Source organism: Streptomyces sp. NPDC051684, assembly GCF_044453445.1.
Taxonomy (GTDB): domain Bacteria; phylum Actinomycetota; class Actinomycetes; order Streptomycetales; family Streptomycetaceae; genus Streptomyces.
The window spans coordinates 1-195,420 of record NZ_JBITCS010000017.1; the positions used below are offsets into that span (position 1 = coordinate 1).

Annotated in this window: 188 protein-coding genes and 4 pseudogenes; 113 read left to right on the forward strand and 79 right to left on the reverse strand. The window is 71.7% G+C overall.

Features of this window, described 5'->3' with window-relative positions:
- Nucleotides 1-89: 89 nt before the first annotated feature.
- The 3 genes from ACIA8D_RS21090 to ACIA8D_RS21100 are packed head-to-tail and all read right to left on the reverse strand — an operon-like array spanning nt 90 to nt 4,001.
- Nucleotides 90-2,144, reverse strand: coding sequence for an iron ABC transporter permease (locus tag ACIA8D_RS21090; RefSeq protein ID WP_399234266.1), 2,055 nt, complete (start codon nt 2,142-2,144; stop codon nt 90-92).
- Nucleotides 2,145-2,148: 4 nt separating this feature from the next.
- A complete protein-coding gene (locus tag ACIA8D_RS21095; protein ID WP_399234268.1) occupies nt 2,149-3,132 on the reverse strand; it encodes an ABC transporter substrate-binding protein in 984 nt (327 codons plus the stop codon).
- Nucleotides 3,129-4,001, reverse strand: coding sequence for an ABC transporter ATP-binding protein (locus ACIA8D_RS21100; RefSeq protein WP_399234270.1), 873 nt, complete (start codon nt 3,999-4,001; stop codon nt 3,129-3,131). Before ACIA8D_RS21100 ends, ACIA8D_RS21095 begins: the two co-directional genes overlap by 4 nt.
- A gap of 143 nt (nt 4,002-4,144) precedes the next feature.
- Here ACIA8D_RS21100 and ACIA8D_RS21105 point away from each other — a divergent pair, with 143 nt between their 5' ends.
- The 5 genes from ACIA8D_RS21105 to ACIA8D_RS21125 all read left to right on the forward strand — a co-directional run bounded on the left by ACIA8D_RS21105 (nt 4,145) and on the right by ACIA8D_RS21125 (nt 9,208).
- Nucleotides 4,145-4,702, forward strand: coding sequence for a Dps family protein (locus ACIA8D_RS21105; RefSeq protein ID WP_399234272.1), 558 nt, complete (start codon nt 4,145-4,147; stop codon nt 4,700-4,702).
- A gap of 131 nt (nt 4,703-4,833) precedes the next feature.
- The gene (locus ACIA8D_RS21110; RefSeq protein ID WP_399234274.1) at nt 4,834-4,998 is read left to right on the forward strand and encodes a hypothetical protein; all 165 of its coding nucleotides are present in this window, start codon (nt 4,834-4,836) and stop codon (nt 4,996-4,998) included.
- A gap of 149 nt (nt 4,999-5,147) precedes the next feature.
- A complete protein-coding gene (locus ACIA8D_RS21115; RefSeq protein ID WP_399234275.1) occupies nt 5,148-5,636 on the forward strand; it encodes an HPP family protein in 489 nt (162 codons plus the stop codon).
- Between the two features lie 213 nt (nt 5,637-5,849).
- Entirely contained in the window at nt 5,850-7,484 is a 1,635-nt protein-coding gene (gene abc-f / locus ACIA8D_RS21120) for a ribosomal protection-like ABC-F family protein (protein ID WP_399234277.1), read from the forward strand.
- A gap of 83 nt (nt 7,485-7,567) precedes the next feature.
- A complete protein-coding gene (locus tag ACIA8D_RS21125; RefSeq protein WP_399234279.1) occupies nt 7,568-9,208 on the forward strand; it encodes an ABC-F family ATP-binding cassette domain-containing protein in 1,641 nt (546 codons plus the stop codon).
- 24 nt (nt 9,209-9,232) lie between these two features.
- On the opposite strand, the gene ACIA8D_RS21130 is transcribed toward ACIA8D_RS21125, so the two are convergent.
- Nucleotides 9,233-9,967 (reverse strand): nitroreductase family protein, encoded by a 735-nt coding sequence (locus tag ACIA8D_RS21130; protein ID WP_399234281.1) that lies wholly within the window; start codon nt 9,965-9,967, stop codon nt 9,233-9,235.
- 203 nt (nt 9,968-10,170) lie between these two features.
- On the opposite strand from ACIA8D_RS21130, the gene ACIA8D_RS21135 reads away from it, so the two are divergent.
- From ACIA8D_RS21135 to ACIA8D_RS21145, 3 genes are all read left to right on the forward strand, one after another.
- Nucleotides 10,171-10,503: a hypothetical protein gene (locus ACIA8D_RS21135; protein WP_399234283.1), complete on the forward strand. Its 333-nt coding sequence runs from the start codon at nt 10,171-10,173 to the stop codon at nt 10,501-10,503.
- 72 nt (nt 10,504-10,575) lie between these two features.
- Nucleotides 10,576-11,157, forward strand: coding sequence for a carbonic anhydrase (locus ACIA8D_RS21140; RefSeq protein ID WP_399234284.1), 582 nt, complete (start codon nt 10,576-10,578; stop codon nt 11,155-11,157).
- An 8-nt stretch (nt 11,158-11,165) separates the two neighbouring features.
- Nucleotides 11,166-12,665, forward strand: a complete 1,500-nt coding sequence (locus ACIA8D_RS21145; RefSeq protein ID WP_399234286.1) for a SulP family inorganic anion transporter — start codon at nt 11,166-11,168, stop codon at nt 12,663-12,665.
- A 64-nt stretch (nt 12,666-12,729) separates the two neighbouring features.
- Here ACIA8D_RS21145 and ACIA8D_RS21150 read toward each other — a convergent pair whose 3' ends face one another.
- The 3 genes from ACIA8D_RS21150 to ACIA8D_RS21160 form a co-directional block, all read right to left on the reverse strand.
- The gene (locus ACIA8D_RS21150; RefSeq protein WP_399234287.1) at nt 12,730-13,137 is read right to left on the reverse strand and encodes a RidA family protein; all 408 of its coding nucleotides are present in this window, start codon (nt 13,135-13,137) and stop codon (nt 12,730-12,732) included.
- A 65-nt stretch (nt 13,138-13,202) separates the two neighbouring features.
- Nucleotides 13,203-14,540, reverse strand: a complete 1,338-nt coding sequence (locus ACIA8D_RS21155; RefSeq protein WP_399234289.1) for an alpha/beta fold hydrolase — start codon at nt 14,538-14,540, stop codon at nt 13,203-13,205.
- A gap of 177 nt (nt 14,541-14,717) precedes the next feature.
- Entirely contained in the window at nt 14,718-15,575 is an 858-nt protein-coding gene (locus ACIA8D_RS21160) for a Cof-type HAD-IIB family hydrolase (protein ID WP_399234291.1), read from the reverse strand.
- A 219-nt stretch (nt 15,576-15,794) separates the two neighbouring features.
- Between ACIA8D_RS21160 and ACIA8D_RS21165 the strand changes: the two genes are divergently transcribed.
- The 5 genes from ACIA8D_RS21165 to ACIA8D_RS21185 all read left to right on the forward strand — a co-directional run bounded on the left by ACIA8D_RS21165 (nt 15,795) and on the right by ACIA8D_RS21185 (nt 19,599).
- Nucleotides 15,795-16,607 carry an alpha/beta fold hydrolase gene (locus ACIA8D_RS21165; RefSeq protein WP_399234293.1) on the forward strand — a complete coding sequence of 271 codons (813 nt, stop codon included), beginning with the start codon at nt 15,795-15,797 and terminating at the stop codon, nt 16,605-16,607.
- Nucleotides 16,608-16,616: 9 nt separating this feature from the next.
- The gene (locus ACIA8D_RS21170) at nt 16,617-17,384 is read left to right on the forward strand and encodes an IclR family transcriptional regulator (RefSeq protein ID WP_399234295.1); all 768 of its coding nucleotides are present in this window, start codon (nt 16,617-16,619) and stop codon (nt 17,382-17,384) included.
- 93 nt (nt 17,385-17,477) lie between these two features.
- Complete coding sequence (locus ACIA8D_RS21175) at nt 17,478-18,500, forward strand: Rieske 2Fe-2S domain-containing protein (protein WP_399234297.1); 1,023 nt, start codon at nt 17,478-17,480, stop codon at nt 18,498-18,500.
- Entirely contained in the window at nt 18,497-18,667 is a 171-nt protein-coding gene (locus tag ACIA8D_RS21180; RefSeq protein WP_399234299.1) for a hypothetical protein, read from the forward strand. Before ACIA8D_RS21175 ends, ACIA8D_RS21180 begins: the two co-directional genes overlap by 4 nt.
- Nucleotides 18,664-19,599: a PDR/VanB family oxidoreductase gene (locus ACIA8D_RS21185; RefSeq protein WP_399234301.1), complete on the forward strand. Its 936-nt coding sequence runs from the start codon at nt 18,664-18,666 to the stop codon at nt 19,597-19,599. Before ACIA8D_RS21180 ends, ACIA8D_RS21185 begins: the two co-directional genes overlap by 4 nt.
- On the opposite strand, the gene ACIA8D_RS21190 is transcribed toward ACIA8D_RS21185, so the two are convergent.
- From ACIA8D_RS21190 to mdlC, 5 genes are all read right to left on the reverse strand, one after another.
- Entirely contained in the window at nt 19,583-21,181 is a 1,599-nt protein-coding gene (locus ACIA8D_RS21190) for an MFS transporter (protein WP_399234303.1), read from the reverse strand. The two genes, ACIA8D_RS21185 and ACIA8D_RS21190, sit on opposite strands and share 17 nt — an antisense overlap.
- A gap of 113 nt (nt 21,182-21,294) precedes the next feature.
- Nucleotides 21,295-21,780 (reverse strand): GNAT family N-acetyltransferase, encoded by a 486-nt coding sequence (locus ACIA8D_RS21195; protein ID WP_399234305.1) that lies wholly within the window; start codon nt 21,778-21,780, stop codon nt 21,295-21,297.
- A gap of 66 nt (nt 21,781-21,846) precedes the next feature.
- Nucleotides 21,847-23,073 (reverse strand): MFS transporter, encoded by a 1,227-nt coding sequence (locus ACIA8D_RS21200; protein WP_399234306.1) that lies wholly within the window; start codon nt 23,071-23,073, stop codon nt 21,847-21,849.
- Between the two features lie 95 nt (nt 23,074-23,168).
- Nucleotides 23,169-24,626, reverse strand: a complete 1,458-nt coding sequence (locus ACIA8D_RS21205; protein WP_399234308.1) for a benzaldehyde dehydrogenase — start codon at nt 24,624-24,626, stop codon at nt 23,169-23,171.
- A gap of 2 nt (nt 24,627-24,628) precedes the next feature.
- Nucleotides 24,629-26,206 (reverse strand): benzoylformate decarboxylase, encoded by a 1,578-nt coding sequence (gene mdlC / locus ACIA8D_RS21210; protein WP_399234310.1) that lies wholly within the window; start codon nt 26,204-26,206, stop codon nt 24,629-24,631.
- A gap of 128 nt (nt 26,207-26,334) precedes the next feature.
- Here mdlC and ACIA8D_RS21215 point away from each other — a divergent pair, with 128 nt between their 5' ends.
- A complete protein-coding gene (locus tag ACIA8D_RS21215; RefSeq protein WP_399234312.1) occupies nt 26,335-27,243 on the forward strand; it encodes a LysR family transcriptional regulator in 909 nt (302 codons plus the stop codon).
- A 45-nt stretch (nt 27,244-27,288) separates the two neighbouring features.
- On the opposite strand, the gene ACIA8D_RS21220 is transcribed toward ACIA8D_RS21215, so the two are convergent.
- The 4 genes from ACIA8D_RS21220 to ACIA8D_RS21235 all read right to left on the reverse strand — a co-directional run bounded on the left by ACIA8D_RS21220 (nt 27,289) and on the right by ACIA8D_RS21235 (nt 31,461).
- Nucleotides 27,289-29,574, reverse strand: a complete 2,286-nt coding sequence (locus ACIA8D_RS21220) for an FtsX-like permease family protein (protein WP_399234313.1) — start codon at nt 29,572-29,574, stop codon at nt 27,289-27,291.
- Nucleotides 29,571-30,254: an ABC transporter ATP-binding protein gene (locus tag ACIA8D_RS21225; RefSeq protein WP_399234315.1), complete on the reverse strand. Its 684-nt coding sequence runs from the start codon at nt 30,252-30,254 to the stop codon at nt 29,571-29,573. Before ACIA8D_RS21225 ends, ACIA8D_RS21220 begins: the two co-directional genes overlap by 4 nt.
- A complete protein-coding gene (locus tag ACIA8D_RS21230) occupies nt 30,251-30,775 on the reverse strand; it encodes a PadR family transcriptional regulator (protein WP_399234316.1) in 525 nt (174 codons plus the stop codon). Before ACIA8D_RS21230 ends, ACIA8D_RS21225 begins: the two co-directional genes overlap by 4 nt.
- Nucleotides 30,776-30,873: 98 nt before the next feature.
- On the reverse strand, nt 30,874-31,461 hold the full coding sequence (locus tag ACIA8D_RS21235; RefSeq protein ID WP_399234318.1) for a TetR/AcrR family transcriptional regulator: 588 nt from the start codon (nt 31,459-31,461) through the stop codon (nt 30,874-30,876).
- A 122-nt stretch (nt 31,462-31,583) separates the two neighbouring features.
- Here ACIA8D_RS21235 and ACIA8D_RS21240 point away from each other — a divergent pair, with 122 nt between their 5' ends.
- Nucleotides 31,584-32,369: a glucose 1-dehydrogenase gene (locus ACIA8D_RS21240; protein WP_399234320.1), complete on the forward strand. Its 786-nt coding sequence runs from the start codon at nt 31,584-31,586 to the stop codon at nt 32,367-32,369.
- 44 nt (nt 32,370-32,413) lie between these two features.
- On the opposite strand, the gene ACIA8D_RS21245 is transcribed toward ACIA8D_RS21240, so the two are convergent.
- Nucleotides 32,414-32,818 carry a tautomerase family protein gene (locus tag ACIA8D_RS21245; protein WP_399234322.1) on the reverse strand — a complete coding sequence of 135 codons (405 nt, stop codon included), beginning with the start codon at nt 32,816-32,818 and terminating at the stop codon, nt 32,414-32,416.
- A gap of 189 nt (nt 32,819-33,007) precedes the next feature.
- On the opposite strand from ACIA8D_RS21245, the gene ACIA8D_RS21250 reads away from it, so the two are divergent.
- A complete protein-coding gene (locus tag ACIA8D_RS21250; protein ID WP_399234324.1) occupies nt 33,008-33,388 on the forward strand; it encodes a hypothetical protein in 381 nt (126 codons plus the stop codon).
- A gap of 72 nt (nt 33,389-33,460) precedes the next feature.
- On the opposite strand, the gene ACIA8D_RS21255 is transcribed toward ACIA8D_RS21250, so the two are convergent.
- Nucleotides 33,461-35,854 carry an ATP-binding cassette domain-containing protein gene (locus tag ACIA8D_RS21255; protein ID WP_399234326.1) on the reverse strand — a complete coding sequence of 798 codons (2,394 nt, stop codon included), beginning with the start codon at nt 35,852-35,854 and terminating at the stop codon, nt 33,461-33,463.
- A gap of 352 nt (nt 35,855-36,206) precedes the next feature.
- Here ACIA8D_RS21255 and ACIA8D_RS21260 point away from each other — a divergent pair, with 352 nt between their 5' ends.
- Complete coding sequence (locus ACIA8D_RS21260; protein ID WP_399234327.1) at nt 36,207-37,082, forward strand: SGNH/GDSL hydrolase family protein; 876 nt, start codon at nt 36,207-36,209, stop codon at nt 37,080-37,082.
- A gap of 22 nt (nt 37,083-37,104) precedes the next feature.
- Here the strand turns inward: ACIA8D_RS21260 and ACIA8D_RS21265 are convergent, their stop codons facing one another.
- Entirely contained in the window at nt 37,105-38,160 is a 1,056-nt protein-coding gene (locus ACIA8D_RS21265; protein ID WP_399234329.1) for a hydrolase, read from the reverse strand.
- Between the two features lie 421 nt (nt 38,161-38,581).
- Between ACIA8D_RS21265 and ACIA8D_RS21270 the strand changes: the two genes are divergently transcribed.
- The 5 genes from ACIA8D_RS21270 to ACIA8D_RS21290 all read left to right on the forward strand — a co-directional run bounded on the left by ACIA8D_RS21270 (nt 38,582) and on the right by ACIA8D_RS21290 (nt 44,307).
- Nucleotides 38,582-40,807: an FUSC family protein gene (locus tag ACIA8D_RS21270; protein WP_399234331.1), complete on the forward strand. Its 2,226-nt coding sequence runs from the start codon at nt 38,582-38,584 to the stop codon at nt 40,805-40,807.
- Nucleotides 40,808-40,903: 96 nt separating this feature from the next.
- A complete protein-coding gene (locus tag ACIA8D_RS21275; protein WP_399234333.1) occupies nt 40,904-41,662 on the forward strand; it encodes a nucleoside phosphorylase in 759 nt (252 codons plus the stop codon).
- Nucleotides 41,659-42,951, forward strand: coding sequence for an amidohydrolase (locus ACIA8D_RS21280; RefSeq protein WP_399234335.1), 1,293 nt, complete (start codon nt 41,659-41,661; stop codon nt 42,949-42,951). The genes ACIA8D_RS21275 and ACIA8D_RS21280 overlap by 4 nt, the downstream gene beginning before the upstream one ends.
- Complete coding sequence (locus ACIA8D_RS21285; protein WP_399234337.1) at nt 42,948-43,559, forward strand: sulfite oxidase-like oxidoreductase; 612 nt, start codon at nt 42,948-42,950, stop codon at nt 43,557-43,559. Before ACIA8D_RS21280 ends, ACIA8D_RS21285 begins: the two co-directional genes overlap by 4 nt.
- The gene (locus ACIA8D_RS21290) at nt 43,552-44,307 is read left to right on the forward strand and encodes a ferredoxin reductase (RefSeq protein WP_399234339.1); all 756 of its coding nucleotides are present in this window, start codon (nt 43,552-43,554) and stop codon (nt 44,305-44,307) included. The genes ACIA8D_RS21285 and ACIA8D_RS21290 overlap by 8 nt, the downstream gene beginning before the upstream one ends.
- A gap of 3 nt (nt 44,308-44,310) precedes the next feature.
- Here the strand turns inward: ACIA8D_RS21290 and ACIA8D_RS21295 are convergent, their stop codons facing one another.
- The 3 genes from ACIA8D_RS21295 to ACIA8D_RS21305 form a co-directional block, all read right to left on the reverse strand.
- Nucleotides 44,311-45,633, reverse strand: coding sequence for a S28 family serine protease (locus ACIA8D_RS21295; RefSeq protein ID WP_399234340.1), 1,323 nt, complete (start codon nt 45,631-45,633; stop codon nt 44,311-44,313).
- A 164-nt stretch (nt 45,634-45,797) separates the two neighbouring features.
- The gene (locus ACIA8D_RS21300) at nt 45,798-46,289 is read right to left on the reverse strand and encodes a peptidylprolyl isomerase (RefSeq protein ID WP_399234341.1); all 492 of its coding nucleotides are present in this window, start codon (nt 46,287-46,289) and stop codon (nt 45,798-45,800) included.
- A gap of 112 nt (nt 46,290-46,401) precedes the next feature.
- Nucleotides 46,402-46,863 carry a DUF4188 domain-containing protein gene (locus ACIA8D_RS21305; protein WP_399234600.1) on the reverse strand — a complete coding sequence of 154 codons (462 nt, stop codon included), beginning with the start codon at nt 46,861-46,863 and terminating at the stop codon, nt 46,402-46,404.
- A gap of 118 nt (nt 46,864-46,981) precedes the next feature.
- Here ACIA8D_RS21305 and ACIA8D_RS21310 point away from each other — a divergent pair, with 118 nt between their 5' ends.
- Nucleotides 46,982-47,623, forward strand: a complete 642-nt coding sequence (locus tag ACIA8D_RS21310; protein WP_399234342.1) for a MerR family transcriptional regulator — start codon at nt 46,982-46,984, stop codon at nt 47,621-47,623.
- 88 nt (nt 47,624-47,711) lie between these two features.
- Nucleotides 47,712-47,996 (forward strand): zinc-ribbon domain-containing protein, encoded by a 285-nt coding sequence (locus ACIA8D_RS21315; protein ID WP_399234343.1) that lies wholly within the window; start codon nt 47,712-47,714, stop codon nt 47,994-47,996.
- A 196-nt stretch (nt 47,997-48,192) separates the two neighbouring features.
- Here ACIA8D_RS21315 and trpS read toward each other — a convergent pair whose 3' ends face one another.
- From trpS to ACIA8D_RS21330, 3 genes are all read right to left on the reverse strand, one after another.
- The gene (trpS, locus tag ACIA8D_RS21320; protein WP_399234344.1) at nt 48,193-49,263 is read right to left on the reverse strand and encodes a tryptophan--tRNA ligase; all 1,071 of its coding nucleotides are present in this window, start codon (nt 49,261-49,263) and stop codon (nt 48,193-48,195) included.
- Between the two features lie 189 nt (nt 49,264-49,452).
- On the reverse strand, nt 49,453-50,676 hold the full coding sequence (locus ACIA8D_RS21325) for a cytochrome P450 (protein WP_399234346.1): 1,224 nt from the start codon (nt 50,674-50,676) through the stop codon (nt 49,453-49,455).
- 79 nt (nt 50,677-50,755) lie between these two features.
- Complete coding sequence (locus tag ACIA8D_RS21330) at nt 50,756-51,796, reverse strand: NAD(P)-dependent alcohol dehydrogenase (protein WP_399234348.1); 1,041 nt, start codon at nt 51,794-51,796, stop codon at nt 50,756-50,758.
- A 300-nt stretch (nt 51,797-52,096) separates the two neighbouring features.
- On the opposite strand from ACIA8D_RS21330, the gene ACIA8D_RS21335 reads away from it, so the two are divergent.
- Nucleotides 52,097-53,092: a Dyp-type peroxidase gene (locus tag ACIA8D_RS21335; protein ID WP_399234350.1), complete on the forward strand. Its 996-nt coding sequence runs from the start codon at nt 52,097-52,099 to the stop codon at nt 53,090-53,092.
- A gap of 5 nt (nt 53,093-53,097) precedes the next feature.
- Nucleotides 53,098-53,922 (forward strand): family 1 encapsulin nanocompartment shell protein, encoded by an 825-nt coding sequence (locus ACIA8D_RS21340; RefSeq protein WP_399234352.1) that lies wholly within the window; start codon nt 53,098-53,100, stop codon nt 53,920-53,922.
- A gap of 17 nt (nt 53,923-53,939) precedes the next feature.
- Here ACIA8D_RS21340 and ACIA8D_RS21345 read toward each other — a convergent pair whose 3' ends face one another.
- From ACIA8D_RS21345 to ACIA8D_RS21365, 5 genes are all read right to left on the reverse strand, one after another.
- Nucleotides 53,940-54,443: an FBP domain-containing protein gene (locus tag ACIA8D_RS21345; RefSeq protein WP_399234353.1), complete on the reverse strand. Its 504-nt coding sequence runs from the start codon at nt 54,441-54,443 to the stop codon at nt 53,940-53,942.
- Nucleotides 54,444-54,499: 56 nt separating this feature from the next.
- The gene (locus tag ACIA8D_RS21350; protein ID WP_399234355.1) at nt 54,500-55,378 is read right to left on the reverse strand and encodes a universal stress protein; all 879 of its coding nucleotides are present in this window, start codon (nt 55,376-55,378) and stop codon (nt 54,500-54,502) included.
- Nucleotides 55,379-55,483: 105 nt separating this feature from the next.
- On the reverse strand, nt 55,484-56,776 hold the full coding sequence (locus ACIA8D_RS21355) for a hypothetical protein (RefSeq protein ID WP_399234356.1): 1,293 nt from the start codon (nt 56,774-56,776) through the stop codon (nt 55,484-55,486).
- A gap of 208 nt (nt 56,777-56,984) precedes the next feature.
- A complete protein-coding gene (locus ACIA8D_RS21360) occupies nt 56,985-58,370 on the reverse strand; it encodes an FAD-binding oxidoreductase (RefSeq protein WP_399234358.1) in 1,386 nt (461 codons plus the stop codon).
- A gap of 159 nt (nt 58,371-58,529) precedes the next feature.
- Complete coding sequence (locus ACIA8D_RS21365) at nt 58,530-58,979, reverse strand: ATP-binding protein (RefSeq protein ID WP_399234360.1); 450 nt, start codon at nt 58,977-58,979, stop codon at nt 58,530-58,532.
- A gap of 167 nt (nt 58,980-59,146) precedes the next feature.
- Here ACIA8D_RS21365 and ACIA8D_RS21370 point away from each other — a divergent pair, with 167 nt between their 5' ends.
- The 3 genes from ACIA8D_RS21370 (at nt 59,147) to ACIA8D_RS21380 (ending at nt 64,163) form a co-directional block, all read left to right on the forward strand.
- A complete protein-coding gene (locus ACIA8D_RS21370; protein ID WP_399234361.1) occupies nt 59,147-61,105 on the forward strand; it encodes a hypothetical protein in 1,959 nt (652 codons plus the stop codon).
- Nucleotides 61,106-61,197: 92 nt separating this feature from the next.
- Nucleotides 61,198-62,748: an SDR family oxidoreductase gene (locus tag ACIA8D_RS21375; RefSeq protein WP_399234363.1), complete on the forward strand. Its 1,551-nt coding sequence runs from the start codon at nt 61,198-61,200 to the stop codon at nt 62,746-62,748.
- 53 nt (nt 62,749-62,801) lie between these two features.
- Nucleotides 62,802-64,163, forward strand: coding sequence for a cryptochrome/photolyase family protein (locus ACIA8D_RS21380; RefSeq protein WP_399234365.1), 1,362 nt, complete (start codon nt 62,802-62,804; stop codon nt 64,161-64,163).
- Here ACIA8D_RS21380 and ACIA8D_RS21385 read toward each other — a convergent pair.
- The gene (locus ACIA8D_RS21385; RefSeq protein ID WP_399234367.1) at nt 64,138-65,136 is read right to left on the reverse strand and encodes a MerR family transcriptional regulator; all 999 of its coding nucleotides are present in this window, start codon (nt 65,134-65,136) and stop codon (nt 64,138-64,140) included. The genes ACIA8D_RS21380 and ACIA8D_RS21385 overlap by 26 nt on opposite strands.
- A gap of 168 nt (nt 65,137-65,304) precedes the next feature.
- On the opposite strand from ACIA8D_RS21385, the gene ACIA8D_RS21390 reads away from it, so the two are divergent.
- Together ACIA8D_RS21390 and ACIA8D_RS21395 are read left to right on the forward strand one after the other, a co-directional pair.
- Nucleotides 65,305-65,892: an RNA polymerase sigma factor gene (locus ACIA8D_RS21390; protein ID WP_399234368.1), complete on the forward strand. Its 588-nt coding sequence runs from the start codon at nt 65,305-65,307 to the stop codon at nt 65,890-65,892.
- A 173-nt stretch (nt 65,893-66,065) separates the two neighbouring features.
- Complete coding sequence (locus ACIA8D_RS21395; protein WP_399234369.1) at nt 66,066-67,298, forward strand: GNAT family N-acetyltransferase; 1,233 nt, start codon at nt 66,066-66,068, stop codon at nt 67,296-67,298.
- Between the two features lie 23 nt (nt 67,299-67,321).
- Here the strand turns inward: ACIA8D_RS21395 and ACIA8D_RS21400 are convergent, their stop codons facing one another.
- The 4 genes from ACIA8D_RS21400 to ACIA8D_RS21415 form a co-directional block, all read right to left on the reverse strand.
- Nucleotides 67,322-67,690: a peptidase inhibitor family I36 protein gene (locus tag ACIA8D_RS21400; RefSeq protein WP_399234371.1), complete on the reverse strand. Its 369-nt coding sequence runs from the start codon at nt 67,688-67,690 to the stop codon at nt 67,322-67,324.
- A gap of 22 nt (nt 67,691-67,712) precedes the next feature.
- Nucleotides 67,713-68,231: a hypothetical protein gene (locus ACIA8D_RS21405; protein WP_399234373.1), complete on the reverse strand. Its 519-nt coding sequence runs from the start codon at nt 68,229-68,231 to the stop codon at nt 67,713-67,715.
- 7 nt (nt 68,232-68,238) lie between these two features.
- Complete coding sequence (locus ACIA8D_RS21410; protein WP_399234375.1) at nt 68,239-68,610, reverse strand: hypothetical protein; 372 nt, start codon at nt 68,608-68,610, stop codon at nt 68,239-68,241.
- 96 nt (nt 68,611-68,706) lie between these two features.
- Nucleotides 68,707-69,141, reverse strand: coding sequence for a hypothetical protein (locus ACIA8D_RS21415; protein WP_399234377.1), 435 nt, complete (start codon nt 69,139-69,141; stop codon nt 68,707-68,709).
- Between the two features lie 245 nt (nt 69,142-69,386).
- Between ACIA8D_RS21415 and ACIA8D_RS21420 the strand changes: the two genes are divergently transcribed.
- Nucleotides 69,387-69,887, forward strand: coding sequence for a DinB family protein (locus ACIA8D_RS21420; protein ID WP_399234379.1), 501 nt, complete (start codon nt 69,387-69,389; stop codon nt 69,885-69,887).
- 166 nt (nt 69,888-70,053) lie between these two features.
- Complete coding sequence (locus ACIA8D_RS21425) at nt 70,054-71,751, forward strand: chitinase (protein WP_399234381.1); 1,698 nt, start codon at nt 70,054-70,056, stop codon at nt 71,749-71,751.
- A 56-nt stretch (nt 71,752-71,807) separates the two neighbouring features.
- Here the strand turns inward: ACIA8D_RS21425 and ACIA8D_RS21430 are convergent, their stop codons facing one another.
- Nucleotides 71,808-72,335 (reverse strand): OsmC family protein, encoded by a 528-nt coding sequence (locus ACIA8D_RS21430; protein ID WP_399234383.1) that lies wholly within the window; start codon nt 72,333-72,335, stop codon nt 71,808-71,810.
- A gap of 247 nt (nt 72,336-72,582) precedes the next feature.
- On the reverse strand, nt 72,583-73,077 hold the full coding sequence (locus tag ACIA8D_RS21435) for a hypothetical protein (RefSeq protein ID WP_399234385.1): 495 nt from the start codon (nt 73,075-73,077) through the stop codon (nt 72,583-72,585).
- 179 nt (nt 73,078-73,256) lie between these two features.
- Between ACIA8D_RS21435 and ACIA8D_RS21440 the strand changes: the two genes are divergently transcribed.
- From ACIA8D_RS21440 to pgm, 5 genes and pseudogenes are all read left to right on the forward strand, one after another.
- The gene (locus tag ACIA8D_RS21440) at nt 73,257-77,570 is read left to right on the forward strand and encodes a discoidin domain-containing protein (protein ID WP_399234387.1); all 4,314 of its coding nucleotides are present in this window, start codon (nt 73,257-73,259) and stop codon (nt 77,568-77,570) included.
- A 20-nt stretch (nt 77,571-77,590) separates the two neighbouring features.
- A pseudogene (locus tag ACIA8D_RS21445) lies at nt 77,591-77,938 on the forward strand (hypothetical protein); the annotation flags it as partial.
- Nucleotides 77,939-78,116: 178 nt separating this feature from the next.
- Nucleotides 78,117-79,151, forward strand: coding sequence for an aldo/keto reductase (locus ACIA8D_RS21450; RefSeq protein WP_399234389.1), 1,035 nt, complete (start codon nt 78,117-78,119; stop codon nt 79,149-79,151).
- Between the two features lie 62 nt (nt 79,152-79,213).
- Nucleotides 79,214-79,954: a Clp protease N-terminal domain-containing protein gene (locus tag ACIA8D_RS21455; RefSeq protein WP_399234391.1), complete on the forward strand. Its 741-nt coding sequence runs from the start codon at nt 79,214-79,216 to the stop codon at nt 79,952-79,954.
- Nucleotides 79,955-80,042: 88 nt separating this feature from the next.
- Entirely contained in the window at nt 80,043-81,668 is a 1,626-nt protein-coding gene (gene pgm, locus ACIA8D_RS21460; RefSeq protein ID WP_399234393.1) for a phosphoglucomutase (alpha-D-glucose-1,6-bisphosphate-dependent), read from the forward strand.
- Here pgm and ACIA8D_RS21465 read toward each other — a convergent pair.
- Nucleotides 81,661-82,350, reverse strand: a complete 690-nt coding sequence (locus ACIA8D_RS21465) for a phosphonatase-like hydrolase (protein ID WP_399234396.1) — start codon at nt 82,348-82,350, stop codon at nt 81,661-81,663. The genes pgm and ACIA8D_RS21465 overlap by 8 nt on opposite strands.
- Nucleotides 82,347-83,135 carry a GntR family transcriptional regulator gene (locus ACIA8D_RS21470; protein WP_399234398.1) on the reverse strand — a complete coding sequence of 263 codons (789 nt, stop codon included), beginning with the start codon at nt 83,133-83,135 and terminating at the stop codon, nt 82,347-82,349. The genes ACIA8D_RS21465 and ACIA8D_RS21470 overlap by 4 nt, the downstream gene beginning before the upstream one ends.
- Nucleotides 83,136-83,262: 127 nt before the next feature.
- On the opposite strand from ACIA8D_RS21470, the gene ACIA8D_RS21475 reads away from it, so the two are divergent.
- The 3 genes from ACIA8D_RS21475 (at nt 83,263) to ACIA8D_RS21485 (ending at nt 87,072) form a co-directional block, all read left to right on the forward strand.
- On the forward strand, nt 83,263-84,450 hold the full coding sequence (locus tag ACIA8D_RS21475; protein ID WP_399234400.1) for a TIGR03364 family FAD-dependent oxidoreductase: 1,188 nt from the start codon (nt 83,263-83,265) through the stop codon (nt 84,448-84,450).
- 262 nt (nt 84,451-84,712) lie between these two features.
- Nucleotides 84,713-86,554, forward strand: coding sequence for an asparagine synthase (glutamine-hydrolyzing) (gene asnB, locus ACIA8D_RS21480; protein WP_399234402.1), 1,842 nt, complete (start codon nt 84,713-84,715; stop codon nt 86,552-86,554).
- Nucleotides 86,555-86,682: 128 nt separating this feature from the next.
- Complete coding sequence (locus ACIA8D_RS21485) at nt 86,683-87,072, forward strand: VOC family protein (RefSeq protein ID WP_399234404.1); 390 nt, start codon at nt 86,683-86,685, stop codon at nt 87,070-87,072.
- Between the two features lie 62 nt (nt 87,073-87,134).
- Here the strand turns inward: ACIA8D_RS21485 and ACIA8D_RS21490 are convergent, their stop codons facing one another.
- From ACIA8D_RS21490 to ACIA8D_RS21500, 3 genes are all read right to left on the reverse strand, one after another.
- On the reverse strand, nt 87,135-87,479 hold the full coding sequence (locus ACIA8D_RS21490; RefSeq protein ID WP_399234406.1) for a VOC family protein: 345 nt from the start codon (nt 87,477-87,479) through the stop codon (nt 87,135-87,137).
- Nucleotides 87,480-87,586: 107 nt separating this feature from the next.
- Complete coding sequence (locus ACIA8D_RS21495; RefSeq protein ID WP_399234408.1) at nt 87,587-87,823, reverse strand: hypothetical protein; 237 nt, start codon at nt 87,821-87,823, stop codon at nt 87,587-87,589.
- Nucleotides 87,824-87,897: 74 nt separating this feature from the next.
- Nucleotides 87,898-88,434 carry an SRPBCC domain-containing protein gene (locus ACIA8D_RS21500; RefSeq protein WP_399234410.1) on the reverse strand — a complete coding sequence of 179 codons (537 nt, stop codon included), beginning with the start codon at nt 88,432-88,434 and terminating at the stop codon, nt 87,898-87,900.
- A 147-nt stretch (nt 88,435-88,581) separates the two neighbouring features.
- Here ACIA8D_RS21500 and ACIA8D_RS21505 point away from each other — a divergent pair, with 147 nt between their 5' ends.
- Together ACIA8D_RS21505 and ACIA8D_RS21510 are read left to right on the forward strand one after the other, a co-directional pair.
- A complete protein-coding gene (locus ACIA8D_RS21505) occupies nt 88,582-89,553 on the forward strand; it encodes a glutathione S-transferase family protein (RefSeq protein ID WP_399234412.1) in 972 nt (323 codons plus the stop codon).
- 37 nt (nt 89,554-89,590) lie between these two features.
- Nucleotides 89,591-90,739, forward strand: a complete 1,149-nt coding sequence (locus ACIA8D_RS21510; RefSeq protein WP_399234414.1) for a dihydrofolate reductase family protein — start codon at nt 89,591-89,593, stop codon at nt 90,737-90,739.
- Here ACIA8D_RS21510 and ACIA8D_RS21515 read toward each other — a convergent pair.
- Nucleotides 90,653-91,612, reverse strand: coding sequence for a DMT family transporter (locus ACIA8D_RS21515; protein WP_399234416.1), 960 nt, complete (start codon nt 91,610-91,612; stop codon nt 90,653-90,655). The genes ACIA8D_RS21510 and ACIA8D_RS21515 overlap by 87 nt on opposite strands.
- 107 nt (nt 91,613-91,719) lie before the next feature.
- On the opposite strand from ACIA8D_RS21515, the gene ACIA8D_RS21520 reads away from it, so the two are divergent.
- Genes ACIA8D_RS21520 through ACIA8D_RS21530 form a run of 3 tightly spaced genes read left to right on the forward strand, consistent with a single transcriptional unit; the run spans nt 91,720 to nt 93,501 of the window.
- Nucleotides 91,720-92,340, forward strand: coding sequence for a TetR/AcrR family transcriptional regulator (locus ACIA8D_RS21520; RefSeq protein WP_399234419.1), 621 nt, complete (start codon nt 91,720-91,722; stop codon nt 92,338-92,340).
- The gene (locus ACIA8D_RS21525) at nt 92,337-92,774 is read left to right on the forward strand and encodes a protein phosphatase (protein WP_399234421.1); all 438 of its coding nucleotides are present in this window, start codon (nt 92,337-92,339) and stop codon (nt 92,772-92,774) included. The genes ACIA8D_RS21520 and ACIA8D_RS21525 overlap by 4 nt, the downstream gene beginning before the upstream one ends.
- Nucleotides 92,775-92,832: 58 nt before the next feature.
- Nucleotides 92,833-93,501, forward strand: coding sequence for a DUF4230 domain-containing protein (locus ACIA8D_RS21530; protein ID WP_399234423.1), 669 nt, complete (start codon nt 92,833-92,835; stop codon nt 93,499-93,501).
- 7 nt (nt 93,502-93,508) lie between these two features.
- On the opposite strand, the gene ACIA8D_RS21535 is transcribed toward ACIA8D_RS21530, so the two are convergent.
- The 4 genes from ACIA8D_RS21535 to ACIA8D_RS21550 all read right to left on the reverse strand — a co-directional run bounded on the left by ACIA8D_RS21535 (nt 93,509) and on the right by ACIA8D_RS21550 (nt 96,619).
- Complete coding sequence (locus tag ACIA8D_RS21535) at nt 93,509-94,249, reverse strand: alpha/beta hydrolase (protein WP_399234425.1); 741 nt, start codon at nt 94,247-94,249, stop codon at nt 93,509-93,511.
- A 139-nt stretch (nt 94,250-94,388) separates the two neighbouring features.
- On the reverse strand, nt 94,389-95,264 hold the full coding sequence (locus tag ACIA8D_RS21540) for a PhzF family phenazine biosynthesis protein (protein ID WP_399234427.1): 876 nt from the start codon (nt 95,262-95,264) through the stop codon (nt 94,389-94,391).
- 84 nt (nt 95,265-95,348) lie between these two features.
- Complete coding sequence (locus ACIA8D_RS21545) at nt 95,349-95,720, reverse strand: hypothetical protein (protein WP_399234429.1); 372 nt, start codon at nt 95,718-95,720, stop codon at nt 95,349-95,351.
- Nucleotides 95,721-95,815: 95 nt separating this feature from the next.
- The gene (locus ACIA8D_RS21550; protein WP_399234431.1) at nt 95,816-96,619 is read right to left on the reverse strand and encodes a putative protein N(5)-glutamine methyltransferase; all 804 of its coding nucleotides are present in this window, start codon (nt 96,617-96,619) and stop codon (nt 95,816-95,818) included.
- Nucleotides 96,620-96,893: 274 nt separating this feature from the next.
- On the opposite strand from ACIA8D_RS21550, the gene ACIA8D_RS21555 reads away from it, so the two are divergent.
- On the forward strand, nt 96,894-97,619 hold the full coding sequence (locus ACIA8D_RS21555; protein WP_399234433.1) for a 2OG-Fe(II) oxygenase: 726 nt from the start codon (nt 96,894-96,896) through the stop codon (nt 97,617-97,619).
- A gap of 128 nt (nt 97,620-97,747) precedes the next feature.
- Nucleotides 97,748-98,524, forward strand: a pseudogene (locus tag ACIA8D_RS21560) (slipin family protein); the annotation flags it as partial.
- Between the two features lie 12 nt (nt 98,525-98,536).
- Here the strand turns inward: ACIA8D_RS21560 and ACIA8D_RS21565 are convergent.
- The 4 genes from ACIA8D_RS21565 to ACIA8D_RS21580 all read right to left on the reverse strand — a co-directional run bounded on the left by ACIA8D_RS21565 (nt 98,537) and on the right by ACIA8D_RS21580 (nt 101,529).
- A complete protein-coding gene (locus ACIA8D_RS21565; RefSeq protein WP_399234435.1) occupies nt 98,537-98,914 on the reverse strand; it encodes a nuclear transport factor 2 family protein in 378 nt (125 codons plus the stop codon).
- 25 nt (nt 98,915-98,939) lie between these two features.
- Nucleotides 98,940-100,337 carry an MFS transporter gene (locus tag ACIA8D_RS21570; protein ID WP_399234601.1) on the reverse strand — a complete coding sequence of 466 codons (1,398 nt, stop codon included), beginning with the start codon at nt 100,335-100,337 and terminating at the stop codon, nt 98,940-98,942.
- Between the two features lie 8 nt (nt 100,338-100,345).
- Nucleotides 100,346-100,801 carry a MarR family winged helix-turn-helix transcriptional regulator gene (locus ACIA8D_RS21575; RefSeq protein ID WP_399234437.1) on the reverse strand — a complete coding sequence of 152 codons (456 nt, stop codon included), beginning with the start codon at nt 100,799-100,801 and terminating at the stop codon, nt 100,346-100,348.
- Nucleotides 100,802-100,902: 101 nt separating this feature from the next.
- A complete protein-coding gene (locus tag ACIA8D_RS21580) occupies nt 100,903-101,529 on the reverse strand; it encodes a TetR/AcrR family transcriptional regulator (RefSeq protein WP_399234439.1) in 627 nt (208 codons plus the stop codon).
- 141 nt (nt 101,530-101,670) lie between these two features.
- Here ACIA8D_RS21580 and ACIA8D_RS21585 point away from each other — a divergent pair, with 141 nt between their 5' ends.
- The 3 genes from ACIA8D_RS21585 to ACIA8D_RS21595 all read left to right on the forward strand — a co-directional run bounded on the left by ACIA8D_RS21585 (nt 101,671) and on the right by ACIA8D_RS21595 (nt 106,803).
- Entirely contained in the window at nt 101,671-103,119 is a 1,449-nt protein-coding gene (locus ACIA8D_RS21585; RefSeq protein ID WP_399234441.1) for a cytochrome P450, read from the forward strand.
- A 38-nt stretch (nt 103,120-103,157) separates the two neighbouring features.
- A complete protein-coding gene (locus ACIA8D_RS21590; protein WP_399234443.1) occupies nt 103,158-104,915 on the forward strand; it encodes an ABC transporter transmembrane domain-containing protein in 1,758 nt (585 codons plus the stop codon).
- Between the two features lie 133 nt (nt 104,916-105,048).
- On the forward strand, nt 105,049-106,803 hold the full coding sequence (locus tag ACIA8D_RS21595) for an ABC transporter ATP-binding protein (protein WP_399234445.1): 1,755 nt from the start codon (nt 105,049-105,051) through the stop codon (nt 106,801-106,803).
- A gap of 25 nt (nt 106,804-106,828) precedes the next feature.
- Here the strand turns inward: ACIA8D_RS21595 and ACIA8D_RS21600 are convergent, their stop codons facing one another.
- Nucleotides 106,829-107,575, reverse strand: coding sequence for an MgtC/SapB family protein (locus tag ACIA8D_RS21600; protein WP_399234447.1), 747 nt, complete (start codon nt 107,573-107,575; stop codon nt 106,829-106,831).
- Nucleotides 107,576-107,669: 94 nt separating this feature from the next.
- Between ACIA8D_RS21600 and ACIA8D_RS21605 the strand changes: the two genes are divergently transcribed.
- Both ACIA8D_RS21605 and ACIA8D_RS21610 read left to right on the forward strand, forming a co-directional pair.
- Complete coding sequence (locus ACIA8D_RS21605) at nt 107,670-107,918, forward strand: hypothetical protein (protein WP_399234449.1); 249 nt, start codon at nt 107,670-107,672, stop codon at nt 107,916-107,918.
- Nucleotides 107,919-107,996: 78 nt separating this feature from the next.
- Complete coding sequence (locus ACIA8D_RS21610; protein WP_399234451.1) at nt 107,997-109,262, forward strand: cytochrome P450; 1,266 nt, start codon at nt 107,997-107,999, stop codon at nt 109,260-109,262.
- A gap of 95 nt (nt 109,263-109,357) precedes the next feature.
- Here the strand turns inward: ACIA8D_RS21610 and ACIA8D_RS21615 are convergent, their stop codons facing one another.
- Nucleotides 109,358-109,669 (reverse strand): hypothetical protein, encoded by a 312-nt coding sequence (locus tag ACIA8D_RS21615; RefSeq protein ID WP_399234453.1) that lies wholly within the window; start codon nt 109,667-109,669, stop codon nt 109,358-109,360.
- A gap of 347 nt (nt 109,670-110,016) precedes the next feature.
- Here ACIA8D_RS21615 and ACIA8D_RS21620 point away from each other — a divergent pair, with 347 nt between their 5' ends.
- The 6 genes from ACIA8D_RS21620 to ACIA8D_RS21645 all read left to right on the forward strand — a co-directional run bounded on the left by ACIA8D_RS21620 (nt 110,017) and on the right by ACIA8D_RS21645 (nt 117,434).
- On the forward strand, nt 110,017-111,183 hold the full coding sequence (locus ACIA8D_RS21620) for a substrate-binding domain-containing protein (protein ID WP_399234455.1): 1,167 nt from the start codon (nt 110,017-110,019) through the stop codon (nt 111,181-111,183).
- A 103-nt stretch (nt 111,184-111,286) separates the two neighbouring features.
- On the forward strand, nt 111,287-112,630 hold the full coding sequence (locus tag ACIA8D_RS21625) for an ABC transporter substrate-binding protein (RefSeq protein WP_399234456.1): 1,344 nt from the start codon (nt 111,287-111,289) through the stop codon (nt 112,628-112,630).
- 29 nt (nt 112,631-112,659) lie between these two features.
- Nucleotides 112,660-113,643, forward strand: a complete 984-nt coding sequence (locus tag ACIA8D_RS21630) for a carbohydrate ABC transporter permease (RefSeq protein ID WP_399234458.1) — start codon at nt 112,660-112,662, stop codon at nt 113,641-113,643.
- Complete coding sequence (locus ACIA8D_RS21635) at nt 113,640-114,503, forward strand: carbohydrate ABC transporter permease (RefSeq protein ID WP_399234460.1); 864 nt, start codon at nt 113,640-113,642, stop codon at nt 114,501-114,503. Before ACIA8D_RS21630 ends, ACIA8D_RS21635 begins: the two co-directional genes overlap by 4 nt.
- 23 nt (nt 114,504-114,526) lie before the next feature.
- The gene (locus ACIA8D_RS21640) at nt 114,527-115,507 is read left to right on the forward strand and encodes a hydroxyacid dehydrogenase (RefSeq protein WP_399234462.1); all 981 of its coding nucleotides are present in this window, start codon (nt 114,527-114,529) and stop codon (nt 115,505-115,507) included.
- A gap of 49 nt (nt 115,508-115,556) precedes the next feature.
- The gene (locus ACIA8D_RS21645; RefSeq protein WP_399234464.1) at nt 115,557-117,434 is read left to right on the forward strand and encodes a DUF2264 domain-containing protein; all 1,878 of its coding nucleotides are present in this window, start codon (nt 115,557-115,559) and stop codon (nt 117,432-117,434) included.
- Here ACIA8D_RS21645 and ACIA8D_RS21650 read toward each other — a convergent pair.
- On the reverse strand, nt 117,422-118,021 hold the full coding sequence (locus ACIA8D_RS21650) for a TetR family transcriptional regulator (RefSeq protein WP_399234465.1): 600 nt from the start codon (nt 118,019-118,021) through the stop codon (nt 117,422-117,424). The two genes, ACIA8D_RS21645 and ACIA8D_RS21650, sit on opposite strands and share 13 nt — an antisense overlap.
- A 4-nt stretch (nt 118,022-118,025) precedes the next feature.
- Nucleotides 118,026-119,480 carry an MFS transporter gene (locus ACIA8D_RS21655; protein WP_399234467.1) on the reverse strand — a complete coding sequence of 485 codons (1,455 nt, stop codon included), beginning with the start codon at nt 119,478-119,480 and terminating at the stop codon, nt 118,026-118,028.
- Nucleotides 119,481-119,657: 177 nt separating this feature from the next.
- Between ACIA8D_RS21655 and ACIA8D_RS21660 the strand changes: the two genes are divergently transcribed.
- The 7 genes from ACIA8D_RS21660 to ACIA8D_RS21690 all read left to right on the forward strand — a co-directional run bounded on the left by ACIA8D_RS21660 (nt 119,658) and on the right by ACIA8D_RS21690 (nt 127,008).
- A complete protein-coding gene (locus ACIA8D_RS21660; RefSeq protein ID WP_399234469.1) occupies nt 119,658-120,605 on the forward strand; it encodes a Gfo/Idh/MocA family protein in 948 nt (315 codons plus the stop codon).
- A 56-nt stretch (nt 120,606-120,661) separates the two neighbouring features.
- On the forward strand, nt 120,662-121,855 hold the full coding sequence (locus tag ACIA8D_RS21665) for a DUF4032 domain-containing protein (protein ID WP_399234471.1): 1,194 nt from the start codon (nt 120,662-120,664) through the stop codon (nt 121,853-121,855).
- A 430-nt stretch (nt 121,856-122,285) separates the two neighbouring features.
- The gene (locus ACIA8D_RS21670) at nt 122,286-123,107 is read left to right on the forward strand and encodes a helix-turn-helix transcriptional regulator (protein ID WP_399234473.1); all 822 of its coding nucleotides are present in this window, start codon (nt 122,286-122,288) and stop codon (nt 123,105-123,107) included.
- Between the two features lie 98 nt (nt 123,108-123,205).
- Nucleotides 123,206-124,246, forward strand: a complete 1,041-nt coding sequence (locus tag ACIA8D_RS21675; RefSeq protein WP_399234475.1) for a PhlD — start codon at nt 123,206-123,208, stop codon at nt 124,244-124,246.
- A 113-nt stretch (nt 124,247-124,359) separates the two neighbouring features.
- Nucleotides 124,360-125,028: a TetR family transcriptional regulator gene (locus tag ACIA8D_RS21680; protein ID WP_399234476.1), complete on the forward strand. Its 669-nt coding sequence runs from the start codon at nt 124,360-124,362 to the stop codon at nt 125,026-125,028.
- Nucleotides 125,029-125,036: 8 nt separating this feature from the next.
- Nucleotides 125,037-125,828, forward strand: coding sequence for an SDR family NAD(P)-dependent oxidoreductase (locus ACIA8D_RS21685; RefSeq protein WP_399234478.1), 792 nt, complete (start codon nt 125,037-125,039; stop codon nt 125,826-125,828).
- A 112-nt stretch (nt 125,829-125,940) separates the two neighbouring features.
- Nucleotides 125,941-127,008 carry an acyltransferase family protein gene (locus ACIA8D_RS21690; RefSeq protein WP_399234480.1) on the forward strand — a complete coding sequence of 356 codons (1,068 nt, stop codon included), beginning with the start codon at nt 125,941-125,943 and terminating at the stop codon, nt 127,006-127,008.
- Here the strand turns inward: ACIA8D_RS21690 and ACIA8D_RS21695 are convergent.
- Complete coding sequence (locus ACIA8D_RS21695; protein WP_399234481.1) at nt 126,989-127,684, reverse strand: DUF2470 domain-containing protein; 696 nt, start codon at nt 127,682-127,684, stop codon at nt 126,989-126,991. The genes ACIA8D_RS21690 and ACIA8D_RS21695 overlap by 20 nt on opposite strands.
- Nucleotides 127,685-127,826: 142 nt before the next feature.
- Here ACIA8D_RS21695 and ACIA8D_RS21700 point away from each other — a divergent pair, with 142 nt between their 5' ends.
- The 3 genes from ACIA8D_RS21700 (at nt 127,827) to ACIA8D_RS21710 (ending at nt 130,322) form a co-directional block, all read left to right on the forward strand.
- Nucleotides 127,827-129,389, forward strand: a complete 1,563-nt coding sequence (locus tag ACIA8D_RS21700; RefSeq protein ID WP_399234603.1) for an FMN-binding glutamate synthase family protein — start codon at nt 127,827-127,829, stop codon at nt 129,387-129,389.
- Nucleotides 129,390-129,497: 108 nt separating this feature from the next.
- Nucleotides 129,498-129,794 carry a plasmid mobilization protein gene (locus ACIA8D_RS21705; protein ID WP_399234483.1) on the forward strand — a complete coding sequence of 99 codons (297 nt, stop codon included), beginning with the start codon at nt 129,498-129,500 and terminating at the stop codon, nt 129,792-129,794.
- A gap of 126 nt (nt 129,795-129,920) precedes the next feature.
- Nucleotides 129,921-130,322 carry an ATP-binding protein gene (locus tag ACIA8D_RS21710; protein ID WP_399234485.1) on the forward strand — a complete coding sequence of 134 codons (402 nt, stop codon included), beginning with the start codon at nt 129,921-129,923 and terminating at the stop codon, nt 130,320-130,322.
- Between the two features lie 53 nt (nt 130,323-130,375).
- Here ACIA8D_RS21710 and ACIA8D_RS21715 read toward each other — a convergent pair whose 3' ends face one another.
- Nucleotides 130,376-131,014, reverse strand: a complete 639-nt coding sequence (locus ACIA8D_RS21715) for an MBL fold metallo-hydrolase (RefSeq protein WP_399234487.1) — start codon at nt 131,012-131,014, stop codon at nt 130,376-130,378.
- Nucleotides 131,014-132,099 carry an S-(hydroxymethyl)mycothiol dehydrogenase gene (locus ACIA8D_RS21720; RefSeq protein WP_399234488.1) on the reverse strand — a complete coding sequence of 362 codons (1,086 nt, stop codon included), beginning with the start codon at nt 132,097-132,099 and terminating at the stop codon, nt 131,014-131,016. Before ACIA8D_RS21720 ends, ACIA8D_RS21715 begins: the two co-directional genes overlap by 1 nt.
- Before the next feature lie 126 nt (nt 132,100-132,225).
- Here ACIA8D_RS21720 and ACIA8D_RS21725 point away from each other — a divergent pair, with 126 nt between their 5' ends.
- Entirely contained in the window at nt 132,226-133,014 is a 789-nt protein-coding gene (locus ACIA8D_RS21725) for an ABC transporter permease (RefSeq protein WP_399234605.1), read from the forward strand.
- A 3-nt stretch (nt 133,015-133,017) separates the two neighbouring features.
- On the opposite strand, the gene ACIA8D_RS21730 is transcribed toward ACIA8D_RS21725, so the two are convergent.
- Nucleotides 133,018-133,455 (reverse strand): MarR family winged helix-turn-helix transcriptional regulator, encoded by a 438-nt coding sequence (locus tag ACIA8D_RS21730; protein WP_399234489.1) that lies wholly within the window; start codon nt 133,453-133,455, stop codon nt 133,018-133,020.
- A 96-nt stretch (nt 133,456-133,551) separates the two neighbouring features.
- Between ACIA8D_RS21730 and ACIA8D_RS21735 the strand changes: the two genes are divergently transcribed.
- Complete coding sequence (locus tag ACIA8D_RS21735; protein WP_399234491.1) at nt 133,552-134,328, forward strand: alpha/beta fold hydrolase; 777 nt, start codon at nt 133,552-133,554, stop codon at nt 134,326-134,328.
- On the opposite strand, the gene ACIA8D_RS21740 is transcribed toward ACIA8D_RS21735, so the two are convergent.
- From ACIA8D_RS21740 to ACIA8D_RS21750, 3 genes are all read right to left on the reverse strand, one after another.
- Nucleotides 134,262-134,915, reverse strand: a complete 654-nt coding sequence (locus ACIA8D_RS21740) for a DedA family protein (protein WP_399234493.1) — start codon at nt 134,913-134,915, stop codon at nt 134,262-134,264. The two genes, ACIA8D_RS21735 and ACIA8D_RS21740, sit on opposite strands and share 67 nt — an antisense overlap.
- Before the next feature lie 195 nt (nt 134,916-135,110).
- Nucleotides 135,111-135,269, reverse strand: a complete 159-nt coding sequence (locus ACIA8D_RS21745; protein ID WP_399234494.1) for a hypothetical protein — start codon at nt 135,267-135,269, stop codon at nt 135,111-135,113.
- Nucleotides 135,270-135,387: 118 nt separating this feature from the next.
- The gene (locus tag ACIA8D_RS21750) at nt 135,388-135,582 is read right to left on the reverse strand and encodes a hypothetical protein (protein ID WP_399234496.1); all 195 of its coding nucleotides are present in this window, start codon (nt 135,580-135,582) and stop codon (nt 135,388-135,390) included.
- 184 nt (nt 135,583-135,766) lie between these two features.
- Here ACIA8D_RS21750 and ACIA8D_RS21755 point away from each other — a divergent pair, with 184 nt between their 5' ends.
- The 4 genes and pseudogenes from ACIA8D_RS21755 to ACIA8D_RS21770 all read left to right on the forward strand — a co-directional run bounded on the left by ACIA8D_RS21755 (nt 135,767) and on the right by ACIA8D_RS21770 (nt 138,471).
- Entirely contained in the window at nt 135,767-136,042 is a 276-nt protein-coding gene (locus tag ACIA8D_RS21755; protein ID WP_399234498.1) for a chitin binding peritrophin-A domain-containing protein, read from the forward strand.
- A 198-nt stretch (nt 136,043-136,240) separates the two neighbouring features.
- The gene (locus tag ACIA8D_RS21760; RefSeq protein WP_399234499.1) at nt 136,241-136,438 is read left to right on the forward strand and encodes a Chromate resistance protein ChrB; all 198 of its coding nucleotides are present in this window, start codon (nt 136,241-136,243) and stop codon (nt 136,436-136,438) included.
- Between the two features lie 29 nt (nt 136,439-136,467).
- Nucleotides 136,468-137,631, forward strand: a pseudogene (locus ACIA8D_RS21765) (MFS transporter).
- Nucleotides 137,632-137,865: 234 nt separating this feature from the next.
- On the forward strand, nt 137,866-138,471 hold the full coding sequence (locus ACIA8D_RS21770) for a dihydrofolate reductase family protein (RefSeq protein WP_399234501.1): 606 nt from the start codon (nt 137,866-137,868) through the stop codon (nt 138,469-138,471).
- A gap of 27 nt (nt 138,472-138,498) precedes the next feature.
- Here ACIA8D_RS21770 and ACIA8D_RS21775 read toward each other — a convergent pair whose 3' ends face one another.
- Nucleotides 138,499-138,690: a hypothetical protein gene (locus ACIA8D_RS21775; RefSeq protein ID WP_399234503.1), complete on the reverse strand. Its 192-nt coding sequence runs from the start codon at nt 138,688-138,690 to the stop codon at nt 138,499-138,501.
- Nucleotides 138,691-138,913: 223 nt separating this feature from the next.
- On the opposite strand from ACIA8D_RS21775, the gene ACIA8D_RS21780 reads away from it, so the two are divergent.
- The 14 genes and pseudogenes from ACIA8D_RS21780 to ACIA8D_RS21845 all read left to right on the forward strand — a co-directional run bounded on the left by ACIA8D_RS21780 (nt 138,914) and on the right by ACIA8D_RS21845 (nt 151,156).
- Nucleotides 138,914-139,210, forward strand: a complete 297-nt coding sequence (locus ACIA8D_RS21780; protein ID WP_399234505.1) for a hypothetical protein — start codon at nt 138,914-138,916, stop codon at nt 139,208-139,210.
- A gap of 119 nt (nt 139,211-139,329) precedes the next feature.
- The gene (locus ACIA8D_RS21785) at nt 139,330-139,611 is read left to right on the forward strand and encodes a hypothetical protein (protein WP_399234506.1); all 282 of its coding nucleotides are present in this window, start codon (nt 139,330-139,332) and stop codon (nt 139,609-139,611) included.
- 94 nt (nt 139,612-139,705) lie between these two features.
- On the forward strand, nt 139,706-140,188 hold the full coding sequence (locus tag ACIA8D_RS21790) for a hypothetical protein (protein ID WP_399234507.1): 483 nt from the start codon (nt 139,706-139,708) through the stop codon (nt 140,186-140,188).
- 73 nt (nt 140,189-140,261) lie between these two features.
- Nucleotides 140,262-140,759 (forward strand): glutathione peroxidase, encoded by a 498-nt coding sequence (locus ACIA8D_RS21795; protein ID WP_399234509.1) that lies wholly within the window; start codon nt 140,262-140,264, stop codon nt 140,757-140,759.
- Between the two features lie 48 nt (nt 140,760-140,807).
- Nucleotides 140,808-142,361 (forward strand): ATP-dependent DNA ligase, encoded by a 1,554-nt coding sequence (locus ACIA8D_RS21800; RefSeq protein WP_399234511.1) that lies wholly within the window; start codon nt 140,808-140,810, stop codon nt 142,359-142,361.
- A gap of 159 nt (nt 142,362-142,520) precedes the next feature.
- Nucleotides 142,521-143,006, forward strand: a complete 486-nt coding sequence (locus tag ACIA8D_RS21805; protein ID WP_399234513.1) for a cation:proton antiporter regulatory subunit — start codon at nt 142,521-142,523, stop codon at nt 143,004-143,006.
- Between the two features lie 4 nt (nt 143,007-143,010).
- Nucleotides 143,011-144,324, forward strand: a complete 1,314-nt coding sequence (locus ACIA8D_RS21810) for a cation:proton antiporter (protein WP_399234515.1) — start codon at nt 143,011-143,013, stop codon at nt 144,322-144,324.
- 166 nt (nt 144,325-144,490) lie between these two features.
- Complete coding sequence (locus ACIA8D_RS21815; protein WP_399234517.1) at nt 144,491-146,023, forward strand: MFS transporter; 1,533 nt, start codon at nt 144,491-144,493, stop codon at nt 146,021-146,023.
- A 129-nt stretch (nt 146,024-146,152) separates the two neighbouring features.
- Nucleotides 146,153-146,680: a GAF domain-containing protein gene (locus tag ACIA8D_RS21820; RefSeq protein WP_399234519.1), complete on the forward strand. Its 528-nt coding sequence runs from the start codon at nt 146,153-146,155 to the stop codon at nt 146,678-146,680.
- 446 nt (nt 146,681-147,126) lie between these two features.
- A pseudogene (locus ACIA8D_RS21825) lies at nt 147,127-147,774 on the forward strand (ABC transporter ATP-binding protein); the annotation flags it as partial.
- A 74-nt stretch (nt 147,775-147,848) separates the two neighbouring features.
- Complete coding sequence (locus ACIA8D_RS21830) at nt 147,849-148,646, forward strand: ABC transporter permease (RefSeq protein WP_399234521.1); 798 nt, start codon at nt 147,849-147,851, stop codon at nt 148,644-148,646.
- Nucleotides 148,639-149,940, forward strand: a complete 1,302-nt coding sequence (locus tag ACIA8D_RS21835; RefSeq protein WP_399234523.1) for a sensor histidine kinase — start codon at nt 148,639-148,641, stop codon at nt 149,938-149,940. Before ACIA8D_RS21830 ends, ACIA8D_RS21835 begins: the two co-directional genes overlap by 8 nt.
- 81 nt (nt 149,941-150,021) lie before the next feature.
- Nucleotides 150,022-150,681, forward strand: coding sequence for a response regulator (locus ACIA8D_RS21840; RefSeq protein WP_399234525.1), 660 nt, complete (start codon nt 150,022-150,024; stop codon nt 150,679-150,681).
- Nucleotides 150,674-151,156: an NUDIX domain-containing protein gene (locus ACIA8D_RS21845; protein WP_399234527.1), complete on the forward strand. Its 483-nt coding sequence runs from the start codon at nt 150,674-150,676 to the stop codon at nt 151,154-151,156. Before ACIA8D_RS21840 ends, ACIA8D_RS21845 begins: the two co-directional genes overlap by 8 nt.
- A gap of 55 nt (nt 151,157-151,211) precedes the next feature.
- Here the strand turns inward: ACIA8D_RS21845 and ACIA8D_RS21850 are convergent, their stop codons facing one another.
- From ACIA8D_RS21850 to ACIA8D_RS21860, 3 genes are read right to left on the reverse strand one after another with little or no spacing between them, the layout of a single operon-like run.
- On the reverse strand, nt 151,212-151,634 hold the full coding sequence (locus tag ACIA8D_RS21850; RefSeq protein WP_399234529.1) for an arsenate reductase ArsC: 423 nt from the start codon (nt 151,632-151,634) through the stop codon (nt 151,212-151,214).
- Nucleotides 151,627-152,724, reverse strand: coding sequence for an ACR3 family arsenite efflux transporter (arsB, locus tag ACIA8D_RS21855; protein ID WP_399234531.1), 1,098 nt, complete (start codon nt 152,722-152,724; stop codon nt 151,627-151,629). The genes ACIA8D_RS21850 and arsB overlap by 8 nt, the downstream gene beginning before the upstream one ends.
- Nucleotides 152,721-153,128 (reverse strand): ArsR/SmtB family transcription factor, encoded by a 408-nt coding sequence (locus ACIA8D_RS21860; protein ID WP_399234533.1) that lies wholly within the window; start codon nt 153,126-153,128, stop codon nt 152,721-152,723. The genes arsB and ACIA8D_RS21860 overlap by 4 nt, the downstream gene beginning before the upstream one ends.
- A 79-nt stretch (nt 153,129-153,207) precedes the next feature.
- Between ACIA8D_RS21860 and ACIA8D_RS21865 the strand changes: the two genes are divergently transcribed.
- Both ACIA8D_RS21865 and ACIA8D_RS21870 read left to right on the forward strand, forming a co-directional pair.
- A complete protein-coding gene (locus ACIA8D_RS21865; protein WP_399234535.1) occupies nt 153,208-153,684 on the forward strand; it encodes an ArsI/CadI family heavy metal resistance metalloenzyme in 477 nt (158 codons plus the stop codon).
- A gap of 121 nt (nt 153,685-153,805) precedes the next feature.
- Nucleotides 153,806-155,200: an NADP-dependent succinic semialdehyde dehydrogenase gene (locus tag ACIA8D_RS21870; protein ID WP_399234537.1), complete on the forward strand. Its 1,395-nt coding sequence runs from the start codon at nt 153,806-153,808 to the stop codon at nt 155,198-155,200.
- Here the strand turns inward: ACIA8D_RS21870 and ACIA8D_RS21875 are convergent.
- From ACIA8D_RS21875 to ACIA8D_RS21885, 3 genes are all read right to left on the reverse strand, one after another.
- The gene (locus ACIA8D_RS21875) at nt 155,175-155,558 is read right to left on the reverse strand and encodes a DUF2877 domain-containing protein (protein WP_399234539.1); all 384 of its coding nucleotides are present in this window, start codon (nt 155,556-155,558) and stop codon (nt 155,175-155,177) included. The two genes, ACIA8D_RS21870 and ACIA8D_RS21875, sit on opposite strands and share 26 nt — an antisense overlap.
- A 466-nt stretch (nt 155,559-156,024) precedes the next feature.
- Nucleotides 156,025-157,473, reverse strand: a complete 1,449-nt coding sequence (locus tag ACIA8D_RS21880) for a DUF1116 domain-containing protein (protein WP_399234541.1) — start codon at nt 157,471-157,473, stop codon at nt 156,025-156,027.
- Between the two features lie 94 nt (nt 157,474-157,567).
- Nucleotides 157,568-159,136, reverse strand: a complete 1,569-nt coding sequence (locus ACIA8D_RS21885; RefSeq protein ID WP_399234543.1) for a transcriptional regulator — start codon at nt 159,134-159,136, stop codon at nt 157,568-157,570.
- Between the two features lie 374 nt (nt 159,137-159,510).
- Here ACIA8D_RS21885 and ACIA8D_RS21890 point away from each other — a divergent pair, with 374 nt between their 5' ends.
- Nucleotides 159,511-160,407, forward strand: coding sequence for a cytosine permease (locus ACIA8D_RS21890; RefSeq protein WP_399234545.1), 897 nt, complete (start codon nt 159,511-159,513; stop codon nt 160,405-160,407).
- Nucleotides 160,374-160,757 (forward strand): cytosine permease, encoded by a 384-nt coding sequence (locus ACIA8D_RS21895; RefSeq protein ID WP_399234547.1) that lies wholly within the window; start codon nt 160,374-160,376, stop codon nt 160,755-160,757. Before ACIA8D_RS21890 ends, ACIA8D_RS21895 begins: the two co-directional genes overlap by 34 nt.
- Here the strand turns inward: ACIA8D_RS21895 and ACIA8D_RS21900 are convergent.
- Entirely contained in the window at nt 160,738-162,306 is a 1,569-nt protein-coding gene (locus ACIA8D_RS21900) for a PucR family transcriptional regulator (protein WP_399234549.1), read from the reverse strand. The genes ACIA8D_RS21895 and ACIA8D_RS21900 overlap by 20 nt on opposite strands.
- 256 nt (nt 162,307-162,562) lie before the next feature.
- Here ACIA8D_RS21900 and ACIA8D_RS21905 point away from each other — a divergent pair, with 256 nt between their 5' ends.
- The 5 genes from ACIA8D_RS21905 (at nt 162,563) to ACIA8D_RS21925 (ending at nt 168,234) form a co-directional block, all read left to right on the forward strand.
- Nucleotides 162,563-163,573, forward strand: coding sequence for a carbamate kinase (locus ACIA8D_RS21905; RefSeq protein ID WP_399234550.1), 1,011 nt, complete (start codon nt 162,563-162,565; stop codon nt 163,571-163,573).
- Nucleotides 163,574-163,677: 104 nt separating this feature from the next.
- Nucleotides 163,678-164,811 carry an acetamidase/formamidase family protein gene (locus ACIA8D_RS21910; protein ID WP_399234552.1) on the forward strand — a complete coding sequence of 378 codons (1,134 nt, stop codon included), beginning with the start codon at nt 163,678-163,680 and terminating at the stop codon, nt 164,809-164,811.
- Nucleotides 164,812-164,933: 122 nt separating this feature from the next.
- Nucleotides 164,934-166,217: an amidohydrolase family protein gene (locus tag ACIA8D_RS21915; RefSeq protein WP_399234553.1), complete on the forward strand. Its 1,284-nt coding sequence runs from the start codon at nt 164,934-164,936 to the stop codon at nt 166,215-166,217.
- 1 nt (nt 166,218) lies between these two features.
- On the forward strand, nt 166,219-166,788 hold the full coding sequence (locus tag ACIA8D_RS21920; RefSeq protein ID WP_399234555.1) for a DUF1097 domain-containing protein: 570 nt from the start codon (nt 166,219-166,221) through the stop codon (nt 166,786-166,788).
- Nucleotides 166,789-166,881: 93 nt separating this feature from the next.
- Nucleotides 166,882-168,234, forward strand: coding sequence for an esterase-like activity of phytase family protein (locus ACIA8D_RS21925; RefSeq protein ID WP_399234557.1), 1,353 nt, complete (start codon nt 166,882-166,884; stop codon nt 168,232-168,234).
- Nucleotides 168,235-168,270: 36 nt separating this feature from the next.
- On the opposite strand, the gene ACIA8D_RS21930 is transcribed toward ACIA8D_RS21925, so the two are convergent.
- Together ACIA8D_RS21930 and xylA are read right to left on the reverse strand one after the other, a co-directional pair.
- Complete coding sequence (locus ACIA8D_RS21930; RefSeq protein WP_399234559.1) at nt 168,271-168,549, reverse strand: hypothetical protein; 279 nt, start codon at nt 168,547-168,549, stop codon at nt 168,271-168,273.
- Nucleotides 168,550-168,765: 216 nt separating this feature from the next.
- Nucleotides 168,766-169,932, reverse strand: a complete 1,167-nt coding sequence (gene xylA / locus ACIA8D_RS21935; protein ID WP_399234562.1) for a xylose isomerase — start codon at nt 169,930-169,932, stop codon at nt 168,766-168,768.
- 194 nt (nt 169,933-170,126) lie between these two features.
- Here xylA and xylB point away from each other — a divergent pair, with 194 nt between their 5' ends.
- The 5 genes from xylB to ACIA8D_RS21960 all read left to right on the forward strand — a co-directional run bounded on the left by xylB (nt 170,127) and on the right by ACIA8D_RS21960 (nt 177,255).
- Nucleotides 170,127-171,575 (forward strand): xylulokinase, encoded by a 1,449-nt coding sequence (xylB, locus tag ACIA8D_RS21940; protein ID WP_399234563.1) that lies wholly within the window; start codon nt 170,127-170,129, stop codon nt 171,573-171,575.
- Nucleotides 171,576-171,892: 317 nt separating this feature from the next.
- A complete protein-coding gene (locus ACIA8D_RS21945) occupies nt 171,893-173,083 on the forward strand; it encodes an ROK family protein (RefSeq protein ID WP_399234564.1) in 1,191 nt (396 codons plus the stop codon).
- Nucleotides 173,084-173,570: 487 nt separating this feature from the next.
- On the forward strand, nt 173,571-174,176 hold the full coding sequence (locus ACIA8D_RS21950) for an N-acetylmuramoyl-L-alanine amidase (protein ID WP_399234566.1): 606 nt from the start codon (nt 173,571-173,573) through the stop codon (nt 174,174-174,176).
- A gap of 146 nt (nt 174,177-174,322) precedes the next feature.
- Nucleotides 174,323-175,582, forward strand: coding sequence for a GAF domain-containing protein (locus ACIA8D_RS21955; protein WP_399234568.1), 1,260 nt, complete (start codon nt 174,323-174,325; stop codon nt 175,580-175,582).
- A gap of 149 nt (nt 175,583-175,731) precedes the next feature.
- On the forward strand, nt 175,732-177,255 hold the full coding sequence (locus ACIA8D_RS21960) for an aldehyde dehydrogenase family protein (protein WP_399234570.1): 1,524 nt from the start codon (nt 175,732-175,734) through the stop codon (nt 177,253-177,255).
- Nucleotides 177,256-177,414: 159 nt separating this feature from the next.
- Here ACIA8D_RS21960 and ACIA8D_RS21965 read toward each other — a convergent pair whose 3' ends face one another.
- Nucleotides 177,415-179,601, reverse strand: a complete 2,187-nt coding sequence (locus ACIA8D_RS21965) for an MMPL family transporter (protein WP_399234571.1) — start codon at nt 179,599-179,601, stop codon at nt 177,415-177,417.
- A 5-nt stretch (nt 179,602-179,606) separates the two neighbouring features.
- Nucleotides 179,607-179,822 (reverse strand): hypothetical protein, encoded by a 216-nt coding sequence (locus ACIA8D_RS21970; protein WP_399234573.1) that lies wholly within the window; start codon nt 179,820-179,822, stop codon nt 179,607-179,609.
- A 203-nt stretch (nt 179,823-180,025) separates the two neighbouring features.
- Between ACIA8D_RS21970 and ACIA8D_RS21975 the strand changes: the two genes are divergently transcribed.
- Both ACIA8D_RS21975 and ACIA8D_RS21980 read left to right on the forward strand, forming a co-directional pair.
- Nucleotides 180,026-181,201, forward strand: coding sequence for a sensor histidine kinase (locus tag ACIA8D_RS21975; RefSeq protein ID WP_399234575.1), 1,176 nt, complete (start codon nt 180,026-180,028; stop codon nt 181,199-181,201).
- Nucleotides 181,176-181,847, forward strand: coding sequence for a response regulator (locus tag ACIA8D_RS21980; RefSeq protein WP_399234576.1), 672 nt, complete (start codon nt 181,176-181,178; stop codon nt 181,845-181,847). Before ACIA8D_RS21975 ends, ACIA8D_RS21980 begins: the two co-directional genes overlap by 26 nt.
- 89 nt (nt 181,848-181,936) lie before the next feature.
- Here the strand turns inward: ACIA8D_RS21980 and ACIA8D_RS21985 are convergent, their stop codons facing one another.
- Entirely contained in the window at nt 181,937-182,068 is a 132-nt protein-coding gene (locus ACIA8D_RS21985; protein WP_399234578.1) for a hypothetical protein, read from the reverse strand.
- A 48-nt stretch (nt 182,069-182,116) separates the two neighbouring features.
- Between ACIA8D_RS21985 and ACIA8D_RS21990 the strand changes: the two genes are divergently transcribed.
- Both ACIA8D_RS21990 and ACIA8D_RS21995 read left to right on the forward strand, forming a co-directional pair.
- Nucleotides 182,117-183,199, forward strand: a complete 1,083-nt coding sequence (locus tag ACIA8D_RS21990; protein ID WP_399234580.1) for a dihydrodipicolinate reductase — start codon at nt 182,117-182,119, stop codon at nt 183,197-183,199.
- An 11-nt stretch (nt 183,200-183,210) separates the two neighbouring features.
- Complete coding sequence (locus ACIA8D_RS21995; protein WP_399234582.1) at nt 183,211-183,690, forward strand: carboxymuconolactone decarboxylase family protein; 480 nt, start codon at nt 183,211-183,213, stop codon at nt 183,688-183,690.
- A 43-nt stretch (nt 183,691-183,733) separates the two neighbouring features.
- On the opposite strand, the gene ACIA8D_RS22000 is transcribed toward ACIA8D_RS21995, so the two are convergent.
- The 3 genes from ACIA8D_RS22000 to ACIA8D_RS22010 all read right to left on the reverse strand — a co-directional run bounded on the left by ACIA8D_RS22000 (nt 183,734) and on the right by ACIA8D_RS22010 (nt 187,694).
- Nucleotides 183,734-185,356 carry a GMC oxidoreductase gene (locus ACIA8D_RS22000; RefSeq protein ID WP_399234584.1) on the reverse strand — a complete coding sequence of 541 codons (1,623 nt, stop codon included), beginning with the start codon at nt 185,354-185,356 and terminating at the stop codon, nt 183,734-183,736.
- A gap of 150 nt (nt 185,357-185,506) precedes the next feature.
- Nucleotides 185,507-186,631: a fatty acid desaturase family protein gene (locus ACIA8D_RS22005; protein WP_399234586.1), complete on the reverse strand. Its 1,125-nt coding sequence runs from the start codon at nt 186,629-186,631 to the stop codon at nt 185,507-185,509.
- Between the two features lie 7 nt (nt 186,632-186,638).
- A complete protein-coding gene (locus tag ACIA8D_RS22010) occupies nt 186,639-187,694 on the reverse strand; it encodes a ferredoxin reductase (RefSeq protein ID WP_399234587.1) in 1,056 nt (351 codons plus the stop codon).
- Between the two features lie 87 nt (nt 187,695-187,781).
- On the opposite strand from ACIA8D_RS22010, the gene ACIA8D_RS22015 reads away from it, so the two are divergent.
- The 3 genes from ACIA8D_RS22015 (at nt 187,782) to ACIA8D_RS22025 (ending at nt 189,828) form a co-directional block, all read left to right on the forward strand.
- On the forward strand, nt 187,782-188,921 hold the full coding sequence (locus ACIA8D_RS22015; protein WP_399234588.1) for a PucR family transcriptional regulator: 1,140 nt from the start codon (nt 187,782-187,784) through the stop codon (nt 188,919-188,921).
- 55 nt (nt 188,922-188,976) lie between these two features.
- The gene (locus ACIA8D_RS22020; protein WP_399234589.1) at nt 188,977-189,315 is read left to right on the forward strand and encodes a thioredoxin family protein; all 339 of its coding nucleotides are present in this window, start codon (nt 188,977-188,979) and stop codon (nt 189,313-189,315) included.
- 108 nt (nt 189,316-189,423) lie between these two features.
- Nucleotides 189,424-189,828, forward strand: coding sequence for an FKBP-type peptidyl-prolyl cis-trans isomerase (locus ACIA8D_RS22025; protein ID WP_399234591.1), 405 nt, complete (start codon nt 189,424-189,426; stop codon nt 189,826-189,828).
- Nucleotides 189,829-190,022: 194 nt separating this feature from the next.
- Here the strand turns inward: ACIA8D_RS22025 and ACIA8D_RS22030 are convergent, their stop codons facing one another.
- Nucleotides 190,023-191,003 (reverse strand): AraC family transcriptional regulator, encoded by a 981-nt coding sequence (locus tag ACIA8D_RS22030; RefSeq protein WP_399234593.1) that lies wholly within the window; start codon nt 191,001-191,003, stop codon nt 190,023-190,025.
- A 438-nt stretch (nt 191,004-191,441) separates the two neighbouring features.
- Between ACIA8D_RS22030 and ACIA8D_RS22035 the strand changes: the two genes are divergently transcribed.
- The 3 genes from ACIA8D_RS22035 to ACIA8D_RS22045 all read left to right on the forward strand — a co-directional run bounded on the left by ACIA8D_RS22035 (nt 191,442) and on the right by ACIA8D_RS22045 (nt 195,338).
- Nucleotides 191,442-192,662, forward strand: coding sequence for a styrene monooxygenase/indole monooxygenase family protein (locus tag ACIA8D_RS22035; RefSeq protein ID WP_399234594.1), 1,221 nt, complete (start codon nt 191,442-191,444; stop codon nt 192,660-192,662).
- Between the two features lie 87 nt (nt 192,663-192,749).
- Nucleotides 192,750-194,474, forward strand: a complete 1,725-nt coding sequence (locus tag ACIA8D_RS22040; RefSeq protein WP_399234596.1) for a styrene monooxygenase/indole monooxygenase family protein — start codon at nt 192,750-192,752, stop codon at nt 194,472-194,474.
- Nucleotides 194,475-194,570: 96 nt separating this feature from the next.
- Nucleotides 194,571-195,338: an IclR family transcriptional regulator gene (locus ACIA8D_RS22045; RefSeq protein WP_399234598.1), complete on the forward strand. Its 768-nt coding sequence runs from the start codon at nt 194,571-194,573 to the stop codon at nt 195,336-195,338.
- The last annotated feature ends 82 nt before the right edge of the window (nt 195,339-195,420 follow it).

The following is a 195,420-nucleotide window of genomic DNA, read 5'->3' on the forward strand; positions in this document are numbered from 1 at the left end:
GAGGCGACGCGGAGCGTCGTCGACCGACGACAACGCCGCGAGCGTGCGTGCCAGGCCCCGCGAGCCCGGCCTGATCCAAACGACAGGCCCTAGCGCCGCCCGCGGACCAGCAGGTACACGAAGTACGGCGTGCCGACGACGGCCGTCATCAGGCCCGCGCCCAGCTGGGCCGGGGCGATGACGGAGCGGCCCAGCAGGTCCGCGACGCAGACGAGGGCCGCGCCCAGGAGCATCGCGACGGGCACGACGCGCACGTGCTTGCGCCCGACCAGGGCGCGGGCCGCGTGCGGCGCGACGAGGCCGACGAATCCGATGGTGCCGGCGGCCGCGACCGCGGTGGCGCTGAGCAGCACGCTGAGCATCAGGAAGCCGAGGCGCCCGCGCGCCAGGTCGAGGCCGAGGAGGCGGGGCGTGTCCGCGTCGAGGGACACAAGGTCGAGCTCCTTTCGCCGGGCGACCGCGACGCAGGCCCCGACGACGAGCACGGCCGCGACCGGCAGCACGTCGGGGAAGCCGCGCCCGTACGTCGAACCGGACAGCCACACCAGGGCCTTGGTCGCGCTGAACCGGTCGGTGAGCACGATCAGGAGGCTGATCAGGGCCGCCGTCCCCGAGGCCGTTCCGATGCCGACCAGGACGAGCCGGCTCTGCTGGAACCCGCCCTTGGCCGCGAGCCCGAACACGATGGCGGAGGTGACCGCGGCGCCCGCGAACGCCGCGCCCGCGATGCTCCACGAGCCCGCGGCGGGCACCGTGGTGACCAGCAGGACGGCGCCGAGCGCGGCGCCTCCGGAGACGCCGAGGACGCCTGGCTCCGCGAGCGGATTGCGGGTCACGGACTGTACGAGCGTGCCGGACAGGGCGAGCGCCGCGCCCGCGCACAGGGCGGCCAGGACGCGCGGCACCCGGGTGTCCAGGACGAACGTGATGGCCTGACCGGCCTGACCGCCCGCCCAGTTGGCGACGTCGCCCAGGAGCAGGGTGCTGTCGCCGAGGAGGACGCCCGCGACGGCCGTGCCGGCCAGCACCGCCGCCAGGGCGACCACGGTGACCGCGAAGACCTTGCGGCTCGGGATGCGCATCCGGTCCGGCTGCGCGGCGGCGTCCCCGTCGCGCAGCCGCAGCGCCATGACGACCAGGAACACCGCGCCGACGACGCTGGTGACCACGCCCGTCGGCACGGTGACCGCCACCTGGGCGGAGGTCACGGCGCGCAGCAACAGGTCGGAGCCGAGCACGAGCGCGGCGCCGACGAGGCCCGCGACGGGGATGCGCACCCGGTGCCGTACGAGCGCACGCACGCGGCGGGCCACCGGCCTGACCAGGGCCGGGGCACACAGGCCCACGAAGCCGATCGGTCCGGCCAGGGTGACCGCGGCCGCCGAGAGCAGCGCCGCGAGCACGACCGCGGTCACACGGGTGCCTCGCACGGGGATGCCGAGGCCGCGCGCCGCGTCGTCTCCGAGGGCCAGTCCGTCGACGCGGCGGGCGAGCAGCACCAGGCCGATCAGCGCGGCGAGCACGACGGGCGCCATGCGGGCCACTCCGGAGAAACCGTTCTGGGCGATGCTGCCCTGGTTCCACTGGTAGAGGCCCTCGGTCTGTTCGGGGAAGAGCAGGATCAGCGACTCGGTGACGGCGTTCAGGCCGAGGGCGAGGGCGCTGCCCGCGAGGACCAGCCGGACCGTGGTGGCGGCGCGTCCGGCGAGCCCGAGCACGACGGCCGCCGCGGCGAGTCCGCCGACGAAGGCGACCGCGGAGGACGCGAACACCGAGGCGGTCGCGCCGGTGGCCGCGAGCACGCCGAGCGCGAGGTAGGAACCGGCGTTGACGGCGAGGGTGTCGGGCGAGGCGAGGACGTTGCGGCTGACGGCCTGGAGGACGGCGCCCGCGGCGCCGAGCGCGACGCCGACGAGCAGCCCGGCCACCATGCGCGGCAGCCGGGAGGCGACGACGACGGAGGAGTCGCCCGCCTCGGCCTGCCCGGTGAGGGCCTGCCACACCTGGTGGGCGCCGACGTCGGCCGTGCCGTAGGTGATGTCGACGACGGCGAGCACGGCGACGAGCAGCGCGAGCCCGGCCGTCACCCCGACGGCGCCGAAGGACGGCGCCGCCAGGGTGCGGGGAGGTGCGGTGACGGCCACTTTCCTACTTCTTCGTCAGGGCGGCGACGACGCCGTCGATGTACTGCTCCATCGACTTCGGGCCGCCGAACAGCCAGGTCCCGTCGGGCAGTCGGTGCACGTCGCCGGAGTTCACGAAGGGCAGCGACTTCCACACCTTGTTGTCGGCGAGGTCCTTGGTGAAGACGTCGGAGCCGCCGGCCTTCTTGTTGCCGATGTACGTGAACCGCACGTCGTCGCCGAGCCCGGTGAGCCCTTCGACGTCGGTGGTGGCGAGGCCGTAGTCCTTGTCGCCCTTGACCTTCCAGGCGTTCTTCAGGCCGAGGTCCTCGTTGACGGCGCCCAGCAGGGAGTCGCTGGTGAAGGCGCGCACGGTGACCTGGTTGGAGGCGGAGTAGCCGTCGGCGGTGGCGACCTTGGAGCCGTCGGCGTCGGCGTCCTTTAGCGCCTTCTTGCCCTCGGCGAGCTTCGACTCGTACGCCTTCTTGGCGGCCTTCGCCTCGTCCTGCTTGCCGGTCGCCTTCGCGATGGTGTCGAGGGTGTCGAACATCGTGCCGACCTGGTCGGCGCCGTCGGCCGACTTCACCTGGAGGACCGGGGCGATCTTCTTCATCTGCTTGACCGCGGAGGCCGACAGGTCGGTGGTCGCGACGATGAGGTCGGGAGCGAGGCCGGCGATGCTGTCCATGCTGGGCTCGCCCCGAGTGCCGATGTCCTTGGGCGCGTTGGTGAGCGGCGCGGCGGTGTCCCACGCCTTGTAGCCCTTGACGTCGGCGACGCCCGCGGGGTCGACGCCGAGCGTGACGAGGGACTCGACGACGTTCCACTCGGTGCCGACGACCTTGGTGGCCGGGCCGTCGAGGCTGACCTTGGAGCCGTCGGCCCCGGTCAGGGTGATCTTCTCGGACTTCGCGTCGGAGCCGGCCTTCGCGGGCTCGGAGCTGCCGCAGGCGGACAGGACGAGGGCCGCGGCGGCGGCCGTGGCCGCGACGATCAGGGGACGTCTCATGATGTGCTCTGGAGCCTTTCGCTTCTGCTGTGGTGACGGCCCATCGCGCGGGTGCGCAGCCGTCCGGTGAAGGGGTCGGTGTCGACGTCGACACGGATGCCGTACGTCTCGGTGAGGCGCTCGGAGCGCAGGACGTCCTCGGGGGCGCCGTCGGCGATGACGCGGCCCTCGCTGAGCAGCGCGATCCGGTCGGCCACGGCCGCGGCCTGGTCGAGGTCGTGCAGGACGACGCCGACGGCGATCCCGCCGTCGTCCGCCAGGTCCCGCATGAGGTCGAGGAGTTCGATCTGGTAGCGCAGGTCGAGGTAGGCGGTGGGCTCGTCGAGCAGGAGCACGCCGGTCTGCTGGGCGAGACAGCTCGCCAGCCACACGCGCTGCAACTGCCCGCCGGAGAGCTGGTCGACGCCGCGGTCCGCGAGCGTCTCGACCCCCGTCAACGCGAGGACCCGTGCGACGACTTCGGCGCCGTCGGCATCGGCCTGTCCCCACCGTCCGCGGTAGGGGTAGCGGCCGAACTCGACGACGTCGCGCACGGTGAGCCCGCCCGGGGTGGGCCTGCCCTGGGTCAACAGCGCCACCCGGCGGGCGAACTGACGGGCGGTGAGGTCGAAGCCGTCGGCGGCGTCGGACGTTCCCGCGTCGATGCTCAGCGTGCCGTGCCGGGGCTTCTGCAGCCGGGCGACGGTCCGCAACAGCGTGGACTTGCCGCTGCCGTTGGGGCCGACGAGGGCGGTCACTTCGCCGGGTTTGAGGACGAGGGCCGCGTCGTGCACGACGTCGACGCCGTCGTACGACACGGTCACATGCTCGGCCGACAGTTCGTGACCGCGCGGACGAGGGGCGCTACCTGCGCGTTCACCAGATCTCACGTGCCGAAGGTTAGCCTAACCTTACCCGTCGGGGAACCCCGGGGGCCGACTCTCCGATCGGCGCCGATCAGGAATGGATCCGTCATGCGGGGTAGTCCGTCAGTGCAGCTCATCCCACTCGCAATCGAAGGGAGACCCGCACCATGGCTCTGCGGAGCGACCCGAAGTACACCGTCCCCGGCCTCGCCGTGTCCGAGGCGGGCGAGCTCATCGACATCCTGCAATTGCGCCTGCACGCCCTCAACGATCTGCACCTCACGCTCAAGCACATCCACTGGAACGTCGTCGGACCGCACTTCATCGCCGTGCACGAGATGATCGACCCGCAGGTCGAGAAGGTCCGGGACATGGCGGACGAGGTCGCGGAACGCGCGGCGGCGCTCGGCGGCATCGCCCACGGCACACCCGGCGTACTCGTCGCCGCGCGGACCTGGGAGGACTACAGCGTCGGCCGGGCCGACGCCATCGCCCACCTCGGCGCGCTCGACATCGTCTACACCGGCCTCGTCGAGGACGTCCGCAAGGCGGTCGAACAGACCGGTGGGATCGACCTGGCCACCCAGGACCTGCTGATCGGGCAGTTGCGCGAGCTGGAGAAGTTCCAGTGGTTCGTCCGCGCCCACCTGGAGACGGCGGGCGGCGCCCTGCGTACCGGTGACGCCGACACCGAGACGGAGGCGGCACACCAGGCCGTACGGTGAGGCCCACGGGCCCGATCGTGTGACTGCGCCCCGCCGGTCCACCCGGCGCACCACCGGGTGTGCCTACCGTGGGAGTTCGTCAACTGTTGAGCCGACGCGGCACAGCGCCGCGTCGGCCGTGAGGAGCCCTCATGTCCGACGAAGAGCCGCAGCGTACAAAGAAGTTGGGCGTCGAGATGCGGCAGGTGTCGCTGGACGACGGCAGCGTGATGACGATCGTGTGCGACGCGGGCCTGTCCGAGGCGGACGTGCGCTCTCGGGCGACACGGATCGCGGAGGACAACCGGCGGCAGTAGCAGCCCGCCGAGCATGGGTGCCACACCCCCGGGTGCGACGTACAACACACCCCTGAGCTGCTTTCTTGCCCGAGAGGCAAGCAAAATGCCAGCGCTTCAACATTCTATTTATGATCACCGGGTCCCCGCTCCCCCTGCCCGGAGATCGCATGTCCACGCCCCCGTCCGCCGTCCCCCGCCCGCATCCCCTGCACGCCCTGCGGGCCACCGTCTTCGCGATCGGCGCCCTGCTGGTGCTCGTCGGCGTCGGTGTGCTGCTGCGACAGCCGCTCCTGATACCCCCGCTCGCCGCGAGCGCCGCCCTGGTGCACGGCGCGCCCGGGCTGCCGATCTCGCAGCCGCGCAACCTCGTCGGGGGCCAACTGATCTCCGCCGCCATCGGGTTCGGGACACTCGCGGTGACCGGGAGCAACGGCTGGGGCGCGGCCGTCGCGGCGGGGCTCTCGCTGGGCGCGATGATGCTCACCCACCTCTCCCACTCCCCCGCGGCCGCCACCGCCGTGATCGTCGTGCTGCAGGCCCCGCACCCGGTGCCCTTCCTCTCCCTCCTCGCGCTCGGCACCGCACTGCTGGTCCTCATCGGGCTGCTGCCGGCCAGGATCGGCGGACACCCGGTCCGTTACCCGTTGAGCTGGTGACCGCGCGCTCCCAGCTGTTAGTGTTCTTGGACCTTTCGTATCTCTGGGAGACCGAACATGACGGTGGACGACGACATCTCCGGGTGATGACCCGGCTCTGACAGGCCAGCGGTCGGTGCGCGGATGCATCGCCGGTGTGGCCTCGCAGTCGTCCCCTTTCCTATTCCGGGCAGCCGTATCGGTCTGCCCGTCTCCCACGCGAGGTTTCCTTCCGTGTCCGACGCTTCCGTCGTCTGCTCGAACCTGTCCTTCTCCTGGCCCGACGACACTCCGGTGTTCGACGGCCTGTCCTTCTCCGTGCCGTCCGGCCGCACCGGGCTCGTGGCCCCGAACGGCGCGGGCAAGAGCACGCTGCTCAAACTGATCGCCGGTGAGCTGAGGCCCACCGTCGGCTCGGTGACCGTGCACGGCGTGCTCGGCCATCTCCCCCAGAACCTGCCGCTGGCCGGCTCGCTCACCGTGGCCGAGGTGCTCGGCGTCGCCGAGATCGTCCGGGCCCTGGACGCCGTCGAGTCCGGCGACGTCGGCGAGGAGCACTTCACCGTCATCGGCGACGACTGGGACATCGAGGAGCGCACCCGCGCCGAACTCGACTCCCTCGGTCTCGGCGCCCTGGATCTCGACCGCCGACTCGACACACTCAGCGGCGGCCAGATCGTCTCCCTGGGCCTCGCCGCCCAACTGCTGCGCCGCCCCGACGTCCTGCTCCTCGACGAGCCCACCAACAACCTCGACCTCGACGCCCGGCGCCACCTCTACGACGTCCTGGAGCGCTGGAACGGCTGTCTGCTGCTGGTCAGCCACGATCGCGCGCTCCTGGACCGCATGGAACGGATCGCCGAACTGCACCACGGTGAACTGCGCTGGTACGGCGGCAACTTCACCGCGTACGAGGAGGCGGTGAGCGCGGAGCAGGAGGTCGCCGAGAAGAACGTGCGCAACGCCGAACAGGAGGTGAAGCGCGAAAAGCGGGAGATGCAGCAGGCCCGCGAGCGCGCCGAGCGCCGCGCGAGCAACGCCGCACGCAACCTGAAGAGCGCCGGACTGCCGAAGATCTTCGCCGGGACCATGAAGCGCGGCGCCCAGGAGTCCGCGGGCCGGGCCGGGCAGACGCACGCGGCCCGGGTCGGCGACGCGAAGGCCCGGCTCGACGAGGCGGAGCGCGCCGTGCGCGACGATCCGCGGCTCGTCCTCGACCTGCCGGACACCAAGGTGCCCGCGGGACGCACCCTCGTCCTCACCGAGCACGCCCAGGTCCGACGGGGCGAGCAGGATCTGTTCGCCGCAGGCGGCGTCGACTTCGCGGTGCGCGGCCCCGAACGGATCGCGCTGACGGGTCCCAACGGGGCGGGAAAGACCACCCTGTTGCGGCTCGTGAGCGGCGATCTCCAGCCGAGCGGCGGCAGCGTGAAGCGGGCCGACGGCCGGATCGCCTATCTGTCGCAGCGCCTGGACCTGCTGGATCCCGAGCGCACGGTCGCGGAGAACTTCGCAGCGTTCGCCCCGGCACGCCCCGAGGCGGAGCGGATGAATCTGCTGGCCCGGTTCCTGTTCCGCGGCCCGCGCGCGCATCTGCCGATCGGTGTCCTGTCGGGCGGGGAACTGCTGCGGGCCACCCTGGCCTGCGTGCTGTGCGCGGAGCCGGCCCCGCAGCTGCTGCTCCTCGACGAGCCGACGAACAACCTCGACCTGGTCGGCGTCGGCCAGCTGGAGAGCGCGCTCGGCTCGTACGAGGGCGCGTTCATGGTGGTCAGCCACGACGAGCGGTTTCTGGCGCGGATCGGGGTGCAGCGCGGGCTGCGGCTCGCGGGCGGCGAGCTGACCGAGGTGGGGGCCCCTGGGATGTGATCCGCCGGCGTGACGACATGGCCCGCCCCGAGGCATCCACCCGGCGGGCCCCACGGCTCCTCACGTCGAACGGAACACATCTCGTGCCCCAGCCCGCCCTCGTCGCCCACGAACTGACCCGCACCCTCGGCACCCGCCGCGTCCTCGACGGTGTGTCACTCACCGCGGCGCCCGGCCGCCGGATCGGCCTGATCGGCGAGAACGGGGTCGGCAAGTCGACCCTGCTGCGCCTGCTCGCCGGCGTCGACACCCCCGACTCCGGCAGCGTCGTGCGGCCGCCCGACCTCGGCTTCCTCCAGCAGGAGGCGCCCTACGACGCCGCGACCACGATCGCGCACGTGCTCGACGACGCGCTGCGCGAGACCCGCGCCGAACTCGCCGAGCTCGACCGGCTCGGCGAGCTACTGGCCCGGACGCCGGAGGACTCCGACGCCGGGGCCGAACTGCTCGACACCTATGGCCGGTTGCTCGAGCGCGCCCAGGAGCACGAGGCATGGGACGCGGACCGGCGTGCCGAGATCACGCTGGCCGGTCTCGGACTCGGGGCGCTCGCCCACACCCGTCCCCTCGGCTCGCTCTCCGGCGGCCAGCGCGGACGCCTCGCCCTGGCCGCGCTGCTCGTACGCCGTCCGGCCGCACTTCTGCTCGACGAGCCGACGAACCATCTCGACGACGACGCGGCGCTGTTCGTGGAGGAACAGGTGCGGGCGCTGCCCGGCGTGGTGGTCCTCGCCAGCCACGACCGGGCGTTCCTCGACGCCGTCTGCACCGACCTCGTCGACCTCGATCCGGCGGTGGACGGCCCCGTACGGTTCGGCGGCACCTACAGCGGCTACCTCGCGGAGAAGCGGGCCGAGCGCGGGCGGTGGGAGCGCCGGTTCGCCGAGGAGCAGGAGGAGTTGGTGGCTCTGCGGTACGCGGCGGGTGTCTCGGCGCGCCGGGTCGCCCCGGACCGCGCGCCGCGCGACAACGAGAAGATGGGCTACGGCGTCCGCGCCAACCGGGTGCAGAGCCAGATCTCCCGCCGGGTCCGCAACGCCACCCGGCGCCTGGAGGACCTGGAGCGCACCCAGGTCGCCGCTCCCCCGCCGCCGCTGCGCTTCCGGCCCGACCGCCTCGCCGCCGTGTCCTGCGAGGACATCGACGACGAGCCCCTGGTGTCCCTGCGGGCGGTCGAGGTCCCCGGGCGGCTGACACTGCACCGGCTCGACGTGACGTCGGAGGACCGGCTGCTGGTCACCGGCGCCAACGGCAGTGGGAAGTCGACGCTGTTGGCGGTCCTCGACGGGCGGTTGCCCGCGCGGGGCGAGGCCCGGCGGCGTACCGGTCTGTCGGTGGGGATGCTCGCCCAGGACTCCGTGTTCACGCGGCCCGAGCGCACGGCCCGGGACACGTACACACGGGAGCTGGGGTTCGCGCGGGCCGAGGAGGTGCCGCTCGCGGACCTCGGTCTGCTGCGGCCGGCCGACCTCGGCAAGCCCGTGGGCCTGCTGTCGGTCGGCCAGCGGCGCCGGCTCGCGCTCGCGCTGCTGGTGGCGAACCCGCCGGAGCTGCTGCTGCTCGACGAGCCGACGAACCATCTCTCCCCCACGCTGTGCGACGAGTTGGAGGACGCGCTGGGCCCGGGCCCCGGCGCCATCGTCGTCGCCTGCCACGACCGCTGGCTGCGGGAGCGCTGGAAGGGCCGCGAGATCCGCCTCGACGGTGGCGCGGGCGTCGGGTGACCGGCGGCACCCGGCCGTGGAGGTCTACCAGCGGTCGCGGTGCACCACCTCGGCGAGGGGCCTGCGGCGCACCGGGCCGAAGCGGCCGAGCGGCCGGCCGATCGGGATGGCGGCGAACGTCCGCATGTCGTCGGGGATGCCGAGCGCGGCCTTCCACTCGTCCTCCAGCATCAGGTGCCAGATGGTGATGTTGGCGGCGAGGCCGAGGCCGCGCGCGGCGAGCAGCAGGTTCTGTACGCCGGGGTAGACGCAGGAGCCCTCCGCGAGCGCGGCGAAGCGCTCCTGCGTGTTCGCCATCGTCTCGGCCGCCGCGGGCCCGAGTGCGGTGACCGAGGCCCGCAGTCCCTCCTCGTCGACGCGCGAGGGCGGGAACTGGTAGCAGGGGATGACCAGCGCCGGTGTCTCGGCGAAGTGGTCGCGCTGGTACTCGATGGCGGCGACCATCCGCGCGTACGCGGCCTCGTCCATGCCCTCGGGCGCGTGCTTGCCGGTGGTCGCCAAGTAGGCCTCCACGCAACGCTTCCACAGCGGGGCCAGCTCCGCCATGACCGCCGGGTCGGTGACGACGACGTACTCGTAGCGCTGCATGTTCCCGCCGCTGGGCCCCCACACGGCTGCCTGTATGAGCCGGTCGAGGAGTTCCTCGGGCACGGGTTCCGGGCTCAGCCGGCGCATGGCGCGCATCGTGGCCATGGTGTCGAACAGGGCGGGGGCGTCCGTGTCTGCGGGCGCGGCGGCCTGGGTGCTCGAGTCAGTCATGATCATGAGTCTAGGCGTGTCGATCCGGCCAAAACACCCTCTGATTTCACGCATCCTCAGGGTGGAAACACCCAGTTAACCTCCCAGTCACCTTTGCACAGTTAACCTATCTCTTGACCTTCAGTTGACCGTACGTTGACGAGTTCTTGGCGAGAGAGGCGTGAGGGGGGAACATGACCCGAGGTGGGAAGAGGCGCACAGTGGTGGCCCTTCTGTTCGCCGTACTGCTCGCGCTTCCCCTGCCCGCGTCCGCACAGGCGTTCGCTCCCGCACACACCCCGGTCGTGACCCCGGCCGAGGTGCGGGCCTGCAACGGCGAGGTGTCGGCACCCCAGGGACCCGCTGAAGTGATCCGTGGCCGCGACCGGCACCGGGCGGCGGCGCGCACGGGCCAACTCCCGTACCTCTGCGCCCAGTCACCGGCGCCCGAGGGCCCCGCCGCGCACGCGCACACCTCCTCCCGCGCCTCGTACACCCGCCCGGACAGATCCATCGACGGACTGTCAGCGGCGTCCCTCCAGGTGTTCCGCTGCTGACAGGCACAGCTGTTGCGACCTGTCCTGCCCGTCCGACGCGCCATGCCGGCGCGCCAGGAGGAATCACCACACATGCAGCCCCTCATCGACAACGCCCGTACCTTCGGCTCGCGCCCTGAGGAGTTCGCCAGTCACGCCGACGGCCAGTCCCCGCAGGTTCTCTTCATCACCTGCTCCGACTCTCGCGTCGTGCCGGCCCTGATCACGGGCGCGCGCCCCGGTGAGCTGTTCGAGCTCCGCACCGCGGGCAACATCGTGCCCCCGTACACCAGCGGCAGCCCCAGCGGGGAGACCGCCACCATCGAGTACGCCGTGGAAGTCCTCGGCGTGAAGGACATCGTCGTGTGCGGTCACTCGCACTGCGGGGCGATCGGCGCGCTGGTGCGCGGCGACGACCTCGCGGCCGTGCCCGCCGTACGCGACTGGCTCGCGCACGCCGCGGACGAGCCGGGAGCGTGCGACCCCACCGATGTCACGGTCGCCGCGGCCGTCCAACAGCACGTCCTCGCCCAGCTGCTGCGGCTGCGCTCCTACCCGTGCGTGGAGCGCCGGCTCGCCGACGGCCGCCTCACCCTGCGCGGCTGGTACTACGAGGTGCACACCGGCGGCGTCCGCGAACACCGCGTCGAAACCGACGCGTTCGAGAATCTGTGAGCGCCGACATGACCGACACCACCCCCCACACCCCCACACCCACCCCCGGGTCCGCCCGCAAGTTCCCTCACCTCAAGGCGGACTTCACCGCCTCACTCGTCGTGTTCCTGGTGGCACTGCCGCTGTGCGTCGGTGTCGCCGTCGCCTCCGGTGTGCCGGCGGAACTCGGCCTGATCACCGGCATCGTCGGCGGTCTCGTCACCGGACTGATGCGCGGCAGCAGTCTCCAGGTGTCAGGACCGGCCGCCGGTCTCACCGTGCTCGTGTACGAGGCGGTGCGCGAGTTCGGCCTGCCGATACTCGGCGTCATCGTGCTGGTCACCGGTCTGCTGCAGATCCTGATGGGCGCGCTGAAGGTGGGCCGCTACTTCCGGGCCATCTCGGTCTCGGTCGTCGAGGGCATGCTCGCGGGCATCGGCCTCGTGCTGATCGCCGGCCAGCTGTACTCGGTGCTCGACGCCAAGGCGCCGGAGTCGGGGCTCGGCAAGATCGCAGGTCTTCCGGAGGGGTTCTTCGACGCCCTCGGCAGCACCAGCGCGCTTGTCTCGCTCGCCCTGGGCGCCGGGACCGTCGCGGTCCTGGTGTTCTGGAAGCACATGCCGCGCAAGGCACGCGTCGTTCCGGGCCCGCTCGCCGCCGTGGGCCTCGCGATGCTGGCGGCGTTCGCGTTCGACGCGCCGGTCGCCATGGTCGAGGTCAAGGGCCTGCTCGGTTCCATCCAGCCGCCGTCCCTCGGCGCGTTCGGTGAGCTCGCCACCGTCGGCGTGCTCGGCACGATCCTGGCGTTCACGCTCATCGCGTCCGCCGAGTCGCTGTTCAGCGCGGCGGCCGTGGACCGGATGCACGACGGTCCGCGCACCGCGTACGACAAGGAACTGCTCGCCCAGGGTGCGGGCAACGCGGTGTGCGGTGTGCTGGGCGCGCTGCCCATGACCGCGGTGATCGTGCGCAGCTCGGCCAATGTGCAGGCGGGCGCCAAGACCAAGGCGTCGCGTGTCATGCACGGGGTGTGGCTGCTGCTGTTCGCGGCGCTGCTGCCCGCGCTGCTCGCCTACATTCCGATCCCGGCGCTCGCGGGCGTGCTCGTGCACGCCGGGGCGAAGCTGGTTCCCGTCCGGGCACTGGTGCGGCTGTGGCGCGAGCATCGCGGCGAGGCGCTGATCCTGGTCGTCACCGCGGTGTCGATCGTGGCGATCAGCATGTTCGAGGGTGTCCTCATCGGCCTCGCCCTGTCGGTCGTGAAGACCGCCTGGGAGGCCTCGCACGTGAAGCTGGAGGTCATAGACAAGGGCGCGGGCCCGATCCAGGCCCATCTGACCGGCAACGCGACCTTCCTGAAGCTGCCGAAGATCCTCGACAGCCTGGAGGCGCTCCCGCAGAACCGCCCCGTGGAACTGAACCTGACCGGAGTCCATCACCTGGACCATGCGTGCCGCACGGCCCTGGAGAGCTGGGCGGAACGGCACAGTTCGGCGGAGACGGAGCCGGTGAAGGTGACATCCGCCTGATCGGTTCGAGACGCATCGGCCCCGACTCCCGTGTTCGGCACGGGAGTCGGGGCCTTCGCACGTCTCAGTCGACCACCGCGGCGACCGCCTCGACCTCGACGAGCTGGTCCGCGTAGCCGAGCACGGTGACACCCATCAAGGTGCTCGGTACGTCGTGGTCGCCGAAGGCGTCACGTACCACCTGCCAGGACGTCACCAGGTCCTCCTGCCGCGTCGACGCAACGAGGACGCGGGTGCTGATGACGTCCTCGAGGACCGCGCCGGCCGCGTCGAGGGCGACGCGCAGGTTCGCGACACACTGCGCCGCCTGCCCGGCGTGGTCACCGACGGCGACGGTCGACCCGTCCTTCGCCAACGGACAGGAACCGGCGAGGAAGACGAGCCGTGCCTCCGCCGGCGCGGTGGCCGCGTAGGCGTACTCGGCGACATCGGAGAGTGCGTCGGAACGGATCAGGGTGACGGCGCGGGGCACGGGGTTCCCTTCGGACGGGTGCGGCGGGCGGTCATCGTGCCACGGCCCCGCACCCGTCCGCGCGATCATTTCTGCGACGGGAGCTCGGCACACGTGGAGCCGGCCGGTTCGCCCGACAGGCGGTCGGCGAGCCAGTCGATGGCCGGCCCCTGGTCGGTGAGCAGTGGCGCGAAGTGGTTGATGAGCGCACGCCCGACATTCGGGATGTTCACCGGCTTGTACGTCACCTGGGCGCCGCGCCCGCACCAGTCGACGGCCAACTGGCGTGCCTGGCCGTGCGGGACGAGGTTGTCGCTCACGCCGGTGGCGACGCGGACCGGGCTCTGCGGCTTGATGGCACCGATGCGCTGCTGGGCGAGGAACTCCTGGAGGCGCGGCTCGGCCTTGATGATGTCCTCCAGGCTCTGGCCGTCCTTCGTCCAGGTCGAGCTCTTCTTGGACGAGTAGCCGAGGATGGCGTCGCCGACGCATGCCGTGGAGAGGTCCTTCAGAGCGGCCCGCCCCTTGTCGTTCAGATACTTGTCGGCGATCGGCCGCAGCTCCGGTTCGGACTGCAGGAACCCGTTGAGCGACCAGCCGAGCGCGCCGACGAGGTCGGTGCCGTCGATGGCCTTGGTCGTCGCGGTCAGGTCGGCGGGCGGCGCGCCCGCGTAGCTGCCGGAGAGCGTGACGTCGGGCGCGTAGGTGGGCTGGAGTTCGGCGGCGGCCGCGGTGGCGCCGCCGCCCTGGCTGTAGCCGAAGAGGCCGACGCGCGAGCCGCTGGTGATCGTGGCGTCCTTGAGGGCGCGGGCCGCCCGCACGGCGTCGAGCACCGCGTGGGCCTCGTCGAGCCGGTTCACGTAGGTGTGCAGCCGGTCGGTGGTGCCCAGGCCGATGTAGTCGGTGACGACGACGGCGACGCCCTTGGCGAGGAGCCGGTAGATCGCCAGGTCCTCGTAACCGGCCACCAGGGTCTGCCCGTTGAACCGGATCGGGTGTTCCAGGCCCATCGACGCGGCGCACTGGTCGCCCTGCCCCTGGGTGCCGGGCGCGAGCGCCACGAGCGGACGGGCGCCCGGGCCGCGCCACTTGGCGCTGGGCTCGATGTACGCGCCCGTGGACGCGGCGGGCTTCCCGTTTGAGTCGGTGGTCTTGTACATGATGCGCGTCGCCTTGCCGGGCAGCGGCCCGTTCAGGCCGGGCAGGCTGAGGGCGAGCGGGAGTCCCTCGCTGCGGATCAACGAGCCGTCGGCGGCGGGCAGTTCGGCGGGCGGGTTGTAGAACGCGGGGATCGTGACACCCCGCGAGACCGTGTCGCCGGAGTCTCCGGCTCCGGTGGCGGCCGCGGCGGGCACGGCCTGGGCACCGACACACGCGGCGACGGTGACGGCGGCGGCCAGCAGGCGGGTGGGGGCGGCGGGCATGGCGAACCTCCGGTCTACGGGCGGGGGGTCACCCCCACCTGGCGGCTGTCGGCCGGAATTCCGGGCAGGCCGACGACGCGCTCGAGGCGGTCGTCCCACCGCCCCCACGCGCCTGGCCGGACGGTATCCACATCGCGGTTACCGCGGGTAGCACCAGGAAGGTTACGGTTCAGTAATTTAAGCCCGCACCGACAGTCCGAGCACGTCACGGACCGTGCGGACGACGCCGTTCTCGGTGTTGGCCGGGGCGCACAGGCGGGCGCGGGCGAGAACGTCGGGGTGGGCGTTGGCCATGGCGTAGGACCAGTCGGCGGTGTCCAGCATCTCCAGGTCGTTGCGGTAGTCGCCGAAGACCATGGTCTGCGCCGGCGTGATGCCGAGGGCGTCCTGGAGCCCGCGTACGGCGGCGCCCTTGTTCGCGGCCGGGTTCATGACGTCGATCCAGTGATGGCTGGAGACGACCACCTGGTGCGTGTCCGCGAGCGGGGCGAGGAGCGGGGCGGTGGTGTCCTGCGCGCCGCCGAAGTCGAACAGCGCGACCTTGACGAACTCGTCCTCGACGGCGGTGGCGTCGTCGACGATCTCGTGGGCGGCGTAGTACCTGCGGACCTGCGCCATGAACGCCTCGTCGGAGCGCTCCACGTAGGCGGACCGCTTCCCGCAGACGACGACGCCCGCGTCGACGCCGCCCGCGTGGACGAGCTCGCGCATCGACTTCACGATCCACTCGACGACGGCCGGCTCCAGCAGGTCCGAGCTGACCTCGGCGCCGCCGCGCACGACGTACGCGCCGTTCTCCGCGACGTAGACCATGCCACCGTCGTCCACGGCGTCGAACTGGGCGGCGAGGGTGGCGTACTGCCGTCCGCTCGCGGGGCAGAAGGCGACGCCGCGGTCGCCCAGTTCGGTCAGGAGCGGCCAGAGGGAGTCCGGGATGTTCCCCTCGCCGTCCAGGAGCGTGCCGTCCATGTCGGTGACGATCAGGCGGATGTCGGGCGAAGTGGTGGCGGTCGGCCGGTGGCGCTGGACGTTCACGGTGGTTCCTGGTTCGGTGGTGCGGTGTGCCGGGCCGCGGGGCACATCCCCGCGGCGTAATACCACCAGTGTATGGAGGGGCCTTACCCAGGCTTTCACGCCCTCCGGGGCTCCTCCGCCGCCCCCGCTCCGGGCGGGCACCACTCTTGATCATGCCCACGCCCGCGCCGTACGGTTCCGGCACACCCCGCGCGGGACCAACCCAAACAGGAGCAGGTCATGCCCCGATTCACGCTGGATGGCACCGTTTTGCGGTACGACGACTTCGGCCCCGCGGACGGGGTCGCGGTCGTGCTGATCCACGGGCACCCGTTCAACCGGACCCTGTGGGCCCCGCAGGCGGAGGCGCTCGCGGCGGCCGGGTATCGGGTGCTCACGCCCGATCTGCGCGGGTACGGAGAGAGCGATGTCACGCCGGGGCAGGTGCTGCTCTCGCGGTTCGCGGACGATGTCGCCGCGCTCCTGGACGAGCTGCGGATCGACACCGCCGTGGTCGGCGGTGTCTCGATGGGCGGCCAGATCGCCATGGAGTTCCAGCTGCGGCACCCGGACCGCACCCGCGCCCTCCTGCTGTCCGACACCTCGGCGCCGCCCGAGAGCCCGGAGGGCAAGGTGCGGCGCAACCGGCTCGCGGTGCGGCTGCTCGCCGAGGGCATGAGCGGATACGCGGACGAGGTCATCGACAAGATGCTCGCGCGCTACAACGTGGCCGCGCTGCCGGATGTCGCCGCCCACGTCCTCGGCATGATGCAGGTCACCGACCCGCGCGGGGCCGCGGCGGCGCTGCGCGGGCGGGCCGAGCGCCCCGACTACCGCGACAGCCTCGCGGCGGCCCGGGTCCCCGCCCTCGTCGTGGTCGGCGCGGACGACGCGTACACGCCGGTCTCGGACTCCGAGGAGATGGTGAAGCTGCTGCCGGACGCGGTGCTGCGGGTCATCGACGGGGCCGGGCACCTGCCGGGCGTGGAGCAGCCCGAGCTGTTCAACGCCGTGCTCCTGGACTTCCTGCGCGACCGCTGCCCGACCGGGTAGGGCGAGGTCGTGACCCGTTCCGCGAGCGACCGGCTGCTCGACGCGCTGGGCGCCTTCGACCAGGACCACCCGTCGCTCACGCTGACCCAGCTCGCGCACCGCGCCGACCTGCCGCTGCCCACCGCGCACCGGCTCGTCGGCGCGCTCTCGCGCTGGGGCGCCCTGGAGCGCGACGAGGCGGGCAACTACCACGTGGGCCTGCGGCTGTGGGAGATCGCGGCGCTCGCCCCGCGTGGCCTGGGCCTGCGGCAGGCGGCGCTGCCGTTCCTGGAGGACCTGTACGAGTCCACGCACGAGAACGTGCACCTCGCCGTGCGCGACGGCCGCGAGGTCGTCTACATCGAGCGCCTGTCGGGCCGCTCGGCGGTGGGCGTGCACTCCCGGGTGGGTGCGCGCTGGCCACTGCACGCGACGGGTGTCGGCCTCGTGCTGCTCGCGCACGGTGGCCTCGATCTGCAGGACCGCTACCCCGAGGGCGGGCTCGATGCCTTCACGCCGCACACCGTGACGGAACCGGGCCGGCTGCGCCGGATGCTGGCCGAAGTGCGGCGCAGCGGCGTCGCGGTGAGCGACCGTCAGATCACCGACGACGCGCTGTCGGTGGCCGCCCCGGTGCGCGGGCCGCGCGGGGACGTCGTCGCCGCGGTCTCCGTCGTCGTACCGGTCGAGGGCGCGCGGACGCCTGCGCTGATTCCGGCGGTGCAGCTGGCCGGACGCGGCATATCGCGCGCCCTGGGCTGGCAACCCGTCTCGACCGCGCCCCCGGCTTCCGTCTGACGGAAGTGGCGTTGTGGGGGTGTGGCTCAGGTCACCAGGGTGTTCCATGACGCGCGGCGACGGAGCCGCGCGGTGACAGGAGGGACGCCCGTCATGACCGGCAATTCGTCGTACTCGGCCTTCGCCCGCGACCAGTGGTACGTCGCCGCGTGGTCGAAGGAGGTCGGCAGGGAGCTGCTCGGCCGCACGATCCTCGGCGAGCCGATCGCCTTCTACCGCACCGAGGCCGGGGAGCCGGTGGCGCTCGCGGACCGCTGTGTGCACCGCCGCTACCCGCTCTCGGCAGGCGGGCTCGACGGGGACCGGTTGGTGTGCGGATACCACGGCTTCACCTACGACACGACGGGCACCTGTGTGTTCGTGCCGGGGCAGAAGCGGGTGCCGCGGACCGCGCGGGTGAGTTCGTACCCCGTCGCGGAGGTCGACGGAATGGTGTGGGTGTGGGTCGGCGCCCCGGAGCGGGCCGACACCAGTGAGATCCCGCGCGCGCCGCACCTCGTCGAGGACGGCTTCGTGACCGTGGAGGGCATGGAGCCGATCGACGCCGACTTCATGCTGCTCGTCGACAACCTCATGGACCTCTCCCACGAGACGTATCTGCACGGCGGGTACATCGGGACGCCCGAGGTCGCCGAGACCCCCATCGCGACGGAGGTCGACGAGGAGGCCGGGATCGTGCGGGTGTCGCGGCACATGAAGGACGCCGAGTGCCCGCCGTTCTACGCCCGCTCGACCGGTATCGAGGGCCGTATCGAGCGACGCCAGGACATCGAGTACCACGCGCCGTGCCTGTACCTGCTGCACAGCACGATCAGTCCGTCGGGACAGGAGACCCCCGCGTTCCGCACGGAGATCACGTACGCGATCACCCCGTCCTCGCCGGGCAAGGTGTACGACTTCTGGGCGGTGTCGCGGAACTTCGCGACCGAGGACGACGAAGTCACCACGTTCCTGCGGGACTTCAACCACACCGTCGTCATGCAGGACGTGGACGCGCTGAATCTGTTGCAGCGCACCCTGGACACCGAGCCCGAGGGGTACCAGGAACTCAGCATCAACATCGACACCGGCGGCCTGGCAGCGCGCCGCATCCTCGCGAAGCTGGCCGCCGGATGACGCGGCCCGTCTTCCGCATCGAATGGCTCCCCGGCACCGACCTGCTCGACGGCCACTGCCACTGCGGCGAGCGGCACACCAGCGAGGACCCGGTCGCCATGTGGGAGTGGATGCTCGCCCATCCCGACCATCCGCAGACCCCCGAACCGAAGGACCGCACCTCGTGAGCGACCCGCTCGACACGTACGACCTCGTCGTCGCCGAACGCCGCCAGGAGGCCGACGGCGTCGTCTCCCTGCTCCTGCGCCGTCCGGACGGCGCGCTGCTGCCCGCGTGGGAGGCGGGCGCCCACATCGACCTGATCCTCGACGAGGCGAAGGAACTGGAGCGGCAGTACTCGCTGTGCGGCGGGGACGCGCACTCCTGGCGGATCGCCGTGCTGCGCGAGCCGGACGGGCGGGGCGGTTCGGCGCATGTGCACGGCGAGCTCCAGGAAGGCGCGGCGGTGCGGGCCCGTGGGCCGCGCAACCACTTCCGGCTCGAGCCCGCACCCAGGTACCGGTTCGTCGCGGGCGGCATCGGCATCACGCCGATCGTGCCGATGCTCTCCGCGGCGGCCGAGCAGGGCGCGCGGTGGTCCCTGCACTACGGGGGCCGCTCCCGCGCGACGATGGCGTTCGCCGGGGAGCTGACCGCCCGGCACCCCGGCGGGCGCATCGAACTGGTCGAGGGCCTGCTGGACCTCCCCGCGGCGCTCGGGGATCTGCGGCCCGGTGAACTCGTCTACGCCTGCGGCCCCGAGCTGCTGCTCGCCGCGGTCGAGGAACTGGTGCCGGCCGAGGCGCTGCGCACGGAGCGCTTCACCCCGGCGGAGGCCGACACCAGCGGCGACGCGGCCTTCGAGGTCGAACTCGCTTCCTGCGGCCGGACGTTGAAGGTTCCGGCCGACCGGACCATCCTCGCGACCTTGCAGGAGGCCGGGATCCAGGTCCTGTACTCCTGCACCGAGGGCACGTGCGGCACCTGCGAGACGGATGTGCTCTCCGGGGAGATCGACCACCGCGACAGTGTGCTCACGGCCGCCGAGCGGGATGCGGGCGAGACGATGATGGTGTGTGTCTCGCGGGCCAGGGGCGAGCGGCTCACGCTGGATCTGTGACCGCCGCGTCGGCGACGGGCTTGACCCCGGCCTCGGCCTCGGCCTCGGTCTCGGCCTCGGTCTCGGTCTCGGTCTCCGGCTGTGCCGTGTGCTCAGCGCGGCGCAGCAGCGTGGCCGCGATCAGGCCTCCGGTCAGCACGGCCGCCGCGCCCACGAGCTGACCGGTCTCCAGGGCGGAGCCGAACGCCCGTGTCACCGTGCGGCGTTCGGCCGCCGAGTCGGTCGCGGCGAGGGCGGCGGGCAGCGAGGCCGCGGCCACCGGCACGAGGGCGGAGAAGCGGGCGCTGAGCACGGCGCCGAGGACGGCGACGCCGAGGCCGCTGCCGAACTCGGTGACCGTGCCCTGGATGCCGGCGCCCGCTCCGGCCTTCTCGCGGGGGATGGCGCCCATCACGGCGACGGCCATCGCCGGGTTGGCGAACGCGCAGCCGACGCCCATGAGGACGAGGCCGACGAGCAGGCCCCCGTACCCGTCCACGACCCGCCCGGCGAGGGCGACCGCGGCGAGCCCGCAGGCGAGCAGGGTCATGCCGACGGCCACGGACCCCGGGATGCCGAGCCGCTTGCTCAACCGGGCGGAGATTCCCGTGAAGTTGAGCAGCACGACGGTGAGGGCGAACGGCGCGGTGCGCAGCCCGGCCTCCAACGGCCCGTACCCGAGGACGAATTGGAGCTGCTGCGTGAGCAGGAAGAGCGCTCCCCCGCTGCCGAAGGTGATCAGCACGGCGCCGATCACGGCACCGGTGAACGTCCGGTTGCGGAAGAAGCTCATGTCGAGCATGGGGTCCTGGACGCGCCGCTCCCACAGCACGAACCCGGTCAGCGCGCACACACCGAGCCCCGCGCCCGTGAGCACGTACCGGGAGGACCAGCCGTGGTCGGGTCCGGAGACGACGGCGTAGACGAGGGATGCCATCGCGATCGTCGACAGGAGCGCGCCGAGCAGGTCGGGGCGGTGGCTCTGCTCGACCCTGCTCTCGGGCACGAGGACGCTCACCGCGCACAGACCGAGCAGCACGACGGGCACGTTGACGATGAACAGGGAGCCCCACCAGAAGTGGGCGAGCAGCACGCCGCCGACCAGCGGTCCCGCCGCGAAGCCGAGGGCGTTGACCGCGGCCCACACTCCGATGGCGCGCACGCGTTCGTCGTCGTCGAAGACCTGCACGGCCACCGCGAGGGTGGTGGTCAGCAGCAGGGCCCCGCCGACGCCCATGCCGGCGCGCGCGGCGATCAACTGGCCGGTGCTGTGGGCGAGTGCGGCGGCGAGCGAGCCCGCGCCGAACAGCACGAGACCGGTCAGGAGCAGTTTCTTGCGGCCGTAGCGGTCGGCGGCGGCCCCGGCCGCGAGCAGCAGTCCCGCCTGCACCAGGACGTACGCGTTGATGATCCACTGGACGTCGGCGGTGCCGGCGCCGAGGTCGTCGGTGAGGGTGGGGACGGCGACGTTGAGGATCGTGTTGTCGAGGATGACGACGAGTTGGGCGAGGCAGATCACGCCGAGGATGAGCCAGCGGCGCGGGTCCCTGGGCCGGTCGGGCGTGGGGGCGGGCGGCTGCTCGGCGGCGGGCGTCGCCGTCATGCGGGCTCCTTGAAGGCAGGCTTGAAGGCAGGCAGGGACGCGGGGACCGGGGACCACCCCGCTGGTTAGGTAACCCTAACTCAACGGATGGTCCACGTCCGCCCCACCTGGGCCTACAGGGCGCGATGCATGATGTGCAGTCCGACCCTGCCGTGCCGCGGGTGGTAGTACGCCGCGGGTACGGTGCCGAGGATCGTGAAGCCGAGCGAAGTCCACAGCCGTACGGCCGGGTTGGTCTCGACGACGGCGTTGAAGACCATGGCGCGGTAGCCGTCCGCCCTGGCCGTCTCCAGTACGTGCTCGGCGAGGGCGCGGCCGTGGCCGTGACCGCCCTGGTCGGGGTCGACCATGAACCCGGCGTTGGCGACGTCGCGTGCCGGACCGCCGTAATTGGGCTTCACGTACGCGGTGGCGACGAGGTCACCGGCGTCGTCCTCCATGACGAGGACGCGCTTGCCCGCGCCCTCGGTCCACAGGGCGCGGGCCGCGGATTCGCTGGTGTCGGGGTCCCAGGCGTACGTCTCGCCGGCGCGCACGATCCGCCGCCAGAACGGCCAGATCCGCTCCCAGTCCCCGTCCCGGATGTCTCTGATCTTCATGGGGCGAGTCTGGCACGAGGCCCGGCCGCCCTGTCGCGACCGCTCAGTTGGTGAACGCGGCGCCGGTCAGCCGGTGTACGCGACGCTCGGTGCCGGGGCCCGGTCGGGCGCCGGCGGGGCGAGCAGCAGCATCGCGCCGAGTCCGAGTGCCGCGACGCCCGCGAAGAACCAGAAGCCCCACGGGTGGGCGATCCCCGCCGTGACGAGGGCGCCGGTGACGAAGGGGCCGGTGATCGAGCCGAGCCGGCCCACCGCGGAGGCGAGGCCGAGCGCGGTGCCGCGGGTGCGGGCGGGGAAGACATGGGCCACGTACCCGTAGATGAGGACCTGCGCGGAGAACACGAACACGCCGGTGAGCAGGACGAGCGCGTTCAGGAGCAGGCTGGACTCGATGCGCAGGCTGAGGACGGCGAGCAGTACGGCGCCGGCCGCGAACCAGATCCGGGCCACGCGCCGGATGCCGTACTTGTCGGCGACGACACCCGCGACGACGAGTCCGATGACGGCGCCGATGTTGAGGACGAGCAGGAGCGCGATGGAGCGCGAGATCGGGTACCCGGCGCTGCGCATGAGTTGGGGCAGCCAGGTGTTGAGCCCGTAGACGAGCAGCAGACCCATGAAGGAGCCGCCCCACACGGCGAGGGTGGTGCGGCGGATGCGCGGACCGAGGAGGTCACGCATGCCCACGCGTTCGGCCGCGGGCTGCGCCTTGGCGGCGAGGTAGGCGGCGGACTCCGGCAGTTTCCACCACATCAGCGGCACGACGAGCAGGCCCGCGACTCCCCCGCCGTAGAACAGCCAGTGCCAGTCACCGGCGACGGAGAGCGCGAGCAGCGAGGTGAGCACCGCGCCGACGTGGTAGCCGGTCATGGTGAACGTGCTGGCGCTCGCGCGGCGGTGTTCGGGCAGGTTCTCCGACATGACGGTCAGGGCGACCGGCATGCAGGCGCCGAGCCCGAGCCCGGCGAGGAAGCGCAGCACACCGAACACGGCGACGTTCGGGGCGAGCGGTGTCACCAGGGTGAACACCGAGAACAGCAGCACCGAGCCGATGAGCATGCCGCGCCGCCCGAAGCGGTCGGTGAGCGGGCCGAGCCCCGCGGCGCCGACCGCTACCCCGACGAGGGACACGGTGGCGACCGCGGTGGCATCGGCGGCGGTGAAGCCGAGGTGGTGCGTCTTGAGCAGGGTGGGAATGGTGGCGCCGAGCGCTACCAGGTCGTATCCCTCGAGCAGGACGGTCAGCCAGCACAGCACCGCTGTGCCGGCCGCCCGCGTGGGAGACGTCGTCATTGGCGTGCTCCTTGCCGGGTGAGCGGATGGGGACGGGGGCGCGCTGATCCTGGGGGACGGGGGATTCTCCGGTGGTGCCGGTCCTTCTGCGGGGATCAGAAGGGGTAGGGGGCGATCTGCGGGCGCACGGTCACCCACTGCGTCTCGGTGAACGCCTCGATGTTGGCCTGCGCGCCGCCGAACCGGGATCCGTTGCCGGAGTCACCGACACCACCGAAGGGCGCGGCGGGCTCGTCCATGACGGTCTGTTCGTTGATGTGCACCTTGCCGGAGCGGATCCGGTCGGCGAGCGTCATCGCGGTGCCGACGTCGCCGAGGATGCCGACGGACAGGCCGTACGGCGAGGCGTCGACGATGCGGGCCGCCTCGTCGAGGTCGCGGTAGGTGCGCACGGGCGCGACGGGACCGAAGATCTCCTCGCGCCAGGCCGGGGAGTCGTCATTGAGGCCGGTGAGCACGGTCGCCGGGTAGTAGGGGGCGTCGGCCTTGCCGCCCGCGACGACCTGGGCGCCCGCGGCGACGCTGTCGCTCACCACCTTGTCGATGTGGGCGAGTTGCCGCCCGTCGATGATCGGGCCGAGCGCGACGTCGCCCTGGGCGGGGTCGCCGACGGGCAGGTTCGCGGCCTTCTCGGCGAGCCGTGCCACGTACTCCTCGGCCTGCGACTCGTGGACGAGGTGGCGGCCGGTCGCCATACAGATCTGGCCCTGGTGGAGGTACGAGCCGAAGGCGCCGGCCGAGGCGGCGGCCGGGATGTCGGCGCCGGGCAGGACGACGAGAGCGTTGTTGCCACCGAGTTCGAGGTGGACCTTCTTGAGGTTGCGGGCGGCGGCCTCACCGACCTTGCGTCCCGCGGCGGTCGAGCCCGTGAAGGAGACGACGGAGACCTCGGGCGCCTCGACGACGGCGGCGCCGACGCGCGCGTCGCCGGGCAGCAGGTGGAGCAGCCCCTCGGGCAGCCCGGCCTCCTCGAAGATGCGGACGATGGTGACGCCGCCGCACACCGCGGTGCGCGGGTCCGGCTTGAGCAGGACGGCGTTGCCGAGGGCAAGCGCGGGCGCGACGGAGCGGATGCCGAGGATCAGCGGGAAGTTGAACGGGGCGATCACCGAGACGACGCCCGCGGGCACACGGCGCGCGAACGACCAGCGGGGCTCGCCGCTGCTGAGCACGTCGCCGAGCGGGTGCGCGGGCAGCGCCGCGTCCTCGTAGCACTCGGCGGCGGCGAAGTCGGTCTCGACCGTCGCCTTGGTGCGGGTCGAACCGGCCTCGCGGACGATCCAGTCCTTGATCTCCTCGGCGTGCTCGGCGAACAGGTCACCTGCCCGGCGCAGCACGGCGGCCCGCTCGGCGGGCGAGGTACGGGCCCACTCCCGCTGCGCCTCGGCGGCGCGGGCGGCGGCGCGCGCGACGTCATCGGCGGTGGCGCTGCCGATGGCCCCGAGCCGCTGCCCGGTGGCGGGTTCGACGACGGCGGACGTGCCCCCGCTCCCCGCGGTCCAGCCGTCGAGGTGGATCCGCTCGTGCCATACGGGATCTTCGAGGAGAGTCATGTTCACTCCGGTGAGGTGGGGTGGGTGTCGACCTGGATGAGGCGGGGCCCATCGGTCGCGGGCTTCTTCAACTGCTCGTGCAGATCGGCTAGTTCGCTCACGGCAGTGGCGGGCACCCCGTAGCCCGCGGCGAGCGCGGTGAAGTCGAGGCCGGGGATCTCGGTGCCCGGCACGTCGGGGGTGTCGAGCAGCTTCCCGAACCAGCGCAGCGCGCCGTACGTGCCGTTGCGCAGGATGAGGAAGGTGACAGGCACCTGGTAGTGGGCAGCGCTCCACAGCGCCGTGATCCCGTAGTTGGCGGAGCCGTCGCCGACGACCGCGACGACCGGCCGGTCCGGGTCGCCCATCGCCGCGCCGACGGCGGCGGGCAGGCCGAAGCCGAGCCCGCCGGAGGCCGGGAAGAAGTAGGAGCCGGGGCGGCGCAGGTCCATCTGCCGCCACCAGGCGGCGTTGGTGGAGGTGGACTCGACAACGTAGCGGGTGTCGGGCGGCCGGGTGTCGCGCAGGGCGGCGAAGACCTCCTCGGGGTGGAGGGCCCCGGCGGTGGCGGGTTCGGGCGGCACCGTGAACTCCCTTTCACCGCCCCCGCGTTGAGGCAGCCGGGTGAGCAGGGCCGTGAGGACGGGGCCGGGGTCGGCGACCAGTGCCTCGCCCATCGGTGCGCGGGCGGCGGCGCCCGCGTCGTCGGTGACCTGGATCAGCCGGGCGCCGTCCGGCAGATAGGGACCGGGCACGTGCTGGTGGTAGCGGAAGACGGGGGCGCCGACGACGAGCACCAGATCGTGCCCGGCGAGCGCGGAGGACACCGCGCCGATGCCGGCGGGCAGCACCCCGCGCAGCAGCGGATGCCGGTTCGGGAACGGGAGGCGGTGCGGCGACGGCGCCACCCACACCGGCAGGTCGAGGTGTTCGGCGCAGGCCACGGCCCGCTCGAACAGGCCCGTGGCGTCGATGTCACCCCCGAGGACCAGCACGGGATTGTCGGCGGCGGCCACGTCCCGTACGAGATCGTCGAGTTGTGCCTCGTCCGGGGCGAGCCCGCGCCGCACCCGCCGGTCCAGGACCTCGGACGCGTACGGGCCGACGTCGGCGTCCCAGTCGTCGTAGGGCACGGAGAGGTAGCTCGGGCGGCGCTGGAGTTCGGCCTCGAAGACCGTCTGGGCAAGCGCGCGCGGGACGTCGGCGGCGCAGGCCGGTTCGGCGGAGTGGCCGACGAGCGGGCGCATCAGCTGCGGGGCGTCGACGTTGGCGAGCATCGCCTCCAGGCCGACGGCGGAGCGCACCTGCTGGCCCGCCGTGAGCACCAGCGGAGAGCGTGCGTACACGGCGTTGGTGAGCGCGCCCATGGCGTTGCCCGAACCGGCGGCGGCGTGCAGGTTCACCAGCGCGGGGAGGCCGGTGACCTGGGCGTATCCGTCGGCCATGCCGACGACGACGCCCTCGTGCAGGCCCAGGACGTAGCGGAAGGACTCCGGGAGCCCCGCCAGGAAGGGCAGTTCGTTCGATCCCGGGTTCCCGAAGATCGTGGTCAGGCCCTGGCGCTCCAGGAACGCGTGGGCGATCCGGCGTGCGGTCGGCATGCGCACACTCCTCCTTGACCGGCGGTGATGTGGTTGAGCCTAGAAATAAAGCCGACCGTGCTCCAATCAATGTTGCCTACCCGCTTCATAGACACCATCGATAACACACCTCGCAGACGGGACGGATCATGCGGGACTTCGACCTCAATCTCGTGCGCACCTTTGTGCTGCTCTACGAGACCCGGAGCGTGACGGCGACCGCCGAGGCCCTGCACGTGACCCAGCCGACGGTCAGCTACGGGTTGCAGAAGCTGCGCCGCCGCTTCGACGACGAGCTCTTCCGCCGCACGGGCGCGGGCCTCGCCCCGACGACCACGGCGCGCGCCCTGTACGAGCCGCTGCACGGCGCCCTGGCGGAGATCGACACGACGGTGAGCGGTGCGCACTCCTTCGATCCGGCCACGGCTCGCGCCGCGTTCACGGTGTGCCTGTCGGACCTGGGCGAGGTCGCCCTGCTGCCGCGTCTGATGGCGGCGCTGCCGCGCCAGGCGCCGGGCACCACGCTCACCGTGCGGCCGCTCGACATCAGTGGCGCCGCCGACCAGTTGGGCCGCGGGGAGATCGACGCCTTCATCGCCTCGACGCCGCTCGGCTCGCCGCGGGTGGCACGGATCCCGCTGTTCTCCGAGGGGTACGTCGCCGTGGTGGCCCGCGACCACCCACGGCTGCGCGGCTGCTCCGTCGACCTGGCCGCGCTCGGCGCGGAACAGCATGTGACGGTGTCGGGGCCCGCCGGGCACGAGGGGCCGCGCCGCGCCCTGGAGGCGCACGGGCTGCTGCACCGCGTGGTGCTGGACGTGACCCGGTTCGCGGGCCTCCCGTACCTCATCCAGGACAGCGAACTCGTGGCGGTGGCGCCCCGCCTGGTGGCCCGCGTGTTCGCCGCCGACCACCGGGTGCGCATGCTGGAGCTGCCGGTCGACATCGAACCGGCGCAGGTCTCGGTCTACGCCCGGCACGCGCACGCCCGCACTCCGGCGCAGCACTGGCTGGTGGACTTCATGCGGGAGACCCTGGTCGACGCGACCAAGGCATGAGGCGCGGCGCCCGCACGCCGAGGTGGGCGGGCGGGCGCCGCGGGGTCAGTCGTTGCGCGCCGTCTCCGGCCCGGTGATGCGCCGCAGCAGCGGCACCGTGGAGGCGATGACGGCGAGCGAGACGACGATCCCGGCGACGGTCAGGCCGTAGTAGCCCGCGCCCGGGGGACGGATCGAGTAGCCGTACTGCGCCTGGAGGAACAGCTGCGCGGTCAGGAAGCCCATGGCGATGGCGAGCACCGCGACGATCAGCAGCGGTGCGGCGCTCTCCAGGAGGACCACGCGGCGCAGCGTTCGCAGCGGCACGCCGGTCAGCCGCAGCAGGGCGAAGGGGCGTTTGCGCTCGTTGAGTCCGCCGGCCACGGCGACCGCGAGGCTGCATCCGGCGATCGGGAAGCTGATCGCGATGACGACGGTGGCCAGTTGCTGGTAGCTCTCGATGTCGTTCCAGCGCTGCGCGTAGTCCTCGGCGACGGTGTACGGCGGCAGTTCATAGGGGTACGCCGCGGCGAGGGCCGTGCGGACGCGCTCGACCGCCGCGGTGGTGCCGTCCGTCGTCACGGCGATCTCGCTCATCGGCAGGTCTTTCAGTCGCTTCGGGCTGATGTCCGCCGTGGGCCACACGGCGGGCCAGGCCCGGTCCTGCTGCACGCTGAGGCGCGAGAAGTCCGGTGGGACGGCGGCCGCATCAGCTCCCGGCCGGCAGTCGTTGTGCGCGGGCATGCGCGCCAGTTCGGCGCAGGACACCAGGCCCGCCAGGATCGGCCGCTCGCCCTTCGGGACGCGGGGCTCGGTGGGGTCCGGGATGCGCAGCGGGTTGGTGCGGACGACCATCACGCCCCGGACGCCGGGCACGGACTCCAGGTCGGAGCGGGTCGTGGCGGACAGCGTGGGCGGCGGCCCGGCGGTCCGCGGTGCGAACTGCCGGTCGTAGTCGGCGATCACCGAGCTGCCGAACGACGCGTTCTCCTCGGGCACTGCGCTCTCCGCGACGACCGCGGTGATGATGCCGACGGCGGTGCTGGTGACGCAGAGGGCGAGCACCAGGCCGCTGACCGCACGGAATCCGGCCTTCGGGTCGTCCGCGAGGCGCCGCCCCGCGACGAGCAGCGCGGGCCTGCGGGTGAAGCGGACGAGCAGCCGCGCCCCGGCCATGGTCAGCCACGGCCCCGCGAGGACGATGCCGACGAGGATCAGCAGGATGCCGGGCACGAAGGCGAGTATCTGGCCCGAACTGTCCTCGGGGACGCGCCCGATGACCCACCACAACTGGCCGATGCCGAGCGCCAGCGGGATCAGCCGCCAGGCGCGCGGCGGCCTGGGTGTGCTGCGGCGGGTGACGCCGAGCGGCGAGACCCGTACGCGGCGCAGCGCGATGCGCGCAGCGACCGCCGAGGCCACCGGTACGCCCACGGCCGTGCCCAGCGCTTCGACCGCGCCGAGCGTCATGTCCCCGGTGAAGAAGGGGGTTCCGGTCAGGTCGGCGCGTGCCACCAGGGGCCGCAGCGCGTACCAGAGGGCGAAGCCCACGGCCGTACCGGCGACGGCGGCGACCGCGGACTCGATCGTCGAGATCAGCGAGACCTGGGCCGGTGTCGCGCCGACCAGCCGCATCGCGGCGAAGCGCTGCTCGCGGCGGGCGGCGGCGAGGCGGCTCGCCGTGCCGGTCAGGATCAGCACGGGGAAGATCAACGCCACGGCGACCACGGAGAGGATGAGCGCCATGCCGTCGGCGTCGATACCGACGGCGATGTCGCAGTTCGGCCCGCTGCAACTGCTGGGCGAGTGGGTCTCGATGGTGGTGACGCGCCGCGCGCCCTCCTTACCGGCCAGCTCGCCGGGGCGGTGCCCGACCACGACGATCAGGGCGTCGGGGCCGGGCAGCGCGGAGTTCGCGATCGTGCCCGCGCGGCGGCCGGGGTAGCGGTCCTTCAACTCGGCGGCGGGCGTGGCGCGCAGCAGATCGGCGAGGGCCGGGGACACGTAGTACTCGCCGGGGCCCGGAAGGCGTGGCAGGCCCGGCGGCACCGGCGCGTTCGGCCCGGTGGCCGCCACGTCGACGCGGCCGATGAGCCCGCCGCCGTAGTGGTCGGCCCGCAGCAGCCACCACAGCGGGTCGGTGTCCGCGGCCCGCGCCTTCCGGCTCTGCGTGAACTCGGCGCCGGTATTCAGCCAGGCGTTGCGGTCGTTCTGGCTGCGGGTGGCCTGGATGGCGGCGAGCGTGGACAGCAGCAGCGCGACGCCGACGGCCACCGCGGCGGCGATCACGGTCAGCCGTACCAGGGCCTCGCGGCCGCCCGCGACGGTGAGGCGAAGCGCGAGCCGGATCATGAGGCGGCCCGCCCGACGGAGAGCGGGGTCACCCGGCCGTCGCGAACGATGACCTCCCGGTCGGCGAACGCGGCGACGCGCGGCTCGTGGGTGACGAGGACGACGGTCGTGCCCTGCTCGCGGGCGGAGCCGACGAGCAGATCCATCACCTGTTCACCGGTGAGGGAGTCGAGGGCCCCGGTGGGTTCGTCGGCGAACAGTACCCGTGGGCGGGCGACCAACGCCCGTGCCAGCGCGACCCGTTGGGCCTGGCCACCCGACAATTCGCCGGACCTGCGGCCCTCCAGGCCGGCCAGGCCGAGCCGTTTGAACCAGGAGCGGGCCTCGCGCAGCGCGGAGGTGCGGCGCCCGCGTGCGAGGAGCAGTGGCAGCGCCACGTTCTCCTCGGCCGTCAGCTCCGGTACGAGCTGACCGAACTGGAAGACGAAGCCGAAGCGGTCGCGGCGCAGCGCGCTGCGCTCGGCCTCCCGCAGGGCGTCGATGCGCCGCCCGTCGTAGTGGATCTCGCCCTCGTCGGGCACCAGGATCCCCGCGAGGCAGTGCAGCAGCGTCGACTTGCCGGAGCCGCTCGGCCCCGTCACGGCGACGATCTCGCCCTGCGCCACGGACAGTTCGGCGCCCCGTAACGCGGGGGTGCTGCCGAACGAGAGCACCACGTCACGTGCCGCCACCAGGCTCATGACCGCACCTCCGCCGCCAGCGCGCCGAGCCGTGCCACGGTCATGTCGATCCAGCGCAGGTCGGCCTCCAGGTGGAACAGGCCGTGATCGGCGAGCATCCTGTCGACGAGTTCCCCGGTGCGGCGCAGCTCGGTCAACTCGCGCATCCGCTGCATGTGGGAGGCCCGCTGGGCGTCGAGGTATTCCTGGGCGTCCCGCTCCAGGAGCAGGGCGAGGACGACCTTGGTGAACAGCGTGGTCTGCAGGTGCTGTTCGGGGGCCACCGGTTCGGTGAGCCAAGCCTCGACCTGCGTGACGCCGCTGTCGGTGATCACGTAACGCTTGCGGTCGGGCCCCTCCCCCGGCTCGGCGTCGCCGACCGCCACCTTCCCGTCCCGGGCGAGGCGGCGCAGCGTCGAGTAGACCTGTCCGTAGGGCAGCGGCTTGCCGCGGCCGAAGTAGGTGTCGTAGTTCCGCTTGAGGTCGTAGCCGTGGCTCGACTCACGTTCGAGGAGCCCGAGAAGCGCCAGAGGAACGGTCATACCTTGGTGTATACGCCGGGTGTATACGCCCGGTCAATACGTCATCGAGCGTGCGACGGTCCGATCAACGAGCCGATCATGCTGCGCAGTTGGGGATCTCAGGCCGCACGGTCCGTGTACGGCAGCGCGTCCACGAGCCCGGCGAGATCCGCCTCGCCCGGCGCGCTCTCGAGAAAGACCACGCGGTACAGCGCGTAGCCGAGCCAGCTGTCGATCACCGCCTCGACGTCGAGCCCTGTGGGCAGCTCGCCCCGTGCGATGCCGCGACGCAACAGCACGGCCCCCGGCTCGCTCCAGGCGACCAGGAGATCGCGCAGCTCCGCGCGGCCCGCCTCACCGCGCTCGACGAGCGCACCGGCCACGACGCTCGGGTCCCCGAGCAGCGTCAGCGCCCGGACGAGGTCCGTGACATGGGCCCGCGCGTCCTCGCGCACGGAGCCGGTGTCGGGCTGCGGGCCCGGCGTCAGCTGGTCGGTGACGGCCTCGGTGATCACCGAGGCCTTGTTCGGCCACCAGCGGTAGAGGGTCATCTTGGCGACCCCGGCCCGGGCGGCGATCCGCTCCATCGTGACCTTGTGGTAGCCGAGCTCGGCGACGAGTTCCCGCGCGGCGCTCAGCACCGCCGCGTGCGCCTGCGGGTCCCGGTAGCGCCCGCGCCTGGGGCGGGGGGCCTTGGGCTCGTCCATGCCTCGCTCCGATCCCCGTGTACGGCGCCCGGGAATTTCTAGACAGTACGTATCGTCTAAGAATAGTGACAGGCCCGTCGGGCGACGGCGGACCGCGACACAGGTCAATCAGGAGGTCCGCAATGAACACCAGGTTCGACGGCAAGGTCGTCCTCATCACCGGTGGCGGCTCGGGTCTGGGCCGGTCCGCCGCGCTGCGGGTCGCGGCCGAGGGCGCGAGGCTGGCGCTCGTCGACGTCAACGCGGAGGGGCTCGCGCAGAGCGCCGCCGAGATCGAGAAGGCCACGCCGGGCGCCGAGGTCCTGACGCTCACCGCCGACGTCAGCGACGAGGCGGAGGTCGAGCGCTACGTGGCCGAGACCGCGCGGGCCTACGGCCGGATCGACGCTTTCTTCAACAACGCGGGCATCGAGGGCAAGCAGAACCTTACGGAGGAGTTCGGCAGCGACGAGTTCCAGCGCGTCGTCGACATCAACCTGCGGGGCGTCTTCCTCGGCCTCAAGCACGTCCTCGCCGTCATGCGCGCGCAGGGCAGCGGCACCGTCGTGAACACCGCGTCGGTGGGCGGCATCCGCGGTGTGGGCAACCAGTCCGGTTATGCGGCCGCCAAGCACGGCGTCGTGGGCCTGACCCGCAATTCGGGTGTGGAGTACGGCCGCTTCGGCATCACGGTGAAGGCCATCGCACCTGGCGCGATCATGACGCCCATGGTCGAGGGCTCCCTCAAGCAGCTCGACCCGGTGAACTGGGAGGAGGCCGGCCGCCAGTTCGTCAGCACCAACCCGATGAAGCGCTTCGGGCGCCCCGAGGAGGTGGCGAACCTGGTGGCCTTCCTGCTCTCCGACGAGGCGTCCTTCATCAACGCCACGGTCGTTCCGATCGACGGCGGCCAGTCCGAGCAGTACTGACCGACGGCCCGCCCGGCGCTGAGCCGGTCGTCCGCGGTGCCGACTCAGCGCCGGTCGTCCGCGACGGCCGGCGCGTACTGGGCGACGCCGTCGCCGAACGACCAGTCGATCGACCTGTTCTCGGTGATCGTGACGAGCACGTTGCGCGGCTCGGTCCCCGCGTAGGCGTGCGCCAGCTCCGCGATCCGCCGGTACAGCGCCCGCTTCTGATCATCGGGCCGCCCGGCCCGCAGGGTGATCCCGACGAACACCACGTCGTCGTCGCGCCGCACTCCGAGGTAGTCGTCGTAGCAGAGGGTGCCGCGCACGCCGTCGTGGCTGGTGAGCACCTGGAACAGATCGTCGGCCGGGAAGCCGAGCGTCTCGCCGAGGGCCTCGTGCACGGCGCGCCCCAGCGCGTGAAGGCGCTCCGGGTCGGCCTTCAGGGCGTCTATGCGGACAAGCGGCACGGGCAGGCTCCTTCGTCGTCGGGCGTGGAACGCGGCGCGGCTCGACACCGTTGTCGTACATACTAGTAGTTACAGTTTCGGGCTTCCCAACCCCACCCCGGATGTACCCACGTCACCTGATCGACGTAGGGTCCCCTTTTGTTCACCCGCAGGGTGACATCAGGACCTCGACGACCAGGAGCTCTTTCCGTGCCCGCACCGTCCACTGCCCCGGCGCCCATCTACGACCGACTCGTCGACGAGCACGGTGATGTGCTCGCCGACGCGCGTGAGGCCGCGCACAAGGCCGAGCGCACCGCGGAAGGCGTGCTCGACTTCGGGCACGGGGAAGCCCCTCAGGCCCCGCAGGCTCCCCAGGCCCCGCAGTCCTTCCAGGACCAGCAGGCGCCCCAGGCCGCCGACCCCATGCAGGCGCAGGCGCCGCAGGGTCACCAGACGCCGCAGATACCGCAGGCCCCGCAGGGTCAGCACTCGCCCCAGGACCAGCACGCGCCGCAGGACCAGCAGGGTCAGCAGGCTCCGCACTTCCCGCAGGCCCCGCAGCACCAGACGCCCCCGCAGGAGGGCTGACCGCGACAGCGGCCGGCCCTCCCGCTCGGCTCCGTCCGCCGCGGCCCTCCCCCACGGGCCGACGGCAACCGGTCAGGCTCCCACGTACTGTGCCAGGTGCTCGCCGGTGAGGGTGGAGCGGTCGGCGACGAGGTCGGCGGGGGTTCCCTCGAAGACGACCTTGCCGCCTTCGTGCCCCGCTCCGGGGCCCAGGTCGATGATCCAGTCGGCGTGCGCCATCACGGCCTGGTGGTGCTCGATGACGATGACCGACTTTCCGGAGTCCACGAGCCGGTCGAGCAGCCCGAGCAGTTGCTCGACGTCCGCCAGGTGCAGACCCGTGGTCGGCTCGTCCAGGACGAAGACGCCCCCCTTGTCGGCCATGTGCACGGCGAGCTTGAGCCGCTGCCGCTCGCCGCCGGAGAGCGTGGTCAGCGGCTGGCCCAGGGTCAGATAGCCGAGCCCGACGTCCTCCAGACGCTCCAGGATCTTGTGCGCCGCCGGGGTGCGCGTCTCCCCCGCGCCGAAGAACTCCACCGCCTCGGTCACCGGCATCGCGAGCACCTCGCTGATGTCCTTGCCCCCGAAGTGGTAGTCGAGCACCGAGGCCTCGAACCTCTTGCCGTCGCACTCCTCGCAGGTCGCGGCCGCGCTCGCCATGATCCCGAGGTCGGTATAGACGACGCCCGCGCCGTTACAGGTCGGGCAGGCGCCCTCCGAGTTGGCGCTGAACAGCGCGGGCTTCACGCCGTTGGCCTTCGCGAACGCCTTGCGGATCGGCTCCAGGAGCCCGGTGTACGTGGCCGGGTTGCTGCGCCGTGAGCCGCGGATCGCGGTCTGGTCGACCGCCACCACGCCGTCGTCGGCGGGGATGGAGGCGTGCACGAGCGAGCTCTTGCCCGAGCCCGCGACACCGGTCACGACCGTGAGCACACCGAGCGGAATGTCGACGTCGACGTCCCTCAGGTTGTGCGCGTCCGCCCCACGGATCGCGAGCTTACCGGTGGGCTCGCGCACGGTGTCCTTGACCGCGGCCCGGTCGTCGAGGTGGCGTCCGGTGATGGTGTCGCTGGCGCGCAGTTCCTCGACGCTGCCCTCGAAGCAGACGGTGCCGCCGCCCGTGCCCGCGCCGGGGCCGAGGTCCACGACGTGGTCGGCGATGGCGATGGCCTCCGGCTTGTGCTCCACGACCAGCACGGTGTTGCCCTGGTCGCGCAGTCGCAGGAGCAGCTTGTTCATCCGCTCGATGTCGTGCGGATGCAGGCCGATCGTGGGCTCGTCGAAGACGTACGTCACGTCGGTGAGCGAGGAGCCGAGGTGGCGGATCATCTTGACGCGCTGCGCCTCACCGCCAGAGAGCGTGCCCGCCGCGCGGTCGAGCGAGAGATAGCCGAGGCCGATCTCCTCGAACGACTCCAGGGTGTGCCGCAGCTTGGCGAGCAGCGGGGCGACCGAGGGCTCCTTCAGGGCGCGCACCCACTCCGCGAGGTCCCTGATCTCCATCGCGCACAGGTCGGCGATGCTCTTGCGCTTGATCTTCGAGGAGCGGGCCAGCTCGCTGAGCCGGGAGCCGCCGCAGTCGGGACAGGTCTGGAAGGTGACCGCGCGGTCCACGAAGGCCCGGATGTGCGGCTGCATCGACTCCCGGTCCTTGGCCAGGAAGGTCTTCTGGATCTTCGGGATCAACCCCTCGTAGGTCAGGTTGACACCGTTGATCTTGACCTTGACGGGCTCCCGGTAGAGGAAGTCGTGCCGCTCCTTCTTGGTGTACTTGCGGATCGGCTTGTCGGGGTCGAAGAAGCCCGAGTCCCTGATCACCCGCACCACCCAGCCGTCCCCGGTGTAGGTGGGGATGTTGAACGGGTCCTCGTTGAGCGACTTGGAGTCGTCGAAGAGCTGGGCGAGGTCCATGTCCGAGACCGAGCCCCGGCCCTCGCAGTGGGTGCACATGCCGCCGGTGCGGCTGAAGGACACCTTCTCGGTCCTGGACTTGTCGGCGCCCCGGTCGACCGTGAGTCCGCCCTGCGCCGAGACCGAGGCGACGTTGAAGGAGTAGGCGCCGGGCCCGCCGATCTGTGGCTTGGCGAGCCGACTGTAGAGGATGCGCAGCATCGCGCTGGCGTCCGTGGCCGTGCCGACCGTGGAGCGCGGGTCGGAGCCCATCCGCTGCTGGTCGACGGTGATCGCCGTGGTCAGCCCGTCCAGCACGTCGACCTCGGGCCGCGCGAGCGTCGGCATGAAGCCCTGGACGAACGTGCTGTACGTCTCGTTGATCATCCGCTGCGACTCGGCGGCGATCGTGTCGAACACCAGCGAGCTCTTGCCCGACCCGGAGACCCCGGTGAACACCGTCAGGCGCCGCTTGGGCAGTTCGATGCTGACGTCCTTGAGGTTGTTCTCCCGCGCGCCGTGCACGCGGATCAGGTCGTGGCTGTCGGCGGGGTGCGACGTTGACGACGGAGTCCCCGTCCTCGCGACCTTGCTCATCATGTCTCCATCGGGTGTCCGCGGGCGCCTGCGGGAATCCGCGGCGGTGCCGGTCTCGAATCGGTGTGTTCGATTGTCGCCGTCCGGGCCGCCCCCAGCACCTCAATCGGTGAACACGCCGGGGCGGCCTGTCGGCGGGTCTGCCATCCGTCTGTGAGGCTACCGAGCACCACTGACAATCCGGTGTTGCACGACTCTCCCCTGGTCACGACCCTGTGCACGCCTATTGACTCAAATTCAAACCCGTCGGTAGCTTCAACTACCAGCGCGCTGAACCCCCTTGCCTCAAACGGAACTTGGCCATTCCTCCAGCCCCGTTCCGCAGGTCCCCAAGGCTTCGAAGGAGCATCAGATGGCGAAACGCGCGTTCAGCGGCAGACTCACCGCCCTCGCGGCCACCACCGGCGCCACCCTCGTCACTCTCGCCGCGCCCGCACACGCGACCCCCGAGCCCCTCTCCTACGTCGCCCTGGGTGACAGTTACAGCGCCGCCTCCGGCGTGCTCCCGCTCGACCCCAAGGCCAGCCCGCTGTGCGCCCGCTCCACGGCCAACTACCCGCACGTCATCGCGAAGCGCACCGGCGCCGCCCTCAAGGACGTCACGTGCGGCGCCGCGCAGACGAAGGACTTCGCCGGGTCCCAGTACCCGGGCGTGCCGCCGCAGCTCGACGCGCTCGGCCAGGACACCGACCTGGTGACCCTCACCATCGGCGGCAACGACAACAGCACCTTCATCAACACGATCCTGTCCTGCGCCACCGCCGGACTGGGCACCGCCGGCCAGGGCCACCCGTGCAAGTCCCTGTACGGCGACAAGTTCAGCGGCGACATCGATGCCAAGACGTACCCGGCGGTGAAGTCCGCGCTCCAGGCGGTCAAGAACAAGGCGCCGAACGCGAAGGTCGCCGTCCTCGGCTATCCGTGGATCATGCCGCCGGCCGCACAGAAGGGCTGCTTCGTGAAGATGCCGATCGCGTCCGGCGACGTGCCGTACGTGCGCGACATCCAGTCCCACCTCAACCGCGCGGTGCAGCGTGCGGCGAACGAGACCGGCGCGACCTATGTGGACTTCTCCCAGTCCTCCGAGGGCCACGACGCCTGCAAGCCGATCGGCACACGCTGGGTCGAACCGGCGCTCTTCGGCACCAACTTCGTCCCCGTGCACCCGAACGCGCTGGGTGAGTCGGCGATGGCCGACGCCACGATGGGCGCGCTCGGCATGCACTGACCTCAGGGCCCCGGGGACCGCTTCACATGAAGGCGACCTCCGAGTACCGCGGCGACGGCGCGTCCAGGAGCGCGCCGTCCCCGCCCCGCAGCCAGCGGTCGAAGAAGGCCGCGAGATACGCCCGTTGTGCCGCGACCGCCCGATGGGTGGGCACCGTGCCCACCCATTCCTCCAGCGTCCTTCCCGGTACGTCGAGGTGGGCCGCGACCTGCGGCAGCAGGGTCGTCGCGTCCGTGTACGTGGCGTGCCGGGAGCCGCGCAGGGTCAGGTCGCGCCGCCATCCGCCGCTGTGCCGCCACAGTTCCCGCCACGAGGGGACGTTCGTCCGGTCGTTGCCTTCACTGCCCATGAGGAGCACCGGCCGGTCCACCCCTTGTGCCGCGACGGTGGACAGGCCGCCCTCGTCGTGGTCGTCCTGGACGTAGGCGAGGACGCCGTCGAGGTTCGCGGCCGCGGCGAGCCGCTCGTCGTCGTGCAGGGTCTGCAGCGCGGCGAAGCCGCCCGCGGACTGCCCGAACATGCCGATCGGCGCCCTGCGCAGCCGGTGTGTGTCGAAGGCCCGCCGCACCACATCGAGGACGAAGCGGGCGTCGGCGACGCGTACGGCCGCCGTCTTCTTCAGCAGCGCGGTGACCGCCTCGGGACCCGCCTGCTGCGCCTTCTCGAACTCCTGCGGCAGCCGGGACAGTGCCACACGCCCTCCGGGGAACTCCACGGCCGACACGTCGTAAGGATGGTCGATGGCGATCACGACGTGGCCGCGGGACGCCAGGTCGTCCGTGAGCGTCGTGCCCAGGGAGCGGGGGTCCACGACCCCCGGCGAGTACAGCACCACGGGGTGCGCCGCGCGTCGGTCGAGCGGCGCCCCGGTGTGCGCGAACGTACGCGTGGCCGCCCAGTCGACGCGGCCCGCCGACAGGCCCGCGAAGTTGTTGAGCCGGTCGAAGGCCGCAGCCTCCCGCGCGGTCATCTGCGGCGCCCTTCCGTGCCCGGCCACCGTGCGCGCCGGGTAGCGCACGTCCACCATCAACTCCCGCACGGGAGCCGCCGTCCACGGGTCGCGGCGTGAGCGGTCCACCAGGCGCAGCGCCACCCTGCCCACGGGGTACGGGCCGGTCGGCGCCGGTAACCGCAACGGCACCCGACGCGGGGCGGCGGCCGCCGCCGGCGCCACCGCCGGCCCGGCGCCCAGGGTCAACAGCGCCGCTCCGGCCGCGAGTACGCCTCGCCGCGCCGGACTTCCCCTCGAAATCCTGCCGTGATCGTCCATGGCTCAAGATTCGCGGTCCGGTGCTCGGCACACCATCCGGCTGGCCTCCACTTCTCGTTGGGGGAAATCCCCCAGAAGTCACCCTGTGCCGGGCCCGGTCTCCGTCCACCTGTCGATACTCGTGTCAAGAGCGCGCCCACCTCCTCGTATGCTCGGGGACGACGCCGACGGACTGATCTTGGAGTGAGCACTGGTGGCGCGACGGCCGAGGGACACCTGGGACCGCTTCATGGCATCCGATCCGGGGCTGCTGCGCCTGACGGCCGGGCTGCGGATCGTCGCGGCCATCGGCCTGACGCTCGCCGTGCTCGCGCTGCTCGGCACGGACGTGACACACATGGTCGCGGGCGCGATGTCCGCGATGGTGAGCACGTTCGCGATCCGGGAGAAGAACCTGCGCGGGCAGGCGATCACGCTCGCGTGGGGGTTCCCCGTCGCGCTCGCCGCCGTGACCCTCGGAGCGCTGCTGCACAGCAAGGTCATCACCGGTGACCTCTTCTTCATCGCGCTGATCTTCGGCGCGGTCTACTTCCGCCGGTTCGGCGACCGGGGCACCGCCCTCGGCCTCATGGGTTTCCAGGTCTACTTCGTGTCACTGTTCGTGAACGCGACCACCGATCAACTCCCGATCCTCGCGGGCACGTTGGCGGTCGCGTTCGGCTGCAGCGCGGTGGCCCGTTTCGCGCTGGTGCCGGAGACGCCGCAGCGCGTGCTCGACCGGCTGCGCGGTGCGTTCCGGGCCCGGCTCGCACAGCTGGTGACGGCGCAGACGCGGCTGCTCGACGCCGCGCCGCAGGACCTGGACGACGTCCTGGACGACCTGCGGCACCACACCTCACGGCTGCACGAGACGGCGCTGATGATCCAGGGCCGGCTCGAGGACGGTGCCCGGGACGCGGCCACCGCCTCGCTGATCCAGCGCCGTATCGCCGACGCGGAGGTCTCCGCCGAGCGCCTCGGCATGCTGCTGCTGAACGCGCGCAGCGCCGAGCGCGCCGACACGCTCACCCTGCACCTCCCGCACGCGCCCGCGCCCGCCGCGGGCAAGCTACTGCGTCACGAGGACGAGTCGACGGCCACCCTGCGCCGCGATCTGGGCGCCCTGCACCTGATGGTGACGCGCCCCGCCGAGGCCAACCGGGGCACGGCCGTCTCCCAGATCCGCAACCGGCTGCTCGGCTACCGCGACGAGGAGCGGATGCCTCCGGGCGCCACGCTCGCCGTGCAGGACGTGTTCCGTGGCATCGGTGAGGCCGCCCGTGCGGTGATGGGCCTGCGGATCGCGCTCGACGGACCGCAGGACGAGTCGGACGACTCCCCCGCCACGACGCGCTCGCGTGAGGAGCTGGAGGCGGAGGACATGTCGATCACCGGCACCGTCGCCCTGGCCGCCACGGACAAGGAGGCCGACGAGGAGGAGGACGACCGCTCGGGTCTCCACCGGCCCACCACGCGCGCGGCCTTCCAGGTCGCCGTCGGCTCCGGCCTCGCGATCGTCGGCGGCGAGTTCCTCTCCAGCCAGCGCTGGTACTGGGCCGTCCTGACCTGCTGGGTCGTCTTCCTCAACACCGCCTCCACCGGCGAGATCGTCATCAAGGGCTACCGCCGCGTCCTCGGCACGGTGCTCGGCGTGCTCGCCGGGGTGCTGCTCGCGGGAGCCGTCGGCAATCACACGTGGGTGGCGTTCGTCCTGGTCCTGCTGTGCGTGTTCGCGGCGTTCTTCACCGCCCCGTTGTCGTATGCGCTGATGTCGTTCTTCGTGACGGCCATGCTGGGCCTGCTCTACACGCTCCTGAACACCTACAGCTTCGACGTGCTGGTACTGCGCATCGAGGAGACCGCGCTCGGCGCGGCGTGCGGCATCATCGCGGCGATGCTGGTGCTGCCGGTGCGCACCGACAGCCGCACCGACGAGCTGCTCGCCACGGTCCTCGAGCGGCTCGGCGATGTCGTGGCGGGCGCGGTGGAGCAGCTCAGTGGCGGCCCGGCCGCGGATCTGCTCGACCGGGCGCGGGACCTGGACACCGCCCTGGACGACCTGCGCGCGTCCACCAAACCGCTGACCCACGCGATCGCCCCGCAGCGCGAGCGGCGCCAGACCGTGCGCTATCTCGTGGCACTCCTGGAGACGTCCGCCTACCACGCGCGTTCCCTCGCGGCGACCGCCGAACTCGTCCCGTACAGCAAGCATGTGGCCGCCGATCCACGGCTCGGCAGGGCGGCACGGCGTATCGCGCACAACATCGACGTGCTGGTGGCGCAGGTGAACGACGAAAATCTGACGGGCATCGTCGAGTCCGGTGCGAGCATCGCGGCGATGCTGGAGACGGACGGCCTGGGAGTGCCGGCCGCGAACACCGTCACGTTCCGTGTGCTGCGTCACCTACAGCGCCTCGACGAGGGGATCTCCGGTCTCGCCCGTCCCCTGGGCGTCACTGTGGGACCGCGCACATAGCGCGGTCCTGCCTTCGAACCCGCTCCCACCTGGGGATACGATCCCGGGAACCCCTCAGAATCCGATGCCGCGCCGCCCCATGACTGGAGCCACCTCGTGAGTGCCCCCGCACCCGATCCCCACTCCTTGCTCCCGCTGAGCCGGGTACCGCGTACGGGGCTGCCGCCGCGCGCCGTCGTCGTGGGCGACCCGGCCCGCGCGGCCGCCGTCGCCGAGCTGCTCGACGACGCCGTGGAGGTGTCGTACAGCCGCGAGTACCGCGTGTTCAGCGGCACCTGGCACGGCGTGCCGCTGGTCGTCGCCTCGCACGGCATCGGCGGGCCGGGCGCGATCCTGCTGTTCCAGGAGCTGGCCGACGCGGGCGTGCAGACGTTCGTGCGCTTCGGCACGGCGGGCGCGATGCGGCCGGGGATCGGCGACGGCGATCTGGTCGTGGCCGAGGCCGCGGTACGCGACGACGGTGTGACGGGCCAGCTGGTGCCCGCCGAGTACCCGGCGGTGTCCGCGCCGGAGGCCGTGTTCGCCCTCACGCGCGCGGCTCGCGCGGCGGGAGCGCCGCACCACCGGGGAATCGTGTGGACGCGCGCGGCGTTCCAACCAGGTCTGATCCCGCTGAACCAGTACGACGGGGCGGGCCTCGCGGCCATCGAGATGGAGGTGTCCGCGCTGTTCGTCATGGCGTCGCTGCGCGGCCTCGTCGCGGGTGCCGTGCTCGTCGTCGACGGCGTGAACGCGGACGACCTGGTGGACGAGGGCGGCTACGACCCGCACCGCGAGGTCGTCGCGGAGGGCGTGCGGCGTGGCAGCGTCGTGGCCCTGGAGGCGCTGCGCATTCTGACCGAGGAGCAACTGTGACCGAGTCCGTCGATCTGCTGGTGCACGGCGGCACCGTCCTCACCGTCGACGACGCGTCGACGGTGCTCGCCGACGGCGCGGTCGCCGTGCGCGACGGCGAGATCGTGGCGGTCGGCCCGGCCGACGAGCTGTGCGCCCGCCACACCGCGGCCGAGACCATCGACGCCTCCGGCGGACTCGTCGTCCCCGGTCTGATCAACACGCACACGCACCTGGCGATGACGCTGCTGCGCGGCACCGCCGACGACGTGACGCTCCAGGAGTTCCTGGGCCGCGTCGTCCCCGCCGAGGCGCGCCTCCTCGACCCCACGACCGTCGCCGCCGCCGTCCGCGTGGCCGTCGCGGAGAGCGTGCGCGCCGGTGTGACCTCGGCGCTCGACATGTACTGGTTCCACGAGGCCGCCGAGGAAGCCGCGCGCACGGCGGGCTGGCGGCTGCACACCGGACCGCTGTTCATGGACGTCCCGGAGCCGCCGGACGGGCGGCCGTACAAGGAGCGCATGGAGTGGGCACGCCGGGACCTCGCCGCGCGCCCGGCGGGAACCCGTCCCGTGTTGTTCGCGCACTCCACGTACACCCTCTCCCCCGAGCAGCTCACCGAGTGCTTCGCACTGGCTCGTGAGTTCGGTGCGCTGATCCATCTGCACGCGGCGGAGAACGCCGCCGAGGTGGCGAGCGTGGAGGTGGCGCACGGCCGCCGTCCCGTCGAACTCCTGGATTCCCTCGGCCTGCTGGGCCCCGACGTGGTGCTCGCGCACGCCGTCGACCTGACCGGCGGCGAGATCGCGGCGATCGCCCGCGCCGGCGCCTCGGTCGCCCACTGCCCGGTGTCGAACCTGAAGCTGGGCTGCGGCATCGCGCCGGTGCCCCGGCTGCTGAGCGCGGGTGTCACCGTCGGCCTCGGCACGGACGGCGCCGTCAGCTCGAACACGCTCGACGTCCTCGGCGCCGTGCGCCAGGCGGCGCTCGTGCACAAGGCGGACGGGGACCCGACAGCGGTCGGCGCCGAGCAAGCCGTGCGCATGGCGACCATCGAGGGCGCCCGCGCCCTGGGCGTCGGCGACGAGCTCGGCTCCCTGGAGGTCGGCAAGCGCGCCGACCTGGCCGTCCTCGACCTGAACCGCCCGCACCTCACCCCGCGCCACGACCCGTACGCGATGCTCGCGTACGCCGCGCAGGCCTCCGACGTGCGGGACACCGTCGTCGACGGCAGGATCCTCATGCGCGACCGTACGCTCACCACGCTCGACGAGAGCGCGGTCCTCGCGGATCTGGAGGCCCTCGCATGACCGGCCGCACCACCCGCGGCTTCGTCGGCCGCCCCCGCGTCCACAACCCCGGCCTGCCGCCGGGCCAGTACGACGCGGGCGAGGACTGGCCGGTGCTGTCCGCCGAGGTGACACCGCGACTCGACCGCGAGGACTGGACGTTTACGATCGACGGCCTGGTCGCCGAGCCCCGCACCTGGACGTGGGACGAGGCGCAGGCGCTGCCATCGGCGACGTACAGCGGGGACATCCACTGCGTGACGACCTGGTCGAAGTTCGGGGTGCGCTTCGGTGGTGTCTCGCTCGACACGTTCCTCGACGCGGTCCGGCCCTCCCCCACCGCGACGCACATCATGGCCTACTCGCACACCGGGTACTCGGCGAACCTCCCGCTCTCCGATGTGACGGGCGGCAGGGCGTGGCTCGCGTTCACCTACGAGGACGAGCCGCTGCCGACCGAACACGGCGGCCCTGCCCGCCTGTTGGTGCCGCACCTCTACTTCTGGAAGAGCGTGAAGTGGGTCGCGGGCCTTCGGCTCCTCCATCACGACGAGCCCGGTTTCTGGGAGCAGAACGGGTACCACGCGCGGGGCAACCCCTGGGAAGAACAGCGATACGCAGGTGACTGAGACCGTGCCGCAGACCACCGCCTTCACGCCGCCGACCCGGTTCGCCGTGCCCGGCCGCATCGCCGCCGGGCAGGGCGCCGCCCTGTGGCAGCGTGCCGTCGTCGCCGAGATCCGCCGCGAGACGGCGAACGCGTCGACGTTCCGCTTCGCGGTGCCCGGCTGGCAGGGGCATCTGCCAGGCCAGCACCTGATGCTGCGGCTGACCGCCGAGGACGGGTACACCGCCCAGCGGCACTACTCGCTCGCCTCCGCGCCCGACGACTCGGGGCACATCGAGCTGACCCTTGACCATGTCGAGGACGGCGAGGTGTCGGGCTTCCTGCACACCGCGGCGCGGGTCGGCGACGAGGTCGAGGTGCGCGGCCCACTGAGCGGCTTCTTCGCGTGGCCCGGCGACCGTCCTGCACTGCTGCTCGGCGCCGGTTCGGGTGTCGTGCCGCTGATGTCGATGATCCGACACCACCGGCGGCACCGACTCGACCTGCCGCTCAGGCTGTTGGTCTCGGCACGCACGCTTGCGGACCTGATCTACGCCGACGAGTACGGGGCCGAGACGACGCCGGTGCTCACGCGTGAGGGCGAGCGCCGGCGCCTGGCCGCCGACCATCTGGCGCCGCACTTCACCGAAGGGGCGCCCCAGTGGGAGGCGTACGTGTGCGGTTCCAACTCCTTCGCCGAGCACGCCTCGCAGCTGCTGGTCGGCCTCCGTCAGCCGGTGGACCGCATCCGTATCGAGCGCTTCGGGTGACGGCTACCGCACTCCCGCCCACCGCTTGATGGTCGCCGTCGCGGCGTCGCGCTCGTTCGCGGGCAGCGCGGAGATCCGTGCGCCGTGGTTGGACTTCGGCACGACGTACTTGTAGGAGTCGTTCTTGCTGGGCGTGAACTGCTCGGCGCTCCACGGGTCGTTCTGCCCGTAGACGAACAGCATCCGCTGCGACGTGGTGCGCACCCATTTGTCGACGCCCTTGATGACGGTGCCGTCGTAGGTGGTGCGCATGTCGGCGGGCAGCACGGAGTTCGGCTGGTAGATGTCCGGGTAGTGCCGCACGCCCTTGAGGTTCTTGAACTTCAGGTCGGCCCAGCCGAGTTGCGCGGCGGCCTGGCGATAGTACGGGCCCGAGCTGTTGGCGCCGAGCGTGGAGTCCTCGTAGATGGACAGGCCGTGGTCGAGGGACCACTTGTAGAGCTCGTCGTCGGAGACCTTCTTGGCGTCGGGCACGGTCGGGCAGTTGTCGACGGAGCCGGACTGCCAGAAGTTCCACACCTGGTCGAGGACCGCGAACTCGTAGGCACGGTCGGTCGTTCCGAGGGTGTTGGTGAAGGTGTACCCCTCGTCCTTCGCCGTCTTCTCGAACTTGGGCAGCAGGGTGTCGCGGCGCGCCAGCATCTCGCGCTGCACGGCGGCGAGCGCGTCCCGGCACTCCTGGGTGCCGACCCGCTTGAAGAAGTCCTCGTAGCCGCTGTCGTCCGCGTTGTTGGCGTCGTTCGGGGCGACGTAGGCGACGACGCCGTCGTAGTCCCTCGGGTAGAAGCGGTAGTGGTACGTGGCCGTCATACCGCCCTTGGAGCCGCCGGTCGCGAGCCACTTGGAGGTCTTCTCGTACAGCGGGCGCACCGCCTGCACGATGCCGTGCTCGTCGGCGGCCTCCTGCTGCACCGTCATCTTGTTCCAGGGGGTGCCGCCGGACGGCACGGACTCCTCGAAGAAGCGGTGTTCGACGCTGAGTTGGTTGGCGTCGAGCAGGGTGGTGGGCTCGCGGGTCGAGGAGGACAGGCCGTAGCCGCCGGTGTAGACGACGACGGGCTTGGCCGTGGACTTGTGCCAGAGCGTGAAGCGCTGCTGGAACGTGCCCGCGCCGGGTCTGGCGTGGTCGACCGGCTGCGTGATCGACAAGGAGTAGAGCGGGAAGCCCTCCTTGTCGGTGACGCCGGTGACGCGCACTCCGGGCAGGGCCCGCAGCTGGTCTTCGAACGAGGCGGGTGCGGCGGTCGCCGGTGCCGCGGTGGCGGCGAGGGCGCCCGCCGTGAGGGTGGCGGACAGCAGCAGCGTGGGTATGGCGCGCAGGCGCACGGGTGCCTCCCTGGGTCGAGGAAACGGTGCGGTGGATCGGTGATCCACCGACCGTGACCCTAACCCGCTCCGTGCGCCCGGGAGTTGGCCTCGTGCACAAATACGAGAAGCCGGGACCCCCATTGACGGGGGTCCCGGCTTCTCGCGCCGGATGTCGGCCTGGATCAGAGCTGGCCGGACTCGGCGATCGTGATCTTGGCGGAGGTGCCGCCGCTGCGCGAACCGAGGGACTCGATCTTCTTCACGAGCTCCATGCCGTCCTCGACCTCGCCGAAGACGACGTGCTTGCCGTCCAGCCAGTCGGTGACGATGGTGGTGATGAAGAACTGCGAGCCGTTGGTGTTCGGGCCGGCGTTGGCCATCGAGAGCTGGCCCGGCTTGGTGTGCTTGAGCTGGAAGTTCTCGTCCGCGAACTTCTCGCCGTAGATGCTCTTGCCGCCGGTGCCGTTCCCGGCGGTGAAGTCCCCGCCCTGCAGCATGAACTGCGGGATGACGCGGTGGAAGGACGAGCCGGCGTAGCCGAAGCCCTTCTCGCCCGTGCACAGGGCACGGAAGTTCTCCGCGGTCTTCGGGACGACGTCCTCGAAGAGGTTGAACGTGATCCGCCCGGCGGGCTCGTCGTTGATCGTGATGTCGAAGTAGGTCTTGATTGCCATGGACGCAATCCTTTCATCACGGAGCCCGGATTGCCGATTCGGCCCGGCGGGATGGCCGTTTTCGTACGCCATTCGCACGCTGCGTGACGCTTCGCTTGCGGGGCGCGAACATTCAGGCCGCGAGCCGGTCCCGTGCCTGCACACCTTCGCCCAGCGGCCGTACCCCGTAGGCCCTGCCGAGACCGTGCGCGGGCATGTCGCCGTAGATCGTCTCGTACGACCCGGCGGGCACGACGTAGGTCTCGTGCCAGATGCCGACGTGCCCCTTGCTCGTGCGGGCGTACTGGTTGATGCGGGCCCACCAGGGCTGATGCCGCCGGTCGGAGGCGGCCGCGTAGGCGAGCAGCTTCTCCTTCGACTCCCAGTATTGGATCACGTAGTAGTTGCGCGGGTCCGAGGTGCCCAGGACGTGGTGGAGCAGGCCGGCCGTGCGATCCTTGCCGAGTTCCCGCAGCATCATGGGCATCGCGTACATCACCGGGAGCCAGCGGTGGACCGCCCGGAACCGGTTGATCCGCATGCCGACGACGAAGAGCACGACGTCGCCGTCGGTGGCCGCCGTCATCCGTCCCATCTCCAGCTTCGTGAACACAACTCCCCCAGTTCCATAGGGCATTGGCGGGGAGTCAGGGGTCCCCCGATCCCCTGACTCGTGTTTGGATAGTGGCACTTTCCAAGGAGGGGCACAAGGGATGCGACTGGCGGAGCTGAGCGAGCGCAGTGGGGTGCCGGTCGGCACGATCAAGTACTACCTGCGCGAGGGTCTGCTGCCGCCGGGCGAGCGGATCAGCGCCACCCAGGCCGCCTACGGCGAGGCGCATCTGCGGCGGCTCGGCCTCATCAGGGCGATGATCCAGATCGGGCGGATCCCGGTGGCCACCGTGCGCGACGTGCTCGGCCACGTCGACGACGAGTCCCTGGGGACGACCTTTCGGCTCGGCGCCGCGCTGTGGGCGATGCCGCAGCCGCCCGAGACACCCGCGGACGACCCGCTGACGGTGGAGGTGACCGAGGCGCTCGACCGGTTCCTCGCCGACATGGGCTGGCACAACGCGCGCGAGATCGGCGCCCTCTCCCCCACCTACCGCACCCTGGTCACCACGATCGTCACGCTGACCCGCCTCGGTTTCTCGCGCGGATACGAGGTCCTCGCGCAGTACGCGCACCTCATGGAGGAGGTGGCCCAGCTGGACCTGGACCAACTCGACACCTACGAGGACGACTCCGAGAAGGTCGAGCTGGCGGTCGCCTCGGCGGTCCTCTACGAACCCCTGCTGCTCGCCCTGCGCCGCCTCGCCCAGGAGGAGCACTCCACGCGCCGCTACGGCTTGTGAGGCCAGGGCCTGCCCCAGGGGCACGGCCGCATACGATGACGGGTGGGCGCCGAACGGTCCGCGGCGGCCACACCACGGGAGGGAACCAATGATCATCTTCGGCACGCGGGGCTATGCGTACCAGCTCGCGATCCTCACCTATGTCTGCGGCAACTGCGGCAACCCCGCGGCGCACACGCTGCGGAAGTTCGTCACGAAGTTCACGCTGTTCTTTGTCCCGCTGTTCCCGATCTCGACGAAGTACCAGGCGCAGTGCACGTTCTGCGGTACCGCGCACCAGGTTCCCAAGGAGCACGTCGACGGGATGCTCGCGCAGGCCGCAGGGCCGCAGTCCGGGGCGCCGCAGCAGCAACAGCACCACCACCAGGGCTAGTTCGCCGGAAGGCTGCGACGGGGGCAGTGACAAAAGGTGACCCTGCCGCCTCCCAGGGGGAGAGGGGGCGACAGGGCCACAGGCTCGAGCGCCCGGGGGGGGGTGGGCTGCTTGAGCGTCTGTCCTCCTGCTGCCCGCGATCGGGCCGGGCATGCATGCCATAGGCAGAATCGTCCCGGCGACTTTCCCGGCCCCGTCAGTAGTCGGCATTCATGGCCGCCCGCACCTCCCTGAGCGTCGCGTCGGCGATCGCGCCCGCCCGCTCGTTCCCGGCCCGCAGCACGTCCCTGACCAGGCCGCGGTCCTGCGCGTAGCGCTCGCGGCGGGCCCGGATCGGCGCGAGGTACTCGTTCACGGACTCCGTGACGCGGCGCTTGAGCGCCGCCCCTCCCCCGTCCCCGATCTCCTGCGCCACCGTGGCCGGGTCGACGCCCTCGCACAGGGCGGCGAGCAGCACGAGCGAGGAGACCTCGGGGCGGGCCTGCGGGTCGTAGGTGATGTGGCGTTCGGCGTCCGTCTTGGCTCCGCGGATCAGGCGGGCGGTCTCGTCGGGCGTCGCCGAAAGGGCGATGGCGTTGCCGCGCGACTTGCTCATCTTGGTGCCGTCGGTGCCGAGCAGCAGCGGCGCCGTGGACAGCAGGGCCTCGGGCTGCGGGAAGACCGGAGTGCCCTTGCCGTAGCGGTCGTTGAAGCGGCGGGCGACGGTGCGGGTGACTTCCAGGTGCGGTAGCTGGTCCTGGCCGACGGGGACCAGGTTCGCCTTGCAGAAGAGGATGTCGGCGGCCTGGTGCACGGGATAGGTGAACATCAGGCCACTGACCGCGGACTGCCGGGAGTGCGCGATCTCGTCCTTGACGGTGGGGTTGCGCTGGAGCTCGGCGACGGAGACGAGGCTGAGGAACGGCAGCAGCAGCTGGTTGAGGGCGGGCAGCGCGCTGTGCGTGAAGATCGTGGAGCGCTCGGGGTCGATGCCGATGGCGAGGTGGTCGAGGACCAGCTCCTCGACGTGCTCGGTGAGGTTCTCGGCGACGTCGCGGTCGGTGAGGACCTGGTAGTCGGCGATCAGGACGAAGGTCTCGACGCCGAGGTCCTGGAGCCGGACGCGGTTGTGCAGGGTGCCGAAGTAGTGCCCGAGGTGCAGGTGCCCGGTGGGCCGGTCGCCGGTGAGGATGCGGAACTGTCCGGGATCCTTGCGGATCAGCTGCTCCAGTTCCGCGCTGCGCTCTTGCGCGGCCGAGGTGTCGAGGGCGTCGGTGGCGCTTGTCATGGTGTCTCTCCCCTGGGTCACGGGCGTCCTCGGGACGGCGTGACCTCCGGTGGGAGGACGTGAAAAAGGGCCGTCCGGGGGACGGCCCTTTACGTGCTTGAGTGTGCGGCCGCCTCTAAGTGAGGCGCCACCAGTTCAGGCACGAAGAACGATGCATACCGCAATAATACACGGTGCGGGGCGCCCGGGTCAGTCCCCGACCGGCGTGAACCGCACCGGCAGCGACTGCGGACCGCGTGTGAAGACGCCCTGCTCGACGGGGTCGAAGCCGTCGGCGAGCCGCACGTCGGGCATCGCGTCGAGGAGCTGGTTCACCCCGGTCTCCACCTCCGCCTTCGCGAGCAGCGCGCCGACGCAGAAGTGCCGGCCCAGCGCGAAGGCCAGGTGGTCGGCGGCGGCCGAGAACGCGGTCGTGGTGGTCAGGTCCTCGCGGAACAGGTCGAAGCGGTCCGGGTCCTTGTACCGGCTCTCGTCCCGGTTGGCCGCGCCGATGAGGCAGGTGACGGTGGCCCCGGCCGGGACGGTGCCGCCGGTCAGCTGCACGTCGACGGCGGACTGCCGCATGATCATGTGGACGGGCGGGGTGACGCGCAGCGTCTCCGCGAAGGCGCGCGGGATCAGGGACCGGTCGGCGCGCACCGCGGCCAGCTGCTCGGGGTGCGCGAGCAGGTTGGCGAAGATGCTGGCGATCGCCTTGTCGGTGGTCTCGCCGCCCGCCGCGAGGAGCAGGCTGCAGAACGCCTTGATGTCCTCGTCGCTCATCCGCACCCCGTCGACCTCTGCGGCGCACAGTGCGGAGAGCAGGTCGTCGCCGGGGTTCTGGCGGCGCTCCTGGATGACCGGGATCATGTAGTCGGCGAACTCGACGCGGGTCCGCTCCCCCGCCGCGGCGACGTCCGGGTCGCCCGCCAGGTTGCCGAGGAAGTTGATGACGGCGGTGTACCAGCCGTGGAACCGGGCGTGGTCGGCCTTGTCGAGGCCGAGCATGTCGGCGATGACGTTGACCGGGAGCCGGGTGGCGTAGTCGGCGACGAGGTCGGCGGCGCCCGTGGCCCTGAACTTGTCTATGAGCTCACGGGAGTTGCGCTCGATGACGGGCAGGAACTTGTCCTGCAGTTCGCTGCCGCGGAAGGCGGGCGCGACGAGCGCGCGGCGCACCGCGTGCTCCCGGCCGCTCATCTGCAGGATGGTCCTGCCGTGCACGGGTTCGAGCTGCCAGTCGTAGTTGTCGGTGGTGAACGTCGCCTCTTTGTCCTTGAAGACGCGCTCCACGTCGGCGTACCGCGACACGATCCAGCTCTGCGTCGCCTCGTGCCAGGCGAGCGGGGCGCTCTCGCGCATCGCACGGTAGGCGGGGTAGGGGTTCGCGGCGAACTCCGGCGAGAGGATGTCGGGGACCTGCGCGGTGGACATGGGGCTCCCTGCGGGGGTGTAACGGGCGGTAGCCCTCAGCCTATTGACCGCCCGTCAGCCCGTACACCCCCACCCCGTGTCAGCCGTTCGGCAGGATCACCGCACGCCCGTTGATCTTGCCGTCGTGCAGCAGCGCGTACGCCTTGGGTGCGTCGTCGAGCGAGAAGGTCTCGGTGTGCACGGAGACGTCGCCTGCCCGCGCCAGGTCGAGGACCTCGATGAGTTCGGCGCGGCTGCCCCAGTACGGGGCGGTGACGTTGACCTCGAAGTTCGTGGCGCCGAAACCGACGGGCAGGGTGCCGCCGCCGATGCCGACGATCGTGACGTCCCCCTCGACGGCCGCGACGGCGCCCGCGGTCTCGACGGTGGGCTGAACGCCGACGAAGTCGAAGACGGCCTCGGCGCCGCGCCCTCCGGTCAGTTCCTTGACCTTGCCCGCGGCCGCCGCGTCCGACAGCACCGCCTGGTGGGCGCCGACGGTCCGCGCGAGGGCGAGCTTGTCCTCGGAGACGTCGAGGGCGACGACGCGGGAGGCGGTCATCGCGCGCAGCAGCTGGATGGCGACGTGGCCGAGGCCCCCGGTGCCGATGACGACAGCGGTCGAGCCGGGCACCAGCTTGGGCAGCGAGCGCTTGATGGCGTGGTACGGCGTGAGGCCCGCGTCGGTGAGCGGCACGGCGGCGACCGGGTCGAGTCCATCGATCGGCGCGAGGTGCCGCGCGTCGTCGACGATCATGTACTCGGCCATCGAACCGGGAGCGCCGAGTCCGGGCGGGCGGATGCCGAGCTCCTCGGCGCGCAGACAGTAGTTTTCCTTGCCCTCCGCGCACTTGGCGCAGGCGCCGCAGCCCCACGGCCCGTACACGGCGACCGAGTCGCCCTCCACGAAGCCGGTCACTCCGGCGCCGAGCGCGGCGACGGTGCCGACGCCCTCGTGCCCGAGCGTCAGTGGCAGCTCGTAGGGGAAGCTCTCGGCCGGCCAGCTCATCACGGCGATGTCGGAGTGGCACACACCGGCGGCGGTGACCTTCAGCAGGACCTGTCCGGGGCCTGGCTCGGGATCGGGGACGGTGACCACTTCGGGCGCGTCTCCCACGGACCGGTACTGGAGTGCCTTCATGTTCGGGCTCCTTCGTGGCTGACCCCCGCCACCCCATGCAACCCCAGGCACCCACCGTGCGCATGCCCGCGCACAAAAAAGGACCCCGACCGTACGGGGGAGAACGGTCGGGGCCTGGTTCAAAGTTTAACAGCATCCGGACGGTGGTCGACGCCGGTTCGACGCCTGCCGGACGTGAGGTCGGACACAACAGTTCATCTGGGCTTTAGATCGTTCTTTTCGGGCGCGAGTGCCACAGGACGCCACAGCCCATATGGTGTCAGCAGCCAACTGACGCCCTCCCTCGCCATCGGAGCACTCGTGGCCGAACCACAGCCCGTCCTTCTCACCCCGCCCGCGAAGGCCGCTGTCTTTCTGGTGGTCACGGTCGCACCGGGCGGCGAGAGCGCCGTCCGAGACACGCTCGAGGAGGTGTCGGGGCTGACCCGCTCCGTCGGCTTCCGCGACCGCGACGCCGCCCTCAGCTGCATCGTCGGCATCGGCTCGACCGCGTGGGACCGCCTGTTCAGCGGGCCGAGGCCGCGCGAGCTGCACCCGTTCCAGGCGCTCGCGGGACCCCGGCACCTCGCGCCCGCGACCCCCGGCGACCTGCTCTTCCATCTGAGGGCGCGCCGCATGGACCTCTGCTTCGAGCTGGCCCGCGTGCTCATCGGCCGGCTCGGCGCCGCCGTCACGGTCGTCGACGAGGTGCACGGCTTCAAGTACTTCGACGACCGCGATCTGCTCGGCTTCGTGGACGGCAGCGAGAACCCGACCGGGCGGGCCGCCGCGGAGTCCGTGTTCGTGGGCGACGAGGACCCGGACTTCCAGGGCGGCAGCTACGTCGTCGTCCAGAAGTACGTGCACGACATGGCCGCCTGGGAGGCGCTGCCCTCCACCGAGCAGGAGAAGGTCATCGGCCGCACGAAGACCGCGAACATCGAGCTGGACGACGCTGTGAAGCCCGCGGACTCGCACGTCGCGCTGAACACCATCGTCGACGAGGACGGCACCGAGCGGCAGATCCTGCGCGAGAACATGCCGTTCGGCAGCGTCGGCCAGGGCGAGTTCGGCACGTACTTCATCGGTTACGCGCGCACCCCGGACGTCACCGAGCGGATGCTGCGCAACATGTTCCTCGGCGACCCGCCTGGCACCCACGACCGGATCCTCGACTTCTCGACCGCGGTTACCGGATGCCTCTTCCACGTGCCGAACGCCGATTTCCTCGACGACCTGCCCGAGCCGCCGGCCGGCGCCGCCACCGCCGATCCCGCCACCGGATCCCTCGGCATCGGCAGCCTCAAAGGAGCCTGAAGATCATGAGCAGCGACCCGAACCCCACCCCGAGCAACAATCTGCACCGTGAGCTCGCCCCGATCACGCCCGCCGCCTGGGCCGAGATCGAGGAGGAGGCCTCGCGCACCTTCCAGCGCCATGTCGCGGGCCGCCGCGTCGTGGACGTCACGGGCCCGGACGGCGCCGGACTCTCGGCCGTCGGCACCGGGCACCTCTCCGAGATCGCGCCGCCCGCGCCCGGCGTGACGGCGCGGCTGCGCGGCGTGCAGCCGCTCGTCGAGCTCCGGGTGCCGTTCACGGTGAGCCGGGATGCCGTGGACGACGTGGAGCGCGGCTCCAAGGACTCCGACTGGCAGCCGGTGAAGGACGCGGCGCGCTCCATGGCGTACGCCGAGGACCAGGCGATCTTCGACGGGTACGCGGCGGCGGGCATCGAGGGGCTGCGCGAACGCACCTCGAACCCGGTCCTGAGCCTGCCGGCCGAGGCTCGCGACTACCCGGACACGATCAGCCGGGCGCTCACCGCGCTGCGCCTCGCCGGTGTGGCGGGCCCGTACGCGCTGCTGCTCGGGGCCGACGCGTACACGGCGGTCAGTGAGACCTCCGACCACGGCTATCCGATCGCCAATCACCTCGGCCGGATCCTGGACGGCGAACTGATCTGGGCGCCCGCGCTGAACGGGGCGTTCGTGCTGTCGAAGCGTGGTGGCGACTTCGAGCTGCGGCTCGGCCAGGACCTGGCGATCGGGTACAGCGGGCACGACGCGCGCGGCATCGAGCTGTACTTCCACCAGACCCTGACGTTCCTGCCCTACACGGACGAGGCCGTCGTCGCGCTCAAGGCGTGAGCCCTCTTCCCGGAGCCTCAGCTTCCCTGGACCCGGGCGATGAACCCGTCCAGGTTGCCGAGCGCCCGGTCCACGCGCTCGTCCAGCGTGAGCGACTCCTCGTAGCGGCCCGCGCGCAGCTTCGGCTGCTTCTTGCCGCGCAGATACAGCGAACAGGCCAGGTCGGCGCAGACGTACAGGCCGACCGTGTTCCCGTCGCGGCCGCGGGCCCCGGCGAGCGGCGCGGCGAACAGGGAGACGCCCGACGAAGCGTGTCCGGTGAGGCAGATCTGGCACAGGCTCGACTTCATCGCGCTGGTGCGCCCGCTCTGCGGCACGCGCAGGGTGATGCCGACCGGCCCGTCGTCCGTGGGGCGCACGAGGTGGGCGCGCAGCGGCGCGCCCGGATCCACCCAGCCGAGGAAGTCCAGGTCGCGCCAGGGCAGCTCGGCGAAGTCGAGCGGCAGCCGCATGCGGGTCGCCTCGCCCTTGGTGCAGTTCACGAAGGACGAGCGAATCTGTTTGTCGCTGAGTGGTTCCACAGCGTGGACCTTACAAAGCCGCTCGCCGATCATGCATCCGGATATCCGCGCACCCGTCAGCCGAGGTTGGGGATCACCGCCACCGGGCACGGCGCGTGGTGCAGCACCGCGTGCGCGACCGAGCCGATGCGGGAGCCGATCGCGGTGCGGCGCGCGCGGCGGCCGACGACGAGCAGCTGGGCGTCGGCCGCGACCGAGAGCAGCACCTGTCCTGCGCTGCCGATCTCGACGTGCTCACGGACCGGCACGTCGGGGAAGCGCTCGCGCCAGGGGGCGAGCGCGTCGCCCAGCGCCTTCCTCTCGTACGGTTCGATGCCGCCGGCGTCGTCGAACAGTTCCATCGAGCCGGGGCTGTAGGCGAACACCGGCGGCAGGCTCCACGCGCGCACCGCCCGTACGGCGACGCCACGGGCCTGCGCCGTGGTGAAGGCGAACTCCATCGCGGCGGCGCTGTCCTCCGGCTCGCCCTCCTGTCCGACGATCACGTCGCGCCCGCTCGCCTCGGCCGGGGCCGCGTCGTCCGCGCGGACGAGGACGATGGGCCGCTCCGCCTTGGCGATCACCTGCTGGCCGACCGAGCCGACGATGAATCCGACGATCACGCCGTGACCCCGCGAGCCGAGCACCAGGGAGTCCCCGTCGCGCGCGGCCCCCAGCAGGGCCTCGGCGGGCCCGTCCCCGTCGAGCACGTCGGTGGTGACCGCGAGCCCGGGGTGGCGCTCTGCGATCTCGTGCTCGGCGTCGGCGAGCAGATCGCCCGCCCATTGCGTGAGCGCGGACTCGTCCGCGGCGAGCACGAGGCTGTCGGGGGCGGGTTCGCCCACGTGCACCAGGCGCAGCGGCAGTCCGCGCCGCAGCGCCTCGCGCGCGGCCCAGGCTGCCGCCGCCGCGCTCTCGGGGGATCCGTCCACTCCCGCGGTGATGGGCCGGGTCATCGCACCGCCTCCTCGTCTGTCCGGACTCGGTCGGCCCGAACGGTGTCTGTCCGGACTCGGGCCGCCCGAACGGTGTCTGTCCGAACTCTGTCCGTCCGGTCTCGTCTAGTGAGCTGTCTGTCCTGGAGCGCCCGATTTACTCGTCGCACCAGGCGTCGCGGGCTTCTTCGACCCTCGCAGATACCGGTTCCAGCCGCCCGCCGGACGCTCGCCCACCTGCAGCTCGCGCAACTGGGCGAGGACGGCCGGGTCCTGCGCGTCGAGCCAGTCGACGAACTGCCGGAAGGACACGAGCCGGACGTCTCCGCTTCCCGCCTTGTCGGCGATCCGCTTGAGCACGTCCTCGACGGCGTCCATGTAGATGCCGCCGTTCCACTCCTCGAAGTGGTTGCCGATGAAGAACGGCGCCCGGTTCGTCTCGTAGGCGCGCTGGAATCCGGTGAGATACGCCTGCGTGGCCTGGGCGCGCCAGCCCGGATAGTTGTACGCGGGGGCGCGGGTGGAGTTCTTCGACTGGTTGGCGAGGATGTTGTAGTCCATCGACAGGACTTCGAAGCTGTGGCCGGGGAACGGGATGCCCTGCAGCGGCAGGTCCCAGACGCCGTGCCGCTTGTCCGGCCAGCGCTGCAGTCCGCCCGGTGAGGAGGCGTCGTAGCGCCAGCCGAGTTCACGGGCCACGGGCAGCAGGTTCTCCTGGCCGAGCAGACAGGGCGTGCGGCCGCCGACGAGTTCCTTGTCGTAGTCGAAGGGCAGGGCCGGCTGGTCGTGCCAGCCGGTGTGGGTGCGCCAGGACTTGACGAAGGTGCGGGCCTGCTCGATCTCGCTGCGCCACTGCTTGGAGCTCCAGTTGGCGACCGAGCCCGATCCGCCGCAGAAGTGTCCGTTGAAGTGGGTGCCGATCTCGTGCCCGTCGAGCCACGCCTGGTGGACGTACTTCAGCGTCTCCTTCACGTGCGGGTCACTGAGGTAGCCGATGTCCGAGGCGCCGACCGGGTTGTTCGGCGGCAGGTAGCGGCGCTTCTGCGCTTCGGGCAGCAGGTAGAGCCCGGACAGGAAGAAGGTCATGCGGGCGTCGTGCTGCCGGGCCAGTTCGAGGAAGCGGGGGAACAGGCCGTTGCCGACCTCGCCCGCGCCGTCCCAGGAGAAGACGACGAACTGCGGCGGCGTCTGGCCGGGTTCCAGGGCGACGGGCGCGGCGGGCTGCTTGGGCTGGCGACCCGTGTACGAGGTCGAGCCGTCACCGATCAGACGGGGCAGCGCCTTCTTCTTGGCGGGGCGCTCGGGATGGCGGGCGGGGCCTGCCGGGGGCGGGTTCTCCCGCTCGCCGCCGCTCGTCCCGCATCCGGCGAGGGTCCCGGCCGCGGCGCCGAGACCGACACCGAGGCCGAGACGCGCCACACGTCTGCGACTGATTCCACTGGACCGACCGGATTCTTCGAACTTCATGGACAACCCAATCCGCGCCCCGGGCGGGGGCGTTGCGCGTCCCCCCACACGGACACCGACCCCCGCACCGTAGGGCGGATAAACGGACAATTGCCTCATTTGTGGCGGCGTGCCGCGGAAAGGGGTGGCACTCGAAGGTGGGCTGCCGGGAGTCGGCTGCTCAGTCCTCGCCGACGACCTTGCCTGGGTTGAACAGGTCCAGCGGGTCCAGGGTCTGCTTCACGGCCCGCTGCAACGCGCAGACGGCGGGCCCGAGTTCGCGGCGCATGCCGCCGCGCTTGAGCAGGCCGACGCCGTGCTCGCCGGTGACCGTGCCGCCCGCGGCGATCGCGGCCTCAAGGAGTTCCTCGAAGGCGGCCTGCGCGGCGACCCGTTCGGCCTCGTCACCCGGCTCGGTGATCAGGAGCGGGTGCAGATTGCCGTCGCCCGCGTGGGCGATGGTCGCGATCCGCACGCAGTGCCTGCGCCCGATCTTCCCGATGGTCGCGAGCATCTGCGGCACGGCGGACCGCGGTACGCACAGGTCCTCGGTCAGCACGGGCCCGAGGCGCTCGAGCGCGGGATACGCGAGGCGCCGTACGTCGAACAGCGCCTCGGCCTCGACGGCGTCGGTGGACTGCTCGGCCCACAGCGCGCCCGCCTCCCGGAAGGCGTCGGCGATCGCGCCCGCCTCGGTCTCGCCCGCGTCGCCCGGGGCGTCGACCCGGGCCAGGAGCATCGCCTCGGCGCCGGGTTCGATGCCCAAATGCTTCCAGTTCTCCACGGCCTCCATGCAGGCCCGGTCGAGGAGTTCGAGGGCGGCGGGCGCGAGGCCCCGGCTCGTGACGAGGGCGACGGCGGCGCCCGCGGCGACCAGGCTGTCGAAGTTGCCGACGACGGTGCGCGGCTCGGCGACCGGCGCGGGCCGCAGCTTGAGCGTGATCTCGGTGATGACGCCGAAGGTGCCCTCGGAGCCGACGAACAGTCCGGCCAGGTCGTATCCGGCGACGCCCTTCGTGGTGCGCCGGCCGAGCCGGACCCGGCTGCCGTACTCCCCCGCGGGCCCGCCCATGACGACTTCCATGCCGAGGACGTAGTCGCGGGTGACGCCGTACTTGAGGCAGCACAGGCCGCCCGCGTTCGTGGAGACGTTGCCGCCGATCGTGGACCAGGGGGCGCTGGCCGGGTCCGGCGGGTACCACAGGCCGTGCTCGGCGACGGCGGCCTTGAGGTCGTTGTTGACGACGCCGGGCTGGACGACGGCGATCAGGTTCTCGGTGTCGATCTCCAGGATGCGGTTCATCCGCGACACGTCGAGCAGGAGACACCCGTCGCTGGCGTTGGCCCCGCCGGACAGGCCGGTTCCCGCGCCCCGCGTGACCACCGGTATCCGCCGGGCCGCGCAGGCCCGCACCACGGACTCGACCTCCTCGGCGGACGTGGCGCGCACCGCGGCGAGCGGGCGGCCCATCGGCGCCCACTCGGCGTCGTCGTGGCCGAGGGACGCGAGGACGTCCGGGTCGGTGACGAGGGTGCTGTCCGGGAGCGCGGCGGCGAGTTCGCCCACCGTGCCCCTCGTGTCTGCGGTGTCGATGTCGTCCTCCTGAACAGATGTCCCTGACCGGCGCGTTCACGGGTCAGGGACACCATCATGGAACACCGCCTCGCGCCGTCACACGGCGCGGGTCGCTCAGGAGCCGACGGTCCCTCAGGAGGCGGGGGCCGTTCAGGAAGCGAGCGTCAGCACGGCGCGCACGCGCTTGCCGACCGGGACCTGCTCCACGGAGATGGCGGCGAGCGCGTCCACGATCTCCAGGCCGTGCCCGCCCACGCGCGCCGGGTCCCGCGGGTAGCGCACCGGCACGGCGGCGCTGCTGTCGTAGACGGTGACTGCGACGTGCCGGGAGGTGCCCTCGAGTTCCAGTACGTACGGGCCCGCGCTGTGCCGGTCCGCGTTCGTGATCAGCTCGCTCACGACGAGCAGGACGTCCCCGGCCGTGCGCGGGTCGAGTTCGACGCACCACTCCTGGCGGAGCCGGGCGAGGAATCCGTCGGCGAACCTGCGCGCGTCGGCCAGGCAGCCCTCTTCGCCGGCGTAGTGGGTCGCCTGCATCAGCGGCCCGACTGCCTCGTCGAGGCCGGTGGGGATCAGTGTCCCGTCCATGTACTCGGTCATTCGTGTCTCTTTCACGCCTGCGGGACTCCGCGATGGACACCCGCAGCCTGCTGATACCCCGCTTGGGGCCGCGCAGTCCTGCTGTATTCAACCGGGGTGACCGGCTTCCCGGCCCGTCGTTTGAAGGACGACATCGTGTCCCTTCGGACTTCCGGGAGAGCCCCGCCATGCCCCAGCTTCGCCGCGACAGCATTATCCCCCGCTCGCGGACCGCCACCGACCAGGCGGAGACCGCCCTGCTCGTGCAGTACACCGGCCTCGTACGCCTGGCGTATCTCACCCTCCCGGCCGCGTTCACCCGCCACCGCCGGGTGCTGCTTGCCCACGCCGCCGTCCAGCGCGCCCTGCCGGGGCACCGGGCCTTAGTCGTGCCCGCTCCGCGGCTCCCCGACGTCGGCGGCGACACCGCCGCCGACGCGCTGCGCGTACGGATTCTGCGGGCCGCCCTGTCCGTCGCGCACCGGCCGTCCGGCTGGCCCGCGGCGCTGCCGCCGCCGCGCACCCTGCTGCCCCGGCTCCCCGTGGTCTGGGGGTTGCGGCTGTTCCCGCGCTCCGGCGGGGCCGAGGAACTCGCGCTGGTGCGTGCGCTCGTGGGCGCTTCGGCCGCGGCGCGCGCCGCGTTCGTGCTGCGACACGTCGACGGCCTGGGCTCGGACCGGGCGACCGCGCTCCTGGCCGCCGCCGGGGTGCCGGAGGCGGAGGCGGCGGTGCGGGAGTCCGTCGGGCTCGACGCGGAAGCGGGGCCCGCGGCGGCGGCGTTGCTGCGCTCCCAGGAGTTCGACGCCTGCTCCGTGCAGACACGGCCCACGGATCTGCCGCGCCGCGCACGGCGGACCCGGGCCGCCCTCGCGGCCGGGGCAGTGGCCGTCGTCGCGGCGGCCGCGCTGCTCGCCCCCGACTCCACGCCGCGCCGGGAGGCGGCGGGCGGCGACGCACCGGTGCGGACGGCGCTCGGCGCGGGTGACCTCACCCGCGCCGGGCGGGACACCTGGGCCGACACCTCGCGGGTCGACTTCACGGCCTGGTCGGCGCGCGGCGACCGCACCGACGACACCGCGCTGCTGGACCGGGCGCTGGCCGCGTGGGCCGCACCCGCCGGGTCCGTGCGCGTCGACCGGACCCAGGACACCGCGGCCGATCCGCCGCCGCGCGCCCCGCAACTGCTGTTCGCCGGCTCCGTCGACGGCCGTGCCGTGGTGCTCCTCAGCGACGGCGAACGACTGGCCCGCTACACCGCGCCGGACGGCAAGGGGCCCGCCGGCCTGGCACTGGCCCGGGTCGACGACGCCGACGTGACCACAGCGGCCGCCGTCGTGCTCAGTCGTGGCCACGGCTCGGCCCGCTACCTCGCCGCGCCGTGGATCTCCGAGGCCGGCACCCGCGATCTGTTGCGGCCCGACGCTCCGGCGCGGCCGTTGCGGATGTCGGACGACGGGGTGACCGAGCCCGTTCCCGTCGCGCCGGAGAACGGCTGTGCGCGGCGCCCGGTGCTTCAACTGCGGTCCTCCTCGCGCATCGTGGAGCACCACTCGTTCCTGCTCGCCGACCTCGGCGGCCTGTCGCCGGTGCATCTCACGTACACGCCGCTGCCGGGACACGGCACGCCTCCGCCCCGGCAGCCGCGCGAGGCCACCGGCGGCCAGGCCCTGGTCGCGTGGGCGCGCACCGCCTGCCGGCTCCAGCCGTGGCGGGGTGGCGCCGTGCGCGCCGTGAACGCGTGGGATTTCGCCGAGCAGCGGTTGCCGAAGGACGCGGGCCGGGCGGTGTGGTCGTGTGTGCGCGCCTCCACGTGGCGCGGGCCGGGCGATGTCGCGATCCTGCTGCGCACCCCCGCCGGGGCCACCGCACCGGCGCACCTGGCCGGCCGGGCGCGGGCCACGGCGGCGTGCAGCCGGTTCGGTCAGCACGTGGTCGCGGACACCCGGTGGCGGGCGCCGGACGGGCACTGGTATCTCCTGGCGGCGGGCAGCCGGGCGGTCACCCGGATCGAGGCGAGCGGCGCGGTGAGCGCCGACCGCACGGGCCGCACCCTGGCCGTCCGCGCCCCGGAGCACGGAGCCGTCCGGGTGGCGGCCCGTCTCGACACGGGCGAGCGGCTCGGGGAGGTGGCACCCGGACGGCCCTGAGCGCTCGGGCCCGCCGCATCCACCGGCGCTGTTGATGCGGAAGTCGGTCGTGGGGCGGACGGTGGAGGACAGGGAACGAGCGAGGGAGTGCCATGAACGCGGAACGTGCCGGGCAGCGGTGTCTGGTCACCGGGGCGAGCGGCTACATCGGCGGCCGGCTCGTGCCGGAACTGCTGGCCGCGGGGCATCAGGTGCGCTGCCTGGCCCGCTCCCCCGCCAAGCTCCGCGATCATCCGTGGTCCGGCGACGTCGAGGTGGTCGAAGGCGACCTCACGGACCGCGACTCGCTCGGCGCCGCGCTGCGCGGCATCGACGTCGCCTACTACCTGGTGCACGCGCTCGGCACCGGCAAGGAATTCGAGCGCACCGACCGCGAGATGGCGACGGCCTTCGCCGAGGAGGCCCGCCGGGCCGGGGTGCGGCGGATCGTCTACCTGGGCGGTCTGACGCCCGCGGGCGTGCCCGAGCGGGAGCTGTCGCCGCATCTGCGCTCGCGGGCCGAGGTGGGCCACATCCTGCTGGACTCCGGCGTGCCGACGACGGTGCTGCGGGCCGCCGTGATCATCGGGTCGGGGTCCGCCTCCTTCGAGATGCTGCGCTATCTGACCGAACGGCTCCCGGTGATGGTGACGCCGAGCTGGGTGCACACCCGGATCCAGCCGATCGCGGTCCGCGACGTGCTGCGCTGTCTGGTGGCCGGGGCGACGGTGCCGCCCGAGGTGTCCCGCGCCTTCGACGTCGGCGGGCCCGACGTGCTCACCTACCGCGACATGATGCTGCGGTACTCGGCGGTGGCGCGGCTGCCGCGGCGTGTCGTGGTCGGGGTGCCGATGCTCAGCCCCGGTCTGTCGAGCCACTGGGTCGGCCTGGTGACGCCCGTGCCCGCCGCCATCGCCCGCCCGCTGACCGAGTCGCTGCGCCACGAGGTCGTCTGCCACGAGCGCGACATCGAGAAGTGGGCGGAGTATCCGCCGGGTTCCCCGATCGGGTTCGACGAGGCGGTGCGGCTGGCGCTGCGCCGGGTCCAGGAGGCGCAGGTGGCCACGCGCTGGTCGTCCGCCTCGCTGCCCGGCGCGCCCAGCGATCCGCTGCCCACCGACCCGGACTGGGCGGGCGGCAGCCTCTACACGGACGAGCGGGAACGGATCGTCGAGGCCTCGCCCGAGCGGCTGTGGGACGTGATCGAGGGCATCGGCGGGGAGCACGGCTGGTACTCGTTCCCGCTGGCGTGGGCGGTGCGCGGGTGGCTCGACCGGCTGGTGGGCGGCGTGGGGCTGCGGCGCGGTCGGCGGGACGCGGCGCGGCTGCGGGTCGGGGACTCGCTGGACTTCTGGCGCGTCGAGGCGATCGAGCCGGGCCGGCTGCTGCGGCTGCGCGCCGAGATGCGGTTGCCGGGGCTCGCCTGGCTGGAGCTCTCCGTGCAGCCGGCGGGTGACGGGCGCGTCCGCTACCACCAGCGGGCGCTGTTCCATCCGCACGGCCTGGCGGGCCAGGCGTACTGGTGGAGCGTGGCCCCGTTCCACTCCGTGGTGTTCGGCGGGATGGCGCGCAATATCGCGGCGGCGGCCGAGCGCGGGCCGGACGGCGGCGCCCCGTCCGGCCCATCGGTGCATCCGCACGCGTCCTCGACCGGGAAGGGCTGACACAGCCCGCTTCTCATCGCTGCCCACCCTCGCTGCCCATCTGGAGCCCTGCCGTGCGTGTCCGTGTCGTCCTGTTCACCTCCGATCTCCGCGTGCACGACCATCCGCCGCTGCGGGCGGCGCTGAACTCGGCGGACGCCGTGGTGCCGCTGTTCGTCCGCGACGCGGGGGTCGCCGGGTTCCTCGCGCCGAACCGGGAGGCGTTCCTCGCCGACTGCCTGCGGGATCTGGACGCGGGGCTGCGGGAGCGGGGCGGGCGGCTGGTGGTGCGCACCGGCGACGTGGTCGACGCGGTCGCGAAGGTGGTGGCCGAGACGGACGCGTGCGCCGTGCACCTGGCGGGCGGCGTGTCGGCCTACGCGCAGCACCGGGAGGACCGTCTGCGGGACACGCTGGGCCGCCTCGGCTGCGAACTCGTCGCGCACGACGGGGTCGTCACCTGTGTCCCGCCCGGCGCCGTCACGCCCGGCTCCCGGGACCACTTCGCGGTGTTCACGCCCTACCACCGGCGCTGGGCGCAACACGGGCTGCGCGCGGTCGTCCGGGCCCCGCGCGCGGTCCGGGTCCCCGACGGCGTCGGCTCCGAGGCGCTGCCCGAGCGGGCGGAGGTGACGGGGGTGTCGCCGGGGCTCGCCGCCGGAGGCGAACGGGAGGGCCGCTCGCTGCTGACCCGCTGGCTGCGTTCGGGCATCGCCGCGTACGAGGACCGGCACGACGACCTGGCTGGCGACGCCACCTCGCGGCTCTCCCCGCACCTGCACTTCGGCACCGTCGGCCCCGTCGAAGCGGTGCACCGCGCCCGTACGGCGGGCGGCCCGGGAGCGGAGGCGTTCGTGCGGCAGCTGGCTTGGCGCGACTTCCACCATCAGGTGCTCGCGGCGCGCCCCGACGCCGCGCACGCCGACTACCGCACCCACCACGACCGTTGGCGCCGGGCGCCCCGGGAGTTCGAGGCGTGGCAGGAGGGGCGCACCGGCTACCCGGTGGTGGACGCTGCGATGCGGCAGCTGCGCCACGAGGGCTGGATGCACAACCGGGGGCGGCTGCTCACTGCGTCGTTCCTCGTCAAGACGCTGTACATCGACTGGCGGGCAGGGGCCCGGCACTTCCTGGAGCTGCTGGTGGACGGGGACGTCGCGAACAACCAGCTGAACTGGCAGTGGATGGCGGGCACCGGCACGGACAGCCGTCCGAACCGGGTGCTCAATCCGGTGACCCAGGCCAAGCGCTACGACCCGGACGGCGCCTACGTACGGCGCTGGGTACCGGAGTTGGCGGACGTCGAGGGCGCCGCGGTGCACACGCCGTGGAAGGTGGCCGGGCTCGACCGGGCCGCGCTCGGCGACTATCCGGACCCGCTCGTCGAACTGCCCGACGGGCTCGCCCGGTTCAAGAGGGCGCGGGGACTCGACTGACCTCCGGGTAGTGGCGCTCGATCTGCCGGAGTGCCTGCGGCAGCGTCGCCGGATGCAGCGCGCCACGCACGCCGCGCCCCGCCCAGCCGGGCCCTGCCAGCATCACCGCGGGCTTGCCGCGCGCGCCGCGCACACCCCAGTGGGTCTCGGCGAGGTGCCGGGCCAGCGGCAGACTCGCGGTGGAACGGGCCTGCGCCCACAGCACCACCACGCGCGGCCCGATCCTGCGCACCGCCGCCGATACCGCCTCCACGGGCACGGCGGCACCGAACATCCGCTGCGGCACGCCCAGTTGACTCAGTCCGGCACTGAGCGCCTCCAGGGCGAGCACGTGCTGCTCGGCGGGGACGCAGGCGAGGACCAGCGGGGGCAGCGCGAGCGTGGACTCGACGGGGGCGGCGGCGCGGTGCAGCGTGCGCGACACGTGCCAGGACAGCAGGTGCTCTACCTCGACGTACCGGTCGCCCGCCTCCTCCCACTTGCGGCCCACCGCGTGCAGCACCGGCGCCATCACGTCCTGCCAGGCGCTGACCAGGCCGTGCTGCGCCACGGCGTCGGCCAGGAGGTTCTGCACGGTCGGCGTGTCCATGCGGGTCGCCGCACGGGAGATGCCCCGGCACTGGCGCTCCAGCGTGGCCTGTGTGGCGGGCGCGGCCGGTGCGGGACGCTGGAGCGGCAGTTCGGCGGGCTGCGTCGCCAGGCGTTTGCCCGCGAGCCGCGCGGCCTCGGCGGGCGGCAGGCCCGTCGTGGTCAGCCGGCACATCTCCTCGACGGCCGCGATGTCCTGCGCCGTCCAGCGCCGGTGGTGTCCCGCCGAGCGCTGCGCGGGCCCGAGCCCGTAGCGCCGGTCCCAGCTGCGCAGGGTCGTCGGGGAGACGCCCAGCCGCCTGGCGAGGGCGCCGGTGGTGACGCCCGTCTCCTGTGGTGCCGCATGTGACTCTGCCACGTCGTGCGCGTGCCGCCCCTCGTCCATCCGGCCCACGATACGACGCACAACCGATGCGGGTTGCCGTGCGGCGGGAGCCGTTTCAAGGATGACCGGGCCGTCACCCGGCGGGCGCCGCGCGTGTCCGGTCCGGTTCGTCGGCAGTCGGGTTCGGGACCGTTTCGAGGAGTTGACGGGGCGTTGAGGAAGCCAGGCTTGCTGTCGCGGGGCGTCGACCCGCGCGAGGTGTCGGAGGCCGCCCTGGCGGACGGCCTCGCGACGGGTGACGTCGCCTGCCTCGCCGAGGTGTACCGGCGGTGGGCGCCGCTGGTGCGGGGCCTCGCGCACCGGGCGCTCGGCGACCACTGCGAGGCGGAGGACGTGATGCAGCAGGTGTTCCTCGCCGCCTGGCGCGGCCGGACCGGGTACCGGCCCGAACTGGGCCCGCCCTCGGCCTGGTTGACGGGCATCGCCCGGCACCGGGTCGCGGACGCGCTCGCGGCTCGGAGCCGGCGCGCGGCCCTGTTCGAGGCGGCGGTCGGCCGGCACGCGATCGCGATCGGGCGTGACGGCGCGAGCGACTCCGGCATGGACGCGGTCGTGGAACGGCTGGTGCTGTCGCAGGAGTTGGCGCGCCTGCCGGGGACGCAGGCCACGGTGCTGCGCCTGACGTTCTACGAGGACCTGACGCAGCCCCAGATCGCCGAGCGCACCGGCTGGCCGCTGGGCACGGTCAAGAGTCACGCCCGGCGCGGCATGCGGCGCCTCGGCGACCGGCTGCGCGGTCGGGGCGAGCGTGGGTGAGGCACGCGGGAGTCGGGTGCATCCGATCGGCCCCCTCGGCACGAAACCCCGGTGTGCGGCGCACGAGCACGGCCGCACGTACCCGGGCGGCCCAGACCCCGCCGCCCACCCATCTCAGCGGGGTCGGCGCCGCTGAGGTGGGCTCCGGCGGGGCGCGACTACAGTCGACGATCATGAACATTGGTTCCGTCCGCGTCCGCGACGTACCCGAGTCCGACATCGAACGCGCCCTGGCGCTCTCCCATCTCGTCTTCCACGAGTCACCCGACGACGAACGCCGCAAGCAGCAACAGCAGGAGCTGTCCGGCCACCTGCGGATCGGGGCGTACGACGGCGAGGAGTTGGTCGGCTTCGCCGCGGCGCACCCCTTCGTCGTCTCCGTGCCGGGCGGCGCCGACCTCCCCTGCCCCGGTCTGTCCTACGTCTCGGTGGCGCCCACGCACCGCAGGCGCGGCGTGCTGTCGGCGATGATGTCCGAGCTGTTCGCCCGCTGGACCGAACAGGGGGCGCCGCTGGCCGCGTTGTGGGCCTCCGAGGCGGCGATCTACGGCCGGTTCGGCTTCGGACCCGGCACGTACGGGGCGACCGTGGAGATCGACTCGCGACGCGCCCTCGCACTGCGCGTCCCGCCCGACGAGCGGGCGCTGCACCTGCTCGACGCCCGATCGGTGCCGACCGCGCTCGCGCCGTACTTCGAGTCCACGCGCGGGCTGCGGGCGGGCCGGCACGCGCGCACGGAGGCGTGGTGGCGCGAGCAGTGGATGGCGCGAACGGACGAGGAGGACGAGGATCTGTCGCCGCCGCGCGTGGTGACGCTCGGCGACCCGCTCGCCGGTTACGCGATCTACCGCACCAAGGCGGGCGACTGGTCCGGGGGCACTGCCGGCCTGGTGAGCGTCGAGGAGCTGGAGGCCGACGGGCCCGAGCAGGCGGCGACGCTGTGGCGATACCTCGCGGACATCGACCTGACGGGCACGGTGCGCGCCCACGGCAGGCCGCTCGACGATCCGCTGTCGCTGTTCGCGGCCGATCCCGACCAGGTGAGCGTCAAGAACGTCGAACCAGCGCTGTGGGTGTGTCTGGTGGACGTGCGCGCGGCGCTCGCGGCCCGCGTCTGGGCGGCGCCCGTGGACGTGGCGATCGAGGTGCTCGACGCGCGGATCACCGCGAACGCGGGGACGTTCCGGCTGATCGCGTCGCCGGACGGCTTCTCGTACGCGCCCACCGGCGACGCCCCCGATCTGACCGTCCAGGCCCGCGATCTGGCGACCGCGTACATGGCGGCGAAGCCGGTGGCGGACCTGGTGCGCGCGGGTCTGGTGACGGAGCACACGCGGGGCGCGGCGTCGATGCTCGACGCCGCGCTGCGCACGGAGCTACTGCCGCACACCGGCGACTCGTACTGAACTCACGCCGCTGACGGGCGGGTTCAGCACTCCATCTTCCACGTGTGGGAGTCGCCGCTGTCGTTGGCCCAGCCGTTGGACGCGATCTCCTGGCCGGGCGCGAGACAGACGGTGCCGAAGCCGACCAGGCCCGGGTTCTCGTAGACCTGGACGTGGTCCTTGATGCCCGGTCCCGAGATTCCGTGGTTGGCCCAGGAGGAGTCCTCGTCCTGGATGCCGTCCTCCCAGTCGTGGTCGTCGCCGGACCAGTTCCAGCGCATTCCGGTGTAGTTGGCGTCGGTCCAGGCGCAGAACTCGCCGCTGGGGCACTGGGCGGCGAAGGCGGTCGCGGGGAGCGCGGCGCCGCCGAGGGCGAGGACCGCGGCGGTGACGAGGGCGATCGGGTGCTTCATGGGATCTGTTCTCCTTGCGGGTTCAGTGGGTCGGGGTGTGCAGCACTCGGGTGGACGCGTCGAGCGCGCGGGCCCGCAGGCGCTGCCAGTCGGCGAGGTCGGCACGGTGCCGGGCGCGCACGGAGGCGAGGCTGAGGTCGCGGTGGGCGGCCTCGGGCTTGAGGTTGTTGACGACGGTCGACACCTGGAACCAGCGTTTCTGGTCGCCGTAGAGGGTGCGTTGGGCGGCAGCCAGGCAGCCGTCGGTGTGGGCGCGCACGGGGATGCCGTTCGCGAGGGTCAGGGAGAGTTCGGCGGGCGGCCGGCCGAAGAGGGCGGCGGCGACGCGCTGCTCCCCCGCCCGGTTCGCCGGGCGCCGCCCCGGCCGGGGCGGTGTCAGGCCCTGCCGGGTGAGGCAGCGGTCGGTGAGGGTCTGGGTCGCGGCCCTGATGGTGTCGTCGGGGGTGCGGGCGGCCGCGTCGGGGCGCTCGGTGGTGCAGCCCGTGAGCGGCAGCAGCAGGGCGCAGGCGAGGACGGTGAGGGCACGGGTTCGGCGGTTCATGGCGCGCTCAGCCCGGCTCGCACCCCATGGTGGTGTCGGAGACACCGTCGAGTTTTCCGGCCCACTCCCAGTTCTCGGAGTAGTCGTCGCGCCTGATCTCCCGGTAGAGGCAGCCGGTCGCGGTGTAGCTGATGGCGTAGACGGTGCCCGCGACGCGGGAGTCGAAGGAGACGGCGTGCCGCGCCGTGCCGTTCTCCGCGTCGGCGTAGCCGGGCGGCCCGTAGCACCAGGCCTGGCCGTGCATGCCGACTTCGGTCCAGAAGCAGACCTGGCCGGGCGGTACGGCGGCGGGCGCCGCGGCGGCGGTGGGTGCGAGGGCGGTCGTGGCGCCGCCGAGAAGGGGCAGCATGAGGGCGAGCAGCACTGATCTGTGCTTCATGAAGGGTTTCATTTCGGTGACCCCGGAGTGATCGTTCTTACTGAGCGTGATCACACTGCCCCGGAGTCGGCGTGATCAAGCGCCGCGTCACCCTTGTCAGTGACTATTGGTAACCGGCGTGCGACGCCGCGGCCCTCGACCGCGTGGCTGGGTGCGGGCCATGCGGACCGCGTCGACGGACTCGGCGAGGAGTTCGTACTCCGTGGTGTCGTCGCGGGTGGCGATCCTGACGAGCCGTCCGGAGGCCAGGTCCTCCGCGACGTTCTCCTGCTGCTCCGGGTCGGCGCACCAAGCCCGCAGCCGTTCCGGCACATCGGGTGCGTCGTCGGCCACTGGCGTCAGCGCACCCTCGGGTAAGTGCGGCTGCCCGGGGCGCGGGTCGAGGCGCTCGGCCATCCACATGGCCCGGTCGCGCAGCCACCACAGGGCCAGCGCGATGGTGGGGGCGCGATATGTGCCGAGCGGAACACCCACGCGCCGGCCACCGCAGATTCCGTACGCGGTGACGTGGCACAGGAATTCGTCGTGCACGGTCTCCCCCATTGCCTGGCGCCCGACTGCATTGACTGTTGTGCCAAACGATCAGTGATCCACCGCAACGGCGAGAATGTGCCGGGCAATTGGCCCGGGACGCGCCGCCTTCGAGCAAGGTTCAACCTTTCCCTGATCAAGTATCGGCACTTGGGAGACGGTGTCACCATTGCTTTCACGCCAGTCTCCGGGCATATTCACGGCGCGCGTTGGCCGAAATACTTCAGGTCGGAGACACTGCACGCATGCGCTCACACGACGTACTCATGGACGGTTACAGTCGCATTAAGGAAGAGGTGCACGCGGCCGTCGAGGGACTTTCCGCCGACGCGCTGAACGAGCGCCCGGAGGACACCGCGAATTCCATTGCCTGGCTGATCTGGCATCTCACCCGCGTTCAGGACGACCATGTCGCCGACGCCGCGGGACTGGAGCAGGTCTGGCTGGCGGACGGCTGGGCCAAGCGGTTCGAGCTGCCGCTCGCCGAGACGGACACCGGGTACGGGCACACACCGAAGCAGGTCGGCCAGGTGCGGGTCACCTCGGGCGAGCTCCTGGTGGGCTATTACGACGCGGTGCACGAGCAGACGCTCGGCTTCATCGGCGGCTTGAAGGACGCCGATCTCGACCGTGTCGTCGACGAGGGCTGGGATCCGCCGGTGACGCTGGGGGTCCGGCTCGTCAGCGTGCTCTCGGACGACCTTCAGCACGTGGGGCAGGCCGCCTACCTGCGCGGACTGAGCTGAGCCCACCGACATCCCGCCGTGGTCAGCGGCGCCGGACCTCGCGTCCGGCGCCGCTTTCGTGCGCGCCAGAGGTCTTGACAACTCCATTGGTCTGAACCAGCTTTGGCGCACAGCGGTGGCCACCGTTCACATCCGCAGTACCCCCCTCTTGCCAGGAGGCTCCCCCGTGGACCGTGCACGCCCCCGCAGACCCAGACCCGGCCTCGCGCTCGCCGTCGTGGCGGCCGCCTCGCTCGGCGTCACCGCGCTCGCCTCTCCCGCGCAGGCCGCCGACGTCAATGTGGCCAAGAACGCCGGCTTCGAGTCGGACCTGAGCAACTGGACGTGCTCCGCGGGCAGCGGTTCCGTCGTGTCCTCGCCCGTGCACGGTGGCACGAAGGCCCTGAAGGGCGCCCCGGCGGGCCAGGACAATGCCAAGTGCAGCCAGACCGTCGCCGTGAAACCCAACTCGACGTACACGCTGAGCAGTTGGGTACAGGGCGGCTACGCCTATCTCGGCGCGAGCGGCACCGGCACCACCGATGTGTCGACCTGGACGCCGGGCAGCTCCTCCTGGCAGCAGGTCACGACGAGCTTCAAGACCGGCGCGAACACGACCTCCGTGACCGTCTACACGCACGGCTGGTACGGGCAGAGCGCCTACTACGTCGACGATGTGAACGTCTTCGGCCCCGACGGGGGCGGCGGCACGGACCCGGTGGTGGTCCCGGCCGCGCCCACCGGGCTCGCGGCGGGCGCGAGCACCTCGTCCTCCGTCGGCCTCTCCTGGTCCCCGGTCTCCAACGCCACCGGCTACAACGTGTACCGCGACGGCACGAAGGTCGCCGCCGTCACGGGCGCCTCGACGACAGTGACCGGACTCGCGGCCGACACCTCGTACAGCTTCCAGGTCACCGCGACGAACGCGGCGGGCGAGTCGGGGAAGTCGGCGGCGGTGAGCGCGCGGACCGCCACGTCCGGCGGCAACCCCGGCGGCGGCACCGTGCCCAAGCACGCGCTGACCGGCTACTGGCAGAACTTCGACAACGGCGCGAGCGTCCAGAAGCTGCGCGACGTCCAGTCGCAGTACGACATCATCGCCGTCGCGTTCGCCGACGCCACGACCACACCCGGGAAGATCGCCTTCAACCTGGACCCGGCCGTCGGCTACGCGGGCGCCGGTGACTTCAAGGCGGACATCGCCGCGAAGCAGGCGGCCGGCAAGTCCGTGATCCTGTCGGTCGGCGGCGAGAAGGGCACCGTCGCGGTGAACAGCGACGCCTCGGCGACGGCGTTCGCGGACAGTGCGTACGCGCTGATGCAGGAGTACGGCTTCGACGGCATCGACATCGACCTGGAGAACGGCCTCAACTCGACGTACATGTCGAAGGCGCTGCGCCAGCTGTCGACGAAGGCGGGCGGCAAGCTGGTCCTGACGATGGCGCCGCAGACCATCGACATGCAGTCGACGTCCGGCGAGTACTTCAAGACCGCGCTGAACGTGAAGGACATCCTCACGGTCGTCAACATGCAGTACTACAACAGCGGTTCGATGCTGGGCTGCGACGGCAAGGTCTACAGCCAGGGCTCCGTCGACTTCCTGACGGCGCTCGCCTGCATCCAGTTGGAGGGCGGCCTCGACGCCTCGCAGGTCGGGCTCGGCGTCCCGGCGTCGACTCGCGGCGCGGGCAGCGGCCATGTGGCCCCGTCGGTCGTGAACAACGCGCTGGACTGTCTGGCGCGCGGCACCGGCTGCGGCACGTTCAAGCCCGCGAAGACCTATCCGGGGCTGCGCGGGGCGATGACCTGGTCCACGAACTGGGACGCGACGGCGGGCAACGCCTGGTCGAACGCGGTGGGCCCGAAGGTGCACGCGCTGCCGTAGGGCAGGCGCTCCACCACGGGGAGCCGGTGGCACACCGCCACCGGCTCCCCGTCGTGTCAGCCGCCCATGAAGAGCATCGTGCCGTCGGGGCCCAGTGCCTCGACGCGCGCACCGTGTTCGACGGTGCGGCTGACCGTGCAGTACTTCTCGTGGGTCAGCCGGATACCGCGTTCGAGCGCCTCCGCGGCGGCCGGGTCCCCCTCCGGCAGGTCGATCTCGTAGGAGACACGGACGGAACCGACCCGTCCGTCGTCCTCCGGCCGCGACGCGGACTCGACGGTGATGCGCAGCGCGTCGTGCGGCACGGTGCGGGCCGTGCGGTCCACGACGAGGCCGCCGCAGCCGCCGAGCGCGGCGAGGAGGAGTTCCACGGGGGTGAAGGAGGGCTGGGCGCCCTCGCTGTCGGCGGGGGCGATGCGGACCTCGGCGCCGCGGTCGTTGCGCGCGGTCCAGTCGCGGTCGCCGTTGCGGACGGTTTCGATGCGGTAGTCGGCCATGCCGGAACCGTAACCAGCGGCGAGCTCCGCGCCCCGCAGCGGCCCCGGGGTGTCGGGGCGGCGGGGCGGGGAGTCCGCGTGCCCCACGCCCGCGGACTCCCCGATGGTGCTCCCTCCCCTGGCGGCCGCTGCCCGAGTGTGCGGCCGCCGTGCCGCAGAGTCTGCCGGGGACGGGCGCGGACTTCATCCCGCACCCCCGGATTTCGGTAACTTCACGTGTTGAATCAGTGGCGAGAAGTTACGGGGATGTGGCGTCGGATCCCGTACATACGGCGGGAGTCGGGGCGCGGACCCGGCCGTCTGGCGTGATCCCTTCGCCTCAAGTACGGCCGGATCACCGTGCCTGCGCGGGCCCCTCCAGGCGCTCCCCGCACCTGGCGCAGAACAGCGCGCCGGCGTCGTCGGCGGCGCGGCCGCACGCCGCGCACACACGCGGTAGCAGACAGGGCGCCTCGCCGCCCTCGGTCGTGACCTGCGGTTCGGCACGGCGGATGGTCATACCGGGCCGCCTGCGGTGCGCCGTGAGGTAGACGAGCCCGTCCTCGCCCGCGCTGACCGCGCGCCGCTCGCCGCGCGGCACGAACGCGAGCGTGCCGGGCGCGAGCCCTTCGTGCTCGCCCGCCCGGTGCAGCGTGCCGTGGCCCTCCACGACGACGAGCAGCACGTCGAGTTCTGTCTCCACGTATCCGTCGCCGCCTCCGCCCGGTCGCAGGCGGACGACGTTGGCGTCGAGTTGGCGGGCCGCGCCGTCGAGCCGCCAGAGGGCGCCGGTCGCCTCCGGCGCGGCGGCGCTCAGTACGTCGGCGAGGGTGACGTGGGCTGCGGGCATCGGACTGGCTCCCGTGACGTGGTGCGTCGGATCGTGGCGGTTCGAGTCTCCCTCACCGCAACTCTCTCTGTTCAAACAGTGGACTCAGCTACATGCCTCTGCAATTCTCCAACAACTGAACGCAAGAACTTGATGCACGTCCTTCAATTCGCTCACAACGGCGCATGGACAGGAGAGGCATGTTCGGACAGTGCGTGTTCAGATCCAAGGGGAGACGGGGGTGGCGGGGAGCCGCGGCGGGGTTCCTCGTCCTCACTCTGGCGCTCCTCGGCCTGCCCGCCGTGACCGCGCAGGCCGCGGGCGGGCCCAACCTCGCGGCGGGGGCGCAGACCAGGGCGAGCAGCGCGAAAACGGGGTACGGGTCGGGGAACGTCTCGGACGGCAACCCCTCGACGTACTGGGAGAGTTCGGGCGCCGACCGGCCGCAGTGGGCACAGGTGGACCTCGGTTCCACGGCCCGCGTCGACGAGGTGACGCTGCGCCTGCCGGCCGCGTGGGAGAGCCGGACGCAGACGCTCTCGGTGCAGGGCAGCACGGACGGCACGACGTTCGACACGCTCAAGCCCTCGGCGCCGTACACGTTCTCGCCCGGCACCAGCAACACGGTGAACATCCCCTTCCCCGCCACGCAGACCAAGTACGTGCGGATCGTCGTCACCGCCAACACCGGCTGGAAGGCGGCCCAGTTGGCGGATCTTGAGGTGCACGGGGCCGCCGACTCGTCGGTCAACCTGGCGCGCGGCAAGACGTTCACGGCCGACTCCGTCACGCAGGCGTACGCGGCCGCCAACGCGGGCGACGGCGACCCGTCGAGCTACTGGGAGAGCAAGAACGACGCACTCCCCCAGTGGATCCAGGTGGACCTCGGCGCCTCGGTGCGGGTGAACCGGGTGGTGCTGCGCCTGCCGCCGTCCTGGGAGCCCCGGACGCAGACGCTCGCGGTCAAGGGCAGCACCAACGGCTCGGACTTCACCGATCTGGCGGCGTCGAAGGCGTACGAGTTCAGCGCGGCCGACGGACAGCGGCAGGACATCACGTTCGACGCGGTGACCACGCGCTACGTTCGCGTCCTGGTGACGGCCAACACGCGTCCACCAGCGGGACAGCTCGGTGAGTTGGAGGTGTACGGGCCGACGACCGGCGACACCGAGGCACCGACGGCGCCCGGGGACCTCGCCTACAAGGAGCCCTCGACCGGCCGGATCGAGCTGACATGGAAGGCATCCACGGACGACACGAAGGTCATCGGCTACGACGTCTACGCGGACGGGCAGCTGCGCGCCTCGGTCGACGGTGACACCCTCACGTACACGGACACCCAGCCCGCGTCGGCCACGCTCACGTACTATGTGCGCGCCAAGGACGCGGCGGGCAACCAGTCGGCGAACAGCAACTCCGTCACCCGCAAGGGCGATTCGGGTGACACGCAGGCACCCACCGCTCCCGGCGGCCTCTCCTTCACCGAGGGGACGACGGGCCAGGTCAAGCTCGACTGGCGGGCCTCGACGGACAACGTGAAGGTGACCGGCTACGACATCTACGCGAACGACAAGCTTCTCAAGTCCGTCCCTGGTGACACCACTTCGTACACCGACACCCAGCCGGCATCGGCGACGGTGACGTACCACGTGCGCGCCAAGGACGCGGCGGGCAACCAGTCGGCGAACAGCAACTCCGTGACCCGCAACGGCTCGACCACCGAGACCGCGAATCTGGCGGTCGGCAAGCCGGTGTCCGCGTCGTCGTCCGTGTACACGTACGTCGCGGACAACGCGGTGGACGACGACACCAGCACGTACTGGGAGGGCGCCCCGGGCTCGTACCCGAACACCCTGACCGTGAAGCTGGGCGCCAACGCGGACGTCTCCTCGCTCGCCCTGAAGCTGAGCCCGGACGCGGCATGGTCGGCCCGCACACAGAGGATCGAGGTGCTCGGGCGCGAGCAGCAGGCGTCGGAGTTCACGCGGCTGGCCGAACCGAAGGAGTACCGCTTCGATCCGGCGGGCGGCAACAAGGTGACGGTGCCGTTGACCGCGCGCGTCGCGGACGTCCGGCTCGTCTTCACCGCCAACTCGGGCGGATCGGCGGGCCAGTTGGCGGAGTTCCAAGTCCTCGGCGAGCCGGCCCCGAACCCGGACCTGGTGGTCACGGGCATCACGTCGAAGCCCGAGGCGCCGGTCGAGTCCGACAAGGTCAGCCTGTCGGCGACGGTACGCAATGCAGGCACGGAGGCCGCCGACGCCACCGACATCGACTTCGAGCTCGGTTCGAAGAAGGTGGGTACGGGTTCGGTGGGCGCGCTCGCCGCCGGTGCGTCCGCCACGGTCAGCGCGGACATCGGCGCGCACGAGGCGGGCTCGTACCAGGTCGGCGCGGTGGTCGACGCGAGCCGTCTTGTCGTGGAGCGCGACGAGGCCAACAACCACTACACCAGCCCGACGAACCTGGTCGTAAAGCCGGTGACGAGTGCGGACCTGGTGGCCTCCCCCGTGGCGTGGTCCCCGAGCGCACCCACGGAGGGCGACACGGTCGACTTCTCGGTCGCCCTGAAGAACCAGGGCAACCAGTCGAGCGCGAGCGGCGGGCACGACATCACGCTCACCGTCACGGACTCCGGCGGGAATGTCGTCAAGACACTCAACGGTTCCCACGACGGTGCGATCGCGGCCGGTGACACCACGCCGCCCGTGAAGCTGGGCACCTGGACGGCGGGCAAGGGCAAGTTCACGGTGAAGACGGTGATCGCCGACGACGCGAACGAACTCGCGGTCAAGCGCGCCAACAACACGTCCACGCAGCCCCTGTTCGTGGGGCGCGGCGCGAGCATGCCGTACGACACGTACGAGGCGGAGGACGGCACGGTCGGCGGCGGCGCGAAGGTCGTCGGCCCGAACCGGACCGTCGGCGATGTTGCCGGCGAGGCCTCGGGCCGCAAGGCGGTCACGCTCGAATCGACCGGCAGCTACGTCGAGTTCACCACGAAGGCGCCGACGAACACGCTCGTCACGCGCTTCTCCATGCCGGACGCGGCGGGCGGCGGGGGCAGGAACTCCACGCTGAACGTGTACGTGGACGGCAGGTTCCTGAAGGCCGTCGACCTGACGTCGAAGTACGCGTGGCTGTACGGCTCGGAGACCGGTCCGGGCAACTCCCCCGGCGCCGGCGCACCCCGGCACGTCTACGACGAGGCGAGCCTGCTGCTCGGCACGACGGGCCCCCAGGGCAGCAGGATCCGCCTGCAGAAGGACACCGCGAACGACTCCACGTATGCGATCGACTTCATCAACCTGGAGGAGTCGAAGGAGCTCCCCAACCCGGACCCGGCGGCGTACGCGGTGCCGAACGGGTTCTCGCACCAGGCGGTGCAGGACGCGCTCGACAAGGTGCGGATGGACACGAGCGGCAAGCTCGTCGGGGTCTATCTGCCGGCCGGTGACTACGAGACGTCGAACAAGTTCCAGGTGTACGGGAAGGCGGTGAAGGTGGTCGGCGCGGGCCCATGGTTCACGCGCTTCCACACACCGTCCTCGCAGGAGAACACGGACGCGGGCTTCCGGGCCGAGGCGAGTGCCAACGGATCGACGTTCGCGCACTTCTCCTTCTTCGGGAACTACACGTCGCGGATCGACGGCCCTGGCAAGGTCTTCGACTTCTCGAACGTCGCCGACATCACCATCGACGACATCTGGAACGAGCACACGGTGTGCCTGTACTGGGGCGCCAACACCGACCGGATCACCATCAAGAACTCCCGGATCCGGGACACCTTCGCCGACGGCGTCAACATGACCAACGGATCCACGGACAACCACGTGGTGAACAACGAGTCGCGGGCCACCGGCGACGACAGCTTCGCGCTGTTCTCGGCGATCGACGCGGGCGGCGCCGACGAGAAGGACAACGTGTACGAGAACCTGACCTCGCTGCTGACGTGGCGGGCGGCGGGCATCGCCGTGTACGGCGGCTACGACAACACGTTCCGCAACATCCTCATCGCCGACACCCTCGTCTACTCCGGAGTCACCATCAGCTCCCTCGACTTCGGCTACCCGATGAACGGCTTCGGCACGGCGCCGACGACGCTGGAGAACACCTCGATCGTCCGCTCCGGCGGCCACTTCTGGGGTGGGCAGACCTTCCCCGGGATCTGGATGTTCTCGGCGTCGAAGGTGTTCCAGGGAATCCGGGTCAAGGACGTCGACATCGTCGACCCGACGTACAGCGGCATCATGTTCCAGACCAACTACGTGGGAGGACAGCCCCAGTACCCCATCAAGGACACGATCCTCACGGACGTGACGATCTCCGGCGCCCGCAAGAGCGGTGACGCCTACGACGCGAAGTCCGGCTTCGGCCTGTGGGCGAACGAGATGCCCGAGGCGGGGCAGGGCCCGGCGGTCGGCGAAGTCATCTTCCACAACCTGAAGTTGAGCGACAACGCGGTGGACGTCCGCAATACGACATCCACGTTCACGATAAATTCGCTGCCGTAGACGATCGGCACCGCAGCAGGATGGGGTGGCCGGGCCCGCCCGCCCGGCCACCCCTTCACGTCGCGGGCGCGCGGTCCGGTGGGGCGGGAATCGGCGGGCGCTCCGGCGTGCTCGACGTCGGGGGCGTTCCCGTGTTCGTGAAGCGGGTTCCGCTCACCGAGCGGGAGTTGCGGCCGGAACACCTGCGCTCGACCGCGAATCTCTTCGGGCTGCCCGGCTTCTGCCAGTAAGGCGTCGACTCGTCCGGGTTCGGCGCGTGGCGGGAACTCGCGATGCACGTGATGACCACGAACTGGGTGCTCTCCGGCGCCCACGACGGGTTTCCTCTGACGTACCACTGGCGGATCCTGCCGGACACGCCGGCGCTCGCGGTGTTCGACGGGTTCTTCGAGCGCCTGCTGAGCGAGAGCAAGCGGACGGCGTACCCGGCCGAGGACATCGCGGAGACGCGAACCTAAAGGGACCATGGTTCCATTATCGCCGACGCCCTGCTAGTGTTCTGGCACGCCCTAACGGGACTGGCAAACCATTAGCAGGGAGAGCGTCATGGAGTACCGACAGTTGGGGACGTCCGGCCTGAAGGTTCCGGCGTTGAGCTTCGGGGCCGGGACCTTCGGCGGGCGCGGACCCCTGTTCTCCGCCCGGGGCACCGCCGGAGTCGACGAGGCACGGCGGATGGTCGACATGAGCCTGGACCACGGGGTCACCCTGTTCGACACCGCCGACGTCTACTCGGACGGAGCCTCCGAGGAAGTGCTCGGCGCCGCCCTCAAGGGTCGGCGCGACCAGGCGCTCATCTCCACCAAGGCCGCACTGCCGACCGGCGAGGGGCCGTATGACGCGGGGGTGTCGCGCTCGCGGCTCATCGCGTCCGTCGATGCCGCACTGCGGCGCCTCGACACCGACCACATCGACCTCTTCCAGTTGCACGCGTACGACGCGAGCACCCCGGTCGAGGAGGTCCTGGCCACGCTCGACGACCTGGTCCGGGCGGGCAAGATCCGCTACACCGGCGTCTCCAACTACGCGGGCTGGCAGCTGATGAAGGGGCTCGCCGAGGCGGAGAAGCACGGGCGGCCGCGGTTCGCCGCGCACCAGGTGTACTACTCGCTCGTCGGCCGGGACTACGAGTGGGAGTTGATGCCGCTCGCCAAGGAGGAGGGCGTCGGCGCCGTGGTGTGGAGCCCGCTCGGCTGGGGGCGGCTCACCGGGAAGATCCGGCGCGGGCGGCCGCTGCCCGCCGACAGCCGGCTCCATCAGACCGCGCAGTTCGGGCCGCCGATCGAGGACGAACACCTGTACCGGGTACTGGACGCGCTCGACGAGATCACAGAGGAGACCGGGAGGGCGATCCCGCAGATCGCCATCAACTGGCTGCTGCGCCGGCCCACGGTCTCCACGGTGCTGATCGGCGCCCGCAACGAGGAGCAACTGACGCAGAACCTGGGCGCCATCGGCTGGGAGCTCACGCCGGAGCAGATCGCGAAGCTGGACGCGGCGAGCGAGACCAAGACCCCGTATCCGTACTACCCATACCGGACCCAGGACGGGTTCCGGCAGCTGAATCCGCCACTGGTGTGAGCCACCCACAAGGGTGTCAACGTCGGGTTGACGCTGCGGGAGTGTCAACCTACGGTTGCATCATGACCAATTCCGGCGGCACCCCGTCCGTTCGCCTCGACGACCTCATCGACGCCATCAAGAAGTCGAACACCGACGCGCTCGACCAGCTCCAGAACGCCGTCATCGCGGCGGACCACCTCGGCGACATCGCCGACCATCTGATCGGCCACTTCGTCGACCAGGCCCGCCGCTCCGGCGCCTCCTGGACCGACATCGGCAAGAGCATGGGAGTCACCCGCCAGGCCGCGCAGAAGCGCTTCGTGGCCAAGGGTTCCGAGTCCGACCTCGACCCCAGCCAGGGCTTCAACCGCTACACCGACCGCGCCCGCAACGTGATCGTCTCCGCGCAGAACGAGGCCCGCGCCGCGAGCAACCCCACCATCACCCCCGCGCACCTGGTGCTCGGCCTGCTGCACGAGCCGGAGGGCCTCGCGGCGCGGGCGATCCTCGCGCAGGACGTGCTCCTGGACACCGTTCGGCAGGCCGCGACGGCCGAACTGCCCGAGAAGGCCGAGGACATGCCGGCCCTGGTGCCGTTCGACGCGGACGCCAAGAAGGCCCTGGAGCTGACGTTCCGCGAGGCGCTGCGCCTCGGCCACAACTACGTCGGCACCGAGCACATCCTGCTCGCGCTCCTGGAGCACGAGAACGGTTCGGGGCTGCTCGCCGGCCTCGGCATCGTGAAGGACCAGGCCGAGTCCCAGGTGCTCGCGGTCCTTTCCGAGATCGTGAAGAACCAGCAGGAGTCCGGAGAGGGCTGAGCGTCCACCCGGCAAACGATCGTCCGGAACCCGTCTCCCGCCTGTGCCGCCCACTTTTCTTCATAGGCGCAGGTGGGAGACTACTTCCATGACTGCTGAGCGCTCAGGAACCCCCGCCCTGCCGGGCGATCTCATCGACGTCGACGAGCTGATCGAGGCGTACTACACGCGCGAGCCCGACGTCACGCGCCCCGAGCAGCGCGTCGTCTTCGGCACGAGCGGCCATCGCGGCTCCAGCCTCGACGGGGCCTTCAACGAGAAGCACATCGCGGCGATCACCCAGGCGATCGTCGAGCACCGCACCGCGGAGGGCATCACGGGCCCCCTCTTCATCGGCCCGGACACGCACGCCCTGTCGCACCCCGCGCTGAAGACCGCGCTCGGCGTCCTCGCGGCGCACGGCGTGCGGGTGCTGGCCGACGCGCACGAGGACTTCGTGCCGACGCCCGCGCTCAGCCACGCGATCCTGCGCTGGAACCGGGACGAGACGGCCGAGCGCGCCGACGGCATCGTGATCACCCCGAGCCACAACCCACCCCGCGACGGCGGCTTCAAGTACAACCCTCCGCACGGTGGCCCCGCCGACTCCCGGGCCACCTCATGGATCGCCGACCGCGCCAACGTGCTTCTCGAGGAACCGACTTGGGCGCCGCACACGGTCCGCGACGCCGCCTGGGAGCCGTACGACTTCCGTGAGCGCTACGTCGAGGACCTCGCGGACATCATCGACATCGACGCCATCCGCACCTCCGGTGTGCGGGTCGGCGCCGACCCGCTGGGCGGGGCGAGCGTGCACTACTGGGCGCGGATCGCCGAGAAGTACGGGCTCGACCTGACCGTGGTGAACCCGGAGACCGACCCGACATGGCGCTTCATGACGCTCGACTGGGACGGCAAGATCCGGATGGACCCGTCCTCGGCCCCCGCGATGGCCTCGGTCCTCGCACGGCGCCACGACTTCGACCTGCTGACCGGCAACGACGCGGACGCCGACCGGCACGGCATCGTCACCCCCGACGCGGGCCTGCTGAACCCGAACCACTATCTGGCCGTCGCCATCCACTACCTGTTCAGCCACCGGCCCGGGTGGTCGGCGACCGCGGCCGTCGGCAAGACGCTCGTGTCGTCGGCCGTCATCGACCGGATCGCCGCCACACTGGGCCGCGAACTCGTCGAGGTCCCCGTCGGGTTCAAGTGGTTCGTGCCGGGCCTGGTCGACGGCTCGGTGGCGTTCGGCGGCGAGGAGAGCGCCGGGGCGAGCTTCGTCCGCAAGGACGGCAGCGTGTGGACCACCGACAAGGACGGCATCCTACTCGCCCTGCTCGCCGCCGAGATCACCGCCGTCACCGGGAAGACGCCGTCGGTGTACTACGCCGAACTCGCCGCCGAGCACGGCGCGTCGGGCGCCGCGTACGCGCGCATCGACGCGAAGGCGACGAAGGAGCAGAAGGCCCGGCTCGCCAAGCTGACCGGCGACGCGATCACCGCCGACACCCTCGCGGGCGAGCCGATCACGGCCCGGCTCTCCGAGGCGCCGGGCAACGGCGCGGCCATCGGCGGCCTCAAGGTCACCACCGAGAACGCCTGGTTCGCGGCCCGGCCCAGCGGCACGGAGGACGTGTACAAGATCTACGCCGAGTCCTTCCACGGCGCCGAACACCTCGCCCAGGTGCAGAGCGAGGCGCAGGCGATCGTGGACGCGGCGCTCAGCTAGCGGGCGCCGTCTCCGGGAGGCCGGGAAGGTCGGCGACGCCGTCCAACACGTAGCTGTGCGGGTGGGCTTCGAGCTGCTCACGGGTGAGCTGCCCCGTGAGCACGCCGACCACGACGCCCGCGCCCGCGTTGAACCCGGCCTCCAGGTCGACGACCGTGTCGCCGGCCACGAGGACCTTGCGCACATCGACGGTCCCGGTCTTCTCCATGGCGCGCTGGATCATGTACGGGGCGGGGCGGCCCCGGGGCACCTCGTCGGAGGTGACGACCGCGTCGAGGTTGCCGCCCTCCTCGGTGGACCAGCCGAGCGATTCCAGCAGGGGCAGGGCCACGTCCGCGCTGAATCCGGTGGTGAGGGCGACCTTGATACCTCGGCCGCGCAGCTCCTCAAGTGCCTTGTCGGCCTGGGCGATCGGCTCCGGCGGCTGCTGCGCGTAGCTCTCACGCAGGTAGGCCCTGAACGTCTCGTACTGCTTCTCGACCAGTTCCGCGTCGGGGGCGCCGCCGCCGATGCGGACGAGGGCGGCGATGGCCTCGCGCTTGTCGGTGCCCATCCAGGTCTGCAGGTCGACCGGATCGACGCGGACACAGGTGGCCTCCACGGCGTGCCGCAGCGCGTCGTACACGGCCCCGTGCTCGTCGATGGTGGTGCCTGCCATGTCGAAGACGGCGAGATCGATCACTGGGCTTCCTCACGTGTGGTGCTGGTGTCTGTGCTGCCGCCGCGGGCCGCGACGGTGCGGCCGTCCATGGTGTTCTCGATGGTGAACGTGGCCATGGACGGCAGATAGCGGTCGTCCGCGTACTCGACGGGCCTGCCATCGACGGTGTACGCCAACCTCCGTACGCGGAGCAGGGGTTGGCCCGGATCGACACCGAGGAGTTCGGCGTCCCGGGAGTCGGCCGCGACGGCGTCGATGGTGTGCCGCGCGCGGTCCAGGTCGACGCCGCACGAGGTGAGCGCCTCGTAGACCGAGCCCTCGTCCGGGTCGACCGCGAACAGGTGCAGGCCGACGTCGAGGACGAACGTGGAGCGCTCGACCATCGCGGGCACCCCGTCGAGCCGGCGCAGCCGGACGAGGTCGACGCCAGGCGCGCCCTCGTCGAGCCCCAGGCGCGCGGCGGCCTCGGGACTCGCCCGGCGCCGGGCCACCTCGATGGTGTGCTGGCCGGGGGTCCGCCCGATCGACTCGGCCCACTGCGTGAACGACATCAGCGAGGCGAACGGCTGGGAGGGCGTGACCCTGCGCGCGACGGGCGGCTTGCCGCGGCCGCCGACCAGATGGCCGTCGGCCCGCAACTGCGCGAGCGCCTGGCGCACAGGGCCGCGCGAAGTCCCGAACTCCTCGCACAGCTGCGCCTCGCTGGGCACGGGCGCCCCTTCGGCCCACTCCCCCGCCTCGATGCGTCGCCGGAACTCGGCACCGAGCCGCTGGTACAGCGGCCCCTGCTCACTACTTGTCTTCACAAGTCGAGTTTCTCAGCCCGACGCCGAGCTGGGCAAGGGCGGCCCCGGCACACAGCTGGTAAACAATGAGGAAACTTGTATAGACAACCCTTGCGAGTGGCGGCGGGCGATCCGCAGGGTGGGTGCCATGAACAACGCATCAGCGCCATCCGCCGCTCTCCCCCGCGACCGCAGCGACCTCGTCGTGGTCGGCGCCGGCATCGTCGGCCTCGCCCACGCCTTCGAGGCGGTGCGCCGGGGGCTCAGCGTCACCGTGGTCGAGCGGGACCGGCGGCCGGTGGGCGCCTCCGTGCGCAACTTCGGCCACTGCTGCGTCACGGCGCAGCGCGGCGAACTCCTCGACCTCGCGCTGCGCTCGCGCACCGGCTGGCTGGACGCCGCCAAGTCGGCCGACCTGTGGGCGCCGGAGGCGGGCGCGCTCGTGGTGGCACGCTCGGCGACCGAGCTGGCGGTCCTGGAGGAGCTGCGCGAGGAGCGCGGCGCGGACGCGGTGCGGCTGCGCACGCGCGACCAGGTGGGCGAGGCGCTGGGCCGCTCCGCCGAGGGGCGCGCGGACCTGGTCGGCGGCGCACTGCTCCCCGCGGACCTGCGGGTCGACCCGCGCGAGGCGGCTCCGCGGCTCGCCGAGTGGCTGGCCGAGCAGCCCGGCGTGACGATCACCTGGGGCACGAACGTGGTCGGCGTGGAGTCCGGCACGGTGCACACCAGCCGCGGCCCCGTGCACGGCGACCGGGTCCTGCTCTGCGTCGGCCACGACCTGGACCGCCTGTATCCGGAGCAGGCCGAGGCGCACGGCATCGAGCGCTGCCGCCTGTCGATGGCGCGGGTGGCCGCGCCCGACGCCTTCCGGACGGACTCGGCGGTGCTGACCGCGACGTCGATGCTGCGCTACGACGGCTTCACGGCGATGCCCTCGACCGACCGCCTGCGCACCGAAGTCACCGTACACAGCCCCGAGTTGCTGGACGTGGTCGCCAACGTGATGTTCACACGGCTGCCCGACGGTACGGCCCTGGTCGGCGACTCCCACGCGTACGACGCCACCGAGATCCCCTTCCAGGACGAGGCGACGACGGAGCTGCTGCTGCGCGAGGCCTCCCGCGTCCTGGGCGTCCCCTCGGTGCGGGTGACCGAACGCTGGCAGGGCATCTACGCCAGCAGCCCTCGCGGCCCCCTGCTCGTGCGCGAGGTGGCGCCGGGCGTGCGGGCACTCTCGGTGACCTCGGGGATCGGCATGACGCTGTCGTTCGGGCTCGCGGCGGCGACCTTCGACGGGTCACTTGCTGAGACGGCGGCGGTCCCGGCACAGGATTGATCAATTCTTTGCCCGTGGCCGGATCACCCTGGTCGCCCAAGGCAACTTTTTCCAGGAGGCCCCCAGTACAAGGGATTTGCGAAGGGGATCATTCCGATTGGCGTCACGACCGGCGGCTGAAACCGCTCGGTCGGGCGCCTTCGGCGCGTTACGGGGACATTGACCGACCCCGCCGCCATGACACACGCTCGACACATAGATGCCGTGTACAACTTGTTGCCCCCGGTTGGCCACGGCCGTACGGCGAGCAGGAGGAAGCGTTATGTGTGGCATCACCGGCTGGGTTTCCTTCGACCGTGACCTGCGGGCCTCGGCCGAGACAGTGGATGCGATGACCCAGACCATGGAGTGCCGCGGTCCCGACGACCGCGGCACCTGGATCGAGGGCCCCGCGGCGCTCGGTCACCGCAGGCTCGCCATCATCGACCTGCCGGGCGGCCGGCAGCCCATGACCGTCGAGACGCCGGAAGGCAACGTCGCCCTGGTGTACTCCGGCGAGACGTACAACTACACCGAGCTGCGCGCCGAACTGGAGGGCCTCGGCCACGAGTTCCGCACGGACTCGGACACCGAGGTGGTGCTGCACGGCTACCTCGAATGGGGCGAGGACCTGCCCGGCCGCCTCAACGGCATGTACGCGTTCGCCGTCTGGGACGGCCGCACCGACAAGCTCGTCATGATCCGCGACCGGATGGGCATCAAGCCCTTCTACTTCTACGAGACGCCGGACGGCGTACTGTTCGGCTCCGAGCCCAAGGCGATCCTCGCCAACCCGAACGCCGCCCGCCGGGTCACCCTGGACGGACTGCGCGAGTTGTTCACGTTCGTGAAGACTCCGGGACATGCCGTGTGGGACGGGATGAACGAAGTCGAGCCCGGCACGGTCGTCACCGTCGACCGTACGGGGCTGCGACAGCGCGCGTACTGGACGCTGGAGACGAAGCCGCACACCGACGACCAGGAGACGACCGTCGCCAAGGTGCGCGAGCTGCTCGACGACATCGTGCGCCGCCAGCTCGTCTCGGACGTGCCGCGCTGCACGCTCCTGTCCGGCGGCCTCGACTCCTCCGCGATGACGGCGATCGCCGCCCAGCAACTGGGCGGTCAGGGCGAGACGGTGCGCAGCTTCGCCGTCGACTTCCTGGGCCAGGCCGAGAACTTCGTCGCCGACGAACTTCGCGGCACGCCGGACACGCCCTTCGTGCACGACGTGGCGCAGGCGTCGGGCACCGACCACCAGGACATCGTGCTGGACTCGAACGCGCTCGCCGACCCCGAGGTGCGCTCCCGCGTCATCCGGGCACGCGACCTTCCCGCGGGTCTCGGCGACATGGACGCCTCCCTGTACCTGCTGTTCAAGGCCATCCGCGAGCACTCGACGGTCGCCCTGTCCGGCGAGTCGGCGGACGAGGTGTTCGGCGGCTACCTCCAGTTCTTCGACGAGGAGGCCCGCACCGCGGAGGCGTTCCCGTGGCTGGTGAGCATGGGCCGGCACATCGGTGACGACTCGGACGTGATCAGGCCCGAACTCGCCAAGCGGCTCGACCTGGAGGGGTACACCGCCGACAGCTACACCGAGGCGGTGCGCGACATCGAACGCCTGGAGGGCGAGAGCGACTTCGAGTACCGGATGCGCCGCATCTGCTACCTGCACCTGACCCGCTTCGTGCGGGTCCTGCTCGACCGCAAGGACCGGGCGAGCATGGCGGTGGGCCTCGAAGTGCGTGTCCCGTTCTGCGACCACCGGCTCGTCGAGTACGTCTACAACACGCCATGGGCGCTGAAGTCGTTCGACGGGCGCGAGAAGAGCCTGCTGCGCGAGGCGACGGCGGACGTGCTGCCGACGTCCGTGTACGAGCGGGTCAAGAGCCCGTACCCGTCGACCCAGGACCCCAAGTACGCCCTCGCGCTCCAGGAGCACGCCAAGGACCTGCTCGCGAAGCCCTCGCACCGGGTCTTCGAGATCGTCGACCGGGATCGGCTCAGCGCCCTCGCCCACCGCGAGAGCCCGCAGATCATGCAGGCCTCGCGGCGCGGCCTGGAGCGCACGCTCGACCTGGCGCTCTGGATCGACATGTACGACCCGGAGCTCGTCCTGGACTGACACCGAAGCCGGAAACGTACTGGCCCCGAGCGCCGCCCCGTGGTTAGGATCCCCGGCAGCATCGCGTGTCGGTCACCGTCCGGGTGAGGCATGGAGGTGCCGGAGTTGCCTTCTGGAGGCAATCCACCATGGCAGTTCAGCTCAATCACACCATCGTTCACGCCCGGGACAACCGGGAGTCCGCCGAGTTCCTCGCGCACATCCTGGGACTCGAAGCCGGCGACACCTGGGGCCCGTTCGTCCCGCTCGACCTCAGCAACGGCGTGACCCTGGACTTCGCGACGATCCCCGCCGAGTCCATCGTCATGCAGCACTACGCCTTCCTCGTCACCGAGGAGGAGTTCGACGGGATCTTCCAGCGCATCAAGGACGCGGGGCTCACGTACTACGCGGATCCGCACGGCAAGCAGCTGGGCGAGATCAACCACAACGACGGGGGCCGTGGCGTGTACTTCATGGACCCCTCGCAGCACGGCATGGAAGTGATCACACGCCCCTACGGGAGCGGTGACCAGTAGAACGGGATCGAGTGGTGGGGCCGTGGCCTTCGGGCCCGGCCCCACCGTCGTTCCTTGAGCGCTCAGCTGTCCTGGAGCACCCCGAAGACATTGCCGTCCGCGTCCTTCAGGGAGGCGATCCGCCGGCCGGGCCCGACCTCCGTGACGTCCTGGACGACCTCGGCACCGGACTCGACCAGGGACTTGACCGTCCCCGCGATGTCGTCGACGGTCCAGTAGCCCACGGGGCCCGTCATGCCCTGCTGGTGCCCGTTCGGATTCAGGCCGAAGTGCTGTCCCGCCACGTCGTAGCCCACGTAGTAGGCCTCGTCCGAGGAGGGCTCCACGCCGAGCAGCTTGGTGTAGACGGCCTTGGCGGCGGCGAGGTCGCGGACGGGGGCGATGATCGTGTGCTGACCGCTGGTCATGGAGTACTCCTTCAATCGATACGTGGCTCTCACTGCTACGACACGCGCCACGACGGATGTGTGACGGCTTCCGCGAAAAAAATTCCGGAAGCGTTCCCCGGCCACGCTCAGCCGAAGTTCGTCAGATCCAGAAACAGGAACACCGTCCCGACGACGAACGCCGCGATGCCGAGCGCACCGAGGGCGAGCGCCGTCCGCTTGGCCGGGCGGCAGACCGCCTCGGCATCCTCCTGCCGGACCGAAGCCCCGCACGGGAGCGCCGCAAGACCGTAGGTCACCAGTCCCGCGGTACCGACCGTGAGGCCGAGTCCGAGCCACGTCACACTCGCGGACATAAAGGACATGCGTCCGATTTTGCGCCCGTTCGTGGGATCCCGCTATTCAGACGGTGACTGCGCGCGCACGCGGGGCGGGCGGCTCAGGACTCCTCGTCCAGGCCGGGCACGGGCGCTCCGGACGGGAAGCCGGCCGCCGTGTAGGCGTCGTAGAGCGCCTTCCACGGCGGCGTCGCTCCCGTGTGGTCCTCGGACAGCGGCTCGCCGCGGTCCGCCGCGTCGAGGGCCAGCAGGCAGACCTCCCAGCCCGCCGCGTTGCGCGCCGCCGCGTCCGCGCTCTGCAGCACGTTGGTGAGCGTCAGATGCGTGCCGCCGTCGCCGCGCTCCTCCAGGTCGTACTGCAGCTCGTCGCCTCCCCACGTGAACGAGAAGTGGCGCGGGGGCTCGGCCGCGACGACCGTGCCCACGGACTCCGGCATGTTCGGGTCGTCGAAGAACCGGATCGTCGCCGCCGGGCTCAGCTCGCCCGCCTCGAACTTGGACGGGAACCAGTGCGCGAGGTCCACCGGATCGGTGACGTACCGCCAGACGCGGTCGATCGGCTTCGCGTACGTGCGGGTGAACCGGACGGCGGGACGGCCGTCGTCCAGGGTGAGGTAGCTGCCGGTGGTGGTCGTCATGCCTGCGCCTTCCGTGCCATCGCGGTCAATGCCCACTGCGACCTTCTCATCGGCCGCTGACAGCCGCCTCCGGCGCGGTGGTGCGCGGGCCGTTCCTCGGGCAGGCTCGGGCGCACGGATCGTGTCAGACCCCGGAGGGAGACCCACGTGCCCGGCAACGCCTCGTACGGCAAGAAGGCATTCAAGCGGTCCCGCAGTCATTTCACCGACCGGATCACCGCCGACGGCCGCGACGGCTGGCCGGTGGAGGCGGGCCACTACCGGCTCGTCGTGAGCAAGGCCTGCCCGTGGGCGAGCCGCGCCCTGGTGGTGCGCCGGCTCCTCGGCCTGGAGGACGCGCTCTCGCTCGCGGTCACCGATCCGATCCAGGACGACCGCAGTTGGCGCTTCACGCTCGACCCCGGCGACCGCGACCCGGTGCTCGGCATCCGCTACCTCAGCGAGGCCTACGACGCGCGCGAGACCGGGTATCCGGGCGGCGTCAGCGTACCGGCGATCGTCGACGTCCCGTCCGGGAAGCTCGTCACCAACGACTTCCAGCAGCTGACGCTGGATCTGGAGACCGAGTGGACGGCGCTGCACAGGGACGGCGCGCCCGATCTGTACCCGGAGCAGCTGCGCGACGAGATCGACGAGGTGATGGACGGCATCTACCGGGACGTGAACAACGGCGTGTACCGCGCCGGGTTCGCGAGCGAGCAGGACGCCTACGAGGAGGCATACCGGGACGTGTTCGCGCGCCTCGACACGGTGTCGGAGCGGCTCGCCGGGCAGCGGTACCTCGTCGGCGACACGATCACGGAGGCGGACGTCCGGCTGTTCACGACGCTGGTCCGCTTCGACGCCGTCTACCACGGCCATTTCAAGTGCAATCGCAACAAGCTGGCCGAGGACCCGGTCCTGTGGGCGTACGCGCGCGATCTGTACCAGACGCCCGGCTTCGGGGACACGGTCGACTTCGACCACATCAAGCGGCACTACTACCAGGTGCACACCGGCATCAACCCCACGCGGATCGTGCCGCTCGGCCCTGATCCGTCCGGCTGGGAGACCCCTCATGGGCGCGAGAAGCTGGGCGGGCGCCCGTTCGGCGACGGCACACCACCCGCGTCCCGATAGGCTCTGGGCGTACGAACCACCTGGTCACGGAGTCGCCATGTCCCGCCCCCACGTGTTGTTGTCCGCCGCCGTGTCGCTCGACGGGTGCCTCGACGACACCGGTCCCGAGCGGCTGCTGCTGTCTGGCGCGGAGGACTTCGAGCGGGTGGACGCGGTGCGGGCGGCGAGCGACGCGATCCTCGTCGGGGCGGGGACGCTGCGCGCGGACCGGCCCCGGCTGCTGGTCAACTCCCCGCAGCGGCGCGCCAAGCGGTTCGACGACGGGCGGCCCGCCTACCCGTTGAAGGTGGCGGTGACGGCCTCGGGAGACCTGGACCCGGGTGACCCGTTCTGGACCACGGGCGGCGAACGGCTCGTGTATACGACGACATCCGGTGCCTCGCTCGCGCGCACGCGCGTGGGCGGCGCGGCGGACGTGGTGGAGCTCGGCCCGCACCTCGACTGGGCGGCGCTCCTCGACGACCTCGGCGCGCGCGGTGTGCGGCGGCTGCTCGTCGAGGGCGGTGCGCGCGTGCACACCCAGTTGCTGCAACTGGGGCTCGCGGACGAACTGCGGCTCGCCGTCGCCCCGTTGGTGGTCGGCGAGCCGGGCGCACCGCGCCTGCTCGGCCCCGGCTCCTACCCGGGCGGGCCGCGCAGCCGGATGCGGGTCCTTGCCACGGAGCGGGTCGGGGACGTGATCGTCACCCGGTACGCGCCGACCGTCCCCGGGACCTCGGGGGCGGCCACCGCCGCGGACCGGCACTGGCTGCGCCTCGCCTGCGAACTGGCCGCCGAGTGCCCGTCGTCGAGGACCGCGTTCAGCGTCGGCGCCGTGGTCGTCGCGGACGACGGCACGGAACTGGCGCGCGGTCACTCCCGCGAGGGCGAGGACCCGGTGGTGCACGCCGAGGAGGCCGCGCTCGGCAAGCTCGCCGCCGACGATCCGCGCCTGGCCACGGCCACCGTCTACAGCAGCCTGGAGCCGTGCGCCCACCGTGCCTCGCGTCCCAGGCCGTGCGCCCGGCTCATCGTCGACGCGGGGGTGCGCCGCGTGGTGACGGCCTGGCGGGAGCCGGACACCTTCGTGCCGGGCGCCGACGGGATCGGGCTGCTCGCCTCAGCGGGCGTCACCGTGGTGGAGGTCCCCGAGCTGGCGGACGCGGCGGTGCTCCCCAACCGCCACCTGGTCACGGCCGCTCCGTAGCGGGTACGCGCGCGTGCCGAGCCGTACGACGACAACGGCCGCGAGGCCGAGGACGAGCCCGATCGCCGTGCGGACCCCGAAGGGCTCGCCGAACATCAGCGCACCCCACACGGCGGTGACGGGCGCCATCAGGAACATCAGCGTGTTGACCTGCGTGAGGCCGCGGCGCCGCAGCACGAGCCAGTAGAGGCCGTAGCCGCCGAACGTCGACAGGCCGACGAGCCAGGCGACGGCCAGCCAGAAGGACGGCTCGGCGGGCGGCGCCGCCTCGCCGAGCGCGACGGCGAGGCCGGTGAAGACGACGGCGCTGGTGGCGCAGTGCACGGTCAGCGCGACCATCGGTTCGACCCGGGTGCGCGAGCGGCTCTCCACGAAGGTGGCCGCGACCAGTGACAGCATCCCGAGGAACGGGACCCCGTACGCCCACCAGGGCACGCCGGTGACGGCGCCCGCGTCGGCGGTGGTGACGACCACGACCCCGGCGAGGCCCAGGCACAGGCCGAGCCACTGGCGCGCGGTGACGTACTGGCGCAGCAGCGGTCCGGCGAGGGCGCCCGCGACCAGGGGCTGGGTGCCGTCGATGAGGGCGGTGGTGCCGCTGGAGACGCCGAGCTGGATGGCGGAGTAGACGGTCAGCAGATAGCCGCTCTGCGAGAGAGCGCCGACGACGACCTGCCGTCCGACGGTGCGCGCCCCGAGCCCGCGCCATCGCTCCCGGCCGGCCGCCGGCGCGACGGCGCCGAGGACCAGCGCGAGCGGCAGGAACCGCCACATGAGTGTGGTCACGGCGCTCGCGTCGCCGGCGCCGAGTTTGGCCCCGATGAAGCCGGAGCTCCAGGTCAGGACGAATCCGATGGACAGAAGGACGTTCATGGTGCGGCCACCGCCTCGCGTGATCGGGTGCAGGGAAGGGCCGTACGACCCAGGTATACAGATCGGTATACCTGACGCTACTATACAGATCGGTATACCCTGGAGTCATGCCTACGACGACGAATCCCGTCCCGCCGGCCGTCGACCCCGCTCGGCCCGACCTCACACCGGCCGCGCGCAGGGTCCTGGAGACCGCCTCGCGGCTGTTCTACGAGCGCGGCATCCACGCGGTGGGCGTGGACCTGATCGCGGCGGAGGCGGGCGTCACGAAGAAGACGCTCTACGACCGGTTCAGCTCGAAGGAGCAGATCGTCGTGGACTACCTGGCGACCCGCGACGCCCGCTGGCGCGCGTATCTCGCCCGGCACCACGAGGACGCCGAACTCTCCCCCGCCGACCGGGTGCTGGCCGTCTTCGACGCCTCCCAGGAGTGGATGCGCGACAACAGCGGCAAGGGTTGCAGCATGGTCAACGCGCACGCGGAGATCAGCGACCCGGCGCACCCCGCGTACGCGGTGATCACCGGTCAGAAGCGGTGGATGCTGGAGCTGTTCACCCGGCTTGCGAAGGACGTGGCGCCGGACTCCGCAAGGGAGTTGGGGCGTTCCCTGATGCTGCTGCACGAGGGAGCGCTGGTCTCCGACGGCCTGAACGTGTTCCCGGACGCGTTCGGGCGGGCGCGCCGGATGGCCGCGTTCCTGCTGTCGGCGGCGAAGGACGCGCGGTGACGGCGGTGACGTGGGAGGCCGGGGCGCCCGGTGTGCTGCGACTTCCCTCGGGGCGCCTCGTGCGCGGCAGAGGGCTGCGCGATCCGCTGCCGGCCGGGGCGTTGCCGACGTACGGGGTGTACCTGCTGGGGGCCGAACCCCCGCCCGTGGACTGGGAGTCGACCTGGCTGCGCTGGCCCGACTTCCGGCTCCCCGCCGACCGGGCACGCGCGCGTACCGTGCTCGCCGAGGCATGGCGGCGCTGCGCGCGGGAGCGGGTGGAACTCGCCTGCGCGGGTGGACGCGGTCGTACGGGAACGGGGCTCGCGTGTCTAGCGGTGCTGGACGGAGTCCCGGCCGACGTGGCCGTCGCCTACGTACGTGAGCACTACAGGCGTGAGGCGGTTGAGACACCGTGGCAGAAAAGGTACGTACGACGGTTCTCGGCTACCTGAAAAGGGCATGATCGGCGCCCCCCGTGGCATTTCGTAGTCATGGGAAGGAGGCCTCTCCATGACGACGAGGTCCGTACTGCCCCGGTGGGCGAGGGCCGCACGACTCCCCCTGTGGGCGAAGGCGGCGTTCGTGCTCCTCGTGGTGCTCGCGGTCGTGTTCACCGGCCTGAGCATGGTGCACCGCCTGGACGACATGTTCGGCTCCGAGACGCACGACCGCTCGGGCCCCGCGCTGCTCAAGTCCGTGCGGGATCTGAGCCGTTACGACGCCGCGGCCGGAAACTACCAGGTGGTGGTCGACCTGGACAAGGACTCCAAGTACCTGCCGGACGCCGTCCAGGGCACGCGCACGCTCTACATCGGCGCGGGCAGCGTGAACGCGTACGTGGACCTGGGCCGGCTCGGATCGGGCGATGTCCGCGTCAACGACGACCGCACGTCCGCGTCGCTGCGCCTGCCGCACGCCCGGCTCGCCGCGCCCGTGCTCGACACGGACCGCTCGTACGCCGTGGCGAAGCAGCGCGGCCTGCTCGACCGGCTCGGCGACCTCTTCTCCGACAACCCGGGCGACGAGAAGGCGGTGCGCCAACTCGCCGCCCGGCACATCGGGGAGGCCGCGCGGGACAGCCACCTCACGGGCCGCGCGGAGCGGAACACGGCCGAGATGCTGCGCGGCCTGCTGCGCTCCCTGGGATTCCGCGAGGTGAATGTCTCCTACGGGACGTGACGTGCGGCTACCGCAGATGCCGGGCGAAGAACGCGGCCGCGTCCTCCCCCGCGGACTGCGGGACGCCCGTGTGTCCGCCCATGTTGGCCAGCAGCGTCTTCTCCTTGGAGCCGAAGGCGTCGAACAGGTCGAGGGCCGCCTGCCGGTCGTTGCCCTCGTCGTCCCACTGCAGCAGGACGTGCAGCGGGATGGTGACCCGGCGGGCCTCCTCGAGGATGGCGCGGGGCACGAAGCTTCCGGCGAAGAGGCCGGCGGCCACGATCCGCGGTTCGACCACCGCGAGGCGGACACCGATGGAGATCACGCCGCCCGAGTAGGCGACCGGGCCGCCGATCTCCGGCTGGGCGAGCAGGTCGTCCAGGGCGGCCCGCCACTCGGGGACCGACTGGTCGACGAGCGGGAGGATGACGGCGTCGACGATCTCGTCGCCGACCGGCTCCCCGGCCTGGAGGACCCGGCGCAGGTCGGCGCGTGCCTGTTCGGCGGCGGGCCAACGGGGCCGGTCGCCGCACCCGGGGAGCTCGATGGTCGCGGTGGCGAAGCCCTCCGCCGCCGAGCGCCGGGCCCTGGCCACGAGTCGCGGGTACATCCTGTCCAGGCCGAGCGTGGGGTGGCCCAGCAGGATCAGCGGGACCGGCGCGGACGCCGACGCGGAGGCGGGCGTCCACAGGAAGCCGGGGATGTCGCCGAGGGTGAAGGCGCGCTCGACGACATCGTCGTCGAGGCGCTGTTCAGAAGTGAAGTGCATGGTCGTGCCTTTCGGGAGAGCTCAGATACGGCGCTCCCGGGCGACGACCTATCGCCCGACCGTGACCCTGGAGGAGAGCACCCACGTCGATTCGTTCACGGGTACCACCTCCTCGTTCTCTCGCACGGCCTTCGAAAGGTTAGCACTGGACGCGGACGGCCGCGCCGGACACCCGCACCCTGCGGTCCGCCGTGCTCAGGTCGACCTCCAGCAGGGACGGACGGCCCATGTCGTGGCCCTGGTGCAGCGTCAGGTGCGCAGCCTCGGGCACCAGGCCCAGGGCGCGGGTGTACGCGCCGAAGGCGGCGGCCGCCGCGCCCGTGGCGGCGTCCTCCACGACACCGCCGACCGGGAACGGGTCGCGCACGTGGAAGGTGGTCGCGCTCTCGCGCCACACCAGCTGCACGGTCGTCAGGTCGAGGCGGCGCATGAGGGTCAGCAGGGCGTCGAAGTCGTAGTCCAGATCGGCCAGCCGTTCGCGGGTGGCGGCGGCGAGGACCAGGTGCCGCACGCCCGCGAAGGCGATCCTCGGCGGCAGGGCGGAGTCCAGCTCGTCGGCCCGCCAGCCGAGCGCGGCGAGCGCCTCCCGCACGTCCTCGGGTGCCGCCTCGTCGACGCGCGGCTCCACGCTGGTGAGGGTGGCCTTCAGGACGCCGCCGTCGCTGGTGACGGTGACCGGGACGAGCCCCGCCGCGGTGTGGAACTCGAAGTCCCCCGTGCCGAATTGCTCGCCGAGCGCCACCGCGGCGGCGACGGTGGCGTGGCCGCAGAAGTCGACCTCCGCCTTGGGACTGAAGTACCGCAGCGTGAAGGACCGCTTGTCCTGCGAATCGGGCCCCGGCGTGAGGAACGCGGACTCCGAGTAGCCGAGGTCGGCGGCGATCGCGACCATCTCCCGCTCGCCGAGCCCGGTCGCGTCGAGCACGACACCCGCGCCGTTGCCGCCGTCGGGGCTCGTCGAGAACGCGGTGTAGTGCAGCACTTCGGCGGCCGGGGTCGGCGCGGTGTTCGTCATGGCGGCAGGGCCTTTCAGGCGGGCGGTGCTGTCCCGGGGGCGGTCGCCTGGACCAACACCCGCCGCCCCACGCCTGATTCCCGGTCAGTGCCGCGTCGTCAGCCGCATGTGCATTTCCTGTTCCTGGTCGCCGGAGGCGGCGGTCGACTCGGTCAGGGTGAACGCGGTCGCCAGCGCCGCGCACACATGGTCCAGGACCTCGTGACCGCCCTGGATGTCCGCGGTGACCGCCTCGGACAGCGGCTTCGCCTCCGAGGGCTCCGGCAGGGAGGCGGCGTCCACGGTGGTGAGCCAGACCGTGGCGTCGTCGTCGGGCCGCTCCGTGGACGTGCGGTCGGAGGGGAAGGCGGTGCACAGCACGCGCAGGACCGTGGCCGCGTCCTGTGGTGTGCAGTCGCTGAGGGCCACGCCCACCACCGTGGGGGCGAAGCCGTGGACGGGAGGCGTGTCGGTCATGGTGGCTGCTCCCTCTACGTCGCCGGTACCCGGTCCGTTGTCCGCGGGCCGATGGTCTTTGCGGGTACCGGCGACATGCCAGATGAAACCCCGCGTCAGCAGATGCGTGTACCGACGACGATCGTGGCGTACAGGTCCTCGTTCGTGACCACGCGCGCGTGCAGGCCCGCCGCGCGCACGGCCGCCTGCGCCGCGGCGGCCTGGCGTTCGCTCGTCTCCACGAAGAGGTGGCCGCCGGGCGCGAGCCAGTCCGGAGCCTCGCCCGCCACCCTGCGCAGCACGTCCAGGCCGTCGTGCCCGCCGTCGAGCGCGATGCGCCGCTCGTGCTCGCGGGCCTCGGGCGGCAGCAGCGGGACGTCTCCGGTGGGGACGTAGGGCCCGTTCGCCACCAGGGTGTCGACGTGGCCCCTGAGGTCGGTGGGCAGCGGCGCGTACAGGTCGCCCTCGTGGACCTCGCCGCCGAGCGGGGCGAGGTTGCGGCGGGCGCAGTGCACGGCCGCGGGGTCGAGGTCGGCGGCGTGCAGCCGGGCCGGGCGGCGGGCGGCCAGGACGGCGGCCACGGCGCCCGTGCCGCAGCACAGGTCGACGACGACGGCGCCGGGCTGCGTGCGGGTGAGGGCCTGGCGGGCCAGGAACTCGGTGCGGCGGCGCGGCACGAAGACGGCGGGGTCGACGGCGACCCGCAGCCCGCAGAACTCCGCCCAGCCGACGACGTGTTCCAGGGGCAGTCCGCTGGCGCGGCGCTCGACCATGGCGGCGAGTTCGGCCGCGTCGCGGGCGCTGGAGCGCAGGACGCGTGCCTCGTCCTCGGCGAAGACGCAGCCGGCGGCGCGCAGGGCCTCGACCACTGCGGCGGAATCCGTGGGAAGGGGTGAGCCGGTCGATGGGGAAAGCGGCATAAGGGGGTGGCCTCTCGGGACGCCGAAGGGGCTCCCGGTCACCGGACGGCCGAGGCCACGCTCAGCGCGAGCGGGCGGGGCGTACGGCGGGAGAAGGGAGCTCCCGACCTGACACAACGGTGATCGGACTCACCTCCTCGTTCGCTCGCGGTGCTGCACGGAGCGGCCACATTACCCCACCGAACGTGGCGTCCGATTGCCGCCAGCACACCGCGTCCCGGCCGGTGAGGCTGGTGTCGTGACCACTGCCGCCCACCTTCGGAGATGCACAGCGATGACAGGCACCACGACCGCCCCGCAGGCCCGGGTGGAGGCCCTCGACTGGGCCGCCCTCGGCGCGGAGCTCGACGCGTTCGGCCATGCCCTGACGCCGACTCCGGTGCTCACCGCCGACGAGTGCCGGTCCGTCGCCGCGCTCTACGACGACGTGCACCGGTTCCGGTCGACGATCGACATGGAGCGCTACCGGTTCGGCCGCGGCCAGTACCGCTACTTCGACCACCCGCTGCCCGAGCTCGTACGGGAGCTGCGCGCCGCGTTCTATCCGCGGCTGCTGCCCGTCGCGCGGGAGTGGGCGCGGCGCTTGAACCGGAGCGCGCCGTGGCCGGACACCCTCGACGAGTGGCTGGAGCGGTGCCACGCGGCGGGCCAGGCGCGGCCGACGCCGATCCTGCTGCGCTACGGACCAGGCGACTGGAACGCGCTGCATCGCGACATCTACGGCGAGCTGGTGTTCCCGTTGCAGGTCGTGATCGGCCTGGACGTGCCGGGCGAGGACTTCAGCGGCGGCGAGTTCCTGATGACGGAGCAGCGGGCGCGCGCCCAGTCGCGCGGCTACTCGACGCCCCTGCTCCAGGGGCACGCGCTGGTGTTCACGACGCGTGACCGTCCGGTGCGCTCGGTGCGCGGCTGGTCGAACGGCCCGATGCGACACGGTGTGAGCACGGTCCGCTCGGGTCGGCGCCGCACGCTGGGGCTCGTGCTCCACGACGCGGAATGAAGCGTGGTCCCGTGCGACGTGGTCGCGTGAAAACGTGGTCCCGTGGACCCCGTACGCCCCTCGACTGGAGCGGCACACCAGGCATATCGTTGATTGAGCGGAGGACTAGGACACCTGGGGGTGTCGCCATGGTCCAGGAACTGGCGATCGCGGGCGTGGCGCTGGTCTGCGTTCTTCTGGTGTACGCGGCGGCCGCGGCCCGGGTGGTGAAGCAGTACGAGCGCGGTGTCGTGTTCCGTCTGGGGCGGCTGGCGGGGAGCGCCCGCGAGCCGGGGTTCACGATGGTCGTGCCGATGATCGACCGGCTGCGCAAGGTCAACATGCAGATCGTGACGATGCCGGTGCCCGCGCAGGACGGCATCACGCGGGACAACGTGACGGTGCGCGTGGACGCCGTCATCTACTTCAAGGTCGTCGACCCGGCGAACGCGCTGGTCCAGGTCGAAGACTACCGGTTCGCGGTCTCCCAGATGGCGCAGACCTCGCTGCGTTCCATCATCGGCAAGAGCGACCTCGACGATCTGCTCTCCGACCGCGAGAAGCTCAACCAGGGCCTGGAGCTGATGATCGACAGCCCGGCCGTCGGCTGGGGCGTGCAGATCGACCGCGTCGAGATCAAGGACGTGTCGCTGCCCGAGTCGATGAAACGCTCGATGGCCCGGCAGGCCGAGGCCGACCGTGAACGCAGGGCGCGTGTCATCAACGCCGACGCCGAGTTGCAGGCCTCGAAGAAGCTGGCCGAGGCCGCCAAGGAGATGTCCGCACAGCCGGCCGCGCTCCAACTTCGGCTGTTGCAGACCGTGGTGGCGGTCGCCGCCGAGAAGAACTCCACGCTGGTGCTGCCCTTCCCGGTCGAGCTGCTGCGCTTCCTGGAGCGCGCACAGCAGCCGCCGAGGCCACCGGCCTCCTGAACGAACTCAGCGGGCTCCGGCCGGGTTGGCGTCCTCGCCGAGGTAGGTGCCGTACCCCTCGGCGACGAGCGGCCCGTCGAAGATCAGCACCTCGTTGACGAGACCGCCCTTCTGATTGCGGTAGTTGATGACCAGGCTGTCCACGCCCACGTAGCTGCCCACCACCTCGAACCTCAGGTCGGGGATGCGCCGAAGCCCCTCCTGCCAATAGGCCCGCAGCGCGTCCTTGCCGCGCATGACGCCGTCGCCGCCGAGCAGTTGCGCGGCCACCGGCGAGCGGAACGTCACGTCGTCCGCGAAGTGGGCCAGCAGGGCGTCCAGGTCGTGCGCGTTCCACGCCGACACCCAGGAGTCGACGAACGTCCGCGAGGTCTCATGATCCATGGGCGCATTATGGCGCTCCGTCGGCTCAACTCCTGCGCAGGGCCCGGTCCGTCACCGTCAGGGCCGCCAGGAGGACACCGAGGACGACGGAGACGCCGGCCATCAGGTGCAGCCCGCTGTCGCTGGCGCGCTGCCCGTAGGCGAGGGCAATCAGGCTCGACGCGGTGATGGCGCCGATGTACTGGGCGGTGCGCTGGAGGCCCGCGGCGGCGCCGATGTCGGCCGCAGGGGCGTGCTCCTGCACGGCTGCCTGATTGCAGGTGCCGACGAAGCCCTGCGGGATGCCGAAGCACGCGCCCGCGAGGAGCAGCAGCGCCAGCGGTGTGTCGCCGTCGAGGAAGACGAGCAGTCCCGCGCCCGCCGTGAGCAGCACGCACGCGGTGATGAGCGGGGCGCGGATGCCCTTGGTGCGGGCGCCGAGCAGCGAACAGACCAGCGCCGTCAGCGACATCGGGAGCATCAGGAGCCCGGTGTGCCCGGAGGAGAAGCCGCGCCCCTCCTCCAGCCACTGGGTGAATCCGTACATCACGCAGTAGATGAGCAGATAGCTCAGGCCGTGGCGCAGGTACGTGCGGGCCAGCGGGCCGTTCCCCGCGAGCATGCGGACGTCGATGAACGGCGCGCGGCTGCGCAGTTGCCACCACACCAGCACACCGGTGAACGCGACGAAGGGCGCGAGCAGCCACCACATGGGGTCGGACAGGTCGAGGAGGAAGAAGACCAGGACGGTCAGGGCCGTGGTGAACAGCCCGATGCCGAGGGGGTCGAGGGCGGGGCGCGGTGCCGGTTCCCCGTCCGTGGAACGTGCGGGGTCGCGCGGGATCCACAGCAGGGCGGCGGCGAACGCGATCGCCGCCACCGGCACGTTGACCGCGAAGATGCCGCGCCAGCCGACGACCATGACGAGCAGACCGCCCAGCGTAGGTCCGACCGCCGCGCTGCCGAGCGCCGCGAAGGAGAGCCGGGCCATGACGGGACGCGGCGGGCGGCGGCCCACCCGGCGGCCCTCGTCGCGCAGCACGGCCATCGCGGCCGGGTAGGCGGCGGAGGTGCCGATGCCGAGGAGCAGCCGGGAGACGATGAGCCAGCCGAAGGCGGGCGCCAGCGCGCCGACGACTCCCGAGACGCATACGACGACGAGCCCGGCCAGGAAAACGCGGCGCGGGCCCAGCGTGTCGGCGAGCTTGCCGAGGACCGGCTGGGCGACGGCGCTCGCCAGGTAGAGGACGGAGATCAGCCAGGCGGTGTCGGCGGCGCCGATCCCGAAGTCGTGCCCGATGGCCACCAGGGCGGTGGAGATCATCGTGGTGTTGAGCGGGTTGAGCACTGAGCCGAGGAGCAGGGGCGCAGTGAGCCGGGCCCGGAATCCCTGCTGACGCGCGGGAGCCTCGCCTTCGCCCGTGACGACGGCCTGGTCTCCCACGCCTTGTGTCACTTGCGCACCAGCCGTTCGAGCAGCGCGGTGGCCTCGGTGAGGGTGTACAGCTCGGCGGCGTCGAGTTCGTCGGTGAGCGCCTGGGTGAGCCAGCCGTGCTTGGCGGCCCGGACGGCGTCGAGGGTGGCACGACCACTGTCGGTGATCGACACGACGGACTGCCGCCCGTCGGTCGGGTCCGGTGCGCGCGACACGAAGCCCTGTTCCTCCAGGGCGCCGAGCGTGAGCCGCATGGACTGCGGCCGCACGTACTCGCCGCGGGCGAGGGCGGCGGTCGTGCCGGGGCCCTCGCTCTCCAGTCGGGCGAGAACGGCGCGCTGGGTGGGGGTGAGCAGGCTGTCCGGCGACGCGCTGCGCAGCCGGCGCGAGAGCCGGCCGACGACGGTGGCGAGATCGGCGGCGAGCTGCCCGGTGGGCGGCTCGTCCCCTGCGGCTGACTGCGTTGCTGACATGTCGACACCGTACGAGGTAGACAGGAAGCCTTGCAAGTTACCCTTATGACCCTCGGGGCACGCCTTGGCGCTCCTGCACCGGCGCATCCGCCCCGGGCCCGTCACAACCCGATCGCTCCCACCAGCGCCCGGGCGCACAGGTCCCTCACCTGCTCGCGCGTGAGCTCCGAGGCGTCGAGCCAGTCGAGACAGACGGCGACGAGGAACGCGAGCCAGCCGCGCACGGCCAGGCGCAGCACGTCCGGCGCGGGGAGGCTGTCGGTGATGTGCGGGTCCGCCGCGAGGGCGGCCATAATCTGCTCCTCGTGCGCGGCGAGTCCCTCCTGATACGCCGCGCGCACGGCCGGGTCGCCCGCCGCCTCGGCGCGGTGGAAGGCGCGGAAGCCGTGCGCGTGCGTGGCGACGTATTCGAGGAAGGTGTCGAGGCCCGTGCCGAGCTGGTCGCGCACGGGGATGCCCGGCACGGCCGCGGTCAGGCGCAGCATCCGCCGACTCTCGCGCTGCACGACGGCGGCGAAGAAGTCCCGCTTGTTCGGGAAGTAGTGGTAGAGCAGCCCGCGCGAGACACCGGCGATCTCCGCGACCTCTTCGATCCATACGTCGCCGTAGGGGGCCTGCGCGAACAACTTGGCACCCACGGCGAGCAGTTGCTCACGGCGCTCCTGCGTGCTGAGTCTGCGCCGGGTGCGCTCCCCCGTCGCCGACACTCCCGCTCGCTCCCTGGTCATGGGCCGCACCCTACTGGACCGGTAGCGCTTACTTGACGTGAGTTCAATAACAGGCCCAGACTGTGGCCCGTTATTGAATCCACGTCTAACAGTGTGGTCCGGGTGCTCCAACAGGGCATCGGTGCAAGGGAGATGGACACGATGACGACGCCGCAGGTGACGCAGGCCGCGGGGACCCCGCTGCCGCGAGGTTTTCGCAGTGCCGAGCAGGGGTGGCCGCGCCTGGACCGCATCCCGCACCCGTCCCGTCGGGTCCCGTTCATCGGTGACGTCGTCGGCGCGAACGTCCGCTCCCCGTTGCAGGATTCGATGAAGCTCGCCGCCGAACTGGGGCCGATCTTCCGACGCAAAGGGTTCGGCAAGGAGATCGTGTTCGTCTCGGGCGCGGACCTCGCGGCGGAGCTGGCCGACGAGTCGCGGTTCGCCAAGCACGTCGGGCTCGGTGTCGCGAATCTGCGCCCCGTCGCGGGCGACGGCCTGTTCACGGCGTACAACCACGAGCCCAACTGGCAGCTCGCGCACGACATCCTGGCGCCGGGCTTCAGCCGCGACGCGATGGCCGGCTACCACCCGCTGATGCTGGACGTGGCGGGGCAGCTGATGGCGTCCTGGGACACCAGCGAGGGCGCGGGCCGCACGGTCGACGTTCCCGCGGACATGACCAAGCTGACCCTGGAGACGATCGCGCGGACCGGGTTCGGGCACGACTTCGGGTCGTTCGAGCGCGAGCGGCCGCACCCATTCGTCACGGCGATGGTCGGCGCGCTGACGTTCGCGCAGCGCCGCAACGTGGTGCCGCCGCTGCTGTCCGTCCTGCTGCGCGGCGCGGAAAAGCGCAACGCGGCGGACCGTGCGTATCTGAACCGCACGGTCGACGAGGTGGTCGCGGCGCGACGCGCCTCCGACGGCGGGCCCGGCGACCTGCTCGACCGGATGCTGGAGGTGACGCATCCGGAGACCGGCGAGCGGCTCTCGCCAGAGAACATCCGCCGCCAGGTCATCACGTTCCTGGTGGCCGGGCACGAGACGACGTCCGGCGCGCTGTCCTTCGCCCTGCACTACCTCGCACAGAACCCGGAGGTCCTCGCGAAGGCCCGGGACGAGGTCGACCGGGTGTGGGGCGACGCCGACGTTCCCGCGTACGAGCAGGTCGCCAAGCTGCGCTACCTGCGGCGGGTACTGGACGAGTCGCTGCGCCTTTGGCCGACCGCACCCGCCTTCGCGCGCGAGGCGCTCGCGGACACGACACTCGGTGGCACGCACCCGATGCGGCGCGGCGCGTGGGCGCTGGTCCTGACGACGATGCTGCACCGCGACCCGGCCGCGTGGGGCGAGGACCCGGAGACCTTCGACCCGGAGCGGTTCACCCCACAGGCGGTCCGCGCCCGCCCCGCCCATGTCTTCAAGCCGTTCGGCACGGGCGCCCGCGCCTGCATCGGCCGCCAGTTCGCCCTGCACGAGGCCACGCTGGTGCTCGGCCTGCTGCTGCGCCGCTACGACCTGAGCCCCGAGCCCGACTACCGGCTCGCCATCACGGAGCGGCTGACGCTGATGCCGCGCGGACTGCGGCTGCGGCTGACGCGCAGGTGATCTACCGGGGGCTCCGACGCCCCGCATAGGGTGCGGCAATGAGTGCCGCCACCACGGACCCGCCCGACGTCAGGCTCTCCGGCGTCGATCCCGGCGTCCCGGAACTTCGCGGTCCGGCGCGCTACTTGGGGTGGCTCGTCACACGCCAACGCGGCCGCGTCGCCGCCGGGGCGACGTTCGGCAGCCTGTGGATGGTGGGGCTCGCGCTCCCGCCCTACGTCCTGTCGCGCGCCGTGGACGACGGGCTGCGGGGCGGCGATTCCCGCGCGCTGTACGAGTGGTGCGGCGTCCTCGTCGCCCTCGGCGCGGTCAACGCGTGGCTCGCGATCATGCGGCACCGCACGATGACCCGGGTGCGCCTCGATGCCACCTTCCGAACGACGCGGCTCGTCACGCGGCACGCCACGGTGCTCGGGGCCGCGCTGCCGCGGCGCGTCGCGGCGGGCGAGGTCGTCACCATCGGCGTCGGGGACGTCCAGCGCATCAGCCAGACGCTGACGATCGCGGGTCCCGGTGTCGGCGCGGTCGTCGCGTACGCGGTGGTGGCGGGGCTGCTCCTGTCGATCTCAGGGCTGTTGGCGGCGGTGATCCTGCTGGGCGTGCCGCTGCTCGCCGGCGCGCTGGGGCCGCTCCTGACACGGTTGCAGGGCGCCGAGTCCGGCTACCGGGAGCGGCAGGGCGTGCTGGCGGCGCGGCTCGCGGACCTGGTGGGCGGCCTCGGGGTGCTCGCCGGGCTCGGCGGCAAGGACGTGTACGTGGACCGGCTGCGCCGGGACACGGCGGGACTGCGCGCGGAGGGGTACCGGGTGGCGCGCGTGATCAGCTGGATCCAGGCGCTGGCCGTCGGCCTCCCCGCGGTCTTCCTCGCCGTGGTGACGTGGCTCGGGGCCCGGATGACGGCCCAGGGCGAGCTGTCCATCGGCGAGTTGGTGGCCGTGTACGGGTATGTGGCGATGCTGGTCGTGCCGGTCGAGGCGTTCATCGAGGGCGGCTACGACCTGGGGCGCGGACTCGTCGCGGCGCGACGGGTGCTGCGGTTCCTGGCGCTGGAGCCCGAGTCGGGCGGACACCTCTCCCCCGTGCCGGGCCCGCCGGAGGGTGCGGCACTGTACGACCCGGTGTCCGGGGTGACGGTGGCGCCGGGTCGGCTCACGGCGCTGGTGTCGGCACGCCCCGGCGAGGCAGCGGCTGTGGCCGACCGACTGGGCCGCTTCGCCCCGACATCGACCACCTGGGGTGACGTCCCGCTGAACGCGGTGGACCTGGCGGAGGTCCGCCGCCGCATCCTGCTCGCGACGCCCGAGGCGGACCTGTTCGCGGGGACGGTGCGGGAGGCGGTGGCGGGGCGGCGGCAGGTGCCGGACGAGTCGGCGGTGACGGCCGCGCTGCACGCGGCGGCGGCCGACGACCTGCCGACCGGCCCGCTGCTCGCCCAGGGGCGCAACCTGTCGGGCGGCCAGCGCCAACGTCTGCGGCTGGCAAGGGCGTTGAACGCGGACCCCGAGATCCTCTTCGCCGTCGAGCCCACATCCGCCCTCGACGCCCACACGGAGGCGCGCACCGCGGACCGGCTGCGGACGGCGCGACACGGCCGCACCACTGTGGTCACGGGCACGTCCCCGCTCCTGCTCGACCGGGCGGACGTGGTGTGCTTCCTGCACGGCGGATCGCTCCGCGCCACGGGCAGCCACCGCGAACTGCTGGCCCGCGACGAGGAGTACCGCCGCTTGGTGGCCCGGGGCACGGACACCGCCCCGCAACCGGGCGAGGTGCCTGCGGCGGGAGCCGAGTCATGAGGACGCCGCACGGAACACGGCACGCCGCCCGACAGCCGGCGCTCGCCTGCGTGCCCCCGAAGCCCCGGCAGGCAGGCGCTATCGGTCCGCGACCGACCCCGACTGGCGCCGTGCCCGCGATGGGAGCCGAGTCATGAGTACACCCCACGCCTCCCTCCCCGTCGCCGACCGGGCCACCGTGCGGCGCGCCGCGGTTGGACTCGTCCGTGCGGATCGGCGTGCCTTTGCCTCGACGATGGTGCTGAACTGCCTGGCGGCGGGGGCCGGGATCGTCGGGCCCTGGTTGCTCGGTCGGATCGTCGACGACGTGCGGGGCGGCACGAGTGTGGGGCACGTAGACCGGGCGGCGCTGGTGATCCTGTGCTGTGCCGTGGCCCAGCTCCTGCTCCTGCGCTGGGCGCGGCTGGTGGGGCACCGGTTCGGGGAGCGGACCGCGGCGCGGGTGCGGGACCGCTTCGTGGACCGGGCCCTCGGGCTGCCCGCCTCCGTGGTCGACCGGGCGGGACCCGGCGACCTCACGAACCGGGGCACGAACGACGTGGCGGCCGTCGCGAGCGCGCTGCGCGACGCGGGACCCGACGTGTTCGTGTCGGCGGCGCAGGTCGTATGCCTCGCGGCCGCCGTCGTCGTGGTCGAGCCGGTGCTCGGACTCGTCGCCCTGTGCTGCCTGGCCGGCATCCCGGCGGCGGTGCGCTGGTATCTGCGCCGCGCGCGCACCGCGTATCTCGCCCAGGGCGAGGCGGACTCGCACCTCGCGGAGCAGCTCGCGGCGACGGCGTCCGGAGCCCGCACCGTCGAGGCGTTCCGCCTCCAGGAACAGCGGATCGAGGCCTGCGAGCGGGGCATCCGGCACAGCTACCGCACCCGTATGCGCACCCTGTCCCTACGAAGCGTGCTGTTTCCCTCGGTCGACTTCTCGTACGCCCTGCCGGTCGCCGCCGTCCTCCTGGTGGGCGGCACCCTGCACGCGCACGACGGTGCGAGCCTCGGCGCGATCGTCACGTGCGCCCTGTATCTGCGCCAACTGTCGGGGCCGCTGGACACGATCCTGTTCTGGGTGGAACAACTTCAGAGCAGCGGCGCCTCGTTCGCCCGCGTCGAGGGCATCGGCACGGAACCACGCGTGCCCGCGCGCGAGGAGGTCGTCCCGTCCGGCGACGCCATCGAACTGCGCTCGGTGCACTACGCGTACGAGGGTGGGGCCGATGTCGTCCACGGCGTCGACCTGACGGTGCGGCCGGGGGAACGGCTCGCGGTGGTCGGCCCGTCCGGGGCGGGCAAGACCACGCTGAGCAAACTCCTCGCGGCGATCGACGCGCCACGCACCGGGACGGTCAGCGTGGGCGGCGTCCCGGTAACCGCGCTCGCCCCCGAACAGCTGCGCCGACACATCGTCCTGGTCACCCAGGAGCACCACGTCTTCCTCGGCTCGGTCCGCGACAACCTGCGCATCGCCGCGCCCGAGGCGTCCGACGCGGACCTGAGCGCGGCGCTCGCGGCGGTCGGCGCCGACGACTGGGCGGACGCGCTCCCCCAGGGCCTGGACACGGAACTCGGCGCCGGCGCCCTGCGCCTCGACGGCCCGCAGGCGCAGCAACTGGCGCTGGCCCGCGTGGTGCTGGCGGACCCGCACACCGTGGTCCTCGACGAGGCGACCGCCCTGCTCGATCCGGCGACGGCCCGCCACACCGAACTCGCCCTGGCGGCCGTTCTCCACGGCCGCACGGTCATCGCCGTCGCCCACCGTCTGCACACCGCGCACGACGCGGACCGGGTGGCGGTCATGGAGGACGGCCGACTGACCGAACTCGGCCCGCACGCGGAGCTGGTGGCGGCGGACGGCGCGTACGCGGCGCTGTGGCGGTCGTGGCACGGCACGCGCGCGTAGGGCCTGTCGTCACCTGCCCGTCCGACTACTCGTCCGGCGCCGCCGTCAGCGAGGCGACGTCCAGCACCCCGTCCAACTCCGCCAATACGGCCACGAGTTGCGGCACGTCGGATGCCCCCTCGATCTCCATGCGTACGGCCATGGTCCCGATCCGGCCCCGGCCGGGTTCCCAGTCGGCGCTGTCGTTGCGCAGTTCGACGACCCGGAAGCCCCGGCTCGTGCACTCCTCCAGTACGCGGGTGAGGACGCTGGAGCCGACCCGGTAGGCGAGGTGCAGGCCCGAACGCCGCTCCGTGGCCAGTGCCGGCACGCGCCGCGTCAGCCACGGGTAGCCGCGGACGACCAGAAAGTGACAGGCGGTCGCGGCGAACGCCAGCAGCGGCAACCCGCCGCCGCAGGCCATCCCTATGGCGCACGTCAGCCAGACGGTCGCCGCGGTGGTCAGTCCGCGCACCGCGTCGCGCCGCACGAAGATGAGACCGCCGCCGATGAAGCCGATGCCGGAGACGATCTGCGCGGCGACGCGCGACGGGTCGAACGACACGCCGTCCAGGCCGAGCACGGAGTTGAACCCGTGCTGCGACACCTCCATGAACAGCGCGCTTCCCACGCCGACGAGGGTGTGCGTGCGTAGCCCCGCGCTCTTCTGCTGGACGGCGCGTTCCGCCCCGATCAGCGTGGAGAGCACCAGGGCGAGACTCAACTCGGCGAGCTGGCGCAGGCCTTGCCCGGCGGCCGGATCGAACAGCGAGAACGCGAGCGGCGACGACAAGTACGGTCCCTCCTCACCCTTGAGTGGATCTTCCCGAGGGTAGTACCCGCGCCGTCTCGGACGGATTGTCAGACCCATGCGCAAGAGTGGAGTCATGAACGGGACCAGGAACCACGGACAGCTGACCATGAACCCCGAGTTGGCCGCGGCACAGGCCTGCCTGCGCCTCATGCACACGGCCCGCGCGGCCCTCTCCGCATCCGAGCAACCGGCCACGGCGGCGGTGCTCACCGTACCGATCGCCGAGGCCGACGAGGCCCTCAGCAGGGCGGGCCTCGCGGGCAACGAAGCGTGGTTGCTCGAGCGGATCTACGGTCTTGGCCTGGAGTCCGAGTCGCCCTAGCATCAGCCGTGATCCGTACCCGGCGCACCGGTTGTGATCCGGTGCATCAGCCGTCCTTCGGCGCGCAAGGAGCGCGATATGTCCACGGCCCCCACCACCTCCGCCTCGGGCCCGCCCCACCGCATCGACCCCTCGGGCGGCTGCCCGCACGCGCGCAACGCCCGCTTGCGCGCGAACGGCTCGGTGGCTGCCGTGATGCTGCCCGACGACGTGCCGGGCATGCTCGTGCTGGGCCACGACGCGCTGCGGGAGTTCCTGGGCCACAGCGATGTCGCCAAGGACGCGCGGCACTTCGCGGCGCTCGCCGATGGCCGGATACCCGACGGGTGGCCGCTGCGGACGTTCGCGACGGTGCGCGGGATGACGACGGCCGACGGCGAGGACCACCGGAGGCTGCGCTCGCTGGTGAGCCGGGCGTTCACGGCGCGGCGGGTCGAGGCGCTGCGGCCGCGGGTGGAGGCGCTGACGGACGAGCTGCTGGACGCACTGGCCGTGGCGGCACGGGACGGGGACGGCGTCGCGGATCTCCGCACGCACTTCGCGCTGCCATTGCCGATGGGGGTGATCTGTGAGCTCTTCGGCGTGGAAACGGAGTTCAGGGACACGCTGCACCAGCTGTCCAGCGAGGTCGTGGCCACGAACATCGAACCGGCGAGAGCCGTGGCCGCCAACCAGGAGATGGTGGCGCTGCTGGCCCAGGTGGTCGCCTCGCGCGTCCGGGAGCCGGGCGACGATCTGACGAGCGCGCTGCTCGCGGCCCACGAGGAGGATGGCGACCGGCTCAGCCGCGAGGAGCTGATCGGCACCCTCATGCTGTTCGTCGTCGCCGGGCACGAGACCACGCTCAACTTGATCACGAACGCGGTGCGCGCGCTGTGCGCCCATCGCGACCAGCTCGCCCTGGTGCGGGACGGGAAGGCCGGCTGGCCGGATGTCGTGGAGGAGACGCTGCGCTGGGACGGCCCGGTCAGCTACTTCCCGTTCCGCTACCCGACACGCGACCTCACGGTCGACGGCACGCTGATCCCGAAGGGCACGCCGGTGCTCGCCGGCTATTCGGGAGCGGGCCGCGATCCGGCGGCGCACGGTCCGGACGCCGACCGCTTCGACGTCGCACGCGTCCCGGCAAGCCGACATCTCTCGCTCGGGCACGGGGCGCACTACTGTCTGGGCGCCCCGCTGGCCCGGCTGGAGGCCACGGTGGCGCTGGAGCGGCTGTTCTCCCGGTTCCCCGCGCTTGACCTGGCCGTCCGCGAGGAGGAACTGCCGGTGAACGCCAGTTTCGTGGGCAACAGCGTGCGCCGGCTGCCGGTGCGTCCGGGCCCGAACGCCCACCACGGCTGACACCCGCCGCGGGACACCGGGCCGCCGCACCGACGCATACCTGCGTCGCATCTACGGACTTGGCCTGGAGTCCGAGTCGCCCTGGCGGCCGAGGACTACTTCCTGCGGACGCCCTCGAGTACCAACGCAGCTGTCAGACATGCCGCGCCGACGGCCAGCGAGCCGAAGAAGGGCCCGTCGAGGAGCACGCTGTTCGCTCCCTCGACGCTCCCGTCCGCGTGGGTGCACGACTTCTCGAACAGGAAGTCGGCCGTGTGCAGGTCTTCGCAGCGATTCTGCAGATCCTCGTTGAGCACGTTCGCATTGAGCCACGACAACGCCCACAGGAGCAGGAAGATCCCGCCGGAGACGCACACGGCTCCCCACAGCCGGTTCAACTGGGCATCGCGTATGCCGGTCCTCGTCACTTGCCGGAGCATACGCGCCCCACCGGCCATGGCTTATCGGTTCACCGAGGTGGAGACGTCCCTGCCACATCCGCCGCCGGCGCGGGTTCGGCCGGATCACCCTTCAGCGCTCATACGCTCACCGCCACCCTCGACGCCGAGCGCCCGCTCGCCCGACTCCCCACCCACGCCTCCGCCCCCATGGCCTACGACCAGCGCTTCGGCACCGTCCTCGATCACGTGTCGGCGGAGCCGAATCCGGCGGAGGGCTGACGCCCGACGCCGACCGCTGGTTATGCTCGGCCGAAGCGTTCAGCGAAACGCTCAAACGAACAGCGGGACCAGCGGGACACGAGGGGGCCACCAGCATGCGCGAACCGGTCGATCTCAGGCGGCAGCGAATTCTCGCCGCCGTTCAGGCGCGCGGCGCGACGCGGGTCAGCGATCTGGCCACGGAACTCGCGGTGTCGGTGGTGACGCTCCGCCGGGACGTGGAGGAGCTCGCCCGCGCGGGCAAACTCCGCCGCGGCCACGGCATCGCCCGCCCGATCCTGCCCGAACAGGACGAGGGCCCCGATCGGCGACAGGAGCCGGGCGCGTCCCGGGAGTCGGCCTCAGGACCGGGCCCGGACGGCGGGCCCGTCGCCGTCGTCGTCCCCGAGCGGCACGCGTATCTGTACGAGATGCTGCACGGCGCCCGCACCGCGTTCGAGGAGGCCGGGGTCCGGATCGCCCTGCACATCGCACCCGCCGCCCCGGGCGCCGAACAGCCCCTCGTGGAGCGGGCCCTGGCGGACGGCGCCCGCGGCCTGCTGATCGCCCCGCGCTGGCGCAGCCTCGCCACCGAGGAGGCCGACTACGCCTGGCTCGCACGCGTCGACGTGCCGACCGTGGTGATGGAGCGCAGGCCCCGTCGGGGCAGCGCGCTGCACGCCGTGGACACGGTGTGCACCGACCACTGGTACGGCGTGCACCTCGCCGTCGAACACCTCACGGGCCTCGGCCACCGCCGCATCGTGCTCGCGGCGCGCAACGACAGCCCGACGGCGCGCGCGGTGCGTGCGGCGTTCGCCGAGATCGCGGCGGGCCATCCGGGGGTCGACAAGTGGGCCGTCGCCCTCAGCTCCCCCACCGCCGTCCCCGAACCGGAGGCGGAGCACGCCGAACGACCGCTCGAACTCCCGCCACTGCTGGAGGAATTGGGCGCCACGGGCGTGCTGCTGCACGGCGACGTCGACGCGCTGATGCTCGTCCAGTCGTTGCGCGACGCGGGCGTCCGCGTCCCGGAGGACTGCTCGGCCATCGCGTACGACGACGTCGTCGCCGGCCTCGGCAGCACGCCCCTGACGGCCGTGTCCCCGCCGAAGGCGGAGGTCGGCCGGTCGGCGGCCGAACTGTTGCTGCGCCGCCTGGGCCGGGGCGCGGCGGCCGGCCCCGCGTACCGCGCCGAGCTGCTGCCGACGCTCAAGGTGCGCGGTTCCACCCGTTCCGCCCCGTATCGCGAGCCGCTTTCCTCAACTCCCACCGCACAGTGAGCGTTTGATCGTTTCATTTTCTTCTGATCGATCTATTGACCGCATCTCGTGAACCGATCAGGATTCCCGTGACTCGAACACGCAGGAGCCGCGGGAGGCGCCCATGCCTGGTCGACAGAGCCGTCGATCGGTGCTCGCCGCGATCACCGCGCTGCCCCTGACGGGCGCCCTTGGCGCCTGCAGCGGGAACGACAGCGCGGCGTCGGCAAGCTCTAGCTCACGCAGGACAGGCAAGACGACCATCACCTTCTGGTCCGCCCTCCGGGGCAGCCAGGAGGTGGTGGACGAGTTCAACAAGACGCACGACCACATCCAGGTCGACTACCAACAGGTCCCGTCCGGCACACAGGGCGGCTATCTGAAGCTGAGCAACGCGGCACGCGCGGGCAACGCCCCCGACGTCGCCACCATCGAGTACCCCCAGCTGCCGGGCTTCGCCATCGACGGTGTCGCGCGCGACATCACCGACCTCATCGGCGACAAGCTGCGCCGCAAGCTGCTTCCGCAGGCGCTCGGCCTGACGACCTTCGAGAAGCACACCTTCAGTGTGCCGCTGGACGTCGAGCCGATGGTGATGCACTACCGCAAGGACCTCTTCGACAAGTACGGCTTCGAGGTCCCCACCACCTGGGACGAGTTCGCGGTCCTGGCGCGCAAGGTGCGGCGCACGGGCGGCGGTCGCAGGCTCACGCTGTTCCCCACCGACGGGATGACGCAGTTCGCCGCGTGGGCCTGCCAGGCGGGCGCCCAGTGGTTCGACACCTCGCACGGCGCGTGGAACGTCTCCATGGCGGACGCCCCGACCCGCAAGGTCGCCGCGTACTGGCAGCGCCTCATCGACGAGGGACTCGTCTACACCAACGCCTCCAGCGCCCGCATCGCCGACGCTCAGATCGGCAACGGCCTGGTCCTGACCCGGCTCAGCGGGGCCTGGGACGCGGGCGCGCAGATGAACGCGCACCCCGAGCAGAAGGGCCAGTGGCGCATCGCGCCACTCCCCCAGTGGACACCGGACAAGCCGTCGCTCGGCACCCACGGCGGTTCCACGTTCGCCGTCACGAAGAACAGCAGCAAGCCCGAGGCCGCCATGGAGTTCATCGAGTGGCAGGTCTCGCACCCCGACGCCCTCAAGGCCCGCCTTTCCAGCGGCGCGAGCAGCCAGTACCCGGCCGTGAGCGATCTGGTTCCGGTCGGCAGCAAGGCGTTCAACAAGGCGTACTACGGCGGACAGGACATCTACGAGCTCTTCGAACAGGAGGCCCACAAGATCCGCGACGGCTGGGTCTGGGGTCCGCGCATGACCGCGACCGGCTTTGTCATGCAGGACGCCTTCGCCCGTGCGGGCGCCGGCTCCGGCACCCTGCTGTCCGCCGCGCGCGCCGCGCAGGACGGCACGATGCCGGACCTGAAGGCGCTCGGCCTCAAGACCACCACCCGGTCCACGTGACCGCCCGCACCCCGAAAGGCAGGTGACCCATGACCGCGACAACAGCTCAGGCCCGCACGGCCCCGCCCGTCCCGCAGGAGGTGCGGGACGACGCGCGCAAGGCACAGCGGGCGGCCAAGCGCCGCCGCGGCGGTGCGGCCGGCGTCCTGATGGCGCCGTTCTTCGTCCTCCTCACACTCGTCTTCCTCATCCCGGTCGGCACCGCGGTGTGGCTGAGCTTCTTCAGCGACGACCAGCCCGGCCTCGGCTTCGGACCCGAACGCAGCGTCTTCGTGGGCCTGCGCTCGTACGCCGCCGTCATCACCGACCCGACGTTCCTGTCCGGCCTGGGCACGGTCGCGCTGTACTGCGTGATCTACATCCCGCTGATGGTGATCGGCTCGCTCACGCTGGCCCTGCTGCTCGACTCCGGTGTCGTACGGCTGCGGTCCTGGGCCCAGTTGGGTCTGTTCCTGCCGCACGCGGTGCCCGGCATCATCGCCGCCCTGATCTGGCTGTACCTCTACACGCCCGGCATCAGCCCGGTCGTCGAGGCGCTGGGCAAGGCGGACATCCAGATCGACTTCCTGGGTCTGCACACCACGTTGCCGTCGATCGTGAACATCGCCCTGTGGTCGAACCTCGGCTACAACATGGTGATCTTCTACGCGGCGCTGCAGGCGGTCCCCCGCGAGGTCCTGGAGGCGTCCGTCGTCGACGGCGCGGGTCCCGTGCGCACCGCGCTTCAGGTGAAGACGCCGCTGGTGCGCTCCTCGGTGGTCATGGTCGCGATGTTCACGCTGATCTGGGCGCTGCAACTGTTCACCGAGCCGATGCTGCTGCATCAGTCCTCGCAGATGGTCGACACCCGGTTCTCGCCCAGCATGTACATCTACGACGCGGCCTTCAGCCGCAACAACTACTCGCTCGCGGCCGCCGCCTCGGTGATCCTGCTGATCATCACCATCGCCGTCTCCTACGGGGTCACCCGCTGGACCAACCGCGTCAACTCGGCCGAGGAGGACGCCCGATGAGCGCCACCGACTCCACCCTCCTGCGCCCGCGGACGCTGGGGCGCGCGACGGTCAACGTCGTCGTCGCGATCTCCGTGCTCTACACGCTGCTCCCGGTCCTGTGGCTGGTCCTCGCCTCGGCCAAGTCCCGCGACGCCCTGTTCAGCAGCAGCATCCTGTCGTTCAGCGACTTCTCGTTCGTGCAGAACCTCAAGGACCTGTTCGCGATGGACGGCGGCCTCTACACCCGCTGGTACGGGAACAGCCTGCTGTACGCGGTCCTCGGCGCGGCCATCGGCGCCCTGATCAGCGTCGCCTGCGGCTACGCCTTCGACAAGTACCACTTCCGGCACAAGGAGAAGCTGTTCGGCCTGGTGCTCGCCGCCGTCATGGTGCCGCAGACGGTGCTGGCGCTGCCGCTGTATCTGATCGCGTCGGCGGCCGGCGTCGTGAACACCTTCTGGTCCGTGTTCATCCCGGTGCTGTTCAACCCGTTCGGCGTGTACCTCGGCCGCATCTTCGCCCAGGGGTACGTGCCGAACGAGGTCCTGGAGGCCGCGCGCGTCGACGGCGCGAGCGAACTCGCGACGTACTTCAAGGTCGCGCTGCGGATGCTGGGCCCCGGCCTGGTGACCGTCTTCCTCTTCCAGCTCACGACGATCTGGAACAACTTCTTCCTGCCGATGGTGATGCTGTCGAACCAGGATCTGTATCCCGTCAGCCTCGGCCTGTTCCAATGGAACAGCCAGGCGACCGTCTCGCCCGAGTACTACCCGGTGGTGATCATGGGCTCGCTCCTCGCGGTGCTCCCTCTCGTCCTCGCGTTCGTCTTCCTCCAGCGCTTCTGGAAGTCCGGCCTGACGGCGGGGTCGGTCAAGTGAGCAAGCCCCGCACGGCGTTGGCCATGTCCCCCCAGGCCGCGGCGGCCGTCTTCACGCCGCGGTCGATGGCCGCGCTCACCGAGGTCTGCGACCTCGCGCCGCTGCCCGTACTCGACGATCTGTCGAGCGCCCGGGCGAAGGAGGCGCTCGCCGACGTCGAGGTGCTCGTCACCGGCTGGGGCTGCCCGCCGCTGGATGCCGACGTGCTGGCGGCGGCGCCCGCACTCAAGGCCGTGGTGCACTCGGCCGGTTCGGTGCGCGGGCACGTCACCGACGCCTGCTGGGAGCGCGGCATCGCGGTGTCCTCGGCGGCCGCGGCCAACGCGCTGCCGGTCGCCGAGTACACGCTCGCGATGATCCTGCTGCACGGCAAGCACGTCCTGGAGCGGGCCCGCGACTTCCGCCGACTGCGCGAGCGCGGCGACTGGCTGCTGACCTCGCACGAGGTGGGCAACTACCGCCGCACGGTGGGCATCCTGTCCGCCTCGCTCATCGGCCGCCGGGTGATCGAACTGCTGCGCCCCTTCGACTTCGAGGTGCTGCTGCACGACCCTTACGTGTCCGAGGAGGACGTGTCAGAGCTCGGGGTGGAGCAGGTGGCCCTGCCCGAACTCTGCACGCGCAGCGATCTGTTGAGCGTCCACACGCCGCTGCTGCCCAGTACGACGGGCCTGGTCAGCAGGGAGCTGCTGAGTGCAATGCGGCCGGGCGCCACGCTCATCAACACCGCGCGCGGCGCCGTCGTCGACCAGGACGCGCTGACCGACGTGGTTCGCGCCGGCCGCATCCGCGCGGTCCTCGACGTGACGGACCCGGAGGTACTGCCCGCGGACCACCCGCTGTGGGACTGCCCGAACGCACTGATCACCCCCCATCTGGCCGGTTCCCAGGGCAGCGAGTGGGAACGCCTCGCCGACACCGCGATCGGCGAGGTGACGCGCTGGGCCGCGGGCGACGGTTTCGCCCATCCCGTACGACGCGAGAGGCTGGCGTTCCTCGCGTGACCGCCCGCCCCTTGCCCGCCCCCACCCTTTCAAGGAGTGAGCTGCGCTCATGAGTACCCCCGCGTTCGATCTCCCCGCCGAAGACCGCGAGTTGAGCCCCTTCACCGGTTTCACCCGCGCGCACTGGGAGGCCGTCGCCGACGGGCTGCTCGGGGCCGCCTGGCGGTGGGCGACCCCCGAGGGCGCCCTCCTCGACCTGCCGGGCCGGCCCTCGGGTTCCGGTGTCCGCTCGGACGGGCTCGAGGGCTATGCCCGTACGTTCCTGGCGGCCGGCTTCCGGGTCGCGGGCGCGCAGGGCAAGGATCCGCACGGCTGGCTGGAGCGGTACGCGAGCGGCCTCGCCGCCGGTACCCGTACGCCGGACCGCGACGACGCCGAGTCCTGGCCGCTGATCCTCGACCATCACGTCCAGGGCCAGCCGATGGTGGAGTCCGCCTCGGTGGCACTCGGCCTGTCGCTGACCCGGCCGTGGCTGTGGGACCGGCTCGACGGCGACGTACAGGACCGGGCGGAGAAGTGGCTGCGCGGCGCGATCAACCACACCCCGGCGCCGAACAACTGGTATCTGTTCCCCTTCATGGTGGCGTCGTTCCTGGAGTCCGTGGGCCGCGGCGACTGCGCGACGACCCGGGCCATGGACCGGGCGCTCGACCTGATGGAGACCTGGTACGAGGGCGACGGCTGGTACCGCGACGGTGACGGGCGGGCCTTTGACCACTACAACGGGTGGGCGCTGCACCTGTATCCGATGCTGCACGCGCATCTGCGGGGCGACGTGGCCCTTGCGGAGCGGACGGGTCCGCGGCTGCGCGAGCACCTGGAGGGCTTCTCGCTGCTCTTCGGCGGCGACGGGGCGCCGATCCACTTCGGTCGTTCGCTGACCTACCGGTTCGCGGCGTCGGCGGCCGTCGGCATCGGCGCGGTCACCGGGCACACGCCGCTGTCCCCGGGCGCGTCACGCCGCCTCATCAGCGGAAACCTGCGCTACTTCCTGGACCGTGGCGGAGTCACCGACGAGGGTCTGCTCAGCCTCGGCTGGCACGGCCCGCACGACGCGACGCTGCAGAACTACTCGGGCCCGGCGTCCCCTTACTGGGCGTCGAAGGGCTTCGTGTCGCTGCTTGCGGGCGAGGACGATCCGCTGTGGACGGCGCCCGAGGAGGCGGCGCCGAGCGAGGGCCCCGACCGGGTGCTCGCGCTGCCCGCGCCGGGGCTGCTGGTGCAGTCGACGCGGGCGGACGCGATCGTGCGGCTGCACAACCACGGCAGCGACCACGTCCGCCCGTTCGAGGGCGAGGACGCGGCCGCCGTCGACGTTCTCTACAGCCGCCAGGCCTACTCCACCCACACCGGTCCCACGTCCCCGACCAACGCGGCGGACAACGAGCTGTCGGTGGAGTGCGGCGGCGTCGGGAGCGTGCGGCGCCGCATCCATCCGCTCGGGGCGGGCCAGGGCGACGGCTGGGGCTGGGCGGCGTCCTGGCACCGGCCGGTGTTCGCCTCGGGCCCCCCGATGGTGCCGGGGCTTCGCGTGGAGAGCGTGACCGTGGCGCGCGGCGCGTACGAGCTGCGGGTGCACCGGGTGGTCGGCGCCCCGCACGGCGCGCGCGTGACGCTCACCGGCTGGGCCACGGAGGCGTTGCACTCGGACCTGGTGGGACTGCACGGCTGGGACGGTCGGGACGAGGTGCGCGCACCGCAGGGCACGGCGTACGAGCCGTGGGTGCGGGTGCCGCGCCTGGGGTCGGACGTGGCGGGGACGGCGGTGTTCGCGGCGCTCTCCGTACTCGGCGCCGAGCCGCCGACGGCGCCGCTCGCGGACGCCGTGTCCGATGTCGCGATCCTGGACGGCGAGTTGACGGTGCGCTGGGCCGACGGGACGCGCACCACCGTCGCGTTCGAGCCGCTGCGCGTTCAGCAGGGCTGAGCGGTCGGCGCCAGTTGGGCCTCCACTGCGGGGGCGTAGCGGTCGACGAGCGTCTCGATGTCCGCGGCCCGCACATGCGGGCCGCGGGCGATGCCGTACATGACGCCGAGGCCGAGCAGGAGGGACACGGCGAGTTCCGCGCGCAGGGGCGCGTCGTCGCCGGGCAGGCGCCGCGCGAGCCGTTCGCACACCTGGGTGCGGAAGTTGGCGCGCAGGATGTCGCCCTGCTCGCCGTGGAGCGGGGCGAAGACGATGCGCAGGATCGGATCGCTGCCGCGCTCGGCCTGGCCGGTCAGGACGTGCCGGACCATGTGGCGGCCCAGGTCAGCGGGCGCGGCGTCGAGGAAGGACTCCACGTCGGCCTCGAAGTTCATGACGCGGGAGAACAGGGCGTCCTTGCTGCCGAAGTACTTGAGGACGAGCGGCGGGCTGACCCCGGCCCGGTCGGCGACGGCCTTGAGGGTGATGTCGCCGTGCGCGTGCCGGGCGAGCAGGTGCCTGGCCGCCGTGACGATGGCGGTCCTGCTCGCCTCCGCGTCGCGCCGCCCCGTGCCGGACCGCTGTCCGCCGACGTGGGCCGCGGTCATCGCCTCACGCTCCCTTCGTGGTGGGCACCGGGGCCGGTGCGCCCGTGACGGTACGGCCCGCCGCGCCGTCGGACGGGACGGCCATGGCGACCGCGGCGGCCACGACGGCGACCGTGCCCGCCATGGCGAACGCCAGCTGATAGCCGTGCAGGGACGGGACGTGGGCGCCGCCGACCCGGGTCGTGTGGTGGACGAGCACGGCGGCGACGGCGGCGCTGGAAACCGCCTGGCCAATGGTGCGCATGAGGACATTGACGCCGTTCGCGGAGGCCGTGGCATCGGCCGGGACGGCGCGCAGGATCAGGGTGGGCAGCGCCGAGTACGCAAGGGTGGTGCCGGTCGAGACGACGGCGGCGCCGACGAGAATCACCCACAGGTCGGTGCTGTCGACGATGCGGACAGCGTACCCGAGGGCGAGGACCACGCCGCCGATCGCGAGCGTGATCCGGGGGCCGCGCGCGGCGGAGATACGGGCCGAGACCGGCGAGAACAGCAGCATGATGACGCCGCTGGGCAGCATGCACAGGCCGGTCGCGACGATGGACAGGCCGAGCCCGTAGCCGGTGGCGACGGGCGCCTGCACGAGCTGGGCGGTGACGAGCGAGTTGGCGTAGAAGGCGAAGCCGGTGAACAGCGCCGCCAGGTGCGGGAGGCCGACCCGGCGGCCGACGGCGAGGCGCAGGTCGACCAGGGGCCGCTCGGTGCGCAGTTGCTGCCAGGCCCACAGTCCGAGGACCACGACGGCGCCGGCGAACAGGCCGAGCACGGTGGGACTCCCCCAGCCCCACTGGCCGCCCTGCGAGACACCGAGCAACAGACAGACGAGGCCCGCGGCGAGGCCCAGCGTGCCGAGCGCGTCGAAGCGGCCCGGGGAGCGGACCGGTGACTCCCGCACGGCCCACCAGGCGAGGCCGAGGCCGAGCGCGCCGAGGGCGCTGGTCGCCCAGAACATGACGTGCCAGTTGGCGTACTGGACGATGAGCGCGGCCAGCGGCAGGCCGAGTCCCGCGCCGATGCCGACGGTCGAGCTCATCAGGGCGACGGCGGATCCGGTGCGGTGCGGCGGGAGTTCGTCGCGCAGGATGCTGATGGACAGCGGCACGACGGCGGCCGCGGCGCCCTGCAGCGCGCGGGCGGCGATCAGGAGCCGGATGTCCGAGGTCAGCGCGCACAGCACCGAGCCGACGGTCATCAGGGCGAGCGCGCCGAGCAGGACGCGCCGCTTGCCGTACATGTCCCCAGCCCGGCCGAGGACCGGGGTAAGGACGGCGCCGGCGAGCAGCGTCGCGGTGACCATCCAGGACACGGCGGCGGGCGAGGCGCCGGTCAGCCGCGGCAGATCGGGCAGGAGCGGGACGACGACGGTCTGCATGACCGCCATGAGGATGCCGCCGAAGGCGAGCACGGGCACGGCGAGCCGCTCGCGCGGGCGTGTCGCCGGTATCGGCGCAGAATTCATGGGTCTCCGGTCGCGGGGCGTTGGCGTGGCGATGGCGATGGCGATGGCGGTTGCGTTCGGGGTGAACAGGGGTTCACCAGTTCGGTGAATCAGTATTCACCGAACCGCACGTCCTGTCTGCACCGCTCGGCCCGGCCCTCTGTGCATCGGACATCCGACCGACGGATACTGCCGCTCATGACCTCTTCCACCCCGCCCACCGCGTCCGCTCCGGTCCGCTTCGGTCTCGTCGGCACCGGCTCCTGGGCCCAGCGGACGTACGCCCCCACGCTGGATGCCCACAAGTCCGTGGACCTCGTCGGGGTCTGGGGGCGCAGGCCTCAGGCGGCGGCCGAACTCGCGGCAGGACACGGCACGACGGCGTACGACGACGTGGACGCCCTGTTCGCGGCGAGCGACGTCGTGGCGTTCGCGGTGCCGCCGGACGTCCAGGCACCGCTCGCCGCGCGGGCCGCCGCGGCAGGCTGCCACCTGCTCCTCGACAAGCCGCTGGCGACCCGTCCGGACGCGGCCCGCGCCGTCGTCGACGCGGCCGACGCGGCGGGTGTCGCGTCGACCGTCTTCTGCACGTTGCGGCACGCACCGCTCACCGCGGCCTGGATCGCCGAACAGGCCGGGACGGACGGCTGGTTCACGGGCCGCGCCGACTGGTTCGGCGCGCTCTACACGCCCGGCGACGACGCGGAGGTGCGCGCCACGACGCCCTGGCGGGCCGAGAAGGGCGCCCTGTGGGACGTGGGTCCGCACGCCTTGTCCGTGCTGCTGCCGATCCTTGGCGAGGTAGGGACGGTGGCGGCGCACGGCGGCCCGGGCGACACCGTGCATCTCGTGCTCCGGCACGCGGGCGGTGCCTCCAGCACCGCGACGCTCAGCCTGACCACACCCCGGCCGGGGGGCGGCACAGTGGTCGAACTGCGCGGCACTCAGGGGGTGTCGACGATGCCGACGGGCACCCGCGTCTCCCAGGAGGCGCTCGCCGCCGCCGTCGACTCGCTGCTGGAGGCGGCGCACGGCGGGCCCGCGCACCCGTGCGACGCCCGCTTCGGCCTGCGGCTCACCGAGACCCTCGCGGCGGCCGAGCGCTCCCTGGCGTCGGGCCGGGCCGAACCGGTCCCCGAACACTAGGGCTTGTCGTTTGGATCAGGCCGGGGTGGCCGCGGACCCCCTTTACCCTGGTCGTCATGCCGCTCGAGATCAGCGCCACCAACCCCGAGCACCCGGTGCTCCTGCTCGCCCTGCCCTGGCACATCCCGCTGGAGGAGTGGCCCGAGGAGTACCTGGTGCCGCTTCCGCGCGGCATCTCGCGGCACGTGGTGCGCTACGCGCGCGCCGGGGACGAGGTCGTCGCCGTGAAGGAGCTGGCCCAGCGCCCGGCTTTGCGCGAGTACGAACTGCTGCGCACGCTGGACCGGTTGGGGATCCCGGCGGTGGACCCGCTCGCGGTGGTCACCGGCCGGGAGGATCCTTCCGGCGCCCCTCTGGAACCCGTGCTCATCACCCGGCACCTGGGCGGTTCGCAGCCGTACCGCTCGATGTTCGAGACGACGCTGCGGCCGACGACCGTGCACCGGCTGATGGACGCGCTGGCCGTGCTCCTCGTGCGGCTGCATCTCGCCGGTTTCGCCTGGGGCGACTGCTCGCTGTCCAACACACTCTTCCGCCGGGACGCGGGCGCGTACGCCGCCTACCTGGTGGACGCCGAGACCGGCGAGCTGCACCCGCGGTTGAGCGACGGGCAGCGCGAGTACGACATCGATCTGGCGCGGGTGAACATCGCGGGCGAGATGCTCGACCTGGAGGCGTCGGGCGCGCTGCATCCGTCGATCGACCCGATCGAGTTCGGCACGGAGATCGTGCAGCGGTACACGAACCTGTGGACCGAGCTGACCCGTACGTCGGTGTATCCGGCCGGCAAGCACCACTACATGGACCGCCGCATCCGCCGACTCAACGATCTGGGTTTCGACGTGGCCGAGATGCAGATCTCCCGCTCGCCGCACGGCGACACGGTCACGTTCGTGCCGAAGGTCGTCGACGCCGGCCACCATCAGCGCCAACTGCTCCGCCTGACCGGCATGGACGCCGAGGAGAACCAGGCGCGGCGCCTGCTCGCCGACCTGGAGAGCTGGATGGCGACGCAGGAGGACGCACCCGACGCCCGCCCCGAGGTCCTCGCCCACCGCTGGGTCCGTGACGTGTTCCGGCCCACGGTCCGCGCCGTCCGCGACCGGGTGTCCACGCCGATGGACCCGGCCGAGCTGTATCACCAACTCCTGGAGCACCGCTGGTACCTGTCCGAGCGCGCCCAGCACGACATCGGCCTCGACGCCGCGGCCGACGACTACGTACGGAATGTGCACAAGACAGGGCAGTGAGTCGCCCCGGGACCGGGCGCGGCCGGTGCCGTGGCCGCTACGTGATGGCGAGTGACGGCACCGACCGCAGCCAGTGACCTCCACCGGCCGCCCGGACGAGCGTGGGCGTTTGCGTCTCACAACGCATTTTCCGGCCACATCGAACGCAATTGGTGGCCCGGCCCCACTCGCACCTGCGTGAACGGCCGCAGAGGCTTGTGGGTTACCCGCAGCGGGAAATTTCAGCCATTTTCGAGTGACCCGGCACGGGTGCCGCAACGCCGCGCCCACATGTGCGCGAACGAGGAAACCAGCAGGTGGGCAACCCAACTCCGCCCATCATGACGGACCGTCTGATCGTTTTCTTCGGGCAATGTTTATTACCAAAGACCTTGGGACTATTTAGACTGCTCACGCTCAACTCGGCGTGAACAACGAGGGATTACCCACCATGAACAAGACGGCGCTTCGCGCCCTGCTCCGTGAACGGCGCGCCCTCATAGCCCCCGAATCCCACGGCTTCAGCAGACCGACGGGACAAGGCCGTCGCGCCCCCGGACTGTCCCAGCACCAGGTCGACCAGCTCCTGCACCGCACGCTCGGCACGTACCACCGCCTGGAGTCCGGGACGTACCCGAACGCCCCGGCGGAGCTGCTGCGTGATGTCGCCCGGCTGTTCGGGCTGAACGAGCAGGAGTGGGTGCTGCTGTGCCGCTACGCGCTGCTGCAGGACCCGCCGGGCCCGCTGTATCCGACGTCGGGCAAGGAGATCCCCGGCGTATGGCAGGAGGCGGTCGACGGCATCGACCACATCGCGTACGTCTCGGACTCGTCCTGGGACCTGCTGGCGTGCAACCGGGCGTTCACGGAACTGTTCCCCGACCATCGGCCGCCCGCGAACACCATGCGCTGGATGCTGCTCGACCCGCACGCCCGCGACATGCTGGTGGACTGGCAGAACGCGTGGGCGCCGCTGCTGCTCCCCCAGTTGCGCGCCGCGCTCGCCGCGCGTCCCGACGACGACACGCTCGCCCAGATCGAAAAGGAGGTTCTGGCCGACCCCGAGGCCGCCCCGATCTACCGGTCGGGCGGTTCGGCCATGCACCCCGACGGCGACGAACGGCCGCTGCTGCACGCGCGCCTGGGGCCCGGCTGGGCGACGATGTGCGCGGCACAGCCGCTCACCACACCCGGCGCGCGCCTGATGATCCTGGTCTTCCACCCCGGCGTGCACCGCGCGCACCCCAGGAAGCCCGCCCTGCGCGCAGGCTGATTTCCGCCCCTCTTGTCACACCTCCCGTGGCAGAAGTGTCGTGGCGACGTAGGTTGAGCGGGCCCCCCACAGCCACTTCAGTCCCGTGGGAGACACCCATGCCCGCCTACGTCTCGATGCCGCACACCGTCCTCGGCGCCCACAAGGTGACCACCGACGAGATCGCGGACGACATACGTGCACGCCACCCGGGACACCCCCGGATCGCCGCCGCGGTACGCGCGGTTCAGGGGTGCGGCGTGCACACCCGGTACTTCGCCCGGCCGCTGGACTCCCCCACCGTGGCGGGCGCGGCGGGCATCGCCGAGCGGGCCCGTACCGCGTTCGCGGACGCGGTCGAACTCGCGGAGCGGGCGGCCGCATCGGCCGTCGCGGCGGCCGGCCTGAGAGCGAGCGACCTGGACGGCATCGTCACCACGCACTCCACCGGCTGGGCCGCGCCCAATCTGGACGTACACCTCATGACCCGGCTCGGTCTGCGCCCCACCGCCCGCTCCCTGGCCCACACGACGCTGGCCTGCACGGGCGGCACCAAGGCGCTGATCCGGGCGGCGGACATGGTGGCGGCCCGCCCCGGCGGCAAGGTGCTCGTGGTCGCCGCCGAGGTGATCTCCGCCGTCTACCACCACAGCGACACCGGCATCGACGCGATGATCTACAAGGCGCTGTTCGGCGACTCGGCCGGAGCGGCCGTGGTCAGCGACGAACCGCTCGGCCCCGGCTTCGCGTGGGAGGACGACTTCGAGCACGTACTGCCGGGCACCGCGGGACAGCTGGGCGGCCGGATCACCGCCGACGGGCTGCACTTCGACGCCACGAAGCGGGGCCGCGCGGCCTTCACCGAGACCCTGCCGAGCGTCACCGGCTGGCTCGGCCCGCGCCGCACCGACTTCGCCGTGATCCACCCGGGCAGCCCGCGGATCATCGCGGACACGGCCACGGCCCTGGGCCTGACCGCACACGACGCCCGTCACTCCACGGCCACCCTCACCGACGAGGGGAACATGGGCGGCGTGAGCGTGCTCCGCGTCCTGGAGCGCACCCACCAGGACCCGCCGCCCGCGGGCAGCAGCGGCACGCTGGTCGCGTACGGCCCCGGCTTCGCGACCGCCGCGCTGCACGGGCACTGGCACGCCTGAGGGCCCGGCCCGCACCATCCGTCCCGCCCGCGCCGTCCTGCCCGCGCCGTCCCACAAAAATGTCCCGCCGGGACATGTGTCCCATTGGGACATTCGGGTGTACCGTCGAAGACATGAAGGCGAACGAGGCCACCAGCACGCGGCCCGCCGGCGACCGCCGGCAGGCCAGGGCCCGCCGGACGCGCGAGGCGCTCACGGAGGCCGCCGTCGAGCTGGTGCTCGAACGCGGACTCGGGGACGTCACCGTGGAGGCCATCGCCGACCGCGCGGACGTCACCCGCCGCACCTTCAGCCGGCACTTCGCGGGCAAGGAGGACGCGGCCCTGGACTTCACGCGGGCCGACGGCGCGGGGATCAACGCGGCGCTGCGCGCCCGCCCCGCCGACGAGCCGCCGCTGCTCGCCTACCGACGCGCGGTCGCGGACTACCTCGCCGACCGCGAGTCCCCGGGCTGGCACCACCGCCCGCGGCTGCGCGAGCTGTACGCGGTCGTGGATGCGGAGCCGGCCCTGTTCGCCGCGTACGAACGGATCCGGGTCGACGCCCAGGACGAGTCCGTACGCATCATCGCCGACCGGCTCGGCACCGACCCGGCCCGGGACCCCCGTCCCGAGGTCGTCGTCGGAGCCGCCGCCGGAGTGCTGACCGCCGCGCTGCGCACCTGGGCGCGCGGCGCGGGCACGGACGCCGAAGACCTCGCCGAACTGGTGGCGCGGGCCTACGACGCCCTCATCGAGGAGGCCGCCCGCACGACGGCCCCCGAAGTCGCTACCAGAAAGTGAATCGCACCATGAGCACCACCCCCACCACCGGCAACGTGACCGACTACGCCGCCGAGTTCGCCGGGAAGACTGCCCTCGTCACCGGCTCCGCCTCCGGCATCGGCCTGGCCACGGCACGCCGGCTCGGCCGCGGCGGCGCCGACGTCGTCATCGCGGACTACAACGAGAAGGGCGCGCAGGAGGCTGCCGAGGCGCTCAAGGCGGAGGGTCTGAAGGCCGCCGCGGTCGCCGTCGACGTGACCGACCCGGCCTCGGTCGAGGCGTCCGTCCGGTTCGCCGTCGACACCTTCGGCGGCCTCGACCTGGCCGTGAACAACGCGGGCATCGGCGGCGCGAGCGCCCCCACGGGCGAGTACGACATCGACGTCTACAACCGCGTCGTGCGCACGAACCTGGACGGCGTCTTCTTCAGCATGCGCTACGAGATCCCCGCCATCCTGGCCGCGGGCAACGGCGGCGCCATCGTGAACGTCGCCTCGATCCTCGGTTCGGTCGGCTTCGCCGGCTCGCCCGCGTACGTCGCCGCCAAGCACGGTGTGGTCGGCCTGACGAAGTCGGCGGCGGCCGAGTACGCCGCGCAGGGCATCCGCGTCAACGCGGTCGGCCCGGGCTTCATCGAGACCCCGCTCCTCAAGGAGATGGACAAGGCCGCCCACGACTCCCTCGTGGGGCTGCACCCGGCGGGCCGCCTGGGCACCTCCGAGGAGGTCGCCGAGCTGATCGTCTTCCTGCTCTCGGACCGTGCCTCGTTCATCGCGGGCAGCTACCACCTCGTGGACGGCGCGTACACGGCGGTCTGACCCGCCGCGCCGCATACGCCACTTGTGTCGCACCTCCACTCATGGAACGGTCTGCGAGGGGTACCGGCAGGGCACCCGGACCGTTTCGAGGTGGAGAGGCGCAGCGAACGCCATGGCACCGAAGGCACGCGAGTCGTACTTCGACAACGTCAAGTTCCTGACGATCGTCCTCGTGGCCTGCGGGCACGCGTGGGAGCCGCTGACCTACGGCTCCCGCGCGGTGACGGCCGTGTATCTCACCGTCTACGCCTTCCACATGCCGGCGTTCGCGCTGGTGTCGGGGTATTTCTCGCGCAGCTTCGACATGGCTCCGCACCGGCTGCGGCGCCTGGTGACCGGCGTCGTCGTGCCCTACCTCGTCTTCGAGGTGGCGTACACGCTGTTCTACCGGTGGGCGCAGGACGATCCGGGGTATCCGATCAGCCTGCTGGACCCCTGGTATCTGATGTGGTTCCTGGTGGCCCTGTTCGTCTGGCGGCTCTCGACGCCGCTGTGGCTGCAGTTGCGCCACCCCGTGCTCGTGTCGCTGGCCGTGGGCACGGCGGTGTCGATGTGGCCGGGCGCGGGCGGCGACCTGGCGCTCCAACGGGTGCTGCAGTTCCTGCCGTTCTTCGTGGTGGGCCTGGTGCTGCGGCCCGAGCACTTCGCGCGGCTGCGGACGTGGCGCGTGCGCTGGGTGGCGCTGGGCGTCACGGGCGCGGCACTGCTCGCCGCGTACCGGGTGGCGCCGTGGTTCGACGCCGGCTGGTTCTACCACCGGGGCGCCGTCCAGGGGCGGGGCGTGCCCGGGTGGGCGGGCCTGTTCGCGACGCCCGCCCTGTTCACTCTCGCGCTCCTGCTGTCCGCGTGCTTCCTGGCCTGGGTGCCGGGCCGCAAGCTGTGGTTCACGGCCCTGGGCACCGGGACGATCTACGCGTATCTGCTGCACGGGTTCGTCATCAAGTCCTCCCGGTTCTGGGACTGGTACGACCGCCCGTGGCTGCACAGCCCGCTCGGCGAGCTGGCCGTGACGGCGGCGGCGGTCGCACTCATCACCGCGCTGTGCACGCAGCCGGTGCGGCGGGTGTTCCGCTACGTCGTCGAGCCCCGGATGGACTGGGCGTTCCGGCGGCCGACGGAGCAACGGTCCCTGCCCGAACAGGCGACGCCCCGGGAACGGGTCACCTCCGGCGGCGGCTGACCGTCTGTGCCGAGGCGAGCAGCTGGTGCATGCGCTCGGTGAGCGACCCCAGGTCGTCGGCGGGCCGGTGGAAGGCGAGGCGCACGTCGGCCTGGCCGCGCATCCGCTCCAGACGCAGCGTCAGGCCGTGCCGGTCCACGGCGAGCGGCTGGACGCGGACGACGCCGTGCAGGCTGTCGGGGGCGATGAGCCGGGTGAGCTGCTCGACGGCCTCGGGGTGGGAGTCGGCGAGATGGGTGAGCAGGCGGGGCTCGGCGAGCGCGAGCGGATCGGGCGCGGTGGCGGCGAGTTCGTCCAGGTCGACGCACGTGCGCCCCGACCGGATCTGCAGGACCGCCCGTTCGGGCCGCAGCACCAGCTCCTCGCCGTCCGGGACCAGCTCCCCCGACAGCCACACCCGGGCGCGCACCCGGTCACGTACGGGAACGGGCGCCGCGTCGGCGAACTCCAGGAGCGTGGTGGGCCGTCCGTGCGGTGAGCAGAGCACGGCGGCGGCCAGCACGCTGTCCGGCGGCGGCGCGATGCGGACCGTGCCGTCGTCGGCGACGCGATGCGCCCCGACGAGGTCGTCCTGCCCCACATCGGTGGTGACGCCGCAGGTCCATGCGGCGGCGAGCACGGAGCGTGCGTGGGCCGCCGTGCTGGGCACGGCGGCAGCGATCTGTCGGACACCCATCCCGAACCTCCATTAGGTAAGCCTTGCCTAAGTTATCGGAGGTGATCGCCGACGGTCCACCCCACCCTCACCTCGTCTTCCTGTGTCGCCCACTGCCGCGAGCCGCCCGGTGCGATTGACTCGACGGGTGCGCAGATTCGTCGTGTTCCTCGCCGCCGTCGCCGGAGCGCTCGCAGCCCTGGCCCTGTCCCTGCTGCTCTCCGCGTGGTGGTGGTTCGCCGCCGCCCCGCTGCTCGCGCTCGCGGCACTGGGCGTGTGGGATCTGACCCAGTCGCGCCACTCCGTGCTGCGCAACTATCCGGTCCTCGGGCATCTGCGCTTCCTGATGGAGTCGCTGCGCCCCGAGCTGCAGCAGTACTTCGTCGAGCGCAACTACGACGGCCGGCCCTACGACCGCGACGTGCGCAGCATCGTCTACGAGCGGGCGAAGCAGGACGAGGCCGAGGAGCCGTTCGGCACCGAGCGCGACGTGTACGCCTCGGGACACGAGTTCCTGGTGCCGTCCCTGCGCCCCGTCGACCCGCCCGAGCGGCCGACCACCGTCCGCATCGGTGGCCCCGGCTGCATCAAGCCCTACGACATGGCGCTGCTCAACGTGTCGGCGATGAGTTACGGCGCCCTGTCCAGCCACGCGATCCGCGCGCTCAACAAGGGCGCGGCGCTCGGGGGTTTCGCCCACGACACGGGAGAGGGCGGCCTCTCCGACCACCATCTGGCGCACGGCGGCGACCTGGTGTGGGAGATCGGCACCGGCTACTTCGGCTGCCGCACGAGCGAAGGCCGCTTCGACCGCGCCGAGTTCGCCGACAAGGCGGCGCACGAAAACATCAAGTGCGTCTCCCTGAAACTGTCGCAGGGCGCGAAGCCGGGCATCGGCGGCGTCCTGCCGGGCGGCAAGGTCAACGCGGAGATCGCGCGCGTACGGGACGTACCCGAGGGGCAGACGGTGGTGTCGCCGCCGTACCACCGGGAGTTCGAGACGCCCCGCCAAATGGTGCTGTTCCTGGCCGAGATGAGGGAGCTGGCGGGCGGCAAGCCGGTCGGGTTCAAGCTGTGCGTGGGCTCGCGCACACAGTTCCTCGCCGTGTGCAAGGCGATGGTTGCCGAAGGCGTGACACCGGACTTCGTGATCGTCGACGGCTCGGAGGGCGGTACCGGCGCGGCGCCGCTGGAGTTCGCCGACCACCTCGGCACCCCGCTCACCGAAGGACTGATCACGGTCCACAACGCGCTCGTCGGCACGGGACTGCGCGACACCGTCCGCATCGGGGCCAGCGGCAAGGTCGCCACCGGCGCCGACATCGTCAAACGCCTCCTCCAGGGCGCCGACTTCACGAACGCGGCGCGCGCCATGATGTTCGCGGTCGGCTGCATCCAGGCCCAGCGGTGCCACACCAACACCTGCCCGGTGGGGGTCACGACGCAGGATCCTCGCCGCGTGCGCGCCCTCGACGTCGCCGACAAGGCGGAACGCGTACGCCACTACCAGCAGGCGACCGTGCGCAGCGCGGGGCAGATCATGGCGGCGATGGGCGTGCACGATCCGCGCGAGCTGCGCCCGGCCCAGCTCATGCGGCGCACCACGGCGGACATGCCGGTCTCCTACGCGCACCTCCACGACTGGCTGGAGCCCGGCCAGTTGACCGAGCAGCCGCCCGCGACCTGGGCCGCCGACTGGGCGGCCGCGGACCCCGACCGCTTCTGAGTGCCGTCCACCCCCGCGGGCGCCATCGAACAACACCAACTCCACGCGAACGAGGGGTGAATATGCCAACCGCCCCCACGGCACGACGCGGGGCGGCATCATGCCGACATGGACGGTAGTACTGCGCTCCTACGGGAGCTCTTCACGCCGGATGAGTACGCCGCGGTACGCAGTCATGCGGACCATCTGGGCCTGACACTGGTCGAGTACGTACGCTCCTCAGCCACCGAACGGGCCCTGGAGCGGCTCCATATGACGCGGGCCCCGGACGCCCGTGCACCGCATCTGGGCAAGTTGCCGATACCGCAGGTGGAGCGCTCCCACTGCGCCGACGGGGCGTCCTCGCCCGCCATCGACCGGTTCCTCGACACGCTGGCGCACCCGCACCCCACCGAAAGTGGCTGACACGGCGTGAACCGACCGGTGCGGGGCACCCGGTGCCCAGGGTCAGGAGTGAGGTCGCCGCACCGTGGGAATGGGACCGTCACCGATACACGACCCCACAGTCCATCGCGAGAGGGAGTGGTTGCCATGCGTGCGTCGAGGGGCGCCGACCGGCGTGCCGCGCGCGTGGAATTCCTGATGCCGCAGGGTTCGGGCGCGGCCCGTTGGGCCCGGCGGCTGACACGAAGGTTTCTCGCCGGTCATACGGGCGAGGGGGCGAGGGACGCCGAGCTGGTGGTGTCGGAGCTGGTCGCCAACGCCACCGAGGCCCAGAGCTGCAGCTGCCGGATGAGCCTGTGCCTGCAGTCGGGTGAGCTGACCGTGGCCGTGCACGATGACGCACCCGGACTCCCCCGCCTCGCACCGGAGTCGCGAACGGCCGAGTCGGGCCGGGGCATCGCCCTGGTCCAGGCGCTCGCCCGCCGCTGGAGCGTGCGGCCGGATCCGCGAGGCGGAAAGACGGTGCTCGCGGTGCTGACGCCCTGCTGAACCACGCCCCGGCCGGGGCGACGAAGGTTCGTCGCCCCGGCCGGGACCGGTGATCAGTGCCCGCGCGCGATCCACTCGTCGAGGTTCGGCGCCTCCGCGCCGATCGTCGTGCTGTCACCGTGTCCGGTACGTACGACGGTCTCGCCCGGCAGCGTCAGCAGCCGGCCCTTGATCGACTCCACGATGGTCGGGAAGTCGCTGAAGGTCCGCCCGGTGGCGCCGGGGCCGCCCTGGAAGAGGGTGTCCCCGGTGAACACGGTGCCGAGCGCGGGGGCGTACAGGCTGACGGCGCCGTGGCAGTGCCCCGGCGTGTGCAGCACCGTCAGCTCGACGCCCGCGACGCCGATCTGCTGGCCGTCGGCCAGCTCCCCGTCCGGCGCCCGGTCGGGGTGCGTGCGCTTCCACAGCTCGCTGTCGGCCGGGTGCAGCAGGATCGGCGCCCCCGTACGCGCGGCGAGCGCGGGCGCGGCGTCGATGTGGTCGTCGTGGGCGTGGGTGCACACGATGGCGACGAGCCGCCGGTCACCCACGGCCTCGGCGATGGCGTCAGCGTCGTGCGCGGCGTCGATGACGATCGCCTCGCGGTCGTCCCCGACGATCCACACGTTGTTGTCGACGTCCCACGTGCCCCCGTCGAGGGAGAACGTGCCGGAGGTGACGAGATGGTCCACGCGTGCGGTGTCCTCGGTCATCAGAACACCACCACCGAACGCAGCACGTCACCGTGGTGCATCCGCTCGAACGCCTTCTCCACGTCGTCCAGGGCGATCGTCTCGGTCACGAACGCGTCCAGGTCGAGACGCCCCTGCAGATACAGGTCGATCAGCATCGGGAAGTCCCGCGAGGGCAGACAGTCGCCGTACCAGGACGACTTGAGCGCGCCGCCGCGCCCGAACACGTCCAGCAGCGGCAGTTCGAGCTTCATCTCCGGAGTCGGCACTCCGACGAGAACGACCGTGCCCGCCAGGTCGCGCGCGTAGAAGGCCTGCTCGTACGTCTCCGGGCGGCCGACGGCCTCGATGACGACGTCGGCGCCGAATCCGCCGGTCAGCTGGCGCACGGCCTCGATCGGGTCGGTGGACCGGGAGTTGACGGTGTGGGTGGCGCCGAGCTCGCGCGCGGTGGCGAGCTTCTTGTCGTCGATGTCGACGGCGATGATCTTCGCGGCGCCGGCCAGGCGGGCGCCGACGACGGAGGCGTTGCCCACGCCGCCGCAGCCGATGACGGCGACGGAGTCGCCGCGGCCCACGTTCCCGGTGTTGATCGCCGCGCCGATCCCGGCCATGACGCCGCAGCCGAGGAGGCCCGCGGCGGCCGGGGAGGCGGCCGGGTCCACCTTCGTGCACTGCCCGGCGGCCACGAGGGTCTTCTCGGCGAAAGCGCCGATCCCGAGGGCGGGCGACAGCTCGGTGCCGTCGGCCAGGGTCATCTTCTGCTTCGCGTTGTGGGTGTTGAAGCAGTACTGGGCCTGCCCGCGCTGACAGGCACGACACTGCCCGCACACCGCACGCCAGTTCAGAATCACGAAGTCACCGGGGGCGACCTCGCTCACCCCGTCACCCACCGATTCGACGACACCCGCCGCCTCGTGACCGAGCAGGAACGGGAACTCGTCGTTGATCCCGCCCTCCCGGTAGTGCAGATCGGTGTGGCAGACCCCGCACGCCTGGATCTTCACGACGGCCTCGCCCGGACCCGGGTCCGGCACCGTGATCGTCGCGATCTCCACGGGGGCACCCTTGGCCCGCGCGATCACGCCCTGCACCTGCTGTGCCATGACGGTCAGCCCTCTTTCTCAATCGCGGCAACTTCACGCCTTGTTACGCGCCCATCCTCGCTCACCTGTGGAGCGGAGAACAGCACCGGTGCCCAGGTCGGGGCGCTCTAATGTGTTCCTGTGCGCGTGCGAACCCTGGCGGCGGCCGGCCTCCTTCCCGTCAACGGAACTCTCGCGGCGGTACTCGTCGTTCTCCTCGTGATCGCGGCGGCGGTGGCGGCCGTGTACCGCCTGTCCCCGGACGGGTCGCGGCGCCGCGCCCGCGACATCGCGATCGCGGGGGTCCGGGCCGCGGTGCAACTGGCCGTGGTGTCGCTCCTGATCGGCTGGGTGGTGCGCCACGGAGCGGCGCTGCTGGCCTTCCTGCTGCTCATGCTGGCGGTGGCCGCGCGCACGGCGGGCCGCCGCCTCACCCCGAACCGGACCTGGATCTGGGCCGCCCTGCCGATCGCGGCGCCGGTGACCCCGCTCGTCGCGGCACTGATCGCCTGCGGCCTGCTCCCGCTGCGCGGCATCGCCGTGATCCCGGTGACCGGCATCCTCATCGGCGGCGCGCTCACGGCGACGGTGCTGGCGGGGCGCCGTGCCCTCGACGAGCTGACCACGCGCGAGGGCGAGGTGGAGGCGTGCCTGGCCCTCGGCCTGCTCCCCCAAGAAGCCCGCCTTGAGATCGCCCGCCCCACCGCGTCCGACGCCCTCCTGCCCGGCCTCGACCAGACCCGGACGGTGGGCCTGGTGACGCTCCCGGGCGCCTTCGTCGGCATGCTCCTGGGCGGCGCGTCACCGGTGACGGCCGGGGCGGTGCAACTCTTCGTCCTGGTGGCGCTGATGGCCGTACAGGCGATCGCGGTGGCGACGACGGTGGAGCTGGTGGCGCGGGGACGGCTGCACCGCGTGCCACCGGGGGCCTCCTAGCGGTCAGTCATCCATGACGGCGAGGAGGCTGGACAAGACGCGCAGACAGGTGTCGATGTCGCCCTCGGTGAGATCCCCTTCGGCCCCGCGCAGCGTTTCGCGCTCACGGTCGAGCACGGCACCGATGACGGCATCGCCCTGCCCGGTCAGCCGGATCAGGGAGGACCGCTTGTGGGCGGGGTTGGGCACGGCCTCGACGAGTCCTTGCGCCGCAGCGTCGTTCACCAGCCGCTGGACGAACTGCCGGCTCAGTGCCTGGAACCGCCCCATCTGCGGGACCGTCATGGGGCCCCGCCCGTGCAGCATGCTGAGCACGGCCCGCACGCCCACCGACAGCCCCTCGGCGGCGACGTCCCGCTCGACTCTGACGTACGCGCGCCGGTACAGCGGCCCCACGAGGTCGAACACCTCGGAGAGCCGGTCCGCCACGTCTGCGGGCATCGGGCCACAGCCTGCCTTCTCATTCATTCGGCCATGATGACACCTGGGTTGTCATTCGGCTTGTAAGCGAACGAAGGAGGTGACAACCTGGTTGTCATGTCCGACCTCTTCTGGATCGACAAAGGCACCGGCCGCCCCCTGGTTCTGCTGCACGGCGGCTTCCTCGACCACCACATGTGGGACGACCAGGTCCCGCAGCTGGCGGCGGACCACCGCGTCATCGCGCCCGACTCCCGGGGCCACGGCCAATCCCCCAACGCCACGGGACCGTTCCGGCACACGGACGATCTCGCCGCGCTGCTGCGCCACTTGGACACCGGCCCGGCGATCCTGGTGGGCGTCTCGATGGGCGCCAGCATGGCGATCGACACCGCGCTGGAGCACCCGGAACTCGTCGGCGGCGTGGTCACCAGCGGCGCCGGCACCAGCGAGCCGTACTTCACGGACCCCTGGACGACCGGGATCTGGACCGCCTGGCAGTCGGCGATGGCCGCAGGCGACGTACCCGCCGCGGTCGAGGCGTTCACCACGTTCGCCGCGGGCCCGCACCGCACGCTCGACGACCTCGCCCCCCGGGTCGTCGACCGGCTGCGCGCGATGACGCGGAGCACGATGTCGAAACACACCGCGGAAGAACCCGACTGGAGCGTCCCGATCCAGGACACCTGGGCGCGCGTCGCCGGGCTCACGATCCCGGTCCGCGCCATCAACGGCGCCGTGGACTCCCCCGACCACATCGGCATGGCGGAGCGCCTGATCGACAGCGTCGCCGACGGGCGCGCGGTGTCGATCCCCGATGCCGCGCACTACCCCAACATGGAAGAGCCGGAGGCCTTCAACGAGGCACTCACGGACGCCTTGCGCGCCATGTGACGCTCACACACCGCCGATCCGCGCCGACACCCCCACCGGCACCTTCGCCGCACCGCGAGCCACTGCACGCCCGCGACCAGAGCCGCCACGCACCCGGAGATGGCCAGCCCCAGCAGCGCACCGGTGAACGGCCCACCGGCGGCGACCCCGCCCAGGACGCCGACACCTGTCGAGTACAAGGCCCAGATCCCTTCGGCCACCCCCGAGGCCACCAGAAACCGGCTCACCCGGAAGTCGACGAGCCCGGCCGCGACCGCGCCGACGAATCGCCCGGTGGGCAGGAACCGGATGCCGACGACGAACGGGATCCCGTGCCGCCGCACCCGCACGGAAGCCCAGTCGAGCAGCGCGGCACGCCGCCGTCTGCGCCGCAGCCGCCGCAGCACCGGCCCGCCGAAACGCCGCGTGGACCGGTACACCAGCAGGTCACCGAGGACGGCGGCGCCCGACACCACCAGCAGTACGACGGCGAGTTGGAGCCGTCCGTCGGCCGCCATGGCCCCGGCGCCGACGAGCAGCCACGAGTTCGGCACCAGCGGCGGCAGGACGCACAGGACGAGCAGGCCGTACATCAGGTAGTCGGGCATACCTACAGACAACGGGAGAAAAGTGAACAAGACGAGGGGAGTTGACGTATCTCGGGGGAAAACTCTGGGAGCCCCCTAAGGGGTTCAGCGGCGAATCTTCGCAGCCCGAACCGCCGACGCGAAACGTCGAGGTCACCACGATGCCAGCGACGGACGTCCCGCACCCTGGGGCAGCCTGCCGTATCCGGGCTGGGGCTATCCCCCGTCGACCTCGACCTCGTACTCGCGCGCGCACCCGCCGCGCCACTGGATGATCGGCGCGTTCCCGGACACCAGTTGATCGGCGTCGTCGAGCCCGGCCCGCCGCAGGAACTCGACCAGGTCGCCGTCCCCACGGGCCAGCCCGAAGTCCACCCCGCCGACCGTAACCCGTCGCCCTCTGCTCGACGCCGACGGGCGATGCACGACTATCTCCGGCGTCATACGCCCACCGCGCCATCGCACACCGTCGACCGACACATCAGACGCGGCATCACGCCCGCCCCCGCGCTCGCCGGCGCAGTTCCGCCTTCTGCAGGGGAGTGAGCTTCTCGCCCGCCAACACCCGGGACAGATGCAGCAGACGCCGCCGCAGAGCGGTACGCCCGGGCCGATCGGCAAGCTGCCGGTAGGTCGCGTCCCACTCCCGCTGTGTCTGCACCAGGTCCTCAGTGATCGTGTTCCGCATAAAACAAATTAGATCGCGTGTTCGATTTTCTCCGCAAGCCGACACGCCCTCCGCGGGCCGCGGCCCGGGCGGCAGCGCGAGTGGGCTCAGGGCGCTGGCCGGGCGACGCGACCACCGGCATTCGAGTGGCAGCGTCGACGTTCACGCACCCGCGAGAATTCGTCCTCGTTGACTCGGCATGCGTATGCCGAAATCCCTGACCCTCGCCCTCGCCGCCGTCGCTCTCGCCGGGACCGCACCCCTCGCCGCGGCTTCGGCCGTCACTCGCGCGCCTGCCGCAGCGGACCCCTTCGTCTGCCCGGTGCCCGACGGCATGTTCGCCAACCCGGCCGACCCGGCCACGTTCTACCACTGCTCCGACGCGACCCCCTACCTCCAGCACTGCCCGGCCAACCTCTACTGGAGCCAGGCCCTCCAGCGCTGCGAGTGGCCGGCGATCGCGGGCGAGAACTTCGCATAGTCAAGGCCCTGGCGCGTTCCCACGCCCGGGACGTACCAGACCGAGACACGCCATGCCGGGCGACCAGACCCCGCCGGGCCCCCGGCATGGCGACATCAGGGCTAGGGCCTGTCGTCACGCTGGACGCGGCCGGACGCACCCCTGAGGACTCGGCCCGGCTCAAAGAACGCCAAGGAGATCCGGCAGGCCAAGTTCACGATGGCGGAGCTGGAGGAGGAAGAGCAGTCCCTGGAACGGCTGCGGCGCTGGCACCGCGATCTGCCCGCCCGCGACGTCTTCGGCACCCCGGAGGCCGCCCGCGCCGCCGAGCGGCTCGCCACCTGCACCACCGTCTACGAGGACTACGCCGAGCAGGTCATCGCCGCCCTGCACCACAACCGGCAGGAGGAGGCATGACCACCGGCCCCGCGCGGCCGCATCACCGCATGTGGCCGCTGTACGCCGCCGGGTTCACCACGGCGTTCTGCGCGCACGGCATCGCCGCCACCCTCGGCGGCCACTCCAAGGACGTCGTCACCTCCCTGCTCGTCCTCGGCGGCCTCCTCGCCCTGTACGACGGCGCCGAGGTGATCCTCAAGCCGGTCTTCGGCAGCCTCGCCGACCGGATGGGCGCCCGTCCCGTCCTCCTCGGCGGCCTGATCGCCTTCGCCTCCGCCCTGTACGCCGTCGCGGACAGCCCGGGCCGGCTGTGGGCGGCCCGCCTCGGACAGGGCGTCGCCGCATCCGCGTTCTCCCCTTCGGCGTCGGCGCTGGTCGCGCGCCTGAACCCGGCCGCCAAGCACGGCCGTGCGTTCGGCAGTTACGGCTTCTACAAGTCCATCGGCTACACCCTCGGCCCGCTCCTGGGCGGCGTCCTCGTGTGGGCCGGCGGCCTACGGCTCCTCTTCACCGTCCTCGCGGTCCTCGCAGCCGCCGTCGCGGTCTGGGCGGTCCTCGCCGTCCCGCCCGTGGCGCCCCTGCCCAAGACCAGGCAGACCGTCCTCGACCTCGCCCGCCGCCTGGCCCACCCTTCCTTCTGGCAACCCACCGCGGCCCACGCCGGCGCCACCGCCGCGCTGTCCGTCGGCGTCGGCTTCCTGCTGGTCTCCGTCGCCGGTCTGGGCACGGTCGCCACCGGCGCCTGCGTCTCCGTGCTCGCCGCCTGCGCCGCCTTCGTGCAGCCCAAGGCCGACCGCGCCCTGGACGAAGGCCGCCTCACCGCCCGCAAGGGCCTGGCGACCGGCCTCGCCATCACCGCTGCCGGGCTGGCCTGCGCGATGCTCCCCGCACTGTTCGGGCTGCTGTCCGCGGCCGTCCTGATCGGGGTCGGCACCGGCCTGATCACTCCGCTCGGCTTCGCCGCGCTCGCCGCGTCGACCCCCCGCCGAACGGCTCGGCCAGACCATGGGATCGGCCGAGCTCGGCCGCGAACTCGGCGACGCGGGCGGCCCGCTCCTCGTCGCGGCGTCGCCACCATGACCACCCTGACCTACGGATACGCCGCCGTCGCCCTCCTCCTGGCCCTGGGACCGGCCGTCCAGCTCGTCAGAGGCGGACGACCGGCACCGGCGGACGGATTCGATGGCGCTCCGGGCCGCCCTGGTGGCTGAGTGCGATCCGCTGGCGGAGGACCTGATCTTCGCCCTCGTTCACGCCTTGGAGTTCCAGTTTCGTGGCGGAAGCGCCCTGGACGGGCCAGTCGTGTGAATTGGGGCCATGCTCATACAGGTCGGTGAGGGCGACGTCCGCGACATCAGTCGGATTCTCGTCGCGGCACAGCGCGGCCGATGAGTTTGTGGCTCTCGGACGGTCCGAACTCATGACACCCAGGAAGGGACATCGCCATGTCGGAGCTTCTCGTAGACTTCATCACTTCCCTCGACGGTTACGCGTCCGGGGAGGGCTGGCCCGGGTTCTGGGGCCTCGAGGGCCCGGAGTACCTCGCATGGCTCGGCGAGCAGCCCAAGGCCACCTATCTGATGGGAGCGAACACCTACCGCCTGATGTCGGGCTTCGCCGCGGGCGATGTCCCGAGCGGCCAGGACGAGTTCAGGCCCGAGGAAGAGGCATCCGTCGACGAGCTCACGCAGGCGCCCAAGGTGGTGTTCTCCTCCTCGCTCAAAGATCCGCTGGAGTGGGCCAACTCCACGCTCGTCCGCGACGACGCCGTCGAGACGGTCCGTGCCATGAAGGCGAACGGCACGGGACTCCTCACCACGATCGGCAGCCTCAGCCTGTGCCGGTCCCTGCTGCGAGCCGGACTCGTGGACCGCTTCCGCGTCGGAATGTTCCCGGTGATCACCGGGGCCACGGGGGACGAACGCATCTACGACGGCTATCCGGACGTGGCCCTTGAGATGATCGACCGCCGCACCTTCGACAGCGGCATCCAGCTGGTCGAGTACAAGCCCCGCGTGCTCGAACACCCGCCGCTCGGCGCCCCTGCGTGACGTTCCGTGGGCCTCGCGCCGCGCCCCTCAGAGCATGCCGGTGAGAGGCCAGGGGTTCTGCGCGTTGCGTCGGACCGCCGCGCGGATGTGGACCATGGCCAGGATCGCACTCATGTGGGTCTTGCCCACGGTGTGCCGGACGTGGTCCTTGCAGAACCACAGAGCGTTCTCGGGCTGCCCCGCGTGATCGAGCGGCGGCGCGATCGCACGGAAGTACACGAGCGTGAAGGTCTCGTAGTCGTGGTCCCGGGAAGACGCACGGCAGACCTCGCAGCACGGGGGGCATCACGGTCGGTCAACTCCAGTCCACCGAACGACCCCTGTCCGCGATCCTACGCCCGCGGTGAACCCCGACGGGCGTACCGCGGGCGGGCGTCGACGGCCCCTCAGCTCACCCCCACGCGCGCGTGACCAATGCGTTGGCCCCCGCGTTGTCTCGATCATGAACCTGCGTCGCATCACCACCGCGCTCGGCACCACGGCAGCCGCGGCCCTTGTCGCCCTGTCCGTTCCCACGTCCGCCTTCGCCGCCGAAGGCATCCTCGAGATCAACGGCGTGGCACACGAGAACCCGAGCGGCTGCTACCCGGTGGACCGCTTCCCGACCTCGGTCACCAACAACACCGATGCGATCGCGGAGGTCCACTCGGGCACCGGCTGCAACGGCCAGGTCGAATGGCTGGTCTACCCCGGCGAGACGTACCAGACCGAGACCGCGCAGAGCGTTTTCGTCCTCTGAACCGGAGCCACTGTCGCGGGTCGCGCACCCCACGGTTCGACGCTCCCCACAACGCCTCCCCCAGCTCGCGCGGTAACAGCCCGCCCCCCGTACCTCCACCGAAGGAAAACCCCACCCCCATGCGTACGCGATCCGTCTTCGCCACCGCCGCCCTTGCTGCCACCGCCGTCCTGGGCGGCGCCACCGCCGCATCCGCCGATGCGGCCGCGATCGGCCTCGGTACGGCCGCCCCCGGCGATCTCGCGGGCGACGCCGTCAGCAACACGGCGGACGAAGCCGTCCACAAGGCCGTCCCGGTGGCGGTCGACTCACTCGCCGCCTCCGGACTCGCAGAGCACACCGGCGGCGCCGGAGACGCAGCGACCGGACTGGCCGGCGGCCTCAACGGAACGAACGAGTAGCCGAACCAGGGACGCTTCCGGTCAGCCCCTGATCAGCCCGCGCCGGCGCGTGAGTACGATCACGCCACGTCGATCAAGGGGTGGGACACATGACATGGCGTACGCGAAGACACGCGCTTGGGCGCTGCGCGGCGGGTCTGGCGGCGGGGGGACTGCTGCTCACGGGGTGTGGATCAAGCGACTCTCCCCCGGAGAGCAAGCCGACGGGAAAGCCCGTGACCACTTTGAAGGCTCGTCAGATGAAGGCCGCCCTGCCCGTTTCCGTGTGTACTCCTGCCGCACCGAGAAGGACGCGGAACGTCTGTACAAGAGGCTGCCTTCGTACGACCGGCGCACCGCCGGCGCGAGCTTGGGCGATGAGAGCGTGGCATCCGGCCAAGTACTCGATGGCACGCGCCCAACCACCGTCTTCCACGACAAGGTCCGGGTCGGAAGCACCGTGCTGTGGACCTTCGCGATGGGCTCGGCAAAGGCCGTCACGAACGAACGCGCCGAACAGGCAGCCACGCAGCAGACCGACCGTGTGGAACAAGCACGCAAGGGACTGAAGCCCACGGCGACCGCCGACGTCCCGTGATCCTCCACGGGCGCGGCTCGGAACCGAGGGGCAGGTCGTGGTGGCGGTGCAACGGCGGCGTACGCTCCGGCTCATGACCGTTTACGACGCAGTAGAGATCGACCGTCTTCAGGGCGGGGCCGCCGACCTGAACCAGTACCGCGGCAACGCCGTCCTGATCGTCAACGTGGCCTCGAAGTGTGGGCTCACGCCGCAGTACAGCGCCCTGGAAGAGCTTCAGAAGCAGTACGCGGACCGCGGGTTCACCGTGCTCGGTGTGCCTTGCAACCAGTTCATGGGGCAGGAGCCCGGGACCGCCGACGAGATCTCGGAGTTCTGCTCGGCGACGTACGGGGTGACGTTCCCGATGACGGAGAAGGTCGACGTCAACGGTGAGGCGCGGCACGCGCTGTACGCGAACCTCGTCGACACGGCCGACGCCGAGGGGCACACCGGCGACATCCGCTGGAACTTCGAGAAGTTCCTCGTCGGTCGTTCCGGTGACGTCGTCGCTCGGTTCTCGCCCCAGACCACGCCCGACGCCCCGGAGGTCGTGGCGGCCATCGAGCGGGAGCTCTCCGCGCAGGGCTGAAGGCCGCGTCCCGCTGCGCCACCACTCCCCCCGTAGCACCATGGCTACATGCTGTTCGCCCGGCTCGCTCAGGTGTCCCAGGACGTCGCCGCCGCCTCCGCGCGGTCGCGGAAGATCGCGCTGCTCGCCGAACTGTTCCGGGACGCCGAGCCGGACGACGTGCCGATCGTCATCCCGTATCTCGCGGGGCGGCTGCCCCAGGGGCGGCTCGGAGTCGGCTGGCGGGTGCTGAGCGAGCGGGTCGAGGCGGCGCCGGAGCCCCGGCTGACCGTGCAGGACGTCGACGCGCTGATGACCGAGCTCGGGGACGTGTCCGGCGCCGGATCGCAGGCCGAGCGGAAGCGGCTCGTCGGGGAGCTCATGGGCGCCGCCACCGAGGACGAGCAGCGGTTTCTGTTCGGGCTCGTGACCGGTGAGGTACGGCAGGGGGCCCTCGACGCCGTCGCCACCGAGGGGCTCGCGCAGGCGACGGGCGCCGTGCCCGCCGACGTGCGGCGCGCCGTGATGCTGGCGGGTGGGCTGCAGGATGTCGCGCAGGCGCTGCTCGCCCGCGGCCCCGGGGCGCTCGAGGACTTCCGGCTCACCGTCGGTCGGCCCGTGCTGCCGATGCTCGCCCACAGCGCCGCCGGCGTCGGCGAGGCCATCGACAAGCTGGGCGCCTGCGCCGTGGAGGAGAAGCTCGACGGCATTCGCGTACAGGTTCACCGGGACGGCGATGTCGTGCGCGTGTTCACCCGGACGCTCGACGACATCACTGGCCGGCTTCCCGAAGTGACCGAAGCCGTACGGGAGTTCCCCGGCGAGCGGTTCATCCTCGACGGGGAGGTCATCGCGCTCGGCGAGGACGGGCGGCCGCGGGCGTTCCAGGACGTCGCGGGGCGGGTCGGGTCACGGGTCGACGTCGCGCGGGCGGCGCAGGCCCTGCCGGTCTCCCCCGTGTTCTTCGATGTGCTGTACGCCGACGGGCGGGATCTGCTGGACCTGCAGTTCGCCAGGCGCCACGATCAGCTGGCCACGCTCGTGCCGGAGGCCATGCGGGTCCGGCGGCTCGTGGTCGACGACGAGAGCGCGGACGGTGCCGGACAGCGAGAAGCCGCCGAGGCGTTCTTCGCCGACACCCTCGCGCGCGGCCATGAAGGGGTCGTGGTCAAGGGGCTCGAGGCCCCGTACAGCGCGGGCCGCCGGGGCGCGTCCTGGTTGAAGGTCAAGCCGGTGCACACGCTGGACCTGGTCGTGCTCGCCGCCGAGTGGGGGCACGGGCGGCGCACCGGGAAGCTGTCCAACCTGCACCTGGGGGCGCGCACCGCCGACGGTGCGTACGCGATGCTCGGCAAGACGTTCAAGGGGCTCACGGACGCGCTGCTGACCTGGCAGACGGAGCGGCTGCTCGAGCTCGCCGTCGGTGACGACGGTCATGTCGTGACCGTGCGGCCCGAGTTGGTCGTGGAGATCGCCTACGACGGGTTGCAGCGCTCGACGCGCTACCCGGCGGGCGTGACGCTCCGCTTCGCGCGCGTGGTGCGGTATCGGGAGGACAAGGCGGCCGGTGCGGCGGACACGGTGGAGGCGGTGCTAGCCGCTCACCCGTCGCTCGACGCGTGACACACCGCCGAGCGGTTTGACCGTCTATGCCCCTTTCGCCAACTGACCGTTTCTTTACCAAAGCTTGGCGCGTATTAGGGTGACGGACATCCACCTAAAGTTGCATCTGCCACCTATTGGTCGCCGGGACAGCGGCCACGCACGGACAAGGGGAGAGACGTGCCCGCTTCACGCCTGAGCAGGACACCATTGCCGGGGATCGGCTACCGCTATGACCTCACGACCCGCGAACAGCGCCAACTGTCGGTCGTCGCCCATCGGGACGGGGGCCGCACCCTCAGCGCGTACCGGGCGGACGACCCGGACGCCTGCGACCTGTCGCTGAAGCTGACGTCGGGGGAAGCGACGTATCTCATCGACGCGTTGATGCCCTCGCACCACAGCCCCAACCTGCTGCACACCACCGACCTGGGGCTCGTCGCCGAGCGCATCGAGATCCCCGGCGCCTCGGTCTGGAACGGGCGGCTGCTCGGGGAGACGAAGATGCGGACCGATACCGGCGCGTCGATCGTGGCCGTGCTGCGCCGCGCCGACGCGATTCCGTCGCCGACGCCGGACTTCCGGCTCGCGGGCGGCGACACGGTCATCGTCATCGGTACGCGGGAGGGCGTCGACGCGGCGGCCACGATTCTGGGTCGGGAGTGACCGTATGCACAGTGCTGTCTTTCTGATCGAATTCGGTGCCATCACTCTCGCGCTCGGGCTGCTCGGACGGCTCGCGGGCCGGCTGCGGTTCTCACCGATCCCGCTGTATCTCCTGGCAGGACTCGCGTTCGGCGAGGGCGGTCTGCTGCCGCTCGGCGCCAGCGAGGAGTTCGTCGCCATCGGCTCCGAAATAGGCGTGATCCTGCTGCTGTTGATGCTCGGTCTCGAGTACACGGCCAGCGATCTCGTCACCAACCTGAAGACGCAGTACCCGGCGGGGCTCGTCGACATGACGTTCAACGCGCTGCCCGGTGCCATCGCCGCCCTGCTCATGGGCTGGGGTCCGGTGGCGGCCGTGGTGCTCGCGGGTGTCACCTGGATCTCGTCCTCGGGCGTGATCGCCAAGGTGCTCGGGGACCTGGGCCGGCTCGGCAACCGCGAGACGCCCGTGATCCTCAGCATCCTGGTGCTCGAGGACCTGGCGATGGCCGTGTACCTGCCCATCATCACGGCGCTGCTCGCCGGTGTCGGCTGGGCGGCGGGCGGGCTCACGCTCGCCATCGCGCTCGGCGCGGCGGGTCTGGTGCTGTTCATCGCGGTGCGCTTCGGGCGGCACATCTCGAAGTTCGTGTCGAGTGACGACCCCGAGAAGCTGCTCCTCGTGGTGCTCGGCCTGACCATTCTGGTCGCGGGCCTCGCGCAGCAGCTCCAGGTGTCCGCGGCCGTGGGCGCGTTCCTCGTGGGCATCGCGCTGTCCGGTGAGGTCGCCGAGAACACGCATACGCTGCTGTCCCCGCTGCGCGACCTGTTCGCGGCCGTCTTCTTCGTCTTCTTCGGCCTGCACACCGACCCGGCGAGCATCCCTCCGGTACTGCTGCCCGCGCTGCTGCTCGCCGTGGTGACGGCCTGCACGAAGATCGCGACGGGGTACTGGGCGGCGCGCCGCGCGGGGATCTCCGTCAAGGGACGCTGGCGTGCCGGCGGCGCGCTGGTCGCGCGCGGCGAGTTTTCCATCGTGATCGCGGGCCTCGCCGTCACCTCCGGCATCGAGCCGCGACTCGGCCCGTTGGCCACCGCGTACGTCCTGATCCTGGTGATCGTGGGCCCGCTGACCGCGCGATTCGTCCAGCCGCTCGCGCAGCGGCTGTTCCGCCAGGGCACGCCGGCGCCTGTCGCCGCGGGCGCGGTTCCCGAGCCGCGTGCGGCCGAGCAGTCCGCGCAGAAGGCGACGCAGGAAGTCACGCAGCAAGTGACACCGGACGAGAAGCCGGACGCGGTGGACGAGAAGTCGGACGCGGTGGACGAGCACAGCCGCTGACGAGCCACGCTGACAGCCGGCACACGACGCCGGCCCTCGGCACCCGACGGGGCCGTTCTCCAGGCCTGGAGAACGGCCCCGTTTCCTCTCCAGTCGCCCGTCATGACCAGGGCGCTTAGCGTGGTGGGCGAAGTCGATCGGGGGGTCCGGTGGTTTGGAGGCCACGATGGATCGCTCATCCGACACGTCCCCAGCAGGCGCCGAACCCGGTATACAGAGCGTCCCTCCCGACGACGGATCCACGCCGTACGCGGGCGGGGGCAAGCATGAGCACCGATGGTTGATCCTCGCCGTGATCGGCCTGGCACAGCTGATGGTCGTCCTCGACGCCACCATCGTGAACATCGCGCTGCCGTCGGCCCAGAAGGACCTCGGGTTCTCCGACGGCAACCGGCAGTGGATCGTGACCGCGTACTCGCTCGCGTTCGGCAGTCTGCTGCTGCTCGGCGGGCGGATCGCCGACCTGGTCGGCCGCAAGGCCGTCTTCCTTACGGGCCTGGTCGGATTCGCCGTGGCCTCGGCGCTCGGTGGCGCCGCGAGCAGCTTCGAGATGCTCGTCGCGGCGCGCGCCCTGCAAGGCGCGTTCGGCGCGCTGCTCGCGCCGGCCGCGCTCTCCCTGCTGACGACGACGTTCACCGACCCCAAGGAGCGGGCCAAGGCCTTCGGCATCTACGGCGCCATCGCCGGTGCGGGCGGCGCGGTCGGCCTGCTGCTGGGCGGTGTGCTGACCGAGTACCTGGACTGGCGCTGGTGCCTGTTCGTGAACCTGGCTTTCGCCGCCTTCGCGTTCCTGGGCGGCCTGCGCCTGCTGCACGGCGGACGGCCCGTGGACCGGCCGAAGCTGGACGTGCCCGGCACGATCCTGGTGTCGGCGGGCCTGTTCTGCATCGTGTACGGGTTCTCGAACGCGGAAACGCATGACTGGGGCGACTTCCTGACGTGGGGCTTCCTGGTGATCGGCGTGCTCCTGCTGGCCGCGTTCGCCCGGTTCGAGATGCGGGCGGCGCATCCGCTGCTGCCGCTGCGCGTGCCCCTGGACCGGGACCGCGGCGCGTCGTACCTGGCGATGTTCATCGCCGGTGCCGGCATGTTCGGCGTGTTCCTGTTCCTGACGTACTACCTGCAGCAGATCCTGGAGTTCTCGCCGGTGCAGACCGGTGTGGCCTTCCTGCCGATGGTCGCCTGCATGATCTTCTCCTCGATGATCACGCAGAACGCCCTCGCGCCGAAGTACGGGCCGAAGCCGATCGTTCCGCTGGGCATGGCCCTGGCGGTGGTGGCGATGATCTGGCTGACCTTCCTCGACATCGACAGCACGTACGCCGGCCATGTGCTGCTGCCGACGATGGTGATGGGCCTCGGCATGGGCATGATCTTCGCGACGGCCATGAACCTCGCCACCTCCGGTGTCGCGACGCACGACGCGGGGGTCGCCTCCGCGATGGTCAACACCAGCCAGCAGGTGGGCGGCTCGATCGGCACGGCGCTGCTCAACACGCTGGCCACGACCGCCGCGACCAGCTACCTCGTCGGCAAGCGGCCCACGCCGCTGGTGCGCGCGCAGGCCGCGATCGAGAGCTATTCGACCGCCTACTGGTGGTCGGCGGCGTTCTTCGGCATCGGCTTCGTCGTCACGCTGCTCCTGTACCGGCCGGGGACACCGAAGGTGATGTCCGGCGAGGGCTCCGTGCACATGTGAGCGCCCCGCTTCGGTTCGCGCGGCCCAGTCACCGGGCATACCCCCTGAGCACAGTCCGCCTCGCAGGCAGGTGGCGGGGCGGGTGGCTGCGCCGTGCGGGGCGGACGAGACAGGGGCGAGGGGGCCGTCATGCGTGGCGTGCCGTACGAGGCGTACCAGGTGGACAGCGAGCGTCTGGCGACGGCGTTCGTCGAAGTGGCCGACGCCGCCGTACGGGGTGGTTCTCATGCCCTCGGCGCGCTCGTCGGCAGCTGTGTGTCGCTGCTCGGTGTGGCGTCGGCGGTGGCGGTGCTGGAGCCGCCCGCGGCCCGGGTCGAGGTCGCGGCGTCCGATCCGCGCGGTCTGCGCCTGGAGCGGGCCGCGCTGATGTGGGGCGAGGGGCCCGGCCTGGACTGCCGCAGCTCCGCCCAGGCCATCAAGGGCGTGCCGCTCGCGCATCCGTACGCGCGCGCCAACTGGCCGTCGTACACGGCGATGGCGCGCAGCCTCGGGTTCGCGTGCGTGGTGGCGATGCCGCTGCGGGCCTCGGGCCGGGCGATGGGGTCGCTGAGCCTGCTGTCCGAACGGTCGGGCCCGCTGGGGCCGCTCCAGCTGCGCCTGGGGCAGCATCTCGCGGACGCGACGGCATTGGGGGTCGTGCCGCGGGGGCGGGGCTGAGCGGAGGCGGGCCTCGATGCGGGGCCGACATCGGCGGCAGCTCCGACTTCTGCTCCGGCCCCGGCTCCGGCTCCGGCTCCGGTCCCCGCTCCCGCTCCCGCTACGGTCCCGACTCCCGCTCCCGCTCCGGCTCCGGCTCCGCTTCCGGCTCCGGCTCCGGCTCCGGCTCCGGCTCCGGCTCCGGCATCAGCGTCCGCTCCGGCTTCGACTTCGGCCCCGGCCCCGGCTTCGACTTCGGCCCCGGCCCCGGCCCCGGCCCCGGCCCCGGCCCCGGCCCCGGCCCCGGCCTCGGCCTCGGCTTGGAACTCCTCCCCCGCGTCCGCGGCCTGGGGGTTTTCCCCCAGCAGGGTCGGAGGACAACCTCGTTCCGGCGGCTCGTCCCGGTTCCTAGCGTGGATGTCACACGAAGGACGCGACGGCAGAGCGCGCCGGCAGAGGGAGTCGTGATGATCGAGGCCAGGGGTCTCACCAAGCGGTACGGCGAGACGGTCGCCGTGGAGGACCTGAGCTTTCGGGTGCGCCCCGGAAGCGTCACGGGCTTCCTCGGGCCGAACGGGTCGGGGAAGTCCACGACCATGCGCACGATCATGGGCCTCGACCGGCCCGACGCCGGGCACGTGACGATCGACGGCCGGCCGTACGCGGAGCTGGACTGGCCGCTGCGCCGGGTCGGCGCGCTCCTTGAGGCCCGTACGTTCCATCCGGGGCGCAGCGCGCGCAGCCATCTCTCAGCGCTCGCCGCGGGCGGCGGCATCGACCCGGCGCGGGTGGACGCGGTCCTTGAGACCGTCGGTCTGGCATCGGTCGCGCACAAGCGGGCGGGATCGTTCTCGCTCGGCATGGCGCAGCGCCTGGGGATCGCGTCGGCGCTCCTGGGCGACCCGGCGGTGCTGCTGTTCGACGAGCCGGTGAACGGTCTGGACCCCGAAGGCGTCCGCTGGATACGGGAGTTGCTGCGCTCCCTGGCCGCCGAGGGACGTACGGTCCTGCTGTCGAGCCATCTGATCAGCGAGATGGCCCTGACGGCCGACCATCTGCTGGTGATCGGCCAGGGCCGGCTGCTGGCGGACACCTCGGTCACCGAACTCACGGCGGACGGAAGGTCGTTGGAGGAGTCGTTCTTCGCACTCACCGGCGACGCGGCCATGTTCCAGGCAGGAGGAGCCCGATGAGCACCATGACGTACTCCCCCGCCCTTGCGGGGCACTACGGCTTCCGGCAGGCCGCCCGGATGGAGTGGATCAAGCTGCGCAGCCTGCGGTCGACCATCTACGCACTGCTGCTCACCGTGGTCGGCATGATCGCCATGGGGGTCGTGACGATGGCCAACACCAAGGCGCCGCAGGGCGCTTCGAAGGTGGCGGCCTTCGACCCGACGAACAACGTCCTGGCGGGGGTCGCCCTGGGCCAGCTCATCATCGGCGTGCTGGGCGTCCTCGTGATATCCGGCGAGTACTCGTCGGGGACGATCCGCTCGACGCTGGCCGCGGTGCCCGACCGGCGGCTCGCGCTGGCGGCGAAGGCCGCGGTGTTCGGCGGGCTCGCGCTGGTCATCGGCGAGGTCGTCACGTTCGTGACGTTCCTCGCGGGAACCGCAGCCCTCTCCCCCGGTGTGCCCCGGCCCTCGCTCGGTGACCCCGCCGTGCTGCGCGCCGTGCTGATGTCGGGCGCGTATCTGGCGATGGTCGGCCTGATGGGCCTCGGGATCGGGGCGATCACCCGGCACACGGCGAGCGCGATAGGTGTCCTCGTCGGCATCACGTACGTGCTGCCCGCGCTCCTGGCCGGGACCACGGGGACGGCGATAGCGAAGTTCTTCCCGACGATGATCGCCGGCAACTCTCTGGCGGTGGCGGTGCCGGTCGACGGGATGCTGTCGCCGTGGGCCGGGTTCGGGGTGCTGTGCCTGTACACGGCGGCGTTCCTCGCCGTGGGCGACCGGCTGCTGGCGCGCCGCGATGCCTGACTTCCCCGTCGTCGGCCTGCCGACGCTCCGCGCGGCGCTGACGGCCTGTGTGACGCGGCGGTCGTGGGCGGAGGCGACGTACTGCCTCCTGTCCTACGTCCCCGCGCTCGCGGGTTTCCTCCTCGTCCTGGTCGCGCTGGCCCTGGGGTCCGCGCTGACGCTGACGGTGGTCGGGGCGGTGCTCGGCGCGGTGTTCCTGCTGGCCGGGCTCGGCCTGGCCCGTGGCCTCGGCGCGCTGCACCGGCGTCTTGCGGGCGCGCTGCTCAGCCGGCGCGTGGCGGCGCCGGGCCCGCCGTCGGCCGAGGGCGGGACGTTCGCGCGCGTGGAGGCGCGGCTGCGGGACGGGACGGCGTGGCGGGCGGTCGCGTACGTGCTGGTGAAGTTGCCGTTGGCGACGGTGGGCCTGTACGGGGTGATGTGGTGGGTGATCGGCGCGGTGAACATCGCGGCGCCGGTGCGGTGGCTGTTCACGCCCGAGGATCTGACGCTGGTGACGCCACTGCCGTGGGGCGGGCAGCCGCAGGTGCACTCGCTGGCCGGGGCGTTCGGTGTCGCGCTGCGGGGTGTGCTGATCCTGGTGGTCGCGCCGTGGCTGACGCGGGTCGCCGTCACGGCGGATCGCACGCTGATGCCGGCGCTGCTCGGGCCCGGTGAGCTCGCCGACCGGGTCCGCGATCTGGAGGAGAAGCGGGCGCTGGCGGTGGAGGAGGCCAATGAGCGGCTGCGCCGGATCGAGCGGGATCTGCACGACGGGGCGCAGGTCCGTCTGGTGGCGCTCGCGATGAGCCTGGACATGGTGCGCGAGCAGTTGGACGACCGGGACCGGCCCGAGCTGCACCGCATGGTGGAGACGGCGCGGGACAACGCGACGGAGGCGCTCACGGAGCTGCGCGACCTGTCGCGGGGGCTGCATCCGCCCGCGCTCGACGGTGGGCTCGGCGATGCCCTTGGCACGCTAGCGGCGCGCAGCGCGCTGCCGGTGGACGTCAGCGTGGATCTGCCGGAGCGGCCGGCGCCCGCGATGGAGAGCCTGGCCTACTTCTGCGTGGCGGAGCTGCTGGCCAACGCGATAAAACACAGCGGGGCGCGGCGCTGCGGGGTGGAAGTCGCCGCGGGGGACGGCACCTTGCGGCTGCGGGTGACGGACGACGGGAAGGGTGGCGCGCGCTTCGAGCCGGACGGTGGGCTCGCGGGGCTGGTGCAGCGGGCCCGGACGGTGGACGGGGCGCTCGAGGTGACGAGTCCGCAGGGCGGGCCGACCGTGGTGACGGTGTCGCTGCCGCTGCACACGTAGGTTCGGGCGGGTGCGGACCAGGGACGAGAGGGACGAGGGAGCGAGATGAACGCGGGGAGTCATCAGGAGACGGTGCCGGCCATGCGTGTCGTCATCGCCGAGGATGCCGCCGTGCTGCGGGAGTTGCTGGCCCAGATGCTGTCCATGCGGGGGCACGAGGTCGCGGCGGCGGTGAGCGACGCGGATGCGCTGCGGTCCGCCGTGGCGGAGCACCGGCCGGACGTGACGGTGGTCGACATCCGGATGCCGCCGACGCACACCGACGACGGGCTGCGGGCGGCGATCGACATCCGGCGCGAGCATCCGGGGACCGGTGTCCTGCTGTTCTCGCAGTACGTGGAGACGAAGTACGCGACGCGGCTGCTCGCCGAGGGCTCGGCGGGCGTCGGGTATCTGCTCAAGGAACGGGTGGCGAACGTAGCGGAGTTCACGGACGCGCTCGCCCGCGTGGCGGCGGGCGGCACCGCGCTGGACCCGGAGGTGGTGACCCAGCTCGCCGGGGCGGGCCGGGCGGCCGAGGAGCTGAGCTCGCTCACGGAGCGGGAGCGCGACGTGTGGGAGCTGATGGCGGAAGGCCGGTCGAACGCGGCGATCGCCGAGTCGCTGCACGTGTCGGCGGGCACGGTGGAGAAGCACGTCGCGGCGGTCTTCGGGAAGCTGGGGCTGCCGGCCTCGGAGGACCACAATCGCCGTGTGCTCGCGGTCATCCGGTTCCTGCACCGAGACTTGACGCATGGCTGACGGGACGCCGAGGCGAACCAAGCGCAGCGCGGGCCTGCTTCTCTTCCGGCGCGCGCCGGAAGAGGTCGAGGTGCTGCTCGGGCACATGGGCGGCCCGTTCTGGGCGCGCAGGGACGTGGGCGCGTGGGGCGTGCCGAAGGGCGAGTACGAGCCGAATGAGACACCGTGGGAGGCGGCGCGACGCGAGTTCCAGGAGGAGCTGGGGCTGCCCCCGCCCGAGGGGGCGGCGCTGCCGCTGGGCGAGACGGTGCAGTCCGGGGGCAAGCATGTGACGGTGTGGGCGGTGGAGGCGGACCTGGATCCCGCGGAGACGGTGCCGGGGACGTTCACGATGGAGTGGCCGCGCGGTTCCGGTCGCACGGCGGAGTTCCCCGAGCTGGACCGGGTGGCGTGGTTCGCCCTGGAGTCGGCCCGGACCAGGATCGTGAAGGCGCAGGCGGTGTTCCTGGACCGGCTCGCGGCTCAGGTGTCCTGAGCCGCGAGCCGGTAGTCCCCTCCGTTGGCACGGTGCCAACGGTCCGGGCGGGGCGTCAGACGGTTGGCGCCGGTGCGATGTCGTCGATCAGCGCGCGGACGCGTTGTTCGATCTCGTCGCGAATGGGGCGCACGGCGTCGACGCCCTGGCCCGCCGGGTCGGCCAGTTGCCAGTCCAGGTAGCGCTTGCCGGGGAAGACGGGACAGGTGTCGCCGCAGCCCATGGTGATGACGACGTCGGAGGCCCGGACCGCGTCGACCGTGAGGACCTTGGGGACCTCGGCGGAGACGTCGATACCGGTCTCGGCGAGGGCCTCGACGACGGCCGGGTTGACCGTCTCTGCCGGGGCGGAGCCCGCCGAGCGCACCTGGACACGGTCGCCCGCGAGGTGGGTGAGGAAGGCGGCCGCCATCTGGGAGCGTCCGGCGTTGTGGACGCAGACGAACAGCACCGACGGCCGGGGCGCGGTGTCAGACACGGAGGGCCTCCTCCTGCTCCGCGGCGGGCGCCGGGGCGGGGAAGTAGCGGCGCGCGTACAGGGCCACGTAGACCAGGCCGATCAGGACGGGCACCTCGATGAGGGGGCCGACCACCCCGGCGAGGGCCTGCCCGGAGGAGGCGCCGAAGGTAGCGATGGACACGGCGATGGCCAGTTCGAAGTTGTTGCCCGCGGCCGTGAAGGCGAGCGTGGTCGCGCGCGGGTAGTCGAGGGCGACGGCCCTGCCCAGGAGCATCGATCCGGCCCACATGAGCGCGAAGTAGACCAGCAGCGGCAGCGCGATGCGGACCACGTCCACCGGCTGACTGGTGATGGCGTCGCCCTGGAGCGCGAAGAGGATGACGATCGTGAACAGCAGTCCGTACAGAGCGAACGGGCCGATGCGCGGGATCAGTTTCGCCTCGTACCAGGCGCGGCCCTTGGTCTTCTCCCCTATGCGGCGGGTCAGGTATCCGGCCGCGAGCGGGATGCCCAGGAAGATCAGGACGCTGCGGGCGATCTCCCACACCGACACGTCCAGGCTGGTCTGTTCCAGGCCGAGCCGGCCGGGCAGCACCTGGAGGTAGAACCAGCCGAGCGCCGAGAACGCGATCACCTGGAAAAACGAGTTGAGCGCGACCAGGACGGCGGCGGCCTCACGGTGGCCGCAGGCCAGGTCGTTCCAGATGATGACCATGGCGATGCAGCGCGCGAGACCGACGATGATCAGGCCGGTGCGGTACTCGGGCAGGTCCGGCAGGAACAGCCAGGCCAGGGCGAACATCAGGGCCGGGCCGACGATCCAGTTCAGCAGCAGCGAGGGCAGCAGCATGCGCCGGTCACGGGTCACGGTGTCGAGGCGGTCGTAACGGACCTTGGCCAGGACCGGGTACATCATCACGAGCAGGCCCAGCGCGATCGGCAGCGACACCCCGCTCACGGTCACCGTGGCCAGCGCGTCACCGAACCCCGGGATCAGGCGGCCAAGCCCGAGGCCGACGGCCATCGCGGCGAGGATCCACACGGCCAGGTAACGGTCGAGGAACGACAGCCGCCCGGCCACGCTCTGTTCGGTTGCGTCCAGGCTCACGAGGCAGCACCGGCCGTCTCGCCACGGTCGGGCAGCGGGGTGCCGGCCGGGCGGGTCAGGATGCCCGCGAGACGGTCGGTCATCTCCGGCAGCAGCCAGTAGTAGACCCAGGTGCCGCGCCGCTCGCAGTCGATCAGTCCGGCCTGCCGCAGCAGCTTGAGGTGGTGCGAGATGGTCGGCTGCGACAGGTCGAAGGCCGGGGTCAGGTCGCACACGCAGACCTCCCCGCCCGCCTGTGAGGCGATCAGCGACAGCAGCCGCAGCCGCACCGGATCGCCCAGTGCCTTGAACACCTTCGCCAGCTCGACAGACTGTTCCTCGTCCAGCGGGGCGGTCAGCAGGCCGGGACAGCACTCCTCGGCGTCCCCGGCCTGCCCCAGCACCACAAGCTCTCGATTCGACATCCCTCTATATTGACATCCATCAATCCAATGGCGCAAGGTTGCATCGACAGACATCGATACAACCCGACTGGAGACCGCCATGTCCCGCGCCCAGCTCGCTCTGCGTGTCAGCGACCTCGAAGCGTCGATCACCTTCTACTCGAAGCTGTTCGGCACCGAACCGGCCAAGCGTCGTGCGGGCTACGCCAACTTCGCCATCGCCGAGCCGCCGCTGAAGCTCGTCCTCATCGAGGGCGAGCCCGATCGGGAGACCCGGCTCGACCACCTCGGCGTCGAGGTCGAGTCGACGGACCAGGTCACCGCGGCCACGGACCGACTCAAGGACGCCGGCCTCGCGACGTTCGAGGAGAACGACACCTCCTGCTGCTACGCCCTACAGGACAAGGTGTGGGTCCACGGCCCCGGCCGGGAGCCCTGGGAGGTGTACGTCGTCAAGGCCGACGCCGACGCCCTCGGCAAGAGCGCGCAGGCCGCGACCGACGGCGCGCAGGGCTGCTGCACGAGCCCGGCCGAGACCGGCGCGACGGCCGCGGCGGAGTGCGCCTGCGGGCAGTGAGCCGACGCGCGGACGTCTGACCGGTCGCGCGGCGGGTACCCGCTGATCCCCCGCGGCCCGCGTTGCGCGCGTGCGTGGTGCGCGGGAAGGTCGAAGGAACCCCGCAGAGGAGGTCGGCAGCATGCCCATCGCGACGGTCAACCCGGCGAACGGCGAGACACTCAAGACGTACGAGGCGCTGCCTCCGGAGGAGATCGAGCGCAGGCTCGCCCTCGCGGCGAGCGCCTTCGACTCGTACCGGACGACGACGTTCTTCGACCGCGCGAGGCTGCTGCAACGGGCCGCGGACCTGCTGGAGGCGGACGCGCCGGACATCGCCCGCGTGATGACGACCGAGATGGGCAAGCCGGTCGCGGCGGCCCGCGCCGAGGCGTTGAAGTGCGTGAAGACGATGCGCTGGTACGCGGAGCACGCGTCGGAGCTGCTCGCGGACGAGCATCCGGCGAATGCGGACGTGAAGGATTCGGGCGCGGCGCGGGCGCACGTGCGCTACCGGCCGCTCGGCCCTGTGCTCGCGGTGATGCCGTGGAACTTCCCGCTGTGGCAGGTCGTCCGGTTCGCCGCGCCCGCCCTGATGGCGGGGAACGTCGGCCTGCTCAAGCATGCGTCGAACGTGCCGCAGACCGCCCTCTACCTGGAGGATCTCTTCCGCCGGGCCGGCTTCCCCGAGGGCTGTTTCCAGACGTTGCTGATCGGATCGGGCGCGGTCGAGGGCATTCTGCGCGACGAGCGGGTGGTCGCGGCGACCCTCACCGGCAGCGAACCGGCCGGCCGCTCCGTGGCGTCGATCGCGGGCGACGAGGTGAAGAAGACGGTCCTGGAGCTGGGCGGCAGCGACCCGTACGTGGTGCTGCCCTCGGCGGATGTGGCGAAGGCGGCGAAGACGGCAGTCACGGCGCGCGTGCAGAACAACGGCCAGTCGTGCATCGCGGCCAAGCGGTTCATCGTGCACGAGTCGGTGTTCGAGGAGTTCCGCGAGGCGTTCGTGTCGGGCATGCGCGCGCTGCGGGTGGGCGATCCGCTCGACGAGGACACGGACGTCGGCCCGCTCTCCAGCGAGCAGGGACGCAGCGATCTGGAGGAGCTGGTCGACGACGCCGTCGAGGGCGGCGCGACCGTGTTGTGCGGCGGGCAGCGGCCCAAGGACTTCGCCGACCGCGGCTGGTTCTACGAGCCGACGGTCATCGCCGATGTGACCCCGGAGATGCGTATCCACCAGGAGGAAACGTTCGGCCCGGTGGCGACCTTGTACCGGGTCGCGGACCTGGACGAGGCGATCGCCGTCGCCAACGACACGCCCTTCGGGCTGAGTTCCAACGTGTGGACCCGGGACGAGGACGAGATCGAGCGGTTCACCCGTGACAGCCAGGCGGGCGGCGTCTTCGTCAACGGTATGACGGCCTCGCACCCGGCCCTCCCCTTCGGCGGCGCGAAGCGCTCCGGTTACGGGCGTGAGCTGGCGGACCACGGCATCAAGGAGTTCTGCAACATCACCACGGTGTGGATCGGAGCCTGAGGGCGGCGGGTTCCGGGCGCCGCGAGGGCCGCTGACAGAGCCGCGCCCCCGCGCACAACCCATGCAGCAGGTCGCTGCCGGAACTGTGTCCCACGACCAGCAGGTCGGCCACCGGCGCGGCCAGGTCGGCACCGGCAGAGGCCGCGTGCAGCACGGCCGCCACCTGGGGCACGCAGTGGCCGTCGGCCGCGTGCCGCAGCAGCGCGGCCGAGACAGGGGGCGTTCGCGTTCCGGCCCGGAGTACGACGGCTGCCAACGTGGGCAGCCAGCCGGGTGGCCGCGGGCGGAGTCGGGCCGCCAGGAGCAGCCCGCACAGGAAGTCGTCGCCGGACGGGGTGGCCCCCGGACCCAGCCCCAACAGGGACTCGACCGCCCGGTGTTGAATCTGCGGGGATTCGTGCGCGAGGGCGCGGATGAGTGCGGTCGAGGCCGCTCGGGCCTCGGTCGCCAGAGGTCGGGGCGGGCGCAGCAGCGCGAGCCGGGCGAGGACGACCGGGCCGCGCGGGATGTCCTGGGCCGGGGCGGCGACCAGATCACCCCTGCGGTCAGGCGCAGGTGCCCGACCGCGGCGCGGCCGCCCCCGACCCGCCCCACACAGCCCACGCGCACTCCGTCGAACGGCCGCTCCCCCGCCGCGCGCGGAAGGACGACCGCCGTCGGCACGCGCACGGCCTGCGGCGCGAGCACGGCGAGCGGGGTGTCACCGTCGTACGGCAGCAGGTACAGGGCCTGCCGGGCGACGGCGAGCACCCTGGCCGGGCGGGGCGGCCCGGCCAGGACGTCGCGCGCGAGGGTGCTCACCGTGCAGGGCAGCCAGGCCGGGCTCATGGCCTGGCTGCGGCGGGCTCCGGCACCGCGAACGCCTCCAGCGCCTTGCGGAAGCACTCCAGCGGCGCGTGGGCCAGGCCCGCGCCGATCTGCCCGATGCCGGGTTCGCGGTGCGCGATGCCGGTCGTGACGACCGGTTCGATGCCCGTGTCGAGGACGGCCCGTACGTCGATGCCGACCGGTGAGCCGACGCCTCCGAGGGCCGGCAGGCGGTAGGCCTCGTGCCGGGCCAGCGTGATGCGGGCCATGTCACGGCTGGTACGCAGCGCCTCCTGCACGGTGCCGCCGACGAAGCCGGTGATGGCGGGCGCCGCGGCGAGGGCGAAGCCGCCGAGGCCGTTGGTCTCCGTGATGGCGCTGTCGCCGATGTCGGGGTTGGCGTCCTCGGGCCCGTATCCGGCGAAGTACAGGCCCCGCACCTCGGCGGCGGGCGCCGTGAACCAGGCGTCGCCCAGGCCGCTGACGCGGATGCCGACCTCGACGCCGTTGCGGGCGAACGCCGTGACGAGCGTGGAGTGGGCGACGCCGTGGGCGGCGGAGGTGGCGAGTTTGGCGGCGGCCATCGAGAAGTTGAGGAACCAGTAGTGGTTCTCCGCGAGGAAGTCGAGGACCTCGGGACCCTGCGGTACGCGGGCGAGCGGCGCCGCGATGTCCCGCAGCAGCAGCGCCGAGGCGGCGGTGTTGCGGCTGTGGCACTCGTCGCCCATCTGGAGCGCCTGGGCGACGACGGAGCGCAGGTCGACGCCGTCGGACCGGTCGGCAAGGGCGGCGCGCAGCGCGGGGGCGAGCACGTCGGCCATCCAGCGCAGCCGGTCCATCACGTCGTCGCCGAGCGCGCCGTAGCGCAGACAGCGCCCCGCACCCTCGTTGAGGTTGGCGTGGGCTCGGCGTCCGGTGGCCGGGTCCTCGACGACGAGCACGGGCATGGACGGGGAGGTGATGCCGCCCATGGGGCCCACCGCCTCGTGGTGATGGCACGGCTCGAAGCGCAACGCGCCGGTGTCCGCGAGGAGTTCGGCCTGTTCCGGGGTGTCGGCCCAGCCTTCGAGCAGTGCGGCGCCGATGACACCGGCGCGCATCGGGCCGCACATGTCCTCCCAGTCGACGGGCGGCCCGGCGTGCAGCAGGACCCGTTCGCCGGTGGCGCGGTCGTCGAGGACCGGCAGGACGTCGCGGGCCGTGCGCACGTCGCGCCACACGGGCCGCACGGCGAGCAGCCGGTCGACGGCGGTCCGGTTGGCGGCCTCGACGGCTTCGTGGCCGGTGAGTTCGGCCAGCTTCCAGGCGAGATCGGGGTCGCCGCCCGCGGGCGGCCGCCAGTCGAGGGTGGTGACGTGGGCCCCGGCGGTGCGGGGCACGTCGGCGAAGTCGGCCACGCCGACGGCGGCGATACGGGGCGGCGTGTCACCGGCGCGGAGCAGGTCGGGTGCGAGGTGCGGGGTCATGGGCGGCCTCCTGAAGGGCGGGCGGAAGAAGCGGGCGGGCGAAGGAGCGCGGGAGGGGCGACGGAACCAGTCATCCGCCGGGACCACGCCCCGCTCACCGTCCCGCCCTCCCCTGCGCCGCCAACTCCCCTGCCTTCCTGTGGGGTTGGCCGGGCTGCGTGAGCAGCGACACCGCCCACTCGGCCGCGTCCGTACTCGTCGGAGCCATCACCGCGCCCGCCTTCTCCAAGCGGGCGCGGACCGCGTCCACGTTCTGCGGGTCGCCCTCCGTGCCGACGACGAAGGCGATGACCGGCGGACGGCGCCGGTCCCCCACGTCCTCCAGCTCCGCGGCCAGGGCCTCGGCCGGGTCCGGGCCCGCGCCGTGACCGAGGACGACATCCAGGACCACGGCCGCCGTGTGCGGGTCGGTGAGGGCGGCGCGCAGGTGGGCGGCGCGCACCGTCGGGTCGATCATCGGGTGCGGGCGGCCCGCGGTGTAGGCGTCGTCGCCCAGGTCGAGCACAAGGTGGCGCTCCGGCAGGTCGATCGCGTGGTCGGGCACGTACGGGTCGGCCTCCGTGGCGGCGTCGGGCCGCAACTGGCGTGCCTCGTAGGCGAAGGTGCCGCCCGCGTACAGGGCGCGCAGATACCGGCCGGGGCCGGGTGGCACCGTCGGAGGCGTCCACGAGGGCGCCGGCGCCCCGCCGAGCGTTCGCAGCGCCTCCCGGGCCGCGTCGCGCAGCGTGCCGACGACGGTGACGGACCCCACCGTCCTGGGCCTTTCGGTGCCGAGGAACGCCGCGACGACCGGCTTGCCCGCGCGACCCGCCCGTTCGACGACGCGTTCGGCGACGTCGGGGGCGGGCGGCTTCGACACCAGCACGATCAGCTCGCAGCCGGGATCGGCGGCCAGCAGGTCGAGCGCGTCGAGCGTGGTGCGCGCGCCGACCTCGGCACTGAGGTCGCGGCCGCCGGTCCCGATCATCTGGCGGACGCCCTCGCCGGCCGCGTCCAGCAGGCACGACACCTGTTGAAGTCCGGTCCCCGAGGCGCCGATCAGACCGACGCGCCCGGGCCGCAGCGCATTGGCGAAGCCGACCGGGACGCCGTCCAGGACGGCGGTGCCGCAGTCCGGACCCATGGCGAGCAGGCCGAGCCGGTGGGCCTCCTCCTTGATGCGGATCTCCTGGTCGACGGGGACGTTGTCGCTGAAGACGAAGGCGTGCATGCCGCCGCGCAGCGCCTTGAGGGCTTCGGCCGCCGCGTACGGACCGGGGGTGGAGATCAGGGCGAGCGCGGTCGCCGGATCCGCCTCGCCGAGGGCGCGCGGCACCCAGGCGTCGGGCTCGGAACTCTCGGAGGCGGCGGGTTGTTCGAGCAGCGCGGGCACCTCGGCCAGGGCGTGCTCGATGGCGTCGGCGGTGCCGCGCAGCGCGACGATCAGATCGGCGGGGCGTGCGGCGCGGCCCTCGTCGGTGAGGAGTTGGGCGTCGTCGAGCAGCCGCAGGTTGGGTTCGGTCGCCATGACGAGGCTGGCGGCCGTGATGCCGGGCAGCCCGGTGAGGTGCTGGGCCGCGCGCATCAGGGCGACGGAGTCGGCGTAGGCATCGCACCGCACGGAGTTCGACGTGAAGGTGTCCGGGGCGGGGTGGCCGTCGGTGGCGGGCGGGGTGGGCTCCATGGCTTCGACGCTACGGGCGCCGGCCGGGCCCGGTCTTCGGCGAACGGTGCCAGCACACGGGCGTGGATCACCGGCAGCGGCTGACAGTGACCGGGCCGCCGAGCGCGCACCAGCATGGTCGGGGACACCCGCAGCCGTATCCCGTCGGACCGCTCACCGACGCCGACGGCCTCCACCTCGACGTACGAGAAGCGCCGAAGGCCCCGGCATCGGCGCATCAGAAGCAGGCAACCGAAAGGTGTCCCTCATGCCCGTCCCCCCCCCCGCCCCCGCCTCCGGACCCCCGCACCCGCACCCGGCGGGCCGCCGCCGCCACCGAGGACTTCGCCGACGAGCGGCTGCCGCCGGGCAGTGCGCGCCCCACCCTGTCGATCATGCTGGTGCGGATGGGGTTCACGGTCTCGGCGACGGACCTCCTCTACGGAATGTCGCTCGGTCTGTTCTTCCCCTTCTGGACCGCGCTGTTGATCGCGCTCGGCTCCTCCCTCGTAGTGAGCGCGGTGTCGATCCTGTGCGGGCTGATCGGCCGCCGGGAACGCATCACCACGGCGCTCGGGCTGCGGGCCGCGTTCGGGCGTGGCGGCAGCCGGATCCCCTCGTTCGTGATCGCCCTGCTGTCCGCCGGGTTCGTCGGCTACAGCACGGGCATCACGGCCGGGGTGCTGCCCGGCGGGCGCGACCCGTGGCTCGGTCTCGTGTACTGCGTAGTGCTCAGCGCCGCGTACACGGCGGTGTCGATCGTCGGGTTCAGCAAGGGGCTGACCTGGGTGGGCCGGATCAGTGTGCCGCTGATGCTGGTGACCGTACTGGTAGCGGTCGTGGCGACGGTGGAGCACGCGGGCGGGCTCGGCGCCGTCGTCGGCAGCGAGCCGGTGCGGGCCGGGGAGGCGACGGCGCTCGGCCTGTTCGCCCTCGGGATCAACAAGTGGATGACGGGGGCGACCGTCACCCCGGACATCACCCGGTTCGCCCGCAACGACACCGCCGTGTGGACGACCACCATCGCCGAGTTCGTCGTCGGCAACCTCGGTTTCAACCTGCTCGGCATCCTGCTGGGCCTGGGGGTCGGCGAGTCCGACATGGGCGCGGCGTTCGGCATCGTCGGTGTGGGGGCGCTCGCCACGGTCGCCATCTTCGTGCAGGGCTTTCCGCACGAGGTCAACAACATGTACGCGGCGTCGCTCGCGGGACGGTCGGCGTTCGACGTGCCGCGCATCGCGGTGAACGTCGTCGCGGGGTGCTCGCGTGCGGGCTCGCGTACTACGGACTGACCGCCGGCATCCTCGACGCCTTCCTCACGTACCTCGGCTATCTCGGCTATGCCGTCCCGCTGATCCCGGGGATTCTGCTCGCCGACTACTTCCTTGTGCGGCGCGGCAGTTGCGACCTGTCCGAGGCGGCGGTGGCAGCGGTCAACTGGCGGGCGGTGGTGGCGTTCGCGGTGGGGCTCGGCATCAATCTCGTCCTCGGGTTCGTGCTGGAGGACGAGCTGTGGCACGTGCTGCCGCTGACCGGGGCGGTGCTGTATCTGCTGCTCTCGGTTCCCCAGCTGCGCCGCCCATCTCCGGCCGTCGCGGGGATCGGCCCCCGTCCGGCCGGCGTCAGTGAGAGCGCGCGCTGAGCAGTCGGTGGGCGTGGACGGCGAGTTCCGTCTGGAGCCGGCGCATCGGGTCCTTGTCCGGTGCGCCGGTGAGCCGTTCGATCTGCTTGAGGCGGTAGCGCAGGGTGTTGTAGTGCACGTGGAGTTCCTCGGCGGCCTCGACGCCGTTGCGGTCGTGGCGCAGATACACGGTGAGGCTGTGCACGAGGCTGCCGTCGTGTCCGGCGTCGTAGTGCAGCAACGGGCCGAGGGCGTCGTCGACCAGTGCCTGGAGTTCGCCCGCGGGCAGCTGGTCGAGCAGCCGGTACACCCCGCTCTCCTCGTGGAGCCGGACGAACGACCTTACCGGGCCCTCCAGTTCACGGCCCAGGGCGAGCGCGCTGAGCGCCTCGCTGTGGCTGAGGTGCAGTTCGGCGAAGTCGGCGCGGACCGTGCCTGCCGCGACGGCGACGGCCCGCCCCGGACAGGCGGCGGTGACGGCCCGGCGCAACTCCTCGCACCGGCGGCGCAGTTTGTCGCCGTCGGGAGCCACCAGCGCGGTGAGGCCGCCGGGGGTGCCCCAGGCCGGTGTGTGGGCGCCGAGCGCGGTGCGGGCGGCGGCCAGCAGGCGCTCCTCGGTGAGGCGGACGTCGCCGCTGTCGGGCGTGGCCGCGGCCTCGACGACCACGGCGGCACGCGGCCGCTCCAGGTCCCAGCCGAGCGCCGCCGCCCGACGCGCCGACTCGGCCCGGTCGCGCGGCGGATGGGAGACCAGTTCGGTCAACAGCAGGGTGCGGTAGCGGCGTTCGCGCTCGGCCAGCACACGTTCCTGGACGGCGAGCATCCCGGCCAGGCTCGCCACATGGTCGGCGGCGGTGTCCCACTCCTCGTCGGGTACGCAGCCGGGCCCGGCCCACAGGGCGACCTCGCCGCCGCTACGGTGGCCGACGGCGATCGGCCGGGTCACGGACGCGGGGACACCGTCGGGCACGTCCCCCGCCGCCGCGAGGAGGGCGCCGTCCGGCCCGCGGATCGCCGCGGCGCAGCCGGTCTCCGCCGCCAGCAGGACGACGAGTTCGCCGTAGGAGCCGCCCCCGAGGACGGCCTGCGAGAGCCGGTCGCGCAGCGCCTGCGAGCGCTCCAGGCTGAGCGCCTGCCGGTTGAGTACGGTGCCGATGACCTCGGAGAGGATGTCGTTGAGCATGACATCGCCGGGCAACTCGACGATCGGGAAGCCCAGCTCGTCGGCGCGGCGCAGCATCGGGACGGGCAGCCTCGGCAGGTAGGGGCCGACCTTCACGCCGAGGGCCGCGAGGCCGCGGGCGGCGAGCTCGGGCACCAGGCCGGTGAGCGCCTGCTCGTCGTCGCGCACGGCGTAGGCGGTGGTGAGCAGGAATTCCCCGCCGCGCATCCAGCGAATGATGTCCGGCACTTCCATGATGTTGGCGACCCTGATGCCGCGCCGCGCGCCCGCCCCGCCGGCCGCCAGGTGGGCGCCCGCGAGCGCGGGCAGCTCCAGCGCCTGGGCCACGGTCAGGGCCGCGGCGCCGGCGGGGCGAGGTGCCGTCACGGTGCGCGTAGCAGGGGTCACGCAGCTCACTATGGGCGCCGCCGCGGGGGCTGTAAACGCTCGTGACACAAGGTTGTATACGATTCTTCGCCACGGTGACGGCGTCCCGGACCACCCCCATCCGCTCGCCCCTGAGGCACTGTCAGCGAGCGTCAACGCCCCCGCGCACACTCTGGCACCGACTGCCCATGACCCCTGCGCCCACCGTTCCTATCGTCCTGACATGCCTCCAGGATCCGCGCCCTCACCAGCCGCTTCCCCGGTACGGCCGCCTGCCGTGACGCGCCGCACCGCCCCTGTCACGGTCCTCGCCATCGGCGGCAACGCGCTCCTCAACGGCGGCCCACGCGCCACCATCGCGGAACAGTTCGCCTCCGCACGGCAGTTGGCGCGCCCGGTGGCCGCACTCGTGCGTGCGGGGCACCGCGTGGTCGTCACGCACGGCAACGGTCCGCAGGTCGGCTTCATCAAGCGGCGCGCCGACCTCGCGGCCCAACTGGCCCCCGAACTCCCGCTGCTCGACCTCGACATGTGTGTCGCCGACTCGCAGGGCAGCATCGGCTACATCCTGGTGCGCGGCCTCTGCGACGCGCTGCCGGCCGGCTCCCGGCCCGTGGCACTGCTCACGCACACCGTCGTCGACCCGGACGACCCGGCGTTCGCCCGGCCCACCAAGCCCATCGGCACCCACTACGAGCGCGCGGAGGCGGAACGGCTCGCCGCCCGGCACGGGTGGACCGTCGCCGACGACGGGGGGCGCGGGTGGCGTCGCGTCGTCCCCTCACCCACGCCGCAGGCGGTGCTGGAACTGGACGCCGTCGCCGCCCTGTTGGACGCGGGGCTTGTCGTGGTGGCGGGCGGGGGCGGTGGCATCCCCGTCACCCGGGGCCCGGACGGGGCGCTGTGCGGCGTGGAGGCGGTCGTCGACAAGGACGCGACGTCCGCGCTGCTCGCCTCGGCGCTGGGCGCCGACGAGCTGATCGTGACGACCGGGGTCGAGCGGATCGCCCTCGACTGGGGCACCCCGGACCATCGCGACCTCGACCGGATGGACGCGGCGCAGGCCCGCGAGCATCTGGCGGCGGGCCAGTTCCCCGAGGGCAGCATGGGGCCGAAGGTCCGTGCGGCCCTGGACTTCCTCGCGTCCGGCGGCCACCGTGTGCTGATCACGTCGCCGGGCGCGCTGAGCGAGGCGCTGCACGGGAGGACGGGCACGCGCATCGTCCCGACGGCCCGGACTGTCCGGTCGGTCAACACCAATGGCAACACGACGGCTTCGGAGCCGTAACACACCGACAGCAAGATCGTCCCTGCCGACGGCTCCCCTTCCCTACCCTCGCCCTCCCGCTCCGCCCCCTCTCCCCATCTCCTCACGGCCGAAGGACCTCTCATATGACGCTGACCTCCGCCGCCCTCTCCCCCGACGCCCTGCCCGTCGACGGCCGCCACCACCTGTCCACCACGCCCGACACCGCCCGCTGGGGCGTGCTCCCCCGCGCGGACAGCGCCCCGGTGCTGAAGGTCGACGACGGCGACACGGTCACGCTCGATCTCGTCTCCCACGAAGGGATCCTGCCGGACCAGGGACGCGACCCGGTGGAGTTCTTCGGCGGCTACGGAGTGCCGGCCCACGAAGTGCCCCGCGACGCACAGGAGATCGCGGCGTCCGACCTCGGCCGCGAACTGGAGGGCCTGATCGGCCCGCACATCGTCACGGGCCCCGTCGCGGTGCGCGGCGCCCGTCCCGGTGACCTGCTGTGCGTGCGCACCCTGAGCCTGCACCGGCGTACGCACTACGGCATCGTCTCCAACCGGCACACCCGAGGTTCGCTTCCCGACGAACTCCCGGACCCGGACGCCGAGTTCACGGGCCCCGACACCAAACGCGTCCGCGAGGGCACGGTCTCCTCGTTCTGCACGGTCGAGCGCGACGGCGACGGCGCCGAGTTCGGCGTGCTGCGCTGCACGCCGACGCTGAGCGCGCGCTTCCCGCTCGGACCGTTCGTCGGGATCATGGGCGTGACGGACGACAGTGCGGACACACTCAGTTCGGTGCCGCCGGGCCCCTTCGGCGGCAACCTCGACATCAAGCACCTGACCTGCGGCTCGACCCTGTATCTGCCCATACGTACCGAGGGTGCGGGCTTCTACGCGGGTGACCCGCACTTCGCGCAGGGCAACGGCGAGGTGGCACTCACTGCCCTGGAGGCGCCGCTGCGGGCCACCGTCCAGTTGTCCGTGGTGCGCGGCGAGGCGGCACGCCGGGTGACCGGGCTGCTCGCGGAGCCGTTCGCCGAGACGCGTACACACTGGATCCCGTTCGGGCTCGACGCCGATCTCGACGAGGCGATGCGCAAGTGCGTGCGCAGCGCGCTCGGCTTCCTCACGGCGCGCACCGGCATGGACCGGGCCACCGCGTACGCGTATCTCAGCGCGGCGGCCGACTTCGAGGTCTCGCAGGTGGTCGACCAGATCAAGGGCGTCCACTGCCTGATCCGCAAGGCGGACTTCCCCGCCGAGACGTAGCCACCGATCCGATCCCCGACCCAGGTCGCGCCCGCACGCACCGCACACCCGCACCCGCACCCGCACCCGCACCCGCACCCGCACTTGACCGTCACGCATCTCTCGACCGAAGGAGAACCACCGTGACCGCTCTGCTGCTGCGCCATGCGCGTGTGGAGGACTCGCCCGACCCGACCGACATCCGCGTCCGCGGCGGACGGATCGAGGCCATCGGCCCCGGTCTCGCTCCGCCGGACGAGGCCGGCGCCGAAGTCCTCGACTGCGCGGGCCGTGTCGTCGTGCCCGGCCTGATCGAGGCACATCTGCACCCGGACAAGGCACTGCTCGACGGACTGACCCCGGAGGGCACCGGTTCCCTCGCGGACGCCATAAGGATCACCGCACAACTCAAGGCCGGGTTCACCTACGAAGAGGTACGCGCGCGTGCCGAGCAGGTGCTGCGCATGTGCGTGGTGAACGGCACCACGACGATCCGCGCCCATCCCGACGTCGATCCGGTGGCGGGCCTGACCGGGCTCAACGTCCTGCTCGAACTGCGCGAGAAGTGGGCGGCGCTGGTAACCCTCCAGGTCGTCGCGTTCCCCCAGGAGGGCATCCTCAAGGCTGCCGGCACGGAGAAGCTGCTCCGTGAGGCACTCGATTCCGGCGCCGACGTGATCGGAGGCTGCACCTACAACGAGGCGTCCCTCGCCGACTGTCACCGGCACGTCGAACTGGTCCTCGACCTCGCGGCGGAGTACGGCGTCCCGGCCGACATGCACGCGGACTTCGGCGACGACCACGGCGACAGCCGCTTCGCGCTCGCCGAGTTCATCGCCGCGCGCGCCGCCGAACGCGGCCTGCAGGGACGGGTGACCCTCGGCCACGCCACCTCCCTCGCCGGGCGCCCGCCCGCCGAACGCGGCGCCGCCCTCGCCGCGCTCGCGGCGGCCGGGGTCGCGATCGTGCCGCTGCCCGCCACCGACCTGTTCCTGGGCGGTCGCGGCGACGACACGGCGCCACGTCGCGGCCTGGCCCCCGTACGTGAACTCTGGGACGCGGACGTCCTCACCGCCTGCGCCACCAACAACATCCGCAACGCCTTCACCCCCTACGGCACCGGGGACGTCCTGGAGACCGCGCTGCTGCTCGCCCGCGTCGCGCATCTGTCGGGCCCGGCCGATCTGCGCCGGGTGCTGCGCATGGTGACGTACGACGCCGCGCGCGTGATCGGCATTCCGGAGGCGGACTACGGGGTGCGTGAGGGGGCGGTGGCGGACCTCGTCGTCCTGGACACCCGCGACCACGCCACGCTGCTCCTCGACCGTCCCGCGCGTACGGCCGTGATCAAGTCGGGCCGGGTGGTGGCCCGTTCGGCGGTCACCACGGAACTCGACGGTTCCCTCGTCGCGGGCGAGGTGGCCTGACATGGCTGAAGCGACGACAGGGACCAGCACGACCGCCGCGATTGCGCCCGTGGTCCGGGAGCGTATTCCGCACGAGATCGTGGCATCGGTGCTCGCCGCGACGACCGCGTTCGTGGGCGGCACCGCACTGCATCTGCCGCCCTGGGCGATCTTCATTTCGTGGGCGGGCATGTTCCTGATGGGCGGCCCGAGCCTCGCCGGCGCGCGCCGGATGTGGTGCGCGATGCCGGTGGGCTCGACGTACGCGCTGCTCATCGTGCTGCTGGAGACCCACGCGGGCACGGCGTTCGGGGAGAGCCAGCTGGCCAGGAACGCGTTCGGGGCGCTGTGCATTCTCGTCCTGAACAGCGCGCTCATGTACACGGGCCGGGTGCGGTTCTTCTCGCTCATCCCGGGCATGTTCTTCGGGTTCGCCAGCTACTTCGCGACGTTCTTCGGCGGGTTCGGCTTCGACGCCGGCAATCCGTGGGCGGCCTGGGTGTGCGTGGTCGCGATGAACGCGCTCGGCCCGGTGTACGCCTGGCTGTCGAACGCGCTGACGTTCCCGGTGGAGATCAAGTCGCCTTCCTGAGCCGCCCTGTTCACCCCGGTGTCACTCCGTGTTCGGGGCGGGGGCCGACTGTGTGCGCTGTACGTACACGTCATTCGCGCACCAGGAGGCCCCATGTCCCCGCTCGTCCCCGGTAAGCGCCGCGTCCTCGGCCGTTCCGTCGCCGCGGGTGTGCCGCTCGCGGCACTGGTGGCGCTCGGTGTGGCACCGGCCGCGACGGGCACGCCCACCGGTGCGAAGGCCGCCGAGGTCACCGGCAGCGCGACGCTCGGGGACCTGCCGCTGGGCACGTTCAGCAACGCCCTGCTGCCGGGCACGGTGGACAACGACCGGGGCGTGGACCTCGGCGGCATCGGCTCGGACCTCTACCCGGCGGGCCGCAAAGGCGAGTTCTGGACGGTCACCGACCGCGGCCCGAACGGCCAGATCAAGGTGGACGGCACCAAGCGCCGCACGTTCCCGGTGCCCGGTTTCGACCCGGCCGTCGTGAAGATCCGCGTCACCGGCGACCGGGTGAAGGTCCTCGACGCGATCCCGCTCACCACGAAGTCCGGCAAGCCCGTCACCGGCCTGTCGAACCAGGAGGCCCGCGACGAGAAGCCGTACTCGTACGACGCCAAGAGCCCGCTCCCGTACAACCCGAACGGTCTCGACACCGAGGGCATCGTGCGTGCCGCGGACGGCAGCTTCTGGCTCGTCGACGAGTACGGTCCCTCGCTCGTGCACGTCTCCGCGGACGGCCAGGTCCTCGCCCGGCACGTGCCCAAGGGCTTGGATCTCCAGGGCGCCGACTACCCGGTCGTCGAGTCGCTGCCGTCCGTGCTGCTGCACCGCAAGGTCAACCGGGGCTTCGAGGGGCTCGCCCAACTGCCGGGCGGGGACCTCGTCCTCGCGGTGCAGAGCCCGCTGTCGCTGCCGGACGAGGACGCGGGCGAGGCCTCGCGGACGACGCGGCTGCTGCGGTTCTCGCCGAAGAGCCGGGCCGTCACGGCGGAGTACGCCTACCGCTTCGACCCGGTGGACGTGGTGGACCCCGGCGAGGAGGACCCCTCCGAGCTGAAGATCTCGTCCGTCGTCGCGGTCGGCGGCGACCGGCTGCTCGTGGAGGAGCGCACCGACAAGGCGGCCCGGCTCCAGGAGGTGCGGCTGACGCGCGGCGCCGACATCCTGGGCGGGCGCTGGGACGACGCCACGACGTCCCCGTCCCTGGAACAGCTGGACGACCCGGCGGCGCGGGGGGTCCCGGTGCTGGACAAGCGCCTCGTGGTGGACCTGAACACGGTCGACGGCGTCCCGGACAAGATCGAGGGCATCGCGCTCGGGGGTCGCGACACCCTCGCGCTCATCAATGACAACGACTTCGGGATGACCGACGGCGCCGAGGCGTTCGACGCGGACGGGCGGCTCGTGGACAGCGGCATCGAGACGAAGGTGACGCATGTGAAGCTGCCGAAGGGCGCTCTGTAGGAGCACGTCCCGCGAGGCGGGCTCAGCGCGGTGGGCTCAGCCGCCCAGCTCGCTGGGCAGCTCGCTCGGGAGTTCGCTGGGCAGTTCCGAGGGGAGTTCGCTCGGCAACCCGCTGGGCAGTTCGCTCGGCAGGTTGCTGGGCAGCGAGGACGGCAGCTTGCTCGGGATACTCAACGACGGTGAGGGCGTAGCCCGTTCGCTGCTCTTGTCCGGCGACTTCTTGTCGTCGCCGGAGGAGCCGTCGCGGCTCGCCACGAGGACGACGGCGCCCACGATCACCACGAGCGCGACGAGCGTCGCGATCACCAGGAACATCCGCCGGTCGGTACGGCGCGGCCCCTGGGGCGGCGGCGCACCGAAGCCTCCGGGCGGTGGCGCGTCGTTCGGCGGCGGGGGCGGCTGCGGTGGCACCGGCGGTAAGGACACCCCTCCAGAATTGCCCCCTTGCGCCCAACGCGCGAGCCCCTCAGGGAAGTTGACCGACCGGACGGCGGACGTCCGGCCGGTCAACCCTTTCCCACGGGGGCGGGGTCAGGCGCGCACGCCCAGCAGGTGGTCCATCGCCAGCTGGTCGAGGCGCTCGAAGGCCATCCCGCGCTCGGCGGCGGCGTTCACGTCGAACTCCTCGAAGGCGCTCTTGTCGGCGAGCAGCCCGGACAGGCCGTCGGCGGCGGTCGGCTGCGCGAGCTCGTCCAGGCGCGAGGCGGCGAGGGCCGCCTGGACCTCCGGGTCGTCGCGGAAGGCGGCGGCCCGGTCCTTGAGAATCAGGTAGTTGCGCATGCAGCCGGCGGCCGAGGCCCACACGCCCTCGAAGTCCTCGGTCCGCGGCGGCTTGAAGTCGAAGTGCCGCGGGCCCGCGTAGCCGGCCTGCTCCAGGAGGTCGACCAGCCAGAACGCGGCGCGCAGGTCACCGGCGCCGAAGCGCAGGTCCTGGTCGTACTTGATGCCGGACTGGCCGTTGAGGTCGATGTGGAACAGCTTGCCCGCCCACAGGGCCTGGGCGATGCCGTGCGGGAAGTTGAGGCCCGCCATCTGCTCGTGGCCGACCTCGGGGTTGACCCCGTACAGCTCGGGCCGCTCCAGGCGCTCGATGAACGCGAGGGCGTGGCCGACCGTGGGCAGCAGGATGTCGCCGCGCGGCTCGTTCGGCTTGGGCTCGATGGCGAACTTGAGGTCGTAGCCCTGCTCGGTGACGTACTCGCCGAGGAGGTCGAATGCCTCCTTCATGCGGTCGAGGGCGTCGCGGACGTCCTTGGCGCCGCCGGACTCGGCGCCCTCGCGGCCGCCCCACGCGACGTAGGTCTGGGCGCCCAGCTCGGCGGCGAGGTCGATGTTGCGGATGACCTTGCGCAGGGCGTAGCGGCGCACGTCGCGGTCGTTGGCGGTGAAGCCGCCGTCCTTGAAGACCGGGTGCGTGAACAGGTTCGTGGTGGCCATCGGGACGACCATGCCGGTGGCGTCGAGGGCCTCCCGGAAGCGCTTGATGTGCCCTTCGCGCTCGGACTCGGAGGAGCCGAACGGGATCAGGTCGTCGTCGTGGAAGGTCACACCGTGGGCGCCGAGCTCGGACAGGCGCCGCACGGACTCCACCGGGTCGAGCGCCGGTCGGGTGGCGTCGCCGAACGGGTCGCGGCCCTGCCAGCCGACGGTCCACAGACCGAAGGTGAACTTGTCGTCAGGGGTGGGCTGGTACGTCATCTTGCGGCTCCCTCGCCGACTATTTCGTCATGGCGCTTTACAAATTAGTATGCGGGAACGCCGCTGGGAAGAGCCGACCGCGTCACAGACCGAGATGTCCCGAGATCGACCGACCCCGAGAAGATCCACCGACCCCAGATCCAGCGCCCCCGAGATCGACCGACAGACATTTCCCGAGCTTTCAGGAGAGCCGCATGTCAGCTGCCGATGGACCCCTCGTCGTAGGAGTCGACAGTTCCACGCAGTCCACGAAGGTCCTGGTCGTCGATGTCGCGACGGGCGCGACCGTGGCGAGCGGGCAGGCGCCGCACACCGTGACCTCCGGCGCGGGCCGCGAGAGCGACCCCGAGGAGTGGTACCGGGCGCTGCGCGAGGCCCTGGCCCAGTGCGGCGACGTGGCCCGGCGCGCCTCGGCGGTCTCGGTCGGCGGGCAGCAGCACGGCCTGGTCACGCTGGACGTGCGGGGGCGGCCGGTGCGGCCCGCGCTGCTGTGGAACGACGTGCGCTCCGCGCCGCAGGCCGCCCGTCTGGTGGACGACCTTGGCGGGGCGAAGGCGTGGGCGGAGCGGTTCGGCAGTGTGCCGGGCGCGTCGTTCACGGTCTCGAAGTGGGCGTGGCTGGCCGAGCACGAGCCCGAGGCGGTGCGGGCCACGGCCGCGGTACGGCTGCCGCACGACTACCTCACCGGACGGCTGACCGGCGCCGGCACGACGGACCGGGGCGACGCGTCCGGTACGGGGTGGTGGGCGTCGGCGACCGAGACGTACGACGAGGACGTGCTCGCGCGCGTGGGGCTGGACCCGGCGCTGCTGCCGCGAGTGGTGGCACCGGGCGAGACCGCGGGCACGGTGCGTGCCGGGGACGACCTGCCCTTCGCCGAGGGCACCCTGGTGGCGCCGGGCACCGGCGACAACGCGGCCGCCGCGCTCGGCCTCGGCCTGCTGCCGGGCACCCCCGTGCTGAGCCTGGGGACGTCGGGCACGGTGTACGCGGTGTCGCGCAACCGGCCGACCGACCCCTCCGGCACCGTCGCCGGTTTCGCGGACGCGCGCGGCGACTGGCTGCCGCTGGCCTGCACCCTCAACTGCACGCTCGCGGTGGACCGGATCGCCGCGCTGCTCGGCCTGGACCGGGAGGCGGTCGAGCCGGGCGGCACGGCGACGATCCTCCCGTACCTGGACGGCGAGCGGACGCCCAACCTCCCGGACGCCTCCGGCCTGTTGACGGGGCTGCGGCACGACACGACCGGCGGCCAGCTGTTGCAGGCGGCGTACGACGGGGCGGTGCACGCGCTGCTCGGCGCCCTCGACCGGGTCCTCGACGCGGACGCCGACCCCGCGGCTCCGCTGCTGCTCATCGGCGGCGGGGCGCGCGGGACGGCCTGGCAGGAGACGGTGCGGCGCCTTTCGGGGCGCGCGGTGCAGGTGCCCGAGGCCGGCGAACTCGTGGCACTGGGAGCGGCGGCGCAGGCCGCGGGCGTACTGACCGGCGAGGACCCGGGGGCGGTCGCCCGCCGCTGGGACACGGCGCGGGGTCCGCTGCTGGAACCGGTGGAACGGCGGGACGAGACGACGCTGGAGCGGATCTCGGGGGTGCTGGCGGGCGCGGGGGCGCTGCTCGGGAACGGTGTTGGGGACGGGTGAGGCGCAGGCGACGGGCTCGTGCGACGGGTGAAGCCCGCACGACGGGCGCGCGTGACGGGCTCGCGTGACGAGCAAGGCCGCGCTACGGGCGCACGCGACGGGCTCACCCGCCGAGCGATGCCCGCACGACGGACTCGCGCCACGAGCTCGCGCGACGACCAAGGCCGCACGACGGACTCACACGCCGGACTCGCGCGACGAGCGCAGCCCGCACGACGGGCTCACGCTACGAGCTCGCGTGACGAGCAAGGCCCGCGCCACAAGCGAAGCCCGCCCTCCGGAACACCCCACCTCACCGCCCCTGGGAGCATGAGCGCATGACCGCACCACTGCACCGGCCGCGCCCGGGCACGTCCGACACCCAGCAGGCCATGCGCCGCCGCAACCTGTCCCGCGTCATGCACGCGGTCGCCGCCGAGGGGCCGCTCTCGCGGGCCGCGGTGGCGCAGCACATCGGTCTGACCCGGGCGGCCGTGTCCACGCTCGTCGACGAGTTGATCCGGGCGGGCCTGCTGGAGGAGCTGGGGCCCCAGCGCCCCGGCGGTGTGGGTCGCCCCGGTTCGGCGCTCGCCGTCAGCGGCCAAGGCCCCGCCGGACTCGGCGCCGAGGTGGGCGTTGACCATCTCGCCGTGTGCGCGGTTGACCTGCGGGGCGAGGTACGGGCGCGGGCCCGGCGCCGCGTGAGCAACCGGGGGCGCGCCCCGAAGCCCGTACTGGACGAACTCGCCGACCTCGTACGAGAGGTGGGCGGCGACGCGGAGGCGGCCGGGCTCCGGTCAGCCGGGCTCGCGATCGCCGTGCCGGGCCTTGTCGCGCGCGGCACCACGACCGTCGTGCGCGCCCCCAACCTCGACTGGCACGACACGGACATCGCGGCCCTCCTGCCGGTCGACGTGCCGGTCACCGTCGAGAACGAGGCGAACTTCGGCGCCCTCGCCGAACTGTGGCTCGCCGAGGACTCCCCCGCCGACTTCCTCCACGTGTCGGCGGAGATCGGCATCGGCGCCGCGCTCGTCGTCGATGGCCAACTGTTGCGCGGAACAAGGGGGTTCGCGGGCGAGCTGGGCCATGTTCCGGTACGCCCGGAGGGCCCCGCGTGTCCGTGCGGCGGGCGCGGATGCCTTGAGCAGTACGCGGGCGAGGAGGCGGTGCTGCGCGCCGCTGGCATCGAGCCGGGCCCCGAACGGGTGTCACTGCTGGCCGAGCGCGCCGCCGACGGCGACACGGCGACGCGCCGGGCTCTGCGCTCGGCCGGCACCGCTCTCGGCATCGCGCTGACGGGCGCGGTCAACCTCGTGGACCCGCGCGCGGTCGTCCTCGGCGGCGCGCTGTCACATCTGGCGCCCTGGCTTCTGCCGTCCTTGGAACGGGAGTTGACGCGTCGTACGGCATCGCCGGAGGACGGCGTCATCGCCTCCGGGCTCGGCTCGGACGGGCCGCTACTGGGGGCGGCGCACTCGGTGGTGCGGTCGGTGCTGGACGATCCGACGGGGGCGGTCGCCGCCTGACGGCGGAGGCGGTGAGGGCCCGCCCCGAGTGCCACTGGACGGGACCTCTGATATGCGGTTGTTCACATTGCGCCGGTTGTCCACAGATCTTCCGCGCCCTCTTCCGCCCCAACCAGCGGGCGCCGTACCGTAATTCACGCGAGGCGCCGCACTCCCGCCCGTCCGGCGGGTGGCGGCGCGCGCACGGGAAAGGGGGATTCCTGTGACGGGGGACGTCAGCAAGAGCATCGGGTCACCATCGAGGCCGGTCCAGGTCTACGCGTGTTCCCTGGCGGGCATACGGCTGGTGCCAGGCGCCGTCCACCGCACACGCAACGCACCGCGGGCAGCACGCACGGCCGTGTGAGAGCGCGGCGTCCGTGCCGCGCGCCGCACACCGCCCCGCTCCCACCACACTCCCCCGCACGCACCCCCACCGCACCGACCCACCGCACCGACCCCGCCCCACCGAGCCCCGCCCCACCGGTGACCGAGAGGCAGGATTGACATGGACCGAGCAAGTGGATCATTTCCGAGCCGCCGCCGACTGCTCCAACTCGGCGCGCTCGCCGCGGCACCCACCGCACTGCTGGCCACGGGCCGGGCCGAGGCCCTGCCACTGGCGACGGTGGACTACCCGAAGGCCGAGTCCGTTCCGGCGAGCAAGTCCAACTACACGGTGGCCAACCGCCCGCTGACGTACCCGGTCGAGTTCGTGATCGTGCACGTCACGCAGGAGGACTACGCGACCACGCTCAACATCTTCAAGAACCCGGCCAAGCAGGTCTCGGCGCACTACGTCGTGCGCTCCTCCGACGGCCACATCGCCCAGATGGTGCGGGAGAAGAACGTCGCCTGGCACGCGGGAAACTGGGACTACAACACGCGCAGTATCGGCATCGAGCACGAAGGGTGGGTCGACAAACCGGAGTACTTCACCGAGGCGATGTACCGGGAGTCGGCGGCGCTGACCGCGTCGATCTGCACGCGCTACGGCATCCCGAAGACCCGCGACCGGATCATCGGCCACGTGGAGGTGCCCGGCGCCGACCACACGGATCCGGGGCCGAACTGGGACTGGAACCGGTACATGCGGTTGGTCGCCGCTGCCTGATCCCGGCGGGCCCGGCCGTGACCACACCCGTGAGTGGCATGTGCCGAATCGCCCGATCCGTGTTCTGCTCCTTGTCGGCCCGCTCCCCCGGGGTGACGATGGTCGCGCCACCGCACCGTCGCGAAGGATCCCGCCTGGAGGCCGCGTTGACCGATCAGTGGGTCGCCCTGGAGCCGGGCACGGACCCGTCCGAGCGGGTCCGGGCGCTGCGCCGCGCGCACGAGCGGTTCACGGCGGCGGGCACCGTGGTGCGTCCGGTGCGCCCGGTCGTCGCCGCGTCCTGGCGCCGCTCGGCGGGCGCCCACGTCAGCCCGGACGGCTCGGCGTCGGTGGAGATGCCCGAGGGCGATCTCGGCAGCTACCGGGCGGAGCATCCGCTGGCCCGCGTGATGCCGCTGTTCCGCGAGCTGATGGGCACGTTCGCGGCGGACGGCGAGCACCTGCTCGCGGTGTGCGACGCGCACGGCAGGCTGCTGTGGGTGGAGGGCCACACCGGTACGCGGCAGGCGGCGGGCCGGATGAACTTCGTGCCGGGCGCCCGCTGGTCGGAGTCGGCGATGGGGACGAACGCGCCGGGCACGGCCGTCGCGGTCGACCGCCCGGTGCAGGTCTTCGCGGCCGAGCACTTCATCCGCAAGGTCCAGCCGTGGACCTGCGCGGCGGCCCCCGTGCACGACCCGCACACCGGACGCCTCCTGGGAGCCGTCGACATCACGGGCGGCGACCGTCTCGCGCACCCGCACAGCCTGGCGTTCGTCCAGGCGGTGGCGCGCGCGGCGGAGTCCCAGCTCGCCCTGCTGGCCCCGCCGTCCGCGACGGAGCCGGCGCTCCGCCTGACCGCCCTCGGCCGCGACGACGCTCTCCTCCTCACCCCGGCCGGCCACAAGCTCCGCCTCAGCCGCCGCCACAGCGAGCTGCTCGTCCTCCTCTCCCGCCACCCGGAGGGCCTGACCGGCGACGAGCTGATGTGCTTCCTCTACGAGGACGAGTCCGTGACACCGGTGACGCTGCGGGCCGAACTGGCCAGGCTGCGCCGCGTGCTGGGCCCCGACGTACTTCGCTCTCGCCCCTACCGGCTCTCGGCGCCCGTCGACTCGGACCTCAGCACGGTCGAGCGCCGCCTCGCCTCCGGAGCGGTCACCGCGGCGGCCTCCGCGTACAGCGGGCCGCTCCTGCCCACCTCTCAGGCGCCAGCCGTGGCCCGCATCCGGCACCACCTCGCGGACGAGCTCCGGGCCGCGCTCATCGCCCGCGGCGACCCCGACCTGCTCGCCGACTGGGTGCACGCACCGTGGGGCGAGGACGACCTGGACGTCTGGCGCGCACTCGCGGCGATCCGCCCGACGCCGCCGGTCCTGGCCCGCCTCGCCGCGCTCGACGACGAACTGCGCTCCCCGGCCCCGTAGGCGGACACCGCCTCCGTAGGCACCGCTTCCCGTAGACACCGCCTCCCGTAGACACCGCCCCCGTACGCAACGTAGCTGCAACGTCCGGACTCCTAGCCTCCTCTGCGAACGCTGCCCAAAGGCGGGCAGCCGCACAGGAGGCAGCCACCATGACCCGCTACGCAGCGCCCGGCACCCAGGGCTCCGTCGTCTCCTACCAGGCCCGCTACGACCACTTCATCGGCGGCGAGTACGCGCCGCCCGCCCGCGGCCAGTACTTCGAGAACCCGAGCCCCGTCAACGGACAGCCGTTCACCGAGATCGCCCGCGGCACCGCCGAGGACGTCGAGCGCGCCCTCGACGCCGCGCACGCCGCCGCGCCGTCCTGGGGCCGCACCTCCCCTGGCGCCCGCGCGGACATCCTCAACAAGATCGCCGACCGTATGGAGCAGAACCTCGAACTCCTCGCGGTCGCGGAGAGCTGGGAGAACGGCAAGCCGGTCCGCGAGACCCTGGCCGCCGACATCCCCCTCGCCATCGACCACTTCCGCTACTTCGCGGGCACGGTCCGCGCGCAGGAGGGCTCCCTCTCGGAGATCGACGACGACACGGTCGCCTACCACTTCCACGAGCCGCTCGGCGTCGTCGCGCAGATCATCCCGTGGAACTTCCCGATCCTGATGGCGACTTGGAAGCTGGCCCCGGCGCTCGCGGCCGGCAACGCGGTCGTCATCAAGCCGGCCGAGCAGACCCCGGCCTCCATCCACGTCTGGCTGGATCTGGTCAAGGACCTGATCCCGGCGGGCGTGGTCAACGTCGTCAACGGCTTCGGCGTAGAGGCGGGCAAGCCGCTCGCGTCGTCGTCCCGGGTGGCGAAGGTCGCCTTCACAGGCGAGACCACGACGGGCCGCCTGATCATGCAGTACGCCTCGGAGAACATCAAGCCGGTCACCCTCGAACTCGGCGGCAAGTCCCCGAACATCTTCTTCGACGACGTCTGGGCCAAGGACGACGACTTCCGCGACAAGGCCCTCGAGGGCTTCACCATGTTCGCCCTCAACCAGGGCGAGGTCTGCACCTGCCCGTCCCGCGCGCTCATCCAGCAGGGCCACTACAACGAGTTCCTCGAGGCGGCCGTCGCCCGCACCGAGGCCATCAAGCCCGGCCACCCCCTGGACACCGACACGATGATCGGCGCCCAGGCCTCCAACGACCAGCTCCAGAAGATCCTTTCGTATCTGGACATCGGCCAGCAGGAGGGCGCGAAGGTCCTCACGGGCGGCAACCGCATCGAGTACGACGGCGAGCTGGCGGGCGGCTACTACGTCCAGCCCACCATCTTCGAGGGCTCCAACCGCATGCGGATCTTCCAGGAGGAGATCTTCGGCCCGGTCGTCTCGGTCGCCTCCTTCGCCGACTACGACGACGCCATCAAGATCGCCAACGACACGCTGTACGGCCTCGGCGCCGGGGTATGGACCCGCGACATCAACACGGCATACCGGGCGGGCCGTTCGATCCAGGCGGGCCGCGTCTGGACCAACTGCTACCACGCGTACCCGGCGCACGCGGCGTTCGGCGGCTACAAGCAGTCCGGCATCGGCCGCGAGAACCACAAGATGATGCTGGACCACTACCAGCAGACGAAGAACCTGCTCGTCTCGTACTCGGCGCAGCAGCTCGGGTTCTTCTAGGAGACACGAAACGGCGCCTGACCTGGTCTCTTCAGGCCGGGCGCCCGTCCGTGGCCGCCGACGGCGACCGCCCATCCTTGGCCTCGCAGCCGGCGCGACGGTCCCCTCAGTGCGGAGGCGACGGCGGCTCGTGGTGGTCCGAGCTGTGCCGAGGCGCGGTCAGTTCTGCTCAGGGCGTTCGATGGAGACCTTGGGCAGTCTTCGGGCCAGTGGGGCAGGAAGCCACCAGGCCCATTTGCCGAGCATCTGCATGACGGCAGGGACGATGAGGCATCGGATGACCACGGCGTCCAGCAGGATGGCGACGGCCAGGCCGAGTCCGAACTGCTGGAGCATGCGGTCGGTGCTGAGGACGAACGCCCCGAAGACGAACATCATGATGGCCGCGGCAGCGGTGATGACCTTGCCGGTGGAGGCGAGCCCTTCGCGTACGGATTGCGCAGGGTCTTTGGTGCGGGTCCATTCTTCGTGGATGCGGGAGATGAGGAAGACCTCGTAGTCCATGGAAAGACCGAAGACGATCGCGAAGATCAGCGCGGGGATGAAGGCTTCGATGGGGCCCGGCTGTGCTCCGAACCAGCCATGCTGGAAGACCAGGGTGATCACGCCCAGGGCCGCGGAGATGGACAGCAGGTTCAGGATGGCGGCCTTGACGGGAATCCAGATCGACCGGAAGACCAGCAGGAGCAGCAGCGAGGAGACGCCCACGACGACGGCGACGAACAGGGGCAGTCGGTCGGCGAGTGTTTCGGAGACGTCCTGGGAAGCGGCCGTGGATCCGCCGACCAGTACTTCGCCGCCGGTGCTGTGTTCCAGTGGCGGGGTCACGTCGTCGCGCAGACGGTGTACGAGGTCCACGGTTCCCTCGGCCTGTGGTGAGGTCGTCGGGTAGACGAAGACGGTGGACAGGGTGCCGTCCTCGGAGGGCATCGCGGGACTGGCCTCGGCCACGCCGGCGGTGGTGGCGAGCTTGGCCTGGACGGCCTTGCCGGCTTCCTGATCGCCCTTGACCAGGACGATGAGCGGCCCGTTGAAGCCGGGGCCGAAGCCCTCGGCGAGCAGGTCGTAGGCGTGTCGGGAGGTGGTCTCCTTGGGGTCGTTGCCGGAGTCGGCGAAGCCCAGGCGCATGCCCAGTGCCGGTGCGGACAGGGCCAGGAGGGCGATCACTCCGACCAGCAGGGTCGGGATCGGGCGTCGCTGCACGGCGCGTGCCATGGCGCGCCAGCCGTTGCCTTCGGTCCTCCCCTTCTCAACGGCCTTGGCCTGCTGCTTGAGGACATGGCGCTGGATGCGCCTTCCGAACAATGCGAGAAGAGCGGGCAGCAGCACCAGGGACGCGGCCATGGTGATCAGGACGGTGATGGCCACCGCGAGGGCGATGCCCTGTAGCGAGCCGAACCCGAGGGCGACCAGGCCCAGCAGGGCGACGATGACGGTGCAGCCGGCGAAGAAGACCGTGCGGCCGGCGGAGTCCAGGGCCTTGCGGCCGGCTCCCGCGGGTTGGGCACCGGCCAGGAGCTCGTGGCGGTAGCGGTAGAAGATCAGCAGCGCGTAGTCGACGCCGACGCCGAGGCCCACGAGCATCAGGATCGGCGGGGTGAAATCGGCGACGGTGAAGATGTGTGAGGCCAGGGCGATCAGGCCGATGGCGCCGCCGACAGCGAACAGCGCGGTGATGAGCGGCAGTGACGCCGCCAGCAGTGAGCCGAACAGCAGCACGAGGATGACCAGGGCGGCCACGATCCCGGCGAGTTCGGCGGTCGGGCCTGCCTTGTCCTCCGCGTTGCGCGCGGCCTCGCCGCCCACCTCGATCTGGAGGTGTTCGGTGGCGATGTTCTGTGCCGTGTCGATGATCTTGGCGACGTCCTCCTTGGGGACGTCTTCGGTCTTGCCGTCCAGCGTGACGGACGCGTAGCCAATGGTGCCGTCATGGGACACCGCTGAGGCATCAGTGAAAGGGCTGCGCACGTCGGCGACCCCCGCCATATGCTTCACCTTCGACAGCATCGGCTCGACGCTGTCCTGGGCGCTCTTGATGCCCGCGGTGTCCTTGAAGACGATCTCGACACTGTCGCCTGCCTGGTCACTGCCGTGCTTCTTGAACAGGTCGGTGGCCGACTGGGAATCGGTGCCCGGCAGCGAGAAGTCGTTCTGGTACGCGGAGCCGGCAGCGCTGGAGCCCAGCGTGATGGCGGCCACCAAGGCCACCCAGAGCAGGAGGGCGGCCCAGCGATGACGCTGCGCCCAGTCGGCCAGGGCACCGAACCGTCCGACGGGCGCGGACGGTTCGGTGCCCTGTGGTGCGGGCGGGGCGAGGGACGCGGCAGAGCCGCGGGGGGAAGACATGATGCCTACCTCGAACTCGAGCGAGTGTTGCCTGTGACCATCGCCGCGCCCACGACCGCTCCGGCCAGAGCGGGCACGCCGAGCGCCAGCCCGGCGAACACGCCACTGACCGTGATCGAGAACGTTCCGACAGCGGTGACCAGCAGAATTCCGGCAGCGGCACCCACCAGGGCGCCGACGAAGGCAGCACTGATCCGGGTGAGGGTGAGTGACGACGACATGCCCTCGATCGTGCTCGTGAACCCAGGGCGCGGGCGTCGGCCCAGGGCTGACACTCGGCCTGCACCAGCGGCAGGAGGCGGCGGCCGCGCCGTACACCAGCAGATGTACGGCGCGGCCGCCGCGTACCTCTCCAGCACGCAATCGCGACGCAAATGCGGACATACACCCCTGGTCCGGATCATGCAGCAGGCAGAATGAAGCCATGCCACACCTCGATGTCACGCGCCTGCGCCTGCCGAGCGGGCCACGCGCCGACATGGCGCTCGCCGGGATCGTGCTGGTGCTGACAGGGGTGGCCGAGGGGCAGCGGCTGGGCTCGAACCGGGACGCGACCGCATCAGTGATCGGCTCATGGCTCCTGGCGGCGGCGGTGTGCGCGGCGCTGCCTCTGCGCCGCCGCCACCCGGTGGCCGTCGGCTGGTTCACGGTGATCGGCACAGGCGTCTACTACCTCCTGAGCACGGTCGACGGCCCGCTCGTCGTGGTCCCGGTCGCCGCGCTGTACGCGCTGGCGGCCCAGGGACGGACCCAGGCATCGGTCGCCATGGCGGCGGTGATGGTCATCGGCGTGGGGGCGGGAGTTCTGGTCGGCACCGGCGATGTCAACGGCACAGCGGTGTTCATGCTGACCGGCTGGCTGGTCGCGGTGGTGGCACTGGGGACGATGCGCCACAGCCGGGTCGCCTACGCCGAGGAACAAGCGAGGCTGCTCGCCACGCAGGAGCGGCTGCGCATCGCCCGAGAACTGCACGACGTGATCGGCCACAACATGTCGATGATCCACGTGCAGGCGTCGTCCGCCCTGCACCGGCTGCACAAGGACCCCACTCAGGCACAGGAGGCACTGACCGCCATCAAGCAGGGCAGCAAGGAGGGCCTGCGGGAGCTGCGCACCACCCTCGGCGTACTGCGCCAGGTCGACGAAGAGGCTCCCACTGCTCCATCGCCGGGCCTGTCCGACATCGACGAGCTGGTCTCCTCGACCGCCCGAGCGGGTCTGGACGTACGCATCCAGCAGAGCGGAACGGCCTCGCCGCTACCGGCATCGGTGGACCTCGCCGCCTATCGCATCGTCCAGGAAGCACTGACAAACGCGGTCAAGCACAGCGGCGCCCGGCACGTCGTCGTCCGGATCCACCACGGCGAGCGGGAACTGACGCTCAGCGTCCAGGACGACGGGCACGGTGCGGCCCCCTCCAGAAACGAGGACGGCAGCGGGATCGCGGGCATGACGGAACGGGCCCGCACACTGGGCGGAACGCTGAGCGCCGAGCCCGCCAGTGCGGGCGGCTTCACGGTCCGGGCCCGGCTACCGTTCTCAGACCACCAAGAACCGATCGGCGGAGCAGCTGATGATCAGGATCCTGCTGGCGGATGACCAGCGCCTCGTGCGCGCCGGGATCCGCGGCATCCTCGACGACGAGGACGACCTGCACGTCGTCGCCGAGGCAGCCGACGGGCAGGCCGCTCTCGCCGCCTGCCGTGAACTGCGCCCCGACGTGGTGCTGATGGACATCCGCATGCCCGTCATGGACGGGCTCGAAGCGGCTCGCCGCATCACCACCGACAAGGAACTGGCGGCGGTGAAGGTCGTCATGCTGACGACCTTCGACCTCGACGAGTACGTGTACGGGGCCCTGCGCGCCGGTGCCACGGGCTTCCTCGTCAAGGACACCGAACCGGCGGAACTCCTGCACGCGGTGCGTGTCGCCGTACGAGGCGACGCGCTCATCAGCCCCTCCGTCACCCGCCGGCTCATCGCCGAATTCGCCAGCCGCCCGGACAGCTCCCGGGAGCCCGACCAGCGCCTCGACGCGCTGACCAGCCGCGAACGCGAAGTCATGCAGCTGATCGCCGCCGGACGCACCAACGACGAAATCGCCGCACAACTGGTGGTCTCGCCACTGACCGCGAAGACCCACGTCAGCCGCATCATGGCCAAACTCGGCGCTCGGGACAGGTCGCAGGTCGTGGTCATGGCCTACGAGTACCGCATGATCAGCCCCGGTTGGCTCACGAACTGACCCCTCAAAGGCGATGCGGCCGCCGCAGGCAACGCACCCGCTCGGGCGACACGCGATCCCGAAGTCGATCACGCGCGGGCCGTCCGCCGTCACCAACCCGACGGGCGGCCGACACCGTCGATCTCGCGGGCCGCGTCCGCCCGGTCCCGCCACTGGTGCCCGCGGTGCTGTTCGAGCGCGGCCACACCGAGCAGGACCTGGTCGCAGCGAAGCGACAACACACGCGCTCACTCTATGAACTGACAGCACGTCAGGTTACGCTCCGGCGCATGACTTCCACGGTGGTCTGGGGCACCGGGAACGTGGGACGCGCGGCGATCCGAGCCGTCGACGCCCACCCCGGGCTCGAACTCTGCGGCGTGCTCGTGCACGACCCCGCCAAGGACGGCCGCGACGCGGGCGACCTGGCCGGTTGTGACCACGCCCTCGGTCTCGCCGCGACGACGAACGTCGACGCGGTGCTCGCGGCCCGGCCCGGCGCCGTCTTCTACGCGGCCTCCGGCGAGCTGCGCCCCGACGAGGCCCTCGACGACATCTGCCGCGCCCTGCGCGCCGGCGCCGTCGTCGTCTCCCCGGCCCTCTATCCGCTCTACGACCACCGCAGCGCACCGCCCGAGTTCACCGATCCGGTGCGCGCGGCCATCGCGGAGGGCGGCGGCTCGCTGTTCGTGTCCGGCGTCGACCCCGGCTGGGCCAACGACGTGCTGCCCCTGCTGGTCAGCGGTCTCGGCACCCGCGTCGACGTGCTGCGCTGCCAGGAGATCTTCGACTACTCGACGTACGACCAGGAGGACTCGGTTCGCCATCTCGTCGGCATGGGCCATCCCATGGAGTACGAGCCGCTGATACTGGCGGAGTCCGTACCGACGATGGTGTGGGGCGGGCAGCTGAGGCTGATGGCACGGGCGCTCGGGGTCGAACTCGACGAGATTCGAGAGACGTTGGAGCGCCGGGCTCTGGACAGCGACGTCACGACGGCAGCCATGGGCGACTTCGCCGCGGGCACCCAGGGCGCGGTCCGCTTCGAGGTGCAGGGCGTCGTGGACAGCGAGGTGCGGATCGTCGTCGAGCATGTGACGCGGATCCATCCGTCCTGTGCGCCCGACTGGCCGCTGCCGCCCGGTGGCGGGGCCGGCGCGCACCGGGTGATCGTCGAGGGCCGCCCGCGCATCGAGGTCACCGTCCAGGCCACCGACGAGGGCGGCAACCATGCGGCGGGCGGCAACGCGACCGCCGTCGGGCGCCTCGTCGGCGCGATCGACTGGCTCGTGTCCGCGCCGCCCGGACTCTACGACGCGCTCGACGTGCCCGTGACCCCCGCCGCCGGCCGGCTCGGAAGGAAGCAGCCATGAGGGAGGCAGCCATGAGGATCGACATGCCTGACGGCCAGGAACCCATCCCGTACGTGTGGGGCGAGATGGTGCCCGGCATCGGGCCCGCGGCGGCGCAGTTCTCCATGGCCGTGTACGACCACTCGACCCTGGGGCTGCGGGAGTTCGAGGCCGCGCGGCTGCGGATCGCGCAGATCAACGGGTGCCTGTTCTGCCTGGACTGGCGCACCGAGCGGGACGGCGAGAAGGTCGAGGAGTCGTTCATCGACGCCGTCGAGGACTGGCGTGAGACCGACGCCTTCGACGAGCGGACCCGGCTCGCGGCCGAGTACGCGGAGCGCTACGCCGTCGACCACCACGGCCTGGACGAGGAGTTCTGGAAGCGGATGACCGCCCACTACAGCCAGGCCGAGATCGTGGAGCTGAGCATGGCCATCGGCTCCTGGCTGGCCTTCGGACGACTCAACCACGTGTTGGGCCTCGACGCGGTGTGCGCTCTGCCCAAGCCGTGAACCACTGCCTGGCGGCCGCGACTTGGGCAGGGCGTCGCGGCCGTCACAGGTCAGCGGCGACGATCTTGGCGATATTGCGCTCGGCGAGCGCCGTGATGGTCACGAACGGGTTGACGCTGGTGTTGCCCGGAATCAGCGCGCCGTCGATGACGTAGAGGCCCGTATACCCGTGCAGACGGCCGTAGTTGTCGGTCGCCTTGTTCAGTACGGCTCCGCCCAACGGGTGGTACGTGAGGTGGTCGCCCCAGATCTTGTACGTACCGAACAGGTCGGTGCGGTAGATCGTGCCCTCCTTCGCGTTGATCTTGTCGAAGATGGTCTTGGCCGCGTCGATCGACGTCTGCTTCCAGGCCCGCTGCCAGCTCAGGTCGACCCCGCCGGTCGTCGGGTTGTACGTGAACGCGGCGCGCTGCGGGGTCTTCGTGATGGACAGGTAGAACGACGCGTACGTCTCGATGCCGGTCGGCAGCGGCGCGACCTCGGCGAACGCACCGCCCGCGGCCCAGTTGTCGATGCCGCCGGTGGGGATCGACGCCTGGAGCGAACCGGTCGAGTCCCACAGGTGGTTGGCGCGCCCGCACATGACGTTGCCGTTGTCGCCCCAGCCCTTGCCGATCTCACCGTTGAGCGCGGGGAGGGCGCCGGTCGCCTTGAGTCGGGTGAGGAGCTTGCTGGTGCCGACGCTGCCCGCGGCGAAGAAGACCCGGTCTGCGGTGACTTCCTTGGTGGCCGTGACGGCGCCGGCGGTGTCGAGCTGGTCCATGCGCACGGTGTAGCCGCCGCCGGCCGCCGGGGCGACCGACGTGACCTTGTGCAGCGGGGTGATGGTGACCTTCCCGGTGGCCGCGGCCCGCGCGAGGTAGGTCTTCTGCAGTGACTTCTTGCCGTAGTTGTTGCCGTAGAGGATCTCCCCCGCGAGCGCCGACTTCGGCACCGTCCCCGCGGCCTCCTGCTTCATGTAGTCCCAGTCGTACACGTCGGGGACGAACACGAACGGGAAGCCCGAACGCTGGGCGTGCTTACGGCCGACGCGCGCGTACTGGTAGCACTCGGCGGACTCGAACCAGTTCGGGTCGATGGTGGCGACGCCGAGCCCGGCGTTGGCGCGGGGGTAGTACGTGCCATACATCTCGCCAGCGTCCACGGACGGCAGGATCGCCGCGAAGTTCTCCCGCTTGGGCGTCACCGCCATGCCACCGTTGACCAGCGAGCCGCCGCCGACGCCGCGGCCCTGGTAGACGGTGATGCCGGCGAAGTCCTCGGCGTCCAGGATCCCGGTGTACTTCGGGATGCCCTTGTCGATCGGGAAGCCGAGGAAGTTGCTCAGGGGCTGCTTCGTTCTGGATCTCAGCCAGAAGGATCTCTTGTCGGGTGTGGTGGTGTTGGCGAAGACCTTGCCGTCGGATCCCGGGGTGTCCCAGGCCATGCCCATCTCCACCATCCGCACGTCGACGCCGGCCTCGGCGAGCCGGAGCGCGGCCACGGAGCCGCCGTACCCGGTGCCGATGACGAGGGCGGGCAGGTGCGCCCCGTCGGCGACGGGAGCGACGGCCGCGGCGGCGTGACCGCTGAGGGCCACGGCGCCGAGAAGAGAACCTGTTCCCGCGAGGAAGCCTCGGCGGGAGATCCCGTTACGTGCCACTTCAGGACGGGTTGAGTCGGTCATCGTACGTTCCTCACTCTCGACGGAATGGGAACGAGTTCTACTGTTGATCGTCAATCAAGTCGATGCATACCGATAGGTAACGTGCGTCCAATTCACGCCAACTTCTTCCGATCTTGGGCACCGGCCCGGGATCCGACCCCGTACCGCGAGTCAGGCCGCGACCAACTCCTTCTCGCGGTCCGGCGTCTTGACCTCGACCTTGGGCTTCTTGTTGGGCAGCGAGAGTCGGAAGACCTTGTGCCACGCGGAGAACACCTGCTTGGGCAGCGGTCCGGTGACGTACTCCAGCTCGTACTTCTCGAACAGCGCGCGCACCTTCACCGCGACCTCGGCGTACCGGTTGCTCGGCAGGTCCGGGAACAGGTGGTGCTCGACCTGGTGGGAGAGGTTGCCGGTCATGAAGTGCATGGCCTTGCTGCCGCTGATGTTCGCGGAGCCCATCATCTGGCGCAGGTACCACTGGCCGCGCGTCTCGCCGTTGATCGACCGGCGCTCGAAGACCTGTACGCCCTCGGGGAAGTGCCCGCACATGATCACCGAGTGGGACCAGATGTTGCGGACCAGGTTCGCCGTGAACGTGGCGGCGAGGGTGGGGAGGAACGACGGGCCGGACAGCAGCGGGTGGATCACGTAGTCCTTGAGCACCTGCTTGCGGATCTTGCGGCCCACGGCCTTCGCCCGCGCGCGGAACTCCGGGTTCTTGCGGCGGCGCTTGCTGAGGTTCTTGCCGAGCTCCAGGTCGTACGCCGCGATGCCGTACTCGAAGAAGCAGGCGTTGATGAAGTTCCACAGCGGCTGGCCGAGGTGGAAGGGGTGCCACTTCTGGTCCTCGTCGACGCGCATGATGCCGTAGCCGAGGTCGTTGTCCTTGCCGATCACGTTGGTGTACGTGTGGTGCAGCTCGTTGTGCGAGTGCTTCCACTGGTCGGACGGCGAGACGTGGTCCCACTCCCAGGTGGTGGAGTGGATCTTCGGGTCCCGCATCCAGTCCCACTGGCCGTGCAGGATGTTGTGGCCGATCTCCATGTTGTCCATGATCTTCGCCACGGACAGACCCGCGGTGCCGAGCAGCCACGCGGGCGGGAAGATCGAGAACAGCAGCACACCCCGGCTGACCAGCTCGAGCTTGCGCTGCGCCGAGATGACCTTGCGGATGTAGGCGGCGTCCTTCTCGCCGCGGCCGGCGATCACCTCGTCGCGGATCGCGTCCAGCTCGCGGCCGAGCTCCTCGATCTGCTCCGCGGTCAGATGGGCGGTGGGGTCGATGGCGGTCACGGTACTCCTACCGTTCGATGTCGCAGGGGCCCGCCGCGGCGGACACGCAGGTCTGGATGAGGACGCCCGGCTCGGCCTCGGTGATCTCGCCGGTGCGCAGGTCGCGTACGGCGCCCGACTTGAGCGGCGAGACGCAGCCGAAGCAGATGCCCATACGGCAGCCGAAGGGCATGAGCACGCCGGCCTCCTCGCCGATGTCCAACAGCGGCGTGGCGCCGTCCGCGTCGACGGTCCTGCCGGTGGTGCTGAACGTGACCTCGCCGCCGTCGCCCGCAACGACGACGCTGGGACGGAAGCGTTCGGTGTGCAGGCGCTCGGCGATGCCGTGCGCGGCCCAGTGCTGCTCGGCGGCGTCGAGCAGGCCCGCGGGCCCGCAGGCCCAGGTCTCGCGCTCGGCCCAGTCGGGCACGAGTTCGTCGAGACGGGCGATGTCGAGCATGCCGTCCGTGTCGGTGTGCACCTCGGTGAGCCGCAGCTTCTTGTCCGCGGCCAGGTCGTGCAGTTCGTCGCGGAAGATCACGTCCTGCGGCCGCGGCGCGCAGTGGATCATGACGACGTCGTCGAACGCGGTGTCGCGCAGCATGCCCATCACGGGCGTGATGCCGCTGCCGGCCGTCAGGTGGAGCACCTTGGCGGGCTTGGCCCGCGGCAGCACGAAGTCACCGGTCGGCTGGTCGAGTTGGACCAGTGTGCCCGGTGTCGCTCTGCGGACCAGGTGGTTGCTGACCTTGCCGTCCGGGATGGCCTTGACGGTGATCGTGACGCGGCCGTCCTTGCGGTCCGTCGGCGAGGTGAGGGAGTAGGCGCGCCACAGGCGCACCCCGTCGACGTCGACCCCGATCCGCACGTACTGGCCGGCGGTGTGGCCGCGCCAGCCCCGTCCCGGCCTGATCACGACGGTCGCGGCGTCACCCGTCTCGGGATGCACGGCCTCGATGCGCCCACGCAGGTCGGCGCCCGCACGCAGCGGGCTGACCAGGTCGAGGTAGTCCGACGGCACCAGCGGCGTCGTGACCATCTCCAGCAGTTTCCACGCCCTGCTGCGGAGGGCTGTACTCGTCATGGCTACAGCCTGCTGCCCCTCAAGGCGTAAAGTCCTGACCGCAGGACGTAAATCTGGTCGACTGAATTGTTCGCGGGGAACAAACACGTGAGCCACGCCATACGAAGGGCCAGCGAGCTGGCCCTGGACGAGACGACGGTCACCGCGCTGCGGGCCACCCTGAAGACCACCGCCGACGAAGTCGTCCAGGCGATCATCGACGAGGTCCCTCCCTACGCCAACGCCCTTTCGGGCCGCATGGGCGGCACCATCCGCCGGGCCGTACGCACTGCCCTGGGGCACTACCTGGACCTCGCGAGCGGGAACGCCACCGGCGGCGACGCCGGCGACGCGGCCTACGAGCTGGGCCGCGGCGAGGTGCGCGACGGCCGTTCGATGGACGCCCTGCTCGGCGCCTACCGCGTCGGCGCCCGAGTGGCCTGGCGATGCCTGGCGGAGGGTGCCGTACCCGCGGGCCTGCCCGCCGCCGAGGTCGCCAAGTTCGCCGAGCTGACCTTCGCCTACATCGACGAGCTCTCCGCCGCGAGCGCCGCGGGCCATGCCGACGAACTGGCCGCCCGGGGCAGGGCGCACGAACTCCACCTGGAGCACCTGGCCCGCGACCTGCTCGCCGACGCGAGCCCGGACCTGCTGCTGGCGTCCGCTCAACGGGCCGGGTGGCAGCCTCCGGTTTCACTGACCGCGGTCCTGCTCCCCGCCGCCCAGGCGCGGCCCGCCTACCGCGTGCTGGACCCGAGCACGCTCGTCCTCGACGATCTGCCGGACGCCACCGGTGTCCTGCTCGTCCCCGATGCCGACCGATCACGTCTGCTGCGGCAGCTCACCGACCGCACCGCCGTGGTCGGCCCGGCCCGGCCGTGGACCCGTGCGTCCGCCTCGTACGCACGAGCGGTACGCGCCCGATCCCTCTCCCCCGACATCCGCGACACCGAGGACCACCTGCCCGAGCTGGTGCTGAGCGCCGACGCGGACGCGTACGCGGACCTGCGTGTCCGAGCCCTCGCACCGTTGCGCACCTTGCCCGCGGCGACCGCCCGGCGTCTTGAGGAGACGCTGCGGGAGTGGCTGCTGCACCAGGGCCGGCGGAACGAGGCGGCGGCGGCGCTGTTCGTCCATCCCCAGACGGTTCGCTACCGGATGTCGCAGCTGCGGCAGCTGTTCCCGGATCTGGCGTCGCCGCACCGGGTCCTCGAACTGACGCTGGCGGTCGGTCTGCGGGGCGGCTGACGCGTCCGGGGGATGATGGCGACGCAATGACGAAACGTAAGGTCAGGAGCTTTCCATGGCGCAGCGGGTGCACCGACCCCGTGAGGACGCGGAGTTCGATTTCATCCTCAAGATGAGCGGCGTTCCGGTCCTCGCGTACTTCATCGGGACGTGGCCCAAGGCGATCGAGCCCTGCCGGTTGATGGACCTCGTCGTGGGTGGCATCGCGGAGGACTGCTCGGGGCGCCTGACGGCCGTCCGCGCCGACATCACGCGCTGTCCGGCCGCGACGGAGCGATACGGGATCACCGGAGCCCCGTCCTACGTCCTGCTGAAGGAGGGCGAGGCCGTGGCGCACGGCACGGGGCCGATGACCAGCGCCGAGGTAAGGACGTTCCTGGACGGGCACCTCTGAGCGCTCCGCGGATCCGCGTCCTCGGTAGCGTGACCATCTGCCGCATGGAATGGCCATGCGATCGGCTGGTCCGTGCCAGGGCCTCCGACGGAGAGTAGTGAGGCTGCGATGAGTGAACCGACGAAGCCCGCGGTCGAGGTTCCGGAGGGCGACGCTCCCACCGAGTTGACCGTTCGGGATCTGGTCGTCGGGGACGGGCCCGAGGTAAAGCCGGGCATGGTGGTCAGGGTCCACTATATCGGGGTGACCTTCGCGTCCGGGAAGGAGTTCGACGCCTCCTGGGACCGGGGTGAGCCGTTCAAGTTCGCCCTGGGCAGCGGCAGGGTCATCAAGGGATGGGACCGAGGGGTGCGCGGGATGAAGGTCGGCGGCCGCCGCGAGATCATCGTTCCGCCACGTCTCGGCTACGGCAGTCAGTCGCCCTCACCGCTGATCCCGGTGGGCTCGACCCTGGTCTTCGTGGTGGACCTGGTGGACTCGTATTCCCGCACTGCCGGATGGAGCAACTCCTAGGGCTTGTCGTTTGGATCAGGCCGGATCAGGGAGCGGGGCCTGGTGCGTGCGATCGCAAGGCGGAGGAGGGAGGCGACGCGGAGCGTCGTCGACCGACGACAACGCCGCGAGCGTGCGTGCCAGGCCCCGCGAGCCCGGCCTGATCCAAACGACAGGCCCTAGCGCCCTATGCCCCCATAGCTCCCTGAGGCTCCCTAGGACCGCAGCGTCTGTGACGGTGACTCCCCGAACTGCTGCCGGTACGCGAGCGAGAAGCGGCCCGTGTGCAAGAAGCCCCAGCGCGCTGCGACGGCGGTGACGGTCGTGACACCCGGGTCGCAGCTCAGCAACTCCTTGCGGACACGGTCCAGGCGCACCTCGCGCAGGTACGCGAGCGGTGTCGTGTCGAGGTGCCGGCGGAAGCCGTCCTGGAGGGCCCGCACCCCCACGCCGACGCATTCCGCGATCTCGGCGACCGTGAGCGGCTCGGCGGCATGCGCCTCGATGGTCTCCATGGCCCGGCGCACCGCGGGCGGCGCGACGCGCGGCTGCTCGCCGAGCAGCGCCGGTGTGTAGTTGCTGGGCTGAGCCATCAACAGCTGGGTCATGAGGAGCGATTCGAGCTGTTTTGCCACGACCGGCCGGGTCGTCATGCCGTCCGGCCCCTCCGCCTCCCGGCGCACGAGGTCGACGATGTTGAGCCAGGAGCGGGAGTCCGGTGCGGTGAGGTCCATGCCGAGCGAGAACGAGATCGGGCGGCGCACGGTGCGCCCCAGCAGACTGCCGAGGTGCGATTCCAGGGACGCCCGGTCGAACCACACGATGAGCTGCGGGTTGCCCGCACCCCAGCGCATGTCCAGCTTTCCGTCCGGGGAAGGGACGGAGGCGAGTTCGGGCGAGGAGATGATCTCCTCGCGGCCGCAGGTGATTTCGGCGTGGCCGGCGAGCGGGATCTGGACGAGGAAGAAGCTCTCCAGGTCGCCCGGCGTGATCCGGACCTCTGTTCCGTAATCGAGGTAGTACAGACCCGTCCGGTCGAAGGATGTGCCGTGCAACCGGGCGTCGAGCGTCGCCGAGCGCTGCGTGATGCGCAGCTCATGCGGACAGAAGGCCCGGCCGACCTCGGCCCGCGCCTCCCAGATGTCCGATGTGTGAAACCGCTGGTGGTCTGCGAGCGGAGGCTCTTCAGCGGGCATGTGAACCTCCACCGCCGAGGTGCGCGATCAGGACAGCGATCCGCGTGATGCGGATAGCGAAGATGATCTTCCCATACCAAGGTTGGTCCCCAACCCCCAGAAGAAGCCAGGGAACCAGTCATGCAGGGAGTGCCGGGCCGCTGCTCGCTCGACACCGGAGCGCAGCCGAGCCCAGCGGGCAGCCGATCGCATGCGCGCCGCGCGCGCGACGGTCGACCGGCGCGGACACAAGCGCCGAGTCCGTACCCTCGCGCGTCGCCGTGCCCGCGCCTTCGCCGCTCCGGCTCATTGAGGCGGCCGCGCCACCTTTGACCAGCCCGGCGCCGGGAACCCTTCCCCCGGTCCCATGGATGCCACGGCTTTCCCGGCTGCTCGCCGACTCCCCTTCGGCAGGCAGCCATATCGTCCCCGCACGAACCAACCCCCGGAGATCCCCCCATGCGCAAGATCACCATCGTCGGAGCCGGCCAGGCCGGTCTCCAGCTCGGCATCGGTCTGCTCGGCCACGGTTTCGACGTCACCATCGTGTCCAACCGCACCGGAGACCAGATCCGGGAGGGCCGGGTCATGTCCAGCCAGGCCATGTTCGGCACCGCGCTGGCTCACGAGCGCGACCTCGGCCTCGACTTCTGGGGCGACGCCTGCCCGCCGATCGCCGGGCTCGGCGTGAACATCGCCGACGGCCAGGGCGACCGGGCGCTGTCCTTCGACGCCCGCCTCGACGCCACCGCCCGCTCCGTCGACCAGCGCGTCAAGATGCCGATCTGGATGGGCGAGTTCGCGCGCAGCGGCGGCCGACTGGTCATCCACGAGGCGGGCATCGAGGACCTGGAGCGCTATGCCGCCGAGTCCGACCTGGTCGTCGTCGCGGCCGGCAAGGGCGAGATCGCCGGGCTGTTCGAGCGGGACGCCCAGCGCTCCCCGTACGACGCTCCGCAGCGCGCGCTGGCCCTGGCGTACGTCACCGGCATGGCGCCGCTGCCCCACCGCACCGGCGTCAGCTTCAACGTCATCCCGGGCATGGGCGAGTACTTCACCATGCCCAGCCTCACCACCAGCGGCCCCTGCGACATCATGTTCTTCGAGGGCATCCCGGGCGGCCCGCTCGACTGCTTCGACGAACTCACCCCCGACCAGCAGCTGGCGAAGTTCCAGGAGCTGCTGCGGACGTACGTTCCGTGGGAGGCCGAGCGCTGCACCGACATCGCGCTCACCGACCAGAACGGCACCCTCGCGGGCCGCTTCGCGCCGACCGTCCGCAAGCCCGTCGCCACGCTGCCCTCGGGCGCCCAGGTGCTCGGCCTCGCCGACGTCGTCGTCCTCAACGACCCGGTCACGGGACAGGGTTCCAACAACGCCTCGAAGTGCGCGGCCTCCTACCTCGCCACCATCCTGGACCACGGCGAGGGCCCGTACGACGCCGCGTTCATGGAGCTGGCCTTCGGCCGCTTCTGGGACAACGCGCAGTCCGCCACGGCCTGGACCAACGCGATGCTCGGAGCCCCGCCGCAGCACGTCCTGGAGCTCTTCGGCGCGGCGAGCGCCAACTCCCGTGTCGCCGCCCGATTCGTCAACGGCTTCGACGACCCGCGCGACTTCTTCCACTGGTTCATGGACCCGGAAGCGGCGAAGAACTACCTGACCGAAGTCAGTTCCTGACATGTCATCAGGGCTGGTGGCGTCAGTCACCACCAGCCTGGCCACGCGCCGGCGGTACGTACGCAACGAGAGCAGGACAGCGGGACCATGAGAAGGATCGCGGTGATCGGCGCCGGGCAGGCGGGTGCTCAACTCGCCCTGGGACTCCAGACGCACGGCTACGACGTCACCCTGGTCAGCGACCGGGGCCCCGACGACATTCGTCGCGGGCCGGTCATGTCCAGCCAGTGCATGTTCGACACCGCGTTGCAGAGCGAGCGCGAACTCGGCCTGCACCACTGGGCGGACCGGGCGCCGGACATCACCGGCATCGCGCTCTCTCTCGTCGGTCCGCACGGCACTCCGGAGGTCTCCTGGCGCGCGCCGCTGGAGGGTCCGGCCCACTCCGTCGACCAGCGGCTCAAGTGTGCTGCCTGGATGGAGCAGTTCGCGCAGGGCGGCCGCGGCGAGATCGTGCTGCACGAGGCCGGCGTCAACGACCTCGAGTGGTACGCCCGCACGCACGATCTCGTCGTGGTCTCCACCGGCAAGGGCGAGCTGAGCAGCCTCTTCCCGCGCAACGCCGAACTCTCCCCGTACGACCGGCCGCGCCGCGCGCTGGCTCTGACGTATGTCACGGGAGCGGCGCCGCGGGAGGGGGAGGCCGCCGTCCACTACCGGATGGTCCCCGGTGTCGGCGAGTTCTTCTCCTTCCCCGCGCTGACCACCACAGGGCCCTGCGAGATCATGGTGTTCGAGGGTGTCCCCGGCGGCCCGATGGACTGCTGGGACGACGTCCACACCCCCGAGGCCCACCTCACTCGCTCCCTGGACATCCTCCACCGCTTCTTCCCCGACGAGTACGAGCGGTGTCGGCACACTCAACTCACGGACAGCGGCGGCGTGTTGCGCGGCCGGGTCACCCCGACCGTCCGCCACCCCGTCGCCCGACTGGCCTCCGGCCGGCACGTCCTCGGCATGGCCGACGCCGTCGTCCTCAACGACCCGATCACCGGCCAGGGTTCGAACAACGCGGCCCAGGCCGCGGCCCACTACCTCGACAGCATCCTCCGCCACGGCGAGGCCGAGTTCACGCCGCAGTGGATGCAGCGCACGTTCGACAACTTCTGGCGCGGCTGGGCCCAATGGGCGGTCGGCTGGACGAATTCCCTCCTGGCCGAACTGAGCCCGCACCATCGCGAGATCCTGTCCGCGGCAGCCGAAGTGCCTTCGGTCGCGAGCGCCCTCGCCGCCGGGTTCGACGACCCGCGCACCCTCTACCGCTGGTGGTTCGAGGAAGCCGAGGCGCACCGCTTCCTCGCCGAGAAGCGCGCCCAGCACGCCGCCCGCTTCGACGGCCGCGAACTGCGCCGCGCGCTGGGCCAGTACGCCACCGGCGTGACCGTGGTGACGGCCCGCGCCCCCGACGGCCGCAACGTCGGCATGACCGCGAACTCCTTCACGTCCGTCTCCATGGACCCGCCCCTCGTCCTGTGGTGCCCCGGCAAGAACGCCCCGAGCCTCCCGGACTTCACCGACGCCTCGCACTTCGCCGTGCACGTACTGGCCGCCGACCAGCACCATCTCTCCCGCCAGTTCGCCACGCCCGCCGACGACAAGTTCCGCGGCACCCCGACCACTCCCGGCATCGCCGGCACTCCCCTCCTGGACGGCGCCGTCGCCCGCTTCCAGTGCCGCACCGTCCAGCGCCTGGACGCCGGCGACCACATCGTCTTCCTCGGCGAGGTCGAGCAGTACGAGGCCGGCGGCGGCACCCCGCTGGTGTTCCACTCGGGGTACTACCACGTGGCGACGAAGCATCCGGACCTGTGATCTTCGGTCACAGCCTCAGCATGCGAGCAGTCTGGTCCGAAGACATACAGGTTCTGGAGAGCAGAACTCGCGGCGCGGCAGCGTTACAGTCACCGCATGGACAAGCCGCTCAAGACCCCGCCGCCCTACCCCATCGCCAGCGTCGACCACGCGCTGCGGGCGGCGACCATTCTGCAGATGGAGGGCGGCGCCACCGTCTCGCAGATCGCCGACCGGCTCGTCATCGCCCGCTCCAGCGCCCACCGGCTCCTGGCCATGCTCGTCTACCGCGACTTCGCCGTGCAGGACGAGGACCGGCTCTACCGCGCGGGCCCCGTGCTCGAACTCGCCGCGCACTCCCAGTCGCTGGTCTCCCGGCTGCGTGAGACGGCGCTCCCGCATCTGCACCGGCTCGTCGGCCTGCTCGACGAGACCGCGAACCTCACCGTGCTCACCGGCGACACCGCCCGCTTCATCGCCAGCGTCGAATCCCGGCAGGCCCTGCGGGTCGGATCGCGGGAGGGCATGGTCTTCCCGGCGCACCGCACCACAGCGGGCCTGTTGCTGCTCGCCGAACTCCCCGACACCGAGCTCGACGAGGTGTACGACGCCGAGCGCTACCGCGACCGCGTCGCCGAACGACCGGACCTCGACGCGCTGCGCACGGAGCTGAAGCGACTGCGGCGCAACGGGTTCGCCGTCAACAAGGAACGCTCCGAGCGCGGCCTGATCGCCGTCGGCGTCCCCGTGCGCGAGGCGTCCGGCGCCGCCGTGGCCGGCCTCTCCGTCTCGATGCCCAGCGTGCGCTACGCACCCCGGCGCCTGGAGCCCCTGGTCACGGCACTGCGAAACGCGGCGCACGGGCTGGAGGAGGAACTGGTCTAGGGCTTGTCGTTTGGATCAGGCCGGATCAGGGAGCGGGGCCTGGTGCGTGCGATCGCAAGGCGGAGGAGGGAGGCGACGCGGA

Coding starts and splice junctions, on each gene's coding strand:
- ACIA8D_RS21630 (WP_399234458.1), top strand. CDS start 112,660: ATGACCGCGACAACAGCTCAGGCCCGCACGGCCCCGCCCGTCCCGCAG.
- ACIA8D_RS21910 (WP_399234552.1), top strand. CDS start 163,678: ATGACGCTGACCTCCGCCGCCCTCTCCCCCGACGCCCTGCCCGTCGAC.
- ACIA8D_RS21605 (WP_399234449.1), top strand. CDS start 107,670: ATGAACGGGACCAGGAACCACGGACAGCTGACCATGAACCCCGAGTTG.
- ACIA8D_RS21550 (WP_399234431.1), bottom strand. CDS start 96,619: ATGCCGCTTTCCCCATCGACCGGCTCACCCCTTCCCACGGATTCCGCC.
- ACIA8D_RS21205 (WP_399234308.1), bottom strand. CDS start 24,626: ATGACTCTCCTCGAAGATCCCGTATGGCACGAGCGGATCCACCTCGAC.
- ACIA8D_RS21650 (WP_399234465.1), bottom strand. CDS start 118,021: ATGACCGCGGCCCACGTCGGCGGACAGCGGTCCGGCACGGGGCGGCGC.
- ACIA8D_RS21180 (WP_399234299.1), top strand. CDS start 18,497: ATGACGCGGCCCGTCTTCCGCATCGAATGGCTCCCCGGCACCGACCTG.
- xylB (WP_399234563.1), top strand. CDS start 170,127: ATGTCAGCTGCCGATGGACCCCTCGTCGTAGGAGTCGACAGTTCCACG.
- ACIA8D_RS21410 (WP_399234375.1), bottom strand. CDS start 68,610: ATGAAGCACAGATCAGTGCTGCTCGCCCTCATGCTGCCCCTTCTCGGC.
- ACIA8D_RS22025 (WP_399234591.1), top strand. CDS start 189,424: ATGAGTGAACCGACGAAGCCCGCGGTCGAGGTTCCGGAGGGCGACGCT.
- ACIA8D_RS21405 (WP_399234373.1), bottom strand. CDS start 68,231: ATGAACCGCCGAACCCGTGCCCTCACCGTCCTCGCCTGCGCCCTGCTG.
- ACIA8D_RS22040 (WP_399234596.1), top strand. CDS start 192,750: ATGAGAAGGATCGCGGTGATCGGCGCCGGGCAGGCGGGTGCTCAACTC.
- ACIA8D_RS22000 (WP_399234584.1), bottom strand. CDS start 185,356: ATGACCGACTCAACCCGTCCTGAAGTGGCACGTAACGGGATCTCCCGC.
- ACIA8D_RS21520 (WP_399234419.1), top strand. CDS start 91,720: ATGCCTACGACGACGAATCCCGTCCCGCCGGCCGTCGACCCCGCTCGG.
- ACIA8D_RS21260 (WP_399234327.1), top strand. CDS start 36,207: ATGGCGAAACGCGCGTTCAGCGGCAGACTCACCGCCCTCGCGGCCACC.
- ACIA8D_RS21540 (WP_399234427.1), bottom strand. CDS start 95,264: ATGACGAACACCGCGCCGACCCCGGCCGCCGAAGTGCTGCACTACACC.
- ACIA8D_RS21110 (WP_399234274.1), top strand. CDS start 4,834: ATGTCCGACGAAGAGCCGCAGCGTACAAAGAAGTTGGGCGTCGAGATG.
- ACIA8D_RS21705 (WP_399234483.1), top strand. CDS start 129,498: ATGGACGGTAGTACTGCGCTCCTACGGGAGCTCTTCACGCCGGATGAG.
- ACIA8D_RS21385 (WP_399234367.1), bottom strand. CDS start 65,136: ATGGACGAGGGGCGGCACGCGCACGACGTGGCAGAGTCACATGCGGCA.
- ACIA8D_RS21925 (WP_399234557.1), top strand. CDS start 166,882: ATGTCCCCGCTCGTCCCCGGTAAGCGCCGCGTCCTCGGCCGTTCCGTC.
- ACIA8D_RS21945 (WP_399234564.1), top strand. CDS start 171,893: ATGACCGCACCACTGCACCGGCCGCGCCCGGGCACGTCCGACACCCAG.
- ACIA8D_RS22010 (WP_399234587.1), bottom strand. CDS start 187,694: ATGACGAGTACAGCCCTCCGCAGCAGGGCGTGGAAACTGCTGGAGATG.
- ACIA8D_RS21440 (WP_399234387.1), top strand. CDS start 73,257: ATGTTCGGACAGTGCGTGTTCAGATCCAAGGGGAGACGGGGGTGGCGG.
- ACIA8D_RS21255 (WP_399234326.1), bottom strand. CDS start 35,854: ATGAGCAAGGTCGCGAGGACGGGGACTCCGTCGTCAACGTCGCACCCC.
- ACIA8D_RS21370 (WP_399234361.1), top strand. CDS start 59,147: ATGCCCCAGCTTCGCCGCGACAGCATTATCCCCCGCTCGCGGACCGCC.
- ACIA8D_RS21585 (WP_399234441.1), top strand. CDS start 101,671: ATGACGACGCCGCAGGTGACGCAGGCCGCGGGGACCCCGCTGCCGCGA.
- ACIA8D_RS21970 (WP_399234573.1), bottom strand. CDS start 179,822: ATGTCGTCGTCACTCACCCTCACCCGGATCAGTGCTGCCTTCGTCGGC.
- ACIA8D_RS21715 (WP_399234487.1), bottom strand. CDS start 131,014: ATGACCGAGGACACCGCACGCGTGGACCATCTCGTCACCTCCGGCACG.
- ACIA8D_RS21325 (WP_399234346.1), bottom strand. CDS start 50,676: ATGTCCACCGCGCAGGTCCCCGACATCCTCTCGCCGGAGTTCGCCGCG.
- ACIA8D_RS21305 (WP_399234600.1), bottom strand. CDS start 46,863: ATGGGACGGATGACGGCGGCCACCGACGGCGACGTCGTGCTCTTCGTC.
- ACIA8D_RS21760 (WP_399234499.1), top strand. CDS start 136,241: ATGGCGGAGCTGGAGGAGGAAGAGCAGTCCCTGGAACGGCTGCGGCGC.
- ACIA8D_RS21310 (WP_399234342.1), top strand. CDS start 46,982: ATGCGACTGGCGGAGCTGAGCGAGCGCAGTGGGGTGCCGGTCGGCACG.
- ACIA8D_RS21485 (WP_399234404.1), top strand. CDS start 86,683: ATGGCAGTTCAGCTCAATCACACCATCGTTCACGCCCGGGACAACCGG.
- pgm (WP_399234393.1), top strand. CDS start 80,043: ATGACTGCTGAGCGCTCAGGAACCCCCGCCCTGCCGGGCGATCTCATC.
- ACIA8D_RS21300 (WP_399234341.1), bottom strand. CDS start 46,289: ATGGCAATCAAGACCTACTTCGACATCACGATCAACGACGAGCCCGCC.
- ACIA8D_RS21595 (WP_399234445.1), top strand. CDS start 105,049: ATGAGTACACCCCACGCCTCCCTCCCCGTCGCCGACCGGGCCACCGTG.
- ACIA8D_RS21690 (WP_399234480.1), top strand. CDS start 125,941: ATGGCACCGAAGGCACGCGAGTCGTACTTCGACAACGTCAAGTTCCTG.
- ACIA8D_RS21545 (WP_399234429.1), bottom strand. CDS start 95,720: ATGACCGACACGCCTCCCGTCCACGGCTTCGCCCCCACGGTGGTGGGC.
- ACIA8D_RS21200 (WP_399234306.1), bottom strand. CDS start 23,073: ATGACGACGTCTCCCACGCGGGCGGCCGGCACAGCGGTGCTGTGCTGG.
- ACIA8D_RS21860 (WP_399234533.1), bottom strand. CDS start 153,128: ATGTCGAATCGAGAGCTTGTGGTGCTGGGGCAGGCCGGGGACGCCGAG.
- ACIA8D_RS21820 (WP_399234519.1), top strand. CDS start 146,153: ATGCGTGGCGTGCCGTACGAGGCGTACCAGGTGGACAGCGAGCGTCTG.
- ACIA8D_RS21950 (WP_399234566.1), top strand. CDS start 173,571: ATGGACCGAGCAAGTGGATCATTTCCGAGCCGCCGCCGACTGCTCCAA.
- ACIA8D_RS22020 (WP_399234589.1), top strand. CDS start 188,977: ATGGCGCAGCGGGTGCACCGACCCCGTGAGGACGCGGAGTTCGATTTC.
- ACIA8D_RS21795 (WP_399234509.1), top strand. CDS start 140,262: ATGACCGTTTACGACGCAGTAGAGATCGACCGTCTTCAGGGCGGGGCC.
- ACIA8D_RS21645 (WP_399234464.1), top strand. CDS start 115,557: ATGAGTACCCCCGCGTTCGATCTCCCCGCCGAAGACCGCGAGTTGAGC.
- ACIA8D_RS21575 (WP_399234437.1), bottom strand. CDS start 100,801: ATGTCAGCAACGCAGTCAGCCGCAGGGGACGAGCCGCCCACCGGGCAG.
- ACIA8D_RS21815 (WP_399234517.1), top strand. CDS start 144,491: ATGGATCGCTCATCCGACACGTCCCCAGCAGGCGCCGAACCCGGTATA.
- ACIA8D_RS21665 (WP_399234471.1), top strand. CDS start 120,662: ATGCCGCTCGAGATCAGCGCCACCAACCCCGAGCACCCGGTGCTCCTG.
- ACIA8D_RS21675 (WP_399234475.1), top strand. CDS start 123,206: ATGCCCGCCTACGTCTCGATGCCGCACACCGTCCTCGGCGCCCACAAG.
- ACIA8D_RS21640 (WP_399234462.1), top strand. CDS start 114,527: ATGTCCCCCCAGGCCGCGGCGGCCGTCTTCACGCCGCGGTCGATGGCC.
- ACIA8D_RS21710 (WP_399234485.1), top strand. CDS start 129,921: ATGCGTGCGTCGAGGGGCGCCGACCGGCGTGCCGCGCGCGTGGAATTC.
- ACIA8D_RS21965 (WP_399234571.1), bottom strand. CDS start 179,601: ATGTCTTCCCCCCGCGGCTCTGCCGCGTCCCTCGCCCCGCCCGCACCA.
- ACIA8D_RS21800 (WP_399234511.1), top strand. CDS start 140,808: ATGCTGTTCGCCCGGCTCGCTCAGGTGTCCCAGGACGTCGCCGCCGCC.
- ACIA8D_RS22045 (WP_399234598.1), top strand. CDS start 194,571: ATGGACAAGCCGCTCAAGACCCCGCCGCCCTACCCCATCGCCAGCGTC.
- ACIA8D_RS21730 (WP_399234489.1), bottom strand. CDS start 133,455: ATGCCCGCAGACGTGGCGGACCGGCTCTCCGAGGTGTTCGACCTCGTG.
- ACIA8D_RS21555 (WP_399234433.1), top strand. CDS start 96,894: ATGACAGGCACCACGACCGCCCCGCAGGCCCGGGTGGAGGCCCTCGAC.
- ACIA8D_RS21890 (WP_399234545.1), top strand. CDS start 159,511: ATGCTGGTGCGGATGGGGTTCACGGTCTCGGCGACGGACCTCCTCTAC.
- ACIA8D_RS21750 (WP_399234496.1), bottom strand. CDS start 135,582: ATGCGGAACACGATCACTGAGGACCTGGTGCAGACACAGCGGGAGTGG.
- ACIA8D_RS21515 (WP_399234416.1), bottom strand. CDS start 91,612: ATGAACGTCCTTCTGTCCATCGGATTCGTCCTGACCTGGAGCTCCGGC.
- ACIA8D_RS21930 (WP_399234559.1), bottom strand. CDS start 168,549: ATGTTCCTGGTGATCGCGACGCTCGTCGCGCTCGTGGTGATCGTGGGC.
- ACIA8D_RS21670 (WP_399234473.1), top strand. CDS start 122,286: ATGAACAAGACGGCGCTTCGCGCCCTGCTCCGTGAACGGCGCGCCCTC.
- ACIA8D_RS21365 (WP_399234360.1), bottom strand. CDS start 58,979: ATGACCGAGTACATGGACGGGACACTGATCCCCACCGGCCTCGACGAG.
- ACIA8D_RS21635 (WP_399234460.1), top strand. CDS start 113,640: ATGAGCGCCACCGACTCCACCCTCCTGCGCCCGCGGACGCTGGGGCGC.
- ACIA8D_RS21270 (WP_399234331.1), top strand. CDS start 38,582: ATGGCATCCGATCCGGGGCTGCTGCGCCTGACGGCCGGGCTGCGGATC.
- ACIA8D_RS21225 (WP_399234315.1), bottom strand. CDS start 30,254: ATGAGCCTGGTGGCGGCACGTGACGTGGTGCTCTCGTTCGGCAGCACC.
- ACIA8D_RS21495 (WP_399234408.1), bottom strand. CDS start 87,823: ATGTCCTTTATGTCCGCGAGTGTGACGTGGCTCGGACTCGGCCTCACG.
- ACIA8D_RS21840 (WP_399234525.1), top strand. CDS start 150,022: ATGCGTGTCGTCATCGCCGAGGATGCCGCCGTGCTGCGGGAGTTGCTG.
- ACIA8D_RS21980 (WP_399234576.1), top strand. CDS start 181,176: ATGATCAGGATCCTGCTGGCGGATGACCAGCGCCTCGTGCGCGCCGGG.
- asnB (WP_399234402.1), top strand. CDS start 84,713: ATGTGTGGCATCACCGGCTGGGTTTCCTTCGACCGTGACCTGCGGGCC.
- ACIA8D_RS21230 (WP_399234316.1), bottom strand. CDS start 30,775: ATGACCGTTCCTCTGGCGCTTCTCGGGCTCCTCGAACGTGAGTCGAGC.
- ACIA8D_RS21995 (WP_399234582.1), top strand. CDS start 183,211: ATGAGGATCGACATGCCTGACGGCCAGGAACCCATCCCGTACGTGTGG.
- ACIA8D_RS21625 (WP_399234456.1), top strand. CDS start 111,287: ATGCCTGGTCGACAGAGCCGTCGATCGGTGCTCGCCGCGATCACCGCG.
- ACIA8D_RS21510 (WP_399234414.1), top strand. CDS start 89,591: ATGTCCCGCCCCCACGTGTTGTTGTCCGCCGCCGTGTCGCTCGACGGG.
- ACIA8D_RS21695 (WP_399234481.1), bottom strand. CDS start 127,684: ATGGGTGTCCGACAGATCGCTGCCGCCGTGCCCAGCACGGCGGCCCAC.
- ACIA8D_RS21780 (WP_399234505.1), top strand. CDS start 138,914: ATGAACCTGCGTCGCATCACCACCGCGCTCGGCACCACGGCAGCCGCG.
- xylA (WP_399234562.1), bottom strand. CDS start 169,932: ATGACGTACCAGCCCACCCCTGACGACAAGTTCACCTTCGGTCTGTGG.
- ACIA8D_RS21105 (WP_399234272.1), top strand. CDS start 4,145: ATGGCTCTGCGGAGCGACCCGAAGTACACCGTCCCCGGCCTCGCCGTG.
- ACIA8D_RS21685 (WP_399234478.1), top strand. CDS start 125,037: ATGAGCACCACCCCCACCACCGGCAACGTGACCGACTACGCCGCCGAG.
- ACIA8D_RS21740 (WP_399234493.1), bottom strand. CDS start 134,915: ATGCCCGACTACCTGATGTACGGCCTGCTCGTCCTGTGCGTCCTGCCG.
- ACIA8D_RS21475 (WP_399234400.1), top strand. CDS start 83,263: ATGAACAACGCATCAGCGCCATCCGCCGCTCTCCCCCGCGACCGCAGC.
- ACIA8D_RS21785 (WP_399234506.1), top strand. CDS start 139,330: ATGCGTACGCGATCCGTCTTCGCCACCGCCGCCCTTGCTGCCACCGCC.
- ACIA8D_RS21420 (WP_399234379.1), top strand. CDS start 69,387: ATGCGCTCACACGACGTACTCATGGACGGTTACAGTCGCATTAAGGAA.
- ACIA8D_RS21175 (WP_399234297.1), top strand. CDS start 17,478: ATGACCGGCAATTCGTCGTACTCGGCCTTCGCCCGCGACCAGTGGTAC.
- ACIA8D_RS21835 (WP_399234523.1), top strand. CDS start 148,639: ATGCCTGACTTCCCCGTCGTCGGCCTGCCGACGCTCCGCGCGGCGCTG.
- ACIA8D_RS21490 (WP_399234406.1), bottom strand. CDS start 87,479: ATGACCAGCGGTCAGCACACGATCATCGCCCCCGTCCGCGACCTCGCC.
- ACIA8D_RS21455 (WP_399234391.1), top strand. CDS start 79,214: ATGACCAATTCCGGCGGCACCCCGTCCGTTCGCCTCGACGACCTCATC.
- ACIA8D_RS21720 (WP_399234488.1), bottom strand. CDS start 132,099: ATGGCACAGCAGGTGCAGGGCGTGATCGCGCGGGCCAAGGGTGCCCCC.
- ACIA8D_RS21680 (WP_399234476.1), top strand. CDS start 124,360: ATGAAGGCGAACGAGGCCACCAGCACGCGGCCCGCCGGCGACCGCCGG.
- ACIA8D_RS21735 (WP_399234491.1), top strand. CDS start 133,552: ATGTCCGACCTCTTCTGGATCGACAAAGGCACCGGCCGCCCCCTGGTT.
- ACIA8D_RS22035 (WP_399234594.1), top strand. CDS start 191,442: ATGCGCAAGATCACCATCGTCGGAGCCGGCCAGGCCGGTCTCCAGCTC.
- ACIA8D_RS21920 (WP_399234555.1), top strand. CDS start 166,219: ATGGCTGAAGCGACGACAGGGACCAGCACGACCGCCGCGATTGCGCCC.
- ACIA8D_RS21115 (WP_399234275.1), top strand. CDS start 5,148: ATGTCCACGCCCCCGTCCGCCGTCCCCCGCCCGCATCCCCTGCACGCC.
- ACIA8D_RS21130 (WP_399234281.1), bottom strand. CDS start 9,967: ATGACTGACTCGAGCACCCAGGCCGCCGCGCCCGCAGACACGGACGCC.
- ACIA8D_RS21145 (WP_399234286.1), top strand. CDS start 11,166: ATGACCGACACCACCCCCCACACCCCCACACCCACCCCCGGGTCCGCC.
- ACIA8D_RS21220 (WP_399234313.1), bottom strand. CDS start 29,574: ATGATCCGGCTCGCGCTTCGCCTCACCGTCGCGGGCGGCCGCGAGGCC.
- ACIA8D_RS21975 (WP_399234575.1), top strand. CDS start 180,026: ATGCCACACCTCGATGTCACGCGCCTGCGCCTGCCGAGCGGGCCACGC.
- ACIA8D_RS21190 (WP_399234303.1), bottom strand. CDS start 21,181: ATGACGGCGACGCCCGCCGCCGAGCAGCCGCCCGCCCCCACGCCCGAC.
- ACIA8D_RS21865 (WP_399234535.1), top strand. CDS start 153,208: ATGTCCCGCGCCCAGCTCGCTCTGCGTGTCAGCGACCTCGAAGCGTCG.
- ACIA8D_RS21340 (WP_399234352.1), top strand. CDS start 53,098: ATGAGCAGCGACCCGAACCCCACCCCGAGCAACAATCTGCACCGTGAG.
- ACIA8D_RS21990 (WP_399234580.1), top strand. CDS start 182,117: ATGACTTCCACGGTGGTCTGGGGCACCGGGAACGTGGGACGCGCGGCG.
- ACIA8D_RS21165 (WP_399234293.1), top strand. CDS start 15,795: ATGCCCCGATTCACGCTGGATGGCACCGTTTTGCGGTACGACGACTTC.
- ACIA8D_RS21880 (WP_399234541.1), bottom strand. CDS start 157,473: ATGACCCCGCACCTCGCACCCGACCTGCTCCGCGCCGGTGACACGCCG.
- ACIA8D_RS22030 (WP_399234593.1), bottom strand. CDS start 191,003: ATGCCCGCTGAAGAGCCTCCGCTCGCAGACCACCAGCGGTTTCACACA.
- ACIA8D_RS21790 (WP_399234507.1), top strand. CDS start 139,706: ATGGCGTACGCGAAGACACGCGCTTGGGCGCTGCGCGGCGGGTCTGGC.
- ACIA8D_RS21610 (WP_399234451.1), top strand. CDS start 107,997: ATGTCCACGGCCCCCACCACCTCCGCCTCGGGCCCGCCCCACCGCATC.
- trpS (WP_399234344.1), bottom strand. CDS start 49,263: ATGACAAGCGCCACCGACGCCCTCGACACCTCGGCCGCGCAAGAGCGC.
- ACIA8D_RS21655 (WP_399234467.1), bottom strand. CDS start 119,480: ATGAATTCTGCGCCGATACCGGCGACACGCCCGCGCGAGCGGCTCGCC.
- ACIA8D_RS21095 (WP_399234268.1), bottom strand. CDS start 3,132: ATGAGACGTCCCCTGATCGTCGCGGCCACGGCCGCCGCCGCGGCCCTC.
- ACIA8D_RS21285 (WP_399234337.1), top strand. CDS start 42,948: ATGACCGGCCGCACCACCCGCGGCTTCGTCGGCCGCCCCCGCGTCCAC.
- ACIA8D_RS21315 (WP_399234343.1), top strand. CDS start 47,712: ATGATCATCTTCGGCACGCGGGGCTATGCGTACCAGCTCGCGATCCTC.
- ACIA8D_RS21565 (WP_399234435.1), bottom strand. CDS start 98,914: ATGGATCATGAGACCTCGCGGACGTTCGTCGACTCCTGGGTGTCGGCG.
- ACIA8D_RS21535 (WP_399234425.1), bottom strand. CDS start 94,249: ATGCACTTCACTTCTGAACAGCGCCTCGACGACGATGTCGTCGAGCGC.
- ACIA8D_RS21620 (WP_399234455.1), top strand. CDS start 110,017: ATGCGCGAACCGGTCGATCTCAGGCGGCAGCGAATTCTCGCCGCCGTT.
- ACIA8D_RS21350 (WP_399234355.1), bottom strand. CDS start 55,378: ATGACCCGGCCCATCACCGCGGGAGTGGACGGATCCCCCGAGAGCGCG.
- ACIA8D_RS21500 (WP_399234410.1), bottom strand. CDS start 88,434: ATGACGACCACCACCGGCAGCTACCTCACCCTGGACGACGGCCGTCCC.
- ACIA8D_RS21395 (WP_399234369.1), top strand. CDS start 66,066: ATGAACATTGGTTCCGTCCGCGTCCGCGACGTACCCGAGTCCGACATC.
- ACIA8D_RS21590 (WP_399234443.1), top strand. CDS start 103,158: ATGAGTGCCGCCACCACGGACCCGCCCGACGTCAGGCTCTCCGGCGTC.
- ACIA8D_RS21580 (WP_399234439.1), bottom strand. CDS start 101,529: ATGACCAGGGAGCGAGCGGGAGTGTCGGCGACGGGGGAGCGCACCCGG.
- ACIA8D_RS21155 (WP_399234289.1), bottom strand. CDS start 14,540: ATGCCCGCCGCCCCCACCCGCCTGCTGGCCGCCGCCGTCACCGTCGCC.
- mdlC (WP_399234310.1), bottom strand. CDS start 26,206: ATGCCGACCGCACGCCGGATCGCCCACGCGTTCCTGGAGCGCCAGGGC.
- ACIA8D_RS21755 (WP_399234498.1), top strand. CDS start 135,767: ATGCCGAAATCCCTGACCCTCGCCCTCGCCGCCGTCGCTCTCGCCGGG.
- ACIA8D_RS21870 (WP_399234537.1), top strand. CDS start 153,806: ATGCCCATCGCGACGGTCAACCCGGCGAACGGCGAGACACTCAAGACG.
- ACIA8D_RS21845 (WP_399234527.1), top strand. CDS start 150,674: ATGGCTGACGGGACGCCGAGGCGAACCAAGCGCAGCGCGGGCCTGCTT.
- ACIA8D_RS21195 (WP_399234305.1), bottom strand. CDS start 21,780: ATGAAGATCAGAGACATCCGGGACGGGGACTGGGAGCGGATCTGGCCG.
- ACIA8D_RS21960 (WP_399234570.1), top strand. CDS start 175,732: ATGACCCGCTACGCAGCGCCCGGCACCCAGGGCTCCGTCGTCTCCTAC.
- ACIA8D_RS21770 (WP_399234501.1), top strand. CDS start 137,866: ATGTCGGAGCTTCTCGTAGACTTCATCACTTCCCTCGACGGTTACGCG.
- ACIA8D_RS21140 (WP_399234284.1), top strand. CDS start 10,576: ATGCAGCCCCTCATCGACAACGCCCGTACCTTCGGCTCGCGCCCTGAG.
- ACIA8D_RS21830 (WP_399234521.1), top strand. CDS start 147,849: ATGAGCACCATGACGTACTCCCCCGCCCTTGCGGGGCACTACGGCTTC.
- ACIA8D_RS21660 (WP_399234469.1), top strand. CDS start 119,658: ATGACCTCTTCCACCCCGCCCACCGCGTCCGCTCCGGTCCGCTTCGGT.
- ACIA8D_RS21400 (WP_399234371.1), bottom strand. CDS start 67,690: ATGAAGCACCCGATCGCCCTCGTCACCGCCGCGGTCCTCGCCCTCGGC.
- ACIA8D_RS21215 (WP_399234312.1), top strand. CDS start 26,335: ATGCGGGACTTCGACCTCAATCTCGTGCGCACCTTTGTGCTGCTCTAC.
- ACIA8D_RS21810 (WP_399234515.1), top strand. CDS start 143,011: ATGCACAGTGCTGTCTTTCTGATCGAATTCGGTGCCATCACTCTCGCG.
- ACIA8D_RS21375 (WP_399234363.1), top strand. CDS start 61,198: ATGAACGCGGAACGTGCCGGGCAGCGGTGTCTGGTCACCGGGGCGAGC.
- ACIA8D_RS21435 (WP_399234385.1), bottom strand. CDS start 73,077: ATGCCCGCAGCCCACGTCACCCTCGCCGACGTACTGAGCGCCGCCGCG.
- ACIA8D_RS21240 (WP_399234320.1), top strand. CDS start 31,584: ATGAACACCAGGTTCGACGGCAAGGTCGTCCTCATCACCGGTGGCGGC.
- ACIA8D_RS21530 (WP_399234423.1), top strand. CDS start 92,833: ATGACGACGAGGTCCGTACTGCCCCGGTGGGCGAGGGCCGCACGACTC.
- ACIA8D_RS21235 (WP_399234318.1), bottom strand. CDS start 31,461: ATGGACGAGCCCAAGGCCCCCCGCCCCAGGCGCGGGCGCTACCGGGAC.
- ACIA8D_RS21885 (WP_399234543.1), bottom strand. CDS start 159,136: ATGGAGCCCACCCCGCCCGCCACCGACGGCCACCCCGCCCCGGACACC.
- ACIA8D_RS21330 (WP_399234348.1), bottom strand. CDS start 51,796: ATGAAGGCACTCCAGTACCGGTCCGTGGGAGACGCGCCCGAAGTGGTC.
- ACIA8D_RS21450 (WP_399234389.1), top strand. CDS start 78,117: ATGGAGTACCGACAGTTGGGGACGTCCGGCCTGAAGGTTCCGGCGTTG.